Origin of the sequence: Cyanobacterium sp. uoEpiScrs1, assembly GCF_947331815.1 — a bacterium.
Taxonomy (GTDB): domain Bacteria; phylum Cyanobacteriota; class Cyanobacteriia; order Cyanobacteriales; family Microcystaceae; genus Rippkaea.
Window position 1 is genome coordinate 1,326,439 of sequence record NZ_OX373462.1, and the last position, 230,686, is coordinate 1,557,124.

The window sequence follows — 230,686 nt, forward strand, 5'->3', positions numbered from 1 at the left end:
AAACTATTCGGGTTCATATCCGCCACTTAAGGACTAAATTAGAACCAGATCCTAGACATCCTTGCTATATCAAAACTGTGTATGGTGCAGGTTATTGCCTAGAGTTACCTAGTGCTGAACAACTTATTGAACAACCTGAACCTGATGCGGCCACTGTTTGAGTGATGCATAATCAGGGAGAGGTATTTAGGTTTTGACGCCCTTAGCAACGATTAAGATGGGGGGTTTGTAGCGATAAAATTCCTAACGTTTACTTGTAAGGTAATTCACTTTTATCGTGAGATGATTAGGAAGCCATCAACTTCCCTTCCATGGTAGTAAAGGCTTAAAATAAGTCTTTAGTTTTCAAACTTAAGTCAACAGGAAGTTAAGTTTTTAACTTGGCAATTTGACAACTACTTTATGTCTCCCCCCATTCAACCCTTACCTTCAGATGTTATTAGCCTCATTGCTGCTGGAGAAGTAATTGACTCTCTAGCCGCGGTGGTGCGTGAGTTAGCTGAAAATGCCCTTGATGCCCAAGCAACTCGTCTAGTTATTTCTCTCTTACCAGAGGCATGGTGTGTAAAGGTGGCAGATAATGGTAAGGGGATGTCTCTCAATAACTTACGTAACTGTGCTAGACCTCACAGTACCAGTAAAATTACTCACTTCAATGATTTAGCGAAAATTACTAGTCTAGGATTTCGAGGAGAAGCATTACATAGTTTAGCCCAGGTCTGTGAGTTGGAAATTGCTAGCCGTTATGCGACAGACTCTCAAGGGATAGGATGGCATCTACGTTATGATAAACCAGGAACTCCCTTAATAGAACAACCAACGGCTATTGCTCCAGGAACAATAGTGACTGGCTCCAATTTGTTTGGAAATATGCCAGTACGTCGTCGAGGTTTACCTTCTTTCTCGCAACAACTAAAGGCAATACAAACAATTGTTGAAAATCTAGCTTTATGCCATCCTCAGGTAAATTGGCAGGTATGGCATAATGAGCGATTGTATCTTAATATTGGTCCTGGAAAAACAGCTCAGGATATTTTGCCCCAACTCCTGAAACGAATTCATTATCATGATTTACAATTTATTTCACAACAAGTAAAAATTACCGGAAATTGCGTGCCACAGTCTTTAGAAAAGGCGCAATTACTCGATATACCTTCATCACTTTTAGAAAAAAACGGACTGGTCGAAGTGACTTTAGGATTGCCTGATCGCTGTCATCGCCGACGACCCGATTGGGTTAAAGTAGGAATCAATGGGCGTGTTGTGCGATTACCTCAATTAGAAAGAACTATCCTAAAAGCTTTTAGTCGAGCCTTACCTAAAGAGCGCTTTCCCATTTGTTTTCTTCATCTAACTATTTCTCCTAATCATATTGATTGGAATCGTCATCCTGCTAAAGCTGAAATTTATCTTGATTCTATTGATTTTTGGCAAAAAACGATCCCTAATATTATTGAACAAGGGTTGCAACTATTTCCTCAAAGCCTATCAATATCGTCTCAAAATAAACGTGTTCAAAAGTTAATTAAAGCGGTAGAAACGAAAGCAAATAATCATATTTTATCTAAAACTTCTAATGAGATAAAATTAATGCCTTTAAAGGCGATAGCACAAGTACGTAATACTTATATTGTGGCGGAACATTCAAATGGGTTATGGTTAATTGAACAACATATTGCCCAAGAAAGAATTATATATGAAAAGTTACAAAAAAATTGGGAATTTATAAGCTTAGATACACCCATAATTTTAGAAAAACTATCAGATTGCCAAGTTGAACAATTACAAAATATTGGGTTAAAGGTTGAAGGCTTCGGTAATAAAATGTGGGCAATTCGTACCATTCCCAAAATACTAGGTAAAAGGGATGATTGTAAAGATGCTTTGATAGAGTTGAGTTTAGGAGAAGATTTAGAAACGGCGCAAGTGGCTACTGCCTGTCGTAGTGCAATTCGCAATGGGACCCCAATGAATTTACCTCAGATGCAAGACCTTTTAGATAATTGGATAATCACTCGAAATCCCCGGACTTGCCCTCATGGTAGACCGATTTATTTATCTTTAGAAGATTCTTCTTTATCTAAGTTTTTCCGTCGTCATTGGGTAATCGGAAAAAGCCATGGGGTTTAATAACTTTAGAAGTAAATTTATTTGTCAAAAACAACAAAATAGAAGTCAATATAAATCATAAATTAGATTGTTATTTTAGTCTTATTACTATTACTCTTGTTCAAGAATAGTACATACTTTTTTATAGTGATATCTTTATTGTGAATATTTTAATCTAGCTGTAATTTTTCCGTATTTTGTAAAAACTTCATGAACTTTTTTATAGATAACTTTTACTTATTATTTGTTAATACATTCTACTATTTATACATCTATTTTCTTTTGAAATTATACTTCTACAAAGAAGTAGAACGCCTAATATCGTGACTTAGTCAATTAGAATTTAAGTGTACTAAGTCAATAAACTTTTTATATTAACCTGCTAATTTAAATTAAAATAATACAGAGTGACAGTTTTTATTGATAAGCCATTAATTTTTATTTAATTTAATTGATGTAAAGCTCGGCAATGATAATATTTGATTTTGCCTGCTATTATTTTACTATTTATTTTTGCCGAAATATTATTTATTAAAAATCTAAGGTTAATCACTTTTGTTTAAATACGATGAAAATATAATAATTTTCATCGTATTTAAACAAAAAACGTATAAAATCTTTTACTGTTTATCAATCTTCGTCTTACCACATTCCCTACAACATCAATATCTAAGGTATACGTAACAGAGAAATCAGCGAGGATGAACTAAAAATGTTAGGATTGCCTTAGAAGAAGAAACGTGATAAAAAAGGAACAAACGCTACATGCAAGAGTTTGACAAGTCAATATCTTTTGACGGACGGGACATTCGGCTCAAGTTGGGACTACTAGCCCCGCAAGCAGGGGGAGCTGTTTTAATCCAGTCTGGAGATACAGCAGTTTTAGTAACTGCAACACGAACAGCAGGGAGAGAAGGAATCGATTTTCTCCCCTTAACCGTAGACTATGAAGAAAGACTGTATGCCGCAGGGCGTATTCCCGGGGGATTTTTGCGACGAGAGGGGCGTCCCCCCGAAAAAGCCATCCTCATTAGCCGTCTAATTGATCGTCCTCTACGTCCTCTATGCCCCAATTGGATACGGGATGATATACAAATTATTGCGACAACTCTTTCGATGGATGAAGAAGTTCCCCCTGACGTTCTTGCAGTCACAGGATCATCAATTGCGATGATTGCTGCAAAGATTCCCTTCTTTGGTCCAATGGCTGCCGTTAGAGTAGGGTTAATTGGGGATGATTTTATTATTAACCCTACCTACCGAGAAATAGACACAGGAGACTTAGATCTAGTAGTTGCGGGAAGTCCCGATGGAGTAGTCATGGTTGAAGCGGGAGCTAATCAACTCCCAGAACAAGATATCATCGAAGCAATTGACTTTGGCTATGAAGCAGTGCGGGATCTTATTCAAGCGCAGTGGGATGTGATGGAAGCGTTAGAACTCGAACTAACTACCGAAGAACCCCCACTAGTGAATGAAGCCGTTGAAACATTTATCCGTGATAATGCCTCGGAATCAATTAAAAAGGTATTGATAGAATACGATCTTGATAAAAGTAGTCGAGATAAATGTCTTGATGAGATTAAAGAAAATAAAGTTAACAAGGTTATCGCTGAATTACCTAAAGAAGACCCCATAAAGATAGCCGCTACCGAAGACCCCAAATCTATCAGCAAACTGTACAAGGATTTGACTAAAGAATTAATGCGTTCTCAGATTGTTAATGATGGGGTTCGCGTTGATGGTCGTAAACTTGATGAAGTCCGTTCTATTTCCTCGCAAGTTAGCCTCTTACCCAAACGAGTTCATGGAAGTGGTTTATTTAGACGGGGATTAACACAAGTACTATCCCTCGCTACTTTGGGAACCCCAGGGGATGCTCAGGATCTAGCTGATGATCTCCATCCTGAAGACGAAAAACGTTACTTGCATCACTATAATTTTCCTCCTTTCTCTGTTGGGGAGACAAAACCGATGCGTTCCCCTGGACGCCGAGAAATTGGACATGGGGCTTTGGCAGAACGGGCAATAATCCCGATTCTTCCCCCGAAAGAAGAGTTTCCCTATGTAATCCGCATAGTATCAGAAGTGTTATCCTCTAATGGTTCTACGTCTATGGGGTCAGTTTGTGGTTCAACTCTGGCTTTAATGGATGCAGGAGTTCCTATTACTAAACCTGTTAGTGGTGCAGCTATGGGGCTCATCAAAGAAGGAGATGAAGTTCGTATCTTGACTGATATTCAAGGAATTGAAGACTTTTTAGGTGATATGGACTTTAAAGTAGCTGGCACTGATAATGGTATTACAGCTCTACAAATGGATATGAAAATAACTGGATTACCCATGGAAGTAGTGGCAAAAGCTATTGAACAAGCTCTTCCCGCTCGATTACATATCCTCGATAGAATGTTGTCCACTATTGATAAACCTCGTACGAGTTTATCTCCTTATGCTCCCCGTCTACTGACTATGAAAATCGATCCCGATATGATCGGGCTAGTGATCGGCCCTGGTGGCAAAACTATTAAAGGCATCACAGAACAAACTGGTTCTAAAATTGACATTTCTGACGATGGAACTGTAACCATTGCAGCACTCGAAGCTGAAAAAGCTGAGAAGGCTAAGCAAATCATTTACAATATGACTCGCAAACTTAATGAGGGTGAAGTTTATGCTGGTCGTGTTACCCGTATTATTCAGATTGGGGCTTTTGTCGAAGTACTTCCAGGGAAAGAAGGTATGATTCATATTTCTCAATTAGCCGAAGGGCGTGTGGGTAAGGTAGAAGATGAAGTTGCTGTTGGCGACGAGGTTGTCGTTAAAGTACGAGAAATTGATAGTAAAGGCCGCCTTAATTTGACTCGATTGGGCATTCATCCTGATGAAGCTGCTGCGGCTCGCCAAGCGACAGTTCCTGTCTAACAATTAACTCTAAACTCTAGGTACAGGTCAGTTGCTGTTGACCTGTACAGGTAACTCGAAACCCAACTTAGATTGATCAATGGGCCATTTTAATTTTAAACCTATTTTAGGAATAGCAAGTCTACTGACTCTTGGTGTTTTCCCTGGACTAGCAGTGGACTTAGGGAATGGGACAACTATATTTAATAAGTCACCTCGTTTAGTTAAGACGATCACAACTTCAAGTGGTATTAGAGTGAAGGGGGCAAAGTATTACTTTACAATTGAGTTGGGAGATGACGTTGGTGAACCTCTGGAAAAACTAACACTGCAACAAGTTCAAACAATTCAAATTATTAATTTTGATTTAGATGAAACTTTTGCTTTTGAGGGAGAACCGAATAATCGAGGTAAGTCTTTGCCTATTGCTCGGATAAAGAAAAATTTAGATAATGGGGTTATTACCCTCATTTTTGATTATCCCATTGCTTCAGGAACAACCTTTACTGTTGGATTAAAACCACAGCAAAATCCTGATTCAGCAGGAGTTTATACATTCAGTCTGACTGCTTATCCCAAAGGACAAAAGTCTTTGGGATTATATCTTGGACTCGGTAGACTTCATTTTTCCCAACAAGATAATCATTTCCCCTGAACCTAGAGAACAGTCCTTAAATTAGAAGAGGAAGATAAAAAATATAGAAACTAGGGCGAGCGATGGGACTTGAACCCACGAATGGCGGTACCACAAACCGCTGCCTTAACCACTTGGCTACGCTCGCCATGTATACCCGGTACTTAATATAACATACTTTTTGTTTGTTTCATGATCGTCTAAAATAAGTTACCCTAATAGTTGAACAAATTAGATAACTAAAACTGCGATGGAAGCGTTACAATTAGCGAATGCAGTGGGAGGGGTTGCGTTGGCTGGGCTCGGTGTTCTAATGATAGTCACTAACCCTGGACAGAATGACTACGAACACTATGCTACTGATACTCTAACCGAATATTTAAAACAAGAAGTCTGTCTCCAAGCTCCTCAACAATTAGGAGACTTCTTGCGGAGCTATTGCAAAACTTTGGTAGATACAGGACGCCCTCAAATTGAACAAATAATTGCAAAAGAGACTATTCGGCGAAACTATCTTCTATTTAGTGTCTACGAAACTCAGTTATCATTACCTTTCCCAATTCCAAGTTATGAATTTGGTACAATAGGGGCTTTGCAAAAATTTTACACATACGAGATCCAGGAATTCTAAGACAAGTTTTGATCTATTATTTAACAATAAATTAGGAATTTATCGTAACTGATCATCATAGATAACTAACCTACCCCCTTAACTTTGTGAATCTTCCTATTCTTAGCTCAACTTTTTTTCTTACTCTTTTGTTAATTATGGGGTTGTTCTTTTTCATTCGCGCATCTGCTAAGGATCGCACTGAACAGATCAAGTTAACCCCACGAGAATCGATCGAACAGCTTTTAAGTCAGCTACAAGTATATTTCACTCAACGTGCTTATCATATCAGTTCTGTTGATCCCCTATGTCAGACTATGGTTTTTGAGGGTTTTGTTAGTCCTAGTTGGTTCCTTACTATCTACCTGAGTGGGTTGACGGCTATAGGATTATTTTGTCTCTCCTTGGTTTTATCCTTTTTATATCCTTCGCTTACCTTGTTGTTTCTAGGACTAGTTTTTTTGTGTCCAGTCAGTGGACTATTTTATTGGAAGAAGTCAGGGCGTGTTGAACAAGTTTTCCTTGAGGTAAAAAGTATCTCGGAACCTAACCAATCACAACTAGATGAGAACATACAAAGCTTAGTCATAATAACAGCTCATCGGGACGAACTGGCTAAACTACAAAAAGTAGAATTTCTGAAGTCCGCTTATAATCCTTAAGAGGAAACTATAATCACAGTAAAACATTTCCCAATCTACTTATATCTAGATTAGAGTGGGAAATGGAATACCAAAGCTCATTAAAAATGAGTCAACGACTATGCTTATCTTTTAACGATCACTTCCAACGGCCACCACTGCAGGAACTCTACCCGGTACAGAAGGTTGAAATTCTCGCAAACTGGGAAAGAGAAAATGATTTTCTTCAACATACTGAGCACCAAATAAACCCTTTTCTGCCCAAAAGTATCTATCAGTTGTATGCTCATTTCGCTTGACGATTAGCAAAGCTGGAGGCTGAATCCCGATCGCCCCGATATGCTTCCTTGCGGCTGTCACAGGTTTATCTTCACCACTTTCGATACTATACTGGGGTACAATCTCGAGAATCTTGCGACCTTCTTGACGGCGACGACTCTTACGCTTACGTTTCCTTGCCAACCCGATTACCTCCTATTCTGGATACATGCTGTAATCATAGTTACAAAAGTTAAGGGCATTATATCTGGTTTACTATAGAAAATCAAGATCCTTTGTCCGTATTTTGGTGAATTTGTTGAAGTCACAGAGCTTCAATAATCAATAGATTTTGCCAAACTTGAGTAAAACTTACAAAATGATTAAAAGTCATTTTTTAACAAAACTTTATAGCTTTATAGATTAAATCTCTTATGTCCTCTGCTGCTCACACTTTTGCAACACCAAGTCAAGAATTTCTTACTTTATGTCAAGCTCAGACAACATTGTTAACTCAAGGACTTAAGGCTGATTGGAGTGGAATTTATTTAACCGAAGAAAGCGAAAAAGAAACACAGACAAATTTGATTCCTCTCTTATTTGCTGCGCAAAAATGCGAGTTTGGCACAGGGGAGAATGTTAGTTTAGGTTTACCTAAAGTTGAAAAAATTCTAGATGCTTCCATTAGTTTACCAATCGATAACTCTCTTGAACTGCCTAAATCTTTGAAGGCTAACTTAGAAGGTGATCATAAAACTATTAACGAGCATAAAATAACCATGAGCAACCCTTACCAGCTAGTCTTACCTTTGATCTATAAAGACATTGTAGTAGGGTTGTTAATAACTCAACGTAAAAATTGTCCTTGGCAACAGTTAGAACTAGAACAAATTGAGACTATAGCTCAAACTCTCGCGATAGCTCGTTTATTAGATAGCCATAAACAATGGTATCAAGAACAATTAAATCAACAGCAAATATTGCAAAAACAAGAACACAATAGTCTCGATGATCTGTTTCATCAGCTGCGTAATCCATTAACTGCCTTACAGATTTTTGGCAAACTACTACTTAAACGGTTGAACTCAGACGAAAAAAGTACAATTATTGTAGAGAATATCATGAGAGAAGGAGATCATCTTCAAGATTTACTCCAAGAATTTGAAGTTAATAAGCGATTTCTCAAGAACGATATTGTCACATTTGATACTCAGCCAACTCGCTCTTTGCCATCAGAAAAATATTTATATTTGTCACCTATTAAAATTATAGAAATATTAGAACCATTACTGATTTCTGCTAAAACAATTGCCCAAGAAAAATCGATTGAGTTAAAAATAGATATCCTTGAGGATTCGCCTTATGTATTAGGCGATCCCCAAGCACTTAGAGAGGTTTTTAGTAATATTATTGATAACGCTTTTAAATATACACCGTTAGGAGGTAAGGTGTTTATACAAGTTGGTTTAGCCTCGATGGCTAATGGTAAGAGTTATCAAGGTGTTGCAATTGAAGATACAGGGTGCGGTATTCCCATTGAAGATCAAAAACATATTTTTAAGCGTCACTATCGAGGGGTTCAAGAAAAAGGAGAGATTACAGGAAGTGGATTAGGTTTAGCGATTGTCAAAGACTTGGTTACTCAGATGCAAGGATTGATTGAGTTTGTTAGTCCCATTGATGAAACCAGTAAAATAGGCTCAAAGTTTACAGTTTGGTTACTCTTAGTTAACGATTGATAGTCTATACTTGAAGAGTTAGGTTAGTTAAAAGGAGTATTTTGATGATGAATCAAGTTGCTAATTCTCAATCTCATTTGAAGTCTGATTCTTCAGATATCAAATACGGGGAACGTTTAATTAAAGAAGGGGAATTAACCACTTTTCCTAATCCACGTATAGGTCGAAGATATAATATTAACATTACTTTGCCAGAGTTTACTTGCAAGTGTCCCTTCTCTGGTTATCCTGATTTTGCAAAACTTTATTTGGACTATGTTCCTAATAAGAAAGTGGTTGAATTAAAGGCATTAAAATTATATATTAATTGTTATCGTGATCGTTATATTTCTCACGAGGAATCTATTAACCAAATTTTGGATGATTTCGTAGTAGCTTGTGATCCTCTAGAAGCAACATTAAAAGGAGACTTTAATTCCAGGGGAAATGTTCATACTGTTATTGAAGTTTGTTATCATAAACAAACGAGTTAGACCTGTCAAATGATTAGCTTATTTGCTTTATAGAAAATATAGTGCTTAAAACACCAAGAACTTAAGCAATGACTCAGTGAAGTTGTCAATTATTCTGCATACCATTGAGGTATAGGCCTGTATGAAAGATAGGTATATATTCAAATCTAAATTAGAGAGCGCAAATAAAACCTCAGAATACTTTAACTAGCTAACATTAAAAGAAAAATTCTGTTTAATAGTCAGAGTAACTAATAGAAATACTACTCATATTTTATGTATTTCTAAGTACTTTGGTAGAGACTTGATTAGCTAACAATTTAGTAAATATAATTTACTACTGAAAATCTAATTTTTTCAAAACAGACTTTACTGAAACGACATGACGATTTAATCCCAGCTTAGTAGGATTAATTCCTAAAGCTAATGCAACTAGTTGAGATAAATGTAGCACTGGCAGGTTCAATTTATATCCAATAACTTTTTCGACTTCCGGTTGCCGAGAATCTAAATTCAAGTGACATAAAGGGCAGGGAGTTACTAAACAATCTGCTCCCGCTTCAATAGCCTCTTTTAGATGAGCCCCTGCCATCTGAAAAGACTCTTTTGTCGCATAACTTGCCAGAGTCCAACCACAACAAAGAGTCCTCCCATCATAATAGACAGGAGTGGCTCCAAGGGTACGAAAAACATTCTCTAAACTTTCTGGTTGAAAGCGATTATCATAGGGGAAATGATCCTGAGTTCGCAGCAAATAGCAACCATAGAATGCGGCGCAGTTTAAATCTATTAACTTTTTTGTTACTTTTTTTTTTAGTTTTTCAAGACCATAATCAGCTATTAATACCCACAATAAATGTTTGACTTCAGTTGTTCCTCTATAAGGAAAACAATGTTCTTTCTCCAAAAAGATAGAAACTTGTTCAAAATAATCGGGGTCATTTTTCTGTGCATTTTTTAGACGCTCGTCTACATGACCAATAACTCCCTGACAAGTGCTACAATGGGTCAATAAAGGAAGATTTAGAGCTTCAGCTAAAGCAATATTACGTGCATTCACCGTATCTTCTAATAATTGGGAATTTTCTTTGTAGACACCTGAACCGCAACAGGCAGCCTTTTTAAGCTCAATCAATCCTATTCCCAACGCATCAGCTAGAGCCGTAGTAGACAAATAAAGTTCACGACAAGCACCCTGAGAAACACAACCCGGATAATAAGCGTACTTTAACATTTTTTACGTACCGGCTGATGGGTTCGGTAATTTTCGTTAGCTGAAAAGAAATTTAACGAAAGGTTCTTAAGTTATATAAATAGTACAACATATTTTGTATTTTCTGAACTTCTAAAATAGCTGATCATGCTAACTCATTTTGAAAAAATTTGGGATAATGACCATAACCAAATAAACGCTAAATTATGCCCGATTGGAAAATGCCCTTTGATCGCCCTTCTGAATCTGCTACTGTCCTTCCCGAAGAGACGCAAGGAGGGTTAGGTACTTTTGGCGGAGTTTACACCCCTTCTATTTTGACCATTCTTGGCGTAATCATGTATCTCCGCTTTGGTTGGGTGGTAGGAAATGTAGGGTTATTAGGAACACTATTAATTGTCATCTTGGCTAACTGCATCACCTTTTTTACCGCTCTATCAGTGTGTGCGATAGCAACAGACAAGGTAGTAAGAGCTGGTGGGGCTTATTATATGATAAGTCGCTCTTTAGGCGCAGAAACAGGAGGTGCAGTGGGAATTCCTCTCTATTTTGCTCAAGCTCTTTCTGTTGCTTTATATACGATTGGGTTTGCTGAAAGTTTAAACGCCGCCTTTCCCCATCTGAATCAACTTTATGTAGCGTTGATGGTGACGAGTTTAGTTGGAATATTGGCGTTTACTTCAGCCAGTATTGCCATCAAAGCGCAATATTTTATTATGGCTGCCATTGTCTTGTCCTTAGTATCATTCTATTTTGGACACCCAGTAGAAGAAACCCATATTGAATTATGGGTTAACAATAAAGCTCCTTTTTGGACGGTTTTTTCTGTATTTTTTCCAGCGGTAACGGGAATTATGGCTGGAGTCAATATGTCGGGAGATTTACGAGATCCAATTAAGTCTTTGCCCAGTGGAACTTTATGGGCTGTTGGGACCGGATTTGTTATCTATATGACTTTACCCGTTTTTATGGCCATGCGAGCCGATAGTATAACTTTAATTGCAGAACCGTTGATCATGCAACAGATGGCTGTCTGGGGTCCTTCAATCTTATTGGGGGTATGGGGGGCAACCCTTAGTAGTGCCATTGGTAGCATTTTGGGCGCACCTCGTATCCTTCAGGCATTAGCTAGAGATGGAATTTTACCAAAATGGATGAGTTTCCTTGGGCAAGGAAGTGGACCTCAAGACGAACCTAAAATTGGGACTTTAGTGACCTTAGTCGTAGCGATAACAGCTGTTTGTATCGGAGATTTAAATTTAATTGCTCCTGTCCTGACGATGTTCTTTCTGACTACTTATTTAGTATTAAACATGTCAGCAGCTATTGAAGGATTTTTACAAAGTCCTTCTTTTCGCCCCTCGTTTAAAGTTCATTGGGCATTTTCCTTAGCTGGGGCAATCGGCTGTTTAATCGTTATGTTTCTGATTGATGCTGTTGCGACCGTTGTGGCAGCGATCGTGGTAATTGGAATTTATTTTTGGGTACGTCAACGAGAATTAATAGTAACTTGGGGAGATGTACGCCGAGGAATTTGGATGGCTCTGTTAAGAACAGCAATTCTACAAACAGATCACACTGACGATACTAAAAACTGGCGACCTCAACTCTTAGTTCTGTCAGGGGCTCCGACCAAACGCTGGACTTTAATTCAGTTAGCAGAAGCATTAACCCATAATCGAGGTTTAATCACCGTATCAAGTGTTCTTCCTATTGGTTCACGAGATATGGCTAAACAGGCGATACTGGAAAAGCGGATTCGCAATTATCTACAACGACGAGGTGTACAGGCGTTAGTTCGGTTGGTTACCGCCCCTGATCCTTTCGATGGAGCAGAAAGACTTGTAGAGACTTACGGGTTAGGATCTATTGTCCCTGATACAGTATTATTGGGGGATTCTCAACAATCATCCCACCGTGATCGCTATTGTCAAATGATTGCTAACCTCCATCGTGCCCAACGCAATGTTGTCATTTTGCGAGAAAATACTAAGCTCGATCAAAACCCTTTTGTGGAATCAAGACACCGTCCCTGTTATATAGATATTTGGTGGAGCGGGGGAATGCAAGGAAATGGTAGTCTAATGCTGATTCTAGCCTATTTATTGCGTTCCAATCCGAACTGGCAAGATGCGGAGATTTGCCTTAAGTTAGTGGTTACTGATGAAACAGGAGTTCAAGCAGCCCAGGCTAATTTAGATAATTTAGCTAAACACTTAAGGATAGGCGCTTTATCAGAAGTAATTTTGGCTGATGGTAGAACATTCGCTACAATTCTTAAAAAATCTTCTATGGGAGCTGATTTAATCTTTTTAGGAATGGCTAGTCCTGGAGAGATGTTTATGCAATCCTATGAAAAGTTACAAAATTGGACAGAAAATTTACCTACATCAATCTTTGTTCTGGCTGCTCCAGGATTTGATTTTGAGGAAGTATTGGGAGAGAACTAGGTAAAATAACTTAAATACTTCGAATACCCAAATAATATAGCAATGTTTATCCTATAGTCCTTAGGTAAAACTGCTATTATTTCTTTATATTTAATTATGACTTCATATGTCTTTGTTTGTGTTGAGGAAAAACTACTTTGACAACTTTTATTTAATCATTTTTATCAAGAAAACTATGAAAGAAATATTAAGCTATAAAGTTTAGGTAGAGAGTATATGTATGGTACTTAATTAAGATACCAGGAAATTATTATCTTACAATAGTTTATGAATCACGTCGTTGCTTATACAAACCAATAGTAGAATATTTTCTTGTTTAATGGAGATATTACTAGTAAACTTAACTTCAATATTCTAGAGTAGAATCAACCATCGCATTTATGTAATATATTTTTTAATATTAAGTAGGGTCCCTTTATTTTTTTGTTAGTTTTATTTTTATCGTCAAATACAAATCATGTATTTTATTACAGAAATATAGTTGCTGTCTAAATAATTTTAATATAAAGCATAAGCAGAGAGTAAATATTAATTCTCATCACAAAACATTAGTTTGTTACCTGTTTCTGTGAAACTCTTGAGATTCTAACTGTTTGAGATATCTGATTACCCTATACTTTAAGCTACAATGCAGAATGAACCGCTCCGCACTTTCTAAAATATGCTCAACATATTTCAAAATCAACTCTATTATCTTGAACAATTTGCCGATCAATTGGTTTCTTTTCATCTAACTCATCTTAATTGGCTTAGTTTAACAGTTGTTTTTATTTCTGGATTGTTAACCAGTTTAACTCCTTGTATGCTATCAATGCTACCTATTACTATTGGCTATATTGGTGGTTATGAAAAACAAGGAAGAAAACATGCAATTATACAATCAGCTTGGTTTTCTTTAGGTTTAGCTACTACACTGACAGGATTGGGAATTATAGCAGCTTATTTAGGTAGAATATATGGACAAATTGGAGCTGGATTACCAATTTTTGTAAGCTTAATTGCAGTTTTAATGGGGCTAAATTTATTAGAATTGATTCCTTTAAAACTACCTTTTTTTGGTAAAAGTGAATTGATAACTAATAACTTACCAGCGGGGATACGTTCTTATTCTATTGGTCTAACCTTCGGACTAGTTGCATCTCCTTGTAGCACTCCTGTGTTAGCGACTCTATTAGCTTGGATTGCATCGACTCAAGATTTATTATTGGGAGGAATATTATTGCTATTTTATACAATAGGCTATGTCACTCCTCTAATTGTAGTAGGAATCTTTACTGCATCTCTAAAAAGATTATTAGAATTACGTCGTTGGTCAGTTTGGATTAATCCGGTGAGTGGTATTTTGTTAGTTAGTTTTGGAATCTTGTCCCTTTTATCTCGCTTACCATTCACAAGCAGATAATTGACAATAGACTAATTATTAAGAAAGTAAACTGTTTGGATTATATTTTAATTTATAATAATTCCAGAAAACTAAGATTAAATAATAGTTATCTAATAAAAATGTTGATTTTTAAGAGAGATTTTAACCATGTCCGTTTCTGATTTATATCAAAAAACATATGTTTTTTTATTCTTTAAGCAAACATGGCAACAAACTATTAAGATAGTAGCTGATTTACGGCTAGCTATTGTCCTGATATTAGTTATCGCTCTATCTAGTATTAGCGGAACTCTAATTGAACAGGGAGAAAGTCTATCTTTTTATCAAGAAAATTATCCTCAAGAGCCTGCATTATTTGGTTTTCTTACGTGGAATATTATCCTAATTTTAGGATTAAATCATGTTTATAGTACTTGGTGGTTTTTAGCTTTATTAGTTTTTTTGGGCACTAGTCTTGTTGCTTGTACGTTTACTCGTCAATTTTCTGCCTTTAAAGCTGCTCGTAATTGGAATTTTTATCAACAACCTCGTCAATTTCAGAAATTGGTCTTAAGTGGAGATATTGACAACAAGTCTTTGACCAATGTCGTTTATTTATTAAGAAAACGAGGCTATAAAGTTTTCCAAAATGAAAACTCCTTATATGCCCGCAAAGGAATTGTAGGTAAAATAGGACCGGTTATTGTTCATGCTGCTATGTTAATTATTTTAGGGGGAGCAGTTTGGGGTATATTTGCAGGGTTTTTTGCTCAAGAAATGATTGCCAGTGGCTCTATTTTTGAGGTTAAAAATATTTTAGAAGCCGGACCCTTCTCAAAGCGATTAATTCCGACTGATTGGTCTGTTAAGGTTAACAAGTTTTGGATTGACTATACTCCTAATGGAGATATTAAACAGTTTTATTCTGATCTCTCAATCGTAAATAATCAGGGAGAAGAATTAAAGCGTAAAACTATTTTTGTCAATAAACCCTTGCGATATGATGGAGTCACTTTTTATCAAGCAAGCTGGGGAATTGCTGGAGTAAAAGTTCAAGTCGATAAAGGTCCTATTTTTAAGATTCCCATAGTCCCCTTAAACACCCAAGGACAAGGTAAAATATGGGGAACTTGGATTCCGACTAAACCTGATTTGAGTGAGGGTATCTCCTTGTTGACTAAAGACTTACAGGGAACTGTGATTATCTACGATAAGAATGGAAATCTTTATAGTGCAATTCGCCCAGGGATGACAGTTAATATCAATGGGGTTACTCTTAAGGTTTGTGAATTAATTGCGAGCACAGGACTACAAATTAAAGCTGACCCGGGGATTCCTCTTGTTTATACTGGATTTGGGTTATTAATGCTTGGGGTAATTATGAGTTATATTTCCCACTCTCAAGTCTGGGTTTTACAACAGGAGAATCGTTGTTATATTGGCGGTAAAACTAACCGAGCACATGTTAGTTTTGAAAAGGAATTAGTGGGAATTTTAGACGAATTAAAAAGTCAGAAAATTGAATCTTAATTCTCGGAGTTTTGAAGATAAAAATCAGGGACTTGATTATTCTTCTTCTATAGAAGAAAATTTTTGCCAAAATAGTTGAATAGCTAAAAGAATTAACCCAAAAGCCACAAAACTGAAAACAAAAGTGCCCAAAGAGGCGATTCCCATCACTAAGGTTCGTACCAAAGAACCTATTCTCAAGACCAAAGGATTATTAGATATGAGGGGTTTAGCTGCAAAGCTTTTAATAATAGAGAAAGTGAGAGAATAACAGCCAAATGCCAGAAATCCTGAAATGGTTGAACCTACTAGACAACGTAATGGTGTTACTTTTTTTGTTGTGGGGCTATCTTTGTCACGATTAGGTGTGGGGATATTTGCCATGAATAGTAGAGTATAGGATATAGGGTAAACGATAACTTTAATTGATAATATGATTATTTCAGACGATGTAGACGTTCTTGTAGAATTTCTACTTGTTTTTGGGCTTCAATCAAAGAATCCTTGGCTCCCTCAACTACTTTTTGAGGAGCCTTATTAACAAACCCTGGATTATTTAGACGAAGAGTAAGAGATTTTACTTCAGCTTTGATTTTACTTAAATTTTTTTCTAGTTTACCTTGAAGACTTGCGATATCGACAATACCCGATAATGGAATCAACACCTGAACCGTTCCCACAACACCGGCAATGACCTGTCCCATATCTAACTCCAATTGGGGTGTAATAGTCAATTGTTCTACTTTTCCTAAATCCTGAATATATATCTTAGCCGACTTTAAAATTGTTCTTTCAATTTCATCTTCACTTTGTAGGATCACTGAAACTTTCATACCGGGTTTTATTTCTGCTTCGGCTCTTAAATTTCGCAGAGTGCGAATAGTTCCGATAATAAGGTCAAATGACTCTTCTAATTCAGTATTAATGAGTTGGGTGTCATAAGTAGGATAGCTTTGTAAAGCTAAAAAGATGTTGCTAGTTTGACCTAAAGTCTGCCAAATTTCTTCAGTAATATGAGGCATAAAGGGATGGAGTAGCCTCAGAATATTATCAAGGATGTAGGCTAAGGTCTGTTGAGCAACTAAACGCGGTTCGCTGTCAACATCCTTCCACAGGCGAGTTTTAACTAATTCGATATACCAGTCACAAAAGTCTCCCCAGATGAATTCATATAACCCTTTAGCCGCTTCTCCTAACCCATAAGTTTCAATATAGTTCCTAGTTTGCTGAACTAGTCTATGAAAACGAGATAAAATCCAGCGATCGCATAATTCTAATTGTTCTACTTTAGGAAGTCCCAAAATCTGAGGAGTTTTGTCTTCTAAATTCATCATGACAAATCGCGCTGCGTTCCATAATTTATTGGCGAAGTTTCGAGAAGCTTCGACGGACTCAGATTCGTCGGTTTTACGATTGTATTGTAGGCTAATATCTTGTCCCGCTCCTGCAACTTCCCGAATTAAAGTATAACGGAGGGCATCAGTTCCATAATTTTCAGTTAAGACCAAAGGGTCAATCCCATTATTAAAGGATTTAGACATCTTCTTTCCATTTTCATCTCTAACTAACCCGTGTATATAGACATCTTTAAAAGGTATTTGATCAGTAAAATAACCTGCCATCATAGTCATACGAGCAACCCAAAAAAAGATGATATCAAAACCTGTAACTAAAGTGCTAGTAGGATAATAGACTTTCAAATCTTCGGTATTTTCGGGCCAACCTAATGTTGAAAAAGGCCATAAACCTGAAGAAAACCAGGTATCGAGAACGTCGGGATCTTGTTCTAATTTAATCGCCCCTCCATATTTTTGCTGAGCCTTTTCGATAGCTTCTATCTCATTATTCGCCACAATAAACGGAGTGTCATCTGTAATTTTGTCGTCAGTTTCACTAATTACATACCAAGCAGGAATTTGATGACCCCACCATAATTGACGGGAAATACACCAGTCTTTTAATTTAATCAACCAATCTCGATACACTTTTGTCCAATGTTCAGGAATAAAACGGGGAGAATTATTCTCATCTAGAAAAGTTAATGCTTTTCGGGCAAGAGGATTGATTTTAATAAACCATTGGGTTGACAATAAAGGTTCGACAGGAACTTTACCACGATCGCTATAAGGCACTGTATGGCGATACTCTTCTACCTTGCTCAGAAATCCTTCTTGTTCCAGTTTCCTAACAATATTTTTCCGTGCAACATAACGGTCTTGTCCTTCAAATATTCCGGCATTTTCATTCAATGTGCCGTCTTTATTCATGACATTAATAAAGGGTAAATTATGAGAATTTCCCATCTCAAAGTCATTGCGGTCATGTGCAGGAGTCACTTTAACGCACCCTGTACCAAACTCAGAGTTAACTAACTCATCGGCAAAGATAGGAATGTTTCGACCAACAAGAGGTAAAGTTAAAGTTTTTCCAATCAACTTTTCATAACGTTTATCCTTAGGATTAACTGCTACCCCTGTATCCCCAAAAATCGTTTCAGGTCGAGTAGTTGCAACTTGCACAAAACCACTACCATCGGTTAGAGGGTAACGAAAGTACCATAGATGACCATCAACTTCTTTGTTTTCTACTTCTAAGTCTGAAACAGCAGAAAGAGATGCAGGACACCAATTAACTAAATAATTTCCTCGATAAATTAACCCTGCTTCGTAAAGGCTAACAAAAGCTTTTCTGACTGCTTGAGAGAGTTTTTTATCAAGAGTAAATCGTTCCCGTGACCAGTCCGCAGAAAGTCCCATCCGTTTCAACTGGTTGACAATTTTTCCCCCTGACTTTTGTTTCCATTCCCAAGCCTGCCGGAGAAATTCCTCCCGACCTATGTCATGGCGGACTTTACCCTCTAGCTTTAATTTATTATCAAGAATGGTATGAACTGCTATACTTGCGTGGTCAGTTCCAGGGAGACAGAGAACATTATAACCGCACATCCGATAATAACGTATAAGTACGTCCATTAAACAGTCTTCAAAGGCGTGACCCATATGGAGGCTTCCCGTGACATTAGGTGGGGGAATAACGATAGTATACGGTTTTCCTGGATGATTGGGGTCTGCCTTGAAGACTTGGTATGTTTCCCAAGCATTCTGCCATTTAGATTCAGTTGTTTTAGGGTCGTATTGGGGGGGTAAAGCAGATGGGTTTACGGTCATGAATAATAGAAAGGTATAGGTATAATTATTCTCTTCATCAAATTGTGCCACAATTAGGATAAGTAATTCAATTTAATACTCTTTACTAAAAATATATATTTTTGAAAGTCACAGTCGTTTTTTCTGTGCATAACCTTTGATTTTTTTATTAAGATATACTGGCTTCTAATTTACTATTAGATTTACATAATTATTTTTTTACTTTGCCAATAAACTCAAATTTTTTATAAAAGTAAGTGAATACAACAAGAAACAAATAGCAGTTAGCGATTCAAGAAAATTGTTTCCACAATATATTTATCTACATCTTTGGATATAGATAAATATATTGTGGAAATATCAGTTTATTTTAATAATTGATTAGAACTGGATAAAAAACAACTTTAACCTTTTTTAAGTACTTAAAAAAAGTTAGTTATATAAATAATATTAAGTAGTGTACCATTCAAAGAGCTGGCTAAAATTGTTAAAAAAAAATTAGGCAAAAATATTTCTAACATGAGAAGGATATTAGAAGGACTTCTATTTAATTAAATAAAGGAGTATAAAAAGTTTAAGAGATCTAAATTTACTAAATTTATCAAAAAATCCATATATAAAAATAATTTTTATATATGGATTGTAAAATAAATCAAGCTCACTTTTTATTTTATATAAGACTTATATATCTAGTTGATAAGACTTAGTATATAAATTATCTATTCACTAATCTTATTGTTTTAGTTTAACCAAGTCCATGGATAACTAATTCATAATAATCTTGGTGAATTGCTTCAAGATTATTTTGTAATTCCTGTGCATTAACTAAACCTACACATCCCGAATATAAACATTGTCTATGTTTATTTACTAAAAAAACATAAATAATACTAAGAGAATTTTTCCAAATATGAATACTTGTTCCATCCTGAAATAATAAATAAACTTGTGACCTCTTAAAGTCAAGGTTTTGGGTGTCTGTTATTCCTGGAATTGCTTGTAAACGTTCAATTAAAACGATTGACAAGTCTTTTTTAGGAGTTATTCTAATCGGTAAAAGGTTCCAAAATTTTTGAATAATTTTCACAACCTGAGGAGAGGTTTTCAGTTCCTGATGGGAGAGATTAGGTAGACAGGTGAACATACCAAGTACGATTTGAGTTGTCTCAACTCCTATGGCTCCATCACTTTTATTCCCAATATCTCCCGCGATTGATAAAATTGGAATAGATTGAGCAATTTTTTCAGTAATAATTTTGCGACTTCTTAATAAATATTGAGCTGTTTTAGTCTCTGAAGATTTAAATATACCAAACGAGTCAACTCCATTAATCGGACAGCCAATCAAAACAATGGAGTTGATTTTTGACCACAATTCTGGATGTTGATCGACAAAGTCTAACCAGAGTAACCCCCCTAATGAATAACCAATAATACGCCAAAGTGTATCAGGATAGCTATTTAAAACCTCCGCTACTTTTTGTTTAATGAGTTTAAGAATATCTTGACTTTTAATCCATGTTCTTAAACATCCAAAATTTAGAGCAACAATTTGATCCTTTACTGTTTTTAAGACTTTTGCAAGTTCTAGGATATCTTGATATGTGTTAGTCCATCCATGTTGTACAAATAGGATACAATCTGGAGAGTCAATCATCATTTTAAACAATAATATTGCTTGGCAGCCAAGACAATGGCTTGGGGTAAAATGATATGTTCCTGAGCCTGAATACGAGCCTGCAGTGTCTCTGGAGTATCATTGGGTAGAATAGGAACAGCAGCTTGTGATAGTATTAGCCCACTATCAACTTCTGAACTAGCAATATGGGCTGTACATCCGGTAATTTTAACACCTGCCGCTAATGCTTGTTCGATGGCGTGAATGCCCTTAAAACTTGGTAATAAGCTCGGGTGAATATTAATTATATGGTCAGGGTAGGCATTTAATAAAACATGAGTAACAATGCGCATCCAACCAGCCATAACGACCCATTCTACATGGTGCTGTTGCAAAGTTTCAAGAATAGACTGATCTAGGTCGCCTCGTCGTTTAAATTCGCGATGATTAAGTAATACTGTCCTAATCTTGAATCGTTGTGCTTTTTCTTTGACTTTGGCTTCAGGATTATTGTAAATCAATACTGGAATCTCGGCATTCAGTGTACCTTTCTGTATTGCCTGAACGATAGCTTCAAAATTTGTACCACTTCCTGAAGCTAAAATCCCCAATTTTAGAGGATGTTCTAACTCAAGTTCTTCAGAAGATACTCGAGGAGAGATGAAATTTGGAATAGACTGAGAAGAAGCATAAAAATTCATGGATATTCTAGACAGTAACTAAACTTAGTATACAGTTAAATATTAGTTATTTTCGTATAATTGAAACTGTTTTTTAATTATTTTTTGAACTTGACTAATAGTAGGATTTATTTCGTAAGCTTGTTGTCGTATGTCATTTGAATATGCCTGCTGTTCTTGTTCAATCATAAAAATATCCTGTTTGACTAGTCCATCTAACATTTTTTGTGCTGATCCAAACAAACTATTTTTAATCCAACGTCGGAACCAGATAGGTAGTTTATGAAGTCGCTCAAAAGCATTCAAAGAAGTAAAATGAATTAAATAGGCGCGAGTATGATTATTATTAATAGGACAGAGCAAACAATAGATCTTAAAATCATCTCCTAGTGTTGACATCCAATGGGGATAAATATAATTAACTTGTAAAAGATCAGAATGTAATTGCCGTAAACGAGGAAAAAACAGTTGAAAGATAGACCATATTTTATCTATTTTATAATAACTTTTAATTTCATATAGGGCGTCTACCCGTTTCTCATTAGATGTTAGTTTAACTAACTTAGCTGAATTCCACGCTTGATAGTTTTCATGTAAATGTCCATGATACATATCCATTAGATTCTCGATCAAAAATGAGAAATGTCCTTGACATTCAATGATTGAAACAGTTGCAATATAGTTGAGATGTCCCCATTCAGGAATTTTTAACGGTTGCCCAGACGTTCTTTGTAATTCTTTTGGGTCTCCTAAAAATACCCAAATAAATCCATCAGACTCCCAAGCCAAGTAGGATGTAATTTGACAATTAGGTAATTTGTTTCTGTCATTCAAATAGGGAATGAATATACATTTTCCTTCACTGTTAAAACGCCATCCATGGTAGGCACACTCTAAGTCATTTCCAATAATTTTACCACTACTAAGTTTTACTTGACGATGAGGACAGCTATTCTCAATAGCTTGGATTTTTTTCTGCTCGTCCCGATAAAGTACGATAGATTGTTCCCAAACCACAACTTCTAACGGTTCACTAGTCACCTCTAAACTTTGAGCCACAACATACCAGTGATCAAGATTGATTCCACAGGTACGAATATCAATGGATGAGTTTATGTCGGTTAAAGATTTAGTCATCGCCCTATGTAGTTCTTAGGCAGCAATTTTTGAAGCTATTTTAAATCATTTGCTTTCAACATAACACTTAAATAAGATAATGTGGAGTGTTCTATTTTTAGGTAATCGTTATAAACGGGAGTGAAGTTAATCGCCTAAGCATGGATATTAAATAAAGTGAATAGTAGCAAAAAATATCTCTATCTATGTAGATTTATGAAAGTATAAAGTCTTTCTTAAAGTACTTATAACTAGAGCTAATTCAAGATATTCAAGTACTTTTTCTCTTAATTGTCTATGGCTGGAGGTTTGATGGAACTGAGTGTGATGACTCTATCTATTTTTTTATCCATGAAGCTATAGTTAATAAGATTTAATATAAGTAAAACCTAGACAATAGACTTTTTATAAAAAAGCCTATTTTGATTTAATCTTATCACAGTCGATCCGGAATAGAAAGAAATCTAAATTTCCCCCATTGCTAATTATTGGGGACAGAGATAATGTAGAATCAGGGACTACTCCAGAAGGGATTCATATATTTTTAATTGTAACCTTTCTATTTCAATTGTTAGAACGATTATGAGATTAGCAACTAAAATCGAAGCCATTCTCTATTTAAAAGGTAAACCCTTGTCTTTGACGGAAATTGCCCAGTGTGCTGATTGTAAGGTGGACGAGGTGCAAGAAGCTATTATCGAATTAATGTCAGATTATGCATATCGAGACAGTGCGTTAGAAGTACTAGAAATGTCCCAAGGATATAGCCTACAGCTAAGGTCAATCTTTAACAGTCTAATAGACAACTTGATTCCGGCAGAACTGAAAAAGGGAACCCTTCGAACCTTAGCTGCAATTGCCCTCAAAAATCCAATTGTACAAACCGATCTAATTGAACTAAGAGGTAGTAGTGCCTATCAACATGTTCAAGAGTTAGTTGAGTTAGGATTTGTTCGCAAGCGCCGCCATGAAAATGGGCGATCATACTGGCTAGAAATTACTGACAAATTCTATCAGTATTTTGAAATTGACCAACTTTCTCGACCGATGTTTTAGTAAACATCATCTAGCATTTCTTCCTAAAAATATATACTAATTTTTAACAAAATTAATAATAGCCATCAAACACCTCTTAATTATCAAAAAAACTAAGGAAGTTCACTTCTCATACTGAAAATATTGCAAAATATGAAGACAAGACTAGTTCGTTTTATCAAATACATGTGACTAATCAGTTTACTCAACTGAAAGATTTTATTAGACAATTGATTGCGACCTTAATAGCTACAATCGTCATTGTTCTTATATCAGTGATGAGTTTGTATTTGTATCAAGTATCTGATCTCTACGTTAAAAACGTCTTATCTCTTGAAGGAGATGTGAACAAGGGACGAGAGATCTTTGAAGTCAACTGTATAGGATGTAATGGATTAGAAGTAAATGAGAGCTTAGGTCCTAGTTTGTATCATGTCTATCAACATAAGTCTAAGATTAAGCTGATACATCAAGTAACCAGTGGAAAACACTGTCTATGCTAAAATTTAAACTAAGTTCTCAGGAAATGGCAGATTTGCTTAGTTGTTTAGAGTATCTTTAAGTCAAAATATTATGTTTTGGTATGATGGGAAATTAATGGAAACAGAGACAATTTCTATTAGTGTAACCGAACCTGGTTTAATTTATGGGGCGACAGTATTTACAACTTTACGAGTTTATCAAAAATCTCTCGATCATCGTTTAACTCAGTGGTCTACTCATTGTCATCGACTAGAATGTAGTTTAAAAGCTTTTGGCTGGATATCACCTAACTGGCAACAATTGCGTCGAGAAGCTGAGGTATTAATTGACTATTACCCTGTCTTAAGATTAACAATTTTTCCCGATGGTAGAGAATGGATTGCTGGACGTTTTTTACCTAAAGATTTAGAACAATCTCAACGACAAGGAATCAAAGGATGGCTAGCTAAAGATAATTTATATAAACGATCTTTAGCTAATTATAAAACTGGTAACTATTTAGGGACGTTTTTAGCTTCACAAAAAGCCCATGAATTAGGTTTTAGAGAGGCTATCTTAGCTGACAACCAAGGGAATTGGTTAGAAACTAGCACAGGAAATCTTTGGGGATATAAACAAGGACAATGGTACACACCTCCTATCGAAGAAGTAATCCTCCCAGGAATCGGGCAATCGCAGTTATTATCTTGGCTAAATCATAAACAAATTTCTCTCAATCAAATCCAATGGAATTTAGATTTGATTGAGAGTCTAGATATAATTGCCTATGGCAACAGTATAGTTGAAATTATTCCTTTTGCCTCAATTAAAATGGAAAGAAAAACCCTAAATTTTGATACATCTCATTCGGAACTTAAACAATTACAAGATTATTATATATCTGACTGAATTAGAGAAAAAGTAGTAGCAATTTCAGGTTAGTAAATATTAGAAATATTAGTAGCTTAAAGAAATAATTATATTTTATAGAATAAATACTTGCACCAAGTAAGTAGATAGCTATAGAAACTTTTTTATGGCTTACTATTTATTTCCATTTTGGGGTTTCTATATTTAAATATAGTATTTATGCTTTTTATTTAGTCAATTCATACATAGATACAGTTTAACCTTGACACATCTTATTCTTGTAAGTCTATTAGTTTAACTTTCAGTTAGGCTCAGTCTAGCGCAATACTCTCTTGAAATTATTATTATATATTCAAAAATATTTATAATCACTCGATTATAATTAATGTCTTATACCGAAACCAAAAACTTGAATAATAGTAAGTGAATAACACGTTAATTTTTGCAAAAATTACTTATACTTTTTATCTCTGACTTTAACAATTATACTTTCAGTCAAATTTTAGCACTGAATATAATACCTACATGAACAGGAACACAATAGTAGTTTGTGTTCCTAATTGTTCCGAAACACTACTAAATAAATTCATCTAATTAATGAAACTCTTTTCAGAAGTTCCCTCATGAATTGTTTTAACCCATTTAAGACGTTTAGGAAAAATTGACATTCTAATCGTCACACTAGGAATAATAATAAACCAGTGCATCATATAAAAGGTTCCTTTCAAAGATAACCAAGTTAACCGAAACACATCTACAATCCTTAAATTTTCTGTCTTTTCACTGCGGCGTAATCCATTAAATACTCCCCAAGAAGATAAAGATAAAACCAATATATTTAATGGACTAAAAATAGGTAAATGACGACATATAATTACCATTAAAAAGTCAGGAAACACAGCCATTAAGGTCAAATACTGCATAATAATAAACGATAGCATATCAACCTTTTTTGTCCAGCCAATATGCTTATTAAGAATAAACCGCCAATAATCTAAATATCGTTGATATCCTCCCTCTCCCCAGCGATTTCGTTGATGCCAAAGAGATGTAATTGTTGTTACCCCTTCTTCTTCTACAGCAGGAGCGGATAAAAAGCCAATTTTCCAATTATCCAAATGTAACCGAATGGTTAAATCAAGATCATCTGTAATTGTTTGCTCATTCCATCCCCCACAACGAGATAAAGCTAAACGTCTGACAAATTGTCCATTGCCGCGCAGTTCTCCAATTCCCCCGAGTGCAACCCGTTGCTGTTGAAAATAACCATCGAGCGCCATCTCTACTTCTTGTCCCTTTGTCCAAAAATTCAGAGGCGCATTAGCAATATTTTTACGAACTTGAACTGCTCCTACCATTTTGTCTTTAAATAAAGGAATCACACAGCGTAATAAATCTTGAGAAACCTTAGCATCTGCATCAAAAACCGCAATAATATCTCCATGAGTCTGGGATAAAGCTTGATTTAACGCCCCTGATTTCCCTCCTTCTCCATTAGCCGGACGACGAATCACATTGAGTTGAGAATACTTTTTACCTAGTTGCGTTAAAATCTGGGGGGTGTTATCAGTACTGCAATCATCAACTACCCATAGATTATATTTATCAGTAGGATAATCCAAATTACACAAAGTCGTTATCAATTGTCCGATAACTGCCTCCTCGTTTTTCGCCGCTACTAACAAAGAAACTGAAGGAACATGACCATTAGCAATGACTTCATCAGATAAGGGACTTGGTACATCCTCTGGTTTCACGATTATCAATCGTAACGCTTGGATAAAAAATAACCCAGTCACTCCTAAAATTACCCAAGTACCCCAAGTTACTAAATGAAGAACAATGGTGATCCCCCAAATAGCCATAAGAACAAAGGCAGCTTTTTTGCGTCGTCCTGATAATCCTTGAAAAAAATCGTTTTTAAATTCTTCTTCTTCGTCTTGGGGGTCAGACCATTCCGATAATAATGAACTCAGGGGATCCAAGTCCTGATCAGCTTTGTCTGACCAATAATTATTTTGCATAAGTCGGTATTTCAATTAATTTGTTTGCTTTGATGCTAACAACTCCCGTTATTCTCTTTATTCGTTTGTTGTCTGCTTTACACTTCAAGATTTTATTTTAACGGAGAATGTAAATTTTGTTTTTGGTGTTTTTTAAAGTTCATTTTGATTAAATATTAAAGATAAAAAGCTATAATGGAGAGGCTATACTCGCGCTTTAGCAACTGTTAGAATAAAAGTGAACTATTTATTATTACTTACTTATCCTAACAAATAAGTCTATATATTTTATGCTAAGTGATATTGTTACGATTACTTTTCTACTATTAGGTTCAATTCTCTGGGTAGAAATTGTTCGAGATTGTTACCATGCGTTGTCCCATCATTGGATCCCTTTATATCGTCTTCATGCTTGGCACCACCGTGTATTTCGTCCTGACCTATCCTATGTTAGCGACGATATTTATCGTAAGGCTAATTGGTATAATGATCTTCCAGAAGCATTAGTAATGTTTATTTTTAGCCTGATTCCTGGGGTAATATTTTTTTGGGGAGGTGTTCATTTCAGTTGGATGACCTGGGGAGGTTCAGTATACACGTTAACCTTTTTGATTGGAGCAATAGCACGTGGTATCGGAGTTCCCTACGCAGATCAATTAACGGATATTACCCATCGTCAAGGAGAATTTGTTAACATTCCCGGGAATTGGTTTGTTAACCGTCCATACCATTGGCGACATCATTTTGATAATCAAAAGGCTTATTATTGCGGAACATTTACCTTAGTCGATAAACTTATGGGAACTGCATTTTCCCTGAAAGGGAAAACTATTGCAGTTACCGGTGCATCAGGAACTTTAGGAATCTCACTTTTAAAGCAGCTCTACAGTAATGGGGCAATACCGATTGCTCTCACCTCTAAATCTCAATCTATTGAGATAGAAATTAGAGGTAAAAGAGTACCTGTAAAAACACTAACTTGGCAAATTGGTCAAGAATTAGAACTAATAGATGAGTTAAAGTCAGTCGATATTTTGATTCTTAATCATGGTATTAATGTCCATCATAAAAGAACTATAGAAGCTATCAATAGCTCTTACGAAGTAAACACATTTTCTAGTTTGCGGTTGATGGAGTTATTTATCACTACCATTAGAACAAATAAAGATAGGGTTTGTAAGGAGATTTGGGTAAACACATCTGAAGCAGAAGTTAGTCCCGCAGTTAGTCCTCTTTATGAGTTAAGTAAACGGGCTTTAGGTGATCTAGTTACTTTGCGTCGTCTGGATGCTCCCTGCGTAGTTAGAAAATTAATTCTGGGACCATTTAAAAGTCATCTTAATCCCATTGGTGTAATGTCTGGAAATTGGGTTGCCAAACAGATTATAAAAGCAGCAAAAGCAGATAATCGTAATATAATTATTACTGTTAATCCTATCACATTTATTGTATTTCCTGTTAAAGAATTAATTGTTTGTTTATATTTTAAACTCTTCAGTAGAAAAGCAAATAAAATCTAAAAATATATCAAGACAAATGGGAATTAAATAAGACAAAACAATTATTTTTTTACTCATACATAACAATATTTCTTTTTTAATACTCTTTTTCTAAAATAATTAAATTCTCATATCTGTTTATATGTTTTTTCTTGGTTTTTAATGTCCTTACACAAAATACAATTAATTGTTTTAATTTTATTGAGTTCAATAAATTACCTAGAATCGATAATTATTTTTACTTTTCAAAAAAGTTTAATATATCTGGTAGTCACTTTATTTAATTTTAAATTGCCTTTGTTACTATTCTTGAATGGTATGTTTATTTATTTTTAAAAAGTGTACTTTTTTTATTAAAAATATAGACTGTATTGTCTAAGAAATTAATTTTTAGATAAGTAAATCAACTTTGATATATCTAAACAATCTATTATTATTATTGAAATAATAATAGATTGTTTTATTTTCTTTAATTTACACTATATTAATATACATTACATTTTATTCAGTAATTTTATACTCAATAATCAAGATTATTGATTTGCTAGATGATTTTAGCTATTTTATCGTTACCGGATAATCTTCTGTTCTATTCTTAATTATTAGCAAATAGATAGCTTTACTAAACTTAGTATATTAAATAATTAACTTAGATCACTTAAAAGTATTATTTGAAATTATTTATCCCTCAGAAAGTTTACTTACTACTCAAATAATTATAAAATTAGAATATATCAGGGCTTAATAGATTTTGGTTATCCTGGATTCTATAGGACTAAAATTATTAGAATAAGAAAATTAGTTTTAACTAAAAAAAGTCTTTTAATATGAGCGTTAAATTTTAAAGGTAGGACTGAATTATTAATGACTAATTTTGCGATCCAAGTTAAAGACTTAAGCTTTGGTTGGGATAAAAACTCTCTTGTGCTGCGATCATGTTCTTTAGAAGTTCCCGAAGGAGAGTTTTGGATGTTATTGGGCACTAATGGTAGCGGAAAATCAACTCTCTTACGATTAATGACACAATTATTAACTCCTCAAGCAGGAACTATCAGCATGAATCCTCCTGTTGGATTTGTTTTCCAGAATCCCGATCTTCAGTTAGTTATGCCCACTGTTGGAGCTGATATTGCCTTTGGGTTAGTTCCTGAACGTTTATCCCCCATTGAAGTCCGTAAGCGTGTCCGACAAGCTTTGTCAGCCGTTAATCTTCTAGAATTAGAGCGACGGCCTATATATGCTCTTAGTGGAGGTCAAAAACAACGTATAGCTATTGCTGGGGCTATCGCCCGCCGTTGCCGAGTTCTTCTCCTTGATGAACCTACTGCTCTTCTCGACGTTGATACCCAATTAGAATTAGTGATTAAGGTACAACAGCTAGTGAAAAGTCGGGGTATTACTGCTTTGTGGGTAACACATCGATTAGAAGAGTTAAATTATTGCGATGGTGCTTTCTTATTAGAAAATGGAAAAGTAATAGACCGAGGAGATCCTAACCGTCTAAAAACCAAATTAGTTTCAGAAACTTCTTCTTAAAATAAAAATTCTTTGTTAGGATCGGAGGACATTTGCCTTAGAAATGTCTTAAGCATATATGGCCACTTTTAAGAAATATGATTACTCCTGGCAATCCTTTATTATTAATCGATGGTTATAATATTATCGGGACTTGGACCTCTTTAAAAAGAACTCGTGATCGCCATGGTTTAGAATCGGCAAGACGAGAATTAGTGGAGGCGCTGATCAATTACATAGCCCATAGTGGTTATCAAGCCAGAGTTGTTTTTGATTCCCAACATCGCAAAACGCCTAGTTCTTTAGAAAAACATTCTCCCAATTTATCCATACACTTTACTGCTTGGGCACAAACAGCCGATACGTACATTGAAAAGGTATGTGCATCTTTTTTTCATAGAACTAGCCCCACTCCACCTCGATTAATTGTCGCTACATCGGATCGAGATCAACGTTTGACAGTAGTAGGCTATGGCGCAGAATGGATGTCAGCCCAACACCTAGCTAATGAGATTGATATATCCACTTATCGAGTTAGACAGAAACAACAGCCTAGTAAACGTAGTCAAGGTCGTTTTTTGTTTAACTGTCTTGATGCCAAATCTCAGGCGCGTCTTACTCAATGGCAACAAGAAAAAAATTAACAATGATGACTTCATCAATTAGATTTCGGGAATTTATTAGCAGATTTTTTGAGAACATACGTATTCAATGAGTCTAAAATTAGAAATTGTTAGAAAATTGACCAGTTAAGAGTATTGACATCAGCAAAAATCATTGCTAGATTAATAGACGTGTCAAAAACAAGCCCCCATCGTCTAGTGGCCTAGGACACCTCCCTTTCACGGAGGCGACAGGGATTCAAATTCCCTTGGGGGTACTTTTCAGAGAAGAGATAAAGAGATAAGGAGTAAGACTTCGGTTTTGCTCCTTACTTGTTGCCCAATAATAGGATACCTTTAAAATTTGAGTTCTTCTAAAAGCTTTGTCTAGCGCGGTATGTTTTAGAAGTTTGAAACTTCTTTGTCTTTGTGGGGCAAGTTTTAGTTGGGTTTTTTTACAATTCCTATGAATAGGATCGCATCTGTTTTGTGATCACGAATCGTACATAAAAAGGGTCGATTAACGATCATAGTAAATTGATCTTCTAGAGGGAATACAGAAGTCACCCTTGCACGAATAGAACTAGAGGCAGCTGATTGTGTTCCTCTCTCATTAATCTCCACTAAAGTTTTATGTCTCATACGATTTACATAAACTTTACGAGATGTTAACTGAGAAAAGTTAGCTGATGATTGTTCAAACATTGAGGATATTCCTAAAGATCTTAGAGCTTTTTCCATGTCAACTTCATAGGATAAACTAAAGCGAGGTAGTTTTAAGTTTCCTTGTTGTTCGCGGAATTGTCCCATCCATTTTTTCCACTGACCTACTGTTAACTGTGAAACTAAGTCTTTTATCTCCTTATCTGGTTGAGGGAGAAAAATCTCTAAACTAAAACGTTCCCCTGTGTAAGGTAAACTTATCGCTTGAAATTCTGATGTTTCTAAATAGCGGTACTTGCCTTCACGAGACATCAATGGAAATTGAATAACTTGATTGTTACTTAAGTAAAATGGCTGTTGTTCAGTTAAATGAGGTTCAAATTCTACCTGCCAAACTCCTTTAAAATAAATTGCGTTGACTAAAAACAGTACATCTTCAGTACTAATTTGTTCAACAATCTGGGGGATTTTACCCTGAGTTTTATCCTTTACCCAACGATTAATAATTCCCGCCGACTCAGAACTTTTAAAATCCAAATTAGTAATTTGAGCCTGATAGTATTCTTGATTAGTTTTAAGGAATTGATAACGAAAGGAAAATCCTTGTCTAGTCCAAAGTGAATTAGCAATTGCCAATTGACCACGATAATCATTCGTCTCTAAGGATTTTTCTAGGGTTTTATTTGCATGATTAAAAGCATTAAGATTAACTCCTTTAATCCCTAGGACACTAGACATTTCTTGCTGAGTAGCTCCGCTTGCACCATTGTAAAGCATAGATAGAGCTAGAGCTATACTAACAGGAGAAACCGCAATATTTTGTTCAGAATTTTGTTTAGCTAGGGTAGAAAAGAGTTTAAACCCAAATTTCATTTGAGCATTTACCAGTTTCTCCTTACTCAGAGACTTTTTTGGAAAAAATATCTTTGGGGAAACTTCTTGCAGTGCTTGAGCGTCTGCTAATATACTGAGGACCTGAATTTTAGATGAAGGAATAAACCAACTCAAGACGAATAAACTTAGAAATCCAAAAGTTGCGATTAAAGTCTTTCGATTCATCATTACTATCACTCCTATTTATCACCCAGCAATGTTTAAGGAAACCCACCCCGAAGCTTTTTGGTTTGTGCTTTTAGGGTAACTCTATGCTTTGTAATGAGATTTTTAGACACAGCCCCCTTCTTTCGAGGATATACTTGATTGCTAAACATAAACCCTTAGAATTGTAAACAAATAATTCTAACCGTTAAAGTTGCACCTAGTTTGGGACAAGGAACGGAGGTAAGCTAAAAATCGTGAACATTGCAGAAATCATTGAAAAAGGTGGGGTGGCTATGGGCCCGCTCTTCTTCTTGTCAGTACTTGTATTAAGTACTATTATTGAGCGTTCCTGGTTCTGGTTGAGATTTCTTCTCAAAGAAGGGCAAATACTTAATCGAATCATGGATACAGCCGATAGAAACTGGGACTTAGTTCCCAAAATTGCCAGAGAATACCGTAATCACCCTATAGGCAACTATCTTTATAGTCCCTTAAGATTGACTAATCCTGATCCTGAGGTTTTCCACTTAGCTTTAGAATCAGCCGCCGACGATGAATTGGCTCTTATGCGTCGAGGGGATAAGATATTAGAAGCCGTTATTGCGCTGTCTCCTCTTTTAGGGTTGTTAGGAACAGTATTAGGACTCATCGGTTCTTTAAGTTCAATTCAAATTAGTGACCTTGGAACAGCTTCAACGGCCGGAGTTACTTTAGGTATTGGAGAAGCCTTAATTTCAACAGCAGTGGGTTTAATTGTAGCCATTGTTAGTTTGGTTTTCTATCGAATTTTCCAGTCCCTATGGTTTAATCAAGTAAGAGTCTTCCGTAAAACAGGCAGTGAACTGGAAGTGATTTATCGTCAACACTGGTTAAAAATAGGCGATAATCACTCTCCTATCAGTCCTGACTTAGAGCCTTCCAAGACAGCTGAACACTAACTTCTTTGATCTTAGTAAAAGTACTTATGACACAGGCCACTGAACAAAAACTAAAAAGTCAGAAGAACAAATCTCATCATGTCCACTCGCGTCCTCTAAAATTGTGGCAAGACACTTCCCTCCACCAAGAGGTTCGTATTGAAATTTTGCCGATGATAGATGTAATCTTTTGCATTTTGACCTTTTTCATCTTGGGAGCTGTGGGATTGTCTCGTCAGCAGGCCATAAGCCTAGACTTACCTAAAGCTAGTACCGGAACACCGCAAATGAGAGAAATGTTAGTGGTTAGTCTTGATGACTTCGGTCAGACGTACTTGGAAAAACAACTAGTGACACGCAACCAACTTTTTGATGCAATTAAAAACTATCACCAGTTTAACCCTAATGGTTTGATGGTTCTCCACGCTTCGGGAAATGCTAGTTACAATGAAGTTATCCAAGTCCTTGATATGCTTAAGCAAGTGGGGGGTGATCGCGTCGCACTAGCAACTTTACCCGGGGAATCAGACTCTTCTAATAATGCTCCAAATCTGACTCCTTTCCCATCAATAAATCAATTACCAGGGAATCTTCCTAGTTCCTCGCCATCCAAAGTTCCGACTAATCTAGATCAAAGATTGCGGGATTATCCTGATATTCCTATTAAACCCTCCGCATCAGAGGTTCCTAAATCTCCTTAAACTTAACTTGCAAATTAACTCATGGAAATAGCGTCTATCAAATATCCTATTTAAGTAGGAAACTATAGAACAGAACTAATCCTGTGAGTGGGCAACTTTTATGAAAGATAACCCAGAACGACGATAGGCAAGTAGTTGTTCTTCTAACGCAGCGATTCGATTATATGCCGCCGTTAGTTGAGCTGTTAGTCGGCGGACTTGAAGATCCCTTGATAGAATGATCTCCCCCTCAGGGGAGATTGCACTCTGATTTTCACGGTCATCCGAAAGAATATCTTTGTGTTTTACCCCTAACTTCAAGAGTTTATCCGTGGTCAAAGGTTCAGTATTACGATTTGGGATAAGAGGAGAAACACAATCGAAAGACTTTTGATTGGTATTGGCAGAAATTTTTGACGGTTTTGCTAAGGTGGGGATCTGTTGACTAACCTGTTCCAGCATTTGATGAAGTCGATTGAATTTGTCATTAAGTTCATTAATTTGTTGCTGTAGTCCATCCATAATAGTTCCCATAACTAATTACTTAAATTTACATGTCTTAATCCTAGAAGTTACTAAGAAAAATCTTTACATACTCCCGATTAATTTAACGATTCATTAACTATTCTTCGTTTAATTTAAGAGACAAAATTATAGCTTATTCTCCATAGCTTTTTACAAGTTACTCAACAGTAATCATTGATACAACGTAAATTATGCCTAGTCGTCGTTCTTTTTTAATCAGCGCGGGTACCCTGGCACTAACACAATTATTATCAGGATGCGGCAATTACTCTACTGCATTAAGAGTCTTATTTTTACAGGGATCAATTCCTCCCCAATTATTGAAAGCTTTTCATCAACAACTTTCTAAAGATCAGTCTCTTTCTTTCAAATCGACAGCTCAATTAAAAGAGCTATGGCAACAATTACAAAGTTGGCAAAGGAAAAATCAAGTTTCTCCAGGTTTTAAAGATTGGTTCAGTCAACTCCCCATAGTCAATAACACTTCCTCTAAGAGGAGCGATTTAGTCACTTTAGGGGATGCTTGGTTAGGAGAAGCTATTCAAAATGAGTTAATTCAACCTTTAACTCTAACCGAGACAGTAAACTGGCAAAAACTTAGTCCTCGTTGGCAAGCTCTTGTTAAACGAAATAAAGCTGGAAACTTGGATTTGCAAGGACAAGTTTGGGGTGCACCTTACCGTTGGGGAACTACACTAATTGCCTATCATAGTGATCAATTTGATACATTAGGATGGACTCCGACTAATTGGGAAGATTTATGGCGAGAGGAATTGCGCCATCGCATTGCAGTTGTCGATCAACCAAGGGAAATCATTGGTCTAACTTTGAAAAAACTTGGTTATTCTTATAACAGTCCGAATTTATCTCAGATTCCTAACTTATCTTCACAACTTCAAGCTCTCAATCAACAAGTAAAATATTATAGTTCTCGATACTATTTACAACCTTTGATTATTGGGGATGTTTGGCTAAGTGTAGGGTGGTCTAGTGATATTCTGCCTTTAATGGCTAAAAACCGAAAAATTAAAGCGATTATTCCCCAGGAAGGAACCTCTCTTTGGACAGATATCTGGGTACAACCAAAAGTTAAAGAAAACGATATTGGTCCATCGACATTAACGAAACAATGGATTGATTTTTGCTGGGAAGAGTCATCGGTTAATCAAATTTCTTTATTAACTGGTGGCGCTTCACCAATGATTTACAAAACTCCGACAATATCCACAAAAATACAAACAAATCCCTTACTATTTATTGATGAGCATATCATGAATAATTGTGATTTTATTGAACCCCTATCTAATGAAGACAAGCAAGAATATGAAAAAATTTGGAAAGAAATGAGAGAGGTTAAAATTTAAAAATAGTAAATAATTTAGGAAAAAATTGAGATGAAAAGTATTTTGCGTTTACTTATTCAAGGATATAGACGTTATATTTCTCCTTTATTTCCCCCTAGTTGTCGTTTTCAGCCTACTTGTTCCCAATACAGTTTAGAGGCTATTGATAAATTTGGTGTTATCAAAGGGATTTGGTTGACAATGAAAAGAATTTTACGCTGTCATCCTTTGCACCCAGGGGGTTATGATCCTATTCCCCCACTAGAAAAAAATTTAAATAGAAAGTAATTATTGATTCTTGAGGAAAAAATCTGCCTAATTTTTAGAAAAGAAAAGACAGATTCGATGAACTTTATAATAGATATTGTTTGTTTTAAGAAATTTACTTATGCGTGATGACGAGAATAATCATCTTGGAAACGAATAATATCATCTTCTCCTAAATATTCTCCATTTTGGACTTCAATAAGAATTAATTTAATAACTCCTGGGTTTTCTAAACGGTGAGCTGTACATTGAGGAACATAGGTGGATTGATTAGCTACTAAGATTTCTTCTTCATCTCCACAAACAACTCTAGCCGTTCCTGAAACAATAATCCAATGCTCGCTACGATGGTGATGCATTTGCAAGCTTAAACGGTGTCCAGGATTAACTTCAATCCGTTTAATTTTATATCCTGGTCCTTCTTCTAGGGTAGTAAATGATCCCCAAGGTCTCATTTCAGTGGCACATACACCATTGTTAGAAACAGAAAAAGGGATAGACACAAGACCATTATTCTTATTGGCAGTTTCTTTTTTATTGGTAGTAACTTGTTTTGTTTGAACCATATTATTTATTCCTCGAATGGCAAGACATTAAAAACTTAATTTGTGTCATGATATTTGTTGAATACCGTAACATAAATTATTTAAAATAGCAGTGAGCTTATTCTAAATAATAAATAAAATACTATATTTAATTACCTAAAAATTTGTATAAATTTTCTATAAACTGGTTATTTTGTACTGTTTGAACAAGAAAAAACTAAAATTATATTTTTAAAATCAAAGATTATTATTTAATATAACAATGTTAATTGTATATATTTTTTGATGTACAGAAAAATACACTTTTTATTCTGCTTTATTTTATGGAATAAAAATTTTGAGCTACAAACAAATACTCTGTTAATATATTTTATATAAAATAGCATTAGACAATACTTATAGAAGTAAGCATTAATTAATACCTACAATATATTGTTTTTATATTTTGTGATAAAGTTATAAGAACTATTAGCTTTTTTTTAAAAAAAGTAATACTAGTTTTTGCTTTTATTACTAATACTATACAAGAATTAATCTGCATCAAAACAATTAATTAGTTTTAATAAATATTAAACTTAGCATCTATTTTTAAGGAGATATTTAAGATACTTATTTTGTTATTTTGAGGTAATAGTAGCTTTATAGCTTTATTTCTATTTACCATTATCTAAGATAACTTTGTTAAAATATTTAGATCAAATTAGTAGACAAATAAAACTAAAAAATATATTCATCAAATGATAAAGTATAAGTATATGAATACAGCAAAAAGTATACAAAACAAGACAATAATTATACTACTTATTAAAGATGTATTTAAAAAAATTAATATGTTTTAGCTAGATCAGCTTAACAAAGTATTATTTAAGATAGTTGCTGTACAAAATAGCAATTCAATCAATATATATCTTCCCCAAAATGATTGTATTTTAATAAAAATATATATAAAGTATTTCCTAAGAAATTTTGTTTATAGATCACTACTGAATAGTAAAAGCTTAAGTTTGATTTTTCTTATTTAATTAGGATACTTTTAAGAAAGTTTTACTCAAATAATATTATTCTAAATTTACTATATCGAGATGTACTGACTAGCATATTTTTCTATAATTATAGTTTGTAGTAAACAAACTATAATTATAGAATTTTAAATAACAAATTCAGATTAAATATATTAGTTAAAAGTAAATACTTAGAGAAAGGCTACTAAATCATAAATAGATATTAATTATCACTATTTACTTTTTAAGCATAAATTTGTCAAAGCATCTAAAGTGAAATCAAGATAAGATATTAGCCACCGTAATATATCTTTAGTTCCCGTCATTTTCCAAATCCAATATAATAATTTAGGATTCTTTTTAGCAGCTTTTAATGCTAATTGACTAAACATTATCCAAGTAGTTTTATTTTTAATAAAAGTATCTGCTACCTCTGCAGGAGAATCAGCTAGAATTCCGAAAAAGGTATTTAATATTTCATTAATTCTTTGGGGAGGTAAAATTTTTCCGGTGGGAACCATCATTCCTTTAGAAAATAACCATGTCACTGCTACATTACTTTGATAGGTACTAATTTTATTTAAATCTTTTGCTGTTAAACAATTATTTTGTAACGCTACATCTAAAGAACTAGTCAAATCACCTAAATTATGGACTAAAGATCCAAAACCTGTAAAAATAAGGGGCGATTGTAAAGAAGCAGCATCTCCGATAGATAAAAGTCGATCAAAAGCTACTTTACGATCACGTTTTCCAATAGAAAAATGACCTGGAATATAACCAAAAGTTGGTTTTTTCCAAACTAACGTCTCTAAATCGCAGCGACGATACTCCGGTAGAATATTAAAAAAATCTTCATACATATCTAATAAAGATCCAGGATTTTTAGGGTGTACTTTATGATAATGAAACAAATAAATTGTGAGCTCATCTCCTTCTCCTGGAAATAATTCCCAAATCAATTGTCGTCCACGGGAAATATCTCCATAAGAATTTAAAACATCTCCATATTTCGAATCCCAAACTATAGGAGATAATCCTTCAATAATTGCACCAACTGTTGGACAAACACTATTGAAAGTTCGCTTTCCATTCATTTGCCAAGCAATAGGAGAGGATGTTCCCATAGCATCAATTAATAATTTTCCCCTTACCTGTTGAGAAGTTCTATGATCTAAGTTAATTAAATGTACGGTTACTCCGTAAGGGTCAATATCAGCACGAATAAATTCTGTTTTATCAAGAATTTCTCCCCCTAATTCTAGTAACTTTTTTTTACACAAATTTAAAAATTTAGTAGTGTCGATAGCAATATTTAAAACTGTAGGTGTTTGCAAAACTTTTGCTTTAAGGTGAGGAAGATTGTTACCATCAAAAAATTTATTAAATCCATTAATATATTCCCTATATATAACACTTTCAAATTCTTCTGTAGTAAATAATCCTAAATCAATTAAAGTTTGAAACTCGGAACGGGAAATATTCCATTCTCGGTTCATACGTCCAAAAATTAATCGTTCTACGACTAATACTTTGTAGCCTAATTGTGCCATCCTCACTGCATGAATTGTACCTAAAGCACCACCAACATAAACTAGGTCGTAAACCATCACAGTTTTTTCAAAAGAGTGCTGACGGCTAAATATAACTTGTCTGGGTTTTCGGGAGTTTTCTACCCCTTCACGCCAGCATTTTTCCCACCAATACACCCGTTGTAAATCTGTTTCTCCTTGGGGCATTTTTCGGAAAAAATGAACAGTTTTGGGATAAGCATCTTTTAAGCCCTCAAATATTGAAATTTTTGATAAATCAAAATTACAAATTTGAGGATATTGGAGAGGAAACGCCTGTTGAATTTCTTTGGTTAATTGATGGCAAACATTTCTTTCTGATGGAAATGGCTTTTTTCCCCAACGGAATATTTTAAGGTAAGTTGTTCGTTGAACTGACCAAAGAAAGATTGATAACTCTGTCTCGGACGTGAGAGGTCCAGTTGATAAAGAGTTAGCAATTACTTGTAACCGAACACCTTGAGAAGTAATTACCTTGCGTCCTACCTGCGGGGTCCATTTGTTTTGTAACCAGCTAGAAACAATATTCGTATGAGGCGTTGGAATTTCTAAATAAAGGATTTCTTGCATCTAAAAATTATTAAAGAAAAACAAAAAAATATAGAATTGACTTATGTCCCACTGTAGGGTGACAGATACGACAGATACGACAGATACTTTGATAGAACTTTACAATTATTTCATATAATCGTCTACATTATCTAATGCCATGGTTGAGTTATTATGAACTATCCTATTCCTGCCAGTCCTGAAGAAATTTTTGCCCTCCGTAGCCAACCTGTTGACGAAGAAATGATTGCCGTAGTGATCGCTGGTGTTGTAAAACTTGCCCGTTCTCAAGGACAATCGTTAGATGAGTTGACCGCCGAAGTTTTACAAGACGATCCTATACTCGATATCGTTCAACGTCGTTGCCTGAGTGAGCTTGTAGAGCAAGCATGGCAAACGTTGTCTTGAAATAAATCGAAGGCATGAGAACAGATGAATGACCGTCTAGGAAAAGTGTATTTAGTAGGGGCTGGAATTGGTTCTGTTGCTCATTTAACCATTAGAGGACAACAGCTACTGAGTAACGCCGAGATCCTGATTTATGATGATCTGGTTGATCCTCAACTCCTTGATTTAGCCCCAGAAAATTGCCTGAAGCTAAATGTAGGTAAGCGGGGAGGCTTTCCTAGTACTAGTCAAAATACTATTAATCAACTTTTAGTCACTTTTTGTCGTCAAGGGAAACAAGTAGTTAGGTTACAAAGTGGAGATCCCTCAATTTTTGGTCGAGTTAACTCTGAAATTAAAGTACTAATCCAAGCAAATTGTAACTACGAATTAGTCCCAGGAATTTCTTCGGCTTTGGCTGCTCCTTTCTTAGCCGGAATTCCTTTGACAGATAAACAGTTAGGTTGCTGTTTCACCGTGTTGACAGGTCATAAACCAGATTTGCTTAACTGGAAAGTCTTAGCCGAACTAGACACATTAGTTATTTTAATGGGGGGAAAGACATTACCCCAAATTGTCTATAAATTACAAAGAAATGGACGATCACCTTCAGAACCTGTTGCCATCGTTCATAAAGGAGGTAGTCCTCAACAAGAGGTTTGGATCTCGACATTAGGAAACATAGTGGACCAAGTAAGAGGAGTCTCTTTATCTCCTTCGGTTATTGTCATTGGTAAAGTAGTTAGCTTAAGAAATATGGCCTTTTTCTACAGCCCTCTTGTAGGACAAACAATTTTGGTTACTCGTGCCGCAGAGCAGTCAAATCAGTTTAGTCTAATGTTACAACAACAGGGAGCGAGAGTAATTGAAATGCCAGCTTTAGAAATTATCTCCCCGTCAAGCTGGAACGGTTTAGACGATGCTATAGATAAATTATCTAGCTTTGATTGGTTGATTTTTACTTCAGCAAATGGGGTCAAATTCTTTTTTCAACGATTGAAAACTCTAGGTAAAGATGTTCGAGCATTAGCGGGAATTAAACTAGCAACAGTAGGAGAAAAAACAGACTGTATACTAAAAAAACATGGGCTAAAATCAGATTTTATTCCCCCTGATTTTGTGGCTGATTCTTTAGTAGAAAACTTCCCAGAGTGTTTAAGTAATAAGAAGATTTTATTACCTCGTGTTGAAGTAGGGGGTCGAGATATTTTAACAAAAAAATTGAAACAACAGGGGGCACAAGTTTTAGAAATAGCTGCTTATCAGTCAAGATCTCCTAATCAGATTAATTCTAAAGCCTGGAAAGCTTTACAACAAGGAAAAGTGAATATTATTACCTTTACTAGTTCCAAAATTGTTCGTAATTTTTATTATTTGATATATCAGCAGTTAGGGAAGCAAGCGCCTTATGAAATATCTTCTATTTTGTCTAAAATAATTATTGCATCTATCGGTCCTCAAACTTCTAAAACTTGTTGTGAACTCCTAGGAAGAATCGATCTTGAAGCACAAAAATATACTTTAAAAGGATTAACAGAAGCGCTGGTAGAAAGAATAGGTAATGGGCAAGACTAAACAATTTAATTAAACTTAAATAGTTTCAAATATTTTTAATTTGCTATGTTTATTTAGCAACTATAAATAACTTATACTTAGATATTTATTGAGCTAGTAGTTAGGTTGATTGATATATGCATTAGTACACTGCATCAATATAAAATATTTAATACACATTTCTAGTTATTTTATCATAATTATTAATATTAAAAATATTAACTTAGTTTTCTATTAGTTTTTGATCTCCTAGTAATATTTTTGTGATTTTAAATTTATCCAAATGAATTATATATACAATTGTTTTATTTAAGTTATTCTTGTTATTAGTGTTTCTCTAAAACAGTCAATGGCTAATTAGTTTATTACATTTATAACTTGGCTTACAAACAAGTAAAAAGTAAAAATTGCTATCTATAAACCTACTTGATAAGATTATTGTTGTCTACATTTATATTCAGTAAGAGTGAATATGAAATATACTTAAGTCGTCTTTAAACTAAGTTTTATAAAAAAAATATATTTATCTGCTGCCAGAATTTAGATAATTTTGTGAAGTTTAAAAACAATTAAATTGTTAAAATATATACAAGTTTAAATATGATTAAAATATGCAACTATTATATCCAATTTTTAAGGCAAAAACTGCTAAAATAGATTAGCAATTTAAAATTAGAATGCTTTTGAATTACTAACAACTTAAGCATTAGAAAGCTAACAGCTTTTATTATGGATCTAAATAAAAACTTTCGTCGTAGTAGAATCAATAAAACCAACTAATATTATTTCTCTCATATAAGTCAGTAACAAATAGCCTAGCAATATTATTACCCAGAGATAAACTTTAGAAAGATATTGTAGTTAACAAAACCAGAAAATACTTTCTTATAATTTAGTTAGTCTAATTTTCGATAGAAGTGCACAAACTAAAAACGTGTGAGATCGAGATGAGATTTTATGTCCATACCACCGTATTTCAATAAAGCTGTAAAGCTAGTTCTAGTATAGAGTTACTGCTTTATATTTGTTCCATAAACTCTTCTCAAACTCACATTGATTTTATTGATAAATTTCCATCCCTTCACAAGAACAAACTAAATTTCGATCTCCATAAGCATTGTCAATACGTCCTACAATTGGCCAGAATTTATATTTTTTTGTCCAAGGTGCAGGATAAGCAGCCTGCTTACGGGAGTAAGGACGGTTCCAGTTATCATCAATTACTGTTTGTGCGGTATGAGGTGCATTTTTTAGAGGATTATTTTCTGGATCAATAGAACCATTTTCGATAGCTTCTACCTCTTTGTAAATAGTAATCATAGCTTCACAAAAACGATCTAATTCTTCCTTATCTTCGCTTTCGGTAGGTTCTATCATCATAGTTCCAGTAACTGGCCAAGAGACCGTAGGCGCATGAAAGCCAAAGTCCATCAATCGTTTAGCAATGTCATCTACTTCCACCCCAGCACGTTTCTTCAGTGAACGTAAATCAATGATACATTCATGGGCAACACGACCGGATGTTCCCTTAAATAAAATGGGATAGTAGCTTTGAAGACGTTCAGCTATGTAATTAGCATTTAAGATAGCTACCTTTGTTGCCTTAGTTAACCCTTGAGTTCCCATCATAGCGATATACATCCAAGAAATCACGGAGATACTGGCGCTACCCCAAGGAGCCGCTGAAATCGCCCCAATAGACTTTTCTTCCTTGTCATTCTTGTCATTATCATTATCCAGGTTGGTGTATTTTTCTATGGACACACTGGGTAAGAAAGGTACTAGATGAGACTTAACACCAATAGGTCCCATTCCTGGTCCACCGCCACCATGAGGAATACAGAAAGTCTTATGTAAATTGAGATGACAAACATCAGCTCCAAAGTCTGCTGGACGGCATAACCCAACTTGAGCATTCATGTTGGCCCCATCCATATAGACCTGACCCTCATTACGATGAATAATATCGCAAATTTTAATAATTTCCGTTTCAAATACCCCATGAGTAGAAGGGTATGTCACCATAAGTGCACCTAAGTTTTTAGTATGTTTTTTGGCTTTCTTCTCTAAGTCTGCAGTGTCAATATTGCCATCTTTATCGCATTTTACTGCAACCACTTTCATGCCACACATCACTGCACTAGCAGGATTCGTTCCATGGGCCGATTCAGGAATTAGGCAAATATTACGGTGTCCTTCCCCTCTATTTTGGTGATACTTCCGGATCACTTGTAACCCTGCATATTCTCCTTGAGAACCTGCATTTGGTTGTAAAGAAATACTATCAAATCCTGTAATTTCCCCTAACCAGTCTTCTAATTGTTCAAACAAAATCTGATATCCTTCTGTTTGAGATAGCGGAGCAAAAGGATGAATTTTTGAGAATTCTGGCCAAGTAACAGGAAACATTTCAGCGGAAGCATTCAACTTCATGGTACATGATCCCAGAGGGATCATAGACGTATTCAACGCTAAATCTTTAGTTTCTAGTTGGTGTAAATATCGCAGTAATTTATTCTCGGAATGGTAGCGATTGAATACAGGGCTAGTTAAATAGTCTGTAATACGCTTACAGAAATTAGGGAGGTTAAACTGGACGGTTTCAGCAATTTCAATAACTGTGAAAGGAAGTTCATTCTCAGCTGCAAAAATTTGCCATAGATCGATGATATCTTCTACAGTAGTGGTTTCGTCTAAACTAATACCTATATACTCCTCGTCTATTAGTCGTAAGTTAATTTTACGAATTTGAGCTGCTTTAACAATGACTGATGCACTAGCATTGCCTACCCCTATTTTGATAGTGTCAAAAAAAGGTTCATTGTTAACATTGTAGTTAAGGCGTTTCAGTCCTGCGGACAAAATTACAGTTAATTGATAGATGCGTTGGGCGATAGTTTTAATCCCCTCAGCACCATGATATACTCCATACATTGATGCAATCACAGCAAGTAAAACTTGGGCAGTACAAATATTACTAGTAGCTTTGTCTCGGCGAATATGTTGTTCTCTAGTTTGCAATGCTAATCTTAATGCAGGGCTTCCTTCAGCATCTTTTGACACTCCAACAATACGCCCTGGAATTTGCCGCTTATAAGCCTCCCGTGTTGCAAAATAAGCCGCGTGGGGTCCTCCATATCCTAAAGGAACACCGAAGCGTTGGCTGCTTCCCACGGCAATATCTGCCCCAATCTCACCAGGGGGAGTTAATAAAGCCAAACTTAATAGGTCGGCTGCAACGGTGACTAGTCCTTCCACTTCATGAACTTTATCAATAAAACTATTGTAATCATATATAACTCCATAGGTTGTCGGATATTGAAGTAATGCCCCGAAAATAGGGACGTCAAATGTAAACAAGCGGTGATCATCTACGATAATTTTGATTCCTAATGGATTCGCTCTAGTTTTAATGACTTCGATAGTTTGAGGATGACAGTGACTGGAAACAAAGAAGGCATGAGCATCTTTATTTTTGCACAATCCATAACTCATACTCATAGCTTCCGCTGCTGCGGTTCCCTCATCAAGCAAGGATGCGTTAGCAATGTCGAGCCCAGTAAGTTCCACCACCATAGTTTGGAAATTAAACAATGCTTCAAGTCTTCCTTGGGAAATTTCAGCTTGATATGGAGTGTAGGCAGTATACCAACCTGGATTTTCTAAAATATTACGTTGAATAACAGGGGGGGTAATACAGTCATAGTATCCCATCCCAATAAACGAACGATGAATTTGATTTTTAGAAGCAATTGATTTTAATTGGACTAATGCGGCGTATTCGCTTTGAGAAGTAGGTAATTTCAGCGGTTGATCCAAGCGTATACTTTCAGGAACAGTAGCTTCAATCAGTTGCTCTAGGCTAGAAAAACCTAATACCTTAAGCATTTGTTTTATTTCCTCTTTATTAGCTCCTATATGTCGATCAACAAAGGAATCAGTTGTATCAAAAATTGCCTCGATGTTTTCTAAGGTTTTACTAGGGTTTAATCGATGATTTGTTGTAATATCTAAGTTAGACATATTTAGTTAAATCGGGCTTACTATTTTTTAAAGATGACTTATAAAAAATTATTGTAAGCTGTCATTATAAAGGTTTGCAATGTGATACTATATCCTCAGTATGGTATATTTAAAAAATCTCAAAAGCAATACAAGTTAAATTTATATATTGATTTTTGACTAAAAGGTTTTATATATATATTTTTAGTTTATTAATTTTTTTATAAGTTGAACATCGTTTTGAATATAGAACAACCTCTTATCATCAACATCTCCCTACAAAAGATGAATTGATTAGCTATATTAAGCTTGTCAGTAATTATAAGTATTGTTTTTATATGTAAATATTATTAGTATAATACTTACATATAAAGTTACTACTAAGTAACTCATTAGAATATTGATATTAGTTTTAGGTGACGGAGATAGATTATTAACATAAATTAGATACCTAATAAATTACTAAAAATCACGAAGAACATAATGATGTTAACTATCAAAAATCATTATTAGTATTAATTTCACTATTGACTTCTTGATAACGTACGCCTAATTCTCCTCTTCTTGTAAAGAAGAACAATCACAAATTTAGTCTAGACATACTTTTATAAGCTAAATTTAATGGAATGATTGTTTATGGGGTAAATTTTATTGATATCGTATTGAATATTAATTCTAACAAATATGTTAATTTGCGGAGACAATTAATTTTAATTTTACCAGCGGATAAAATATAAAAAATATTCTATATCACCCCTAAAGTTAAAATCCAGAACAATTCCCAAATATTATCAATACTACTGAAAATTTTTATCTTACCATAGGGAGTAATTAATAAAGAAATCTATAAATAATTTAAAATTGTCTATCTCATTAGAAGCGACAGGATGAATTTTTATCTAAATGACTTGTCATCTAGTTTTGATTGTTGTAGTAGATTCTATATTTTAGCTCCACTGGTTTCTACCTTGTCAGCAATTATACTTTATACTGTCATTAATATTAAGAAGTAGCTGATTAAGAGTTAAATTTTAGAATAGTTAAACTTTTACTTTTTTTAAAAAGTATTTCTATTATTAGGACTTCTCGTCCTAAAATCTTACCATATTGAAGTTTCACTCTTTTCCAAAAATTGCTGTAAAAGTCTGCAATAGTATCTATCGTTCTGAAATATCTTTTTCTTAAATCATGAATGTTAGTATTTTTCATCTCAAAGCTCCTTTTGAACCCAAAGGAGATCAACCCAAAGCGATTGCAAAACTAGTTACTTCTGTGCAGGCTCCAAATAGATTTCAGACACTATTAGGAGCAACGGGAACTGGGAAGACTTTTTCTATAGCCGCGGTCATTGAACAAATCGGCAAGCCAACTCTAGTTCTAGCGCATAATAAAACATTAGCAGCTCAATTATGCAATGAACTACGACAATTTTTTCCTGATAATGCTGTGGAGTATTTCGTTAGTTATTATGATTATTATCAACCGGAAGCCTATATTCCTGTTAGTGATACCTATATTGAAAAAAGTTCTTCTGTAAACGATGAAATTGATATGCTACGTCATTCCGCAACTCGTTCTTTATTTGAACGTAAAGACGTGATTGTAGTTTCTTCTATTAGTTGTATTTATGGCTTAGGAATACCTTCAGAATATCTTAAATCAGCAGTTCTTATAGAAGTAGGAAAAGAAGTTGACCAACGTCAATTACTACGATATTTAGTCGGAGTGCACTATTCTCGTAATGATCTTGAATTACAAAGGGGAAGATTTCGAGTCAAAGGGGATGTTTTAGAAATTGTTCCATCTTATGAAGATCGAGTAATTCGGATTGAATTTTTTGGAGATGAAATTGAGGCAATTCGGTATCTTAATCCAATAACAGGAGATATTTTGCACAGTCCAAAAAAGATTAATATTTATCCAGCCCGTCACTTTGTGACTCCTGATAAACAAATTGAATCTGCCTGTCGACAAATTAAAGCGGAATTAGAAAAACAAGTTGAGTCCTTAGAGAAAGCAGGAAAACTATTAGAAGCACAAAGAATTAGTCAACGAACTCGTTATGATCTTGATTTATTACAAGAGGTGGGGTACTGTAATGGGGTTGAAAACTATTCTCGTTATTTGGCGGAAAGAAATGCGGGAGAACCGCCTGAGTGTTTGATTGATTATTTTCCTAAAGATTGGCTACTGGTAGTAGATGAATCGCATGTTACTGTTCCTCAGTTAAGGGGAATGTATAATGGTGATCAGTCTCGTAAACAAGTATTAATTGAGCATGGTTTTCGGCTTCCAAGTGCGGCGGATAATCGACCTTTAAAAGCAGAAGAATTTTGGAATAAAGTAAATCAATGTATCTTTGTTTCAGCAACGCCAGGAGACTGGGAAATTGAACAATCAGAAGATAGAATTTATCAGCAGATTATTCGACCAACAGGGGTCTTAGATCCCGAAATTTTTGTCCGTTCTGCTGAAGGGCAAGTTGATGATTTATTAGGAGAAATACAAGATAGGACTAAACGTCAAGAAAGAGTCCTGATTACTACATTAACTAAACGTATGGCTGAAGATCTTACAGAATATTTAAAAGATCGAGGAATTTTGGTCCACTACCTTCACTCAGAAATAAAATCTATTGAACGAATTGAAATCTTGCAGGCTTTAAGAAAAGGTGATTTTAATGTTTTAATTGGAGTAAATTTGTTACGAGAAGGGTTGGATTTACCAGAGGTATCTTTAGTAGCTATTTTAGATGCAGATAAAGAAGGATTTTTACGAACTGAACGGTCTTTAATTCAAACCATTGGGCGGGCAGCACGTCACGTCAATGGTCAGGCTATTTTGTATGCTAATAACCTAACTAAAAGTATGATAAAAGCTATTGAAGAAACTGAACGACGTAGGGCAATTCAGATGGAATATAATAAAGTTAATGGTATTACTCCCCAACCCGTTATCATAAGAGATAACAATGCCATTTTATCGTTTTTGGATATTTCTCGACGTTTAAAATCTAAACAAACAGAAAAAATTTACCAAAATCATGATGAATTGCCATTAAAAAAAATTCCAGAATTAATTCAACAATTAGAAGTAAAAATGAAAGAAGCTGCTAAACAATTAGAATTTGAAATAGCAGCTAAATATAGGGATCAAATTCAAAATTTGCGAGATAAATTATTAGGCTCTTGATAAGATATTCAACCTATTGTCTAGACAAAATTTTCGAATTACTAAGTATAATAATGACGTTACGATATGGAAATAAACTAGTGGTAAATCAAAACCATAAATTAATAAGTCATAAATAAGTCGGAGTGTCAATTTTTTACATATAAACTTAATGGTTAGAATCCATACTTTGAAAAAGTATGGATAATTCAAGATTCTGTCATGCCTAAGGCTATTATATTTTTTTATGCCCAACTATCTTTATTGAGTAAATCAGCAATTGTTTGTTGAGGATTATGGTTTGTGTACGGTATTTTTTGACGTGTGTCAGTAATTAACCAATCTAGGGCTGCCGCTTGGACATCGATAGAAACCCCTGTTTTGTCTACACAGTAACGACCAAATACCAATTTATCCATTAAACGTACCCCCGGACCGAGGCGAGAATATTCAAAAATAACGCTATTGTCTACCGTTGCGCCGCTACAAACTCGGCAATTAGGGCCAATCATACTTGGACCAATAATTGTTGCCCCATCTTCAATGTGGGTCATTGCGCCAATATAAACCGGTCCTTGGATATTTACTTTATCCCAGTTGACTAAAACATTGAGTCCGGTGTAAATCCCTGGCTTAATTTCCACCCCGGGAATAGCAACATTTTTAATCTCGCGCTGTAATACACCACGAATAGCGTGCCAGTAGTCGGGAACCTTGCCAATATCTACCCATTCAAAGTCCATATTCACTGCATAGAAGGGAGCATCTTGTGCTACTAATTGGGGAAACAACTCGCCTCCGATATCATATTTTTGATTGGGAGGAATATAATCAATAATTTCAGGTTCAAAAATATAAATTCCCGTGTTTATTTCAGTGCTCATTGCTTCTTCAATTGAGGGTTTTTCTTGAAAAGCTTGAATACGTCCCTCTTCGTCGCTAACTACCACACCATAACTAGAAACTACCTCTTTAGAAACTGATTTAGTAACAATTGTAGCAATTCCTCCTTTTTTCTTATGTTGTTCAACAGTAGCCGTCAAATCTAAATCAATTAGGGTATCTCCACAAAGTACCACAAACGTATCATCAAAAAAAGGATTAAAATCTTGAATTCGTCTCAACCCTCCGGCTGAACCTAATGCAGCCCCAACCAAATCTCCATTATCTGCAATATGACCTTCAAAAGAATAGCCAATTTGTACGCCAAACCGTTGTCCGTCACGGAAATAACTTTCAATTTCTTCAGCTAAATGACTCACATTGACCATAATCTCAACAAAACCGTGTCGTCGTAGGAGTTCAAGAAGAAACTCCATGACCGGTTTTTGGAGAATAGGGATTAGGGGTTTAGGGATGGTATGGGTAATCGGACGAACACGAGTGCCTTTTCCAGCGGCCAAAATCATGGCTTTCATGAATGTTATTTCCTCAATCACTGTCACAAGTGTCTAGGATGACAATGCCCAGTTTACCATTTACCCCTTCAAAAGCTTAGGAAGTTATGCTTGAAGAACTTGTATTTTTAGGTCTTGATAGAATTCTTCTTGAGATAACTCTACTTTAGATTGGGAACATAGCAGCAATAATGCCCAAAAAATTCCTACACGATCATGCTTAACTTCAGAAGTATTGGGAGACTGTATCCCATGCCAACAAGTTAATAATTCTTCTAATTTAATCCAATTTTGAGTTTGGACAAATTCTGATAATTGTCTTTTAAAAAATTGTTCTAATTGTTGGGCCAGTTCGGTTAAATTCTCTTGATGAGCCAGTTTAGCTACAATTTCTGTCGCTTCTTGACGAGAAGCATTATGAGGCTGTTTCCGTTGTCTAAGACTAATAGGCTTGGGACATTCCAATTCCTCAGCGATTTCTTCGATATGAGTAATTAGTTCAGAGAGAGTTACACGACGTTGACGAGGCGGAGCAGCAGCACGGCGACGGAGTTTTTGTTCTAAGTGAAAGGATAAAGAACAATTAGAAAAATTTGGGGTAACTTCATTAAAATCTAATCTATCTTCATCTTTATCTTGCGCAAATTCAAGTTTTTCAAGAGTATCGGCTTTGAATCGTACTAACATCGAGGCCCAGAGAAAGACTTGTCCAGATCTTGATAAGTTATTATGTTGATGGACTAAGTCCAAGTCATGGTTTATGCCTAATTCATCTAAAAAGCGATCAATCACATCAATTACCTGAACATTCCAGGGATCAATCTCTCCCTGTTGTGCTAAATCGATTAAGCTAGCGATTGTCTTACTTGCTAAGGATGTAGTCATAATGAAATTGAAAATTGCAGAAAGGCTTTCCACTCTTACTAGAGAAAACAGCCTGGGCTGCTCTTATCTCCATAACGTCTGACAAATTAAAAATTATTTTATGTCCGACATTTAATGAATACCTGCAACAGGGGAAAGTTCCACAATCACTTAAGGCTTGAACTTATCCAATAATTGAGTCAATGGCTTCTACTAGTTGTTCAATTTCAGCCGGAAGGGTGAAATAATGAATACAAGCTCTAACGCAATCTGGATAATAGATGGTCCTTAGTAAAAAACCTTTTTCTTCTAACTCTCGGACTAATTGTTCATGGGCAAAATTTTGGGTGACTTGAAAGGAAACTAATCCAGCTTCAGGGACAGAGTTTTTCAAGCATTGTATCCCTTTAATCTCAGATAATCCCTTCCATAAATAGGCACTTAATTGACAAATTTGTTCATAGCGCTTCTCGACTCCTCCCCAATTCTGATGAACTGCCAGGGCTGCTCGCAATCCTTCATATTGGGGATAAGCTGAGGAAGCTACTTCGAACCTTCTTCCGTCATTCTTCCAAGCTATAGGTTGTCCATTCCCATTAATATCAATTCCTCGCCAACCAATAAATGTTGGATTTAAGTGATCAAAGCTTTCAGGTCTAATATAAAGCCCTCCAACGCCTACTGGACCACATAACCATTTGTGTCCAGTAAAAGCATAGAAATCTACATCCGAAGCAGTTAAATTTAAGGATAAAGACCCAGCCGACTGGGCTGCATCGACCAAAACCATGATGGGGTGATCACCGTAGGCAAAATGATGACAAGTGTCAACTATCTCATTTAAGGGCAACACTTGTCCAGTATTCCAGAGTAAATGACTTAAGATCACCAGTCTGGTTTTGGGGGTTAAATAGTCTTGAATTACGGTGGTAGGATCACCCTGATTAAGGGTTTTTAGAATGGGACAAACAACGATTTCTACCCCAAAACGTCGAGCAATTTCTTTGACAATAGCAATAATTCCAGGGTGTTCACAATCGGTGATTAGGATACGATCACCTTCTTGCCAATCAATACCCCAAAGAATTATATTACATCCCACGGTTACATTTTCAGTCAAGGAAATGGTCTGGGGATATACATTGAACTCTTGAGCTAATTCTTGTCTTAATAAAGCTTCCTTTTGTTGTAACCAACTATTAACTCGGAGAGAAAAGGGTCCTTTCTGCTGCAAAAATTCATGAGCATCAATAATTGCTTCTAAAGCTGAACGGGGTAAAGTTCCTTGCCCTCCAAAATTGAAATAGACTTTGTTATTTAAGCTAGGGAATTCCTGTCGTTGCTGTTCTAAGAGGGAGGTAATCTCTTGAATATTTATCATTGGCTGCCAACATTCACAGTGAGGAAGAATCTACAAGACAAATTAGGACCTAAATGATTAACGTTAAAATGTCTTCATTGCCCTTAGTTCTTATTCCTCTAGGATACTAGAAAAATTTCTAGCGGTCTTCAACTCTAGGAGCTTTTTCTAGAGAAAGAGCTATTACGCTAAAGCAAAATAGCTACTCTTCCCCATTTTGGATCTATCGTTTTTTTCCGATTTTATGTTTTATCCTCAAACTCAAGAATGCTGTTAACTGATATTCTCCTACTCGATTATAAACGCTGTCAACGGCGCGCTTTTCTTAATGTTTATGGTGATTCTCTCGAGAAAGATGCTGAACGGGACTTTGTACTAAAGTTACGTCAGGAGAATCAACTTCACATTGCTTCGACTTTAAAAAAATTTTATCCTCACCATCAAAAACCTCAATATAACTTAAAAAATTGGAAAGATAGGGCAAAAGATACAGAAGTTTTGATGAAACAAGGAGTTAGCTGTATTTATAATGGGACGTTGTTTGAGTCTAACGAATTTAGAGAGCAGTGTGCCCCTCGCATAACCCCAACATTATTTTCGGAACATAATGAGTTTGATTGCCTGGGAAAACCCACCTTATTAGTAAAGCAGGCTGGTAAGTCAAAATTTGGAGACTGGTTCTATACTCCTGTAAGTATTAATTTAGGCCGTCGTCCTAAACCTGAATACAAAATCGTTGCCACATTTTATGCTTATTTGTTAGGCAACCTTCAAGAAATCACTCCTCCGACTCCGACGCTAATTTTACGCCAACATAATCACTATGAAGTTGATCTAAGCCAATGGTTATCAAAATTTCAGATAACTGCTACAGACTGTTTGGAAATGCTTACCCAATCTCAAGAACCAGAGGTATTTATTTCTCGCCAACGGTGTAATTTATGCCATTGGTATAATCATTGTTATACGATTGCCCAATCTCAACAACATTTATCATTAGTTCCAGGGGTAACACCGAGTCGTTATCAATCTTTATTGGAGGTGGGGGTAGGGACAGTGAAATCCTTGGCTAATATCTGTCCTGTGAATATGAGAGAAGTAATGGATGCTGAGCTAGCTAACCAACTCCAACAACAGGCTCAAGCGATAGTAGATAATCGAGCGATCCGAAAATCTCAGTTTCAAGAAGATATTCATAGACTAATTCCTACCCGGAAATTTGAGTTATATTTTGATATTGAAGCTGAGCCAGAACGGAACTTAGATTACTTGTTAGGGGTATTATTGGTAGAACGCTCAACAAAAACAGAGATATTTTATCCTTTGTTGGCAGAAAGTCCTGAAGACGAGCAACAGATTTGGCAAGAATTTCTCTATTTAGCAAATCAATATCAAGATGCTCCCATTTTTCATTTTTCTGGGTATGAAGTAGAGACCATGAAACGGTTAGCTAAATTATACAAAACGCCTCAACAACAACTTGAACGTTTATTATCTCGTTTTGTTGATATTCATTACCATGTTATTACCTCTGTTATTCTCCCTGTAGAAAATTATTCTCTAAAATCTTTAGCTAACTGGATTGGATTTAATTGGCGTGATCCTGGTATTAGCGGCGATCAATGCGTATGCTGGTATGACCAATGGCTAAAAACAGAAGATCACTCTTTATTATCCTCCATTTTACGTTATAACGAAGATGATTGCCGTGCGACTCTTTATCTTAAAAACTGGTTGTTAGAATTTCTGGGTTAAATATTTTTAAATACTTAGGATAAAAATACTCTAATATTCTCCTACAAAAATATTCTAATATTCTCCTATAAAAATATTCTAATATTCTCCTATAAAAATATTCTAATATTCTCCTATAAAAATATTCTAATATTCTCCTATAAAAATACTCTAATATTTTAATGGACAACACCTTTATTTCTAAAGTTATGTAAATATTTTTTACAATTTCTCAGTTTAGTTGTCTAGATTACCAGTTTTTTGAGAGGGTCAATGTTATCCTCAAATAAAGACATATATTAAAGACGGTGAGGACTAAATAATTTTCGCTTTAACGCTTTTGTTAACCCCAATGATCAGAAGGTGATTTGTCATGATGCTCCCAATTTTTCCCCTCCTATTTTTTGTAATCTCCATCGGGAGTATTTTTTGGTATCAACGGACAGATAATGATATTTTTGGGGTTTTAGCCGTCGCGAGTGCCTTGACTTGTTTAATTTGGGGATTAAGCATTGCTCATTGGTTAGTTCACTTAGTGAGTTTAATTATTTTGCTAGGGTTTGGATCACCTGTTTTCGAGGCTATTCACGTTAAAGTGAACAATAAATAAGTTTAAGATCACTAGGGAAAACTAGAAAGCTGTTGGAGTATAGACTTTTTAGGTCTAATTTGTCCAACAGCTGGGGTTTAAACATACAAATTAGCTTTCGCCATCTTCAATGTCTTCAACAGTGTCTTCAACACCAGGGGTAATCTCTTCAGTAGTCGGCTGAATGCTATCTTCAACTTTTCCATCCTCTTCAGAAGGACTAGAACACGCTCCGATGATAGCGGCTAAACCGAGAGCGAACAATAATTGCATCGTTTTTGAAGGCATAGGTATTCTCCTAAAATAATCTTCTAAAGCTCCTATTGTAGATATAAATACTTATTTTTTTCAATAACAGAAATTAATGGAATATAGTGCACAGTTCCAATGACTCCTGTTAATAGATGATTTTGATTACCGACCCAAACCCAATATCCGAAGAATTGAACAATCTAAAGTAAGAAGATATTTATAGAAGCCATCTGGGTGATATTTTTATGCATTCTACTAATTTTAATTTCAAGTTCTAATATATTCTCAGTTCTTTTAACAACTTATTAGAGAAGTTAACGGGGCAACTAAAAGAAATAAAAAAAACATTTATAGAGTAAAAGAGAGATCAATAATGGCACATAAATCTCTTTTTAGGGAGTAGATCAATAACTATAAAATAGATTAAAGCTTAGTTGAGGAGCCAGCTCTATAGAAAATTTTGTTTGATTTAAAATTGTTGTTTTATTTTTTCTAAAAATAGTAAAAATAATAATTGTTATGTTTTATATCTTTAGTCAAAGAGTAACTTGGCTTAGAATATATTGCAGGCGATCATAATCGTCTTTTAGTAAAATACTTAAATTACGTCCAACCTTGACTAACCAGTTGCGCTCAGCTTTTCGTAATAAATAAACTTTTCGTATTGTGGCAGCAATTAAGGCTTCAGGTGGGGTATCTCTAACTTGTAGAAGAATACGTAAAAAATCTATTTTGTTACTAAAATTAATAATTTCTGCCGGTTGACATAAGTAGACTCCTTGATGAATTTGGGGCGGACGAGGGGGTAAATATTGATGAATCTTTACAGAAGTTTTTCCACTACTATTGACTTCATGCTCAGGGGTTTCAAAACCGACGATGGCAGCGCGAAACTCGGTTTTTAACATAGCAAAAATTTGTGGTTGCTGCTCACGTAAATCTGTCAAAGATAATCCTAATGCTCGTGCTCGATGCACCGAGTCTATAGGTAAAGTGGTAGCGTACGTAACAATCCCTAAAATTTTATTCCCTGATTTTTCATCTAAGGATTTAACCCAACTACCAAAAGCCGGCATCACCGGGAAGTTTAGTTCATCCGGTTCAAGACATTGAGCTAAAAATTGAGTAGTTGATGTCTCAATTACTTCAGCAATGTGATCTGGTTGACGATTATCTGTTGCAGATCGGAGTAGAGGAAGACGCATAAGCTATTAATTATTATTAATATAAGGGTTTGAGCCCCATTTTACTTAATAAATCTTAAAGGGGCTCACTACCAAAATGCAAAATGCTATTTCTTCTTTTTAGTAACTGTAGGATCAAATACTTCTAATTCAGACAGTCGAAAGGTGATGAGTTTATCCCAGTTACCTCCTTCAAATAAAATAGCAGCTTTTCCATCGCTCACTCGCTGTACAAGTCCTTCAAAACGATAGTAGGTGTCATAAGGATTAGTGACTCGCACAGTTGCACCAGGTAAAATCATCATGATTTTTTTCTCGTTAGTAACGTTTCTCTGTATTAGCTTAACACCAAATATATCTAGTTTAAAACACAAACAATAGTTTATTGTAAAGCATGATTAACTTTTTTTGTTTGGTTATTGTTTAGAATTTATTTTTATAGTTAAAAAAGATTTTTTAATCAAACAATATTGATAATTATATTAACTAAATTGTTAAAATTTTAATTGGCTTAACTAGTTAAATCAATTACTATAAGTATAGTAGGTATCAATAAACGTTTTCCTGATAAATATTTTAGGAATTAAATTAAAAATTGATTTATTAATTCATGTTTATGAACATACATCTACACAGATCATACAATAATATTCATTTTTTATCAATTAAGTTACTAATTTTAAAACTAAATTTTAGCTATTTATTATAAAATAATTGTCAGTAAAAACAAAAATATTGAATATTGCTAAAATAATAGTTTATTTAGTTAATGGACAATAATATTTTTTGTATAAAATCAAATAATCTATGAATTTATTCCTAGAATAGTTTAATATTTTCATCTTTTACAATTAATAAGAAATCAATAAACAAATATTACTTTAGATTTATTTATACTTGATATAAGTAGTTTAAAAAAATTGATACACATTTCATAATTAATTACTTAAAAAACTAACAGCTTATCAAAATTATTTCATAGATAGAACAAGATGACATAATAGATAAATCATGCTACATTTCTCAAAATACTACAATAATAAATATATGATCACAACAGACCACTATTGGTAACATCTATGGATAGAACTTCTAAATCCCCTAAATCACTTACAGGCACTCAAATTAGAGAAAAATTTCTTAAATTCTACGAAGGAAAACAACATAAAATATTACCTAGTGCATCTTTAATCCCAGAGGATCCTACCGTACTCCTAACTATTGCAGGGATGTTACCTTTTAAATCTATCTTTTTGGGAAAACAAAAACCTGACTATCCTCGGGCTACTACTTCGCAAAAATGTATCCGTACCAATGATATCGAAAATGTGGGGCGGACTGCGAGACACCATACCTTTTTTGAAATGTTGGGCAATTTTAGTTTTGGGGATTATTTTAAAGAACAAGCAATTGCCTACGCTTGGGAATTATCAACTCAAGTGTTTAATTTGCCTCCAGAAAACCTTATTGTAAGCGTTTTTGAGGATGATGAAGAAGCGTTCGTAATTTGGCGTGACAAAATTGGTATATCTCCTCATCGTATTCAAAGAATGGGGGAGAAAGATAACTTTTGGAAAGCTGGAATCACAGGACCTTGTGGCCCTTGTTCAGAAATGTATTATGATTTTTATCCTGAATTAGGAGACGATAATATCGATTTAGAAGATGACTCCCGTTTTATTGAGTTTTATAACTTAGTCTTTATGCAATATAATCGTGATGCAGAAGGAAATTTGACCCCATTAGAAAATAAAAATATTGATACGGGAATGGGCTTAGAACGGATGGCTCAAATTTTGCAAAAAGTACCTAATAATTATGAAACAGATTTAATTTTTGCTATTATTGAAACGACAGCAAAAATTGCTGGAATTGAATACAAAAAAATAGATGAAAAAAGTAAGATTTCTTTAAAAATAATTGGAGATCATATACGGTCCGTAGTTCAGATGATAGCTGATGGAATTACTGCCTCAAACACTGATCGCGGTTATATTTTGCGTCGATTGGTTCGTAGGATGGTACGACATGGTCGGTTGATTGGAATAGACAAGGAATTCATTACCGATGTTGCTGAAACTGCGATACAACTTTCTGAAGAAGAGTACCCTAATGTTAGGGAACGAGAAATACTAATTAAACAAGAATTACAACGAGAGGAGTCTCGTTTCTTAGAAACTTTAGAACGCGGCGAAAAACTATTAGCAGAAGTTATTGAAAGAACTGATAAAGACAGTAAAATTTCAGGAGTAGACGCGTTTGTACTTTATGATACTTATGGGTTTCCCCTTGAATTAACTCAAGAAATTGCAGAGGAACAGGGATTGACTGTTGATGTTGATAGCTTTGAGATAGCGATGGAAGAGCAGAAAGAACGATCAAAAGCTGCCTATGAAACTATTGATTTAACTGTACGAAATAGCCTAGAACAATTACTTGTATACATAAACCCTACGCATTTTTTAGGTTATACAGAATCTAAAACAGTGGCTAGAGTAAAAGCGATTTTAGTAAAAGGAAAAACTGTTAATAGTGCGACATCAGGAACTGATATTCAAATTGTTTTAGATCAAACTACTTTTTACGGAGAGTCGGGCGGACAAATTGGTGATCGCGGTTATCTAACCGGAGATAATTTAGTGGTTTGTATTGAAGATGTAAAAAAAGAATCAGATATTTTTATTCATTTTGGAAAAGTTGAACGAGGAACTATTGAAGTAGGAAATACCATTACAGCAACTATTAATAATATCCGCCGTCGTCGAATTCAAGCACATCATACCGCTACTCACTTATTGCAGGCAGCATTGAAAAAAGTGGTTGATGACTCTATTTCTCAAGCAGGATCATTAGTAGACTTTGAACATTTGCGTTTTGACTTTAATTGTTCACGTTGCATAAGGCAAGAAGAATTACAAGAGATTGAAACTTTAGTTAATAATTGGATTCTTGAGGCATACGACACTCAAGTGTCAGTTATGGGGTTAAAAAAAGCTAGAGAGCAAGGAGCAATCGCTACATTTGGAGAGAAATATAGTACAGAGGTTCGTGTTATAGATATTCCAGGTGTCTCCATGGAATTATGTGGAGGAACCCATGTTAAGAATACTGCCGAAATAGGATTATTTAAAATAATCTCAGAAAGTGGTATCTCCTCAGGAATAAGACGTATTGAGGCAGTAGCAGGTAACGCGATCTTAGAGTACTTCAGTATTCGAGAGATGGTAGTTAAAGAACTATGTAATCTCTTTAAAATTAAACCAGAAGAAATTAGCAATCGTATTACCTCTTTACAGTCTGAATTAAAAACTACTCAAAAGGAATTAGAAGTAGTAAAAGAGGAACTTGCCGTTACTAAATCTGAGCAATTACTGAGTAAAGTTGAAAATGTCGGTTCCTTTAAGATTTTAGTTTCAGAGATGGGAGATATCGGGGGAAAAGATTTACAAACTGCAGCAGAAAGACTACAACAAAAATTAGGAGAAGCGGCAATTGTTTTAGCTTCAGTCCCTGGGGAAGGAAAGGTCAGTCTAGTAGCTGCGTTCAGTAAAAAGATTAATGAGAAAAAGAAATTGCTAGCAGGTAAGTTCATCGGTGAAATTGCCAAAATTTGTGGAGGAGGCGGCGGCGGACGTCCTACTTTGGCTCAGGCAGGGGGACGGGATCCTAAAAGATTGGCTGAAGCTTTATCAACAGCCAAACAGCGGTTAATGGAAAAGTTGCAATAATTATGAAACAGGTGTAAGAGGAAATTATTTTCTTTTTTCTTCCTACACCTCAATTGAAGGAATACTTTCAAATAAAATTTACTTAAAAATATTTTAGGTATTAGAGGTTTAAATATACATGGTATACATGGCAGTTCTTGATCAATTCAATAAATTAAGTAAGTGCGATTATAGTTATATATAAATTTTATTGAATTCTTCAGTAATAATGACTAATGAGTTACACTTAACATCACATGGATGATTAATAGTCTTTATATTTTTATTATGGCGTTATGTACTACGATTAGTATGTCTTAATACTTTATAATTGCTTTTTGATATAAGCTATCGTTGCTGTTAAACTGGTTATTATTAATTAACTTTTAATAACAACTAGTCTATTTTAACTATCTTACATAATTACTTTGGTGCTTTAAAATCTACGAGCTATTAATTTATATAGTTATGTTTTCTAGGGTGTCTAATTTTAATATTTTTTTCTTTTAATTCTTTCCTGTGACTGTTTTGATTCAAATCTTAGTTAAGATAAACTAATTAATTATTCTTAACAAGATTACAAATATTTACCTAGTTATATATAGCTTATTTAAAAAAATATTTTTCAATAAATAAAACAACAGTATTTGAATTGTATTTAGTAATATATTCCGGTATTCAAGTATAAATTATTACTCAAATATATTAATAATAACAATAAACTGTGAATAAAAATAACCTTGAATTATCAGCATATAAAGCCATACTATCAACCTCTTCTAAGAAGACTACTCTCTAGACAATTTGTGGCTGTTTTTAATGAAATATATTCCTCAACTAATTTTTTATTATTAAGACTTTTACAATAGCTTTTTGAGACAGTGAGCTAACCTAAAGAAAGCTACTATCGTTATCCTGACATACTTTTTTCTTTAGTCAAATGAGAGAAATACAAAAATAGTCTATTCTGATATATCTTTAGTCTTGAAGAGAGTGTTTAATAAAACGTTGCAAAAAATATAGATCACCTAGTCAATGCGATTAACTGCTACAAATAATTTGCGAAAGTTGACCTACTATTATAATAGCGAAAGCTATCAGTATTTAGCAATACATATCACTAAAGAATCATGAATTAATTCATAACAGAGCAACCCTTTTTAGCGCGAAGTGTCATGCAATCCGTCTCTCTAAGAGTTACTATGTTGGCTATCTTTGAAATTAGTTAAAAAGAGTTTTCCAAAAGACCTTAAACTCTTTTGACTCAAGTAATCGACTTATTGAGTCTATAAGCTAGATTTCTATAAACAGGTAAATAAATTGATTTTGCTCAAAAGAGACGGTTATCGTTTTAACCACGATTCTGAATTTTCTACTGCTCTTTTATTGTTGATAAAGGAGCACTACTACACAAAATAAATCCTTAACAACAAAAGTTTACATGATGAATTAATAGTCTCACTAATTGCGGTTCGTAAAATAACTTTACAATAGAATTTTGCTAATTATGTAGATAATGACATTAATTCCTTTTAAAGCAAACTAAAAGCAGGTCGAAATTTTAGGATAGTCTATTGTGCGATGGACCATCATTATGTGCTGTATTCACTTGATATGACAAAGGAAGGTCTCTTATGCTGATTTATGTCAATTCAGACGAGAAAACTTTCTAGAAGAGTGGACTTATCCCTATTAGTTCATTTCTTTTGGCGAGGAGACTAGTCGTGATTTGGAAAAACTTTAGATCAATTCGAAATAAAGTTGTTTTTGGACACCATTGCTTCAGGTAATTAACTGAAATAATGGGAAAAATAACCTAAAAATTATATGTTTAAAACCCTAACCTATAGTATTTTTAAAGTCCTCGGCAGTTTATTTGGACTTTGGTTAGTCTTTGAATTGCTTTCTCATTTAGTCGTAGAATCTCTTTGGTTTAAGGAGGTAGGCTATCTACATCCATTTCTAAAGAGATTATTGTGGCAATTTGGGCTATTTAGTGGAACAACAGGGGTTTCTCTTTGGTTTTTATTAAATAACTTATATAAGGCACAGTATTATCAATGGCATGCTATCCCAACAGAGTTTCTTAATCTCCAGAAAAGACGATATAAGGAAAATAGGAGTGATCAAACCCAGAAAAATTATCAAACCTTGTTTCCGGAATCTCCTTCTTTTGGTTTATCTTTGCTGTTAACCCTAGTGTTCTTTTTAGGAACGATGATGGGCTTAATGTTACTTTACTACAGTCAGGTTGCTTATGACATTTGGACTCCTGATTTAACCCTTCCTAATATAACTCCCTCACTTCCTTTGCCTTTCTATTTCAATTCTATACCAAAACTGTTTTCTCAAATTTTTCAGCATCTTTGGAAGGCTGTGGCTATCGGAGGCTTAATTCTTTTAATCCTATTAAAGAAAAAATTCTACCTAAAAACCATGTCCATCATCTTTAGTATCATTTTTGGCTTGGTAATATCAGGAAACTGGACAAGAATTATTCAGTATTTTAACTCAACTCCTTTTTCAACAGTCGATCCTCAATTTGGTAGAGACATCAGCTTCTATGTCTTTAAGTTACAGTTTTGGAAATTGCTTAATTTTTGGTTAGGTGGACTATTTCTCTATGGTTTTGCTACCGTTAGTCTTACCTACCTCTTGTCCGCTAAAAGTCTGTCTCAAGGAAGGTTTCCAGGATTTTCACGACACCAACTACGTCATCTATATTTATTAGGTGGTTTAACATGCTTAATTGCAGGATTACGTCATTGGCTGAACCGTTATGAGCTCCTATATTCTCCGCGTGGAGTAGTTTATGGAGCAAGCTACACCGATGTACATGTGTCATTGCCTGTAGATACAACTCTATGCATCTTAGTTACCATGATCGCTGTTTGGTTACTTTTTAAAGCCCTAACAGGACGAAGGAACCTCATCTTTACACAACTTTTCAGAAATAAAAATAGACCATATTTTCCTTTTTATACTCTTCCTTTTATCCTATATTTAGTCATTTTTATCCTTGGTTTATTCGCAACTGCAGTAGTCCAAAGTTTTGTGGTTCAACCTAATGAATTAGGTCGAGAACGCCCGTATATTGAACGGAGTATTGCTCTAACTCGTGCCGCGTTTAATTTAGATAAAATTAAAATTGAGACTCTTGATGCTACTGGAAGCTTAACAGATGAAGATCTGCAAGATAATCGTCTAACTATTAAGAATATTCGTCTGTGGGATGCCCGCCCATTACTACAAACAAACCGTCAACTACAACAAATTCGTCTTTATTATAAATTTCCCGATGCAGACATTGATCGTTACAGGATTCCTATAGATAATGAATGTTTATCACCCAATGTAGCTAAACAACAAGTGTTAATTGCAGCTAGAGAGCTCGATTATAATGAGGTTCCTAAACAAGCTAAAACCTGGGTTAACAAACATTTAATTTATACTCATGGCTATGGATTTACCCTATCCCTAGTCAATCAAGTCGATCAAGGAGGATTACCATTCTATTTGGTTCAAGATATTGAAACAAATAGTAACGCAGGGGAGTTACAAACTTCAAACGCTAACATTTGTAATAGTATCCCCATTAATAATCCTCGTATCTACTTTGGGGAATTGACAGATACTTACATCATGACTAATACAGAGGTACAAGAATTAGACTACCCTAGCGGTCAGGATAATGCTTATAACATCTATGATGGTCAAGGAGGTATCTCTATTAGTTCGGCAGTACGACGACTACTATTTGCTGAGTATCTCAAAGACTGGCAAATGCTGTTTACTAAAAATTTTACTCCCCAGACTCGTTTATTATTTCATCGTGATATTAACCGTCGTATTCGTAAAATTGCCCCTTTTCTGCATTTTGATAACGATTCTTATTTAGTCAGCGCTAAGCTGGATAAATCTAACTCTAATAGGTTAATAAGTCCGAGTACCCTTTATTGGATCATTGATGCTTATACCACTAGTAGTGGCTATCCTTATTCTGATCCAGGAAAATACAACTTTAACTATATTCGCAACTCCGTTAAGATTGTGATTGATGCCTACAATGGCAATGTGCAATTTTATGTGGTTGATCCCAGTGATCCTCTTATTCAAACCTGGCAACGAATCTTTCCAGATTTGTTCAAACCTTTAGCAGAAATGCCTACTGCTCTCAAGGCACATATCCGCTATCCTAAAGACTTATTTAATACCCAATCAGAAAGACTGTTAACCTATCATATGACTGATGCTCAGGTATTTTACAATCGTGAAGATCAATGGCGTATTCCGCAGGAGATTTATGGAGAAAAACAACAGCCTATTGAACCTTATTATCTTTTAATGCGTGTGACTGGAAAATCTCAAGAATTCATTTTAATTAACTTTTTTACTCCTACAAGCCGTAATAATTTAATTGCAGGCTTATTTGCTCAGTCTGATGGACAAAATTATGGTAAATTGAATCTGATTCAACTACCTAAGCAACGAGTCATTTATGGACCAGAACAAATTGAGGCCTTAATTAATCAAGATCCGGTAATTTCTCAACAAATTTCTCTATGGAACCGTCAGGGATCTCGTGTTATCCAAGGTAATCTTTTAGTCATTCCTTTTTTTGCTGAACAATCTCTTCTTTATGTAGAGCCATTATATTTAGAAGCAGAACAAAATAGTCTTCCGACTTTAGCAAGGGTAATAGTGATTTATGAAAATAAAATTGTTATGGCCCAGAATTTGGATAAAGCTCTTCAATCAATTTTTGAACCTTCACAATCTACGCCTGAAACAATTATTAGATCTCTTACAGAAGAGGAGAGACGAGCATCACCAGAATTAAAATGAGGAATTATCAGACTCATACTAATACCGAACAAGTACTAATATTTTAGTACTAACAGAATCAAGAGAAATTGTTTTATATTTTATTGAAGCACTTCTCAAAACGTAGAACATTTATTTTATACAACTTATTGTCAGAAAGATGTAACGGTTGGATTACTCTTGTTGAACATTATACATTTCCAAATATTTCATTACTTAGCAGTAGATATAACAAAAAAGATAAAACTGCTAACCTTTCTAATTATATTAGATAAACATAATTTTACTTTCATCTAGTGATTGACTGTCTAGATAGCCAATCACTACTAACTCTTACGACTACAAAAAATTTTGAACAAACATATAGAGAAAACTTAGATTATTATTTTAAAGTTGAAAGTATTATTTTGACTTTGATTGCCATAATATTTTTTTGTTATTCAAATTAGAGTGTTTCAAATTTTGTTAGTAGACCAATGTTATTCGGTTAGACATATTTTTTCTTTATGCAATAACAGTTACTCTTATCTTTGTAACTGTTATTATTTCGATTATTAATAATAAAGATTAAGCAACGCATACTTAATTCTAATTACCTAGATTTAGATAGCATTGTTTTATATAGAAAATAGATTTGCTTGAGATAAAAAAATATCATTGAGATTATAAAACTATATCAATCTTGATTTTGATCCTTTAATTAACTCAACTAATAACCAACTTAATATAAAGTAAAATTAATTTTTAATTATTTCCTATTATGGTTTTTCATTAACTTTTGATTTGCAGTTATGATAATAACAGGTAAGTTGTTAAACTAATCTACTAACAAAATATATCTGAAAAGCATTGCTTGGAATGTGAGTTGTAAACATTTTATGGTCGCGTTTATGTTAGCAATGAATAATCGAGGAGACTACCGTGAATAATAAGTTCCCTAAATTTGTATGGTTTAATAACTTTGGACTTAGCTGCTCATTGACATTCTTATTGTTAGGGTTATTTTTAGGTTCAGTAGGGTTAAGCTGGGTCATTAATAGTTTTCTTATTCTTATCGCTTTAATTACTATTGCCCCAGCAATCATTTTATGGAGAATACGCTGGTGGCTTCGACGGGATTTGGTAGGAGACAAGTGTCCAGTATGTAGTTATGGATTTACAGGATTCAATAAAACCGAATGTCAATGTCCCAATTGCGGTGAACTTCTTAAGATAGAAGGAGGACGTTTTCATCGCATCATACCATCAAATACAATCGATATCGATGCGGTAGAGGTCTCTAGCAATCAATTGGAAGACTGACTCTACTACTTAGCTAAGTCTTCACAAGATATATGCTGATGGCATTAAAATTGAACCTGCGTTATTTTTACTTTGTAAGACTGCTAGGATAAACAATCATGTTAAGTCAACATACTATTTTATAGGTAGATTTTTATATATTTTTTATCATAGAAGACTAATAAAAAAGTTAATTAAACTAAAAAAATTGGCAATAGAGAGGTTAAGGAATAAAAATAAACTGTCAAGTTTTTTAGTAATATGTCGCTTTTTTTATTACTATACTAATTGATACTTTTATACCTCTCTTATTAATTTACTTATCTAATTAGATTGACTTTTATTATATTTATAAGTATTAGATACTGTAACTCTGATAAAGTTATCTAGTATTTGCTTTTAAAGCAAGTATATTAACAAATAGCTGTTTCTTTTTTATAGAAAAAGAGATAATTTCAACACTTAAAGTTAACTTTTTAGGTTTAAAATATTAAATAAAAATTTGCAGTGGAATACCAATAGATTAAAAATAATTTGCTCGATATGTCCCAGCTGTCAGAATCCTTTACAAAAAATTAGATTTACTTCTAGATACAGTTTATTAGTTACAAGAAAATATACAATGATAAGCAAACTGTGGATAATTATCTAAATACTTATCAAAGATCGGTTCAAATCGTTAAGCGAACCAAAGTTTTGGAATCTTGTTTCGTCGATTCTAAAACTTTATAAAATAACTTCAAAAACTCACCTAATAACTTTTGTAGACAATATAGCCACTCTATTAAGTTGTAGCAGAGTAGATCTCCATTTTTTACCAAATTATAGAATCACGTCTTAATTACCAAAAATTCTAATATTTGAGTTTAATTACCCAAGCTATATAATTTATTAATTGATAAATATCTTTCAAAATACTGCCTTAATCGTGGGCAATGGCTATCGTGATCGATTAACATTACTTAGAACGACGCCATACTTTATAACAAGATTACAAAAGATGGACAAAAATTTATGATTGCAAATCTATAAGCACTCACAATTAAGTCTGAAAATCGATAAAATATTGTATAAATATATATTTATTCTTGTATTTATCAGTTATATCAAAAACGTTCTACTAAGAATTTTTCAACGAGTAACACTAGTAGTGAAAGTATTTCTCCAGAGACAAATATTATTGACTTTTTTGAAGTGGAGGTTAGAGTATTATTGGTATGCAAAAATACAACTTAAACCGACTTTATAATTCATAATAGTCTAGTAAAATAATTAATTGTGTAAAATAAAGAGCAAATTTTTATTTATTGTTAAGAGTGAGATAATTTCATATTAATTGTGTAGTATCTACAATCTTAGTCACGATAGACATGTTAATTTAATCATATTAAATGATTAATAGTTTACGAATATTTATCTTAAAGAACAACAATAGAATACTCTCTTACAGTAAAGTAAAACTGTTTTATATATTAGTTATATTAACAAATATAACTAATATATAAAAATGCAAATTTTGTTTGAATAGTTCATATTTTTTAGTGCTCATAAATGATTCAATATTAGATTGTGCTAATCATGTATCCTAGTAATACCAATAAATCTAATAAAAATAGAATATAATTTTTAAATTAACTGAGCTTAAAGTTACTGCTTCAACTATTCTAATATAATTCACATAGTACTTACGAAACACTGAGCAGCCAATTTTTTAAAAAAATTTTTTAGTTAATGAAATAATGGTAAATAACAAAATTTTGCTTTTTTAAAAAAAGCAAAATATAAAAGATATTTTTAGGCTGTTTAAGACATAATATATTAAAAGTAAATTTGTGTGGGAATGTCGTTATTTTAATAATAATAAATTATGATTTTAAGATTGATTTATTTTACTTTTATATTAAAGGTAGGATAAATTAATATATAGTAAAAATATATATTGATTAAACTAAGTTATTTGAATTTTTATTGTTTTTATGAAAGAAAATCCATGGGTTTAAGCTGTAACATCAAGTCTCTTCAAAGAGATTAAAGACTTACTTTATGTACAAATATTGGCAAATACTATAGCATCAGCATAAGTTTAATGTTACCCTTTACTGATGCCATCATTGATTTGTCTTTTGGATTTTGATTAGTTTATTTTGTTGATATCTTTTTTGAGTGAATAGTTAATTGCTTAGTGAAAGTAAACATCATTTTTTGCTAAAAAGATATTAACCTTTTCTTTATATATCTTTTGAGTGCTTTCCTTCAGTTTTCAGCAAGTTAGATTAAATTACTTTTGTTAAGTACATTGGGTCAGCTTCTCTCTAGAGAGAAGCTGTTCCTGTCCCTTGAAACATAAACCAAGAAAGGAAAAAATTAACAACAAAGACAGCTAATAAAGCTGTTACAACTGCCGTTGTCGTAGACTGCCCTACTCCTTTGGCTCCACCCGTAGTAGTTAATCCCCAACTGCAACCAATCACTGCGATTAAACCACCAAAAACAATTGATTTGATAATCGAAGTCAACAAATCCCAAAGCTCGAGAAAATTACGGGCAGATTTTAAAAAAACTACCGGAGAAATATCGTATAAACTATCCGCAATTAACAATCCTCCAGCCATCCCTGTCATTAGGGAAAGAAGGTTTAAAACCGGTAACATCATACAACAAGCTAAGACACGAGGAACTACTAAATAGTCGATAGGATCGGTTTTTAGCATATACAGTGCATCAATTTGTTCCGTCACGCGCATTGTTCCGATTTCGGCAGCAAAAGCTGACCCGACCCGTCCTGCTACCACCACGGCCGTCAGAACAGGAGCCAATTCTCTCGTTAACGCTAGGGATAAAACGCCACCAACAGTACTGGCTGCACCAAAATGAATAAATTCTCTAGCAACTTGAATGGTGAATACCATTCCTACAAATCCTGCCGTCACTAAGGCGATTGTTAGAGATTCAGGTCCAACTAAACTCATTTGTTCAAGGGTGTTGCGTCGATGTATTCTACTTTTCAGCAGGTGAAAAAAAACCTGTCCTCCTAAGAGGATAGCTGCCAGCAACCGCTCAAACCATATAACAAAACCACGACGGGTACTTGTCTGGTTAGTCATTGATTTCCTATCCTGTAAATTATGTCTCTTTTATTATCAACTAATGATTCCCAATTCTCCTAAGTTTTCATTGTTCTCAACTAAATACTTTTTCACAGACAAGGGTAAATCAGGGAAAACAGTCACTAAGTCTTACAAAGAACATATCGTCCGCTAAGATTTTTATGTTATACCTTAGATAATAAAGTCAGTGGAATTGACGGTATGGTGATTTTCCTATAGTTGAATAGTATCTATTGTAATTGAACGCAACAGGTTATCAATATAGTTGAAAAATCGATAATCTTTTCACAAGAGACTTTCTCACCTGTTCAGAGGTATCTACTAAATTGATTACTTATGAAACGGTTCTTCGATGGCTGTCATAAATTAAACTTATTTAGCTTTGAATTTATAGATCCATAATGTAATTTATTTAAGATCTATTTAATTTTTTAAGAAATCTAGCAAAATAGTCAAGTGACTGATTAGTCCAATCAAAGAAAATCGGAATTACTTTGGTATATTATAGCTTAAGCCATAGGTTGAATAATCATTATGCTATAAAGCATAGTTACATATTCTAATAACATTGTAGTTACTTCTTAATAAATCTCAGTTTCATAAATAATATAGTTGTCATTAGTTAGTTTATAAAAAGCTCTTCTTCTTTATAATTTAGTTTATTGACTAGATTTTAGTCAATTAGCAGTTTAATCTTATGCTGTAGTCTGTTTATTATGCCTATCTATTCTGTTAAAAATTATTTAAACTCGTCTGTTGGAATAAATATTCAATCGCAATATAGTTTTACAGAAAAAATTTGTTTAAAAGAATAAGAAGTATTATTTAATATTCACCTACCTTGGATATAAGAGGTAATCTTATGCAAATATTATCTACACTTGTTGAAAATACTAACTGTTTAATATTTGGTCATTTCATATCCCTAAATCTTTCGATTGCCAATCCTAAAATGATTTTTTTTCTCAATGAAGACAAAAATCATTTTAGGGAAATTTGTTTTGATTATATATAATACTATTACCTAAAAATTGCCCTGAATAAACAAATCAGTATAATAACTTTTCTTTCTCACAAATTGAGTTTTTGTCTTGTGTCAAAGTTAATTTGATACAAGCTCCTAAAATACCTAGAAAGTCAATTAAGTTTGCCTTAAAATCTAGTCCTGTAACTTCATTAGTTCTACATAATCGTTTTAGTACTTTATAGTAGGCTTCAATAATCCAAAAATAAGTCTATTTACTTTTTTTATTTAAATATTTATTTGAATAAAAAATAGAATCACATTAATGATATTGATTTTTTATTGAATTTTAATTTATTTAAAATAAAGTATAAATAAAGGGAGCGATCACTGATCCTTGTGTCAATATAATCAAGGTTCCTAATAAAACCAATGTAATAACTAATGGAATTAACCAATACTTTTTTCGCTCATTTAAAAATCCCCAAAGATCTTTTATTAAATCAAAAAAGCTTTCCATTAATAGGGTCTCTCCATACTAGTTTTTTCTTTAAAAATACTTGAAATACGATATGTTTTTAAATGATAATCAAAATTCCTTTTCATTGTGTCTCGATTAACTAATCGCATAATAAATGCCATTGGACTAACAATTAAAAAGAAAATTAGACCTAAAATAATTCTTGTATTAATCCAGGCAAGTATCTGCGAAATTCTCATCCAATTATAATAAATTGGATTAATAGACTGAGGAATAAAAATTGCCAAAATGTACATTACCACGGTAATAATCCAGGGAATTATTGGCAACTCATGTCCTGAAATAAAAGGTATAACTATTCCAAATAATCCAGCAACAATTGTTCCAGTTAATAAACCAAAATGCCGTAATTCTTTTCTATTTAATCTAGGGATTTCATTAAACATATCTTTAATATTTAATTTAACGCATTACAAACTACAATTTATCTATCAATCTAGTTCAAATTCGTCTTTCCACCCATCATCCTTCTGGCATTGTGGTTGTTCCGATTTAGCTAATAGATAATTTTCAATTACTAAATAATCCATCTCAGTACGCATAAAACAACGATAAGCATCTTCAGGGGTGCAAACAATTGGTTCTCCCCTAACGTTGAAGGAAGTATTAATTAATACTCCACACCCTGTTAATATTTCAAATTCTTTAATTAATTGATAGTAGCGAGGGTTAGTTTCAGAATGAACAGTTTGTATTCTTGCTGAATAATCAACGTGAGTGATAGCAGGAATTTGTGAACGAGGAATTTTTAACTTGTCTATACCAAAAAGTTGTCTCTGTTCATCCATTATTGGCAAATGTAAGTCTTCTTTTACAGAAGCAACTAACGACATATAAGGACTTGGTTTATCCAAATCAAAGTAATCAGAAACCCGTTCAGCTAAAACCGAAGGTGCAAAGGGACGAAATGACTCTCGATGTTTAATCTTTAAGTTCATTATTGACTGCATTTTCTCATTACGAGGGTCACCAATAATTGAACGATTACCCAAAGCACGAGGACCAAATTCCATGCGCCCTTGAAACCATCCAATCACATTTCCTTCAGCAATAAGTTTAGCTACTTTTGGCAATATTTTTTTATTGTCAAAGCAAATATATCGAGCGCGAATATCATTAAAATATTGCCCAATTTCCTCGTCATTAAACTGAGGTCCCAGATAGGTTCCTTGCATTTTATCCGACTCAATATTTGAATCATTTACACTTCGTGAATTTTCTAAATATTGATGCCAAATTGCTAAAGCTGCTCCAATTGCCCCTCCCGAATCCCCTGCAGCAGGTTGAATCCAAATATTTTTAAATTTACTTTCTCGTAAAATACGTCCATTAGCAACGCAATTTAAAGCGACACCACCAGCCAAACAAAGATTGTCTGATTTTGATTCTTTATAGGCCGTATTAGTTAATTTTAAGACAATTTCCTCAATAACTTTTTGGATTGAAGCTGCAATATCCATTTCTTTTTGGGAGAGTCTACTTTCTGGTTTACGGCAAGGTGCACCAAAAAGTCGGCTAAACTTTTTATTGGTCATTGTTAACCCTGTTGCATAATTGAAATATTTCATGTTTAGGCGGAATGTTCCGTCTTCTTTAATATCAATCAAATTGTCTAAAATAAGGTCAACATATTTGGGTTCGCCGTAGGGAGCTAATCCCATTAGTTTATATTCTCCAGAGTTAACTTTAAAACCAGCATAGTAAGTGAAAGCAGAATAAAGTAGTCCTAAAGAATGTGGAAAACTGATTTCCCATTGAGGTGTCAATATATTATTTTTTCCTAACCAAAAAGATGTTGTTGCCCATTCTCCTACCGCATCTAGACACAACACCGCAGCATTCTTAAAAGGACTGGGAAAAAAAGCAGAGGCTGCATGAGATTGATGATGTTCTGTAAACAATAATGGTGGAAGTTGAGAAATTTGACAATTAGCAAGTTTGGCTAATTCTTTTTTGATGATAGTCTTCAGATAGAGTTTTTCTTGTAACCAGGCTGACATTGCAGCAAGAAAAGAACGAAACCCTCGGGGCGCATATGCTAAGTAAGTTTCCAGCAAGCGTTCAAATGTAACGATTGGCTTTTCATAAAAAACAATATAATCTAACTTGTTTAGGGAAATTTTTGCTTCTGCAAGCGTATAGAGAATAGCATTTTTAGGAAATCTTGCATCATGTTTTTTTCGAGTGAAGCGTTCTTCTTGAGCTGCAGCGATAATAGTTCCCTCTTGAACCAAAGCTGCTGCACTGTCATGATAGTAAGCTGAAATTCCTAAAATTCTCATTTTTCTATTATCTTCCTCTTTGTGTACACCACTGTCATGGAAATATCAAGTCGTCATAAGTCAAGGTATAAGATATCATAATATGGAGTTTTTCGTATTCATGAACTATACATTAACTCTATTTATGACAACATCTCCTGTTTAGTTATACTAAAGGCTTTGCTGTTATTTAAAATGAAATCTGTATCATAAATCAAAGCAAAACAATGTAAAATATAGGTGTTAAATATCTGTAATCTTTCAAAGCTATATTTACTAGTTTTGTTCTGAGCATATATATATTTAACATACTGTCAATTGAACAATAATTTTCTGTATAAGAATTATTGTTCTTCGGACTATTAACTATTTTATTAACTAAAATTCAAGGTCGAAACTTCTTCTTGTCTTAATGTCAAGTTTACCAATGTTATCCTTACGCTATTTTAGGCATATCTAGATTTTTCTTACTCGACACATTTGAATATGAAGATAGATGCCTTGCGTATTATCGAAATCAAATGTGCCCCATACCTGAGATAGTCTTATGTTGACATCTTAATATTTGGCTGACAAATAAATCTATCCTGGCATCATAGCAGCTAATTCTAGGAGACATTGCTTTAACCTCGGAAACTGACAAAAAGAATAATCTCCAGTTAGGCTATCACATTTCCCATTAATATTAAGTCTTAACATTGCCCTGCTAAAGTTATAGACTTTTACTACATAGTCCAAAACTTGTTACTGTGACTGACAGTACTTTACACAGTACGTTTTTTTCAAGTTGCTACACACAACGACTAATTATGACTAATACGAAAGAAAATTCAGTTTCACCTTCTAGGCTAAAACTTTGAATAGCTGTCTAGCAATGATTGATTTTGTCTCGAACAGCTTGTAGAGGCAAAACATTCTGGATTCTCTCTATCAACTTCAATAAACTTTCCCGGACAGTAGTCTTTTTCTTGATGACTGGTTTAGTAGCCGGTTAAGGAGCTATCCATTTCTGTAGTCTACTTTAACCCATTAATGTATGTAATATAATCACTCTCATTAATCCCTTTTTTTGACTGGGTTCTCCTCGGACAACCCAGTTTCTCAGTGATGAACTATACTAACGGACATATTCTTTAAGAATACTATTGCGATTAGGATGCCGCAATTTCCGCAGGGCCTTAGCTTCGATTTGACGAATACGCTCGCGAGTGACATTAAAAATCTGCCCAATTTCCTCCAAGGTTTTCATTCGCCCGTCATCTAAGCCATAACGTAGACGAAGAACATCCCGTTCTCGTGGACTTAGGGTGTCAAGGACATTTTCTAAATCTTCTCTCAGTAGATTTTTAGAGACTTCGTCCTCTGGATTTTCTCCATCAGCCTCAATAAAATCTCCCAGACGGGAGTCTTCTTCCTTACCAATAGGGGTTTCTAGTGAGATAGGCAATTGGGCAGATTTAGCGATAAAACGAAGCTTCTCAATAGTCATTTCCATACGCGTGGCAATTTCCTCTTCAGTGGGTTTACGGCGCATTTCCTGGGAAAGAATTTTGGTAGTTTTTTTGATTCTAGAAATGGTCTCGTAAAGATGAACCGGAAGGCGAATAGTACGCGATTGATCAGCTATTGCTCGTGTAATGGCTTGACGAATCCACCAAGTAGCATAAGTCGAGAATTTATAACCCTTTTCGTGGTCAAATTTTTCTGCTGCTCGGATTAAGCCCAGAGATCCTTCTTGAATCAAATCTTGAAAAGATAGCCCCCGATTCATATATTTTTTAGCAATAGAAACTACCAGACGTAAGTTCGAATGAACCATTTTGTCCTTAGCTCTGCGTCCTAAAAAGAGACGGCGTTGAAAAGCATGCCAATCGACATTGACGGCTTCTGCCCATTCCCTCTCAGTGGGGAAGCGTCCCATATGTTCACCGAGTTGTTCACGAATTCGTTCTAATTCAAGAAGATCAGCAATTTTACGAGCCAATTCAATTTCTTCTTCAGCACGCAAGAGCCGAATACGACCAATTTCTTGAAGATAAACCCGAATTGAATCCTCCGTATAAGGCTTTTTCTTACTTTGATCACGACGGCGAAAAGCACTCAGTTTTCGGGTTTTTTTCCCTTCTGGTTCAGTTAATTCCTCATCGATTACCACACCATCAGTCGATGTTCGTACGGCTTCATCGTCATCAGGGATGAAGAATGTTACATCAATCTGAGGTTCAGTAAGGGTTAATAGCTCATTAGCCTGCGTCATGCCGTTTTCCTCTTGCTCCTTGAAGTGCACAACTAGAAGATAGGGTGTGGTAGTAGAGTTTACGAATTCAACCTCCCTACAGTAGACTTACCTGGGGGTGATTCATAAGGTTCCTTGGGAAAAAGCAGTCTGAATCGGCCTGCTTAGAGCCAACTATCATAAGGACTATGATTTCCAAGCTACCAGTTCGGAAAATTCCCAAGAATAAAGTCGGGGGTTACAAAACTTTAATACCTCTCCGATTGTAGCCTCGATTACAAAAAATCGGGTAAGGTTTTTGTTTTAATTGCACAAGATCATTTAAGATCTTGAGTGGAGTTAAAAACACTGGACAAGAAATAGCTGGACATCTGTACTCAATCGCTTAGAGACATGGTTAATAAAGTCCGTTGACAAGTATATTTTAAGCAAATTACGTTGATAACAACGCCAATTGTCAAATTTACCTGTTTAGATAGTATTGGAATCGCCCGAGAACTAACCTAAGTATTCCCCAGGGCTCAGCCTCCTCGGCGGACTTAATTTTCAAAGCTAGGCAATCTCAACTCTGATTAAAATTTTAACCATCGTTCTGAGTTCCCTATCAAAGCTCCAGGACATCAATTCCCAAGAAATGAGAATACTAACTGATAAAAAAGTAGTACGTTTGTCCTTAAACGAGAAAAATTCGTGCCCTTGCTATTCATACGTTAGCAGAGTTTTTTCTGTGCCGATCACTCAAATATCAAGAAAATAGAACTAATGTAAAAGTTTGATGACCTAGTCCCTTAGATCAATGGCTAAATTTACTGTGAAGTTATCTTGATTATGATGGCGTTCTAACTGTTAGGTTCTACACCTTGCCATGACTTATATCTCAGATAAAACATCAAGTCATCTCAAGTAATTAATATTGGTCAAATAAGTAATTAGTGTTAGTAAAACGACTGCTGCGCCCTTTTATAAGTACTTGTCATACCCAGTGCAAAAGCCTCAGTTAAGAGCGTTAGATTAGATAGTGACTAATATCAAAAAACAGGTAAAGCCAAAACTGAAATACCAACTCCCCAAGCTAAGCCAGCAAAAACTTGAAAAGGTGTATGTCCCAACAGTTCTTTTAACCGCTCTTGATTAAGATGGTGTCCATCGTGAAAAAATTCATCTAGGATTTGATTAAGAATTTTGGCCTGAGTCCCTGCAGCTTGACGAACACCAGCCGCATCGTACATCACGACTACTGCAAATAAAGAAGCAATGGCAAATTCTGGACTATTCCAACCAACGGTTAATCCTACGCCAGTAGCTAATGCCCCCACTAAAGCAGAATGTGAACTTGGCATTCCTCCAGTGGTGACAAGATAACGCAAATTTACTGGCCCGTTACGAAATAGTTCAATGATTGCCTTTAATCCTTGAGCAGAAAAACAAGCCAGCAAAGACGTCGAAAGGATTGGGTTTTGGAAAATCGTCTCAAAATTGTGCATGGTCAATTTTTCAAAAACATTTAATTTTTACGGGTGACGATAAAGTTGGCGATTGCCCTTAAGGGGTCAGCTTTGACTCCGTAGGGTATTAATTGGGTGATTGCTCCACTAACCAAGTTTTGGGCTTGTCTTTTTGATTCTTCAATGCCCCAAAGGCTAGGATAAGTAGCTTTTTGGTCTCGCAGGTCTTTTCCTGATGTTTTCCCTAACTCTTCTTGGGTGGAAGTGACATCTAAGATATCATCAACAATTTGAAATGCTAAACCAATATTTTGAGCATATTGGGACAATCGTTGAACTTCTTCCTCTGAAGCTCCGGCTAAAATTGCTCCTGATACCACTGATGTTTCCAATAAAGCCCCGGTCTTATGAGTATGAATAAATTTCAAAGTATCAATGCTAATATTATTTTGTCCTTCTGATTTTAAGTCTAATACTTGACCGCCAACCAATCCAGCTGCCCCGACTGTGCGACCCAAGCGAGCCAGAACAGTAATTAAATTGTGGGGAACAACGTTACGAGTTTGGGTTGCTACATATTCAAACGCATAAGCTAATAAACTATCTCCAGCCAAAATTGCAATATCTTCTCCATAAACTTTATGATTTGCTAATTTACCTCTACGATAGTCGTCATTATCCATCGCCGGAAGATCATCATGAATTAAAGACATGGTGTGAATCATTTCTAAAGCGCAGGCAGTAGGCAATGCCATTTCGTCGGTACCACCCATCAACTCACAAGTAGTTAAGCAAAGAATCGGGCGTAGTCGCTTTCCTCCTGCTAGTAGGGAATAACGCATTGCTTCATAAATTTTTTTAGGACGAGTAATGGAAAGGGAACTATCTAATGCTGCTTCAACTAGTTGTTGTTTTTCTTTAAGATAGGACGCAAGGTCGAAATGTGATACTTCTCGCTGCGCCACAAGGTTTTCGCCTATTTTGACCATGTCTAAATGCCTTGAACCAAGCAACTTTTTTGAGATTATCTTTATTCAGTTTACACTGAGATCTTCTTACTCGACTTCAAGCGGTTATTTTTCACTCTCTTAGTCATAATATTCTCATCCACGACAGCTACTCTTTGGAGGTTGCTCAAGTAGGTAGATAAGTATATTCAACAATGATATGTTGTTTTCTGTTTGGGTTATATTTTTGTTTGAAGAGGATTCTGTGGTAGTCAATAGTCGGAAATATCTCTAATAAATGCTTGTGTTGCTAATTATTGATGTTTTAAATGCTAAATTATTGATTACATAGTTAGTTAGGTTTTCATTTGGAAAACTTTAATCTCGGGTGAGTTTTTCTAAGTTTTCTAATGTCGAGATTAAATTCTGCCACGATATTAATCGATTAATTATCTAACAACTTTTCATTTAAAGGGAAGACTGTCCTCCCCAGTAAACTAAACTATTTTCTTTGGCACAATAAATTTAAGAGGGATAGGGTTTTCGTTCAGTTTTGTTAGCATAGTTGTCGTTCTTTCAATTAGAAGGTTGCTTATGTATAACGAGGATAAAGACGATTTTGGTAAATAAAATCAAGGGTTGCTCCTTGTGAGTTATTGTTAGATAAGGTGTGAAAGTGCTCAATTTAGCGGGTATTCAGTTGCAGCCGATAATTTATATGACAGTTTTAAAAGATTTGTATTGGTGGCAAATATTGTTCTATAAAATTTAAGTTATAGATTGATAAATAATTTTTATTGGGCTTCAGTCAAACTATAATTGATGACAACAGGGAGTACAGAATATACTACCCAAACTTTATAATTATATTATGATTAATATTTTTTATAAAAAATGTAGCTCTTCTAGTCTGAGTATGATAGATTAATAGCCAATAACTTTCAAAACTATTATTATGTATGAATGTATCATATGATTTTTGATAATTTTATATTTAATAAAAATTAATTTTTTAGAGTATTTGAAACCTTGTAAAACAAAACTTTCAGATTTTTTATCGTTATTTTTTCGAAACTGGTCTGAAGAAACAAAAATATTACAGTGATTTAGTATAGTAATCCTAACTAATTTACAAAATTTACAGTTACTTTTATCTTAAGTTTTGATATATCAAAGTATTTAATCCTATCATTGATATGTCGATTTTATACGATTGTTAATCATCATCAATTACTATAATTTTATGTTAAACTTCTATCAAAAAATATACGGATTATTTTCTTTAATTACTGCATTAATAATAGTAGAATTGTTCAATATTTGGAGTTATTCTTCACTAGCATTCGCTCAAGTTAAAAAACTGGAACTTAATCCATTAGCAACTATTACTGAAGATCCTCTTCTTCCTTCAGTTCCCCGTCCTCTCACTCCATTTGAACAGCGTAAACTGAGAGAAGAACTAAATACTTTAAATACTGAAGCTCAAACTCAATTGCATATGGGAAATGATAACATAGCTTTTGAAATTTGGTATCGAGAATTGAGACTACGTAGAGTTTTAGGACGTTTAGAGGAAATTGAGTCGTTAGGAAGAGTAGGAGAAATTGCTTGGAATCGAACACGGACTAAAGATGTACGAGTTATTAACAAACGATTAATTACCTTACAAGAATTATCGGAAAAGGAAGATACTTTAAGTCCGGCCTTATTAAGGAGATTAGCTGATGCCTATAAAAAACTACATGCTCTAGATAATTCCTTAATAATTTATCAAAAGGTTCTCAATAATGCGCGTCAAGATAACGATTTCATTGCTGAAGAATCTGCTATAAAAAAATTAGGTCAGTTGTATTTATCTAAATTTGACTATCCTAAAGCCGCTCCTATTTATGAAGATTTACTAAAGCGTTCTCAAACTAGAAAAAACACCTTAGAAGAAGGAGTATATCTGCAAATCTTAGCCAAGATTTATAGTCGATCTTTGCAACCCCAAAATGCAGCTAAAATAAAAGAGAAATTAGTTAAAAACTATCTGTTAAGTCAGGAATTAAAGTTGATTCCCCCTTTAAAAATCGCCATAGGAAAAGATTATGAAGCTTTAGGAGAACCAGAAATTGCAAGTAAAAACTATCAAGAAGCTTATTCATTAGCTTGGTCATTTCAATTATTTGGAGCAGCAGCAGAAGCGTTAACAAAATTAGGACAACTTTACCAAAACTATGATCAAAATGATTATGCCCTACAAATTTATAAAAATTTGATTCAAGTAGAACAATTATCCTATAATTATTATGGGTTGATGAAGGCTTATGAGAGAATTGGTCACATTTATATGGTTAATCAACAATATGAATTAGCTTTAGGTTTTTTTAGAAAAGGGTTAATCATAGCCCAAGCTATTAACTATAAACAAAATAACTTTTTAGTCAATATACAAAAAGCTAATACAATAATAGAAGGGGGAGAAATTGATGAAGAAGTTAATTTTTAAATTGTTTGTTATTTCATATCTTCTACCTTATCAACTTTCTAGTATTTTTTCTATATCTATAGAGTTAAAGTCAGCAAAATAAATCATTTTCTCAAAATTTTTATAAGTTTTACTTATGGATTTTTGATAGGCAGGATCGTAATGAGTTACTAATAAGTCTTGCACCAAATCAAACCATTTTTTTTGATCAATCCATCTAAACCAACTATCTATTTTTTCTTTGCCATAACGAGATTTTAAGTGGATAAGTCTATCTTTTAGAATATTTGGATAAGTGATTAAATAAGTATATTCTCGCAATAAAAACTTTACTCTCTCGGGTAGAGGAAGTTGTACTTCGAGACAAGGTGATTTTTTCATTTTGTGCCAAAGTTTTGAAGGTAGATAGACCTCACCAATCTTATAACTTTCTGATTCCATCCATATAGATTTAGTAACATCAAAACTTTTCAATTTTTGTAGTAGAAGTGAATCAAAGTATTTTTGTGAAGGTTGATAATCTATCTTTTTTCCCCATTCTTTTCCTAACAGTGAACCCCGATGATTTGCTATTCTTTCTAGATCTAAAATTTGATGTCCTTTTTTAGAAAGCTTATGTAACAAGTCGGTCTTACCAGTTCCTGTTAACCCACAAAGGATATTGTAATTGAACTTTAACGGTAATATTTCTAACTCTTGTCGTACATGTTGACGGTAGGTTTTATACCCGCCTTCTAATATCTGCACTTTCCACCCAACTTGGCTTAAAATAATAGCTAAACTGTTTGATCGTTGACCTCCCCGCCAACAGTAAATTAAGGGAACATAGTGTTTATTTTTTCGGATAAAGTATTTTTCTAAATAATTGCTAATATTTTTTGTGACGAGTGAAGCACCTAATTTACGAGCTTCAAATGGTGAACTTTGTTTATAAATTGTTCCAACTATTACTCTTTCTTGATTGTTGAGGACAGGCAAGTTAATAGCTCCGGGTATATGATCTTCAATAAACTCATTCTCTGAACGAACATCAATAATTTCACTATAGTAATTTTTGTTATTAAATTGATTAACATAATGAGGTGATCTTACCATGGCTTAGTTTTATTTACTATTAATTTGTAAAAAAAATTATTAGATTTTTTTTACAAATTAAACTTGATATTTTAATGTTGACATATCTAGATTGCAAGCATTAAAATTTTAAAAAAATTTAACACTCACAAAATGGTTGAGTACTTCCCCTCGTAAAACTTATAACAACTATACCACAACATTATTTATGTCTATTGTAGAAGTTGTTTTATAGTTTTTATTTATAATTTAATGATATTTTAGTTTTATTTGATCACCCTAAATTAGATTTAATAAATTTAAAATCTCAAAAAATATATAGATTTCTAATAAGTCAAAATCAATAAATCATAAAAATTATTATAATTACTAATCTAATTATTTTGCTCCAAATATTGTCTGACTAGTTTCCGTAGATATTGATATTTGACAACTTATTTGTTATCTAATGTAGATGATATCTATGATATGATAATTGAAAACTAGTATTACTATTAGTACATATACAATTACTTATAAAATACGAAAAAACTCATAATAAAAATGTTGTTTGCTTTTATGTAAAGTAAGTTTTGAATATATATAGACAATAATTTAAATATTATTATTTATGTATATATAAATTTTAAAAAAACAAAAAAAATAATTGTTATTTTGTTTTTTATTTTTTTTGAAAAAAATTTGTTTTTCTCTCTAAAAAATGATATTTTATAGTTAGTTAATGTACATTTTAGAGTATAGTAATTATTGTTGGCATGTTTATTTAATAACTATTCTAGTATCGAGGTGGTAGACATATAAGTAACTTAACTACTAACATAACAGTATTTAAACCCTCTATCTTTATCTTTATTGATTACTCTAGTTTTAAGATAACTATTGTGGTTACTATACACAATAATAATATTATTATTATTGTATATAGATAAGATTTATCCCCGCTTTCATAATATTCAGTTAAAACGTGTCATCATTTGAGTGCTATCTGAGTTGTTGATCATAGCCTTTCTGTTTATAATCTAATACAATCAACTTGCCCGATCTATCTTAAAGTATTTAAGCTTTTAGGAGTAACGGATTATCTATTTATTATAAAAATTTTATATATTAAAAATAATTTATAACATAAATCTCTAGTTTTGGCTGTTCTTTTCAATTAATATGAGATGACGAAATGCCTGTCTTCAGTTAACATTAGATTTTAATTTAAAATAGTAAATTACATGAAAATTCTAGTGACAGGTGGTGCCGGTTTCATCGGCTCTCATTTGATTGATCGCCTAATGGAACAGAGACACGATGTCTTGTGCTTAGATAACTTCTATACAGGTCACAAACATAATATTGAGAAATGGTTTGATAATCCTTATTTTGAATTAATTCGTCACGACATTACTGAACCCATTCGTCTTGAGGTAGATCAAGTTTATCATCTTGCTTGCCCAGCCTCTCCGATTCATTATCAATTGAACCCTGTTAAAACAATTAAAACTAACGTTTTAGGAACTTTATATATGTTGGGCTTAGCTAAGCGGGTTAAAGCAAAGTTCTTGTTAGCCTCTACTTCGGAAGTATATGGCGATCCCGACGTACATCCACAACCCGAAGAATATAGAGGGAATGTCAATTGTACAGGGTTGCGAGCCTGTTATGACGAAGGAAAACGGGTGGCTGAAACTTTGGCCTTTGAATATCATCGAGAACATAAAGTTGATATTCGAGTTGCACGTATTTTCAATACTTACGGGCCACGAATGTTAAAAAATGATGGTCGTGTTGTTAGTAATTTTGTTGTTCAAGCCCTAGAAGAAAAACCTCTTACAGTTTATGGAGATGGCTCTCAAACTAGGAGTTTCTGCTATGTTTCCGACTTAGTTGAAGGTTTAATAAGACTTATGAATAGTGATTATATTGGTCCAATCAATTTGGGTAACCCGGAGGAATATTCTATTCTAAGACTTGCTCAGATTATCCAAGAGATGCTTAATCCTAAGATGGAATTAGTCTATAAGGCTTTACCTCAAGACGATCCCCGAAAACGGCAACCTGATATTAATAAAGCTAGAACTTATCTAGGTTGGGAACCTGTGGTTTCTTTAAAAGAAGGTTTAGAGTTAACTATCAAAGATTTCCAACAGCGAGTTTTTTAAACAGCCATTGACATTTACATTATCAATTTAGAGGATAAAAAACTATGCGCGTTTGTGTCATCGGAACTGGTTATGTTGGGTTAGTCACAGGAGTTTGTTTAGCTCATATTGGTCATAATGTTATTTGCGTTGACAATAATGAAGAAAAAGTCAAATTAATGAAGTCGGGACAGTCCCCCATTTATGAGCCTGGACTTTCGCAACTGATGCACGAATCGGCTGATGTCGGACGGTTAAAATTTACAGCGGATCTGGCTACAGGAGTAGCTCATGGAGAAGTGATTTTTATTGCAGTAGGAACTCCCGCCTTACCTAGCGGAGAAAGCGATACTCGTTATGTAGAAGCGGTTGCTCGTAGTATTGGCAATAACTTATATCAAGGGTATAAAGTAATTGTTAATAAATCTACTGTTCCCATCGGTTCAGGGGACTGGGTTAGAATGATCGTAATGGATGGCTTAAACGAATACCCTAATAATAGTGAAGTCGAGTTTGATGTAGTTAGTAACCCAGAGTTTTTACGAGAGGGATCAGCCGTTTACGATACTTTTAATCCTGAACGCATTGTTTTAGGGAGCAATAGTAATAAAGCTATTGCCATGATGCAAGAACTTTATAGTCCTCTGGTAGAGCGTAAGTTTGCTAACGATACCGCCCTAAATCCTGTTCCAGTAGTAGTAACCGATTTGAACTCTGCAGAAATGATTAAATATGCAGCAAACGCTTTTTTGGCTACTAAAATTAGCTTTATTAATGAAGTAGCTAATATTTGTGATCGTATCGGAGCCGATGTAACTCAAGTAGCTAAAGGCATTGGGTTAGATTCCCGTATCGGTAATAAGTTTTTACAAGCGGGTATTGGTTGGGGAGGCTCTTGTTTTCCAAAAGACATCCTAGCTTTGATTCACACTGCGACCGATTATGGTTATGAAACAGCTTTGCTCAATGCCGCCGTAGCAGTTAATAAACATCAACAATTAATTATCATTGAAAAACTACAGCAGGAACTAAAAATTCTTAAAGGCAAAACCATTGGCTTGTTGGGGCTAACCTTTAAACCTGATACTGATGACATGCGAGACGCACCATCTCTAGCTATCATAGAACAACTGAATCGTTTAGGGGCTAAAGTTAAAGCTTATGATCCCATCGTTTCACAATCAGGATTAAGTCATGGGTTGTCAGGGGTTATTATTGAAACTGATCCAGAAATGTTAGCTGATAGCTGTGATGCATTAGTGTTGGTAACAGATTGGCAAGAGTTTCTTAAATTGGATTTTGGAAAAATGGCTAGTCTAATGGTTAGCCCTGTAATAATTGATGGTCGCAACTTCTTAGATCGATCCAAGCTTGAATTCTTTGGCTTCCATTATTTAGGAATTGGTCGATAATTAATAAGTAAAATTTGCCGCTAACCATTAGATTTTGAAGATAACCTACTCTATTAAGCAGGGTATATCAGAAAAGGGTTATATATTATATATTTAGCTAGGGTAAACACCATTTTTCAGGTTTAAATTCTTCTAAGGAATTGAGAACCTGGTCTGCTTGGTGGAACAATTGGCAATCACTTGTTTTCTCAGGAACAATTACTGTTGACATTCCTGCTGCTATTGCTGCTTTCATTCCCGCTAAAGAGTCTTCAAACACTAAACAAGCACGAGGATCTACTTCTAGCCTTTGTGCCGTTAATAGAAAAATGTCAGGAGCTGGTTTACCTTCTTTTAAATCAGGATCATCCCCAAAAACAAAGTGGTCAAAACAAGAGATCCAGGAAGGATAGGACGACATTTTTAACTCAAAATGATACCGAATAGAACTCGAGGCAATAGCTTGGGGAATGCCCTGCCTAGCAAAATGTTGAGTCAATTCCTTTGCACCTGCCAGGGGTTGGACAGTAGCATAGAGTGGATAGAGTAAAGCATAACGTTCTTTTATATATTCTTCGGGAGTTAGGGGAATATCAAGTAATTCTACAAACAATTGTGCTGACTCTTGAGTACGACGGCCGGCCATTTTCGCCTTAACCGAGGGATCAAAAGTTTTTCCATAGCGTTGAGCAATAGTTTGGTTTACCTTGTGATAAAGGGTTTCTGTTCCTAAGAGCAGTCCGTCCAGATCATAAATTAAGTGTGTGATAGGTTTGAAAGAATGGGATAAGCAATTCATCATAAACTGTTTGTCTTAGGCATTAAAACGGCAATAATTTAAATCCCTAGTTTTTTAATTCTCAAAAGAGTGTCAAAACTTCTAGATAATACTATTTTGGTTAAACTTATTAAATTTTTCAAAAAATCGAAATGAAAAGAAATATTTATTTGTGATCCGTTATCATGCCTTAATAGGTAGTGAATTATGGAAAGTGGCAAGAACATGAATCAATTCTCTTATCAAACGGCAACTCTCGCCAAATACACTAAGACAAATCATTTCTTAAAACAAAGTATTAGTTTAATCAGTGGACTCAGTGTCGTCAGCAGCCAGTTGTTCTCAACTCCGGTTAATGCCTCCACAAATACTGTAGTTGCTTCTGAAACGAGAGTATCATCAGACAAACTGGAGGTAGTTGAACCGTCCTCCAAAAAAATTTCGGAATCTTTTCGTCGTATAGTGCCTAATCGTCCTGCGACTAATAAGCCGATCTTAAATCCTTCTTCCGTTAAACCTGCTACTCCGAAAATAGCCCCTAAACCTTCGGTACACAATCGCACCAATGGAAATACTATTACAAAAGTACAGTCATCAATACCAAATATCTTACCCTCAACCTTTAAAAAATCTTCTGCTGCTCCTGTCAGTCAACCACCAATACATGTTCACTCAAAAGGAATCCCAATCTCTCCTTCAATAGCTACCCGTGGTAAAAATAGTTATATAGATTTTACCAATTACGGTATATCTCCTCAACAATCACCAGTTTCTTCCAGTTCTGTTATACTCACCGAACGATCAACAGGTTGCCAGATAGTTTCCCACAACAGTCAACTACTTAAAGGTAATTGCGGTTCAGTTGCTAAGGTGGGAGTTTCCCCGGCAAAATCTACTTTAGCAAATCATCGTGTTAATTTTATCAATCGTCAAAGAAAAGCTCCTCCGATTGGTCCTCAACAAGTAGTTAATTTGCAACCAATTACTAGAAAACAATTATCAGTTTCTTTAGAATCTATTCCTAAATACAATCGAGCTGCTAGTCTCTATAGCCATCTAAATTCCATCGTGCATGAACAAAGTCGGACAGACCTAATGTACCCTTTACCCGTGGTTGCCAGTATCACTTCAGCTTTTGGGTGGCGTACTCATCCTATTTCGGGAACTGGTCGTCAACATAGCGGTACGGATATCGGTGCTCCTCTGGGGACTCCTGTTTTAGCAGCCTATGAGGGGGAAGTTTCCCAGTCCGACTGGCTGGGAGGATATGGTTTAACAGTTATCCTACGTCATTTGGAGGGAAGCCAAGAGTCTCGTTATGCTCATTTATCAGAGGTTTATGTTCAACCTGGAGAATGGGTTAACCAGGGAGCAGTCATCGGACGAGTAGGAAGCACAGGTTATTCTACTGGTCCTCATTTACACTTTGAATGGCGACATTTAACTAACCAAGGTTGGGTTGCTGTTGATGCGGGACTACACTTAGAAGCTGCCTTAGCGAACTTAATACGTTCAGTGCGGATGGCTGAGGCTGCAAAAACTCTTGAAGGCTAAAATGAACTACTCAAATTAATCACTCAAACTTGTTTTGATAAAAGTATTATTAGGACCTCTACAGTTACCTGTTAGCGGCTAGTTGTCCTTTGTTAAACTTTCAGAGTAACACTCTTTGAATATTCAATTGTTTTCTAAACATAATTTATCTTATCTGTACAGATAAGATTATTAATACAAATTTAGATCAGTTTCTATTGTAGGAAACAGGAGAATATGTTGTTAAGATATTAACTAGGAATATTTTCAATATTCAGCGGATGATCGAATTACAGACTAGTCAAAAACTTTTAACTAGCCTGATGGTTAAAAGTTTTTGACTAGTCTGTAATGTGTATTGATTTACTAATATTTAAGTTGTAATTTTTTGCATTTATTTTGTTGCCAAGTCCGATTAAATTAATACAACTCAATTAACTAAATAACTATTTGTAGTATTAATACTTTAACATTTACGCTGTAAGTTATCTATCTATATTAGTTCCCTTGGGCTAGTTTTAGAGAACGAAAATGTTATACGAAAAGAATATATTTTTTAGTTTTGAAACCAAATACAAAATCAGTAACTAATATGCAGCCATCTAATATAGAGGTATCTACAAGATACCTCTTATACTTTTGCTTCAAACACTAAGAGTTGTTTGTTGAATGATTTAAGTTTTAAAAGATAATTACTTTTTTGCAATCACCCAAACAGCATGGATAATTCCAAGAATATAGAACCCCAAAATTGTTAACAACAAATTAATCCAAAAATCATTACTAAGCCTAACTTGTAAAAAAACTCCAAGAGGAGGCAGAAATATACTACAAACAATCTGAATTAAATCAGCCATTGAACAAACTTTTAAGACAAGATTAGACTATCATATCCTAGTAAAGTGGATAAATATTAGGACTATTTTGACCAATTATATATCACAGTTGTCTATCCTAAGACTAATTCTGACTGTATCTAAGTCAACCAGAAAAAAAGAAAAGAGGCACAATTTTTTATGCCTCTATAGGCTAATCTGTCAGATTTAAAATTCTCTGTAGTCAATAATAAACGTTTAAGATATTGCAGACGCAGTTGAACGACGACGACGATAGATTTTCGTTACTGGACGTTCCCCAGATTCGGACTCTTCAGGCGTTTGAAGTAGAAATACCACCATCGGTTGAGTTCGTAATTCGCGTCTGACTAGCCGTTGTAACATGGTTTCAATTTCCTCTTGGAAAGATTTCCAATCAACCTCAATCCCACTACGACTATTATTTTTGGAAAACTCTCCCCAGCGTTCAGTTAAAGTCCGCTCAATAGCACGAATAATCAACTGTTCCAATAGTGATCTTTCGACCTTTGTCACCACACCCCGCAGATGTACTTCCGGTTTTGCGATCAGTTTCCCCTGCCAATTAATAGCAGTAGCCACTGTAACTACCCCTTCCTCGGCTAGCTGTTGACGATCATGCATAATATGATCATGCACTACACCAGCTTGATCCACTAACTCAATTCCAGAAGGAACTTTACCAATAACATCGATATTATCCTTAGAAACCTCAACAATATCTCCATTTTTTATAATTACCATGTTTTCTGTAGGAATACCCATACTATGAGCTGTCTGGGCATGTTTGAGCAACATTCTATGTTCCCCATGAACTGGAATAAAAAATTTAGGACGAGTTAAAGCCAGCATTAACTTATGTTCTTCTTGACAACCATGACCTGATACATGAATACCTTGATGACGACCATAAATAACTTCGGCCCCCTGCATCATCAAGCGATCAACAGTATTCACTACTGCAATAGTATTCCCTGGGATGGGATTAGCAGAAAAAATTACTGTATCCCCTTTTTGAATTCTAATGTGGGGATGTTGTCCTTTAGAAATACGAGTTAATGCTGCTGAGGGCTCTCCTTGGGATCCTGTGGTTAGGATCAATACTTTGTCATCAGGCAGATTCCGTACTACTTTTAGGGATACAAAAATGTCATCGGGACATTTTATGTAGCCTAATTCTCGCGCATGGGCGATAACATTAAGCATTGAGCGTCCCACAACTGCCACTTTGCGTTTGTACTTTTGAGCGAGTTGTAAAATAATATTGACTCTATGTACTGAAGAAGCAAAAGTCGTGATCAACAACCGTCCAGGTGCTTGGTTTATAATGCGATCAAGGTTGGGATAAACCGATCTTTCTGAAGGGGTCATCCCTGGAACTTCAGCGTTAGTAGAGTCACTCAACAGACATAAAACGCCTTTTTCTCCATGTTCAGCAAGTCTTTGTAGATCGAAGTACTGTCCGTCAACAGGAGTATAATCAACTTTAAAATCTCCTGTATGAATAACCACTCCTAACGGTGTATGAATAGCCACAGTAAAGCTATCGGTGATAGAATGAGTGTTACGGATAAATTCCACCAAAAAAGAATCACTGACTCGTACCATATCTCTCGGTGCGGCCGTTTTTAGAGTTGTACGGTTGCCGACTCCAGCTTCTTCCAACTTATCGCGTAATAGGGCAATCGCTAGTTTTGGACCATAAATTATTGGAATATCAAATTGTTTAAGATGGTAAGGAATACCTCCAATATGGTCTTCATGACCGTGAGTCGCGATCATTCCTCTAATTTTAGTACGGTTTTCACGTAAATAGGTCATATCAGGGAGAACAATATTCACCCCGTGCATCCCATCAGTCGGAAAAGCAATTCCCGCATCTATTAGCAAGATTTCATCCCCATACTCAAAAATACAAGTATTCTTGCCTATTTCGTGTAATCCCCCTAGGGGAATAATTTTTAAAGTTGGTTTTGTTGGATATGTTGTTTTTTGACTCATTGGCCTCCTTTTTTTAGCTACTTAGATTGTTAACGGGTTAGTTATCCAAAAAAAATATAATTTTTCAGAGAAATTTATCTAGTTTTCTTCCTGGAATTAGTTGAAGTAAATCCTACAATTGCCATTTATTTAACTACAATTGATCTTAGCCTATTTATTCCATAATAAAGCCTAATTCTTAAACAAGAGATAGGTGTTCTAAAACCGATTCTAATTCTTGTTTTAAGTCAGGAGATAATTCAACTAGAGGGGGTCTTAGTCCTCCTACTTTCCATCCTTTTAAATTAAGTGCAGCTTTGATTGGAATAGGGTTAGTCGTACAAAATAGTGCTTTAAATAAAGGAAAAAGCTTTAAGTTAATGTCTCTTGCAACAGTGGCTTTCCCAGTCCAAAATGCTTGAACCATTTCTTGTATCTGTTGTCCTACTATATGACTAGCTACACTGACTACCCCTATTCCACCAACAGTCAACAAGGGTAGGGTCATAAAGTCATCTCCTGCATAGATGGCAAAAGATTCGGGAGTTAAACGACGAATTTGACAAGCTTGTTCTAAGTTTCCACTAGCTTCTTTAATAGCAACAATATTTTCAATTTCTGCTAATTTAGCAACTGTTTTAGGTAAAAGATTTTGACCAGTACGTCCTGGCACGTTATACAACATGATAGGTAAATCAGGGGACTTTTGCGCAATTTCTTTAAAGTGTTGATACAATCCTTCTTGAGGAGGTTTGTTGTAGTATGGAACCACTTGTAATGATCCATCCAAACCCAATTTAGAGGCTTTTTTTGTTGCTTCTACTCCTTCTCCTGTGGCATTAGAACCTGTGCCTGCAATAATTTTTCCTCGATTGCCGACGGTTTTTTTTACTATCTGAAATAATTGGTATTCTTCAGACCAACTTAGGGTAGGAGATTCCCCCGTTGTGCCACAAATAACTAAGCTATCGCTCCCATTTTCTACTAAATAATCAGCCAATTCCTCGGCTACTGCGTAATTAACTTGACCATTTTCATCGAAGGGAGTAACCATAGCGGTGATTACTCGTCCAAAACTGTGATCACTCATTCTTTTCTTTACTCTTCCAAAGTTAGTGGTTAGTTCGTATTGTAAAAGCCTTTAGTTATTGGCTAAACACAGTCATTGAGGCAGAAAATTTTAGCTATTTCCTTAAATCAGCAACTCTGCAATCTGCACTGCGTTGAGGGCTGCCCCTTTGCGTATTTGATCCCCACAGAGCCATAATTCTAAGCCATTGGGGTGAGAAATATCCTGACGAATTCTCCCTACTAATACTTCATCTCGCCCTGAAGCATCTATGGGCATAGGGAAGTAATTTCCTCGCCAATCTTCAACTAGTTTAAGTCCTGGGGAATTTGCTACAATTTCCCTGGCTTCGGTCACGGAAAATCGAGTAGAAAACTCTAAGTTAACAGCTTCAGAGTGGGCGCGTAGTACGGGAACCCGTATACAGGTAGCTGTTATTTTTAGATCTGGCTCATTGAAAATCTTACGAGTTTCATTGACCATTTTCATCTCTTCCGTACAATATCCTTCGGAATTCAGAGGAGAATTGTGAGGGAACAAGTTGAAGGCCAAGGGATAAGGAAGTATTTTTGTTTTAGGAGTTTGACCGTTCAAAATAGCTTGAGATTGGAATTTCACTTCTTCCATTGCTCTAGCCCCTGCACCGCTTGCTGATTGATAGGTAGAAACAACAATTCGTTTAATAGGTTTAACTTGATGGAGAGGATAGATTGCAAGCCCCATTAGAATCGTCGTACAGTTAGGGTTGGCAATAATTCCTTGGTGGTGCTTAGTTGTTTCAGGATTGATTTCAGGAATAACTAGAGGAACCTCTGACTTCATTCGGAATGCGCTGGAGTTATCTACCATTACCGCTCCCGACTCTACAATATTTTTTGCCCAGGTTTTGGAAGTAGATCCTCCCGCTGATGCTAATACCAAATCGATCCCCCTAAAGGAGTTTTCTGTTACTGCTTCGACCAGCAAGCTTTCTCCTTTAAAAGTTAAGGAATTTCCTACAGAACGCTCGGACGCCAGTAGTTTAAGACTGGCAACAGGAAATTCACGATGTTCTAATAAGCCAAGCAACTCGGTGCCAACGGCTCCTGTTGCCCCCAGAATAGCTACTCTAACTGGTTTAGACAATTAATACTACCTCCTAGTGAATCGGTTAAGAATCATGAATTGCAGTTGATTAATTCTTTTGATTAATTCTTTGCTCTAGAATTAAGAAAATTTTGACTGATTAAGGATTGGATTATTAACACTCAATCGTAATTTACACGGAAAAAAATATATTTTAATTGTGTTTACAATATCTCTATATTGCCTCTACACACTGAGACTAGCCGGCTCAGTCCAGCAGAAAGGCCTATCTCGATTCGCTCTAAGAATGTTGTAAATGACCTAGTTTACCCTATCATAATAGAATGATGCGACAATGTACTATTACCGGTAGGGTCATATCCCGGCCTAATCCTGTCAACCGACAAAAAACCAAGGGACCAATGATCGATAATGTTTTTAGGATATCATGAGCTACTTGCTCTTGGAGCATTAATTTTAATTTAGGCTTGTATCACTGTAGTTTAGTGTAATTGTTTGAGATAGGACGTCGATGAAAGTAACTCAGGAAAAACTCCCTGATAGTCAAATTGGCTTAGAGATTGAAATTCCGGCTGAAACCTTAAAGAAAGCCTACGATAAAAAAGTCAACAGCTTGGCACGTACTGCCAATATCCCTGGGTTTCGCAAGGGAAAGGTTCCCCGTAAAATCTTACTTCAACGCTTAGGAACCAAATATGTCAAGGCCGCTACTCTCGAAGAATTACTTCAAGAAAGCGTAAAAAAAGCCGTTAAGCAGGAAGAACTGGAATCATTAGGTAACTATCAGTTACGCTCTGATTTTGAAGAATTACTGGAAAAATTTAGCCCAGAACAGTCTTTAACTTTCTCCGCTGCTGTAGATATTCCTCCCAGCGTAGAACTAGGAGACTATAAAACCCTAAATGTGAAGGCTGAAGAAATTATTTATGATCCAAAACAGGTAGAGAATTGGTTAAAAGAACGACAAGAACAGCAAGCTGCCCTAGTTCCTGTTGAGGATCGTCTTGCTCAGATGGGAGATGTAGCTATCATTGATTATGCAGCACGTTTTGTACCGGAAGAGGGTCAAGAAATTGATAGTAAAGCAATTTCAGGGGTACAAGGAAAAGATTTTCGTGTAGATCTCGCTGAAGGACGTTTTATCGAAGGCATGGTAGAAGGCATAGTCGGCATGAAACCAGAAGAAACAAAAGAACTTAAGGTGACGTTTCCTGAAGACTATCCCAGGGAAGATTTAGCCGGACGACCTTCTATTTTTACTATTACTCTCAAAGAACTTAAAGAGAAAGAACTTCTCGAACTTAATGACGATTTAGCCAGAGAAATCAGCGATTTTGAGACAGTAAAGGAACTAAGAGAGTCCTTAGAAAAACAGTTTATGCAAGAAGCCAGAGAAGCTACTAAGAAAAACATAAATGATGATATCACAGCTCAGTTAATGGCAATCAGTAAAGCTGACGTTCCCGAGACTCTGATTCAAGACGAAGTTACCCAAGTCTTGACTCAAACAGCAATGCAAATGGAACAAATGGGTATGGAGGTTAGTCAGCTATTTACTCAGGAAAATCTTCCCAAACTGCGGGAAAATGCTCGTCCAGAAGCAATAGAAAGACTAAAGCAATCTCTGATTCTCAGAGAATTGGCTAAAGTTGAAAGTATCGAAGTTGAACAGACGGTTCTTGAAGAAAAGGTTGACAAAATTAAAGGGCAACTTTCAGATAGAGAGGTAGATTTCGATAAATTAAACCAGATGGTCACAGATGAACTTCTAATAGAAGCAACTCTCGACTGGCTACAAGAGCGAGCTGCTATAGAATTAGTTCCTGCAGGAACCTTAAAGAAAAAAGAAGAAGAAATGGGGCAATCTTCAGTTGACTCTGAACAACCGTTGAAGGCTGAGGTGGAAGGGTAAACTCCACTTTAGTTCTGTCAGCATTATGCCTTGGTCAAGTATTGGACCATCTTATTCACTTTTTTTACACTTGAGGCATAATGTTGACAGAGGGCATCGATTTGCTGCTCTGGTCCAGGTAGACTAAAAAGAGATGCACGACTAGCCTCTTAGAAAATGAGCCGTTATTCAAAATCTTTCCCTTGATAGTTTAATTAAAGGCTATGAGTAAATCGCGATTACTAGACTATTCCATCATCAACCAGCGTCTTTCGGAAATCTATTCCATGAATCAAAATATTGTTCCCATGGTAATAGAACAATCCGGAGTAGGGGAAAGAGCCTTTGATATTTATTCAAGATTATTACGAGAGCGTATCGTATTTTTAGGAACCCCTGTCGACGATCAGGTCGCAGACTCAATCGTCGCACAACTACTTTTCCTTGATGCTGAAGACCCAGAAAAAGATATTCAGCTTTACATTAATTCCCCCGGAGGATCTGTGTATGCTGGTTTAGCTATTTATGACACCATGCAGCAGATTCGTCCCGATGTAGTGACCATTTGTTTTGGCTTAGCTGCTAGCATGGGAGCATTTCTCTTATGTGGAGGCGCTCCTGGTAAGCGAATGTCCTTACCTAGTTCGCGCATGATGATTCACCAACCTTTAGGCGGGGCTCAAGGGCAAGCCGTGGAAATTGAAATTCAAGCTAAAGAAATTCTCTATATTAAACGGCGGTTGAATGAAATGCTGGCTTCTCATACTGGTAAACCCATCGATACTATTGCAGCCGATACAGAACGAGATTTCTTTATGTCGGCGCAAGAGGCAAAAGAATACGGTCTAATCGACAAGGTGATTTCTCGACAAAATCTGTCTGAATCCACCATTCCCGTTACCTAACTCAACTAACTTCAAGAGCTTATGTCTAAATACGACTCCCACCTAAAATGTTCATTTTGCGGCAAATCCCAGGAACAAGTGCGAAAATTGATCGCCGGTCCAGGAGTCTACATCTGCGATGAATGTGTTGAGCTATGCAATGAGATTTTAGATGAGGAATTAATGGATGCTCCGACAACGGCAGTATCCGCTAGTTCCGCAAGAGCCGAAGAGTCCCAACCTAAACGTCGTTCAAGTCGCGAACGTCTTTCTTTAAATCAGATTCCCAAGCCAAGAGAAATTAAGAACTATCTCGATGAATACGTTATTGGACAAGATGAAGCCAAAAAGGTTCTCTCTGTGGCAGTTTATAACCACTACAAGCGTTTGAGTCTTAGCCCGTCCCCAGAAGAAGATAGTCCAGACGATTTTGTTGAATTGCATAAATCGAACATCTTATTAATGGGGCCAACAGGTTCAGGTAAAACCCTTTTAGCACAAACTCTAGCCCAAATTTTACAGGTTCCCTTTGCCGTTGCCGATGCCACTACCTTGACTGAAGCTGGTTATGTGGGAGAGGATGTAGAAAACATTTTACTACGACTGTTACAGGTTGCTGACTTAGATGTGGAAGAAGCCCAAAGGGGGATAATCTACATAGATGAGATTGATAAAATTGCTCGTAAGAGTGAAAATACTTCTATTACTCGTGATGTTTCTGGGGAAGGTGTTCAACAAGCCTTACTTAAAATGTTAGAAGGTACTGTAGCCAATGTCCCTCCCCAGGGTGGAAGAAAACACCCTTATCAAGACTGTATTCAGATTGACACTAGCAATATTCTCTTTATCTGTGGTGGAGCGTTTGTTGGGCTGGATAAGGTTATAGAACAACGACGTGGCAAAAAATCTATAGGCTTTATTCGTCCTGGGGAAGGTAGTCAAGCCAAAGACAAGAGAGCAGCCGACTTAATGCAGCAAACAGAACCGGATGATTTAGTAAAATTTGGTATGATCCCTGAATTTGTAGGGCGAATCCCAGTAATGGCTGCATTAGATCCACTTGACGAAGACGCTCTTATCGCTATTTTAACTCAACCCCGCAATGCTTTAGTCAAGCAGTATCAAAAACTCTTAAAGATGGACAATGTTCAGTTAGAGTTTAATAAAGAGGCAGTACGGGCTATTGCTAAAGAAGCGCATCGTCGCAAAACAGGGGCAAGAGCATTACGAGGAATTGTAGAAGAATTGATGCTAGAGGTCATGTATGAATTGCCTTCTCGTAAGGATGTTAAAAGATGTACGATAACTGAGGAAATGGTCGAAAACCGTTCTACAGTTGACCTATTAGTTCACCCCTCTTCTTTACCAACTCCAGAGTCTGCTTAGAGTTTAGTTTAACTTTAGCCATAATCATAACTAGTTAAACATAAAGATTGTAATTAACTGGTCATGATTATGACTAGAGGTGTTTAGATTATAGATTTTACTAGTAACATTTTTCCTTTAAGATTTATCATATCTGAGAAATTATCTCTGATGATCAATAACATTAACTCAAAATATTCAGTATATGATGAGGATAATGGTTTATTTTATCGTATTAGAAGATTGAAAGACTTATTTAGAGTAGAGAATATTCTAAAATTTATGGAAATATAGTACTACCTTCTGGGTACAACGTAATTCTTAGGACCAAAATGATATTTTCTGAGAAAGAGAAGTTACGACGAAAACTATTAAAACAACGTCAATCTTTAGATAAAAAAATATGGCTAGAAAAAAGCAGTCGTCTGTGTGAAAGATTAGAATCCTTATCTTTATTTCAGAAAGCGAAAATAATTCTGGCATATTTCGCTTTTCGTCAAGAACCTATTCTCAATTCTCTTTTTACAGAGAGACACTGCTGGGGGTTTCCTCGTTGTGTTGGTCAGTCTTTAATTTGGCATCATTGGACCCCTGGAGACACTTTAAACACAGGAGATTATGGTATTTTAGAACCTGCTCCAAATGCTCCAATATTAGATCCTTTTAAAGTTGATTTAATCTTGGTTCCTGCTGTAGCTTGTGACAGTGAGGGATATCGTCTAGGGTATGGAGGAGGATTCTATGATCGTTTTTTAAGTGCTCCTCAATGGAAAAACATTCCTACTATAGGAATTATTTTCGATTTTGCCTATGTTAGTAGACTATTCGTTGAGCCTTGGGATTGTAAGTTAAGGGCAATTTGTACCGAAAAACAACACTTAAATCTATCAGAATTAGATAATTGAGTATTTTTTTTAAATGTAACCTTACTCACCAAAATAACTTATTGAGTTACTGTAAGACTATTTAAAACTTCAACTAATATAAATTGGGATGAGAATTTTTGATAAGTTAATGTTAGATTTTATAAAAAATTGTGGGAATAAAATTTATCATAAGAATTATTATTTATTTTATACCTGAGTTAAGAAGTGGTTTGATAATAACAAATGGACATATTTACTTATAAAAACACCCAATAATTATTGGGTGTTTTGTTTGAACAAAAATATTTTAATTGTTTTTTAGATATATACTTTTAGTTGAATAAAAGAATTATATCTAAGTTGAGAAAATCAACTAAATTAATTGAATTTTAGTTAAAATCAGGTATTGATTTTTACTTTAACTTTTCTAAGTCAAGTATAATTTGTGTGAAAAGTACCTGATTATCTATTAAATAGATACTAAATTTTGGTCATTCTAATTGACAATAATATAAGTCGATTTTTGATTCCCTACCCAGTAATAGAACAGATTAAGGGCGATATTTACTTAAAAATATTTTGGGAGAATTAAAAGTTTCTAGTAGCGTTGTCTTAGGGATTATTACAAGTATAGAAGATGAGAAACATATTTTATAAATTAAAATCTAAAACCAACCTAGTTTTATTTGTTATTTTTGCAACAAAATTGTAGAGCTTAATACAAAATTCAAGTAATAAATTTAAAAAATTATTCATTTTGCACGGATATATTCCTTGAAAATAAGTGATTATAATTGTTTTTACCAAAAGACAAATAAAATTAATTTATTTTAAAACAAATCTTTTTTTTTGTAATTTATTCTCAAAAAATACAGTAACTTATATAAGTTAAATTAAACCTTAAAACACTGATGTTTAGATAACTTAATTAATATCTAATATAGTAATATACTCTTTATTTTGTTCATATTGAGTTTTTGTATTAATAATCATTAAAACAGATTATATAGAGATAAACAGCAATAAAGTAAACTTATTTTAAGTAAAATAGAGGGTTTAAAAAAATAACTAGATATTATTTTGTGTATAAATTTTACTTATAGAAGTATGACACTAAGACCCGTCAAATTTAACTCACGATTAAAAATATATCTCTATAATAATAATTAATATAACAATGCTATATTTAAGTTCACATATGTAAAGATAAAATCAATTTTAATAAGCTAATATTTAAAAATAAATTTTAATTTTAAGGCTATTCTATCAAATATTTACTTAGCAATAAATATAAACTACACTAGTATAGTTTATTAAAATCTAGTATCTATTTTAGTATTTTATTTATAAATAAGATTAATATCTAGAGTAAAAACCTACTTAGAAAAAATCTGACACAATTCAATGGTTTTAGTCTTTAAATTTGCTAAAATATGCCCTCCCCGTTTTAACGAAAATTCCAATTCTAATAAAATAGGTAAAGTGGCTAAAAGCTGTTGCGCAGAAAAAAACTGCAATTCTTTCCGCAAAAAGTAAAGACGTTTAGGGTTAGCAATATTAGAAGCTTTAGCAATTACTTTGTCATCTTTTTGTCCAGATTCAATTTGTAGTTTAACCATGGACCAAGTGCGAAATTGTCCCACTAAAGTTGCTACAAGTTTTAAAGCAGGTTCATTATGGGACATTAAATCAGTAATCAACTGCAAAGATTTTTCTATATCTCCCTGACGAATAGCTAAAGCTAATTGTAGACTATTCTGTTGGCTAGTATTGACTAAAGAAGAAATAACCTCTGTATCTAAAGGTATGGTTTTATCGAGATTATAGATGTGTAATTTTTCTAGTTCATAATTTAATTTTCGTGTGTTATTACCGATAGACTCTACTAACAATTCTGTCGCTTTAGACGTTAGTTGAACGCCAATTTCCTTAGACATGTGCTTAACTTTGTTAATTAATTCATCAGTCTTCCAAGGAGCAATAAGAGAAAATTCTTGAATTTCAGCATATTTTTCTAAAAGTTTTGTAGACTTTAGCCGACCATCAGGTTTTTTGCGTGATGTCAATAATAGGTGAGAATTTTTAGGGATAACAGGTAAAGTTTTTTGTAGTTGAGAAAAGATTTCTTCGGAACACTGTTGACAGATTATAGGGTTTATAACCAAGACAACCCTTCCCCCTACGCCAAAAACTGGGGTCATTGATTGATTTAAGGCTTTTTCTATAGCATTAGGCTGATCTCCATAAATTTTATCGTAATTAAATTGAAGCCAGTTAGGATCAAGGAAAGTTTTTAATTTTTTCTTAACAGTTTGGGTGATTGTAAAGTCATCTTCACCCCACAATAAATAAATTGGCATAGAAAATATAAGGTAAATTAGGGAAAATAATAATATCAGGTTATTGAATTACTTAGAGGAAAGAAGCTTGGACGAAACTTATCAAACTTATGTTAATCGGGTAGCACGATTAACCATCCCGGATATCTATCAACCCCAACTTCAGAATATCCAAAAATCGCCTAAATTTCAGGGGGGAAATTTTGTTGCTTTCCCTGGTTATACAGTTCTCACTCCTCCTTCTACAGAGGATTCCCTTAATGAAGAGTTCTATCATTATTTGGAAGCCATACAACAACAATTGTCGGAACAGATAGAGTTTGATATGGTTGCTTGGGTTCCCCCCGATAGTTTTCACTTAACTTTGGCTGATTTAATTTGGGATCAAAGTTACCAAGAAGCGGTTCAGTATCTTCCCGACTTTGATAGTAAAATTAAGGTCTATATGGAGCAAAGTTTTAAAAACTATAAAAAAATTGACTTAGAAAAAAAAGAAATTAAATGGCAACTACTAGGCTTATTAGTCTTTCCTCGCGCTCTAGTGGCGGGATTAGTTCCTTGTGATGAATTATCCTACAAAAAAATTGTTCAATTAAGGCGCTCGATTTATCAAAATATTGATTTAATGGCTTTAGGAATTGAACAACAATATCATTTTACAGCTCATATTCCCTTAGGATATTTTACAGAAAAAATAGCTGAACTTAATCGGGATAACTTGGCTTCTGTTCTAACTACCTTTTATGATAAATGGTTAGAAGCTAAACCAAAGATTTTAACAATTTATCAGGCTGAGTTACGTAAATTTGAAGACATGACAAACTTTCTACTAGAGGATGATAATCCTCTAGTAGAACTTTGAGGTTTTAATATAAGTTAAAAAGTGGAGAAACTTAGACATAGTATTTAAAGTTATTAAATACTATTTTTTACAGAAAAATTAAGTGAACATTCTATAACTTTAAAGGTAATTAAGAACTAAATTATATAATAGTTAATCAAGATAGTTACTGTAGTTTTGATATAAAATATTAATTATTTATTGATAAATAGTCTTATCATAAAACCTTTCTAAGTTGATAGTTTATCATCTATATTATTTTGGTAAAAAAAATGTCTAATTCCATAATGGTGGAAACCTTAATATAAGGAGAAATACTACACCTCTATTTCAGAGAATACTTAAAAATAACTAAATAAATGCCTCTTTTATTATATTTTGGGGCTCATATTATATTTGATAACAGTATAAAGAGAGGCTATAGGTCAAAGTACTACTAGTTAACTTTCCCTAAAGTTATCAAAATAAATTGTAATTTCTTCTATTTGAAACTATAGTATACTTGATTTTTTTGAATATTTAATTAACATCTAAAGTGTAGATAATAATTATATAATTTAATGAATCTCTAAAGCCATATTTTTAGAGCATATTTATACTATATAAACGCTATAAGTATTTTGAGAATCTATAACACTCTTATTGCTATTAAAGTCATAGTATTACATATATTAAATTAATAGTCTATATCCTCTAATTCTATTTATTTATTAAAATTTACAGTCACTTTGATATAGATTTATTAAAAATAAATGTGCTAATAATTTATTTAATACATAGACCATGAAATGAAAATATTTTTTTATATATATTATCTTTTTTAAATTTAATTCCAGTTTTTTTACTAAAAAATAGTAGTATTTTAATCTAATTATTTAGATATGATTTTTATTTTAATTTTAATTTATTTAAGATACTGATAAAAATATTAACAATAGATAAATTGCAATTCGGGATATATTTATATATAACACACTTAACAACTAGATCATAAACATAATAATCAAAATATTCTAGATTGATTGAAGTAAAAATCTTAACTAAAATTTTAAACTATTTTGCTCTTTAAATAGTTGTTTTGATAATGATTTTATGAAAATAATTTGTTTATAAAAAATATTAATTTATTATCTTAAGTTAGCGTTTACATTTTACTTATAAAACAAATATCTACATAACAAAAAATATTAACAATTAATATCTATTAACTACACTCGACTTTAACTAGTAAAAATTAGTAAAAATTACTAAAAATTAATATTCTATTCTATAGAGATTATATTAATAACAAGTCGAGTTTAAAGTATGATTTTTTGTAATACTTTTAAATACTAACTATTAATAATTTAATACTATAGCCAGAGTAAACATTATTTATTTTACTTTAATTAAATCATTAGCTCAAGTTTTTTAACAAAAAATATATTTTATATCTCTATTTTATAAAAAATGAAAATTATATATATTATCTTTTTAGAGACTTTTAATATCTTGATATAAACTAAAGTAGTTTTATCTAAAAGTACTTTTATTTGAGATATATACCTTGTCCTTAAAAATAAGTAATTTAAGTTATAAATAATGGATATATTATATCAATAATATATCCATTATTTTGTTTATTGAGATGAAATTTTTGAATGTTTATAAAACTAAAAAAATTATGTCATGTATTATCTAATAAATAAATCAATAATGTACTAATTACAATATTTTATGAAAGTGTAAAGTTAATTTTAATAGAAAACTGTTTATCCCAGAATTATTTTTTAAGCTTTAAGTATTTATAGTTAATGTCTAATAAGATTTATTTTTAAACAAAATTTTATATAAAGCAAATAAAATAACTCCAAAAATTCCAATCATGATTACAGACATTACTAACCGTAATATACTATTGAGTAACGATAAAGTAGCAATAATAACCACAATAGCTAGCACTATTTTTGTAGTAACGGACAGGTTGTTATATGCTTTTACGAAGCGAACTAAGAGACCCTTATAAATTTTATTAGTTTTAAAAGGTTGTACAGGCGATTGTTCAGATTTTTGGTTTATTTCCGCTTCTAAATCTTTAAGACGTTGTTTCCAGCCTGGAGAATTTTTTTGACTCATAGGATTTGGATCTTAATTGAGATCACTGTTTAGATTTTCTGTTTATTATATATGAAGGCAATAGTAGGATACTAGATAAGTCTTCTTAATTGTATGAAGAATCCCTAGAAAAATTTTTATCACCAAGAAGTAGAGTTCATATAATTATTAAGCAGTTTATGCTGTGTTAATTTCATTATTGCATGTATTCGACTCAAAATATTATTATTTTAATATCTTAACGATATCCTAGATAACTATCTTTTATTTTTTATAAAAATCATATGATTTTATATCATTGCCTATTATATTTAGAGATTTTGTCTTCTTAACTGTCTATTGATAAAAAGATTGTTGTCAATGCTTGACTAGTAAAAAAATGAGTAGTAATAGCAACATCAATACCACAATAAACTATATCAGTAAATTTATACTTTAAAAACTTCTTCAGACTTGTACTTCTCTGAAGATAGTAGATGATTTTTATTTACAATATGTAGTTTTTTACGTTCTGTATAGTATATTTCCCAGTTATGCTATTTATAGCATTAAAAAACATAAACTTTTCAAGTAATTTATAAAAAAACTTAGTAATAATTGTATGTTAAGTCAGATTAATTATAATTCAAAAAGGTGATTAATGAGTTTATAAAAAACTAGATTAATAGTTGAATTCTGATTTAATTTATAGTAGTATTACCTACACTATAAAAATGGTGTGATTAACTTTAATCATCAACTATTTGTTATAAACTTATTAAATTTCTCTTTTTACTGAACTACAATCAATTCTATAATATTGAGCTGCTTTTGACATATTAAAGCTTAGTATTTCTTCTTTACTGAGGATATATTGAGGTATAGGTTTAATTAATATAACATCAAGACATTTAACAATTTCTGTTGCAATTGCTTTTGCCAATAAAGGAGGAACAGAATTACCTATCTGACGAAATCCATGCCATTTAGTAATATGAAATCTAAACCAATCAGGATACGAGTGAAGTCTTGCAGCTTCTCTTACAGTAATACATCTAGGAGTAATAGGATGAATGGGACGGGGGGAAGTATGTGCTCCTCTACTCCTCGGAGTTCCTGCTCTTAAGGTATTACATAAACCATCTCGATGAAGCCTAAAAAATCGACTAATAGGTTCTATTGTTCCTGGGAGAGTTTTGTTAAATCTTTCCTGAATTGTAATAGTATGCTTCGTTCTTAAACTCGATGTTAAAAGGTTCTTATTATAGATTCTTTGATAAGAAAAATCATTTTCCAAGGGGACTAAAGACCTTAATTTTTTAACGTAATCACTTTGTGTTCCATAATTAACTATAGTCCAATCTCTCTTTTGAAGTTCAGGATAATTATTTACTTCAGGTAAGTCTTTGATTGCATCCCAAACAGTAGGAGATTTAGGTAAATTAGAACTTGTTTTTGTTGTTGATTTATGAGTAAAATCACTACTAATAGCTTGAGGATATTTAGGTAAAATTAAGTCTTTTTGACATCCTAATATAAAGAGTCTTTTTCTATTTTGAGGAACCCCATAATTAGCTGCATTTAAAATTTGATAGTCAGTTTCTAACTTATAATTTCCTTTACTTAATTTATCGAAGATTTTTTGTAAAATTTTTTGATGATTACCAATAGCTATCCCTGGAACGTTCTCAATAATAAAATATTTCGGTTCTAACTCTAAAATTAGTCTAACAAAATGATAGATTAATAGATTTCTTTCATCTTCTACAAGACGTTTACCTATCAAGGAAAATCCCTGACAAGGAGGTCCTCCAAATATAGCATCAATGGAACGGTTTCCAATTTTTGATATCTGTCTAATTTCTGATCCAGTTATTTTTTGAATATCCCGACAAATAACTGTCCAAAATGGAAAATTGTACTTGTGGACTGCACAATGGATGGGATCAATTTCTACCGATGCAAGAACATCAAATCCGGCTTGTTCAAATCCTAACGTCATTCCTCCTGCGCCAGCAAATAAATCGATGGCAATTGGCCTTTTGTAATCGATTTGCAAGTTATAATTACTCCTTAAAATTCAACAATAACTGGAGCATGATCACTAGGTCTTACCAATTTTCTTGGCTCAATATCAATAGTACAACTAAGAGCTTTTCTATAAAGTTCTGGAGTAAGATATTGATGATCAATTCGCCATCCGCGATTATGCTTAAATCCACTTGCCCTATAGTCCCACCAGCTAAAGTAATTACCCTCTGAGATAAATTTTCGAAATACATCTTTTAATCCTAACGAAAGGATATCTTTTAAAGCTTCCCGTTCTAACTGAGAAGACATAATATGATTATCCTTAGATTTAGAATCATAAATATCCTTATCTTCTAAAGCAATATTAAAATCCCCACAAACACATAATCCATGATTAGGTTGATCTAAAATCTCAGTTAAATATCGTTTTAGAACTTTTAGCCATCTTAACTTATAGTTGTATTTTTCACTTCCTATAGAAGCACCATTAGGAACATATAAGTTAATAATTCTTACCCCATTTAAAATTCCTGTAATAATTCGTTTTTGCTTGTCAAACTCTTCCACTAAAGAATCCTTAACAATAGAAGTAAATCCGATATTAACATTTTCTAGAGGGTAACGACTGAGAATAGCAACCCCATTGTAGGCTTTTTGTCCATAAACATAAACATAGTAACCTAGTTTTTCAAAAGTATTTTTAGGAAAGTTTTCGTCAACTACTTTAGTCTCTTGTAAACAAAGAGCATCCACATAGTTATTATTTAACCATTCTATAACATGGGGTTGTCTAACACGAATTGAGTTAACATTCCAGGTAGCAATTTTCATATATTATTGTAGTATTTATAAGTTGATGATGTTAACTTTATTTTAAATAATAGTTTCTCACACAAAATTTAAAATTTTTATAAGTGCAAATTTTAAACTATCTGAGTAAAAATACCAACTAACCAATGTCTAGAAAAAAAGAAAGTAATTGATAATTACTATCGATTTAAACTATGCTCAGTTTGAAAGGACAACAATTTATGAGTAAAAACTATAAAGAAAAGCTTTTACACAATTATCTAGCAAGTCTTGATTCAAGAGGCATGAGCCATAACTATAGCACTTGTTAAGAGGTTAATAGCAGCTTGGTATTGTAGATCTGCATCAGTACCAATTTGTCGATGACCAATAGGGTCTTGGGGAATAACCTCATCAGGAAGGATTCCCAGTCTATGAATATCCCTGTGGTTGGGAGTTTCATATTTAGCTACTGTCACTGCTAATCCTGCCCCACCAGGCAGCTCAAATAAAGACTGAATCAAACCTTTACCAAAGGTTTTTTCTCCGACCAATATACCTCGACTATTATCTTGTAATGCCCCTGCTAAAATTTCACTAGCACTAGCTGTCTTTCCGTTAACTAATACTGCTAAAGGAGCCTTTGTTAATGCTGAGCCGAAAGCAGAAAAACTATCTTGGATTCCTTGACGATTAACTGTATGTACTATGGTACCGTCATTCAACCAAAGACGAGCAACTTCAATCCCTGCCTGTAACAATCCTCCTGGGTTATTTCGTAAATCTAAAATATAAGCCTTAGTTCCCTGTTGTTCTAATTTGGCAATTGCATCAGTAACATCTTGGGCTGCATTAGCACTGAATTGGTTAAGGCGAATATAACCAATAGGAATATCCTGGATTTGACTATCAAGCTCAGCAAATACTGGACTCAGAGAAATATGTTCCCGTGTAATGTTGATGTAATGAACTGTTTTCTGAGCATGACAAGGTCTTATAGTCAAAGAAACTTGTGTTCCACTTTGTCCACGCATCTTAGTCGCTGCTTCATCAAGAGTTAAAGCAGTGGTGTCTACTCCATCGATTTTCAAAATGCAATCACCTGCTTTAATGCCGGCAGACTCAGCAGGTGATCCTCTTAACGGGGCAACCACTTCCAGGTTACCAGTCTCAGGATTAATATTAATCTGTAAACCCACTCCTGATAACTCTCCAGCTGTACTTACTTGTAAGTTACGATATTGTTCGGGTCGTAAAAGTCTAGTAAAAGGTTCATTGAGTGTAGCTAACATTTCATCAATAGTTTTATAAGTTTCTTCACGATTGTAAAGATGCCGCTTTAGAAACTGTTGGCGTAGAGACCACCAGTTTTGGTTATTAAATGAGTTATCTATGTAGGATTGATTAACTAATCGCCAAGACTGAAGTAATAGTTCTTGATTTTGCGTAAAAGCCGAAGCAATTGGAGACCAGAAAAGCCAATTGAGTAAAAGAGAACAAATAATTAAAATAGTAATCCAGAATGTACTTTTTTTCATAAGAAAGGTGGATGATTGATGGTTTGTATTTAATTTAAACAAGGAAACTCATATCATAGTACTAGAAGTATAAGGATGATAACAATTGTTATCATCCTTATACTTCTAGTACTATGATATGGTCTAATCTATGTCGAAATTCTAGCAAAAATTTAACTAAAAATTTCTATCTTACTCTTGACCTATAAATTTGACACAAGGAATAAGATTAGCTTTCAAGTAACTGAATTTATCTTTGTAATCAACTACAAGAATATTGTTAAGAATGACATGTAAGCTATAATTAATAGTAGATTATCACAGGAGATAAGGAAGTTTTAATTAAATCTCTTGTCGTGTTTAATTACAAGTAGCTAGATTATTATTATAACTCTCCTATTTCGTAGAAAATTACATTACCTAATAAATGGGGATTGTATAGTTATTTTAGCTCATTTTATAGTTTTTAAAAGAAATAAATTGTTAATAACTAAAAACTATTTTTTAATCATTTCTACTTAAAAATAAAAAATCATAAGCTTATTAGTTTTGTGATTATTTTTTATCTATTTAAAATAAAAATACTTGATTTCATTGACTAATAAAATATACATAGTATAAGTCTATAAAGACAGTGGTTTCTGTTTGAGCTAAACTAGAAATTTTTTTGTTTTAAATTAGTTTATTTTGACTACTAAATAGTTAGTCTCGTTTAAATGTTAAAATCTAAAATTGAGAAAATTTATTAGTACATGCAATTAAATTTAGAATAATGCAAAAATAAGTACGATATTAATAAATATTTGCTAAAATTTAAATATTAATATAAAATAAACTAATATTAATTAATTATTTTTCTAAGTATTTTACATTTAACAAATAATGCCATTTGATATTATAGATAGCTTGTTAATTCAAATCAATAAACACTAATATTTATAGCTTTTAAGCTTAGTATAATAAGATCTCAGTATAAATCAAATATAATTAATTAGCATTAAACAGATTACCAGAACTATAAATGTATTTAAAAATCTAAGATACTTTATTAGTTGTCCATAACTTTTATATCACTAAAATATGTTATGATTAAAGCAGCTATTTTTATTACGTTAACAAAATAAACACACATAAAATTTTGCAAAAAATAATATTTAACTATTAAAGTTATATTTTCAGTTTAAGCTAAAATAGCATAATAACTATAGATACAGTAGTGCCTATTCAAATAACTTAAAACCAAAATATAATTCTACCCAAAAATAAAAACGTAATCCTTTACATGGCTTAGATTAAACCCTTAAATATTAGCAATAGAAGTAATTAATTTACTGTAGTTTTATATAAACTGTTATAAGTATTCATGAGTTAACCAATATTTTTATTATAAACAAGAAACAGAAAAAAATATATAGATATTGTAATTTATTTAAGTCAAATATTTTTTTGTGTTTTTACTATACTAATTCTAAATTCATTAAAATCTTTTGGTTTAAAACTATTTGATATTGCTTAATTAAAGAATGCAAAAATTTTAGTAATCTTAATTAATTAAACTATCAATCAATAGCTCTGTTTAGTGACTAATGAAGATATAAATATCTGTTTTGTTTACTATTGTTATTGCTATACATCTATTTTAAAATCAAAATATTTAGTTCTTAATTATATTCCTTGTATAGTATTTTATTGTCATAAATAGAGATTTAAATTTTAAGTATAAAAGAGAAAAACAACGATATATATAAGAGCATAATAGGGGATTATATAAATTCGTTCATTAAATTTTAGGTCAAAAAATAAATCTTTAATACAAGTATTCTATAATAAATAATTTAGATAATAATTATACTGTCTGCAACTTTTTTATATATCATCATATATTTTAGTAGGTTTTATACTTTACTATTTTTGACTTAGCCAAAAAATACTAACGTTTATTTATAAATTAAATAAATTACGATTATAATTTTATTTTGGCTTCAACAAAATTACTTTTTTGATAAAATTAATTTTGTCAACTTAGTATATTTATAGTAAAAATAATAGATTGAAATATTGTTATTTATTAAATATGTTCTAAATTGAATATATTTATTTAATTAATTTATAACTAAATTTGTTATTATTTATTCCTACTCTATTTCTCTAAAAATGGTAACTATAACGATAATATATTTTTTTTAACCTTTGCTTTATTGATGATTTTAGGAGATAATAAAATGCTAAAAGAGTTTTGACCATTTTTATTAAAACCTTGGATTAAATCATTTTTAACTCTATTAAATAAAATATGTCCATTATTCAAAATAAGTTAAAATCCTATCACTGGCGGAAATCTGTTATTTGGTTATTATTAACAGGGCTTATATTACGTTCTATAATCGCCTTTTGGCTGTTTCCTGGTTATGATGAAGGTTACTATTATCTCTACACTCGCCATTTAGATTGGAGTTATTTCGATCATCCCTTATTAGTTGCCTTGACGACTAATTTTGGTATTTGGATTACTGGTATTACTTCTCTTTTTACCCTACGTTTTGGAACAGTAATTTTATATACAGGAAGTTTATGCCTATTATATTTAACTAGTAGCAGACTATTCGGTCATCAAACGGCTAAATTAACTTTAGCCATTGTCTCAGTAGTTCCTATTTTTAATATTGGATTCGGGGTTATTACTCTTCCTGACAGTCCTTTAATCTTTTTTTGGACTGCAAGTTTATATTGTGCAACTATTGAGTTTTTTCCTAATCACTCCAATTCTAATCAAAATTTTCGTCCTACTTATCGCCTTGCTGTTCTAGGAATTCTTGTTGGATTAACTTGTTTAGGTAAATATCATGGATTTATATTGGGATTAGGATTAATTGGATTTTGTCTAACTAGTCCTCCTCATCGATGTGTTTTTATATCTCGCTGGACAGGATTAGGATTTATATTATTTATTTTAACTTTATTTCCCCTTTGGTTTTGGAATTTAAACCATGATTGGATTTCATTTCAATTTCAATTATTAAATCGCTTTGAACCTCCTCCAGAAGAAGAGGTATTATCGTCAGGATATAGTTTGTTAAATGTATTTTTTGTTTTTTTGACAGGGCTGGGCTTACTATTTCCTACTATTGGCATTCCTTTATGGTGGGTTGTTTTTAAGTCAAGTTTATCTCAATTGCAAATATTATTTAACAATAAATTATTTGGAATTTCAAAAAAGGTAAAAAATAAATTCAATGAATATGATTTTCTAAAAAAACAGCTATTTATTTTATGGGTTTCTCTTCCCTTAATGTTAGGATTTACTCTGCTTGGCGGTAAGCAACAAATTCTTGTGACCTGGCCAATTCCAGGATATTGGAGTGCAACTTTATTATTGGGATTTTATAGTGTTCAGTGGAAACAACATTCATCTAATTTAATTAGATGGTGGATTAGATCAACGGGCATCATAACTACTGCTATTTTACTTTTATTGCTACTTCATACAACTAAAGGAACTTTTTATAAAATCAATAAATATTCACCTTTTTTATATTTTTTTACTCCTCAAAATGATCCTGTAACAGAATTAATTGATATAAAACAATTGCGAAATAATTTTGCAGAATCTTCAGAGCTTATGAATGCTTTGAGTGAAACAGATTTTATATTCACTAATGCATATTACTTAGCTGGACTAATTGATTTAGCTTTGCGACCTTTAAAAGATATTCCTGTAACTTGTTTTAGTTACGATATGCGAGGATTTCTTTTTTGGTATGATACTAATCAATGGGTCGGTAAAGATGGATTGTATATTACATTAGAACAATTCGACAAAATGCCTCATTTAAAGAACGATTTTAGCCGTTACTTTAAAGAATTTAAAGAAGTTGGTACTGTTTCTATTCGTTTAGGAGGAGTGGTAGTTAACATATTTCATATTTATAAAGCAAAGACTTTTCTTAAGCCATATTCTCCTGAAGAATCTTTCTCTTTTTATAAAAACTAATCAATAGTATTTTAAATAGTAAAATCAATAATTATTGGTCTTACTATTTAAAACCTGTTAATATACAAAATAAAATATACATAAATTGAAAAATTTAAAAAGAAACTTTTAAAAGTAGATTCTATATTAGCTGTACGTTTTTCATAAAAAATAAATTAGAGAAATTAGAACCTTATACATTAGTTTAAAAGTCAGAAAAAACAACTCATAATTAATACTATTGTGATTTTTATAAGAATATGTATACTAATGATATTAACTTTTTAAAAATTTACTTTACTTTACTTTACTTTTGTTTAATACCAAACATGAACCGAAAAGTATCTTACTAATATCTTAGTTCTTTTCAAAATATAAAAGAGTTTACTTCCGATAAGAGTAGACTACGCTAGTGTCTATACTGCTTCCTATTTATAAATTATAACCGAGACAAATCTTAATTTTTAAAACTTGTAACGAAGTGTAAAGTACAATAGAAATTATTATGAATATATTTGTTAAAGCAGGAAGATTGTAGATGAAAGTCGTGATAGCCGGAGCAGGATTAGCTGGACTTTCTTGTGGAAAATATCTTGCAGATGCGGGATACACTCCTATCATTTTAGAAAGTCGAGACGTATTAGGGGGCAAAGTAGCTGCCTGGAAAGATGATGATGGAGACTGGTATGAGACTGGACTACACATATTTTTTGGAGCTTATCCCAATATACTGCAATTGTTCAAAGAATTAGGCATTGAAGAGCGCTTACAATGGAAAGAACATTCAATGATCTTTAATCAACCAGAAACCCCTGGAACTTATTCCCGTTTCGATTTTCCTGATATTCCTGCTCCAGTTAACGGTATCATTGCTATTCTTAGAAACAAAGATATGTTGACTTGGAAAGAAAAAGTTAAATTTGGCATAGGATTAATTCCAGCAATAATTAACGGACAAAGCTACGTTGAAAAAATGGATCATTATTCCTGGTCTGAATGGATTAAAAAACAAAATATCCCTTCCAGGGTAGAAAAAGAAGTTTTTATCGCCATGTCCAAAGCTTTAAACTTCATTAATCCTGACGAAATCTCAGCCACCATTCTTCTAACAGCTCTCAACCGTTTTTTACAGGAAAAAAATGGCTCAAAAATGGCTTTTCTCGATGGTCCTCCAACTGAAAGACTTTGCAAACCTATAGTCGATCATATTATTGAACAAGGAGGAGAGGTTAGACTAAATACTCATCTCAAAGAGATTCTTCTCAATGAAGACAACACTGTCAGAGGATTTTTACTCAGAGGGGTTAATGGCAAACCGGAGAAAATCCTTGAAGCTGATTTATATTTATCTGCAATACCAGTTGATCTTCTCAAACCACTTTTACCTAAATCCTGGAAAAAACTTGATTTTGCTCGCCAATTAAAGGGATTAGAAGGAGTTCCTGTAATTAACTTACACTTGTGGTTTGATCGTAAATTAACTAATATCGACCATTTATTATTTTCTCGCTCGGACTTACTCAGTGTCTATGCAGACATGAGTAACACCTGTAAAGAATATGCCAATCAGGAACGCTCTATGTTAGAGCTAGTACTTGCTCCAGCTGAAGATTGGATAAATAAGTCAGATGAAGACATTATCGCTGCAACAATGGAAGAATTGAATAAACTATTTCCCCAGCATTTTACGGAAGAAAATCCCACAAAATTACTAAAATTTTATGTAGTTAGGACCCCCCGTTCAGTTTATAAAGCTACCCCTGGACGACAAGCTTTTCGTCCCTCTCAAAAAACTTCAATTGCTAACTTCTATCTAGCGGGAGATTACACTATGCAGCAATATCTTGGAAGTATGGAAGGAGCAGTACTCTCAGGTAAATTAGCGGCTCAAGCTATTATCCAAGATAATCCTACTAAGATCATTGGCTTTTAATCTAAGTAACGCAAAGAAACATTGTTAGTTTTAGTAAATCAAACTAAGGACTGTTTTAATAACTTAACTGATGACGAAAGACTCATTAGAATGCGACAATGAGTACTAAACATCTAACGGTTAACCATTAGGTAAAGATCCAATTTTTCCCCTATACACAATCATTCCGCTTGTGCTGAATGCTGCAACTGCCTGAACCACCCCGAATCCAAGGAAACTTCGTCTCCCTGACGGAATCTTACGAATTATGTCGCCAAATTACAGCAAAATTTTCTAAAACATTCTATCTAGGAACGTTGTTAATGCGTCCCGAAAAGCGTCAAGCGATCTGGGCAATCTATGTTTGGTGCCGTCGTACTGATGAATTAGTTGATGGACCCCAAGCTCAATCGACAACAGTAGAAACTCTACAACGTTGGGAGAAACATTTGAAAATGGTATTTTCAGGTCATCCCATCGATAATGAGGATGTAGCTCTAGTTGATACTATTCAACGCTTTCCCGTCAAAATTGAACTATTCCAGGAAATGATTGCAGGACAGAAAATGGATTTACATCGTAGTCGATATGAATCTTTTAAAGAATTACAATTGTACTGTTACCGTGTGGCAGGAACGGTAGGATTGATATCTAGTTCAGTATTAGGAATCAAGGGACATAAGTACAATGTTTTCTGGCAAAATAATCGGAACCATTATATTCCTAAACAAGAAGCAATCACTCTCGGAATTGCAAACCAATTAACCAATATTTTACGTGATGTAGGAGAAGATGCTCAACGTGGACGGATTTACCTTCCTCTAGAGGACTTAGAGAAGTTTAATTACACTCAAGAAGATTTATTCGCCGGTGTTGTTGATGAGCGGTGGTGTAACTTAATGCGTTTTGAAATTGAACGCGCCCGCCAATATTATCAAGATGCCAAACAAGGAATTCGTTTTCTATGTCGAGATTCCCGTTGGCCAGTATGGGCAGCATTGATGCTGTATCAAGATATTTTAAACATGATAGAAGCTAATAACTATGATGTATTTACTAAACGGGCTTCTGTTCGGACTTCTAGGAAAATAATCTATATTTTAATAGCTTGGTTACGAGCACAAGTTCCTTAAAAGAGCGTGCACTCTAGAGAAATTTTATAAACATATCGAAATCAATTGACTGATGAATTTTATTGATAAATTCATCTATGACTCGTCAACTTATTAGAACAACTAAAGTAAACTTAGACTATTAAAAATATCACGACAATTAAGAATAAATATTACATTAATTAATTACTGTAGTTATATTATTTATTAATAATTTTTTCTGTTCAAATAATTAATAAATAAACTTCTTTTACTAATGCAGTAAAATTAATGTCCTCATAATTATAGTTGAGAGATTATGTGATAATAGATTATCTATTGACTTTCAAATAAAAATAAATTAGAGATCGAAGAGAATTCATAGGACTTAGAGTCTTATGAATTCTCTTTATTTTCCTGGTCTAACATGTATTTAGGATTGTTAGTCTATCAAAAAACAATATTTATAAAGTGAACAGTTTAGTAATTTTATAAGGCTAAATCAGGTGATTACTTTAGCAACTAATACACAAATAATTAACTAGTTTATCTACCATCACTAATGAGTATATCTTCAGTTATTAACATACTTATTCTTATTTATCAATATATCATTATTATAGAAATAATCCAATTTTTGGACAAGATTATTTTTATGTAAGTTTATATTTTTTATAAATAGAAGTGTTAAACTAATGAATTAATCAGCAGTCAAAAAATAACTAAATTACTCTTTTTATATAAAACATAATATATGTTAATGTTTTTAAATAAACAAATTAATATGGAGTTTGTAGAAAGAAACTATAGCAGAGAATACTACATGCTAAAATAGGAATATACTCTGTAAAACACATTAATATTTTAAAAAAAATTAATATGCAATTATTATTGCTAGTTATATAACTAGTTATAAATATTATTATTTTTATCAAAATCAGAACTTAGTGCTTCTTATTTTTAACTTGTTATAATATTTTTATTCTTTCCTATTTACATACTTATATTTGCTGGTTTATCATAGTTAATATTTATCTCTACAGATATTACTTATATTCTTTTGAGTGATCTTATTTTTTTTTAAAAGTAATATTTATTTTGTTCTTATTATTTAATGATTGGCTAAAAAAAATAAACTTTTTTATTGACAAATAATAGCTTTATAATTTAATTGATATTTTACTGCTTATAATTGAATACATAAAATATGAACATCAATCAAAATATATAATTAATTTTTAGCATTCTATTTTACTTGTTGTGTTAAAAGTTAATTTAAGCAAAAGTATAGACAACAACCATAATTGGATTAACTAATCAATAACTTTTTTGCTAACAAATAGCTATATTTGTTAGCAAAAAATATACTTATATAAAATATGTCAATGCTAGAGACAATTTAAAAACATAAATAAACATAAAATTAACTCCTAAAAAAATGAGCAAGATTTTGAATCTATATAACATAAAAATACTAATATAAGTATGATAGTATGCAAATTAAATACATTAGAGTACAGTTTGAGTTTTAAAAAAATATTGATATAAATCACTGCAAACAATGAGGATTTATGTAGTGTAGTAATACAGTTCTTAATTCACCGAGTCTCTAGGACATGAAAGACAATTATTTTCAACTCTTCTATCTCTTAGGTTTACCATTGATAATCAAATATCAAGTCAGTCACTATACAATCAACATAGAAATGATTACTTCTAGTACTTATGAACTTGCTTCAAAAACTTAAAAATAACCATCTAGCTCGTTTTGGAGCAACTTTATTGATATTTTTCTATATGGTAGTGATATCAGCAGACTTTATTGCTCCCTACAATCCCTATTTTTCTCAAGTTGATGGGTCTTTATTGCCTCCAACTACTATCTATTGGACAACCCTAGACGGGAAGTTTCTAGGACCTCATATCTACCCTACAACTCAAAGTCCAACAGATGTGACAACAGGAGAACGGACTTTAAATGTTGATTTTAAAAACCCTGCACCTATCCGTCTGTTTATTAAAGGTGACCGTTATCAATTATTCCAACTTCGTCTCCCTTTGCCCCCTACTTTTAAAGAAGTAGAACTGTTTTCTGGGATACCTGTTGATATCCACCTATTCGGAGTGCTAGGAAAGGCTAAATTTAACCTCCTTGGAACTGATGAACAAGGACGAGATGAATTTAGTCGATTGCTATTTGGTGGAAGAATTAGTTTATTTATTGGACTAGTAGGAATTGTAGTTTCTTTTCCTCTCGGTATACTAGTCGGAGGTATTTCTGGCTATTTTGGGGGTTGGTTAGATATGGCATTAATGCGTCTGGTTGAAGTATTAATGACTATTCCTGGAATTTATTTATTAGTTGCCTTGGCAGCGGTTCTTCCCCCTAGTTTAAGCAGTGCGCAACGATTTTTACTTATTATTCTCATTACTTCTCTTATCAGTTGGTCTGGACTAGCAAGGGTGATTCGTGGTCAAGTTCTTTCTTTAAAAGAACAGGAATTTATCCAGGCAGCAAGAGCAATGGGGGCAACCCCTTGGCGAATTATTGTTCGTCATATGTTGCCTCAAACAGTTACCTATATTATCATCTCAGCTACTCTTGCTGTCCCTGGATTCATCATAGCTGAGTCAGTGTTGAGTCTCATTGGTTTAGGAATTCAACAACCAGATCCCAGTTGGGGAAATTTACTTTCGGTAGCTACCAATGCTTCAATTCTCATGCTACAACCTTGGTTGATTTGGCCACCTGCCCTTTTGATTGTTCTTACGGTTTTATCTTTTAACTTACTTGGTGATGGACTACGCGATGTCCTAGATCCTCGCTCTCTTAAAAATTAAAAGTCTTTCAATTGGAATAATTTTGTATTTCTTTATTATACGTTCGTATTTTATACGATATCTCGACTTTTATTAAAAACTGGATAGGTTTTATAGATAAAAAAAGTGGCTTAAATTAATAGTTTTAATTTAAGCCAGATTATCGAGATAAACTTTGTTGGCAGCATTGATATTTTACGAGCACAAACTAATTTTTAACTCTATTTTTGGCTAAAAATAGGCTATGTTAATCGAGGTCCTATAGAAGAGATTTATATATTAAGTTCCAATATTACTTGAGCTTACTAGAACTAATCCAAAGTATAGACAACAATCCATTTATGCATACGGGTAATTTAGTATTTTTGCATTATGATGAATTATTTATAATTTGTTGTCTTAAGGATTTAATTGTTGCCCGATATCAAAATTACTATTCTCAAGATATTGAGTTAACAGTATAATCGACCTATTGATTCATACGACCTAGATGTAGTATAGTATAGTATCTGGAGGATATCAAAAGTAAGAGAAAATTGGTTATCATTCAATAGACATTAGGAGTCACTAAGATCTAATATTCAGGTTTTAATCTTAAATTTTAAAAAAATAGACTCTGACCTGGGTAACAATTATTGCAGTCCAAGATAGAGCTTAATACATAAGTGAAGTAGTAGAATAAAATTATTTATATATTTATAGAGAATAATCTAGTAGTTTCTGATTTGTGTACTTTTAATCTATTATTTTAGAATTTAGGGCTAAAAAAAGACCTAGAAATTAAATTTAATATAAAACTGGATACAAATTCTCTGAAAATTCTCTAAAAGATTGATGAGATAAGACTATTAATTCTATTAAGTTATTGACTGCTAATTAAAACTATCTAATTTAAAAACTCTTTAACCTATAAAGTTGCAAAAACTTTACGGGCTATCTCTAAAGTTTGATCAATATCCTCATCACTATGAGCCAAGGAAGTGAAACCCGCCTCGAATTGAGAAGGAGCTAAATAAACACCCTGTTCAAGCATTCCCCGATGAAACAGACTAAATTTATGTAGATCAGACTTTTTAGCATCATTGTAGTTACGGACAGGTCCTTCCGTAAAAAATAGTCCAAACATTGCCCCAATACAACCACCAGAAATAGCATGACCTGCTTCTTGAGCAAACTTGATAAATCCATTACTTAGCTTTTGGGTAATTTTATTTAAATATTCATAGGTACCTGGTTTTTGTAGTAATTCAAGGGTTTTAATTCCCGCAGTCATAGCTAAAGGGTTACCTGATAAGGTCCCTGCCTGGTACATAGGTCCAACGGGTGCCACCATTGCCATAATATCCTTACGTCCTCCATAAGCTCCCACTGGTAAACCACCACCAATAATTTTACCTAATGTGGTTAGATCAGGGGTAACCCCAAATTGTTCTTGAGCTCCTCCATAAGCTAAACGAAATCCCGTCATCACTTCATCAAATACTAGTAAAGCTTGATGTTCTATAGTTAACTCCCGCAAACCTTCTAAAAACCCTACATCAGGAGCAATAAAACCGGAATTACCAACAACAGGTTCTAAAATAATTCCCGCAATTTCACCAGGATTTTCGGCGAATAGAGCTTTGACTGCTTCTAAATCATTATAAGGAGCCGTTAAAGTATCCTTAGTCGTAGTCTTGGGAACTCCTGGAGAGTCAGGTAAACCTAAGGTTGCAACTCCTGACCCTGCTTTGACTAAGAACATATCAGCATGACCATGATAGCATCCTTCAAATTTGATTACTTTATCACGTTGAGTAAATGCCCGTACGAGACGCAAGATAGACATGCAAGCTTCTGTTCCTGAATTTACAAACCTGACCATTTCTATACTAGGAACGGCTTCAATGACCATTTCTGCTAAGATATTTTCCTGAAAAGAAGGCGCACCAAAACTAGTCCCTTTTTCTAAGGCCTCATGAATAGCGGCAATAACTTCAGGATGAGCATGTCCACAAATAGCTGGTCCCCAAGTTCCCACATAATCAATGTACTGATTGCCATCTACATCCCAAATATGAGCTCCCTTGACGTGATCAAAAACAATAGGCTGTCCACCAACGGATTTAAACGCTCGTACTGGAGAACTAACCCCACCAGGCATTAATTTTTGGGCTGCAGTAAAAATTTCTTCTGACTTTATGGTTGTTAATAGTCTTGTGCTAGCCACTATTGTCTCCTTCCTGTTGATGATTGGACGACTTTATTTGACGATTAAAAGTACGGGTTATCCTAATACGTAACACTGATTGCCCTAACTTAATTATCCTACGAATGCATGAATACCATTTATTATGTATATCTGTATAAAATAATCCTAATTAATAGAGTATTTGTTCTGGATTTTAGTTAAAATATAGTAGATAAGAAAATTTCAGCTATTTTCGACTATTTTCAACGTAAAACTTTAATACTAACTGGAATCCTCCCAGATTTCAAAGAACCAATTTGTTGAAAGGCACCTTGAGACAAGTCGATAGTACAACGACAGCGATCTACGACTCGAACAATAATGCTCTTGCCATTTTTTCGATTTGTAACCTTTACTCTTGTCCCAAAGGGGAGGGAAGGATGGGCAGCTAAAGGATGGTAATTGTTAAATATTACTCCCGAAGCGGTTTTTTTGCCGTGATAGTGAGAAGAATAATAAGTTGCCGTTTGAGCCTGTCCAGAAGTTGCAGTCAACGCTATCATCAAAGTAGATATCAACAGTCTTTTCATTAGAAGATAACTCCTCATATAGACAACCCAAGTTAATATACTCAGTTTTCTCGCATTTGTCTAGTTGAAAACACACCACATGATAGTTACAAGTGATAGTTGTTGTGCGAGTGAGCTTTAACTATATGAATCTTGACTAATAAGGGTTAGGTTCTCATAAATCAGGAGTTGATTTTTAAATGTTCTGAAATTACTCACTCGAACAATCCATCTTGAATCTCCCAACTTTTTCTGTTTTTTACTTTTCATCACTCAAATTATTTCTTCTTTTGAGATTTAGTTTTCGTTTGTGTCTGTTTCTCATATGTCTATTCTTATTAGGTTCAAATACTGCCTGTAACCAAAATTTTATTAATCCGAGTAAGACTGATTTAGTCAAACATGGTTCAACTGAATTCGTTAAACAGGGAATTATTAAAAGTCGTCAGGGTGATTTTCTAGAAGCCACTAGGGATTTCACTCGAGCTATTGAAAAAAATCCTAATGATACCAATGCTTATTTTAATCGAGGGTTTGCCTATAGCCATCTAGGGAAATTTGAGTTGGCATTGGAGGATTTTAGCCAAGCTCTCAAACTTGATACAAAACTGGTTGAAGCTTATGTTAATCGAGGGAACGTCTACTTACATCTAGGAAAAGACAAACAAGCGATCACCAATTATGTAAAAGCCCTTGAACTTAATCCTCATGATGCTTTTGCTTATAATAATTTGGGGTTAGCTTATTTAAATCTGGGTCAAGCGAATCTAGCTCAAAATGATTTTACTGAAGCAATTAAACTAAAACCTGATTATGGAGAGGCTTATTTTAATCGTGGATTAGCTTCATCTGACCTTAACCAGAGTCAAAAAGCGATTGCTGATTTTAACAAGGCTGCTCAGTTGTGGAGTCAACAAGGACATGACCAAGATTCTTACATAGCTCTTGAACAAATTAAAGCTCTGGAAGAAAAAAAATAATTTGGGCTTTATGCCAACTTTGTTGTTGTGACTATAGCTTTCTATAAAGCAAAACAAAACTTCTTTACCCTCCCTGAGCTTGTTTTTATCTAATATATAGGGAGATCTGCTTAACTTTTAAATTGTAAATCAAGAAAATATCTTCTAAATAGACAGTCAGTAGAGTAAAGGAGTTAACACAATAATTCAAACTCTTTGATTTCTCAAATATTCAATTATTCAATCTTAAGGGCATTTTTAAAGTTAGCCGCTAACCGCTTTGATTACAAAATACTGACGAGGTAATATATTGCCAATCAGTTCGACTAAATTTTAATTCATTGACATAAAATGAATTAAGAATCACTTACATTCTTTTTTGATAGCGTCTTTCAAAGAGTATTTGGGCAATATATCCTTTAGATTACCTTCACAGACACTACAGTGTTGAATCTTTATTTTAATATTTTCGTATAAATGCTAGATTAGCATTCAATGCTGAATCGTGACTATAAAAGAGGTAAGAGAAAAACACAATGATTAAAGTATTTATGATGATTGGGGCAACTTTAGCAGGATTAGGGGTAGTTGGAGGTGCAGTCGCTAGTCATGTATTGAAAAATAGACTAAGTGATAACGCGTTAGACATTTTCGGAATAGGAATAAAATATCAGATGTATCATTCTTTGGCTTTATTATTAGTTACATTACTTTTAATCTGTCGACAAAATAATCCTTCTAGTTTATTATTGGCTGGCTATGGATTTACTCTAGGAATAGTAGTTTTTTCAGGAAGTCTTTATGCTCTTAGTTTAACTGGAATTAAATGGTTAGGAGCAATTACTCCGATTGGTGGGATTGCATTTATTATTGGATGGGGAAGTTTAGTTATTACTGCTTGGAATTGGAAATAAATATAAAAAGTACTGCATTTAGCCAATTTACAAGAGGAATGCTGCCAAAAAGTTAATGAAGTGTATATCTATTAATAAATGTTCTAAACTAGAAAAAATATCTTAGTATATTTTATAAATTTTATCCTGAAAAATATTCAAGTGTATAGATCATTTATCTTCGTGCAGTTCTATTTTTGTGAAAAAGATAATAGCTATTGATTTACCCTTCATAATTTTTAGTTAACTTATAATATAAGTGTTACATATAAAAAAAAGTATATCAATTAGATACACTATCACTACTTTTGTAAAGTACATTTAATGAATTTTACCTAACTAAACTAAATAATATTATCTACAATGTATCACCAATACACTGTATGGCAACTAGCTTTAAAAATACTCATAATAATTTGAATTTTGTATATAGAAATTAACCAGAATTAATGATTTAAATATTTAATGTAGACTATATTGATAGTACTAAAATGTTGAATTTATAAATTAATAAATCAAATTTCTATTTTTAAATATTACATTTTGTTTTTTATCTAGATTTTGTATTTCACTATTTTACTGAAATACAAATTGTATTGTCGACTTTTTTTATTTTATATAGAAGCTTAATTTAAATACTATTTTTATCAATTTCACCACTTATATATCAATACTTTTAACTGATTTTTAATGTAATTAAATAATATATTTTACCCCTTACTACCTCAATTGATAATAGTTAGAATGCTTAATAAATATGTACTTTTATTCTAGATAATATCTATTTTAAGTTCTTAATTGCTTCTCTAGTCATTCGTGCAATTCCCTTATCTGTTACTTTGGGTAATTGATAGTAGATTCCTCCCGCAGTTTGTGCTAGCTCTTTTCCAAACCCAGTAGAAACAAATTTTTTTTCTGTGTCGATGACCAATAATTTCATGCCTAAAGTTCGAGTTTTTTTAGCAATTTCTAATAGTTCAGCCTGAATATCTGGCTTTTCTTTTTCAGGCAAAGATTTTCCTAAAGACTTCGTTAAAGGAATGTTCCCCCGTCCGTCAGTAATAGCAACAATGACGACTTGTCCAATGTTCCCGGATATTTTAGCATTTATCCCTACATGAATAGCTTGAGATAAACCGTGTGCTAAAGGTGAACCTCCTCCACAGGGCAATATTTCTAACTGTCGTTTTGCTAAAGCAATGGAACGGGTAGGAGGTAATAAAATGTTTGCCTGTTCCCCTCTGAAAGGAACTAATGCTACTTGGTCACGGTTTTTGTAAGCCTCTGTCAACAGATGTATTACTGCACCTTTAGCAGATTGCATCCGGTTTAAAGCCATTGATCCTGACGCGTCTACTACAAAGACAATCAACGCTGCGGCTTTCCTCGCCATGTATTTTGACCGAATATCCCCTTGTTCAAGGATAAAACCACGACTGGGATGACGCAAACGACGGGATTTCTGGTAGGGGGCTGCAGCTCGTAAAGTTGCGTCAACGGCAATGCGTTTAACTTTTCTTTTAGGAATTATAGGTTTAATGTAGCGTCCTTTTTCTTCAGAAGTAGTTAGTCCACTAGACCCTGAATTACCCTGAGTTTGAGCTATTTGAGTACAAGATAAAACATTAGGATCGAGAATAACTCCATCTACATCAAAAATAAACTCGTCAGGAATATTTAGAGGTTTTTGCTGGTTTTCTTGCTGGTTTTCTTGCTGGTTTTCTTGCTGGTTTTCTTGCTGGTTTTCTTGCTGGTTTTCTTGCTGGTTTTCTTGCTGGTTTAAGTCAGAGTTATCTTGAAATTCTTGAGGGAGTGGTGGTGAAGACAATTGCTGATCTTCAGGAAGAGGCTGTTTTATAGTGGAACGGGGTACGATGACTAATTCTACTGCTCGTGTCAGATCTTCTGGTATGACATTGTTACGTCCTTCCAAGGCGGCGGAAACTTTAGCGACTCTAACAGCGAAAAGTTCAGCACGATGTCCTTCTACAGCTCCTCGAATAGCTTCTTCAACTAGATAAGCAATCTGATCAGTAGTAATTTTGACATCTTTTAACCATTCCCGTGCGAGAATAACTTCGGTTTTAATGTTGTCTATTTCATTCTTATATTTGCTAATAAATATTTGAGATGAACTAGCATAACCAATAGCTCGTTCTACCGCTTGGATTCGTTGTTCTAAAGTTAAGACTTCATCAGTGTAGAGAGCTATCGCGATGCGATCCAATAAATGTCTTCTTAGAGATCCTTCTTCGGGGTTATAAGTAGCAATAAATAAGGGTCGACAAAAATGTTGAAAGCTAATACCTTCTCGTTCAATTTGATTAAATCCTTCTGTCAATACAGTTAATATCTTATTGGAAATTTGATCATCGAGTAAATTAACTTCATCAATGTATAAAACTCCACGATGTGCCTGAGCTAATAACCCAGGTTGAAAGACTGCTTCTCCTTTTTTTACAGACTTTTCTACATCTACCGAGCCCAAAAGTCTATCTTCAGTAATCCCAATAGGAATTTGAATAAAAGGAGCTGGTATAATTTCTGTCGGAATATCTTCTAAAGGAATAGTTTGATATTGTTTATGAGTGTTATCGTCCCATTCACTTGGTTTGTTATGATCGCAGTTAAAGGGGTTATTTTTTATCCTTTCAATGGGAGGTAATAAGGCATGAATCCCTCTAGCCAGAATAGACTTTGCCGTCCCTCGACGACCGGCAATTACAACTCCTCCTAATCCTTGATCAATGGCAGCTAAAAGTAAGGCTAGTTTGATAGATTCTTTCCCAATTACAGCTGTTATTGGAAAGTTAGTTGATGGTAAAGATAAAGTAGAAGCAGACATGAGCTAGGAATGACTAGTTATCAAGTTTGAGTCGTCTATCCTTCTATTTTATCTTAAAAAATATTTTCCTTAGTAATTATAATAATTCTAAGTAAATTAAATAATCAAACTGTTCAAAGCTGCTATTTTATTTGTTCGTTGATATTCTATACTTGATTCCACGCATCTGTTTTAAATCAAATTTAATATTGGCAAATTAAAAACAATAGTATTTGGTATTATTGTATGTATATAAATATAAAAACTTATTAATCTATGAATAACTAGTTATCACTCATAAACATCAAAAGACTTAAATTTATAAAGTTGGCAAATATGATAGATACTTATTTTACGAGCCTAGAAGTCTCGGCTTCAAAAACTGAATACAATATAAAATTTTGGAATAGATAATAACGTAAATACTATATTCATATCATATCGGTTTAAAACTACTTAACAATAACCTGAACTTTTAAGTAATAAAGAGCTCCCATCGAGATTAAATGATCCAAAATGATGTAATATCCTGAGGCTCTAATAGCTATTTTTTAGTTTTATAGTACACTGTACTTTATCAGTTTTTTGCTCTTTGTCTTTGCTGGTATCAGATTTAAATATATTTGTCAATATACAGTTATTGATTTCTAATGGACTTAAATAATGGCAAGCTAAAAACTGTACTGAGTTAGTCTGTTGAATAATTTTAAGCTTATAAAGGGTTACTGACGGATGTATAATTTTTAAATTATAAATTTTGGTTCCAAAACTTTTCTTTTTAAGAATTAATATGCTAAACTGTGTGTAAATCAGTGAGCTAAAAAGCGATAAATTTTAAGTCTCTAGCTATCACTGAAAAAAAAGTGCCATACAAAATAGGTGAAAGTGAATTATAAACTAAATAGGGTAGGAGCACGTAAGTTAGCTATCTGGAGTAAGTCCTTTAGAGGACTTAGTGTAGATAGTCCATTTAGACTAAACATGAGAGTGTAGAATGCTGGTAAAAGCGGAATTTAGCCTAACAGCCCAGCTTATTTTTGTTACCAGATGCTCCAATTATTTTTAGTGCTGGTGTAGCTCAGTGGTAGAGCAGCTGATTTGTAATCAGCTGGTCGCAGGTTCAAATCCTGTCACCAGCTTTATACTTTGATCTGTTATATAAACATCATGTAATTCCAGGATTTTTATCTATGGTTTTTTAGAAGAGCAAACTTCTCACAATGATTTATATTTGTTATACATGAGGCAAGTTAGTTTGTTCGATAATAAGGTAAAGAGTAAATGCTAATTGTCTTTTTGATATAGGAAAATTTGCATCTTATCCTAAATCTAAAACTAAAAATTTAAATTATGATTTAAGTTAAACAAGCAGATACACAAAAAAAAGAAAAGGCTACGGGGGACTAGTAGCCTTTCACTAGTAATTTATTTGTTTTTCAACCAACTAAACATAGCTCTTAATTCTTTTCCTACTTCTTCAATTGAATGTTCGGCTTCTTGACGACGCATGGCAGTAAATCCCGGTTTACCAGATTGATTTTCCAGTACAAATTCTCGTGCAAACTGTCCTGATTGAATTTCACTAAGAATTTTTTTCATCTCAGCACGGGTTTGATCAGTAACAACGCGAGGACCACGGGTTAAATCTCCATATTCGGCTGTGTTAGAAATACTATGGCGCATATTAGCCAATCCTCCTTCTACAATAAGATCGACAATTAATTTAACTTCGTGAAGACATTCAAAGTAAGCCAATTCTGGTTGATATCCTGCAGCCACTAAAGTTTCAAAACCACTCTTAATCAAGGCACTTAAACCGCCACAAAGAACAACCTGTTCTCCAAAAAGATCCGTTTCAGTTTCTTCTCGAAAGGTAGTTTCAAGGATTCCTGCTCGAGTTCCTCCAATCCCTTTGGCATAAGCCATAGCGTGATCACGGGCTTGTCCCGTAGCATCTTGATACACAGCAAACAAACAGGGGACTCCTTCTCCTTGTTCATAAGTGCGTCTAACTAAATGGCCTGGACCTTTGGGAGCAACCATTACTACATCAACATTAGAAGGGGGGACTACTTGTCCAAAATGAATATTAAATCCGTGAGCAAAGGATAATATTTTTCCTCCAGTTAAATTAGGTTCTATTTCATTGATATAAACAGCTTTTTGAACTTCGTCTGGCAACAGAATCATAATCCAATCTGCTGCTTTAGCTGCTTCTGCAACACTTAGAACTTTTAAACCTTCGTTTTGGGCTTCTTGGGCAGATTCGCTTCCCTCATATAACCCCACAATAACATTTATGCCACTATCTCTAAGGTTAAGGGCGTGAGCGTGACCTTGAGAACCATAACCGATGACTGCAATGGTTTTACCAGCTAAAAAATCTAAATTAGTATCTGTGTCATAGTACATCCGAGCCATGGGGTTGTCTCCTTGTTGTAATGTAAATTTTAATCTTTTCCAGACTTACTATCATACTTAACTATTATGAAGTTTAGATTATAATTTCTTTAAACTTAACGGGCATAGGAACTTAGCAAGTCTTAGTTAAAAAATGACTATTTTGTACTGTATTTTTCTGCTATGGTTCCTAACTTTTCTATAAAGACTATCAAAAATTAGATCTAAATTTTTGATTTTTGATAAAGAGAAATAGCTACTTCCCTATTTAGCTTTTTGCCATGTTCTATAAATCAGATCTCACCCTTTAATTCACTAAAGGTTAACTCCAGAATATATAAATTTATTTAACTCAAATTATTATCTAATCTCGAAATCGCTTTTCTATTAAATTAACTAACAATTCCCTGGGAAGAAAACGGCTAGAATTTACAATAAATTGATTACTTAATCCGCCAGAAACGATATTTGATTTCTTTTTTTTAAGTGCTTCAAGAGCATCTTTTACTACTTCTTTAGCTGAAGTTAAAACATCGTTATCTTTATAACTAAAACCTTCTGGAAAATCCGCTACTTTAAAAAAATTAGAATCTGTTGGACCTGGACATAATGCAAGAATGTTAATATCTGTTCCTTGGTTTTCTGCCCACAATGCTTCAGAGAAACTAAGGACAAAGGCCTTTGTTGCCGCATAAACCGATAAATAGGGCAGAGGCAGGAATCCAGCAATAGACGCGACGTTAATAATATTCCCGGCTCCTCGTTGTTGCATCTTCAATAAAAACAAATGGGTCAACTCTACTAATGCAACTATATTGAGTTGGATCATTTCCACTTGGCGAGGTAATTCTCGTTGAGCAAATTCTCCATAATCCCCAAATCCTGCGTTATTAATTAAAAAATCAACGCTTATTTCTTTTTCTTCTACAATATCATAGATTTGCTTGGCAGCTTGTTGCTCAGTTAAATCTTGTACAATTACCTCTACTTTTATAGGAGCTTGATGTTGTAACTGCTCGGCAAGTTGATAGAGTTTATCTTGAGAACGGGCAACTAAAATTAAATTTATCTGGCGCATAGCTAATTCTTGAGCAAAAGCTGTTCCAATACCAGAAGATGCACCAGTAATCAAAGCTGTTTTCATGGTCATCCTACTCAAATCTAGTGAAAGTTGCTTTACCTTAAGGATTGTAACGCATGATTAAATTAATCATCGGGAAGATTAACAGTAGTGGAAAACTTATCTCTATTGAACTACTACAGCAACTAACTAACCAATTGTCCGTCGATATTTAGTGAAGGGTGCTTCTAATAAATCTCTGATGTTGACGAAAATTCTTCAATCTCTATTCGATATATGGAGATCGCAACAATGTCGGTTTTCTCTACCTTTGATGGATCGCTACATTGGAGGCGAACTGCTCCTCCCGTTCATCTTTAGCGTGGGACTGGTCTCATCGTTAGGGGTAGCAATTGGTTATTTATCGGATTTGGCAAATAAAGTGGTAGAGTTTGATCTTCCACTAATACAAGCCCTAGAGATTTTACTTTTAAAAGTACCTGAATTCACCGCCTATGCTCTGCCAATATCAGTTATGTTAACTACGTTACTGACCTATGGTCGTCTTAGTAACGATAGTGAATTAATAGCATTACGTACTTGTGGGGTGAGTTTATATCGTGTGATTGCTCCTGCCTTGGTTTTTAGTTTAGTAGTCACAGGGATCACTTTTGTATTTAGTGAATCAATTGTCCCTGATGCTAATCACCGAGCTACATCTATACTAGTAGAATATCTACAAGAAGAACATACATTTTGGCAAAATAAAGATATTTTCTATCCTGACTATGAAGAAGTGGATTTACCAAATGGAGAAACAGTTAAACGATTAAAATACTTATTTTACGCTGAGAAATTTGACGGTAAGCAAATGAAAACTTTGACTATCTTAGAATGGATAGGAACTAATCTCAACACAATAGTTGTGTCTGATTCGGCTACCTGGAACTCTAGGGAAAATACTTGGGATTTTTTTAATGGGACAATTTATAAACTAGCTCCCGATGCTTCCTATAGAGACATGTCTCCTTTCAAACACTGTCAGTTAGCTCTAACTAGAGCTCCCTTTGAATTCGCTCTTCAAGGTAGAGATCCCTATGAAATGAATATCATTCAGGCTCAGCAGTACATAAAACTATTGAGAATGATTGGAGATGAAAAAAACTTGCGAACCTTTCAAGTACGAATCCAACAAAAAATTGCTTTTCCTTTTATTTGTGTTGTTTTTGGTTTAGTGGGATCTGTTTTAGGAGTAAGGCCTCAGCAAATGGGAAGAGCTACTAGTTTTGGCTTAAGTGTAGTAATTATTTTTACTTATTATGTTTTAGGATTTATTATCGGTAGTTTAGGCTTAATGGGTATTATCTCTCCTTTTATGGCTGCATGGTTGCCTAATTTTCTTGGACTAGGGACAGGATACTGGTTACTGTATCATTTTGCTAAATCTTAAATGTTTCGTAATATTGCTTTCAAGAAACAATAAACAAGGCAATAAAAATATTGTATATGAATTATTTGTCTATTAATTTTTACTTTTGTTGTATAGGTGCGTTATCTGTTATTTGTTTATCCAAATTCTGATAGCTTAACAGTATTTATTGTTTTTTTTTGAATGTTAATAATCGTTAAAAACACTAAACATATTACATACAGATAAATACGTGTAAAAAATACCAAATTCTTTACCTAATAAATTAAAGTTACTGGTAACAATCCTTTTAGTCGTGGAGTATTGGCAAATTTAGATTTGATTTTAACTATTCCTAATTTTAATCGATGGGATTTATTCATATCCTTTTACTTTTACAGTTAAATGATAGTATTAGACGAAAAAGATATAAATCTACCACTATGGGGCACAGTACTTATTTTATCTAGTCCATTAATCTTAACATTGACTGATACATGTTAGGATTAATAGTTCTCTCTCTCCTTTTTCTACATAGCAGACATGATTGAATTTTCTAAAGCGATCACATTTAAGGTTGAATTAAGCAATATTTCAAATAAAATTAGGAGTTATTCATAGACATAATAGACTTACCGATATCATATGACAAATTCGAGTGACTATTGAGTAATTTTGTGAGTTAACCTTAAATTAAAATCAATTAAAGATTATTTGTATCGATTATGAATATTAAACTAGCAGAGTATGGTCAACGTCGAGAACGCTTAATGAAAAAAATTGGTACGGGAACTGCGATTTTTCGTAGTGCGCCGACCGTAATTATGCATAATGATGTAGAGTACGTTTTTCGTCAAGATAGTGATTTTTTTTACCTTACAGGATTTAATGAACCAGAAGCCGTAGCGGTTTTAGCACCTCACCATGAGGAACACCATTTTGTATTATTTGTTCAACCGAAAGACTCCGAAAAAGAAACTTGGACGGGTTATCGTTGTGGTGTAGACAAAGCAAAAGAGTTTTACGGTGCAGATAAAGTATATCCCATTAACGAATTACATGAAAAGCTACCTCAATATATTGAAAAAGCTAACCGTATCTATTATCATCTGGGACGAGATAAGAATTTTAATAAGGTAATTCTATCTTATTGGCAACGTCTAATGGCAGCTTACCCCAAACGAGGCGCTGGTCCTGTCGCTATTGAGGATCCTAATCCCATTCTTCACTCTATGCGTCAGGTGAAAAGTATTACTGAATTGGAAATGTTACGCAAGGCAATAGGCATTTCAGTCATTGCTCACAACCGAGCCAGAGAATTTGTTCAAGTAGGGCATTATGAGTACGAAGTTCAGGCAGAAATAGAACATGCTTTCCTTTCTCATGGAGGTATTGGTCCAGCCTATCCTTCTATTGTAGCATCAGGAGCTAATGCCTGTATTCTCCACTATATTGAAAATTGTCGTCAGATTCAGGAAAATGAGTTGCTCTTAATCGATGCGGGTTGTTCCTATGGCTATTACAATGGAGACATTACCCGGACTTTTCCCGTCAGCGGAAAGTTCACAGGGGAACAAAAAGCAATTTATGAGTTGGTTTTGGAAGCACAATTGAGGTCTATAAAATCAGTCCAACCGGGAAAATCCTATAATGAGTTTCATGATATAGCGGTCTGTGTTTTAGTTCAGGGATTAATTGACTTAGGATTACTAAAAGGGGATCTAGAAGAAATTATTAAAGAAGAAAAATATAAACCTTTTTATATGCATAAAACTGGCCATTGGTTAGGATTAGACGTCCATGATGTGGGAGTTTATAAACAAGGGGAGGGAACTTGGAAACTATTAGAACCAGGCCATCTATTAACAGTTGAACCGGGGATTTATATTAGTCCTAACATTAAACCTCTCAAGGGACAACCGGAAATTCCTGAACGATGGAGAGGGATTGGTATTAGAATTGAAGACAATGTGTTTGTTACAAAAACAGGTCATGAGGTTTTAACTACTGGAGTTCCTAAAATGATTGATGAGATTAGTTTGTAAATATAATTAATTGTGAATTATAAAGTAGCTAGAATATTTAATTCAATAAATTTATTGTTTAAAATATATACCAATTAAGATTAAATTCTTAATATATTTATAGAAGGTCTATCTAAGTAAAATTTAATTATATTTAAATTTTACTTAAGTCAAATACCGATTGTTATCTATTTTTGAACGCTTATAATCCAACCACTGTTGTAGAATAATGCAAGCAGCATGACGATCAATTGCCCCTTTGTCCCAAGTAGAAAATAGTTTTTGTGCCTTGAGGTGTGCAATGGCTTCAATAGAGGTCAACCGCTCATCCATGTACTCTACTGGTAATTGTAAGATTTGAGAAATACGCCCCACAAATTTTTGGACTTGTTTAGCCTGGAATCCCAAGCTTCCATCCATATTGTATGGAAGTCCTACAACTAACACTTGGACTTCCCTTTCGTGAATCAACTGTTGAAGCTGTTGAATATCTTTCTCAAATGAAGTACGATGAATCGTTGTCAATCCCGTTGCAATTAACCCAGTTCCATCACATCCAGCTACTCCAATTCGCTTCCTGCCCACATCTAAGCCTAAAACCGAAATTCGTTTCATTATCCTATTAAATATAATTAGAGTAAGCGAGCTAGAAGACAAATGTTAGAATATCTCCCTATCAGCTTATTTACTTTTTACGGTGCTTTTCCTTATCTTATTCCTTCTATGGCTCATTGTTAAATTCAGAAGACTTTCCCAAGGTTTGCGACTTGTGTTTATATTGCTTTCCATTGCATGGATTAGTTTTTTTTTCTAAAGGATTAAAAGATGTTTTCAACCAAGACATTCGACTAGGAATGGGGGTACGAGGAACTGTCTGTAAACCCTGTAACATCTCTGATAAATGTAGTCCTTCTGGCTTAGCTTCTTTTAGTTTATGCCATACTGAACGGGACATCAACAGAGTATGTTTATTACGTTGTGCTCCCAATTTATCAAGATATTCTTCTCGTTCATGCTGGTAGTCTGTCGAGACCAACTCCAAGCTTTGGGATGGGAAATTTTGCACAATCTGCGCCATTTTGGTGAACAACTTGGGATAGAGCCAAGTGTAAGCTGGATGCACTGTTAACTTAGCTTGATGGGGATTAGACCCGTTATCACATAAAATTAGTTTAAAATGACCAACAGCTGCCTTACGCTGGGGTTCAAACACATATCCCTGGGCGACATCAGTTTTATAGTACCATTGTTGCAACTTAGATGCCAATCCCGCCAAAAACGGAGTCTTGAAATCAGGCAGGTGGCGATCAAACACTTGACGTAATAAAGGTGGCATGGAAACGCAGTCGAGTTGATAAAGTAGATGAGCATCGGCATTACTCACAGGTAATAAGTTAGGAAAATCAGAATCTCCTAGAGCAAGTTCTTGTAGTAATTTTGGTGGTAAAGACCAATAAGTTAGTTTGGCCAGAGGTTGAAAGCCATTCTGACGGTAAAGGGCAAGGATACTCTTTTGATTGATATTAACTTCTAAAACCCAAGTTCTGGCTTCCCAAATAGTTTCAAAACAGTGACGTAACAGTTGAGATCCCACTCCTTTAGGATCAGTTATCAACTGAGGTTGAGATTCTTGGGTATTAATTACTACTCGTTCCACACACCAAGTGCTACGACCTCTATTGAAAGGACTAATTTGAATAAACCCTTGTAATCTTTCTGCTCCTTGATTTAATAATGTTTTCGGTTCAGCAATGTAAACACAAAAATGATGTTGGAATAAATTAGGAAACCAACTCAAGAATTTAAGAATTCCAAACCAACGCCGTGCTTGTTGTAATTTTTGAATAGGCATAACGAGATTTGACTCCGGCTGTTCTTGGGCTATTTGAACAACCAAATGTTCTATAGGATCTAAATCACGATACTGTACAGGACGAATTAGGAGCTTAGGGGCATCATCTAAAAGAGAATTCATGGATCGCGGTGGGGAGTATGTCGCTTACTGGCTCTATCTTAACCATTTTTACTTGGTTGTCACCTTCCTTCGCCAGAAATAAATATGAGGGAAGAATGCCAAAAACTATAGATGTTTTACCAGAATATTTGTTGCATGTAACTGAATCTTCACCTTAGCTTATCAGCTACCAGCTAAACTACTTTTAGTCGATAAATGGCCGGGATAAGGTCGCTTATATATTGTAAATAAATGTCGCCCAGTTAGTATTATATGCTGAAAGTTTTCTAAAAACACAGACCTATTTTTCCGCTTTTGCCGCTTTAACTATTTTCCATGAGTGGTAAGATACTCGGTGTAAAAAAATGATCCTCTTAAATTTTTATAGCTATTTAAGTGGATGAGGTAAATAAACTGTAGAGCTAATTTTATTTATTTCATCTTAATTTAGCACTGGATTTAGTCTCTACCTTATTGCTGTTACAAGGCTAAAAAATTTCTCTCGTTTAGTCTGGACTGAAAACTCAACCTCTATTGGATTAAGAGATACTTTATTAACTTCTTAGAGCTCTGTATCGGATACCATAACGAGTTAAGTCATCCCACTTTCTCAGGCTTAATAACAACTTGGAGTCTTTTTTTTATGCTAGATTGTGATTTTTTAGGATAGTCCTGGAAAGAAGTAACTTTTATAATTGTAACAAGCCTTATATAGGATATGATCTTTCTAATTCTTACCTAAAATTAACTCTAGTCCATAGTTTAAGGGCTGCTATCAAACATCTAATAAATAGCCTTTTATCTCTCTTTACTATTTAGAGTTGCTCAAAGATTTAGGTAAATAATTGCAGACGAAAAACTTTTAATAACTTTAGCAATTAGTTTAATTGCTAAAGTTATTAAATAAAAAGATATAAATTTACTACACGGTATAAGTTAATTGAACTATATATTAATATTAAATTTCAATATTTATATATAGTTCTTTAATAAAAAGACTTTTTTAAAAAACTATGTGTTGTATTTAGACACAAAAATAGGTATAGTCAAAAATATAAAGAAATAAATATAGTAATTATTCTTGATAGTGATTCAGTGCGCACAAACAGGCTCCTGTAACAATTTAAAACAATAGGAACAGGAATTATTATATTATTTGTCTCTGCTAATTTATACTTTAGAATTAAATATGATAAAAAACAACACCACATGAAAGATTATAAAATAAACGCAATAATATTTTTTCGCATAACTTAAATAACTTTAATTCCTGTACTCGACAATTTTGTTATTAATAATTCCAAGTCAGGATCAAAAATAGCTTGTCTAGCTTTATTTTTTATATTTTCTGCTTCTTCTTGAGATTGACATAAAGTAAATATCGTTGGTCCTGATCCTGACATCATAGTGCCTAGTCCTCCTATTTGCTGTAATGTCTTTCTTAACTTCATAACTTGGCAATATTTAGGTAAAACTACTTTTTCTAAATCATTATGTAGAAAGTGCCCAATTTTTGGGTTATCTTTGTGACTAATGGATTTAACCAAAGGACCTGAATGAACTTTAGATATTCGAGAAGTAACTGCAGCACGATCACTAACATATTTATGACCGAATTGCTGCCGGTAGGTTTGATAGGCCCAAGAAGTAGAGACCGCTAGACTTTGATATTTTCCTAACACAATCCATAGGTTTTCACAAGCTTCTATTGGATCTAATTTTTCTCCTTTTCCAGTGGCGACCACAGTCCCCCCTGCAATACAAAAAGGAACATCCGATCCCAATTTTTCTCCCAACCGTTGTAATTCTGGGATAGTTAACCCCAACTCCCAGATTAAATTTAACCCGACCAATACTGCTGCTGCATCAGTTGATCCTCCAGCCAATCCTGCAGCCACAGGTATATGCTTATCTATTGTTATATCTACCCCCCCATAGTTAGCGAAGGCTTCGTTAAATTCAAGTTTCATCAATTGTGCCGCACAATAGGCTAAATTGGTCTCATCGGTAGGAACTTGAGGGTGGGAACAAGTTAAATTGAAGTCTTGAGCTCCATAGGCACAAATTTCCAAGCGGTCAGCTAAATCAATACTCTGAAGGATCATTACCAATTCATGATAACCATCTAGGCGATCGCCAATAATTTCTAAATACAGATTTACCTTAGCTGGAGCAATTAGGGTACAAGATCGCATAATCGGGTGGATTAACAACTCAGACACTTAATATCTTTCTCTATTTTCCCACACACTTTACCTTTTCTTGTAGTTACTCTTGGCATCTATCCCCTATGTAGGGCGAGAGCCTCTTTAAATCTTAAAAAATAACAAAGTTTTATCCTTTAAAATCTACATTAGATTTTATGAATTAATTATTATTTCTGATAACAGTCAATAAATTTTCTATAAGTTCCTGATTAAGGTTAATAATAAGACTGTTAAAGTTGCGTATAAAATACAATATATCAATTATTGGGATCTACTATAAAAATAAAGTAAAACAGTAAATATTTATTAGAGACAATTTAGATTATTCTTGAAGTAATTTGATTGTGAAACTTCTGATGTAATCCTATTCCTCATATTAGAGTTTTGTTCCAGCAATAGAAATAAGCTATTTCTGAATTAATTTGCTTATCCAATTTGTATTAAACCAAAAGTTTATTTTTAGTAAACTCTAATTCTTAGAAAGTGAATTGCTGACAGGATAGAGGGAGTGATAGTTAAAAAACAGGCTCAATTGGAACTTATAGCTAGATTAAGGAGATATTTAATAAACGAACACCTGAATTAATTGATCTAATTGTCAACCTTTATAATTCTATTAATAATATTTGTGAAGCATGGACTTATTTCTCTATATAAGTAGGATTTTTTAGCTCTTTACTTTAATCCATCCGAATAAAAAAAGTTCTTAAATTTTGAGCCTATTAAAAAACTGCCGCGCCGTTTTACCTCAGTTTATGACCTGGATGGACCAGGTGGGTGCTGACGCCTCTTATTTCTGTTTCCGGATACAAGCCCGGTCTACTACCACAAAAAGCTATCGACTCCCTTAACTTATAAAGCATAGATCAAAAAACTTTATTGGCAGTCACCAACGCGGCAGCCACAGTTTATCCTACCATAATTGAAAGAATTAAGGTTCTCTAGTGATTACTTTTAAGTAAGATTAATGCTGCTAAAATTGTCCAGATATCTCTCAATTAGTGATCACGGATGAAGATTCTTATGCTCTCGTCTACTTTCCCCTACCCTCCTATTCAGGGGAAAACTCAGATGAGAACGTTTTCCTTGCTTAAATATCTAAATCAACGTCACGATCTTACCCTTGTTACGCAATTCCCCGAACAGGTAATAGAAGACGATATAAATAACTTTAAACAACAAATTAAAAAATGTATTATTTTTCCTTCTGTCAACTGCGAAGCTAGTTCATTAGGTTTTCTTGAAAAAGCAAAACAACTAGGGGTTTTTTTCCAACAGGGAACTCCTCCAAGGTTTTTATCCCACTATTCCATAAAGATTCAAAAATGCTTAGATCAAGCTATAGATTCAGGAGAATTTGATCTCTTAACCTGTGAAGGAAGTAACAATGAAATCTATGTGCGCCCTCAGTGGCGAGAAAAATTGCCGACACTGATCAATATTCATCGTTCGGTATGGGGGGCATGTAAATATCAAATAAAAACCCAAATAACGGAATCCGGCTTGCGTAATCAGATTAATTTACCCTTATTACGTCGCTATGAAAAGCAGTATTGTGGTAAATTTCTATCAGTTGTCACAACTTCAAAAACGGAGCAAAAATTACTGAAAGATTTAAAAATAGAAACTCCTGTTGCCCTTATTCCCAATGGGTTAGATTTGATAGGGTTTCCTAAACGAACAGTTAATCAGGGAGGACAGCGCATTGTTTTTATTGGGGCAATGGACAAACCTAGAAATGTTGACGCAGCACGTTTCTTTAGTTTAGAAGTTTTCCCTAAACTAAAGAAACGTTATCCAGAAGCAACCTTAGAATTAGTAGGAGCTTCTCCCGTCCCCGAAGTGGAAGAACTTGGACAAATTTCAGGAATTACAGTAACCGGCTATGTACATTCAGTGGTTGAATATCTTCATTGGACAACTGTTTGTGTTATCCCTATTCGCCAGAGTACGGGAATTAAAATCAGAAGTCTCCAGGTTTTAGCGACAGGTACTCCTTTAGTAGCAAGTGATTATGCATTAGAAGGATTACCTATCGACGGTACTGGAGTTCCTCTAAGTGCAATGAGGGCTAATGAAATAGATGAGTATGTTTATGCTATTGGTCGTCTGTTTGAACAGCCTAAATTAAGAGAAAAACTGTCCATTAACGGTCGAGCTTTAATCGAGCAAGAGTATACTTGGGAACGAATAGGAGAACGTTACGAACGACTCCTAATTCATTTGACATCTTAAACAGTTATAGTCACCTAACAAAAATTATTGCTATCTATACTCATCTCAGTTCGGTAAAATTAATATATTCTCTCAAGAATAATACTCTTAATGAAGTCTTGTCTAACTAGTCTTAGCAAACTTAAAAATTTTTTGATCTATACCCATTTCTAGTATTTTCTGATAGTGTTTTAGTGTTAAGTATTTTGTAACTTCATATACACACATTATTTCCAAATTCAAAACCTTGAATCAAAATTTAATCTTCAGAATAAAACTATAAAGTGTTCTAGATGTCGTTTTCTACTTTTCTAGATTCAGGACGTGAATAAACAAGAATTGTTTATATGAAGAAAGTACAAGTAGCTAAAATTATTACTTGCATTCTTAAGCTTTATTGGTAGTTAAATCTAACTTTTATTCAGGGCTGAATTATTCAGTATATAAATAACATCTAAAATGTACTAGTCTTTATCATGTTTTTTTATAAAGTATATTCTATATGAGCGAAATAGATGTTTTTTATGTTTCGATTTTCTCAAAAATTTTTATAAAAATATCAATTATAATATAAGTTATATTCGTATATAGCTAATATTACATATTAGTGAATATCACCTGATTTGTATTTCATTGTAATAAATTTTGCTACCTATTATTTTAGATAATACTTTAGTTAACTTATATTCATTGAATTTATTAAAGTAATAAAATACTTTCTTAAATAAGAGTGAAGCAGGATTGGTAATAAAAAAATAATCAAAAATTTTTACTTATAAAATAAATAAGTCTAATCCTTCATCAATAACATTGTTTGTACATTCTTCTAGAATAATGCATTAGTCAAACTACTTATATATTTAATAGTAATTTTTAGTAAATAAAAAACTACTATTAAATATGTTTTTTATAAAGTTAGTTAATATTTTAGGGCGACATGATGATGACAATCATCAAATAATATGAAGCTGACTAATTTTTAGGCTATATATACTACTTTAGTGCAAAAACACAAATAATAACATACCATATCAATAATACAAAATGTAGATTGTATATATAAAAATATAGTCAATTTTTAACGACGAAGTTCATCTACTTAATATTTCACTGACTAATTTTATACAATCTAATTGAGTAAAAATATAGAAGATAAAAGTTTACGCAAATACAACTTACTGTTTTTACCGATATCAAACACTTTAATATATAGTGTTTGATATCGGTAAAAACATGTATTGAAACACTACACTATTGTTTTGCTTCAAAATGACAGGAGTTTATAGTATCTATGAGTACAATCGATTGGATCATTATTCTGGTTTATGCAATGGTTGTACTTGGAATTGGAGCTGCAGCAAGCCGTAAACAGAATAACACCAACGAATATTTCCGAGGGTCACAGCAACTTCCCTGGTGGGCGATCGGCTTGTCAATTGTTGCCACCTCCTTTTCTGCAGCTTCACTTCTTGGGGGACCTGGAGAAGGATATGAACATGGTTTTTTATATCTTCAACTTCAGTTAGGTGATCTGATTGGTTACGGCTTAGTTGTACTCATATTTGTACCATTTTTTGTGCGGCTTAATTTAACTACTGCCTATGAATACCTTGAGAAACGTTTTGATGCAAAAACACGTTCTTTGGGTTCGTTGTGTTTTCTCCTATTTGTTATTGCTAGATTAGGGGGGCTCTTATATGCTGCCTCTTTAGTAGTTTCAAGAGTAACGGGGTTTTCTCTGTATGTTTCTATATTACTAGTCGGCATTATCTCGGTGTTTTACACCACAGCTGGCGGTATTACGGCAGTTGTTTGGACTGACGTGCTTCAGTTTGTCATGATTTTTGTGGGTTTAGTAACTGGAATTTGGGCTATTGTCTCAAGTACACCTGGTGGATTTGAGCAACTTTGGCACATCGCAGGAGATAAAGGAAAACTAGCTGTAGTTAACCTATCCTGGGAACCAGAATCAATCCGCTCCTTACCAACAGCTTTATGTGCTTATGGAATATTAGCTTTTGCTGTGGCCGGAACAAATCAACAATCTGTCCAACGTTATGTTTCTTGTGCTGATGTTACCTCGGCACGTAAAGCAATTTTATTAGGGTGGTTTTCTGGCTTTATTAGTGTATCTATCACACTTTTACTTGGCGTTCTGTTGTTTGCATTCTATTCCTTAAATACTGGACTGCCTGATAATATTAAATCCGATGAAATTTTATCCCATTTCATTCTCCATCAAGTTCCACCAGGTGCTTCAGGATTTTTAGTTGCAGCTATCTTTGCAGCGGCTATGTCGTCAATTGATTCTGCACTTCATTCTCTAGCTACCTGCATAACGGTTGACTTTTATCAGCGTTACTCCCCGTCAAAACAAAATGAGTCTCAATACTTAAAGGTAGCTCAAAATTTAATATTAATTTTGGGTATTATTAGTATTTTTTTAGCGTTTTATGTTGCCTCAATAGGAGAGTCCTTACTTCCATTTTTAATAAAATACACTTCTATGTTTTTGGGCCCATTACTGGGAATTTTTTTTATGGGAGTTTTTTTTCCTCGTGCTAATGCAACAGGAGCATTTTACGGAACTATTGCTTCGGTTACCATTCTTTCAACTGGTTCAACTTTAAGTTGGTTTAGCTTTCCAGGAATTTGGCAATCTGCGATTGCAGCGCCCCTTGCTGTTATATTAGGTTTGACGATTTCTTTATTAGGTCAACGGCCGGCAAGACATTCTCTTAAAGGGCTTACCCTTTGGACTTAAGTAATAATTACCCCACTAATTTAATGAATTAGCGGGGTGCGAAGACAAAATTATTAAGATGTCAAACCATAGATTCTAAGCCAAGGCAGCCATTCTTATCTCATTACTTGTTAAAATATTCTGCAGTTCTTCTGCGTCGACAGTTTCTTTTTCTATCAACATCTCAGCCAATGTGTCAAGAACATGACGGTTATTTATTAAGACATCTTTGGCTCGTATATAAGCATTATCGACTAACTGACGAACTTCTTCATCAATTGCGGCAGCCGTTTTATCTGAGAAATCTCGATCAGAAGCAATATCACGACCTAGGAAAACATTACCATTCTGCCGGCCCAAAGCTACAGGTCCAAGGCTATCACTCATTCCAAAACGAGATACCATTTGGCGGGCAACCCGCGCTACTTGCTGAAGATCATTAGAAGCACCAGTAGTAACTTCTTCTTCTCCAAAGATGATCTCTTCTGCAACACGACCTCCTAACGCGACGGCCATTTGATTTTGAAGATATGAACGAGAATATAATCCGGACTCCATACGATCTTCACTAGGAGTAAACCAGGTTAATCCACCAGCGCGACCACGAGGAATAATACTAATTTTCTGTACGGGATCATAATCAGGCATTAAGGCTCCTACTAAAGCATGACCTGCTTCATGGTAGGCTACAAGCGATTTACGTTTTTCGCTCATAACACGGTTTTTTTTCTCAGGACCAGCTAGCACACGATCAATAGCATCATTAACTTCATCCATAGAAATTTCCGTTAAATTCCGGCGTGCAGCCAGAATGGCAGCTTCATTTAAAAGATTAGATAGGTCAGCCCCTGTAAATCCAGGACTACGACGGGCAATTTTATCGAGATCAACGTCCTTAGATAAAGTCTTACCGCGAGCATGTACCTTAAGTATTTCTCGACGACCTGCATAGTCGGGACGATCAACTACGACCTGACGGTCAAAACGACCGGGACGTAATAAAGCCGCATCGAGGACGTCAGGACGATTGGTAGCAGCAACTATGATGATACCTGTATTTCCCTCAAAACCATCCATTTCAGTAAGTAATTGGTTGAGAGTTTGTTCCCGTTCATCATTGCCACCGCCTAACCCAGCACCTCGTTGACGACCTACGGCATCAATCTCATCTATGAAAACAATACAGGGGGCGTTAGCTTTGGCTTGTTCAAAAAGATCTCGAACACGAGAAGCCCCAACACCAACGAACATTTCTACGAATTCTGAACCAGAAATACTGAAGAAGGGAACACCAGCTTCTCCTGCTACTGCCCTAGCTAAAAGAGTCTTACCGGTTCCTGGAGGTCCGACAAGAAGAACTCCTTTAGGAATTTTTGCTCCGATAGCAGTAAAGCGATCAGCATTTTTCAAGAAGTCCACGACCTCAGCTAATTCTAATTTAGCCTGTTCAATACCAGCTACATCACCAAAAGTTACTTGAGTTTGAGGTTCCATTAATACTCGTGCTTTAGACTTACCAAAGTTCATAGCCTGAGAACCAGGTCCACTTTGGGCGCGACGGAGTAACAAAAAAAGTCCTATCAACAATAAGATGGGAAGAAATAGACTACTGGCTACCCGAAACCATAGCCCTTCATCACTTTGAGGTTGAACGGCAATGTCGACATTATTTTGGATCAAAATGTTAATTAAGTCAGGATCATTCGGAAGATTAACCAATAGAGGTGCACCACCATTAGGGTTGGGAACTCTTGCTTCAGTGCGATCAGCACTTAAAGTGACCCGTGTGACTTTATTATTTTTAACTTTGTTAATGAATTCACTGTAAGTGAGGGGTTCCCGACTTTGGGGTTGTTGATCAAAAAATGCAGAAGCTAATGCCAATACAACTATTAACAATAGTGCGTATAGTCCAGCATTACGCCATTTTTTGTTATTTTTTTTCACGCTTTAAGTCTCCTAGATGAGGGTAAGGGAATCATTAATTTTTAAATGTACACCAATATATTACCTAAATAATACTGATAACAAAGTGAGAAAGTATTCCCGGGAGATAAACATTTGTTGATTTATGTTAGTCTTCTTCAGGAACAATTTTCTAATAGATCCTGTTCTGAGTCTAACTAAGAATCGAGTCTGAGTCGCTAATCAATGGTGGTATCTATAGTTCTAACGCAGATTTTTTCAGTTTTTGTAGATGAATCTGCCGTAACTTTTTTCTTGTAACAGATTAGGGGACATTTTAAAATATTATTCTAGCCTTGCTAAATTGTTCAGAGTAATTTAGCAACTTATGTTACGTAAGGCAGTTTATTAATTTATATCTTTTTAAAAAATTTTCTCCCCCGACATAACATGGCTAAACTTTTTACCCGAGATCACACATAAGTCTTCAATTAAAAATATTATACCTAAATCCAATAAATAATCTTAAGTTTTTTCATTTATTTGTGAACTGCATAGCTTTTTATCCTAGGTAAATTTTACATAGTTGAGTTCATATTAGAAATATGACTAATTTTGTATTACAAAGACAAAATTAGTCATTATTGACTCTAGTAACTATGAACATAGTGTTTATAACTATACTCCATTTTAGGCAAATATATTCAAAGTAATTATCAATTTTGATGTAAATTAATTCCAACATAAAAACAATATAATATTTAATATTTTATATACAAATAACTATATATACAAAATGTAAATATATATAATATTTTTGAGATATAAAAAACTACAATAAAATACTCATTTTTCTAGCTTTAATTATTTGATTAAATAGTAAAAATATAATGTTTTATTTTTAAATAAAAATGAAAATAAAATTGGTTGCACATTACAAAGTTAACATAACTATTAAGGTACTTATATGATTAAGAACTTTTATTTTCCTTTAAGCAAATACAATAATTTCACTTTTTACGCTCGCAACTCATATCATTATACAGTATATAACCCAGAATAAACAAAAATAAAAACACAATAATATTGAAAGTTTTTTAAGACACATTATCATAGTTGTACGTTAAAATATTTTAAATAATAATAAATTTAAATATTTTTAAAAAGGTTAATATTAAAATAGATATTTTTTGTGCATCTATTAAAATAGATGGTCGTTGACTGACATTTAATAACTTTATTAATTGAAGGTTAATGCTCTAAAATTATCATAAAACATAAAAGATCACTTAATCAATAATACAGTTATATTTATTTTTAAAAAACTATTTAAAGTTAATTTATTACCATTTATAGTAAACAACTAACTTCTTAAATATTTATATCGAAGAATAATAACTATTCTCAATCGTAGTTGGTATTCATTATTTACTTTTTAATATTTTATTTTATACACTAATAAATATCTCAAATAGATTAAGTTAAGTACAGCTTAATTCTTTGACTGTTGGGATTGATACTAGCTTAGTAAGCTATCTTAAATTTTATAAACTGGTGGGATAATCTAAAAACTATAGGTAACTTTTTAGATTAACTTCAATACCGAGATACTGTGGACTATAGAGGACTCACGAACTCGAATTCTTTTATTGCATAACAAAGCCGAATACTCGATTTTAGGCTATTATGACTCAACTAATTACCCTAAAATTTAGATACCTTTAAGGTTATGTCCGCAAAATATATATTTAGATAAATTATTTGAATAATTTACTTAATCAATCCTTAAAATTCTAAAAAAATCCATGAAATCTACAACAGTAACCCCATTTGGTTCTTGGAAATCCCCTATAACAACGGATCTGATTGTCTCTAGAACTGTCGGATTAGAGGGAGTAACATTCGATAATGAGGATATTTACTGGTTAGAATCAAGAGCAACAGAAGGAGGACGCAATGTTCTCGTTAAATGCAATGCTGATAGACAAGTCACAGATGTAACTCCTCAATCATTGAATGTGCATACCCGTGTTCATGAATATGGAGGAGGAGCATTTTTAATTGTTGAAGGGACTATTTATTTTGTTAATCTCAAGGATCAACGTATCTATAAACAGTCACCAAATAGCGTGCCTGAACCTCTAACTCCGGAAAATAAATGCCGTTATGCTGATTTTATTTTAGATTTCTCCAACCATCGTTTAATCAGTGTATGTGAAGACCACAGTAGACTAGAAAGGGAAGCAGAAAATACATTAGTCGGCATAGATCTTAATACAGGCAAAATTAACACTCTAGTTTCTGGACACGATTTCTATTCGAGTCCTCGCCTGAGTCATGATGGAACTAGTCTTACTTGGATTAGTTGGAATCACCCTAATCTACCCTGGGATCAAACAGAATTATGGTTAGCTAATTTAAATGAAAATGGTTCTTTAGATCAACCGATAAAGATTGCGGGGAATTGTGAAGAGTCAATTTGTGAACCCCGATGGTCTCCTGACGGACAATTGTACTTTTCTAGTGATCGTACGGGATGGTGGAATCTATATCGTTATACAAAAAAAAGGGAAATTATTCCTCTGTTTCCTTTGAATGGAGAATTTGCTTGTCCTCATTGGGTATTTGGTTTATCCACTTATGCATTTATATCAGCAGACACCTTAGTTTGCACTTTCTGTCAACAAGGACAGTGGAATTTAGCTACGTTGGATACGAGAGAAAAAAAGTTAACACTCTTGGAAAATCCTTATACCAATATAGCCTCGATACAAGCCAAAGACCATCAAATTGTTTTTATTGGAGGATGTCCAACTAAACCCACAGAAATTGTTCATTTAAACCTGAAAACTGGCAAAACAACTATTCTCAAACAATCTAATGATTTAAAGATTAATACTGGTTATTTATCTATCCCTAAAATGATTGTTTTTCCCACCGAAAATAGATTAACTTCTTATGGTTGGTACTATCCCCCTAAAAATAAAGATTACATCCCCCTTAATGGAGAATTACCTCCCCTATTAGTTAAAAGTCATGGAGGTCCTACCTCCTGTGCGTCTTCTAATTTTAATTTACAGATTCAGTATTGGACAAGTCGGGGATTTGGTTATTTTGACGTTAATTATGGAGGAAGTACGGGGTTTGGGAGAGAATATCGTCAACGGCTAGATGGTAAGTGGGGAGTTGTGGATGTGGATGATTGTGTTAATGGAGCTAGATATTTGGTAGAACAGGGGTTAGTTGATGGTGATCGTCTAGCTATTTCTGGGAAAAGTGCTGGGGGATATACTACCCTTGCCGCGTTAACTTTTCGGAATACTTTCAAAGCTGGAGCAAGTTACTATGGAATCGGTGACTTAGAAGCATTGGCTAAAGATACTCACAAATTTGAAAGTCGTTATTTAGACCTATTAATTGGCAAATATCCTGAAGAAAAAGCTATTTACAAAGATCGTTCACCCGTTAATTTTACTCAAAATTTGAACTGTCCTATCATTTTCTTTCAAGGATTAAAAGATAAAGTAGTCTCTCCATCACAAGCACAAATGATGGTAGATGCTATAAAGGAAAAAAAACTTCCAGTTGCTTACATTCTCTTTGAAGAAGAACAACACGGATTTCGTTGTGCAGAAAATATTAAACGGGCTTTAGACGGAGAATTCTATTTTTATTCCCAGATTTTTGGCTTTGCACCAGCAGAAAAGTTAGAACCTATCAAGATTATTTATCCAGTAGGGAACATAGATTTAAATTCTTGACCATATTAAGAGTTTTTGCTCACGGGACCTTAAGACTCAAATAGTTTCAAGGTCCTATTAACTGTTTCAATTACATTAAAAGCAAATTTATCCTTTTATCTATAAAAAAAGAAATTTAATCATATAAATCAAGGCTATTCAATAAAAAGTTATGAGACAAGTGAATGTTCAAAAGTGCTCACTTACTGTTTAGGATCTAACTAAACAACAAATAGTTAAATGTTTTAATAGTTTTACATACATAAGGGACAATTTCAGATACGATTAATCCCGCTGTCTGCTTCTGTCTATTACTTTTCCAAAAATCTACTTAGAGAAGTTTGAACTTAGGTAATGGTTTTAGAAAAAATTAAGGGGCACACATATCTTGTAAAAATGATGAACCGTACCCCCTTTATAATCCTCATTGAGTAGAGGGAGGAATGTCGACTACTGGACGATTTAATGCAATGGTTAACGGTTCTGCTTCCACATCAGCAAAATTACGAGATAGAGATTGCTTTTCTAGGTAAAAATTGTAAACAATTCCTATAACAACTGTTGCAATTATCATACCTCCCCATTGTATTAGTCGCTGAGTTTGGTCTTGACGATCAACCTTCTTGAAAACACTTTCAGATAGCTGTTGAGATGAAACTGTACTTTTGGGAAACGGAACGGTAGGAATCTCCCGTTGTAGACGAGAAAGCTGGATATATAATTGATGAAATTGAGGATCAGTATCAAGTAGTTGCTGTACTTGACGACGCTCTTGGACTGTTACCTCCCCATCTAAATAGGCGCTTAACAACTCAAAACGCTCAAACTGATCGTTAATATCACCCGAATTGGCTGATTGCAAATGCTGTTGTTCAAAATTAGACATCATGATATACCTCTCCAAGGAGCGAAACCAAATTAGTTGGCTGCGGAGACGGGTGCTAAATAATAGCACTGTCATGACACCCCTCACAGATTGCCAAAAGGGGCAATGGTGTAATAGTCTCGACTCGTCTTTATTTTAGTCTATATATTGCTGGAGGACTGACTGTAATTTTGTTCGTGCTCTAGCAATACGAGACTTGACCGTACCGAGGGAAACCCCTGTCATTTGGGCAATTTCCTCGTAGGCCATGCCCTCGATTTCTCTTAGTACAATAGTTGTGCGAAATGCCTCTGGCAAGTCAGCAATCGCTACTTTTAACCGGTCATAGAATTCACGCGTTGCTAGGTTATCATCAGGACCAGGGTAATCAGACACAATATCCCATTCGATCTCTCCATCATCGACACGCCGAGGAGCATCCAGAGAAATAGGATGACTAACTCGCTTACGTTTACGTAATTCATCGTAAAATAAATTTGTGGCAATGCGGCTTAACCAACCCCGAAACTTTACTGGTTCCTTCAGGCGTTTGATATTGCGATAGACCCTAATCCAAACCTCTTGGGCAAGATCTGCTCTATCTTGCCAATCAGGAGCAAGGTGATAGAGGATTCTATCTACATGAGACTGATAACGACTTAATAACTCTGAAAACGCTATCCGGTCGGGCTTGAACCCTTCTTGACAGCTTAGAATTAGGTCATAATTAGACAGTCCTTCTGGAGATAGCTTGAGAGAAGACCGTCTCTCTTGTGCTGTTGACCAGGATGCTGGAATTGCTTGACTCATTAGGTTACCCGATGCGTGATTACTCCTCACATTGATTTATCCAGACGGACTATTAGACTATAAGGTTCCCAATTAATGATTGATTGTTTTTTAGTTGGAAGCTAAGGATGTGATTAAAGTAGTCATCTGAAGAAAAGATATTTTTTCAGTTGTTTTTAGTCAGCAATAGTTGTCAACCTTAAAATGACGTTTAGTTATTTCATCTGACCTTTCACTAATCAATAGTTTAAGTATCTAGAGGTATGAAGTAGCCCATAACTAAAGTCAAGGTAACTGGCATGAAACAATTAGTAAAGTGTTGCTGAAGTATAGCTGTTGTTCTTTCAGTTAACAAAACTTTTACAGTTGGTTTAGAGTTAAATCCAATTTTTATACAATGTACGTTCAAGAATATTTTTAATATCCATAGCAAACAAATATATTAGCTATAACAACAATACATGATTAATTCCTGGAAGTTTGTGGATGATGTTTAAAATGTTTTAGGTTTATCTAATTGTTAAATATTAATAATCCAAGATGTTAAATATTGTAAACACTAAACTTATTTGGATTTTTTAATTAGATGATTTACTTTTGCTTTTAAGCATATATAAATTGTAGCAAGAGACAGGTTAATTTAGATAAATAAAACATATAAATAAACTATCTATAATAAATATTACGCTTGTAAAAAAACTACCTAAATAAATATATATATAAAAATATAAAAATATTAAAAATCAAAACCTAAGACATCAATAAAGTATGAACTAATCAATTTTAAAAGTCAGCCCATTACTTGATATTTACATTAGCAAGTTGACAAATATAAATGCCTATAAAAGTTAAAATATTCTCTGATTAAATCAGAAGTACAAATAAATCGTAATCAAAATTTTTAATCTTATTAAAAACATACTAACTATCCTAATAAATCAAGACAGTTAGATAATTATATGTCTATGAATCCGTCATATCAATAACACAAAACTTTATAAAATTAAATTATAAGAACAGATAGTAGTTTAATTTTATAAAATTGAGTTAGTGGAGAAATTATAGATATTAGTAGATAAACTTCAAGGTAATGAGTTTTATTAAAAAATTTGTGGTACAAAATAGAGAGTTTAAAATCTAACTCATCATAAATTGCTTAAATTTTCTGCTCACGTGATTTTTTAAAATAGCATAGTAATTAAAGCTAATATTCAGAGTATTCACGGATATTAGTTGAATTTTAGAGTTAATTACTGTTATTTTGGTTAACTCTAAAGTAGAGTAATGGACAATCAGTAATGGGTATTTTAGCCATTACTGATTTAATTCATTGATTGTTGACTCAGCTCTTTTGATCTCTATAAAATTTTTTAAATATCACCACGAATTTCTTGAACAACTCCATCGCGAACTACAATTTCTACATTTAGCTTTTTAAGTAAGTTATCGCCTTTTTCTAAACGAAAAAAGCTTTCCATCTGCCCTTGAACTACTTCCTGATCTAATTCCAATAGTTGAATCTGCTGCATTTGCTGTAAAAACTGATTTTTACTTTCTAACATCTCACTTTTTTTCTCGTTAACTTGAAGTCGAATATTATCAATTTGTTCAGTAATTGCTGGTCCAGGGGGAGAAATACTTTGTTTTTGAATTTCTGTGACAGCACGTTGACCTTGTATTTCAATCTGCTGCATCTGGTCATCAAGTTGGGTGATTTGCGATTGAAGTTGCTGTTGTGCCTCTTGTTTCCAAGTTGTCGTAACTATTATTTTTAGAGTGATCGGTCGTTTTAGAAGTAAGCTGGTGTTTGTTTTATCCATTGTTTTTTCCTCTCATGAAAAAGATGATTAATTAGTGAACTTGCCCATAACCAAACATCTCGTCAATCATACCCTGATATTGTTGTATGATGATTCGCCGTTTAATTTTAAATGTCTGAGTCATCAAGCCATTTTCTTGAGAAAATGGTTCTAAAATAAATCTAAAGTTTTTTATTCTATCATCAGGGCAGTATCCAGGACGTTTTTTTACTTCCCTAGCTAATTCTTTCCAAAATAAAGTCTGTACAGGTTTGCTATAAAGATCACTACAAGCAATCTCTTCAGAAGTTCCAGATACCTTAGGAAGGTTTAGATTGAGTTGTTGGCTTTGTCCCCATTTGTCCAATGCCTCTAAATTAGGTACAATCAATGCGCCTAAAGCTTTTTGATCTTGACCGACTAACATAATTTGGTCAATGTAGGAACTACGGGTGCAAGCATCTTCAATAGCTTGTGGTTCAATGTTTTCTCCATTACTCAGAACTATCGTATCTTTGGATCGTCCAGTAATTACTAAGTCCCCCATAGAGGTTAACCATCCTAAGTCACCTGAATTAAGCCAACCGTCATCATTAATAGCTGTTGCAGTAGCTTCTGTTTTTTTGTAGTACCCTTGCATTACTTGAGGTCCTCGAATTAATACAAGTCCTCTTTCTCCTTGAGAAACTGGTTGGCCACTATCAGGGTCAACAATACAAACTTCGGTTTCAGGGATACATTGTCCTGATGATCCGCGTAAGTTGTGACTATGGGTACGAACGTTAGTAACGGGGGAGGTTTCGGTTAATCCATAACCAACTAAAACAGGAATGTTAACAATTTCGTAGAAGGTATCGATATGTCTGGCTAAAGAACCACCTCCACTAACGATAGTTTTAAGATTGCCTCCAACTTCTTGCCGAATTTTACTGTAAATAAGTGTGTCTGCTAACTTATGAAGAGGAGCTAATAAAGCCATTTTAATTTTTGCCAATAAGTATTCTGCATTAGAAGTTTCAAGATGATCCAAACTAAGATTATTGGCAATACGTCGGGACAGAATGTACTTTTCCGAAATGCTCAAGAAAAATTGGATGATTGTTTGTTGAGTAAGATTTTGCTTACGAAATTGTTTTTGAATGCCTTCATAAAGAAACTCCCAAAGACGAGGAACTCCAACCATGTGTTGGGGTTTGAATCGTTTAAGATCAGCCTTAAATGTACGGATACTAGTGTAGGTTAGTATACAACCCCGGGAAAGAAGAAAATATTCTGCACTACGTTCATAGGCATGCCATGGTGGTAATATAGTAAGAACACGGTCACCAGGTTGCGGCTGGATAACAGCTTCTAAATAAACCACCTGGTGGAGTAAGTTTCTATGACACAACATGACTCCTTTAGGTTGTCCTGTTGTTCCGGACGTATAAATTAGCGTAGCTAGTGTTTCTTTAGTTTGATGGACAGGTTTTAGTGTGGAATGGCTCCCTATTTCCATCAGTTCTTGAAAGTTGAGAGTTTGAATTGTATTGTCCCAATTTATTTGTTCATCACTCAACAAAATAATGAGTTCAATAGACAATCTATCAAGATCGGACCGGAGTTTAGCTAAAGTTTTTTTGTTTTCCACAATAAGGATATTACTATCACTATCCTTCAAAATGTAGAGTAATTCATCTTTATCTGCTTGGGAGGAACGTACTGCATTAGCTGCACCGGCCATCATTGAGCCTTGATCTGCTATAAACCAACGAGGGCTATTATCAGCAAAAAGAGCGACTCGTGAGGGAAATTTTGTTCCTAAACTCTGTAATCCTGCGGCAAAATCTTTAATACTTTGGTATAATTGCTCATAGTTTAATGTTATTTTGAACATCCCATGGGGGTCTTCAAGAGCGACAATATCCTTGAATTTTTTTGCAGCTATGGGCCAGACTTCGGGCAAGGTATTGAGTAATGAATAGTTTGGTAGATTTGTCATAAAATTTAGCTAACGAAATATTTGTTAGTCAAATGTTAGCTCTTTAAAGGGTAGTAAACAGTGCACAATTTGTTCAAATATATTGATCATGATATATATGTTGTGTTGGGATGAAAGCTTTAGTTTATATAATAATAAGGACTAGTATGAGTATTTTTACTTTACTAATAAACATTAGGTCATTATAAAGCGTTCGTTCTTACCATAAGTTTTAGATGTAAAAAGCTTAACTCGTATGACTCACATAAAATCATAAATTTTTACTAATTAATTATCTTTTTGTTTACAATTAGTCTTTGACTATAGTTATTAAACTAAAAAACACATAACTTGAATAAAATCAAGCAATTTACCTTATTGATAAATTTAACAGAATTTTTAAATAAAATATTATGATAATTATTAAAAAAACGTATTTTAAATAATTATTATAGGCGTATTGAAGCCTTATTGGTATACAGTTAAGTATAAAAATATAGACCAGTAATATGTAATAGTCAGTGAACGGACTAACGTTATCATTATTTTTAAGTTTATTAGAAGTAGATATTATATATCCTTGCAAAACAATACTTTACGTTAGATTTTACAAAAATATTTTCTAAAGTAGTCATTATTGTTTTATCAGGACTAAATAGTTATAAGAGAATTGGTAAAGGACTACTAGCTATCCAGAGTCTAACCGTAAAAAATAAATATGCAGTATAAAAAATTCAAAAACTAATACGAAACTTGTTATATTAATGCACACTTTACTATAAATGAGTGGACTGGGGCTTATTTTGAGGCTGTATCTAAAATTTTTGTTATCTATCATAATTAAGAAGTTTAATAACTACAGAATAAATTAGCATTATTCAGATATTAGTAAACTTATTTAATTAGCAATAGAGCACTATTCCAGTATTCTGTAAAATACTTTAAACATTAATAAAACAAGATCTAAAACTATAATCTTATAGTTTGGAATGTCAATAAATTGTCAATCAATCAATGATTAAAGTTAAATCAAGTCAAAAAATATCTTATGACGAAAACAAAATTAATAAACAAGTTCAGAGTTTTTGGCAACTTTGGAATATGAATGTTGGACTTTTCGGTATCCAATATGGTTGGGCATTGCAAATGGCTAATACTAGTGCAATTTATGAGTATTTAGGAGCTGATCCTGAACAGCTCCCCATGTTGTGGTTAGCTGCTCCCTTAAGTGGCTTAATTGCTCAACCCATTATAGGTTATATGAGTGACCGAACTTGGGGTCCTTTAGGACGTAGACGACCTTATTTTTTGTTAGGGGCTATTCTTAGTTCTATTGTCCTTGTATTAATGCCTAATTCTTCTAGTTTATTGATGGCTGCTGGATTGCTTTGGATCTTGGATACTTCTGTCAATATTAGCATGGAACCTTTTCGAGCTTTTATTACAGATTTACTTCCCCAGAAACAGCATATCATAGGATTTTCAATGCAAAGTTTTTTTATTGGAGCTGGGGCAGTTATAGCTTCATTATCTCCCTGGATATTAACTCATATATTTCACATGGATGATACAAAAAAAGTAGGAATTCCTTTTTCTGTGAAATCGTCTTTTTATATTGGTGCAGCAATTTTTTTAGGAACTGTAATTTGGACAGTAGTAACCACTTCAGAAACTCCTCCAAGAAACCTAGAAAAAATAAAAAATTTTCAAGAAGGTAAGAGTACTTTAGATAAAGTTACAGAAATTGTTTTGCTAATTAAAGCTATGCCAACAACGATGAAACAGTTGGCAGTAGTACAATTTTTCACCTGGTTAGGAATTTTTTGTGTATTTCTTTATTTTCCTCCAGCTATTGCTCACCATGTTTTTGGGGCAGTGAGAGGAGATTCTCAAGTGTATAAAGATGGTATTGAATGGGCAGGAATTTGTATTGCTGTCTACAATGGAGTCTGTATTATTTTTTCTTGGCTATTACCAACATTAACGGAAATAATCAACCATAAAATTGCTCATTCTTTATGTCTAATCTGTGGAGGAATAGGGTTAATTTCTTTGGTGTTTGTTGACCGCCCCTTATTAGTTTTATTTCCAATGATAGGTTTTGGCATTGCTTGGTCAAGTATATTAGCTATTCCCTATTCTATTTTATCTCGAACTTTGACTGGTCAAAATACAGGATTATATATGGGAATTTTTAATGCTTTTATTGTTCTTCCCCAAATTTTCGCAGCTTTAGGATTAGGTTGGATTATGAAAATATTTTTTAATAGTAACTGTTTATTAGTTGTAGTCGTAGGAGGATTTTCTCTATTATTAGCTGCTGTGTTAATATATTTTGTTGAAGAATATTAACTCTTAGCAATACATACATGCAACTAAAAATTCTATCCCCTTCTTAAGATTTAGTATTTTATATCTTTCATATTACTTATAGTTAACTATTTATAAGGTATAAAGAAGGAACTTAAGAACGGTGTTAAGTAAATTTTATATAAAGTCACATGGTTCTATAACACGTTATATGATTTTAGTATTTTCTGAGCTTTAAACAGTATTAGAGCACTTAATTAAGAATCATAGGAGAAGATTTCAAAACGTTAGATTTATATGCTCCGTTATCAACGATAACGACCAATCTTAATGTTGTCTACCCAGTAAGCTTTTCTTTGGAGAGCAAAAAATTCCACTGTATCATATATGTCTTAACAAAATATTAGTTAGACTATTTTATAGAATTTTTATTATTATAAATACTTTAAAGAAATAGACTAATAGTCAAGTGTATTAATTTATCTGATTATCAGTTTATATAAACTGTTCTCAAATATGCATCTTAAAGTTTATTGATAAAATTTTGCCTAAATACTTTAGTTTAAATGGCTTATAATTGAACATAAATGTGAACATTTTACAGATTTTATTTGATATGATTTTTCTACCATATTAAGTTTTACACTATACATTTTCTGGGAAACTATATATAATACTTTCTTATTTAATTATTTAAGTTTAGTCTAGCCTGAACAACTTAATTAAATCAATAACAATTATCATTTCTATCCCTTTGTTTCTGTTACATTAGAACAATAGGTAAAATATGATTTGTTTTTAACATTATATTTTATTTCAATATTGTATCTGATTCTTAGATAAAAAATTATTGTGTTCTCTTCTAATCTAAAATTTTTAATAATATTTAGGTGCTTTTAACACTCATATAGATATATGGTTTTTGGTAATTATTGTTAATGTTTTCTTGTATGTTACACATAACTTAATACCGTTGTTTATGTCAATTATTAAATAACTTTTAGAGAAAACTTTTAATATTTTAATGATTTTAAATATTAAAAAATAAAATACAATATAAAGACAAATTTAGGGTAAGGTAGACTACTTCAGCATAAAATATATAATTTTATGCTTAAATAACTTTTGTTAATTGAGAAATAGAATAAACACTTTTGTTCAGTTGTCTGACTAAAGTAATGTAAACTACAAAGAAAAGACTATCGATATGATGTTTTATCCCTATGGAGTTTTCCCCCAACAAGCATGACTTTTAGTATAAAGCTACTATTTTCCACCTTTACATAAATTTTGATAAAACTTACGTTTCATAAACGTAATCAGAGGGAAGATTGGGTTTTTGGGAAGCTTCAACCGCAAGGTGATCACAATATTCATTTTCTGGGTGTCCTGCATGACCTTTAACCCAAACGAAGTTAACTTCATGCTTTTCGCATAAATCTAATAATTGTTGCCAAAGATCATGGTTTTTAGCAGATTCTTTTTTGTTACGTTTCCAATTGTTAGCTCGCCACTTTTTCGCCCATCCTTTAGTAATAGCATCAACTAAGTAGCGAGAGTCAGTATAAAGGGTAACATTACATTTAGTGTTAAGAGTTTCTAGTCCAACAATTGCGGCCATCATTTCCATACGATTATTGGTAGTTAAACGAAAGCCTCCTGATAATTCTTTTCGGTATTCATTGTAAATCAAAAGAGTTCCATAGCCTCCTGCACCAGGATTTCCTGAACAAGCTCCATCTGTGTAAATTAAAACTTTTTTTAAAGAATCATTCATAATTTAATAACTTCTTATATTTAAGAGACTTAAAAAAGTCCGCAAAAGCGGACATGATTGATATTTGTCTCAAGAAAAATTCATATTAACCTCTAGGAGCTGTGTCGACATCAATATCGCTATTGATAATCCTTTTTTGCCTAATAAAATTATCGGATTCTTTAACAAAACCATGATATGCTTCCATCCCATGTTTAGTAATATCTAGTCCGTTTATTTCCTCCTCTCTGGTAACACGGATGCCCAAAACAGTCTTAAGAACTATCCAGACTACACTACTAAAAATAATAGTAAAGATTCCAATGGAAAAGATACCAACAATTTGATGAATTAATTGACTAATGCCTCCACCATAAAAAAGACCAACTTTTGTGTTAAAAAGACCAACCGCCAAAGTTCCCCAAATTCCGTTAACTAAGTGGACAGAAATAGTTCCAACAGGATCATCAATTTTCAAAACAGAATCAAAGAAATCAACAGAATAGACGATAATAACTCCAGCCACAGCTCCGATAGCAACAGCTCCAAAATAAGATACTCCATCACAACCAGCAGTAATTCCTACTAAACCGGACAGAACACCATTAATTATCATAGAAAGATCGGGTTTGCCATTCTTAAACCAAGCAACTAAAGTAGCTGCTATACCACCACTAGCTGCAGCTAGGTTAGTAGTAACAGCAATATAAGGCACCATTTCATCAGCTGCCAATTGAGAACCAGAGTTAAACCCGAACCAGCCGATCCAAATAATTAGACAGCCCAGGGTAGCAATACTCATATTGTGCCCAGGAATAGTTTGAGGACGACCACCTACATACTTCCCCATTCGAGGACCAAGAACTGCAGATCCAACCAAAGCAGCCCAACCTCCGACGGAATGAACTACTGTCGAACCAGCAAAATCTTTAAAGTTACTTAACCAACCACCACCCCAAACCCAATGGCCAGTGACAGAATAAGAGAGTGTTACTAACAATAGGCTGAAAATCAAAAAGTCAACAAATTTAACTCGTTCAGCCACAGCACCTGAAACAATAGTGGCTGTAGTTATCGCAAATGCTGCCTGGAACAAAAAGGTAACCGAAATAGGTAGTCCAGCAGGAAAGGGATCAAGTCCATAGGTAGCAGGATTATTACTACTTACAAACCAACCGCCACCTCCGATAATAGGGTTGTCTGGACTACCAAACATCAGAGAAAATCCGATTGCCCAATAAGCGATGATTACTAAGGCTAAAATGATAAGATTTCTTGAGAGGGTATTAACGGCATTTTTACGATGACAAAAACCTGTTTCGAGCATCCCGAAACCTGCATTCATACAAATGACTAAAATGGAGGCAACTAATACCCAAATAGTATTAAGAGTTCCCTGAAGGGTTGCGATATTGGCATTAATGTTTTCAATAGTAATTTCGGTAATTTTCGTATCTTGTGCGGCCGTTGCCTTGTGCCAAACGATAACAAGAACGGAAGTTAAAGGGATACAAGCTAGCCAATAGGAGGACAAAAGATGGGGAGTAAATTTGAATGAGCCCCAATGGGATACATCCCATAAACAAGGAGAAGTCTTAGAAACAGCTTTAATCGTTCTTACTGATCGCATTTTAGTTAGTATTCGATGAGACATCTCATTGAGCCAACTTGACTCTATCCATGTCGGACATGATAGTGAGATTGTTCAATAAAATCAGTAAATATTTGTATGTTATTACTGCTGCCTTTCTTTGGCCTTATTTTATTATCCAAACTCTAAAATACTACCGACAAATCTTTTTAATATAGCAGATTAAAATTAGATTTACCTAAATTTATGTTTGACCAACCTGAAAATTGTTATAAATTTTTGACCATAACGAAATCATGAATCAGTCAGACTTCGACAAAAAAATAATGCAGCGATGCTTGCAGTTAGCCCAGCAAGGATCAGGACAAACTTCACCAAATCCTTTAGTGGGAGCAGTAATTGTTCAAAACTGGGAAATAGTTGGGGAAGGTTTTCACCCAAAAGCAGGAGCTTCTCATGCTGAAATTTTTGCTTTACAGAATGCCCAAGAAAAAGCAAAAGAAGCAACAGTCTATGTTAATCTCGAACCCTGTAATCATTATGGTCTGACTCCTCCGTGTACAGAGGCTTTGATTAAAGCAGGCGTTAAAAAAGTAGTTATTGGTATGGTTGATCCTAATCCTTTAGTTTCAGGAAAAGGAATCGAAAAACTCAAACAAAGTGGGATTGAGGTAGTAATTGGAGTAGAAGAAGCCGCTTGTCGTCAGTTGAATGAAGCCTTTATTTATCGTATTTTACATCAACAACCATTGGGTATTTTAAAGTATGCTATGACTCTCGATGGTAAAATTGCTACGACAACAGGTCATAGTACTTGGGTAACGGGGAAATCATCACGTCAGTTGGTTCATAAAGTTAGAGCATCCTGTGATGCAGTGGTAGTAGGGGGTAATACAGTACGACAAGATAACCCTAATTTAACCACCCATCAGGTAGTGGGATCTAACCCTTTACGAGTGGTAATGAGTCGTAATCTTGATTTACCCCTTCAAGCTAATCTTTGGCAAACAGATATTGCCCCTACGTTAGTCTTTACAGAAATAAATAGTAATCCTATGTTTCGGAAAAAATTAGGTCATAAAGGAGTCGAAGTAATTGAATTAATGTCCTTAACTCCATTAGAGGTAATGAAAGTTCTTTACCAAAAAGAATTATCCAGTGTTCTATGGGAATGTGGAGGAACATTAGCAGCGCAAGCGATTGCTGATGGGGTAATTCAAAAAATTATGGCTTTTATTGCTCCTAAAATTATTGGTGGACCAACAGCTCCTTCGCCAATAGGAGAGTTGGGATTAAAACAGATGAATAAAGCATTAGAAATACAAAGAATGACTTTAAGTAAAATTGATCAAGATATTTTAATTGAAGGATATTTGTAAATTGTAAATTAATATTTTATAAATATAGTTATTTTGCACTGACTATAGTTAATCATTGATTAATATTTTTTAACTATATTTTTATTTAGCAATTAAAGTAAATTTTAAATTCATATTATACTTTAATTAGGATTGAATTCGCTAATAATATCAAGCAAATTTATTTGAATTTTATTGATTATGATCCAAAAAATAGATTAAATATTTACGTTTTTTAAATGATTAATATTTGTTGTTTCTACAATTTATATCTTGAACTATTCATAATTGTTATGATATAGTTAGTTCATAGTAAAACACAGTAAAAAACTAATACTGTAATACTTTTTGCTAAAACCAATATATTTTTTTAGAACTTGAAAGTTTTAGAAATATTCTTTATATATATTAAACATAATCTAACGGCAAAAATATAATCATTACAATACTATAACAGTATACTCTATAAGTCTGTTTTACTATATAATTAATAGTAATTTTACAATATATTTGTACTATAATATCATCCTTTTTAAGAAGTATTCATTACTTATTTATATGGACAGGTTAGTATATTATTTGATATGCTAGTGAACTAAGCTTTTATGTTTAACAACTTAAATTAGTGTTGGCTTTAAAAAGCTGATGTTATTAATAGTTTTACATTAAAGTACTTATTATTGATTAGCTAAAAAAATATTTATTCAAAAAATGAACAATTAAAAAAATACAAATAATCGACCAGCACAGATGAGACTATATAATATAATTTTTAGTTAGGTTTTGTTTTACAATTTTATATTTTTATTTAATAAACTGTTAACTAATCAATAGATAAGCATAAAGCTACTTTATAGTGCAGTTTTAATTTTTGCTATCAATATAAACAGCATTATAAAACTTAGATATTTTCAGTTATTAGACTTATTTGAAAATTTACTCCCTGATGGAGTAGTCAAAATGTTTCTTTATCAAGAAAATAGTTGTGTAGCAGTATTTTCCAAAATTTGTACAAGGATATCTACTCTATAAAAAATTCTGGTAATGTTTTCCGTAGAATTCATTATTCTTTGACCAGTGACGGAAGTATAAAAGGAGAGAGGAATATTACCAGAATCTGTCCTTTATCTGTGGCTACACAGATGAGTAGTTAGAAATATGTAATTTAAAATCTTTTATCCAAAGTAAAGATTATCCACTCTTGGCAAATTAAGAGTTAATGTGAGAGAATAGATATTTGTGTTTCAAATTAAACTGCTAGTATAGATCATGGCTGCTAAGAAAGGAGTACGCATCGTTATTACTTTAGAATGCACTGAGTGTAGGACGAATACAGACAAGCGTTCACCAGGAGTTTCTCGCTATACCACAAGTAAGAATCGCCGTAATACTACGGGAAGAATGGAAATTAGGAAGTTCTGTCCCCATTGTAATGCTCACACCATACATAAAGAAATTAAATAATCATCAGCTACCGTAAAATCTATAAAAAGTTAAAGCAACAAAAATGAGTTACTATCGTAAGCGTCTTTCTCCCATTTCTCCGAGTCAACCGATTGACTACAAAGACACAGAACTCCTAAGAAAGTTCATCACGGAACGAGGAAAAATTTTACCTCGACGGATTACAGGATTGACAGCAAAACAGCAACGAGACTTAACTACTGCTGTAAAAAGAGCTAGACTTATTGCTTTGTTACCCTTTGTGAACAAAGAGGCATAAGGTTAAAGCCATCACTCAGAACTTCGTTAACTTAAGCAAGAGATAGAGTGGGGCTTAGTCTTCGTTCTACATAACGAAGTTAGTCGACTTGATATAGGAGTAGGCACAGCAAAAAAGATCATACAAATCTTCCTAAGAATCTATAATTCCATTGATGTTAATTTTGAGCTTAGAAATCATAATCTAAAACTGTCGAGCTAGACTAAATAATAGGAGCATGGGACTCCTAAATCAAGGAGTAATATTAATAATCAAGGCAGCAAAGCGGGTGGAAAAAGGAAAGCTCATTGAATTTAGGGTACAAGGGGAACGTCGTATTGCAGTCGTTGATCGCCCGGAAGGGAAAAAAGATTGGATGGTTATTGATGTTGAAGGTCAATCCTATAAAATTCGACCTCAAAGAATAGAATACGAAATAAATGGTAGTTCCTACACAATTGGAGATATTCCTCAATTTTTGCAGGAAGTTGAACTCTACCTCGATCTCTCTAGTTTAGAAGTAGCTTGGGAGTTGTTAGTAGAGGGTGGACAGAGCGTAACTCCTTCTGAAATGGCACAATTATTATTCTCTGAAGCTTCTCCAGTCCACTGTTACGCGGCGCATAGCTTATTATGTGATGATAAAATATACTTTAAGAAAAAAGGGAATAGTTATGAACCGAGAACTAGTGGTCAAGTTGAAGAAATTAAACATCAATTAGAGGTTGAACGGCAACGTCAGCAAGAAAAGGAAGTATTCTATAGTAATATCGAAAAAGCTCTGGCAAAACAGAAGATTTATTGGACAGACAGTGATCGTAATCGTTTGGAATTGTTAGAACGGTTGGTTTTGCAGCCGGAACAAACTCACCGTAATGCTCAAGATATTTTGGATGAAATTGGACAATCTCCTACTCCGGAAGGAGCTTTTGAATTATTAGTAGAGTTAGGATGGTGGAGTCGTAACGAAAATCTATTTTTAAGACGTAGCTCTTATCCAGTTCAATTTTCTAGAAAGGTACTTGACGTGGTGCAATTCTATTTAAAAACCCCTCCTCCTGATCAAGACAGTGATCGTCTTGATCTAACCCATCTCAAAGTGTACACCATCGATGATGAAAGTACTGAAGAAATTGACGACGGGTTGAGTGTAGAATTCTTAGATGATGATCAAATCAAACTCTGGATTCATATCGCTGATCCAACTCGTCTAGTGACTCCAGGAGACGAATTGGACTTGGAGGCGAGGAAACGAAGTACTACTCTCTATTTACCTACGGGCATGATTTCCATGTTTCCCATAGAATTGGCAACTGGACCAATGAGTTTACGCCAGGGACAAATTTGTCCTGCTTTGAGTTTTGGTGTAATTTTAGATGATAAGGGAGCAGTTCTTGATTATTCGATCCATGCCAGTTTAATTAAGCCAACTTATCGTCTCACATATCATGATGTGGATGAGATGTTTCACTTAGCCATTAAAGCTGAGCCAGAGATCCCTATCTTAGCTAACGCCTCCAAGCAGCGACACCAATGGCGGAAGTCGCAAGGGTCTATTACTATTAAGATGCCAGAAGCAGTTATTAAGGTTAAATCTGAGGATGATATCGTAATTGAATTAATTGATAGTTCCAGATCAAGACAATTAGTAGCGGAAATGATGATTTTAGCTGGGGAAGTAGCTGGGCATTATTGTCAAAAACATGGTTTACCAGTTCCGTTTAGAGGACAGCCCCAACCAGAATTGCCTCCAGAAGAAGAATTGCTTTTATTACCACCAGGACCTGTGAGGGCTTGTGCTTTACGCCGTTGTATGCCTCGTAGTGAGATTGGAACTTTGCCTAACCGACATGCAAGTCTAGGCTTAGATACTTATACTCAAGTAACCTCGCCTATTCGTCGTTATACAGATCTGCTAACTCATTTTCAACTTAAGGCACATTTGCGGGGTGATCCCTTCCCATTCCCTCTTGACGTTATGCAACGGATTATTTATAGTGTGACTTTATCGGCTCAAGAGGCGACGTCAGTAGAACGACAAACTAATCGTTATTGGGGCTTAGAGTTTTTGCGACGTAATGCTGATCAAATTTGGCAGGGAGTAGTTTTGCGCTGGTTGCGTGAAGATGAGAATTTAGGAATTTTGTTACTTGAAGAATTAGGATTAGAATTGCCTCATCGTTTTGAAAGGGCTGTGTCTTTAGGTGATCGCCTGTTAGTTCAGGTTAGTCGTTCCGATCCTCACCGTGATGAGATTCGCTTTCGAGAGATACTCGAACATTAAGTTTAGTCGAGCTTGATTTAAAGTTACGATTTAAAATGCATAAAAATCTCAATTTCATTCGAGCCAAACTGTTAGTTTGAATAGGAACTATTTTAGTCTATATAGACAACTCGTTTAGGTATCAGAAGCGTATAATTTGCAATATGTATTTTAACATTTATTTAGATACGAATAATCTACAAATTAACTATTTAGCTATTTATTAATTAAAATTGTCGATCCTTATATAACTTTTTTTTATTTTCAACTGAAATATTTTCAATTACTTTAGATATAAAAGTTTTTTTGAGCTAGTGATATTCAGAAAATATGCAGCGATTTATTCTTGATAATTGTCAAGCTTATAAAATAAAAAATATGCTACAATTTAAACATTAACAAATGTTATTTAATCACATTGAAATTTTTACTAATTTATAGTATGGTGATGAAAATCAATAGTTAATTTAGCTTTTAGTTAAAAGTTTCAAAGCGAAGACAATAATCAAACTGAAAATACCATATCTAGATAAATTGATTTGGATAAAACGATATTCACAAAATATTTGCCGTTCCTAATTTGTAGGATAGAAAAATAAAATTTAATAATCAAAACTTGTATTAATAAGTAATAGATCAAAAATTTTTAACAAGTTTAGAGCTTAGTATTCCTTTAATTTTAATTAGAATCAATACCGTTATCATTCAAGGAAGTATAGTAAAAACTATAATCGTTGCCGGACAAACAATACAAAAAATTAACGTCATTCTTAAATTTAATTATAAACGGAAATACAAGGAAGTTAAAGAAAGATAGGGTTAGGCGAACCTAACATGTAGTATCTTTACGAAGATATCTAATATATAATTATTCCAAACTATTAGACTACAATTATATTCTAATTACTAACGCCATAATGATTAATAATTATAAATTATTTTTAAAGAAACAATATAATTTAATTTTTTATAACTAAAAAATGAGTGGGACAATCATTTAAAAAAATTCTGAAATCAGGATAAGCTTATAATTGATTAAGTCCTTTTTATAGCTAATAAATGAGCAATCATAATATTTAAACAACAAGTCTTCTATCAAGCAATAGAAAATTCACAGTAAAAAGCACAAACTGCTTTGCAGACTCCGAACTAGATTACTAAAGCAATTGTTTCTCTTTCTAGACTGTTGCAAACTGAATGAGGTTTAACAAGAGCTTCTGATGCTAGTATGCCAATAATTAAGAAAAAATAGACTGTAAAGACTTTTGTTAGTTTACAGATTAGCCACTAACTATTAGACTCACTAACTGTTTAGGAAATATCAAATGACAAGTTACACAACAACGATTACCGAAGCTAGAGAATTATTTCGTGCTGCCTATGAAAATCGCTACACTTGGGATAAGACTTTTCCAGGATATATAGCAGATGTGACTTATCAACGAAAAGATCAAATTTTTACTGGCCAAGTTCGAGTCAATCAGAATCTCAGTGCCGAGGTTTTAAACGTTGATGATCACGAAATAAAAAAAGAACTTCATTATCAACTATGGGAAATTGCTATTCATCGTATTCGTCGAGATTTTGAGGACACTCACGGACAAAATATTTTTACATATGGAAAAATGGATGATACTGGTGCAGTAGAACTTCTTGTTAGTGGTAAATCCAAAGGAGATAGCTACAAAGTTCGCAACAATGAAGTGTGTTATGTTCATCGTCATATTGATGGTATCGTTGTTACAATCAATACCTTTAGTAGCCATGATACAGGTGAAGGCTATTTATCTCATCGTTATAATTCTGTTTGCCACGATGTCAAAACTGGGGAACTAAAGGGTGAAACAAATTATTTTGAGGATAATTATGAAAAAGTAGACATTTATTACATTCTTACCAATCGTATTATTCAAACTAAAGAACAAGGACAGATAATGATCAAAGCATTTAACTTTTCTAATATTCAGTTATTAAACTGATAATAACTGGACTTATATTCTAGACTTAAATATTACGATATACATGCTCTATAAAAACCCACCTTAGCACTGATGGCTAAGGTGGGTTTTTATAGAAAATATTCAAAATTTTAATTGCTAATCTAAAGAGAGGAGATCACCAATCAAATACATAAGAGCTTAAATCTTCATAATGTCTATTTTTTTAATATCCTAATTTTAGGAATGTATTTAAAAAAAAGAAACGGTATCCAATAAAATTTTATAAAAGTAATTACATAGTAATTTTAGACAAAAACTATATCGATTTGTATTTAACTGTTTAAATACAAAATTATCTATTTTCTGCATCTAGATTAGAACTGGCTAACCCTCAATTTTATCCCTAAAAACGATAATATATAAATCGTAGATAAATTTAATATTTTCATGATCTTAAGATAATTATTGTGAATAATCAAAAGTATTGTATATTATCTTAATTAATTTAAAACAGATAATTTTATCTGATAATATAATAATTAGTATTGTCTAACTTAGGTCTCTGATTTTGAATAATATAAACCTTGTTTTTCTGTTAGATACTCTGAGCAGTGATAAATAATTGTAGTACTACTAAAAACTAGCATAATTATCTTCTTTGATAAATTTTAATAACCTGAAATATTAATTAACTTGTTCTTTGTCTTTAACACTAGAAAATAATCTAAATATTCTTTTAGAAAAATGTGTCATAAGTTATAACAAATAATATAGCATTCTCTGCTTCTTCATTATCCCACGCAACGAACGATTAAGATTAAACTAAATAGAATGAGGGGGAAATAGATATTTATTCCTCATTCTATTTAGTTTAATCAATTAGCAGTGACGACAAAAAATAGTTTTTTCTCGGGTTGTACCATAACACCACCTATTTATGATTAGGAAATTAGGATAGACTTACATATTGTCTTAGGATAATGTTATTACCTATTTTTATTAACTAATTACCTAGTCAATAGTGATATAACTAAATAAAGATTGCTCACTTCCTTGATTCAGCTTCGGAAAAGAATCCTGGGACCCTTCCTGTTGATGCTGCGCCATCTTTCTGAGAAAGAATTACAACACTAATCTGATCGCTCATCACAGCAACTTTTTTTTCCGTGTGTTTTTCGCAAGTTAATTCAATTAACTCAGGAGTTGGGGAACGCATAGCAGAAATAATTTTCTTATATAGAAAATCCGCGTCCTCTGCTTCTTTGCGCTGAACGGAAATAGGAATAGATGTATATTTTAGGGTTAGGTCAATACTAATCATGAATACTCTTAACTACGAGGATATCTTTTTGATTATCTGACATAATTGCTCTTTCTCTCCAGAACCAACAGCTAGGGAATAATCTTAATCTTTTATTAAAACTCTAGGGAAAACTACTATATTTTATCCTGGAGAGATATAACTTGAAAAAGTAAAGATTTCTTACAATTTCTTAAGTATTCTTATAAAGTTAAGCCTCTTTGAAGCAAAAGTGTAGATGATTCTTAAACTTTTTCCTCAATATCCTTAACAAGGACTTGGAGATTTGGAGATTCATCGTATAGTTACTATAACTATAGTGGACAGATATGTTTAACGGAAGAGAAAATTTAAAATTTCTTATCTAGTCAATTTTCATTGTTATAATCTCATTAAGTTTTTCTGTTTCTATTTCTGTTTCTATTACGGTGTTCATTTAGTTTGTTACAGTTTATAATGATATAACCTATGATTTATCATTAATTCTAACATAGCTTAAATTTATTGCTTGACTCTAGTCTTTTAAGGAATTAGCAGTTGTATCCTCAATCCATGTCACATGGATAAAAGTTATCGGAGTTATTGACCATACGTTATTGTGTGTCATTCGCGGCGCGGTTTAGGAAAATATCCTGTTTAAAAATGGAAAACAGATAGATTCTTTACAAGACTAAAATTATACTAACTTGTGTGCAAAACATATTAGTTCTTAATTCAATGAAGATATATTTTAGAATTAACTAGTATTCATTAGCTCTTTATATTTTTAGTAAATCTACTATTTTATTTGAATCTAATCTAATCATATTATATAATTACTTCTTAATTATTATTTGAGTTTAATTTTTTTGTTGATTTTAATTGTTAAATAGGCTTATATATTTTTATAATTATTGGACTAACTTTTTTAGAGCTGTTTGTATTTTATTCACTTAACTATACTTTATTTTTACGTAAATAATCTGAATTACAGGACAATAAATATTTATATTGCATCAAAATTATGATTGTATGGACAAAATATCATATATCAGCAGATACCGATTACAGCATATAGTTCCTGTATCCTTTCCCTTTCCTAACTTTTTTCTATGTTAGTCAATGTCTTGTGTATAATTGTCTGCGTGTAGCATATAAGGTGAACATCTATTTTACACACCTCCTAAGTTAATTAGAAATCTTTATGGTAGTTTTTATTCCAGATCGCCCTATTCGTATTGGTTCACGTAAAAGCCAATTAGCCTTAGTGCAAACCTATTGGGTACAAAAAAAACTGCAAAGTTACTATCCTGAACGTCAATTTCAGGTGAAAACTATGAGTACTCAAGGTGATAAAATTCTCGATGTTGCTCTAGCTAAAATCGGTGATAAAGGATTATTTACTAAGGAATTAGAAGTAGCAATAGAGCAACATCAAGTTGATTTTGCCGTACATTCTCTCAAAGATCTTCCTACTAATCTACCAGACGGTTTAATATTGGGGTGTATTACTGAAAGAATGGATTCGGCTGATGCTGTTGTTTTTAATGAAAAGTATCAGGAAAAACAATTAGAGACTTTACCGAAAGGGGCAGTTGTTGGCACCTCCTCTCTCCGTCGTTTAGCTCAACTACGTTACCATTTTCCTAATTTAAACTTTAAAGATATACGAGGTAATGTTAATACTCGTCTTAGAAAACTTGATGAGGGTGAATATGATGCGATAGTTTTAGCTGTTGCAGGCTTACAGCGTTTAGGTATGAGTGATCGCGTTCATCAAGTTATTAAAAACGAGATTTGTCTCCATGCTGTAGGACAGGGAGCTTTAGGGCTTGAATGTCGTGAGAGGGATGAAGAAATTCTGGATATGCTCAAAGTATTAGAACACAAACCCACTCGTGATCGCTGTTATGCTGAACGAGCACTTTTACGAGAACTTGAAGGTGGCTGTCAGGTTCCGATTGGTGTAAATACAAGTATTGAAGAGGATACTTTAACTTTAACTGGAATGGTAGCTAGTATTGACGGTAAAACTCTAATTAAAGAAACTATTAGTGGACAAAGAGAGTCTGCCGAACAAATAGGACTAAATTTGGCTAACCATTTACGGAATGCTGGTGCGGATCGTATTCTAGCAGAAACTTTCATTCAAATAAAATGAAGATAAAGCGGAATAACGACAGAGTAAAAAAATTATATTTTACTTATAACTCTTCAAGATAGCCCGTAAAATCCAGGTTAACTATGTTAATTACTTCTGTTTAACTCACTTCCGTGCGAACTTTTAATATTAATGCCAATTTGCCCAATCTTGAGGTTTTAAGAAGGTGTCATATAATTCAAATTCAGGAGTGTTCGGTTCAGGAGAATAACAGTATTCCCAACGCACTAAGGGCGGCAACGACATAAGAATTGATTCAGTACGTCCATTGGTTTGTAAACCAAAAATAGTACCACGATCATAGACTAAATTAAATTCTACATATCGTCCCCGTCGATACAATTGAAATTGTCTTTCCCTATCTCCATACTCTTTTCTATGTCGCTTTTCCACGATAGGAATATAAGCAGGTAAAAAGGCTTGTCCACAGCTATTGACAAAAGCAAAAAGGTCTTCCCAAGTGCGGGGTTCCAAAGAAGGTAATTGGTTACTATAAAAAGACGCTGCTTTGTCAGAATAAGGACCGCGATATAAAGGATCTAAGCCATCTTGATAATCGAAAAAAATGCCTCCAACTCCCCGCATTTCTTTCCGATGTTTAAGATAGAAATATTCATCACACCATGGTTTAAATACTGCGTAATATTCTGGATGATGTTTGTCACAAGTTTCTTTAAGAGTCCGGTGAAAATGTGTAACATCTTCAGTAAAAGGATAATAAGGAGTTAAATCAATCCCACCTCCAAACCACCACACGGGACCCGCTTCAAAATAACGATAGTTGAGGTGAACCGTTGGGATATAGGGATTATAGGGATGGAGAACCATAGAAGTCCCCGTAGCATAAAAACTATGCCCTTCAGCTTCTGGCTGTTGTCTCAAAATAGATGAAGGTAACTGTTGTCCCCAAATTTCTGAGAAATTGACCCCACCTTGTTCTAATACATCACCATTACAAAGAACACGAGAACGTCCTCCTCCTCCTTCTTCTTCTCGTTGCCAACTATCTTCACAAAATTGTCCTTTCCCATCAACTTCTTCGAGTTTGGTACAGATCTTATCTTGAAGATTTTTCATAAATTGACTAACTTTTTTCTGTGCATCTTCAGGGGGAAGGGAAGCTCTTTCTCGAATAGTTTGGTTTGTTGTCAGAGGGGTCATGGAGTTTAAAGTTTAGTCTGTTGCACTTTAGCTGTGAGTGGAAAGCGTCTTGATGGAGATTTAGAAAAATATAGCAGGAATTTATTTTTTAGGCATACTTATTTAAGTTCTCTATTGTAGCCTTAGCTCCCTTGGTAGGTACAATTTAAGTCACTATTAATCAATTTACGATTTATTAGGAAGATTAAGCTAGTCATCGACAATGTACCTTAATAGTTAATTATGGCTAGTTCCTGTTAAATATAACAATGAGGTAATGCGAGCAAAACAAACAGACTCATTCCTTTACAACATATTTGACGTATTTTGACTATAAACAATTTTTTATACTCTTTAAAATCTCTAAAAAATAATGGGAGGTTAATTAATTTAGTCTATCTAGTATTTATACTACTGCTGAATAACGAGACAATGAATATAAAAGTTTGATAAATGAATATTCTAAATTTAGAATATTCATTTATCAAACTTTTATTTCTATGGGTAGATTGTAATATATCGTAAGTATTTTGTAAGAATTAGATTTTTTAAAAAATCTGGCAGAGTGAGATAACTATTTATGTAAAATATTCATCAATTTATTTTAGTATTTTTAATATTCGCCAATAATTAAACTAAAAAACATATTGAGTTTTTACTAGAATAAACAATACATTATTACTAAAATTATACAAAAACAATTGATATATCTTTGGAATGCTTCTTATATATTAAAAGACGTATATAAAGAATAAATTAAAACATAATATCGCATTAATATATAATATACTATCCTTCCCCAAGAACTACTCAGTACCATTTAATAGTATCTATTTATATATAAACAAAGAATTTTTTGTTGATGGAGTTATATTATGGCAACCTAAAATATTGTTCATTGTTATATAACATCTTGCCTGTTTTTAACAATCTTAAAAAATACGCAATATTAATCTATATAAGCTCAAAAAAACAAATAGTATTATTTATCTTTTTTAATTAGTATTTATAATGCTGATAATAATGTAAATATGACTGTTCAATTTACATTGAATAAGCCAACTAAATTACACTTAAGCTATATGGAATAAAAGAATAAGAGACATACAAATATTTAACCAATATATATTTTTCTATTGATTAGGGCTCAAAGGACAAAAATAGAAGTACAGTTAATGGGTTGAGCTGTAGCTCATCTATTACAATCTGTATAGATAAAACAAATAAATCAAGGAATATGAAATGCGGGTTTTGATCGTTGGTGCAGGGTTGGCCGGACTAACTACCGCTATTGATTTAGTTGATGCCGGTTGCGAAGTCGAAATCTTTGAGTCTCGTCCCTTTGTTGGGGGCAAAGTAGGAAGTTGGAGAGATGATGAGGGTAATCACCTTGAAATGGGGTTACATGTCTTTTTTGGCTGCTACTATAATCTATTTACCCTGATGGAGAAAGTTGGGGCAATTCAAAATCTACGCCTAAAACAACATATCCATACATTTATTAATGAGGGGGGACGGGCGGAAAAACTAGATTTTCGTTTTCCTACTGGTGCTCCGTTTAATGGGTTAAAAGCTTTTCTTACTACTTCTCAACTCTCTACTTTTGATAAAGTTTTTAACTCTTTAGCCTTGGGAGTTAGTCCTATTATACGAGGATTAATAGATTTTAACGGAGCAATAAAAACTATCAGGGCATTAGACTCCATTAGCTTTGCAGATTGGTTTTGTCAACATGGAGGAAACGAGAATAGTCTAAAACGAATGTGGAACCCCATTGCCTATGCATTAGGATTTATCGATACAGAACATATTTCAGCCCGTTGCATGTTGACAATTTTTCTATTATTTGCCACGAAAACTGAAGCCTCTGTGTTGCGAATGTTGGCAGGTTCTCCTTATAAGTATCTCCATAAACCGATTATTGATTATCTTGAAACGAGAGGAACAAAAATTTATACGCGGCGGCATGTTAGAAACATTTTATTTCAAGAAAATGATGATGAAACTAAAGTAACTGGCTTGATTGTTGCCAATGGAAAAACTGAAGAAACTATTAAAGCGGATACTTATGTCTGTGCCTGTGATGTCCCTGGAATTCAACGACTAATTCCCCAAGAATGGCGTAAATGGTCACTGTTTGACAATATTTATAAGTTAGAGACAGTTCCTGTTGTGACGGTACAATTACGTTTTGATGGTTGGGTAACTGAGTTAAATGATTCTAAAAAACATAAACAATTACAAACAGCAATCGGAATTGATAACTTATTGTATACACCTGATGCAGATTTCTCTTGTTTTGCTGATTTAGCTCTGACGAGTCCTAGAGATTATTATAAGGAAGGACAAGGATCTTTGTTACAATTGGTGCTAACTCCTGGTGATCCATTTATAAAAGAGAAAAATGAGATTATTGCCCATCATATTTTAAATCAAGTCTATAATCTGTTCCCTTCCTCAAGAAAGCTGAAAATGACTTGGTATAGCGTTGTTAAACTAGCACAATCTTTGTATAGAGAATCTCCTGGAGCAGATATTTATCGTCCCACGCAAGATACTCCTTTTTCTAACTTTTTTCTCGCAGGAAGTTATACTCAACAGGATTACATTGATAGTATGGAGGGAGCAACAATTTCAGGAAAACAAGCAGCACAAGCTATTTTAAAATAAAGCATAAAATATTACAGATTATTACCAATCTATCACGACTCTTGAGTATATCCATGATGTTGGCTGTCGCCAACTTTTTCTATTAGCTAATCGTTAATCCTAATTTATAAAATGTCTAATTACTTAGAACATAGTGCTCAAGTTGAAGTAGATGCTTCGATCAACTTGGTTTGGAGTCTTTGGTTAGATCTTGAGCAAATACCTCGTTGGATGAAGTGGATAGATTCAAGTTGAGTATTAGACAATTATCCAGAACTATCACAATGGAAATTAACGACTGGTAGCTTTGAATTTGTTTGGCTACCCCGAATTTTAAAATTAGTTCATAACCAAATTATACAGAGGGAATCTGTTGATGTGCTTCCTAATCATAGAGCAGTTAGATTTTATGCTTGTAATGGAAAAAGTATTGTCCGTTTAACGATAGCTTATACTATTCCTAGCCCATTAGGTAAACTGATAGAAAATTTATTTTTAGTAAAATTGCCGAGTTAACTATTCGAGCTGATTTAGAAAGATTTAAAGAACATACGATAAAACTTAATAGTGATTAAAAATTGTTGCATTCCAACTTATGTTAGAAGTTTAGTAAGTATGAGTTGTTAAATTATGGATATTTTGATAAATAAAGACATCAGCAAAAGCTTATGTATTCCTCGCATTTTAGATGCTAACCTTGACCGTGCTAAAGAAGGATTAAGGACTATAGAAGAATGGTGTCGTTTTGGGCTAGAAAATGGACAGTTGTCCGAAAAATGTAAACAAATACGTCAAGAAATTGCATGTTGGCATTCTCATGAAATACGCTCTGCACGAAATACTCTAGATGATCCTGGTACAGTCCTATCTCATCCGAAAGAAGAAACACGTGAGAGCATTGAACATCTACTACAATCTAATCTATCCCGCGTTCAAGAAGCCTTAAGAGTACTGGAAGAATATGGTAAACTCTACCAAGTTGAAATGGGAATTGCTTTTAAAAATATTCGTTATCAAGTTTATATTCTAGAAAGTAACCTGTTAAATTTTGATCGTTATCAAAAGCTTAAGAAATCTCCACTTTATTTAGTAACCTCTGAGTCAAAAAATCTTTTGTCAGTTGTTGAATCTGCTTTGAAGGGGGGGGTAAATTTAGTTCAATATAGAGCAAAAAATACCGATGATATTGTTAGATTAAAAATTGCCAAAGATATGTGCCAATTGTGCCATGATCATAACAGCTTGTTTATTATAAATGATCGGGTTGATTTGGCATTAGCAGTTAATGCAGATGGGGTACATTTGGGACAACAAGATATGCCTATATCTTTGGCAAGACAAATTTTGGGACCTAACAGAATTATAGGGCGTTCAACTAATAATCCCGAGGAAATGGCTCAAGCAATCAATCAAGGAGCAGACTACATTGGGGTGGGCCCAGTCTATACTACTCCTACTAAACCAGAAAAAATTCCTGTAGGTCTAGAATATGTTGATTATGCCCGAAATAATTCCTCTATTCCTTGGTTTGCTATTGGAGGAATTGATCAAGACAATATTAATAAAGTAATCACTGCAGGAGCTAAACAAGTAGCTGTTGTTCGTGCTATTATGAATGCAGAGAATCCCACTACCATTGCCAAAGAGCTACTTAAAAAACTCACTATCAATTGATTTTAAATATTTAAATAATCTTATATTACATTTTGTTTTGAACTAAATTATTTATAACAGTAATTATGAGCGCCCTATCTCAAATCACCCTACAGGTTAACGGGACACAAACAACTTGTTCTCCCGATATGGTTTTATCAAAACTTTTGGAAAAAATGGGATTAAATCCTCGTTTAATAGCAGTGGAATATAATGGAGAAATCCTACATCGACAATATTGGGATAATACCAAGTTGCAAACGGATGATCGCTTAGAAATTGTTACTATTGTTGGAGGAGGAAGCGATTATTGGTAATTATTAATTTAAGGTATGGCTAATCAAACTCTGGGAATTGAACCAAAGTTATGTGAATATTTACAATTGGTTTCTGTCAGAGAACACAGTATTCTAAAGGAGTTGCGTCAAGAAACCGCTAGCTATCCTATGGCTAGAATGCAAATTGCCCCCGAACAAGGACAATTTATGGCCTTGCTAGTCCAATTAATGAGAGCAAAAAAAACCATAGAGTTAGGAGTATTTAGAGGATATAGCGCATTAGCAGTTGCTTTAGCTCTTCCTGATGACGGTAAAATAATAGCATGTGATACAAGTGAAGAGTACACAACGACCGCACGTCATTACTGGGACAAAGCCGGGGTTTCCCACAAGATAGATTTACGGATAGCTCCAGCTCTAGAAACATTAGATGAACTGATATCTGAAGGGCAAAGTAATACTTTTGACTTTGCTTTTATTGATGCTGACAAAAGCAATTACGATAGTTATTATGAACAGGTTTTAAAACTAGTACGATCTGGAGGATTAATTGCTATTGATAATGTTTTATGGGGAGGAAAGGTTGCTGATAAAGATATTAAGGATAACCGTACAAAAAAAATGCGAGCCTTAAATGAAAAAATTCACAAAGACTTGAGGGTCAATATCAGTTTAATCCCCATTGCTGATGGATTAACCCTATTATTAAAACGATAATCTACATCAAAATGTGGAGCTAAGCGGACATAAAGTCTCAGTTGTTTATAATAATCTTGCATAGCAGTCTAGCTTACTTATGCAACAAAAAATTACAGAATACTATTCTATTTATCGGTTGCCAGAAAATCTAAAAGGATTGATCTTAACCATTAATTTAGAATTTACTTAGTCATTTTTTGAGAGAATACAAACAGTTCTCGACAGGCTAAGAACTTTCTCTTCGATACTTTAGTTAAAGTTTTTAAACTATTTATGCTGATATATACTGTGTTGAATTCAAAATAAGAAAACTAAAATATAAGTTATAGACATAAGTGATAAGACGGTATACCCTGTGGTTTCTTCAACTGAGAAAATAACTTCGACTTTACCTAGTACTCCTCAACGGCGAACAGGAGCTTTTATTCTAATAGATAGCTTAGTTCGTCAGGGAGTCAAATGTATTTTTGGCTATCCGGGAGGAGCAATTCTGCCCATTTATGATGAACTATATAGGGCCGAAACTAGAGGAGATTTACAACATTTCCTGGTGAGACATGAACAGGGAGCCGCTCATGCGGCCGACGGTTATGCCCGTGCAACTGGTAAAGTAGGAGTTTGTTTCGGAACGTCAGGCCCAGGGGCAACAAACCTAGTAACAGGTATTGCAACGGCACACATGGATTCAATTCCAGTGATCATAGTCACTGGGCAAGTGGGACGGGCAGCTATTGGCAGCGATGCCTTTCAAGAAACCGATATTTTCGGCATTACGCTACCTCTAGTGAAACATTCCTATGTAGTTCGTAATGCTCAAGATATGGCTAGGATAGTTGCTGAAGCGTTTCACATTGCCGGTACGGGACGGCCAGGTCCTGTACTAATTGATGTTCCCAAGGATGTGGGTCTTGAAGAATGTGATTATATCCCCGTTGATCTGAAACAGATCAAGCTACCAGGTTATCGTCCTACAGTCAAGGGTAATCCTCGTCAGATTAACGCAGCTTTACGCCTAATTGAAGAAGCTCAACGACCTTTACTTTACGTGGGTGGGGGGGCAATTTCTGCAAATGCTCATGCCCAACTTGAAGAACTAGCCGAGCGATTTCAAATTCCCGTTGCTACTACTCTAATGGGGATCGGAGTATTTGATGAGCATCACTCTCTCTCTGTGGCCATGTTGGGAATGCATGGAACAGCCTATGCTAACTTTGCCGTTAGTGAATGTGACCTTTTAATTGCAGTAGGGGCGAGATTTGATGATCGGGTTACGGGAAAACTCGACGAATTTGCTTCGCATGCAAAGGTTATTCATATTGATATTGATCCGGCAGAGGTGGGCAAAAACCGAACCCCAACTGTTCCTATTGTAGGAGACGTATGTTGTGTTTTGGAACAATTACTAAAAAGAGCTAAAGAATTAAGTTTACCAGCTGATTTGGAACAAACTCAACCCTGGCTAGCTAAAATCGATTGTTGGCGAGTAGAATACCCGTTGGTCGTCCCCCACTATGATCATAGTATCTCACCCCAAGAAGTTATCGCTGAAGTAGCTCATCAGGCTCCTCACGCTTGCTATACAACCGATGTCGGTCAACACCAAATGTGGGCGGCTCAGTTCTTGAAAAATGGTCCTCGTCGTTGGATTTCCAGTGGAGGATTAGGAACTATGGGGTATGGGATACCCGCTGCCATGGGGGCGAAAGTAGCAGTTCCCGATGAAGAGGTAATTTGTATTACTGGGGATGCCAGTTTTCAAATGAATCTTCAAGAATTGGCCTCGATCGCACAATATAAGATCAATGTCAAGACAATTATCATTAATAATGGCTGGCAAGGAATGGTACGTCAATGGCAACAAGCCTTCTTTGGAGAGCGATATTCCTCCTCAAATATGCAAGTTGGAATGCCTAATTTCGAACTCTTAGCCCAAGCATTTGGAGTTAAAGGGATGACTATACGAGAACATTCTCAGTTATCAGAGGCCATAAGCCAAATGATAGCCCATGATGGTCCAGTTTTGATAGATGTTCATGTGACTAAGAATGAGAATTGCTACCCTATGGTGGCTCCGGGGAAGAGTAACGCCCAAATGCTTGGATTACCAAAGCGTAAAACTGTTGACAAGTCAATCACGCCGATATACTGCACCAATTGTGGTGAAAAAAACTTGATTACCAATCATTTTTGTCCTAAATGTGGGACGAAACTGTAAATTTGGTGAGGATTCAAGTTTTTCCCAAACTTCCGGTTACCCTTTCCTTGCTGACTTGGAAAGGGTTTTTGGTCGAGTATTAACAAAACATTCATAAATTTCTATAAGAAGAATATTTTTTGTAGTATTTCCTCCCTATTTGTTCAAAATATGTGTAGTAAGTCAAATCAGCTTAGCTAACTTTGATTGTTTTAAATTTGAGTTTCCTGTTGAAAAACTTTCCCCTTTCCCGTTGGATTATCAACATAGTGCCATCTCTGCTCATTTAACTCAATCATGGGGGGATCAGAGCTTTGCTTTGCCTGGGAAATCCGTTTATAAAGAGTAGAATCACTAATACCTAATTTCTCGGCCATTTGAGATCTCGTAAGGACCATAGACTTAGAAAACTCTTGATTGGTTATTGTCATTGGAGTTATATTCTGTGTTTCTAATTCAGTGGCTACTGTTTTTTTCTCAATTATTAGACTGGGCTTATCAGGTTTTTGGTGTTTAACAAAAAATTTTTTGTTTTCCTGGCTAGAATGCTGTTCTACAGATGGCTTAAGAGGTTTTCGATAACGAGGTATCCTTTCAGTTGGCAGTTCAAGATCTTCAATCCATCCCCAACAGTTACGAGAAGGAATAAATTTAAAAATAGCTTGAATAAACCAGCGTTTGGGTAATTGTTCCTTCGGAATTTTAGGATTAAATTTAAAGGGACGTGAATCATCATTACGGCGCATCAATACAGGAAGATGAGAAGCTTTAAATTTCCCTTGAGGATCCGTAGCATTAGAATTTCTATAGATTGAGAGCACTGGTGTTCTTAGTTGAGGAACAAATTGCCAAATCCCTCGAAACTTAAAAATTCCTGGGGTTTCCTCCCATTGATTTTCTTCTCCCCAGGCAGCAACTTGAAAGCGAATAATAGGGTCTTTCCTTGGAATCAGCAGACACTTAGGATAAACTCGCAGATAAATAGGACTCTCAGGAGAATTGCTATGTTGTTTCAGCCAAGCTTTGTAGCGATAGCCAGGAAAGAATAAACTATAATTTTTTCCTGCAATAGTAAGAGCAAATTTTCCCTCTTCCTCTTGGTGAGGAGTCCCATAAAGAGTGCCAATTGCCTGAAAAAGGGGAGGTTGCCCTTCGGTATCAGAAACAGATTGAGAGTCATAATCAAGGATTAAGGGAGGTTGCTGCTCGACTTTTTGGTAAGTTTGATGAGAGAGTTCGTTGGCGGCAGGCATAAGTAATAAACTTCATAATCGGCTGAATTTGTCCCATTATTATAGACCCGATAAACAAAGGATTTTAAGGATCGTTAAGGATGGGCCACATACTTGGGAAAGTGGAATCAAATTGGAGTTAAAACTTCTATAGCTTTAGTTTTGTTGAAGCTTTATGAGTTTCATGCGTATAGTTCAGTTGACCCAAAATAGCTGAACGTATTCTAATATGACTAAATTTACAGAGTTTAAAGGCTATGCGAAATAGTCCATTAATTACACTGTCTAATTACACTATATAACTAACTATTTTTATATTCAGACTTACTTAAGGTAAAATTTCGACAAGAAATCTTCAAAAACTTAGTTGACTACTGTTTTTACTATTTTTAATAAATGTTACCGAATATGACTCGTCAGAGAGATGGTTGATTATTATTTACATAACTATACTATGGTTAACTTTAATGTATCTATTTTAGGTAAGATGATATCATACGAGTAAATCTTAATCTTTATGTAATAAACTTTACTGACTAACTTAATGAAATTTTCTTCTTAATAGAAAAAGAATTATTTAATATAGTGGTTAGCTTTAAAAGAAATACAAAAAAAGCAATTTTTTCAGTAATTATCTGAGCAGTAGAAATTCTAAATACAATTTCATATATTTATGCTAACTCCCCCCCCCTCATTTCCTATTCTCAATGTTTTTGTACATCTCCTTGATGATTATTCTTCCTGGCTCCTTCAATGTCTTAATCATCATCAAGGAGTTCATGTTGTGACTCTTAACGCAGAGATGGCTATGTTGGCTGAAAAAGATTCCTCGGTGACAGACATTATTCGTAAAGCGGATTTAGTAGTTCCTGATGGAGCTGGTGTCATCCTGTATCTTAGGCTGCGCCAACAAAGACAACAACGATGTCCGGGGATTGAACTTGCAGAGTCTTTACTTAGAGAATTAGGGTCTCGAGAAAATTCTCCTTTAATTGTTTTTTATGGAGGGAAACCTGGAGTTAGCCATGCGGCAGCAGACCAATGGTGTAAGAAACTTCCCAGCATTTCTATTCTTTCATCCCATGGCTATTTGTCTTCAGAAGAAGAGAAGCTATGGAGACAAACCCTCTTAGATAAGCAACCCCAATTAATTCTTGTAGGGTTGGGGGTTCCTCGTCAGGAATTTTGGATTCAGCAACACCGTCATCTGTCCCCTCGGGGGATTTGGATTGGGGTAGGTGGAAGCTTTGATATTTGGTCTGGTACCAAAGCTCGGGCTCCCCAGTGGTTGAGAGACAACAACCTAGAGTGGCTCTATCGTCTATATCAAGAACCTTGGCGTTGGCAGAGAATGTTGGCCTTACCTCGGTTCTTTTTAAGATCACTGATCCATTAAGTAATGACTACCAAGCGATTATAAAATTATTTTATAATAATAATTTTGGAACTACTTTTCTCCTATTACGATCAAATTTTTTATGAGACATAGCAATTTTCCTTTTTATAATTTAAAGACTGCTAACAAATGTAGCTAATCTATCGATTCCTTTTTCAATAGAAATTAAATCTGTAGCATAGGATAAGCGAATACAATTATCTGCTCCGAATACTTTTCCTGGAACAGCTGTGACATTTTGAATCTCTAAAAGTGCGCTACAAAAATCGAGGGAGTTCATTTCAGTTTGACTAATATCCGCAAAAATATAAAAAGCCCCCATGGGGATCGGACAGTTGAGATGAGGAATTGACATGATTCCGTCTAACATAACTTGACGACGTTTAGTAAACGCTTGTAACATTTGCTCAACAGAGTCCTGAGATTCTTCTAAAGCTGCAATCGCTCCATATTGAGCGAAGGTACACACGTTAGAGGTACTATGACTTTGTATAATATTAGTTGCTTCAATTAATTCTATAGGCGCAGCCAAATATCCTACACGCCACCCTGTCATTGAGTAGCTTTTAGCAAAGCCATTACTAATAATTGTACGATTAAAAATCTCGGTACTTACTGCTCCAATGCTGAAATGTTCTGCTTCATCATAGAGAATCTTTTCATAGATCTCATCGGCAACCACCCATAAATCGTTCTCTATAATGACCTCAGCTAACGCCCTAATTTCCGTGGCAGAATAAACAGTCCCAGTCGGATTAGAGGGAGAATTTAAAACGAATAGTTTTGTTTTCGGGGTAATTGCTTGACGCAGTTGACTTGGAGTAATCTTATAGTTTGTTTCTGTCGTTGTTTGCACAATCACTGGCGTCCCCGTTGCTAATTTAACCATCTCTGGGTAACTTAACCAATAGGGAGCTGGAATGATCACTTCGTCTCCAGGATCAATCAAAGCTAACATTAAGTTAAATAAAGACTGTTTACCTCCATTCGTTACGATTATATTGTCTGGAGTGTAGTCTAAATTGTTATCTATACGTAATTTGTTGGCGATCGCTGCCCTTAGTCTAAGTTCTCCTGCCGCCGGACCATACTTGGTTTTTCCCTGATTTAAAGCGAGTTTGGCTGCTTCTTTGATGTGTTGCGGGGTATCAAAGTCAGGTTCTCCAGTACTAAAGCTACAGATATCAATACCTTGTGCTTTCATTGCCTTAGCTTTTGCGGCAATTGCAAGGGTAATTGATTGAGATACTTTCCCCACTCGTGTTGCCAGTTTAATCATTCGATTCGATATTCTCAGGCCAAACAAATAATGATTTTATTCATGATATCGTCTCCCTGGAAGTGTATCTCAGGTTTTAACGAAGACTTTCTTAACGTCATAGGAAAATGGCACAATAAACTTATTAGAATTTACCTTAAATGTCTATGACTATGCATCCTCAATTACAAACAGCCTTGGCTCAACATAAAGCACTTAAAGTGATTAGTGGGTTAAGCAATTTCGATGCAACGAACGTTACGGCTATTGTTAAAGCGGCCCAAGCCGGTGGCGCCACTTTTGTGGATATTGCTGCGGATGAGGCATTAGTACGTCATGTACGTCAATTAATTGATTTACCGATTTGTGTCTCAGCAGTTAAACCAACGTTGTTTGTCGAAGCAGTTAAGGCTGGAGCCGATTTAATTGAAATTGGTAACTTTGATGCTTTTTATGCCCAAGGACGGCGATTTGAAGCAGAGGAAATTTTAGCTTTAACAAAAAAAACCCGCTTTCTTCTTCCTGAAACTACCCTTTCTGTAACGGTTCCTCATATTCTTCCTTTTGATGAACAAGCTCAATTAGCTGAGCGCTTAGTAGAACTTGGGGTTGATATTATTCAAACCGAAGGGGGGACTAGCAGCAAACCCACTCATGCAGGAACTTTGGGTTTAATTGAAAAGGCCGCCCCCACTTTAGCTGCTGCTTACAGCATTTCCGATGCAGTATCTATTCCAGTGTTGTGTGCATCAGGGTTGTCTTCCGTAACTATCCCTATGGCAATCGCAGCTGGTGCGTCCGGAGTGGGAGTAGGATCAGCCATCAATCGACTCAGTGATGAAGTAGCGATGGTCGCTGCAGTTCGCTCCTTGGTAGAAGCACTAGCTACTACCAGCCCAGCTACAAACATCAGTTAAATACTCCCTATTTTGAGGAATAGAGACGTTTTGTTCAAGCGTCTCTATCGTTATTAATCAGTTAAATAACCTAAAAATAAAACCGAGTACAAATACGATTAAATTCTAAAATATTTTCACATTCAAGAAAATATAAAAACGTTAAAATTTAGAAAAAAAATACTTCACCAATTACCACTAAATTAATATTTTTGATATCATAAATGCTTATTCAAGTGTACTAAAATTCAAGACTAACTAAACTATAAATTTTAACTATAGTTATGAACTAATTTATTTTCTCAAATAGCAAATAAATTCATAAATATTTAGGCTTCATATTATTATTGTGTTTTAATCAATTAAATTGGATTTAAGCTCATTACTTACCTTATTTTTTGTTGGACAAATAAAAATCAATTAAATTCTTTATATAAGTAAAAAATTATGATTTTGACTAAAAAGATAGAGTTATTAACTTCATATTTTTAAATCAATAATTAATATATTAATTATTGATTTTTTTATTTTAAAAAATATTGCAAAGTAAAAGTAGTTAGTATTAATACTAATACCAGTTATTAACTATAGAAAATACAGACTTAAAAATAAACTAGTATTTTTATAGAAAATCCATTTTATATTTAATATATTTATTAAATATAAAATATTTACTTTGACTAAAAGTATTTATTGATTTATATCCTACTAAAAATTTTATAATATTTTATAAAATCAAGATGATTATTCTAATAATAAGTTATATTAATTATTCAGTTTTTAATGTTAAAAATATAGAAAAAATAATTACAAAGAGTAATATATCTACGGTCTATCTTTTTAAGGTCATCTTAGCCACAACCTAATATAATTCTAGTTTTATATTATCTAGCTTATGACAATTTACAAAATATTATTCCAGGACACAAGTTGCCCAACATGCATAATTCAATTTTAGCAATATATTTAAGAATTCTTACTAAAAGTCATTATTATCTTTTTTCTTTTTCTTTCATATCGGAATATTGTCTTTGCTCTTTTTTGTCTATTTTTCTATTCTTATTTAAGTCTGGAGATTATTCTGTACTTTGACTAAAATCAATCAAAACATAAAAAATCAAGACTTTTATGTATGAATAATCGTCGATTATAATCTTAACTTGCTTTTGTTTATGGTTAACCTTATGAGAAGGAATAAAAAGTTTTTTATCATTATAATAATTTTTTTATCTAGAATACGAAAAGTAAAAGTAAATTGATTAATATGACAGTCAGCAATTCTAGCAAAATTGCTGACTGTCATTTATCTTATCCTTGAAATGATTGCAACTTAAACAGATTTTAAAAATTTTATTTATGAATACTTCGATAATGAGGCAACTTTGGTCTATAGTGGAGGAAAGCCCTGCTAAAACCTTAATTAATCTAGATGACTCGGATTTAGTGAGTCAATTGCTGAATAAACTTAATGCACAATACTCCTTGTCTTCGGAAGATTTACAGGTCATAGAAGTTTATTTTAGTTCTAAAACCGTTTTAATTAAAGACATTGCCCGTTCTCGTTTAGAAAATATTTTCGACTGACCTATTGTTTAGCACTCACTCTTTTGACAAAGTAACCATGGTTGGCAACTTTCACGATTACCCATCCCCACGTTGTGTTGAAACCATGAAAGTGTCAAAATGGAGTACTTTAGTCTGTCCCGTTTAAGGAGCCATAACTTATAGTGATGAGGAAGTCGTTAAGGGATTGTTTTTCAGTTGTATCAGTCCTGCTATCCGTGGGAGTAACGTTTTTCCTATTGGCTTGTAGTCGCCAACAGGAAAATTTAAGTTCTCAGATAATACCTCAAGGACACAGTGAAACCCTAAATCTATTATACTGGCAGGCCCCTACCATTTTGAACCCTCATCTTTCCACGGGATTTAAAGATTCTGAAGCTAGTCGTATTACATTAGAACCCCTCGCTAGTTATGACAATCAAGGTAACTTGATCCCATTTTTAGCCGCTGAGATTCCCTCAAGAGACAATGGGGGAATCTCTCCTGATGGCAAGTCGGTGACATGGAAGTTAAAAGAGGGAATCAAGTGGTCAGATGGAACCCCATTTATGGCTGATGATGTGGTGTTTACCTATCAGTTCGTTACTAATCCTAAAGTAGGTTCAACTAGTGCCAACAACTATGTTAGTATCGAGACGGTTAAAGCGATAGATAAAAATACGGTAAAGGTAGTTTTTAAGAAATCCAATCCAGCTTGGGATCTCCCTTTTGTTGGAGGAGGAGGAATGATATTACCTCGCCATCTTTATAAAAACTATAACGGTGAAAATGCACGGCAAGCGCCTGAAAATCTGATTCCTATTGGTACAGGTCCTTATAAGGTCGTGGAATTTAAACCCGGGAATGTAGTAGTTTACGAAGTAAATTCTCATTTTCGGGAAGTTGATAAATTAGGGTTTAAGAAAATAAAATTAAAAGGGGGTGGAGATGCTACCTCTGCCGCGCGGGCAGTTTTACAAACAGGAGATGTAGATTATGCTTATAATCTACAGGTTGAAGTTAATATCCTAAATCAATTGGCAGCAGGTGGAGCTGGAAAAATAAAATCTATTTTTGGGGGCACTAGCGAAAGAATTTTAATTAATTTAACCGATCCAAATAAAGCAACAATAGAAGGAGAAAAATCTAGTTTAAAATTTCCTCATCCTTTTTTTCAAAGTAAGCAAGTAAGAGAGGCTTTTAGTTTAGCAATAGATCGAGATACTATCGCTCAACAGTTATATGGAGTAACTGGAAAAGCTATATCAAACTTTTTAATTGCTCCTCTACAATACAATTCTCCTAATACAAGTTACGAGTTTAATCTGGAGAAGGCATCACAGTTATTGGATAAGGAGGGGTGGAAGGACTCTAATAATAATGGAATTCGAGATAAAAATGGAATAGAAATGAAAATAGTGTTTCAAACATCAGTAAACCCCCTACGCCAAAAGACACAAGAAGTTATTAAGCAGGGATTACAAAAAATAGGTGTAGGGGTTGAACTAAAAAACGTTGATGCAAGTATTTTCTTTTCTAGTGATCCATCGAACAATGATACGGTAGAACATTTTTATTCTGATTTAGAAATGTTTACGACAGGAAATACGAACCCTGATCCTAGTACCTACATGAAAACCTATATGTGTGATACCATTCCTCAAAAATCAAATAATTGGTCTGGAGATAACTATTCTCGGTATTGCAACCCAGCATATGATAGACTATGGCAACAAGCAGTCCAAGAATTAGATACTAAAAAACGGCAGAAAATTTTTATTGCAATGAACGACATGCTGGTTAATGATTTTATTGTAATTCCCTTAATTCATCGAGCTGATGTTGTTGGAATTAGTACTAGCATTCAGGGATTTGAATCAACCCCTTGGGACTTTAATACATGGAATATTAAAGACTGGAAGACATATGAAGTTGACTCTTAACTCGAGTATCAATAAATAATGTGAAATTCAATCGTTAACCCTTACTGAGATAGTAAGGGAACAACAGTTTAGATAAAAAATGCCTGAGAAACATTATTTAGCTCGAAGTACTTATCTTTTTAGACTAAAAAACTGACTACTTTTGTCTTTGTATTAGAAAAAGTCTCAGAGAGGAATATTTTAAGGAGATAGGCTCTGTGCTCACTACAGCAGCTAAATTTAACTTTAATAAACAAATTGCATTTTCCAAAACATACTAGATTAGTATAAGTTATAAATTGATAATTTGGATAGTAAAAATATAAAGCAAAAGGAAGAGAAGAAAATAAACATTAATAAGTAAACTATCCCCAAAATCATTCTAATAGTTAAAATATTGAAATTTTTATTAAATGGAAAAGTATATTTATCTTGAGGGAGTTTGGGGATAATAAAAATGATGTTGTATAAATAAGTACGGATAATACCATCTGTATTTTAGCTTAAAATATAGAAACATATGGCTGATTAGATAATAAAAATTTATTTGATATTTACCTTAAAAAATTTTTTTTAGTAATAAGGGAGCTATGAAATAGATTATATATATCTTTTCATGAACTTGGAGCAGGATTGAAGTCAACTAAAAGAAAGTTTAGGAGTCTAGTTCTATAGATAGAAGACAGGCTACTATAATAAGCTAGGTCCTTGAATGGTAATATGTATGTGGATTTATTAGAATACTCATATGACAAACTTTACATAATTAAATTTTACTGCTGAAATTTAACTATGCCGAATAACGAACATCTAGCTAAAGTGGCAGATTATTTTATAACAAAAAATAAAAAATTACCCATAGTAGGGATTTAAAAAGTATTGTTAAATTGTTATTATATTTGATGTTCTCTTACAAAAGTAATTAAAAATTTAACTAATTATCATTGGACAAGTTTACCGTATTTTTTTAGAGTGGTATGTATAATAGTTAAATTGCATAAAACTCAATCTGTTAGGTTTTTAAAAAATGATATCTTACTTAATTAAGCGTTTATCAACTGCTATTCCTACTCTACTTGTTATTAGTATTGTTATTTTTACTATTTTAGCTTTGGCTCCAGGTAACCCACTGGGAGAATTCGCTTCTAATCCTGCTATTACGCCAGAGATAAGAGAAAATATTCGTAAAAGTCTAGGATTAGATCAACCAATTTATATCCGTTATACTAAATGGATTTTAGCTTTTATTCGCGGAGATTTAGGCTATTCATTCACCAGTAAAAGCCCAGTTATTGAGCTGATTATGCAACGAATTCCCATTACATTATGGGTTACTGGAACTGCTTACCTCTTTAGTTTTTTGATTGCCTTTCCCTTAGGAATCGTTGCTGTCTTAAAGAGACATTCATGGATAGATCAAGTTGCAACTACTTTTACTTTCCTGGGGTTTTCTTTGCCAACTTTTATAACAGGATTGTTATTTATTTTAATATTCAGCGTTAAACTAAGATGGCTTCCCTTCATCTACGATAGCACGCTACAAATAACTAATTGGTCAAGTTTTATTGAGCAAATCAAACAATCTATTATGCCGGTTTGTGTATTAGCTTTATATCAATCAGCGATTTTAATGAGATTTTTCCGTTCAGCTATCTTAGATGAACTTTCCCAAGAATATGTCCGCACTGCCTATGCTAAAGGATTAGGTAGTTTTACTATTTTAAACAAACATATCTTACGGAATGCCATGATCCCTGTTATAACCTTGATAGCTTTAGATATTCCTACAATTTTTACTGGAGCATTAATTACAGAACAGGTGTTTCATGTTCCCGGAATTGGGGCTTTATTAATCGAATCTATTTATCGTGGTGATACTCCGGTAATTATGTCCATCACCTTTATCTATGCAATTTTAATTCTTATTGGCAACTTTATTGCTGATTTTACTTATAGTTTTTTAGATCCACGTGTTAAGTTAGATCTAAAAAAATAATTGTATTAGCTATGTATATTTTTCTTGATTATTGATACTTTTTATATAAATATTTTGATGACCTATTATAAATATAGACAGTATATCAGTTCTTACTCATTATTTATTTTAGATCAATGATTAAGTATTAGCCAAGTATTGATTTCTGTCATAATTCATGGTTTATATCTATTAGCAATTAGGTACTGAATGAACTTTTTTATATTTTGTGTCCAATCTATTTACTCAGTAATTAATTGAATATTATTTATTTTAATACTATATTGCTGTTAAACTTTGATTAAAAAAATAAAAAATATTGATAAATCTTGTCTCAGATAATCCTAGTTATTAACATAATTTTTTATTATGTTTTAGCTTTGGAAATTATAGTTTTAGAGGAATAATTATTTTACATATAAATATTATTTAACCTAGTTAATCTCATGATAAGTTTTATTAACTGGTTAAAGTCTTAATTTTTTTACTTATAGAGAAGAATTCTTCTAGCAATTGGACTCATTGATTGACAAAAGATTATTCTTATGTGAAGATATATTTATATTTTATGTTCAATGTAAGTTAAATAAGCAATGCTAAGATGCTATAGAGATTATCTTAATCAGTCTGTCTTGAGTACAGATTTTATTAATTACTAATTTGATTATTTCCCACTTCTAATTATCACGGTGAGTTTTTATTTTAGATAATGACGTGAACTCTTAACATAATAAAAATGGTTTTACCGTTAATTTTGACACCCAATACTTAATAGTATACGAGGATGTTACTGCTTTGATAAAATACAGCTAAAGTAATCACTATATTTTAAGTTCACAAGATAAAAAGTTTTTGAGGATCATTAAAAATGATATACTCTTATTTATAGAATATCGACATTAAAAAACTAGAACAAGACAAACTTATAAAATAAGAAAATATCACCGAGCTCTTATATTCTAAAAATTGAAATATTCGACAATGAGAGTAGGAAGATTAACAATAATTAGAATAAATCTTTTTAACAAATTCTAAACGATAGTATCTAAGGCAATTGCCTAAGCCTATAAAATTAAGTCTGATAGTTTGGATACAAAGCAACTCCTGCATTTATCAACGGTAATCAATGCTAGAAATCATAAAATTTACTTTAGTTTAAATACTTAAAATAGCAGCAACATGAGAATCAAGATTTGTGGAATCACAAAATTATCCCAAGGAAAAGCGATTGCTCAATTAGGAGCTACTATGTTGGGTTTTATCTGCGTTCACCGATCTCCACGTTATATTAGACCCTTTCAAATTCAAGCTGTGATTAAGGAACTACCAACAACAGTTGGTTGTATTGGGGTTTTTGCTAATGCTAGTTTATTGGAAATAGAACAAGTTCTCAATAAAGCAGAGTTAACTGGGATACAATTACATGGAGATGAGTCACCTTGGTTTTGTAGTCAAATCAAACAACGTTTTTCTCATGTTGAACTGATTAAAGCGTTTAGAATTAAGACTCCTCAATCCTTAAAAGTTATACCTGCTTATTTTGATAAAGTAGACACACTATTGTTAGATGCCCACCATCCTACTTTATTAGGAGGAACTGGTCTCACTTTAAATTGGGAAATTTTAGAAGGATTTGACCCACCTCTTCCTTGGCTATTGGCGGGTGGATTAACTCCTAATAATATAAAGCAATCTCTAACACGGTTACACCCGAATGGAATTGATCTTTCTAGTGGTGTTGAGTGCTCACCTGGTAATAAAAATTTAACAAAAGTAGCTGAGTTATTTACGTTACTTCAAAATATTAATCTTTTAGAATAAAATCCTACTAAATTTACTAGATAAAAATAAAAAAATTAATAAAGATTGTTATTAAAAAGAATAAGTTTGTCAAAAACAATAACTACTTATGTGGTTAGTATTATGAAAGTTATTGGCACAAAATAATACTGGAATCGATGTAATAACTTAACTTAATTAAATGATTAGATTGTTAATAAAATGGAAATAGCTTGATTGATTAAAACCTTCTATTCATTAGAGAACTCTTATTAACGTAATACTTTAAAGTATCAAAAATATGTCTTAGATAACAAGAGCCGTATATTTTGAATTAATTAAATCTTATTTGAGAAAAATATACTTTGTTTTTTTTAAACTGGTGTAGATGGAGTTTCCACTATAATATATAAATATTTTGACAGTATTTAGATGACTTAAGGATTAAGATTTAGTTTAAATTTATAAAACTGTAGTTTAGTTAGAACACCTGCTAAATTTATATTTAATTAGAAACAAATAAACAATCTTTTTGTCTATAATGGTAAAGTATTTGTACTACTACTATGTACAAAAATTTTTATTGTACTGAATAACGTATCACACTAAAAATTAGTAATAGACAGAGCGATAATGGAATCTATAGTAGTACAATTTATATATCAATTTTTTATTTTGTTTTTTAAACTTATTTTTATTCAGGATATTAACTAATAGTTAAATTACATCTGTAATATTAATAATTTTATAACTACATAATTATTAGTTTGAATATTTAATTATTGAGTAAATAAAAATAAAATCAGTCTCATTATATAAATTTTTTATAATGAGATAGATCATAAGATAATAATTACTAACCAATCAAACTAACTAAGTTAAAAAATAATCACTATTAAAGTTGACTTAGAACTAAAAACTTATTCTAAAATCATAAAAGTAAAATTTTTGTATTTGAATATCAAAGCCTAAAAAATCAAAATTTGTAGGTTAAATAAGTTTATAATAAATGATTGATATGTTAATCATTTATTATAAAAATAATTTTACTTATCATAAATAATAGTAGCAAAATAACTTTGATTTAATATCAAAAATAAAAAAATAGTTAAAAATTCATAATATTTATATTTAAATATATTAGCTAAGTAGTCAGTCTAATTAAATATCAATTTTGAGGTTTAAACTAAATTTAAATTACTTAAATATAAATATACTTATATCTAGCCACTCACTAACGAAAATGAAAAAGAAAATATTCTGTTTAATATTAGTCTCTAAATACACTGGTTTATAGCTTTTAGTCATCCTTTAATTATTATTTTTAATTTTCTTTATTAGCTTTAAGATAAACTTTTGTAGAAAGATAATTATTTATTATAATTAGTCCTAAAATAGTCTGACTGATATTTTTTATAAAAAATATCAGTCAGACTATTTTAAAATTTCTGTACTTATTTTAGAAATACTATTAATTATTTAATTTAAAAATACTCAGTTAGATACTACTTAATACTGCTACCTAATAAAAACAAATTTAACAATGTTCCGCTATTCCAAAGGCTATGAACTAACATAGAAGACAAAAGATTGCGCGACTTAGTATAAACTACTCCTAATACTATACCTAAAATCCCTAAAGGAAGCACTTCCGATAAGTTTAAATGAGCAAGGGCAAAAATGACACTACTTATACTAATAGCTGCCCAAACTGGAATATAACGAGTCAGAGAAGGTAGCAGAAATCCCCGAAACATAATTTCTTCATAAAAAGGAGCCGCGAGAGAAGCGGTGAAGTAGAAGATAGCTAGAACCACCTTATCTTGGGATTCTAATGCTAAAAATAATAAGGGATTACTACCACCTTGACCATCCCATATGTATTGATTAATCAAGGAGACAATAATTACCAAAGGTAAAGCAACTAAGTACCCCCCAACTCCCCATGCTAAACAATTACTTTTAAGCTTGAATCTAAACCAACCTTTTGGCAGAGGAAAATAGGATTTAATTGACCAGTAAAGTACGGAAAAACCAGCTAACGTCATAGATAAATAACTAACTAATATATAAAAGGCTTTTTGCCGTAGACTAAGGTCAGTAAGTTCAAATGGAAAAAAATTAAATACAACAGGAAATATAATTTGTCCGAAAAAGAAAAATCCCACAATTAAAACTTGCCAAATAGTTTCAGCATCCCAAGGAGATGTCCAAGATAGTCTTTTATCAATGTATAAAATAGACTCCTGTTTTTTAAAAAATAGTTGGGTCAATAGGAATATAAGTAAAGCAACCCCAATAATTCCTAATAATACTGGAATAATACTAATCCAAATCAATTTAATAATTGTTTTGTTTGCCTTTTCTTTTTGTCGATTTTCTAATGAAATTAGATCAGCTTGTCTATCTTGAACTGTGTAAAGCCTTTTTAGGGCTTGATAACTAAACCAACCGTTTAGATTACTTTGTATCTGCAACTCTGCATCTGGCAATATCTTAGGATTATCATTCCATAAATTTATTAAAATATTAGCAATTGTTCCTGTTTTAGAATCTAAATTGCTTGCGCTATTATCAGCTAACAATAGCTTCCAACCCTTAACTGCCCTTGATTTGTCTCCTTGTTTAACTATTAAAATTCCTAGTTTCAATTTTAAATTATTAATTATTTCTTTTTGACTATTAATATTAGTTACTAACTGCTCTTGATTTGCAGAATATTTTGAATTACCACTCGAATTTATAGAATGATTTTTAACTCCTAATAAAGTTGAATTATGAGTTATAAGATCAAATTTATTTTCCAGTTCATTTAAGTTATTCTGAGAGGTTTTAATAGCAGTTTTATATCTATTAGAAATTACTTTATAGGGATCTTTGCCAATTAATACATTTTTAAATTCTATAAAATTAAGATTAGTCTCAGCTTGACTAATCTTTGAGTCTCTACTAAAAAAACCCGAAGATTGTAAAACTAAATTAGTGTGATATAGCTCAAGATTAACCTGCACTTGGGGCTGGTTAATACTATCAATTAATGAAAATAATACAGGAATTAAAGAAATAATTGTTAATATCAATAAGATCCATCGTTTTGCCGACATAACTTTTACCTATCTTAAAAATGAAAATTTTAATCTAAACTTTTTATTACTACTAATACTTTTTAACTAGTATGAAGTCTTGAGTAGTACCCAAAATTTTATAGTCATCTAGGTTTAGATTTTTTAAAGCTAACGGATCTAAAAGTAAATAAAATGAAACATCTGCTGGTTTATTTAACTCTTCTAGATTCTTAGCTATCACTTGACGATCACTGTAAAAATCTAAACTAGTACGACTATAAGAATAGGATGTATAAACCACTGTATTAGGAGGAGTATTTTCTCGAATGAGAGTAGCCACAGGCTTCACGGGGAATGATTCATTCAGTTCCCAAATCCAAAAATTGGATATCACAAACGTACTCAAACTTAAATATAACCCAACAAAAAGAGTAAAGATAAAATTACGACTTTTTTGTAAAAAATTAACGTAGGATATAAATAGTGTAATTCCCATTAAAGTCGATAATACAACAATTTGAAAATCATTAGTTTTTATACTAAAATAGGTTCCTCCAATCAGAAATACAAAGCTACTAATAAATAGTATTACACCCAAAATATTTGGATAAGATTTATAAGGATTTTGCAAAAGCTTAGCTAAATATGCCCCTATAGCTAAGGAAAAGAAAGGATATACAGGAGTAATATACCATGGTAATTTAGTCTTCATTAGGGATATTATTACTATAAATAGTACAACTCCCACTAAAACCAATTTAGCCCAGCTTTGTTTATATTTCTTGACTGCTAAAATTAATCCTCCTGGAAAAAATAAAATCCAAGGAAAAGTATACTTTACTAGCTCAATTATATAATACCATATTGAACCTTGATTTCCTTCAACTGCAGTGGATAATCTATCAAAGTTTTGTTGTAAAAAGTGAATTTTAATAAATTTTTCTCCATACTCTATTATCTGAAGTGAATACCACAAAAAAACAGGAAAAAACCCTAGTATAAATCCCTTATAAAATACAAAATTATTGATAGTTTTTAATGATTTGTTCAAAAAACAAAATATACCTAAAATCACTCCCAAAGCAATAACTAAAATTCCTTTAGTAAAAGCAATTAATCCCAGTCCAACTCCCACTCCAATTATCCAAAATCGTTGATGATAAGATTGAAGTAAACAAAAAAAAGAAAAAAGAAAAAAAGTATTAATTGGTCCGTCTAACATTGCTAGTCGGCCATGACGAACCATAGGCAATAATGTTAAGTATACTAATGTACTGAGAATAGCTGTAAGACGCCTAGGAAAGATATTTCTTCCTATTAAGTATAATAAAGGAACACCACAAGCTGTCAAAAAAGTACAGGGAAAACGAGTTGTAAATTCATTAATTCCTCCAATTAAATAACTAACATTAATCAGCCAAATAATCAGAGGTGGCTTAAGTAAAAAAGGTTCGTTATGATAGGTCATATATAACCAGTTGCCACTTTTGTAAATATCCTTGGCAACGGTTGCATAATATCCTTCATCCCAATCCCGTAATGGTAAATTACCAAGTCCAATTAAATATATAATAAGAGCAGATGATAATAAAAATATAAACCAAAGTACATCCTGGTTTATATTTTTAACCCACTGTTTAAAGTTAGATGTTTTAGAGATCATGATGTTTATCTTGCTTTATCTGTTGTTTTATCTATCTGTCTAATAGAATAAAGATAATATTTTTCATTGTAAATAAAGGCTTTTTCAAATTTAGCTAAAAGCATAATTTCAAGATCGCTTCTTTTTATTTGTAATTGTCTATTTAAAATTAAAATTATATTTTTTTTATTCCCACCGTTTTTTATAAGCTGAACTATATTTATTAACATTTCTTTGTCATCAATATTTCTTCTTTGTTTATTAAATAAAACATAACTTCCTAATTTTTGGCTTTCTGGATAAAAAATTTTACGGTTAAGATAACCACTAATAGGAGCAATTGTAAAGTCTTCACTACCGACGATTGTCATTGATTCTAAGTTATTTTTTTGAATAAAGTTAGCTGTAGTGCGACTGGCAGAGTAAGGAATTAATAAATCTCGACTAAACGCAATGACACCAGCAATCAACTGAAAGCATAGAATAATTATCAAAAAATTATTTTTATAATAAGTTACAAACTTTAGTAAATTTAACGATAGTTTATAAAATTTTTGAGGGAGATAACGAAACAGATTAAGCAATAGTTCAGAATTGCAATAATAACTTTCTATCCATAGGGTAGAAATTAAAATAATGTATAAGTGTCCATAATGTCTCTGAGAACCTAAAAATTTTAGATACGTAAAAATTAAAATTTCTAGACTACTAACTAAATAGAAGAATAATACAATTGGTTTTTTAATCAAAATCGCTGATACAAACCATAGCAAACCTAAAGATAAAACTGTAAAAATGGTTAAATCTAGAGGATTACTATCACTAGGTATTAAAACTAAAATATAGCTTCTCCATATTCTTGTTAATGACTGGCAAAATCTAATCCAATCGAACTCAAAAAACCATTGACTTCCCCCTCCTTGCAGAGTGCTATCTGGTGGGGGAAGTAACATGATTCCAGCCAATATTACCCCTATACCAAAAATTATAAAAGCGATAATAATATTTCTGATTCCTGGTTTAACTTTGTACTGAAAGTCATCTTGGGTAAAATAATCACAAACTAATGTTAAAGCTAAAGATATGGAAATCATCAAGCAATAAGCATTAGTGTTAGCCATAAAAGCTAAAATTAAAGCCAAATATATATAATTTTTATGGCGGGTCTCAAAATAAGTGCAGAAGCAAAAAATAGCTATAAGTCCCAAAGAATAATTCCGGCTGATTAAAGTATATTCATAAAATGGTAAGTAGCCTAGTGAAAATAGTAATTTTTGCTGTTTAGTAAAAGGAGAATAGAAAACAAATAAAGTCAAACATCCAATGGCAATTAGCCAATGAAAAATCTGCATTATTATTGGATTGGGGCTCAACTTATTAAGTACCAATAAACAGATATACCAAAGAGCTGGATGTCCCTCATATTTGATATTGTGAAAAAAGTTTTCTAGAGAAACACTATCCCTAGCAATTAACCATCCATTAATTTCATCACGCCACATAGCATGATTTAGAATACCAATTAGGGTGCTGAAAGCAAAGCTAGTAACTAATAATAGATTGAAGTTATCTTTTGTAATTAAATTGAAGTTTAACCAATAACACCATTTTTTTACTATTGTCATACTCAAATCATAAAATTTAATTTAATTAGTCCCAGAAACCTGTAATCTAGAAACTGGTAATCCATAAAGAGGATATAAGACAGTGGCTACTCGCGTTATTATAGTGCGTCATGGACAAAGCAACTATAATGTTCAAAAGCTTATACAAGGTCGCAATAACGAATCAGTATTGACCGAAAAAGGTCGCCAAGATGCTCAAAAAGTCGGGAATAGTCTTAGCCCACTTTCCATTGATGTAATGTATTGCAGTCCCTTGCAACGAGCGCAAGCAACAGCTGAGATTATTCATAGTTATTTGCATTCTCGGCCGAGTTTGTCCTCTATTAATCAACTAATGGAAATAGACCTTCCTCTCTGGGAAAAGCAAAGTAAACTTGAGGTAGCTAAAAGATTTAAGACTGAATATCAATTTTGGAAAGAACGTCCCCATGAATTTAAAATGCTTCTCTCTACATCTGAAGGGGAAAAAGAACATTTTCCAGTCCTTTCTTTGTATCAACAGGCTAAGAAATTTTGGCATGAAATAATTCCTCAGCATCGGGAAAAAACTCTATTAATTGTTGCTCATAATGGTATCAATCGTTGTTTAATTATGAGTGCTATTGGAGTATCTCCAGAGTATTATCATTCCATTCAACAGTCTAATTGTTGCATTAATATATTGAATTTTAGCGGTAATTTTGGGGAATCAGTTCAACTTGAATCCTTGAATCAAACCTTCCATCTAGAAAACCCTATTCCTTCAACTCGTTGTGAAAAAAATAATTTACGCTTGTTGTTGGTTCGCCATGGAGAAACAGAATGGAATAGAGAATCAAGATTCCAAGGAGTTAGAGATATTCCCCTCAATAAAAATGGAAAAAAACAAGCGCAAAAAACGGCTAACTTCCTTAAAGGAGTATCATTGAATTTCGCTGTTAGTAGTCCCATGTTACGTCCTAAAGAAACTGCCGAAATAATTCTTCAATACCATGAAGGTGTTAAGTTAGAATTAAAACCCCAACTTCAAGAAATTTGTCATGGGCTATGGGAAGGGAAACTAGAATCGGAAATTGAAATAGATTTCCCAGGTTTATTAAATAAGTGGAAAGAATCTCCAGAAACGGTGCAAATGCCAGAGGGAGAGAATTTACAACAAGTATGGGATCGAGCAACCATCTGTTGGAATCAAATTGTAGAAGATTATAGCAATACTACCGAGGGTAAAACAGTTATTGTGGTTGCTCATGATGCTATCAATAAGGTAATTTTATGTCACTTACTAGGGCTGAAACCCAGAGATTTCTGGAATATTAAACAAGGGAATGGTAGTGTAAGCATAATTGACTATCCTCAAGGAATCAAAGGAACTTCTATCTTACAAGCTATTAATTTAACCAGCCATTTAGGATCTGGAATTTTAGATAAAACTGTGACTGGAGCACTATAATCGATTGTTGTTATATTATTTATGGCCTCATTTTTTTAAAGTGGGGCTTAGACTGTGAGTTAATCTAAAAGTAATAGAGAGACTTATAAACTTAGAAAACTGTCGATTTTTAGAATAAAGATTATGGATTCTTACAATAAATATATCTATTAAAAACCAGTGAATTATTACTTTTTAACTTAATTATTTAAGTGACTATTCTATTTACTATGTCTACTACTTATAAATAAAGCTAATTTTATGCACTCATTTTTAAGAAAATATTTTAAGTATTATTGTGTTATATAATAACAATATAATTGAAATATATTGTTATTATATAACATAGGCAATCCTTTAGTTAATAAACGAATAAAATGACAGCTAACTTAATAACTAAAATATAATTTTTGCCAATTAATATCAGTTAATTTTGGCTTTAGTTATAAAATTTATATTGTTAATATTTAGCAAGATTTTTGGCTTTTAAAAAATAAATAGAAGTATTTTAAACAAATTTCCTTCTACTTATACGAAGCTAAGTAGAAGGAAGTTGTTAATTATTCTAAAATAGTTGATGACTTAATATTAGTTTATCATAGGCAAAATGATAATAATAAGACAATAAAATATGAATTAATACCATTAGGAGTTAATCAATGAGTCAAGTACAAAATATCTCTGGATCAGGAATTCCCATTGTGGGAGATGATATAGATACTGATCGCATTATTCCAGCAAGATTTTTGCGTTGTGTTACTTTTGAGGGTTTAGGGGAGCAGGTTTTTGCTGATGATCGTGCCCAACTTAAAGGAGAACACTTTTTTGATTTACCTCAATATCAAGATGCTAAAATTCTTGTAGTAAATGCTAACTTTGGCTGTGGATCGTCAAGAGAACATGCCCCACAAGCAATCATTCGATGGGGAATTCAAGCTGTTGTTGGAGAGAGTTTTGCTGAAATCTTTTCTGGAAATTGTATTGCTAATGGAATTCCTTGCGTGATAGCTAGATCAGTAGATATTAAGAAGTTACAAACTTTGATTCAAGCCAATCCGCAACAAGAGATTACCCTTGATTTAACCGAAATGAAGCTTAGCACAGGGACGTGGAGGACTATAATTGAGATGGAAGCAGGTTCTCGAAAAATGCTTTTGGAAGGCACTTGGGATAGTTGTGGACAACTTGTTCAAAATATTGATAAAATCCATAAAATTGCTAGTAAACTACCTTATTTAGCCTGGAATTCTTAGTTTATACTTACTTAATAAGTATAAATAGATTTCTTGGATTTTTATAGTCTACTTTTTTGATGAACACTAAGAAATTTATTTAGTGGTAACAATAAGGTAAACAAGTTTTGGTCGGTAAAATATGCAACAGGGAGATGTTATTCAAACTGTTTTGAATAGAAGTCAATTTAAATTCAACTATTTTAGATTACTCTGATTCTATTGAAACAGATTTTATCCGTATATGACTGACCGGTACAAAATAGGCACAGTTGACTTCAGCATAGTTGAAGTCAACTGTGCCTATTTTGAGAAAGCAATAAATAGTCAATACTAATTATGCCTATACCCACTTTAAGTAAACTAATTTTAGGAATGATGACTGAAAAAATGCTAAGTTTAATTAAACTAATTTGTGAATAGGTACAACTAAGTCAGATTTAATTTTATGAAAATGAATTTTAGCTGGTGCTAATGTGATTGATATTTCAATATAATAAAAAAGTTTGCACAACGCAAATCCTTACAATTGTAGTATTGAGCATATCAGTTGTTTCAAAATAACTATACCGAATAATAGTATTTGTCTACAAAAAAATAAAAATCAGTTATGAATACTGAAGAATGGACTAAGGTCATTAAACAGAAAATTTTAGAGCTAGGTTTCCATAAAGTTGGAATTGCTAATGTTGACAGTCAATTTTATGATACCGCAAGTACTTATCTAAAACGTTGGTTAGCACTAGGATACCATGCAGATATGGCTTGGATGGCTAACCCAAAACGCCTCGACATTCGGGAGCATATGCCTCAGGTAAAATCAGTTATCTGTGTCGCCCTTAATTACTACGCTCCCCATCAACGTCTTGAAGGAAAAGAATATGGCAAAATATCCCGTTATGGATGGGGACGAGATTATCATAATGTTATGTATAAAAAGCTAAAAGTCTTTATTAGGCAGCTAGAAAAACAAAAGGAATTTATTAAAGCCCGCTATTACGTCGATACAGGAGCAGTACAAGAGAAAGTTTGGGCACAAAGGGCAGGAATCGGCTGGATTGCTAAAAACAGTAATCTAATTACCCGCGAATATGGGAGTTGGGTGTTTTTAGGGGAAATATTAACTAATTTAAATTTAATTCCTGATCCACCTCATATCCAACACTGTGGCACATGCACCCGCTGTCTAGAAGCTTGCCCGACAGGAGCTATTGTTCAACCTTTTGTAGTAGATGCTAATCGTTGTATTGCTTATCATACCATTGAGAATAAGCAGGCAACTTTACCAAAAGAGATTGCTTCTAACCTAGAAGGATGGGTCGCAGGATGTGATATCTGTCAAGATGTCTGTCCTTGGAATCAACGTTTTGCAAAAGAAACAAATATCGTTGATTTTAAACCATATCCCCAAAATATAGCCCCCAAATTAATAGAACTAGCGAATATTTCTCCCCAAGCCTGGGATGAGCATTTTCGAGCTTCGGCATTACGAAGGATCAAATGGGATAAATTACGACGTAATGCTCGTGCAAATATGGATAAATGAAGACTTAATTGCACTTTTATTTTACATACTATCTATATATACAACTATTTTTCATTTACAATATTTATTCATTAATAGTATTTTTGTAAATTCTTGTGTTGTTAAGTTCAATTTACTTGCTTATTTATTTAAAAATATATTTATTGTTTTTTAAAATTTTACCATTTACTTTTGATAGCCTTATGCTATATTACAATTATTTTATATATAAATAGCTGTAAATTTGCAATATTGCTTATTTATTTATTCTTTAAAGAAATAGTATTACTTATTTTTTATTATTTAGTATTTGTTCTGAATTCCAGATTACTTTAAAAAATCAAGAATGTGATTATTATATTCAAAATTATTTGATACTAGTTTACGTACAAATTATATTTCTATTCTAGATAGAGTATAAATATACTGTTTTGTTCTTGGATTTTTACCAGTTTTATTACAATTGGTTTATTCATATAAATCTAATTATTTTAGTGCTATGCATAATACCAACATTTTTTGTCAAAAAAAATGTTGGTATTATGCATAGTTTTATTTGTTATAGTTTAAGCTATTCACATAAAAAATAATCGCTAATAAATCCAAAAATATTAAGATCAACTAAAACTAAATTATATAAAACTGAGAATATTATTATTCTATTTATAGCTAAAATAAAACATATAATCTTATTTTTAACATATAATACTATCTTAGCTACTACTTTCTGAATACAATAATTCTGAGACAATCAAAAAAAACTTGAAACAATATCATAATCAAGTCTTATTGAATAGATACTGGAGTACTTTATGAAACTTGCTTATTGGATGTATGCTGGCCCTGCACATATTGGAACCCTAAGAATTGCTAGTTCCTTCAAAAACATCCATACGATTATGCACGCTCCTTTAGGGGATGATTACTTTAACGTGATGCGTTCTATGTTGGAAAGAGAAAAAGACTTTACCCCTGTTACCACTAGCATCATAGATCGCAATGTCTTAGCAGGAGGTTCTCAAAAAAAGGTAATTAATAATATTATTCGAAAAGATCGAGAAGAAAATCCAGATCTAATTATCTTAACACCCACTTGTACCTCTAGTATCTTACAAGAAGATTTAGCATGTTTTGTAGACCGTGCTCAAATAGAGATAAAGGGAGATGTAATGTTAGCCGATATTAATCATTATCGTTATAATGAACTGCAGGCAGCAGAAAAAACTTTGTATCAAGTAGTTAAATTTTATCTAGAAAAATTTAAAAACAAAGGTATATTGCCTCAGGAAAAAACGAAAATACCTTCCGTTAATATTATTGGAATATCTACTCTAGGTTTTCATAATCAACATGACTGTACTGAGTTGAAACGATTAATGGAATATTTAGGGATTAAAATTAATGAAATCATTCCTAAAGGTGCGTCAGTTCACAACTTAAAAAATTTATCAAAGGCGTGGTTTAACTTAGTACCTTATCGGGAATTAGGACTTATGACAGCTCAATATTTACAAAAGGAATATGGAACTCCCTATGTAAATATTACTCCAATGGGAGTGGTAGAAACAGCACGGTGTATTCGGAGAATTCAACATTTAATTAACGAACAAGGTGCTAATGTTGATTATGAAAGTCATATTAACGAACAAACTCTTCATATTTCCCAAGCTGCTTGGTTTTCCCGTTCCATTGATTGTCAAAATTTAACAGGGAGAAAAGCTATAGTCTTTGGGGACAATACCCATGCAGCTGCAATGACTAAAATTCTCACGCGGGAGATGGGAATTAATGTAATTTTAGCAGGAACTTATTGCAAATATGATAAAGAATGGTTCACCGAACAAGTCGGTGAATATTGCGATCAGGTTTTAATTAGTGATGATAATATAGAAGTTAGTGACGCGATTACTAGTCTAGAACCTGCCGCTATTTTTGGGACACAAATGGAACGTCATATTGGAAAGCGCTTAGGTATTCCTTGTGGAGTAATTGCTTCTCCCATTCACATTCAAAATTTCCCTATTGGTTACAAACCTTTTTGTGGTTATGAAGGCACAAATCAGATCACAGATTTAATTTATAATTCTTTTACTCTGGGAATGGAAGACCATCTCTTAGAAATTTTTGGTGGACATGATACTAAAAAATTTATTACGAAAGGAATTTCTACTAATTCTGATTTAAGTTGGAATGAAGAAGCACAAGCCGAATTAAACAGAATACCTGGTTTTGTAAGAGCTAAAGTAAAGCGTAACACTGAAAAATTTGCTCTTGAACATAAATTTTCTATAATTACCCTTGAGGTGATGTATGCTGCTAAAGAATCGGTAGGGACTTAATTGCTTTGGGATAGATATCACCCGCTTTATCCTATACTGATTAAATTCTGACATATTATGTAGAATTAGAATGCTACCTTTAACCAAAGTATTTTTTGATTCAAAATAATTATAAGCAAAACATTATATTAATAGTGATATCGCTGAATATTGTAAGCCAATTATTAATCACTATGCTTAAGAGAAAACATAGTCAATATTATTTTGGTATTCATTTTATTATTGAAGTAAATTGATAATAAGTTGTTAGTATTATACCTCAAATATATGTACTATTTTAATTAACTTAAATAATAAAACTGATTAAGATAGTTTTTTATAAAAAATTAATTAAATTTATTCTACTCTACTCAGATGGTTTTTGTTCACAAATTATTGATTAGAATAAATGATTATTAGTGTTAACATATATTAATCAATAGCTTTAAAAAATTATTAACTTATAGGTCACCCACCTAAGTCATTTTCCATAATCGCAGAGATAGCAGAATTCGTATTATCTTTAAATTCTTTAATGCTAATACGTTTTAATAAACAAATTGTTAAAATCATTCCTATTCCTTGCGCCACAAATACAAATCCGTAAGCTAAAAAAGAAGTAGAAAAAAATATCTTTCCTATATTTAGGACAGCTCCTCCTAAAACAGTTGCCAACCCCCTCGCCATTGCTTGGGCTAATCCCCAGGCACCGATAAATGTTCCAGCAGTTTCTGCGGTGGTTAGATCTAACATTAAACCTGTTGCTCCTGCAACTAAAATTCCTGATGCTAGCCCAAAACAGAGTAACCCGGACTTTAATAAATTTTGACTTTCTACTCCACCAGCTAAGATAATTAATCCAAAACAAAGTATTGACAAAAAACAGCCTAATTTTATGGTTTTTTCCTTTCCAAGATGAGGAATAACGAAAAAACCGACTGAACCTATACCAAATAAAGTTCCTGTACCATAAAATGCATTTAATTGGGTTGTTTCAGAAATACACATTCCAAATACCTCACCTCCATAAGGTTCAAGTACCGTATCCTGCATAAATAAACTGAGAGTAAGCATCAATAAAAAACTAAAAAATAACCAAGTTTGACGATTAGCCGTCAAAATTCTTATTGCTCTTTTCAAGGTAACTTGATCTTCCCGTTCAACTGTTATTACTCTCAAGCCAAATCGAGAATATTGCTTTTCTATTCCCCAAGTCGCCACAAAACATAATCCTAATACCACTATAGGCATAATAATAAAGACAGGATTAACTATTCTTTGTAGAGCGGTAATATCAACAGTTTTAGCGGTTAACATTGTTTTATAAGAGAAAACAGCGTTTCCACAAATATCAGGGCTATTAAGCAATTTTGAACTAACAATTGCCCCAACAACAATACCCACCATCAACATTGACCAAACAATACTGATTAGTTGGGAACGGTTATCCTCATCAGAAATATCTACCAACATTGCTGCAAAGGGAGTACTACTAAGACTTAAAGCTAAGCCATAGAGGGCAAAAATAATCCCTAACAGGATTATCCAAGTACAGGTAATCACACTCCATTCGGTTGCTTTCAAACTAAATCCCAACTGCCAAACTACTTGTAGAGCAATAAAGGCTAAAAAAGTAAATAAAATCGCTCCAATCCATATATAACTAGTGCGATGATAGCCCCAAATTTTTTTTGTATCAGACATTTGTCCAAACCAAACTTTGGCAGGACTGACAAACTGATACATGGCAATTGTCGTTGCTGCTACCCACGGCAACACAGTCAATTCATCGATCATAATCCTATTAAGGATTCCTAAAGTTAGTAAGGACATGATACCTAACCCCATCTGGAATAATCCTATACGGAACATAGTGAATAGGTTTAATTTTGGGAGAGGCTGGGAAAGACTTGAGTGAATAATTTCTGGACGATTATTAGTAGCCATGTGGTTATTTTTAAGAGATATAAGATTAATATATATTTTGACTATTGATTTTGATTGTATCAAAATCAATAGTCAAAATAAAGCAAATTTTTTATTAAAATTTATGTAAAAATATTACACTAAAAAACAGAATAAATAAACAATAAATAATGATTATTTGTTAGCTAATAGAATAAAAATATTATCTATATTTAAAACAAAATCCAGATAATCATAACATTTATTATAAAAAATATTTGGCTTTTAAATAGAATTATTATATTGTTATGATTTTTTTGCAATATTCATTCTTGGCTCAGAATATTAATTCACTATTTATTAGTAACTTATAAGAAATATATTCTTTATTAAGAATCAAATTTAGTTTGAAATATATAATATACTATATTAGTTATTTGTAAATGAAAATATATTTAATTATACATAGTTGTAGTAAATAATGATATTTTAAATTAACTTCATATAGTACAAACAATAAATATATTTTTATATGAGCATAACATTTAACTTATAAATAATTTATACTTCAATTATTTATAAGTTAAATAAGTTATATCGGTAATAACAAATAGAAATAAGTAAATAAAAGTAATTTATTATTTTAAATTTTTATCCAGGTTAATCATTGAAACTTAAGATTTATATGATTAGTTTAATTTTTTACAATTTTATTAATTTAAATGATTACACTAGACTAATAATATGAAGTTAGTTAATAAAATGTAAAATCAAGATATTTCGCAGATATAAATTTATTAGGTTATAAAATTATTTTCTAGATAAAACTTAATTATTTAATATTATTTTTTTACTAATTAAGAATTCATACTATTTTTAATACTTAGTATAAATTTTTGTAAAAATTTGCATTTAATTCCCATTTTATTTGAATTTAATGTAGCTAGTTACTTTTTACGCACCTAGTTTAATTTATACTTTTATGCTTCGTTCAAATATTATTTATTGTAGGCAAAATAGTTAGCTAAGGTTAAATACTAATATATTTGTTTGAAATCCTAATTGTTGGTTAAATAAACCATAATAAATTTATTTTGTTATATAGAGTATATTCACTATTTATTTATTATTTTATTATGATTTATTTATAAAAATTTTTATAGAAAATATTAATTTTTTCAATCTTTGTCAAAGCTTTTTCTCATATTTCTGTAGTCCCTGTGCTTACTAGTTAATTTAAATTCTTAATCTGACTATGATAGAACTTATTAAATAACTTTATTATTAAGTGTTAAATCATATATCTTTCCTGTTAACTATTTTAACTATTCTATATGCGTTATACATTAGTCAAAACTGATCTTATTTATAAATTATTAATAACCAAAATTATTGATAATTTATAAATAAGATTCTTGGCTGGTTAAATAACTATAAACATATATTGTATATATTTATTTGAAAGAAATAAATCATTTATATAGTATATAAAATATAGTAATAGGTAGTAGTTAGCTTGTGTACGATATAGTTTAATAGTTTACTATTAGCATGTGTTTAATATCTTAATAATCATAGATTTATTTTTATTATCTCTAACTATTCATTTTATTAATTTTGCCTGTTTCTAGTATTTTCCTATTTTTAAAAATATAATGATAGTAAAGAAACTAACATACTATGGATAAGTTTAACAATTAAGATACAAGCATCATCCACACTTATACTCCTAGTGTTGTGGAACAGAGATAATCAATCCTGATATTATAAACACATTTTATTTTTTGTTATTCATTTCACATATTAAATGAATATTTTTTGAGTAAATACTTATGGTTAAGTTGACGGATAAATGGGATGTTTATCCAAAATTCCCAATCGATTAAACGGCCAAAAACGAACAAAAGCTTTGCCGATAATTTTCTCTTTTGGGACATATCCCCAATAATGAGAATCGTAACTATTATTGCGATTGTCCCCTAAAACTAAATATTCTCTTTCAGGAACTATAACTGGTCCGTAATCGTAGTTAGGATCTTCGGAAATGTATTTTTCTTTTATAGCCTGACCATTAACATATACCTTTCCCATTTTTACCTCAATGGTTTCTCCAGGTAAACCAATTACTCGTTTAATAAAAGCATCGCGAAAATCTTTTTCCTGAAGAGCTTTCGTTGGATTAAATACCACCACATCTCCCCGCTTGGGTTCTTTAAAATGATAGCTAACTTTTTCTATAATAAGGCGATCATTGACCTGTAAAGTCGGTTCCATAGAAGATGAGGGGATATAACGAGCTTCCGCTACAAATGCACGAATACCAAAGGCTAAAATAGCTGCTGTGGCTATAGTCTTAATCCCTTCAATCCAAGGATTTTCCTGAGGAGGCTGATTTGGATTCTTAGTCTCTTGTTTCAAGCTTTGAGCCATAGGAGTTTTTTATATAAAAACAAAGAACTACAATAAATAAGGATAGGAAAATTTTAACGTAAAGATTATCCGCCTTTTAGCTTAGCGATATCCTAAGCAGTGGCAAGATTAAATTATTCTCAGAATTTATTTGGAGCTATTAATACTTATACTATGACACACCTCCTTATTCGTCACGCTCGGATTCTCTTGCCTGATGCTCAGTTTCTTCTAGGAGATGTTCTACTCCAAGATGGAAAAATTCTTGAAGTAGCTTCAGAAATTGTTGCACCGAACCCCAGTATCGTCATAGACGCAACGGGACTTACTTTGTTGCCTGGGGTGATTGATCCTCAAGTTCATTTCCGTGAACCAGGACTAAAACATAAAGAAGACTTGTTTACCGCTACTTGTGCCTGTGCTAAAGGAGGAGTCACATCTTTTCTAGAAATGCCTAACACTCGCCCTTTAACCATTACTCAAGGAGCTTTGAATGATAAGCTACACTTAGCTGCCCAGAAATGTCTGGTCAATTATGGTTTTTTTATAGGTGCCACCCCTGATAATTTACCCGATTTATTAACAGCTAATCCTACTTGTGGTATTAAAATCTTTATGGGGTCAGCACATGGGAAGTTATTAGTAAGTCGAGAAGCTGAATTAGAGCCAATTTTTGCAGAAGGAACCCGATTAATTGCGGTTCATGCTGAAGATCAAACTAGAATTATTCAACGCCGTCAAAAATTTTCTAATATTATTCATCCAGCTATCCATTCTCAAATTCAAGATGAAAAAGTTGCTCTTAATGCGACAAAATTAGCCCTAAAATTATCGAATAAGTACCAACGACGATTACATATTCTTCATCTTTCTACGGGAATTGAGACAAAATTGCTACGAGAAAGTAAACCTAACTGGGTAACCACAGAAGTTACTCCCCAACACTTATTACTTAATACAGAAACCTATAACAGAATAGGAACATTAGCCCAAATGAATCCACCTCTGCGGTCACCTGAAAATAATGATATTCTTTGGGAGGCCTTATTAGATGGAGTAATCGATTTTATCGCTACTGATCATGCACCTCACACCTTAGAAGAAAAAGCTAAAATTTATCCTGACTCTCCTTCAGGCATGCCAGGAGTGGAAACATCTTTGCCTTTGATGTTAACCCAAACTAAATTAGGACGCTGTAGTATTCCTCAAGTAGCTAATTGGATGTCTACTGCTGTTGCTAAGGCTTATAAAATTCCCAATAAAGGGTTAATTAAGCCAGGATATGATGCTGATTTGGTGTTGGTTGATCTAGAAAATTATACTCCCGTTCGACGAAAAGACTTACAAACTAAATGTGGTTGGAGTCCTTTTGAGGGATGGAAATTGACTGGATGGCCGATTATAACAATTATTGGGGGACAAATAGTTTATGAAAGGGGCAAACTAAACACTGACGTTCGAGGGAAACCTTTAAAGTTTGAATAGTTAATAGTTAGCGAACTTTCATTCTTTATTTTTTTATATTAGTTATCTTCTTCACTTTTCAATCATAAAAATTTTTGTGATACCTTGTTATGGCTGCTTTTATGAAAAATTTAATATACTGTTTATATCCCCCGGGAAATACAACATTCAGGGTTAGTAAATCGTCTTTATCTCGGTAATCTCCTGGACCGCTAATAACTCGCAATTCCTTTGATGAATTTATATTTTTATAGTTAATCAACTTTTCTAGTTTTAGGGACTGACGATTTTTCACTTCCCCATCACTACTATCAATATAAACGGTAATATTTCCAGTTTCAAATTTTTTGCCAATCTCCTGAATAAGCTGTAAAAATCCCCTATCACTACCTCCTCGTTGAAATATCAACTCACCATTGACTTCTTTAGCTTTACTAGTAACGGTATCTCCTACCCCTATAATAGTCGGCATTTGTATTGGATCGAAATTATCATTAATTAATTCTAATAATTTATGATTATCTTTGGGAGATTGTCGAGCGTTAAAATATTCTCCCAATGGATACTTTCCTGTTTTTTTGTAAAAGTAACGATTGAGGATAACTAATACCCCAAGCTCTTTAATTGCACCCCGCAACATGAATTGAAAATCTGTTGTTCCTGAATCCTTGCCTTTAGCTATTTGCATAATTTCTCGCTCTTGAGGATCTTTCCCCAAGTTGGGAGCATAATGAACAAAAAAGGAATTATTTAATCCTTGATGTTTAGCTTTTTCTTGCAAATTATCCATTAAGGTTTTTATTGTCTGCTGTAATTTACGATAGCTATCTTCTTGATGCTGTAAATATTCATGAAATATATTTAAATTAACAGTTGGGGAGACTTTATTATCTAAAACAGTTAATTGAATCCCTTCTTTAATTTTATTTTCTTCTAGTCCACAATTATTTTGCTTAAAAAATTCGATTAAAGCTTTTTCTAGTTTCTGAGGAACCTGTTGCAAAAAATTCAATTCTTCTTCACTAACCCCAGGATGTGAAACATTGCCATAGCAGTCTTGCCATTGTACTCCTCCACCGGCTAAACCTGGTAGATAAAGACCTCTACTTTTGCCTAAATTAATATCATTTAAAGTACGATCAACAATTGCATTTACCCCGCACTTGCCAATATGTTCCCCATTAGTCAAGACAAAAAAGTGTCCTTGAAATAATTTAGTAGCTTCTACGTAATTTTTATCAATTATTCTTGTCAAAGGATTTTTGACTAACTTCATACAAACACCATCGAGGTCTTGAATAATTAGAATATCTTGTTGATTAGAGATCAAATTAATAAGTTCTTGGTGATCAAGAGATAAAGAACGTTGATACAAAGGAGTATGGGGAACAGACATTGTCATTAACAATTGAGAAGCCTATAACAACGAGTTAGGGTAAAACCTAACTGGTAACTTGGTAATATATAGTTTGAACTTAACATAGTAATTCTATCTATGCAATTTTTATCAACTCACACTATTTTAGGTAAAAATACTAATCTAGAATTTAAAACCTTATCAGGGACTAATTATATTGGATCTCGAAGTTTTTATTTGGTTTTCAAAAAAATATTTGTAATGTTATTCATTTACTTGTTAATTATAAATTAGTTTTATCTCCTATATTACAAATCAAACCAATAACTTATTAACTAACATTTAGTTTAATTTAATTTAATCTGTATTTTGTAATATGTTTAGTTTAGCTTAAATTAAACATATTTTTTGACATATTACTAAGTATATTTACTGCATCAGTATTAATGTCATAAGTTAGCAAATTTATAATTAATTATGATAGTTATTTATGAGCTACTATTGTAGGATGCTTTAGTCTTAGAGCAATAATTAGTGTAATACAATTCAATTAGTAGTAATATAATAATTGAATATCTATTATTTGCCAACAATATTTGTTTTCAATGTTAAATATTATTAATAAATAAATCAAGGTTAATTATATTTGCTTTTCTAAGATCCTTACAATTAGCTATTAATATATAAATATTTGAAGTCTTATTCGATAGAGATTTTGATTTTAGATAAAATCCATCTTTATAAGGATAGATTTTATCTGTATAGGATAGGTTTCTTTTTAAAAAGAAATAAATGATCTTGATAGTCTACGATAATTTTTAAACTTTAGAGTGAATTGAATTGCCCATACAAAATGTTTAAAATATGTTCTCAAAAACAATTAATATATATACTAAAAAAATTAACTTAATGTCAGATTTATCAAAGAAATCTGATATATTTTTAATATATACAATATATACAATTTATGTTAACTTGACATAGACAAATATAAATTATATTAAAATCAAAGTAATTAATAAATTCTAAAACTATAATAGTTTAATAATTTTTTAAAATAAAAAAGTATATGTTTTCGTATGATTAAAATCATAAATAATGTAGTATTACTAATTTAGATTGTAAATAAATTTATATATATTTATTTGTCCAACACATTACTTAAAGCAAAATAACAAAGTTGTCATATTAAAACTAAGACTAACCAAAACATATTTATTCTGCTTAATATAAAAAACAGGTAAATATTTTTTACTAAACTTATCTTATTTTCTTCATTTATATAAAAACTTTTATCACCTTCACTTTAATAGAAATAAAAGTGTTTGTAAAACTCCTACTATAAATCCCAAGATACCTCCTAGAACTACGATAGCTTGTAACTCATTTTTAACTATTCCTTTAACAGCTATTTCAAGATTTTCAGGAGTTGTAGCATTGACTCGATCAACAATTACTTGATCTATAGATAAAATTGGAATTGCCTGAGCAACAATTTTTTCTAAATCTTCTTCAAGATATCTTTCCAAGAGGAAAGATAATTCTTCGCTAATTTTTGTTAGAAAAATAATTAATGTGGTTGAACTTTGTAACTTTTGAATGATTAAAATAGCTAATTGATCCCAGTCAATCGTATTTCCAAAATCTTGAATAAATTTTGTGCCTCTATTCTGAATGTAATCCTGTACAGTTTCTTTCATATTTTTGCGCAATTGTCTTACTGTAGAAACTGGTAAATTTTCTAAACAAAGACTTTGCAACCATTGTCGCAAGCGACTACGAAGTTCTAAGGATAGCATTAATTCTTTGAAACGGGTATTTGCTATTTCCTGTTCTTCTAGACAAAAGTCTCGCAATCGCGTTAGAGCATTACTGAGTCCAAACAAATTAGCAACTACCCAATAGGTTCCACTAGTTTTTTCTCGAAATCCTTCATCGATGACTTGAATATTACGATCACTCAAAAAATCAATTAGGGTTTTTCTCAAAACATCAGGAGGAACAACTGTTTCTAGTAACCAGTCAGCAAACTGTCGTGCTTGGGTATCCGTCAGGCGAAATTCCAGTAAAATCTGGTCAAAAATTTGATTAATTTGACATTCTAAGAAATCTTGACGACGGGCAAATGTTTTTAGAAGTCGGGGCAAAGATTCACTAAATAAGTCTCGTAAAACATTGGACAAAATTATCGCTGTTTTTTGTTCTTTGTCGTTTTTGGTCTGTTTGATGGCTAGAGTTAATAACAAAAAAATAGCAGATTGCACTCGCTCAGTGTTAAGCAGACGTTTTGCTAACTTTTGCAACTCTTCTGGAGTCAAAAGTGATCCCATAATTGTATCTGAGATTTTTTTAGCCAGACGCTCCTGGTTACGAGGAATTAACCCTGGAGTAAAGGGGATACGACGTTGTCCAATATAAACGCCTCTGTAAGGACGAAAAAGCATGTTGATGGCTATATCATTTGTAAAATAGCCAATAGCCATACCTGCAGCCGGAGGAATAAGAATCGTCCAGACTAACGATAAATCTAGGTTAGTTATAATCAAGGGTTATCTATATTTACGATGAATTCTCCTTATCCTATTATGGACAATAGTGATGGCTATTGTAATATCGATTAACTAAATTGATCTCGATCTACCCTGTATTCCTCATTCCTGCAGCAATTCCATTAATTGTTAATAATGCTCCCCGTAGTAATTCTTCCTTAGAATAACGGAAATGAACTACTCCGGACTCAGCCTGATGAGTATATTGACGTAATCGTTTTAAGAGAGAAACTTGTAAAAAACCTAGGGGAACAATAGTTCCATTGCGTAACTGCACTGAACGTTGTAGTCCAATGTCACCATCTAGTAATTTTTGATGATTGGTAATAGAGAGAATAATATCACGAGTTCGATAGTATTCTTGAGATATTTGTTTAAAAACTCGATCAAAACGCTCTATATCTTGATTTTTAGATAATTCTCTTACATAATGATGGGCAATTTGTAAATCAACCTTAGATAGAGTCATTTCAACTTTGGAAACTACCATTTTAAAAAATGGCCATTTAAGATAAAAATATCGTAATAACTTTAAATTTTCTTCTGTTTCTTTATCTAAAAATTCTTGTAAAGCGGTTCCTACCCCATACCAAGCTGGTAAAAGAAAGCGACTCTGAGTCCAGCTAAACACCCAAGGAATAGCACGCAAGCTACTCAAATCTTTTTTCCCACTTTTGCGTCGTGCGGGACGAGAACTAATTTGTAATTGGCTAATTTCAGGAATAGGAGTTACTGACAAGAAGAAATCTAAAAAATCGGGCTGTTCATAAATTAGTGCTCGATAGGCTTTTCTAGCAATTGTAGCTAACTCCTCCATAATCTCATTCCAAGGGGTTATATCATCAAAACCACTCCCTAATAAACTCGATTGAATCACAGCAGTGGTAGCGGTTTCCAAGTTATACAAAGCCAGTTCTGGGAGGGAATACTTTGAGGCTAACACCTCCCCCTGTTCTGTAATTTTGATTCTTCCATTAATGGTAGAAGTTGGTTGGGCTAAAATTGCTGCATAGGCGGGACCACCACCTCGTCCTACAGACCCACCCCGTCCATGAAACAACCTTAAATCAATACCATGAGGTTTAGCTACTTTTTGTAGGGCTTTTTGAGCTTTGTGGATTTCCCAGTTACTGCTGAGAAATCCAGAATCTTTGTTGCTGTCGGAATATCCTACCATAACCTCTTGTAGGTTAGTCGGTTGTAATATTGAAAGTGTCAAAGAGGTGGGACTATTTGAGTTATTGGAGGACTGAAGTCTATCATATCCCCCCGCCAAAGCTGCACGATACAAGGGCAACTGGAATAAATCTCCCATCACTTGTGGAGCACGTTTCAAATCGTCTACCGTTTCAAACAAAGGTACAATACGGATGGTAGTGGTGCCCATGGCTGGATCATAAAGCCCCGCTTCTTTCGCCAATAACAGTACTTCTAGAACATCGCTAATATAGTTGGTCATACTAATTATATAAGTTTGGCAAATCTCTAGTCCAAACTCCTTTTGCAGGTAGCGTAACATCCGCATAGTTTCAACGGTCTCACTGTTCTCCCCTTTTTTAAACTGCATCCCTGTGGGAATCAAAGGCCGTCGAGTCCCTAATTCTTGTACCAACCACTTTACTTTCTCTTCTTCAGGAAGTTGATTATAGGGTTGGGGCAAAATATTTAGGTATTCAGCAATTTCTTCAATCGCATCAGAATGACGGGAGGAATCTTGACGAAAGTCTAACTGTGTTAGGGTGAATCCAAACATTTCAACTTGAAAGAGTAGATTGTCAAGTTCTTGACAATTAAGTCCAGTTTCTTTTAAGTTGCGTCTAATTAGTTCTAATTCTTGCCGAAATTCTGCTCCCGAACTATAAATATTTTGTACTATCAGACTAGAAAGCAATTGTCTTTGTTCTGGATTGGCTAGACGATTATTGCGATCACGGGTATTTTCTAAACGTTTTTGAATGTAAGATAGTTTTAGTCGATAAGGTTCGTGTCGGTAACGTATTGCCAGCTGCTCGTAAATCTCTGGCATAGCCGAACGGTCACGTTCTAATGCATCAAGTAAGTCTTGGGAAACATTACTCCAGTGAAGAGATGCACTTAATAGTTCTGTTAAATTATCAATGGAATCCAAATACTTCTCTATAACCAGATTTCGTTGGTAGCAGGCTGTCCGCCAAGTTACTTCTGGAGTAACAAAGGGATTACCGTCTCGATCTCCACCTACCCAAGAACCAAAACGGCAAAAGGTACTAACAGGGGGGCGTAAAGAAGGAAAAGATGACTTCAAAGCTCGTTGTAATCGTTTAGAAAGCTGGGGTAAGGCATCAAATAGGACTTCATCGAAATAGTGGAGAGCATAGTCCACTTCGTCAAGAACACTTGGTTTAAATTGATGGAGTTCATCGGTGCGCCACCAGAGGCGAATTTCTTCTGTGAGTTGTTCCCTAGCGGTCTGAGCTTCCCAAGAGTCATTTAGTCCCATCCCTCGAAACGACTCTTCTGCTTGATCTAACCGTCGTAGGATACCTACAATACGTTGTTGTTTACGTCGGATCGTGTGGCGAACAATTTCGGTAGGGTGAGCAGTAAAAACGAGGCGAATGTCAAGTTGATCAAACAGCCGTTGAATTTGTTGAGGCGGAACATTAAGTTGTTTTAATTGAGGGAATAACCAGTGGAATGTTCCAGCTTTATCAGAGGCAATATCACCCTCAAAACGCTTTTCTAACAAATTTACCTGTTTTGGTGGACTATATATTTCCTTTTTGTTTCTATTTGAAGATTTATTCTCATTCTCGGCGCAAGCCGCTCGCCTAGTTAACTGCTGCTCCCGTTGTTCGTAGTGTTGCTCAACAATGTTGATTAATTGGAAATAAAGAGCAAATGCTCGAGCTGCCCGAATTGCTTCATTGAGTTCTAATTGTTCAATAAGCTCAGTAATCGAGGCCTCAGGGATACTTGTTACCTGTCCCTCGGGAGAACACATCGTCCGAAGTTGTTTTAGTAAATCCACCAATTCCTGACCACATTCGGCTTTTAATACTGCCTCCCATAAGTCTTCAACAAGTTTAAGACGGTGACGTAAAAATAAGTCGGAAGTCGAAAAAATATTGATGTCTTCGACCATGAATTGAGATGATTCAAGCAGCGAACTCATTGGAACCTCAGAGACGTTCTATAAATCTAGTCAAGGATGGAAATATTCAGGAATCGAGAGCAGTCTTTGTAAAGAGCACTTTTTTCTTTGAGAAGCTTTTGGTAGATTAGGAAATTAAATGATTGTACTTACTCTGTCAAAGTGAGTGTTTACTAAATCTTTTTAGCCTAACGACCCCATCATTCTATCTGCTCCTATCTGGATTAGAAATTAATCTAAACTATAATCGATGCATAATTAGCAGAAATTTAATGATACTTTAAGAAAGTCGGTTGGCTAAACTTTTTTCAGGAAAGTTTAGTATGGGCAAATAAACACTTCGAAATACTTCTTTGCCAACTTCTCCCAAGTCTTCTAATCTCTTAACAACCTGGTGAATGACAAGTAGACTACCCAAGAGCGGAACAGTTAGCAAACTTAAGCAGATTATGGCAGGATAGAGGGGTTGATTAACTTTACTCACAGATAGTGACTCCTGATGTTAAACCACTAATTTAATCATATACTTTTCTTCTTTGATAGTCTTATAGTTTAAGGCTAACTTTTCAAGCTTTATTCCCATTGATGCTAATTATAAAAAACTAATCATAAATGATTAAGACTATAGAAAAATTCGACAAGTTTTTTCTACTAAAATATAATAGAGATAGCACAAAGTCATTGGTTTCTAACAAATAATGAGTATACTATAAAAAAGCATATCTTACCTGTTGTTTGCATCAAATCTACTTTTCTTAGACTTATAATTAGAGTAATAATGCGATTCTATTATATCTCATATATTAAGTACATAAAACAATTTTGATATACATTTTTATAGTTATGAGATTATATTTTGTATCGACTTATTGGTAGTCGTCAGAAATGGTTGCTCTGTTATTATCATTTATCTCTTCTTTTTTGAGCTAGATAACTTTCTATTATTAATCTGAAATGGACTACTATACTCGTACCTTAATACAAATTATTACAATTGGTAAGGTTAAAGTCAGTTAACTCTATCATGTTCTCTATAGGAATTGGCGTGTTTTACGTGTTAAATAGGTGCCTAACGGTTGTCTTTATTTTTCTATTGTTACCGGACTCAATAAAAGCCAATGGTGCCACCGCAGCCGTCTATTCAAAATTAACCATTAACTATTAATTTAACCTAGATGTCTTCTTATGAACCTCTATATCATAAATATCGTCCCCAAACATTTGCCGACTTAGTGGGACAGGAAGTGATCGCCACCACTTTAACTAATGCTATCGTCTCCCAGAGAATTGCTCCTGCTTACTTATTTACAGGTCCTAGGGGAACAGGAAAGACCTCCTCAGCACGAATTTTAGCCAAATCGCTTAATTGCCAACATGTCGGAGATCCTACTCCCACCCCTTGTGGCAATTGTGAAGTTTGTCGGGCAATCGTTAGAGGCTCTGCCTTAGATGTTATTGAAATTGATGCAGCTAGCAACACAGGGGTAGATAATATTAGAGAAATTATTGAAAGGGCGCAATTTACACCTGTTCAGTGTCGTTATAAGGTATTCATTATTGACGAATGTCATATGCTTAGTGTGGCGGCGTTTAATGCTCTTCTTAAAACTTTAGAGGAACCGCCAGATCGAGTAATTTTTGTTCTCGTTACCACTGACCCCCAAAGGGTTTTGCCAACAATTATCTCTCGCTGTCAAAGGTTTGACTATCGACGTATTCCGATAGAAGCAATGGTGGATCATCTAAGCAAAATTGCTGACCAGGAAGCTATTGATATCACTGATGAGTCTCTAACGTTAGTAGCTCAAATCGCAAATGGAGGGTTAAGAGATGCTGAGAGTCTTATAGATCAATTAAGTTTATTATCAGGGACTATTACCTCAGAAAAAGTCTGGGACTTGATTGGAGCGGTCTCCGAACAAGACTTATTAGAATTATTACAAGCGATCGCCTCGGATATTCCAGAATTAGTCATAGATAAATGTCGTCATTTAATGAATCGGGGAAAAGAACCTTTAGTCGTCCTACAATATTTGGCAGGATTTTATCTCAATCTTTTGATTGCTAAAACGGCTCCCAACCGCCTTGACATTGCAACTGCGAGAGCTACAACCTGGCAAGCTTTATCTATTGAAGCACAAAGGTGGGAGATTAAAACTATCCTACAAGGACAACAACGTCTTAAAGAAAGTGAAGTTCAACTAAAAAATACTACTCAACCCCGTTTATGGTTAGAAGTTACCCTTTTGAGTTTATTGCCATCAGCTTGTCATTACCCAACTATTTGCAACGAAATAAGAGAGAAAAACAAGGAGATAATAGAGAAAGAAGAAATAGTGTCCACTACTTCTTCTTTCTCTAACACCACTTCTCAAATATCTCAATTAACCCAAGATTTAAGTATCTCACAAGTAGAAAATACGAGAAAAGATATAAAACTTGATAATGATCAAATCTGGTCATTAGTTTTAGGCAAATTGCAACCTTTTCCCCAAGATTTAGTCAGATCTAATTGTCATTTTCTTGATTTGGATGAATCGGCAGCCCATATTGAAGTTCGTAGTCAAGGATTGCTAAAACTAGTCCAAGGAAAAATTCCTAATCTTGAGACAGCTTTTATTGAGGTTTGTCAACGTCCTATTAAAATAAATTTAAAAGTGGCCTCCTCTTTTAATGAAACCTTGAAAAGTTCTCAAACTATTCAATCGTCACAATCAAAAATTATTCCAGTTAGCAACAACCAAACATCACAACCTGTTAATTCCCAGAAAATTACTAATTCTCATCACCCAAATAAACCTGCAGTAAAATTACAATCTCAACCCAAGACTTATCATCCTGAAAAAAAAATTAATTTAACTGATATTTCTGATAGTGTTGCCATCGAAGAAATTGAAAAAGCTGCTAATAGTTTAGCTAAAACGTTTGAGGGGGAGATTGTTGATACAGCCCACCAATTTAAAAATGAATTTTATAATCCTATTGTAAAGGATTTGGAAGCGGGTAAATGTCATTCATCCGCTCTATCACAAGCATTTGTAGTAAATCATCGAACTGAAGATACTCTTGCCAATGAAACGATTAATCAACAGCAATCAGACATACAGATAGAAAATTCATACTCAACTAAATCAAGTTCAGATTTATCAAAAAATTCATTTTTAGAAGATACAGATATCTATAATACTCAGACAACTAAATCAGTCGAGTTAAAACAGATTGATAAAATAAACTCAATTTATCAATCTGATTTATCTAACTTGGATGAGTTAGATAAATCAGCAGAAACTATAAAATATGATACTCATATAATTAAATCAAAACCTTCTGTTCAAGGACGACCAGAAATCATAGAGAATGAAGAAGATCTTGATTTTTAACAAAAGTGTACTTTTAAAATTTGCTTTATTTACAGTCAATAATTATTTGTTTTAAATTATATTAAAACTAACAAATAAATTTCAATCTAATATATAAACACAAATAAAATTACTACAGTCAATTAAACTCCATAAAAAACAAAATAAGGATGTAATAGAAAACATGATTATATTGTTATATCACAACAGTATAAAAGATAATACATAAAAAGTTTATACAAAATATCTTAATTAAGATATCTAGACAATAGCCTAAAAATTTTGTTTAAAATATTTTTTTACTTCCTATACGTTCTATACATTTAAATTGTAATTTTTATTTTGTTTTATTTTTACTTTAGATAATATGTTTTAAAAACTATAAAAAACTAATTATAGTGGAAATCAAGTTTTATTAGTTATAGAGTACAGTCTATCACGATTAATTTTGTAGGTAGTTAACTATTGATTTATCATAGTGAGTCTAGGTAAACTAAAGTTACTGATTTTTAATATTTCAGTACTTGACCAGAGTAATTTTATCCTTTAGTCTAAAGATAGATGATTGCAGCAAAAATAACCTCTCCTATCATTTAAGGTATTTCTTAAAATACCGATAAATATATTCAGTATCTGTATAGGTGGTAATTAATGGCATCTTTGTTACTAAATAAGATTTTGTCCAGAGTAGAGGCTGTCTTTATTGAGTTGGCGCGGGGGATAAAACGAGTTGTACAGGGTCTAATTTTGATATAGGGGTTTCCATGCTTAATATAAAGCGTCTTTCTGGCAGCCACTTTATTTTTTCTGATAGAGTACCTATTTGACTCACTCTGTTGAATATATAAAGAATGACTTGACTCTTAAAAAACGGGTAATTGGAAATATACAAAGAAGATGGACGATTCTGCATGAATACTGTTAGTCCTGAATATCAGGGAGATTCTACACTATCCTAAATCATTACCAGAACTAAAAAAATGGCTATTTATCTACAGAAAGGACAACAAATTTCTCTAAAAAAAGAAGCCCCTGGTCTAACCAAATTAATGTGTGGTTTAGGATGGGACATACACAGAGGTTATGGAGGACTGTTAGGTTTATTTAAACATCAAGATCATATTGATCTCGATGTTTCTGTTTTATGTTTAAATCCAAATGATAAGCTAACGAATAAGTCAGATGTAGTTTACTTCGGAAATTTACACCATGATTCCCGTGCTATTACTCATCTAGGAGATAATCTAACTGGTAAGGGGGATGGAGATGATGAAGAGATATTAGTCGATTTACCCCAGGTTCCTGACACAATTTCTAAGTTAGTCTTTGTAGTTAATATCTATAATTGTATTAAACGGAAACAAGGTTTTGAACAGGTAAAAAATGCTTTTGTTCGATTAGTTAATTTAGAAAAAAAACAGGAGATCGCTCGTTATAGCCTTTCTGGAAGTGAATATAAAGGGACAACTGGTATGATTTTAGCAGAAGTCTATCGTCATAACAATGAATGGAAAATGGCAGCTATTGGGGAAGGAATTAATGTTAAAAATATCCAAGAAGTGGTTAATCAATACTGTTGAATAACTTTAAATTATATTCAAAGATATTTCATAATCAATTAAAAACTTTAACAAGTTCAAGTCTAAAATAACTTGCCTAACTTTTTAAAGATGAAGGGTAATTATTATAAAAACGTGTCGTTTTTTTATTCTAATACTGACTGAGTAGCTTCTTTAAAAGAGTACATTTAAATTATTTTAATCAGGAGTAAGTTATGCCTTATAATGTTTTAAGTATCCTAAGAACTTAATTTGATACAACTTTTGCTCTTATAGTTAAAGAATACATTCGTCATAACAGTATAGTGTAATGAGTTATTGACTACTAATCTATAAGAATTAGCCTACTAAAATAGATATTGTTTCTTAAAAAGATTACAAAACAATTGCTGGGCGAGTTAATAGTTACATCCAAACTAATTAATATCACTAATCAATCTCTAATATTATTTAGTGAATCCCTATTTATGTTTATATTCCTGAAGAAATATTATATTTAACTACCCTCTAAAAGATAGAAAAAAACTAAGAAAGATAACATTGATGAAGATCAAATTATTCAATAAAATAAATCAATCCTAAATAGCAAATCTGTTATAAATCTTTAAAGATTTATAACAGATTTGCTAACATAATAAGTAGCTTAATGGATAAATCTAGACATGAGTACTCAATAAGTTTATTATACGAGGACAGAAAGGGTACCAGGAATAAAATCATTAAAGATTCTATGCCTTATTTCCTTATGTATCGTTCTACTTAGTTTTCATTGATCTTCTATAATTGAACAATCTCAATAGCTTGAAGATGACTAATCTAGATCATCTACTTTTTCTTAATTATTTTATTCAAAAAAAGTCTGGAGTATCAGCATTACTTAAAAATATTAGAGATTTGCATATCTTTTTTCCAAAAAAATATAAAAATTCTGTATAGCTAAGTAAGAGAGAGGTCAATTTTGTTGTAATTGATTTAAGATATTTTTTTAAGAAGCTGAGATTTATCATGAATTCAGAAATACATTCGATATTCTTGATTGCCTACTCACTTGTAATTTCAGATGTAAAACCCAAATAAGTTCTTAAAATCAACTAGAGATAGTAGAGTAAAACAGATTCTATGAGTAATACCAGTGATTTTCGTAACGCCATCCGCGACGTAAAGGGCAGATCTCTTATCGGACCTAACGTCATTGCTAACGCTTTACCCTATCTTGGAGGTGGGTTAGTTTTAACAGCTGTTGGCACTTATGGGGGATTAGGAGTTATTCAATCCTATCCCAATTTATTTTTTCCTTCCTTAATTGCAGCACTTATTATCGAGTTGATCTTGTTTTTTGTTGCTCGTAACGTAGCTGAACAAGGTAATAACAGCACTGCGTTACCTTTATTAACCCTATATAGTCTTCTTTCTGGATATACTCTTAGTGGCATTATCTTTATCGCCTTAGGAACTCAAGGCGTTGGGCTACAAGGTATTGTCATTGCTGCTGGAGGTTGTGGAATTACCTTTATGGCAAGTCGCAATATTGGCTCTAATCTTTCTGAACAAGATGGCATGGCTTTGATCAAAACCGTTAGCTTAGGGGTCATTGCACTATTCTTAGTAATGGTCGGTCAAGTATTGTTTACCCTATTTGGGGTTTATACACCGACTTGGTTAGACATTTCTATCTCCGGTCTGGGGGTATTTTTATTTGTCGGAGCTGCTGTGGTAGACTTTTATATCTTGCCTCGCACTTATCGTAATGATCAGTATCTTTCGGCAGCCTTGTCTATGTATCTGACTTACATTAACCTATTCGTCTTTATCTTACGTCTTTTGATTTCTATCAATAGTCGTGACTAATTCATTAGAGTGTGGGGAAGCTACTCAAATAACCAGTATTTCCCATACTTCTTCTTAAGTAAGTTTATTTTTCTGATAACTATTTCCAGGAAAATAGTTCCTCCTAGGTTAAGGATTCTGACTATTGTTGTTTAGTAAGAGATCTGGTAGTTCCAAATAAGCTAAAAACTTCAACTCAATGAAGTGAGATTTTGCTTTAAAGAATATGCAGAATTTCTTAATGGCAGTGCCGTCATGATTGAATTTTTTCTCTTGGTACAGTAAATAACTGTACCAAGAGAAAAATCATAGACCACACTTTCCAGTTATTTAAGTCTATGTTCTGACTTAGACTAAGTAATTTTTCTGAGATCTGTTCAGTTTTGGGATTGCTTGAGATAAGCTGAGACAAGAATAGTTAATTGAAATAGCACAATACTTAGTACATCATAATGAATTCTTTTTTTCTGCGTTTTCCTCGTTTTCTAAAAAGAGCTTATCATAAGGAGCCAATTTCTAGCTTTATTCTAGTAATAGGAGTGGTCGATGCAGTAATTGGGGGGATAGGAGAAAAGTCGACTTTGCTGTCCTCAGGATTGGTGGTAATTTTACTCTCTGTAATTCTACGCTATTGGCAAACTCAAAAGACACAACCCTTAGCGACTGAAGAGCCCCCTAGACGATATCTCCCCCTGAGTTCGGTGAGATCACCTCTACCGAGATTAACTAATGATAAGCCTCGTTAATAAAAATATTAATTACTAAGACTTTGTGGTAAACATTTTTAGTAACTACTGAGAAATAACCTAAAGATTCTCTTCATATTGCAGTGTCCTTGAATTGTTATTTATGCCTAAAATCCAACAACATCCTCAAGAAAAAAGAGACCAGGAATTAATAAGTGTCCTTCTCCAAGAACAGGCTAACTCTTATAATCTAGCAGAATTAGCTCGGTTGCGTATCCGCTATCATAATTTTCCAGGAGCCATACGGATCCAAGAGGATTTAGACTTACTATTACAACGATGGAAACTAACTGAAGAACAACTATTCGAACAAACCCGTCAACTCCATAAGACCCGTCAAGTTTATCAAAGCATTAAAGGTAAAGATGCTCAAGATTGGAGTTGACGGGTTTTATGGATAGTGTTAAGTGCCAATTCCCTATTTGTGTAAACAGATGAGCTTTAATTGAAGTACAGCGAAAAGATAGTCAAAAAAAAGTGATCTTTAAGTGTCAACCTACTTAAAAAGTGGGCCGGTGGGATTGTGCAAGAACCATTGAAAAAAATAGCCAAAGTGTAGAGTTCATACGTAGAAGATAAAAGATAATAATAACCAGGGAATTCTTATCACTAGAGATAAGTTTCAAGTTCCCAATTTTTGTGTTAACAAACATAAATAAATATATTCTCTCTCTCTTTTTATTCTTATTAAAGATTGCTTATTACTATTATCAATAACGTTGCGGTAACCGCAGTACAATTTTTTAATCCCAAAAATCGGGCATAAAAGCTAGATAAACAACATCCAGTATAAATTCGTTCAAAAATAATGTAATAAAAATTTTTTGAAAAATATTTAAGATCTTATATTTAGACTTTAACTAGATAACTATATAAAAACTCTCAAATCCAATAAGAAAAATGAAAAGACCTTTGGGCGTCTTACCTTGTTTCGACTCCAAAGGTCTTTTCATATCACTCTTACTCCTCACACACATGTAGATGATACCAAACTCATCAATAATATTTGACTACAAATATGACAGTTTATTAATTGTCACAAAAGTAACTTGGAGAACTGAGTCTAGATTACTGATCATCATTTCACAAGACATATTCAGATAAGCTCATGTTAACAAGAAGACAGAAAGATTAAGGATAATTATCCACAACTTAACTATTTACTAATAAAAATAACTATAAAAACTTCTTTATTTGTTAGTATCGTTATTTGCTGTCTTAGTAACTTTTTATTTAATCATATTCAAATATAATTTAATTAGTCTATAAAAATAATTAAATTATATTTGAATATACTAGTACATTTGGCTTTCTATTATTCAGCATAATATAGTTATTTTTTGCTTTAAATAGATTTATTTTTGCCTTTAATAACTAAATTAAACAATATTTATTGTTAACAATAAACACAAAGTATTAATTAAACTTATACCGCAATATACTAATAGACTAATGTTAATAGGCAATATTATTTAACTGTTTTATATTAAATATTAAAAATACATCAATATATTAAGTTAGAATAAATGTATTTAAAGTTTTTTTGTATAAGCATTGACGTTAATATTGTTAATATTTTGCTAGTCATTTTATATACACCAACTAACTTTAATTTTAAATCAAAATACAGAGATTACTTGACATATTTGGCACATATTTAAACTCTTTTGTAATTTAAAATTAAAAATATTATATATATTTAACTTTTAAGCAAAAATAAAGATTCTACGTATGTTAAGTGCAATCCTTTTATTAAAAAAACTTAATAAAAACTGATAATCAATATATAATACACAACTCAGTCAGTTTACTTTTGTTAAAAAATCTACTATGAAATAATAAAAATCAGGGTAATTGCCTTCCTTTTAATAGAAGATGTTAGAGTTTTTATTTGTAATTTTTAAATTTCTAGTATTTAAGAGAATAAATCTAGGATATTTTCTTTACAATTTTTCTCCTCGGTTTTCCTCTTTGAATAGTCACTAGTAGTAGAAAAATTTGCTGAGAAAGAAGAATATAGATAATTATATAGATATAATAACAAATAAATAACTATAGAAACAAAAGCTAATTATCGTCTATATGATGGAGTAAATTTTAGTTTTCTACTTTTTCAAAAGTTTTTCGTAATACTATGTATCACAGTAATCAAAGTGGCGCCCAAAAACACATTACATTCTATAGTAGATTTCAATATAAAAAAAAAACTACTTAACCAAATGTATCAATCGAACAGGGTAAAAAAAAGTTTGATTTGTACATAAAATATTTAAAACGAGCACAAGTATAGTTAGAAGACACAACTAACTTTGTTTTATACAACTTATTTATGGACTTTGATTTTAAGTTCTATCGATTTTAATTTAAACTTTATTACTCTAGCTAGAATAGATCAGGATTAAGCGACAATGTAGTATAATTATTCAAGTCCAAAATCTGATTGGCTAAGCCCAAGACAGTAGAAACAGGCTAAGCTCTAGTGTTATCTGATTTGTCAATAGTCTTAACAATGAGTTAACCAATATAAATTTGGATAATTGTCTAATAAGACTTTCAAAACATTATTGTTAATGATCAAGTTTGATTTAATCTCGAAATTAGAAACAAAGGAACTACAATAAAAAATATTCGCCTACTATTTGGTAGAGATATGGAAGCAACAGAACTAAAACGAGAAATCCAAGGGTTTAGTACGCGCCTGGGTAAAACTCAGGAATATCTTTGACTTACCTGCTCTGAAAGCTAATATTCAAGATTTGGAAACTTTAGCTACTCAGCCTGAGTTTTGGGATAATCCTGAAATAGCTCAAATAACTTTGCAACAACTTAACAATCTCAAATCTAGTGTCGAGCAATATCAACAGTGGCTAGATAAATTAGAAGATGTAAAGGTAATTATTGAATTACTGGAGCTAGAAGAGGATGCAAATCTGTCTCAAGAAGCGGAGACAATTATTAGCCAACTTAACCGTGAACTTGATCGCTGGGAGTTACAACAATTATTGTCGGGTATTTATGACACTAAAGGAGCCTTTCTAACTATCAATGCAGGAGCCGGGGGAACCGATGCTCAAGACTGGGCACAGATGTTGTTGCGTATGTATACTCGTTGGGGAGAGAAACAAGGTTATAAAGTACATTTAGCTGAGCTTTCTGAAGGAGAAGAAGCCGGAATTAAGTCGGCTACTCTAGAGATAGAAGGACGCTATGCTTATGGCTACCTAAAAGGAGAAAAGGGAACTCATCGACTAGTGAGGATTTCCCCTTTTAATGCTAATGGAAAACGGCAAACTAGTTTTGCGGGAGTAGAAGTTATGCCAGCCTTAGAAGAAGAAGATATTACTGTTGATATCCCTGAAAAAGATTTAGAAATTACTACCACTCGTTCTGGCGGAAAAGGGGGGCAAAACGTTAACAAGGTAGAAACGGCAGTTCGTGTAGTTCACTTACCTACTGGAATTGCAGTTCGTTGTACACAAGAACGCTCCCAACTTCAGAATAAGGAAAAAGCTCTTGCCCTGCTTAAGGCAAAATTATTGATTATTGCTCGAGAACAACGTGCTCAAGAAATTGCTGAAATTCGGGGAGATATAGTGGAAGCAGCTTGGGGCAATCAAATACGTAATTATGTTTTCCATCCTTACCAGATGATTAAAGATGTAAGGACAAATAAGGAAACCACGGATGTCAATGGAGTTATGGATGGTAATCTTGACACTTTTATCGAGAGTTATCTGCGTTATAGGGGTCGTAGCGAAGACTAATTAATACTGGTATTGTCAATACATCAGGGCGAATTCTGCCGAATTTGACTTGATAAACATCCCAAAAGATAGATTCCTTGAATATCGATTATTCTTGCTGAGCAGTCTAGTAACGGTTTAATTGCCGATAAATTTAACAAGTAAATACAAATTCTCCACCATTAATGCAACGGTAGTAACTGGATCTTTGTAAGAGTAGATTTAGTTAACTCAAAATATAAAGAAAGATATTAGTACTGACACTAATTAGGTAAAGAAGATAGCAGAAAACGTTTTCAAAAACTTCGCCCATGAGTTAGCCTAACCAGTATACAAAATTTCAGTATTTACTTTATGACAAAAAACCTATTTGATCGCCAAGCTAACCAACTAGTTAACTTTAGCCGTTTATGGGGTTATCAGGCCTGGTTAGTCTTTCTGGTTATCTTCAGTCTCTGTATTAGCCTAATAATCTTTACCATTCAATCTCCAGTACAGTCTCATAACCAACCCCCAGAAATTAGGGGAGTGTGGCTGACAAATGTTGATAGTGATGTACTTTTTAATAAAAATACTTTGTCCGAAGCCATTACCACCCTCAATCAGTTCAATTTTAATACTCTTTACCCCACTGTCTGGAATTGGGGTCATACCCTGTATCCTTCTGAGGTTGTCCAAACTATTACTGGAAGCAATTTAGACCCTACAGAAGGGCTACAGGGACGAGATATTTTGCAAGAAATTGTAAATAAAGGACATCAAGAAAATATGGCAGTTATTCCTTGGTTTGAATTTGGATTTATGGCCCCTGCAGACTCCAAACTTGCCAAAAATTATCCTCAATGGTTAACCCAACGACAAAATGGTGACAGAATCTGGCTAGAAGGAAAACTCCATAAACGAGTTTGGCTAAATCCTTTACATCCAGAGGTTCAAACTTTTATTACTAATTTAGTTACCGAAATTGTTAGTAAGTATGAAGTAGATGGCATTCAATTTGATGATCATTTTGGCATCCCTTTCGACTTTGGTTATGATGATGTTACTGTCGCGCTTTATCAACAAGAACATCAAGGTAAATTACCTCCACTCCCTCCAAAAAACCTTAAGATGAACAACAATTGTATAATTAACGATCAGGCTTGGCAGGAATGGACAAAATGGCGGGCAGAAAAAATTACAGATTACATGGCAAAGCTATCTAAAGCTATTAAAGTCATTAATCCTGATATCGTCGTTTCTTTATCTCCTAATCCTCAACCATTCTCAGCTAACTGCTATTTACTTGACTGGCACCAATGGGAACGCCAGGGCTTAATAGACGAATTAGTATTGCAAGTTTATCGTCCCAATCTCCGCAACTTTCAACGTGAACTAAGACGTCCTGAAGTTCAACAAGCTAAACAACATATTTCCTTTGGAGTTGGGGTTCTTTCTGGTTTAAAAAATCGTCCAGTTCCTATAGAATGGATAGTAAAACAGGTAGAAACTATCCGTCAAAAACAGTTTTCTGGTGTCTCCTTTTTCTTTTATGAAAGCTTGTGGAATATTGGCGCAGAATCGTCAAAAGAGCGGCAATTTAGTTATAAAAGATTATTTCCAACTAAAGTAAGTAGACCAGAAGTTTAATGGGGTAATTTTAAGATGTACTGTACTGAAGCACCATTAATTTACATACCAATGATTCAATCTCTCATCCTAACTTAAGATGAAGGCATTTTTAGATGATTTTTGATAGGATTAAAGACTATGAGAAAATTAATACCAAAAGACAAGGAGGTTTTCTATGGCCCGTAAATGTCAATTAACAGGAAAACATGCTAATAATGCTTTTGCTGTTTCCCACTCCCACCGTAGGACTAAAAAATTACAAGAAGTAAACTTACAGTGGAAACGTGTTTGGTGGAATGAGGGCAACCGTTGGGTTAAATTACGTTTATCCACAAAAGCCATTAAAACTATAGAAAAGAAAGGGTTGCAAGCTATGGCCAAAGAAGTAGGGATTAACTTGAATAAACTCTGATCCTACAATTAATACTTATAGAGGTAAATTTTGGGAGCATACAGAGGATGGGGAAAAGTAGATTTGGTTAATAGCATGAGTAATAATGGATTGTTTCACATTAAATTCAATCTTAGCTTCTTATTGTTGATAAGACATGAGAAACTAAGATTGACTCAAGCTTTAATTCCTAATTACCCTCACTGGTAGACAACCTAATTATGACCCAAGCTTTAATTCCCGTTATCCTCGCTGGTGGTAAAGGAGAACGTTTTTGGCCTCTTAGTCGCCGTCATCGCCCCAAACAGTTCCTCTGCCTTGATAATAGTGGACAAAGCTTATTGAGATCAACAGCTAATCGTCTACTTCCTCTAGCCCAAAACTGGGACAATCTTTGGGTAATTACCTCCGCTGCAATTGCTGATGGAGTTCGAAAACAATTACCAGAGTTAGGTGAAAGAAATCTCTTGGTGGAGAACCAAGGACGGGATACCGCCCCTGCAGTTGCCTGGGCTACTCTAAAAGTGGCTGAACGTTATGGACCAAACACAGTTGTTGGCTTTTTTCCTGCTGATCATTTAATTGCTGATATTCAAGGGTTTGAAAGAAGCATCAAAGCTTGTTCCCAGTTGGCTATAGCTAAAGATGCTATTGTTACTTTAGGGATTAAACCTAACTACCCCTCTACAGGTTATGGTTATATCGAACAAGGAGAAAAACAGGGTGATTGTGGAAAATTACCCATCTATCGTGTTAGTCGCTTTACTGAGAAACCTGATCAAAAAACGGCTCAATCTTTTATTGCAACAGGAAAGTTTAGTTGGAATAGTGGGATCTTTATTTTTCGGGCAGAAGTAGCCCTTAAAGAATTAGAAACCTATGCTCCTAAGATGATGCAGTTGTTGAAAGACAAAGGTGAAGCGGCCTATTCTGAATTAGAAAAGATAAGTATTGACTATGCCCTAATGGAAAAAACTCAATTAGCTTACGTTTTACCGGCAAATTTTGTTTGGGATGATTTGGGAGATTGGAATTCCTTAGAAAGAATTAACGAAGGAGATAGAGCTAATGTAGACTTAGCTAACCACGTGCATTTTGACACTCAAGGGGCAATCGTTTATTCGAGTGATAAGAACCATATTATTGCCACCATCGGACTAGAAAATGTGGTGATTGTGTGCGACGGCGATGTTACCCTCGTAGTCAATAAAAAACGTACTCAAGACATAAAAAAACTATTAAAATTATTGCAGTCTGATGAACAATTAAAAAGATTTTTGTAGATATTCTCGTCTGGCTGATTAGATTACTACTATATCTAAACTATTATTAATATTGGCTCTTCTAGATTTAAGCAGAACTAGTTTATGACTAATAAATTCCAAAGCTTTTATTCTTAACTATGTTTTCCGAATATTGAAAGTCTTGTACAGCGAGACTTTCAAGTTTTGTTTGCTATGATGTTGTCACAGCTAGTTTAGAAGAGCCTCAATGTTTTCTTTGACTCAAACCAGTGCACGTCAACGTGAAATTATCGAAGTGGTACTTGGTAATGGCTGGGACTATATGCGAGGGGTATTGACAGGGGGAAAAGCTGATAACCCTCAAATTCCCCCACCGGAAGTTTTGCGAAACATTCTAGTAGAATTGGGTCCATTCTACGTAAAATTAGGACAAATTCTTAGCACGCGCCCTGATATTCTTCCCCCCAGTTATATTAAGACATTGACCGCCCTACAGGCTAATGTTCCTCCTGTCTGTTGGGCTGAAATTGAAGAGCTGCTTTTACAAGAATTACAAAAACCTCTAGATAACGTATTTAAAACCATTAATCATGAGCCAATTGCAGCTGGTTCTATTGGTCAAATTCATCGGGGAACTTTGATCGATGGAACTGAAGTTGCAATAAAAATTCAGCGACCAGGAATTGATAGAATTGTTGCTCAAGATATTGCTTTAATTAAGGGAATTGCTGAATTAGTTTCTTTCACGGAGTTTGGACAAAACTATGATATTGTCAATTTGGCAGATGAGTTTGCACAGGCTATTAAATTAGAATTAGATTTTACGCAAGAGGGACGCTATACTGAGCGCATTAGCCAGAACTTAGCAGCTAGTGGCTGGTTTGATCCTAAAGATTTAGTCGTTCCCAAAGTTTATTGGGAAGTTAGTACAAAAAAAATCTTAGTATTGGAATGGTTGAATGGTAAACCGATCCTTAGTGCAGACCTTAGTATCCCTTCTAGTCGTCAATCGGTTGAAAAGTACAAACAAAAGATAACGACTTTACTATTTAGAGCTTTTTTTCAACAACTTTATATTGATGGTTTTTTCCATGCTGACCCTCATCCGGGGAATATTTTTTACTTAGATGATGGACGGGTTGCTATTATTGATTGCGGCATGGTAGGACGGCTTGATCCTCGAACTCAACAAATTTTAACGGAACTATTGTTAGCGATTTTTGACCTAGATGCTCAAAGTTGTACTCAGCTAACAATTGAGTTATCGGAATCAGGACAACCCGCTAGTTTAGAAAAGTTAAACACAGATTATGAGAAAATTTTACGAAAGTATTATGATTTGAGCATCTCTCAATTTAACTTTAGTGAAGTAGTTTACGAAATTCTACAAATTGCTCGACAAAATAAAATGAAAGTTCCTGGAAATTTGGGACTATATGCTAAATGTTTAGCCAATTTAGAGGGAGTAGCTAGACAATTTAATCCTTCGGTTAACTTGTTTGATGAGATAAAACCATTGATGACGGATTTATTTCACCGTCAATTAGTAGGAAATACTCCATTACAAACTAATTTAAGAACTATTTTAGATTTAAAATCTATTTATTTAAAAACCCCCCGACAGATTGAGATTTTATTAAACCGTTTATCCTCAGAAACTTTACAATGGAATTTGCGAATAAAAGAATTAGATCCTCTACGCCGTAGTATTGATGCTTCTGCTAATCGTCTATCTTTTAGTATTGTTTTAAGCTCATTAATTATAGGTGCTGCCATTATTTCTAATGGGTCCCAAACTCAACAATTATCTTTTATTAGTGTTGCTTTATTTACAGCAGCAAGTTTGTTAGGAATGTGGTTACTTATCAGTATTTTAAGATCAGGGCGTTTAAAGTAAATATTATATTGTTTAAACAGTTTTTTTACAACTGAACTATAGTAATAAATTTGGTGATAGCTTATAAATATTTGCAATATAAAAAGGTTTGATTTTGTATACACAATCTAATATTATAATAAATATTTTATTTTTATCTGAATTATATTTAATTTTTTAGTAAGAAGTTTGTAAAATTTTAAGTATTTTGTAAAAAGACTCTATGAAATTATAATAACTTAATGATAACCGTAAAATTTTGTGTATTAGTGTCCGTTTACTTATACTATCTAGGTTAGATGATATATGCAGTTTAAAGTTATTGTAATACTTGTATACGTTTTATTTTATATAATTCTTTAGCTATTTCTATTAGATTTATCTTTAAGCTGTTTTTTTGTAAAACAATATAAATATATATTATTTGCAAGTAGTGAGTTTGACAAGCGTTATTATCAAACTATTTTTAATTAAAAACAATTATTGTCTTATGTACTTACTTTGTTGTCTAAACTAAATATTTTTATCTTCTAAAGAAGTATTTTTTATAAAAAATAAATGTATACCTATTTAGGTTGATTAGTTAAATAACTGAGCTACTAAAGTATTTTTGTTTTATTTAATATTTTTTATGAGCTTCAAAAGTTCTGATGTAATAGCAAACAAAAAAATAAGTTAAATTTACTAAAGGAATAAATCTTTTATTTTCTCTTTTAGAATTTAATATTTTTGCTTGTTAACTATTGATATAATAAGTCATTAATGAGTAAAAGTTATAATATTTACATAAATATTATAACTTTTACTTTTAAAATTATATCTTGTTGATATTATTTAATCAGACAAAATATAATATTGAGTTCATAGTCAATAGTCATTGACGTTTTATTAGACTACAATGATGAATTTAAATCGCCGTCAGTTCTTAATTGTTAGTGGAGGTCTATGTGGGTGGCAAATTGCCGTTTCAACCCATCCAGGATTGAGCGGCGGCAATGCAGCTTCTCAACACTTATCTACCTCTATTCAAAAATCGGAAGAGGAACTAATTCCTAGTCCTGTAGCTGTTGCTCCTCCAGGATTATTTGCTCCTGTACGGGGAGACACCAGAATTGTTGTCATTAGCGATCTCAATAGTCAATATGGTTCTACTAG

General features: G+C 33.4%; 150 protein-coding genes, 3 tRNA genes, 1 other RNA gene and 1 pseudogene (2 of these 155 running past the window's edge). 87 read left to right on the top strand and 68 right to left on the bottom strand.

Annotated features, from left to right (window positions below; all coding sequences use genetic code 11):
* The 4 genes from OXU93_RS04655 to OXU93_RS04670 all read left to right on the top strand — a co-directional run.
* Positions 1-161 carry the 3' end of a response regulator transcription factor gene (locus OXU93_RS04655; protein ID WP_267382783.1) on the top strand. Its footprint begins 586 nt before the window's first position, so only the last 161 of its 747 coding nucleotides appear in the window; its start codon lies beyond the left edge, outside the window; it ends in the stop codon at positions 159-161.
* A 241-nt stretch (positions 162-402) separates the two neighbouring features.
* On the top strand, positions 403-2,130 hold the full coding sequence (gene mutL / locus OXU93_RS04660; RefSeq protein WP_267382786.1) for a DNA mismatch repair endonuclease MutL: 1,728 nt from the start codon (positions 403-405) through the stop codon (positions 2,128-2,130).
* A gap of 744 nt (positions 2,131-2,874) precedes the next feature.
* A complete protein-coding gene (locus OXU93_RS04665; RefSeq protein WP_267382788.1) occupies positions 2,875-5,031 on the top strand; it encodes a polyribonucleotide nucleotidyltransferase in 2,157 nt (718 codons plus the stop codon).
* 79 nt (positions 5,032-5,110) lie between these two features.
* The gene (locus OXU93_RS04670; protein WP_267382790.1) at positions 5,111-5,665 is read left to right on the top strand and encodes a DUF2808 domain-containing protein; all 555 of its coding nucleotides are present in this window, start codon (positions 5,111-5,113) and stop codon (positions 5,663-5,665) included.
* A 54-nt stretch (positions 5,666-5,719) separates the two neighbouring features.
* Here the strand turns inward: OXU93_RS04670 and OXU93_RS04675 are convergent.
* A tRNA-His gene (locus tag OXU93_RS04675) sits at positions 5,720-5,792 on the bottom strand.
* Positions 5,793-5,894: 102 nt separating this feature from the next.
* On the opposite strand from OXU93_RS04675, the gene OXU93_RS04680 reads away from it, so the two are divergent.
* Complete coding sequence (locus OXU93_RS04680) at positions 5,895-6,275, top strand: DUF4359 domain-containing protein (protein ID WP_267382792.1); 381 nt, start codon at positions 5,895-5,897, stop codon at positions 6,273-6,275.
* A gap of 86 nt (positions 6,276-6,361) precedes the next feature.
* Positions 6,362-6,916: a cofactor assembly of complex C subunit B gene (locus tag OXU93_RS04685; protein WP_267382795.1), complete on the top strand. Its 555-nt coding sequence runs from the start codon at positions 6,362-6,364 to the stop codon at positions 6,914-6,916.
* 111 nt (positions 6,917-7,027) lie between these two features.
* On the opposite strand, the gene OXU93_RS04690 is transcribed toward OXU93_RS04685, so the two are convergent.
* The gene (locus OXU93_RS04690; protein ID WP_267382804.1) at positions 7,028-7,357 is read right to left on the bottom strand and encodes a DUF3155 domain-containing protein; all 330 of its coding nucleotides are present in this window, start codon (positions 7,355-7,357) and stop codon (positions 7,028-7,030) included.
* A 230-nt stretch (positions 7,358-7,587) separates the two neighbouring features.
* On the opposite strand from OXU93_RS04690, the gene OXU93_RS04695 reads away from it, so the two are divergent.
* Both OXU93_RS04695 and queF read left to right on the top strand, forming a co-directional pair.
* The gene (locus tag OXU93_RS04695; protein WP_267382809.1) at positions 7,588-8,892 is read left to right on the top strand and encodes a GAF domain-containing sensor histidine kinase; all 1,305 of its coding nucleotides are present in this window, start codon (positions 7,588-7,590) and stop codon (positions 8,890-8,892) included.
* Positions 8,893-8,939: 47 nt separating this feature from the next.
* Positions 8,940-9,365: a preQ(1) synthase gene (gene queF, locus OXU93_RS04700; RefSeq protein WP_267384792.1), complete on the top strand. Its 426-nt coding sequence runs from the start codon at positions 8,940-8,942 to the stop codon at positions 9,363-9,365.
* Between the two features lie 316 nt (positions 9,366-9,681).
* Here the strand turns inward: queF and OXU93_RS04705 are convergent, their stop codons facing one another.
* Positions 9,682-10,578 carry a CoB--CoM heterodisulfide reductase iron-sulfur subunit B family protein gene (locus OXU93_RS04705; RefSeq protein WP_267382811.1) on the bottom strand — a complete coding sequence of 299 codons (897 nt, stop codon included), beginning with the start codon at positions 10,576-10,578 and terminating at the stop codon, positions 9,682-9,684.
* A gap of 200 nt (positions 10,579-10,778) precedes the next feature.
* Between OXU93_RS04705 and OXU93_RS04710 the strand changes: the two genes are divergently transcribed.
* The 3 genes from OXU93_RS04710 to OXU93_RS04720 all read left to right on the top strand — a co-directional run bounded on the left by OXU93_RS04710 (position 10,779) and on the right by OXU93_RS04720 (position 15,900).
* Complete coding sequence (locus OXU93_RS04710) at positions 10,779-13,007, top strand: Na-K-Cl cotransporter (RefSeq protein ID WP_267384794.1); 2,229 nt, start codon at positions 10,779-10,781, stop codon at positions 13,005-13,007.
* Positions 13,008-13,668: 661 nt separating this feature from the next.
* On the top strand, positions 13,669-14,409 hold the full coding sequence (locus OXU93_RS04715; RefSeq protein WP_267382812.1) for a cytochrome c biogenesis protein CcdA: 741 nt from the start codon (positions 13,669-13,671) through the stop codon (positions 14,407-14,409).
* A 129-nt stretch (positions 14,410-14,538) separates the two neighbouring features.
* Positions 14,539-15,900, top strand: a complete 1,362-nt coding sequence (locus OXU93_RS04720; protein ID WP_267382813.1) for a cytochrome c biogenesis protein — start codon at positions 14,539-14,541, stop codon at positions 15,898-15,900.
* 36 nt (positions 15,901-15,936) lie between these two features.
* Here OXU93_RS04720 and OXU93_RS04725 read toward each other — a convergent pair whose 3' ends face one another.
* The 5 genes from OXU93_RS04725 to OXU93_RS04745 form a co-directional block, all read right to left on the bottom strand.
* Complete coding sequence (locus tag OXU93_RS04725; RefSeq protein WP_267382814.1) at positions 15,937-16,263, bottom strand: DUF3082 domain-containing protein; 327 nt, start codon at positions 16,261-16,263, stop codon at positions 15,937-15,939.
* Between the two features lie 53 nt (positions 16,264-16,316).
* Positions 16,317-19,046, bottom strand: a complete 2,730-nt coding sequence (locus OXU93_RS04730) for a valine--tRNA ligase (RefSeq protein WP_267384796.1) — start codon at positions 19,044-19,046, stop codon at positions 16,317-16,319.
* A gap of 724 nt (positions 19,047-19,770) precedes the next feature.
* On the bottom strand, positions 19,771-20,685 hold the full coding sequence (locus OXU93_RS04735; RefSeq protein WP_267382816.1) for an alpha/beta hydrolase: 915 nt from the start codon (positions 20,683-20,685) through the stop codon (positions 19,771-19,773).
* The gene (purN, locus tag OXU93_RS04740) at positions 20,682-21,344 is read right to left on the bottom strand and encodes a phosphoribosylglycinamide formyltransferase (protein ID WP_267382817.1); all 663 of its coding nucleotides are present in this window, start codon (positions 21,342-21,344) and stop codon (positions 20,682-20,684) included. Before purN ends, OXU93_RS04735 begins: the two co-directional genes overlap by 4 nt.
* Positions 21,345-21,386: 42 nt before the next feature.
* On the bottom strand, positions 21,387-22,460 hold the full coding sequence (locus tag OXU93_RS04745) for an aromatic ring-hydroxylating oxygenase subunit alpha (protein ID WP_267382818.1): 1,074 nt from the start codon (positions 22,458-22,460) through the stop codon (positions 21,387-21,389).
* Between the two features lie 561 nt (positions 22,461-23,021).
* Here OXU93_RS04745 and scpB point away from each other — a divergent pair.
* From scpB to OXU93_RS04760, 3 genes are all read left to right on the top strand, one after another.
* Positions 23,022-23,495, top strand: coding sequence for an SMC-Scp complex subunit ScpB (gene scpB / locus OXU93_RS04750; protein ID WP_267382819.1), 474 nt, complete (start codon positions 23,022-23,024; stop codon positions 23,493-23,495).
* 167 nt (positions 23,496-23,662) lie between these two features.
* Positions 23,663-23,977, top strand: a complete 315-nt coding sequence (locus OXU93_RS04755) for a c-type cytochrome (RefSeq protein ID WP_267382823.1) — start codon at positions 23,663-23,665, stop codon at positions 23,975-23,977.
* Between the two features lie 70 nt (positions 23,978-24,047).
* Entirely contained in the window at positions 24,048-24,845 is a 798-nt protein-coding gene (locus OXU93_RS04760; protein WP_267382825.1) for an aminotransferase class IV, read from the top strand.
* A gap of 551 nt (positions 24,846-25,396) precedes the next feature.
* Here OXU93_RS04760 and OXU93_RS04765 read toward each other — a convergent pair.
* On the bottom strand, positions 25,397-26,830 hold the full coding sequence (locus OXU93_RS04765) for a glycosyltransferase (protein ID WP_267382827.1): 1,434 nt from the start codon (positions 26,828-26,830) through the stop codon (positions 25,397-25,399).
* Between the two features lie 269 nt (positions 26,831-27,099).
* Here OXU93_RS04765 and OXU93_RS04770 point away from each other — a divergent pair, with 269 nt between their 5' ends.
* From OXU93_RS04770 to OXU93_RS04785, 4 genes are all read left to right on the top strand, one after another.
* Positions 27,100-28,329, top strand: coding sequence for a bifunctional sterol desaturase/short chain dehydrogenase (locus OXU93_RS04770; protein WP_267382829.1), 1,230 nt, complete (start codon positions 27,100-27,102; stop codon positions 28,327-28,329).
* A gap of 843 nt (positions 28,330-29,172) precedes the next feature.
* Complete coding sequence (locus tag OXU93_RS04775; RefSeq protein WP_267382831.1) at positions 29,173-29,844, top strand: energy-coupling factor ABC transporter ATP-binding protein; 672 nt, start codon at positions 29,173-29,175, stop codon at positions 29,842-29,844.
* Between the two features lie 77 nt (positions 29,845-29,921).
* Positions 29,922-30,467, top strand: a complete 546-nt coding sequence (locus OXU93_RS04780; protein ID WP_267382833.1) for an NYN domain-containing protein — start codon at positions 29,922-29,924, stop codon at positions 30,465-30,467.
* A 163-nt stretch (positions 30,468-30,630) separates the two neighbouring features.
* Positions 30,631-30,703, top strand: a tRNA-Glu gene (locus tag OXU93_RS04785).
* Positions 30,704-30,866: 163 nt separating this feature from the next.
* On the opposite strand, the gene OXU93_RS04790 is transcribed toward OXU93_RS04785, so the two are convergent.
* Complete coding sequence (locus OXU93_RS04790; protein WP_267382835.1) at positions 30,867-32,150, bottom strand: serpin family protein; 1,284 nt, start codon at positions 32,148-32,150, stop codon at positions 30,867-30,869.
* 272 nt (positions 32,151-32,422) lie between these two features.
* Here OXU93_RS04790 and OXU93_RS04795 point away from each other — a divergent pair, with 272 nt between their 5' ends.
* Together OXU93_RS04795 and OXU93_RS04800 are read left to right on the top strand one after the other, a co-directional pair.
* On the top strand, positions 32,423-33,067 hold the full coding sequence (locus tag OXU93_RS04795) for a MotA/TolQ/ExbB proton channel family protein (protein ID WP_267384798.1): 645 nt from the start codon (positions 32,423-32,425) through the stop codon (positions 33,065-33,067).
* Positions 33,068-33,093: 26 nt separating this feature from the next.
* Positions 33,094-33,747: an ExbD/TolR family protein gene (locus OXU93_RS04800; protein ID WP_267382838.1), complete on the top strand. Its 654-nt coding sequence runs from the start codon at positions 33,094-33,096 to the stop codon at positions 33,745-33,747.
* 75 nt (positions 33,748-33,822) lie between these two features.
* Here the strand turns inward: OXU93_RS04800 and OXU93_RS04805 are convergent, their stop codons facing one another.
* Positions 33,823-34,260, bottom strand: coding sequence for a hypothetical protein (locus OXU93_RS04805; RefSeq protein ID WP_267382840.1), 438 nt, complete (start codon positions 34,258-34,260; stop codon positions 33,823-33,825).
* A gap of 182 nt (positions 34,261-34,442) precedes the next feature.
* Here OXU93_RS04805 and OXU93_RS04810 point away from each other — a divergent pair, with 182 nt between their 5' ends.
* Both OXU93_RS04810 and yidD read left to right on the top strand, forming a co-directional pair.
* Positions 34,443-35,615: an extracellular solute-binding protein gene (locus OXU93_RS04810; RefSeq protein WP_267382842.1), complete on the top strand. Its 1,173-nt coding sequence runs from the start codon at positions 34,443-34,445 to the stop codon at positions 35,613-35,615.
* A 30-nt stretch (positions 35,616-35,645) separates the two neighbouring features.
* Complete coding sequence (gene yidD, locus OXU93_RS04815) at positions 35,646-35,882, top strand: membrane protein insertion efficiency factor YidD (RefSeq protein WP_267382844.1); 237 nt, start codon at positions 35,646-35,648, stop codon at positions 35,880-35,882.
* A gap of 98 nt (positions 35,883-35,980) precedes the next feature.
* On the opposite strand, the gene OXU93_RS04820 is transcribed toward yidD, so the two are convergent.
* Positions 35,981-36,427 carry a phosphomannose isomerase type II C-terminal cupin domain gene (locus tag OXU93_RS04820; protein WP_267382847.1) on the bottom strand — a complete coding sequence of 149 codons (447 nt, stop codon included), beginning with the start codon at positions 36,425-36,427 and terminating at the stop codon, positions 35,981-35,983.
* 1,213 nt (positions 36,428-37,640) lie between these two features.
* Entirely contained in the window at positions 37,641-39,548 is a 1,908-nt protein-coding gene (locus tag OXU93_RS04825; RefSeq protein WP_267382849.1) for an NAD(P)/FAD-dependent oxidoreductase, read from the bottom strand.
* Between the two features lie 153 nt (positions 39,549-39,701).
* Here OXU93_RS04825 and OXU93_RS04830 point away from each other — a divergent pair, with 153 nt between their 5' ends.
* Together OXU93_RS04830 and cobA are read left to right on the top strand one after the other, a co-directional pair.
* On the top strand, positions 39,702-39,935 hold the full coding sequence (locus OXU93_RS04830) for a hypothetical protein (RefSeq protein ID WP_267382852.1): 234 nt from the start codon (positions 39,702-39,704) through the stop codon (positions 39,933-39,935).
* A gap of 24 nt (positions 39,936-39,959) precedes the next feature.
* Positions 39,960-41,489 carry a uroporphyrinogen-III C-methyltransferase gene (gene cobA, locus OXU93_RS04835; RefSeq protein WP_267382854.1) on the top strand — a complete coding sequence of 510 codons (1,530 nt, stop codon included), beginning with the start codon at positions 39,960-39,962 and terminating at the stop codon, positions 41,487-41,489.
* 1,038 nt (positions 41,490-42,527) lie between these two features.
* Here cobA and gcvP read toward each other — a convergent pair.
* A complete protein-coding gene (gene gcvP, locus OXU93_RS04840; protein ID WP_267382856.1) occupies positions 42,528-45,491 on the bottom strand; it encodes an aminomethyl-transferring glycine dehydrogenase in 2,964 nt (987 codons plus the stop codon).
* A gap of 1,167 nt (positions 45,492-46,658) precedes the next feature.
* Here gcvP and uvrB point away from each other — a divergent pair.
* Positions 46,659-48,662 carry an excinuclease ABC subunit UvrB gene (gene uvrB / locus OXU93_RS04845; protein WP_267382858.1) on the top strand — a complete coding sequence of 668 codons (2,004 nt, stop codon included), beginning with the start codon at positions 46,659-46,661 and terminating at the stop codon, positions 48,660-48,662.
* A 224-nt stretch (positions 48,663-48,886) separates the two neighbouring features.
* On the opposite strand, the gene OXU93_RS04850 is transcribed toward uvrB, so the two are convergent.
* The 3 genes from OXU93_RS04850 to OXU93_RS04860 form a co-directional block, all read right to left on the bottom strand.
* Positions 48,887-50,059, bottom strand: a complete 1,173-nt coding sequence (locus OXU93_RS04850) for an NDP-sugar synthase (RefSeq protein WP_267384799.1) — start codon at positions 50,057-50,059, stop codon at positions 48,887-48,889.
* A gap of 84 nt (positions 50,060-50,143) precedes the next feature.
* Positions 50,144-50,923 (bottom strand): segregation/condensation protein A, encoded by a 780-nt coding sequence (locus OXU93_RS04855; protein ID WP_267382860.1) that lies wholly within the window; start codon positions 50,921-50,923, stop codon positions 50,144-50,146.
* A gap of 163 nt (positions 50,924-51,086) precedes the next feature.
* Complete coding sequence (locus OXU93_RS04860) at positions 51,087-52,283, bottom strand: aminotransferase class V-fold PLP-dependent enzyme (protein ID WP_267382862.1); 1,197 nt, start codon at positions 52,281-52,283, stop codon at positions 51,087-51,089.
* A 246-nt stretch (positions 52,284-52,529) separates the two neighbouring features.
* On the opposite strand from OXU93_RS04860, the gene OXU93_RS04865 reads away from it, so the two are divergent.
* Together OXU93_RS04865 and OXU93_RS04870 are read left to right on the top strand one after the other, a co-directional pair.
* Positions 52,530-54,017 (top strand): TM0106 family RecB-like putative nuclease, encoded by a 1,488-nt coding sequence (locus OXU93_RS04865; RefSeq protein ID WP_267382864.1) that lies wholly within the window; start codon positions 52,530-52,532, stop codon positions 54,015-54,017.
* A gap of 352 nt (positions 54,018-54,369) precedes the next feature.
* Positions 54,370-54,606, top strand: coding sequence for a hypothetical protein (locus tag OXU93_RS04870; RefSeq protein WP_267382866.1), 237 nt, complete (start codon positions 54,370-54,372; stop codon positions 54,604-54,606).
* A gap of 90 nt (positions 54,607-54,696) precedes the next feature.
* On the opposite strand, the gene OXU93_RS04875 is transcribed toward OXU93_RS04870, so the two are convergent.
* From OXU93_RS04875 to OXU93_RS04885, 3 genes are all read right to left on the bottom strand, one after another.
* A complete protein-coding gene (locus OXU93_RS04875) occupies positions 54,697-54,873 on the bottom strand; it encodes a hypothetical protein (RefSeq protein WP_267382869.1) in 177 nt (58 codons plus the stop codon).
* 500 nt (positions 54,874-55,373) lie between these two features.
* Positions 55,374-56,042, bottom strand: a complete 669-nt coding sequence (locus OXU93_RS04880) for an HAS-barrel domain-containing protein (protein WP_267382871.1) — start codon at positions 56,040-56,042, stop codon at positions 55,374-55,376.
* Between the two features lie 86 nt (positions 56,043-56,128).
* A complete protein-coding gene (locus tag OXU93_RS04885; RefSeq protein WP_267384800.1) occupies positions 56,129-56,323 on the bottom strand; it encodes an NAD(P)H dehydrogenase subunit NdhS in 195 nt (64 codons plus the stop codon).
* A 777-nt stretch (positions 56,324-57,100) separates the two neighbouring features.
* On the opposite strand from OXU93_RS04885, the gene alaS reads away from it, so the two are divergent.
* The 3 genes from alaS (at position 57,101) to OXU93_RS04900 (ending at position 65,854) form a co-directional block, all read left to right on the top strand.
* Positions 57,101-59,749, top strand: coding sequence for an alanine--tRNA ligase (gene alaS / locus OXU93_RS04890; protein WP_267382873.1), 2,649 nt, complete (start codon positions 57,101-57,103; stop codon positions 59,747-59,749).
* Positions 59,750-61,555: 1,806 nt separating this feature from the next.
* Complete coding sequence (locus OXU93_RS04895; protein WP_267382875.1) at positions 61,556-64,573, top strand: UPF0182 family protein; 3,018 nt, start codon at positions 61,556-61,558, stop codon at positions 64,571-64,573.
* 900 nt (positions 64,574-65,473) lie between these two features.
* Positions 65,474-65,854: a hypothetical protein gene (locus OXU93_RS04900; RefSeq protein WP_267382877.1), complete on the top strand. Its 381-nt coding sequence runs from the start codon at positions 65,474-65,476 to the stop codon at positions 65,852-65,854.
* Between the two features lie 2,291 nt (positions 65,855-68,145).
* On the opposite strand, the gene OXU93_RS04905 is transcribed toward OXU93_RS04900, so the two are convergent.
* From OXU93_RS04905 to crtE, 7 genes are all read right to left on the bottom strand, one after another.
* Entirely contained in the window at positions 68,146-68,937 is a 792-nt protein-coding gene (locus tag OXU93_RS04905) for an MlaE family lipid ABC transporter permease subunit (RefSeq protein WP_267382879.1), read from the bottom strand.
* A gap of 1,325 nt (positions 68,938-70,262) precedes the next feature.
* A complete protein-coding gene (locus OXU93_RS04910; protein WP_267382881.1) occupies positions 70,263-70,424 on the bottom strand; it encodes a DUF5989 family protein in 162 nt (53 codons plus the stop codon).
* Entirely contained in the window at positions 70,424-70,831 is a 408-nt protein-coding gene (locus OXU93_RS04915) for an SxtJ family membrane protein (protein WP_267382883.1), read from the bottom strand. Before OXU93_RS04915 ends, OXU93_RS04910 begins: the two co-directional genes overlap by 1 nt.
* Positions 70,832-70,876: 45 nt before the next feature.
* On the bottom strand, positions 70,877-72,727 hold the full coding sequence (locus OXU93_RS04920) for a carbamoyltransferase (protein ID WP_267382885.1): 1,851 nt from the start codon (positions 72,725-72,727) through the stop codon (positions 70,877-70,879).
* A 1,096-nt stretch (positions 72,728-73,823) separates the two neighbouring features.
* Entirely contained in the window at positions 73,824-74,963 is a 1,140-nt protein-coding gene (gene rpoD / locus OXU93_RS04925; RefSeq protein WP_267382887.1) for an RNA polymerase sigma factor RpoD, read from the bottom strand.
* Between the two features lie 1,007 nt (positions 74,964-75,970).
* A complete protein-coding gene (locus OXU93_RS04930; RefSeq protein WP_267382889.1) occupies positions 75,971-76,426 on the bottom strand; it encodes a divergent PAP2 family protein in 456 nt (151 codons plus the stop codon).
* A gap of 20 nt (positions 76,427-76,446) precedes the next feature.
* Complete coding sequence (gene crtE / locus OXU93_RS04935) at positions 76,447-77,376, bottom strand: geranylgeranyl diphosphate synthase CrtE (RefSeq protein WP_267382891.1); 930 nt, start codon at positions 77,374-77,376, stop codon at positions 76,447-76,449.
* 1,201 nt (positions 77,377-78,577) lie between these two features.
* Here crtE and OXU93_RS04940 point away from each other — a divergent pair.
* Positions 78,578-79,825 (top strand): tetratricopeptide repeat protein, encoded by a 1,248-nt coding sequence (locus OXU93_RS04940; RefSeq protein WP_267382893.1) that lies wholly within the window; start codon positions 78,578-78,580, stop codon positions 79,823-79,825.
* 30 nt (positions 79,826-79,855) lie between these two features.
* Here the strand turns inward: OXU93_RS04940 and mnmH are convergent, their stop codons facing one another.
* A complete protein-coding gene (mnmH, locus tag OXU93_RS04945; RefSeq protein WP_267382895.1) occupies positions 79,856-80,899 on the bottom strand; it encodes a tRNA 2-selenouridine(34) synthase MnmH in 1,044 nt (347 codons plus the stop codon).
* Between the two features lie 1,202 nt (positions 80,900-82,101).
* Between mnmH and OXU93_RS04950 the strand changes: the two genes are divergently transcribed.
* Both OXU93_RS04950 and OXU93_RS04955 read left to right on the top strand, forming a co-directional pair.
* On the top strand, positions 82,102-83,028 hold the full coding sequence (locus OXU93_RS04950; RefSeq protein ID WP_267382897.1) for a UDP-glucuronic acid decarboxylase family protein: 927 nt from the start codon (positions 82,102-82,104) through the stop codon (positions 83,026-83,028).
* A 44-nt stretch (positions 83,029-83,072) separates the two neighbouring features.
* A complete protein-coding gene (locus tag OXU93_RS04955) occupies positions 83,073-84,419 on the top strand; it encodes a UDP-glucose dehydrogenase family protein (RefSeq protein ID WP_267382899.1) in 1,347 nt (448 codons plus the stop codon).
* A gap of 97 nt (positions 84,420-84,516) precedes the next feature.
* Here OXU93_RS04955 and OXU93_RS04960 read toward each other — a convergent pair whose 3' ends face one another.
* Entirely contained in the window at positions 84,517-85,200 is a 684-nt protein-coding gene (locus tag OXU93_RS04960) for an HAD-IA family hydrolase (RefSeq protein ID WP_267382901.1), read from the bottom strand.
* Positions 85,201-85,401: 201 nt separating this feature from the next.
* Between OXU93_RS04960 and OXU93_RS04965 the strand changes: the two genes are divergently transcribed.
* The gene (locus OXU93_RS04965) at positions 85,402-86,730 is read left to right on the top strand and encodes a M23 family metallopeptidase (protein WP_267382903.1); all 1,329 of its coding nucleotides are present in this window, start codon (positions 85,402-85,404) and stop codon (positions 86,728-86,730) included.
* Between the two features lie 671 nt (positions 86,731-87,401).
* Here the strand turns inward: OXU93_RS04965 and OXU93_RS04970 are convergent.
* The 5 genes from OXU93_RS04970 to OXU93_RS04990 form a co-directional block, all read right to left on the bottom strand.
* A complete protein-coding gene (locus OXU93_RS04970) occupies positions 87,402-87,566 on the bottom strand; it encodes a YqaE/Pmp3 family membrane protein (protein WP_267382905.1) in 165 nt (54 codons plus the stop codon).
* A 216-nt stretch (positions 87,567-87,782) separates the two neighbouring features.
* Positions 87,783-89,564, bottom strand: coding sequence for a ribonuclease J (locus OXU93_RS04975; protein ID WP_267382907.1), 1,782 nt, complete (start codon positions 89,562-89,564; stop codon positions 87,783-87,785).
* A 178-nt stretch (positions 89,565-89,742) separates the two neighbouring features.
* Complete coding sequence (gene dapA, locus OXU93_RS04980) at positions 89,743-90,633, bottom strand: 4-hydroxy-tetrahydrodipicolinate synthase (protein ID WP_267382909.1); 891 nt, start codon at positions 90,631-90,633, stop codon at positions 89,743-89,745.
* Positions 90,634-90,735: 102 nt separating this feature from the next.
* A complete protein-coding gene (locus OXU93_RS04985) occupies positions 90,736-91,737 on the bottom strand; it encodes an aspartate-semialdehyde dehydrogenase (protein WP_267382911.1) in 1,002 nt (333 codons plus the stop codon).
* Positions 91,738-92,011: 274 nt separating this feature from the next.
* On the bottom strand, positions 92,012-92,149 hold the full coding sequence (locus tag OXU93_RS04990) for a hypothetical protein (protein WP_267382913.1): 138 nt from the start codon (positions 92,147-92,149) through the stop codon (positions 92,012-92,014).
* Positions 92,150-92,209: 60 nt separating this feature from the next.
* On the opposite strand from OXU93_RS04990, the gene tig reads away from it, so the two are divergent.
* The 4 genes from tig (at position 92,210) to OXU93_RS05010 (ending at position 96,743) form a co-directional block, all read left to right on the top strand.
* The gene (gene tig / locus OXU93_RS04995; RefSeq protein WP_267382915.1) at positions 92,210-93,610 is read left to right on the top strand and encodes a trigger factor; all 1,401 of its coding nucleotides are present in this window, start codon (positions 92,210-92,212) and stop codon (positions 93,608-93,610) included.
* A 203-nt stretch (positions 93,611-93,813) separates the two neighbouring features.
* Positions 93,814-94,494, top strand: coding sequence for an ATP-dependent Clp endopeptidase proteolytic subunit ClpP (gene clpP / locus OXU93_RS05000; RefSeq protein WP_267382918.1), 681 nt, complete (start codon positions 93,814-93,816; stop codon positions 94,492-94,494).
* A 21-nt stretch (positions 94,495-94,515) separates the two neighbouring features.
* A complete protein-coding gene (gene clpX, locus OXU93_RS05005) occupies positions 94,516-95,859 on the top strand; it encodes an ATP-dependent protease ATP-binding subunit ClpX (protein ID WP_267382920.1) in 1,344 nt (447 codons plus the stop codon).
* 311 nt (positions 95,860-96,170) lie between these two features.
* A complete protein-coding gene (locus tag OXU93_RS05010) occupies positions 96,171-96,743 on the top strand; it encodes a 5-formyltetrahydrofolate cyclo-ligase (RefSeq protein WP_267382922.1) in 573 nt (190 codons plus the stop codon).
* 1,337 nt (positions 96,744-98,080) lie between these two features.
* On the opposite strand, the gene holA is transcribed toward OXU93_RS05010, so the two are convergent.
* Positions 98,081-99,064, bottom strand: a complete 984-nt coding sequence (gene holA, locus OXU93_RS05015) for a DNA polymerase III subunit delta (protein WP_267382925.1) — start codon at positions 99,062-99,064, stop codon at positions 98,081-98,083.
* 67 nt (positions 99,065-99,131) lie between these two features.
* Here holA and OXU93_RS05020 point away from each other — a divergent pair, with 67 nt between their 5' ends.
* A complete protein-coding gene (locus OXU93_RS05020) occupies positions 99,132-99,905 on the top strand; it encodes a DUF1868 domain-containing protein (protein ID WP_267382928.1) in 774 nt (257 codons plus the stop codon).
* Between the two features lie 1,776 nt (positions 99,906-101,681).
* On the opposite strand, the gene OXU93_RS05025 is transcribed toward OXU93_RS05020, so the two are convergent.
* The 4 genes from OXU93_RS05025 to ctpA all read right to left on the bottom strand — a co-directional run bounded on the left by OXU93_RS05025 (position 101,682) and on the right by ctpA (position 106,315).
* The gene (locus OXU93_RS05025; protein WP_267382930.1) at positions 101,682-101,999 is read right to left on the bottom strand and encodes a hypothetical protein; all 318 of its coding nucleotides are present in this window, start codon (positions 101,997-101,999) and stop codon (positions 101,682-101,684) included.
* A gap of 736 nt (positions 102,000-102,735) precedes the next feature.
* Positions 102,736-104,010: a DNA cytosine methyltransferase gene (locus tag OXU93_RS05030; RefSeq protein ID WP_267384801.1), complete on the bottom strand. Its 1,275-nt coding sequence runs from the start codon at positions 104,008-104,010 to the stop codon at positions 102,736-102,738.
* A gap of 20 nt (positions 104,011-104,030) precedes the next feature.
* A complete protein-coding gene (xth, locus tag OXU93_RS05035) occupies positions 104,031-104,819 on the bottom strand; it encodes an exodeoxyribonuclease III (protein ID WP_267382932.1) in 789 nt (262 codons plus the stop codon).
* A gap of 254 nt (positions 104,820-105,073) precedes the next feature.
* The gene (ctpA, locus tag OXU93_RS05040; protein WP_267382935.1) at positions 105,074-106,315 is read right to left on the bottom strand and encodes a carboxyl-terminal processing protease CtpA; all 1,242 of its coding nucleotides are present in this window, start codon (positions 106,313-106,315) and stop codon (positions 105,074-105,076) included.
* A gap of 2,272 nt (positions 106,316-108,587) precedes the next feature.
* Between ctpA and OXU93_RS05045 the strand changes: the two genes are divergently transcribed.
* From OXU93_RS05045 to OXU93_RS05060, 4 genes are all read left to right on the top strand, one after another.
* Positions 108,588-110,285 carry an ArnT family glycosyltransferase gene (locus OXU93_RS05045; RefSeq protein WP_267382937.1) on the top strand — a complete coding sequence of 566 codons (1,698 nt, stop codon included), beginning with the start codon at positions 108,588-108,590 and terminating at the stop codon, positions 110,283-110,285.
* A 517-nt stretch (positions 110,286-110,802) separates the two neighbouring features.
* Positions 110,803-112,197 carry a 15-cis-phytoene desaturase gene (gene pds / locus OXU93_RS05050; protein WP_267382940.1) on the top strand — a complete coding sequence of 465 codons (1,395 nt, stop codon included), beginning with the start codon at positions 110,803-110,805 and terminating at the stop codon, positions 112,195-112,197.
* 179 nt (positions 112,198-112,376) lie between these two features.
* Positions 112,377-113,309, top strand: a complete 933-nt coding sequence (locus OXU93_RS05055; RefSeq protein ID WP_267382943.1) for a phytoene synthase — start codon at positions 112,377-112,379, stop codon at positions 113,307-113,309.
* A gap of 1,683 nt (positions 113,310-114,992) precedes the next feature.
* Complete coding sequence (locus OXU93_RS05060) at positions 114,993-116,108, top strand: ABC transporter permease (protein WP_267382945.1); 1,116 nt, start codon at positions 114,993-114,995, stop codon at positions 116,106-116,108.
* An 886-nt stretch (positions 116,109-116,994) separates the two neighbouring features.
* Here the strand turns inward: OXU93_RS05060 and hemL are convergent.
* Both hemL and OXU93_RS05070 read right to left on the bottom strand, forming a co-directional pair.
* Positions 116,995-118,296 carry a glutamate-1-semialdehyde 2,1-aminomutase gene (gene hemL / locus OXU93_RS05065; protein ID WP_267382947.1) on the bottom strand — a complete coding sequence of 434 codons (1,302 nt, stop codon included), beginning with the start codon at positions 118,294-118,296 and terminating at the stop codon, positions 116,995-116,997.
* Positions 118,297-118,520: 224 nt separating this feature from the next.
* Positions 118,521-118,847 (bottom strand): septal ring lytic transglycosylase RlpA family protein, encoded by a 327-nt coding sequence (locus tag OXU93_RS05070; protein WP_267382949.1) that lies wholly within the window; start codon positions 118,845-118,847, stop codon positions 118,521-118,523.
* A gap of 212 nt (positions 118,848-119,059) precedes the next feature.
* On the opposite strand from OXU93_RS05070, the gene OXU93_RS05075 reads away from it, so the two are divergent.
* Both OXU93_RS05075 and OXU93_RS05080 read left to right on the top strand, forming a co-directional pair.
* Positions 119,060-119,806: a tetratricopeptide repeat protein gene (locus OXU93_RS05075; protein ID WP_267382951.1), complete on the top strand. Its 747-nt coding sequence runs from the start codon at positions 119,060-119,062 to the stop codon at positions 119,804-119,806.
* A gap of 515 nt (positions 119,807-120,321) precedes the next feature.
* Complete coding sequence (locus OXU93_RS05080) at positions 120,322-120,699, top strand: DUF423 domain-containing protein (protein WP_267382954.1); 378 nt, start codon at positions 120,322-120,324, stop codon at positions 120,697-120,699.
* 760 nt (positions 120,700-121,459) lie between these two features.
* Here OXU93_RS05080 and bchD read toward each other — a convergent pair.
* Positions 121,460-123,523 carry a magnesium chelatase ATPase subunit D gene (gene bchD / locus OXU93_RS05085; RefSeq protein WP_267382956.1) on the bottom strand — a complete coding sequence of 688 codons (2,064 nt, stop codon included), beginning with the start codon at positions 123,521-123,523 and terminating at the stop codon, positions 121,460-121,462.
* A gap of 1,046 nt (positions 123,524-124,569) precedes the next feature.
* On the opposite strand from bchD, the gene OXU93_RS05090 reads away from it, so the two are divergent.
* Positions 124,570-124,641 (top strand) — tRNA-Thr (locus OXU93_RS05090).
* Between the two features lie 286 nt (positions 124,642-124,927).
* Here the strand turns inward: OXU93_RS05090 and ilvC are convergent.
* Both ilvC and OXU93_RS05100 read right to left on the bottom strand, forming a co-directional pair.
* Complete coding sequence (gene ilvC, locus OXU93_RS05095; RefSeq protein ID WP_267382958.1) at positions 124,928-125,923, bottom strand: ketol-acid reductoisomerase; 996 nt, start codon at positions 125,921-125,923, stop codon at positions 124,928-124,930.
* Between the two features lie 343 nt (positions 125,924-126,266).
* Complete coding sequence (locus tag OXU93_RS05100; RefSeq protein WP_267384803.1) at positions 126,267-127,046, bottom strand: SDR family NAD(P)-dependent oxidoreductase; 780 nt, start codon at positions 127,044-127,046, stop codon at positions 126,267-126,269.
* Between the two features lie 250 nt (positions 127,047-127,296).
* On the opposite strand from OXU93_RS05100, the gene OXU93_RS05105 reads away from it, so the two are divergent.
* Together OXU93_RS05105 and OXU93_RS05110 are read left to right on the top strand one after the other, a co-directional pair.
* Positions 127,297-128,412: an LptF/LptG family permease gene (locus OXU93_RS05105; protein WP_267384805.1), complete on the top strand. Its 1,116-nt coding sequence runs from the start codon at positions 127,297-127,299 to the stop codon at positions 128,410-128,412.
* Between the two features lie 683 nt (positions 128,413-129,095).
* Entirely contained in the window at positions 129,096-130,415 is a 1,320-nt protein-coding gene (locus OXU93_RS05110; RefSeq protein WP_267382959.1) for an aminopeptidase P N-terminal domain-containing protein, read from the top strand.
* 144 nt (positions 130,416-130,559) lie between these two features.
* Here the strand turns inward: OXU93_RS05110 and ruvX are convergent, their stop codons facing one another.
* Together ruvX and OXU93_RS05120 are read right to left on the bottom strand one after the other, a co-directional pair.
* Positions 130,560-131,009: a Holliday junction resolvase RuvX gene (gene ruvX, locus OXU93_RS05115; RefSeq protein ID WP_267382961.1), complete on the bottom strand. Its 450-nt coding sequence runs from the start codon at positions 131,007-131,009 to the stop codon at positions 130,560-130,562.
* A gap of 106 nt (positions 131,010-131,115) precedes the next feature.
* Positions 131,116-132,369, bottom strand: a complete 1,254-nt coding sequence (locus OXU93_RS05120; RefSeq protein WP_267382963.1) for a GNAT family N-acetyltransferase — start codon at positions 132,367-132,369, stop codon at positions 131,116-131,118.
* Between the two features lie 17 nt (positions 132,370-132,386).
* On the opposite strand from OXU93_RS05120, the gene OXU93_RS05125 reads away from it, so the two are divergent.
* A complete protein-coding gene (locus OXU93_RS05125) occupies positions 132,387-132,527 on the top strand; it encodes a hypothetical protein (RefSeq protein WP_267382966.1) in 141 nt (46 codons plus the stop codon).
* A 1,074-nt stretch (positions 132,528-133,601) separates the two neighbouring features.
* On the opposite strand, the gene ispE is transcribed toward OXU93_RS05125, so the two are convergent.
* Positions 133,602-134,543 (bottom strand): 4-(cytidine 5'-diphospho)-2-C-methyl-D-erythritol kinase, encoded by a 942-nt coding sequence (gene ispE / locus OXU93_RS05130; RefSeq protein ID WP_267382967.1) that lies wholly within the window; start codon positions 134,541-134,543, stop codon positions 133,602-133,604.
* Positions 134,544-135,278: 735 nt separating this feature from the next.
* Positions 135,279-135,462: non-coding RNA, 6S RNA (gene ssrS / locus OXU93_RS05135), on the bottom strand.
* A 116-nt stretch (positions 135,463-135,578) separates the two neighbouring features.
* Here ssrS and OXU93_RS05140 point away from each other — a divergent pair.
* Both OXU93_RS05140 and OXU93_RS05145 read left to right on the top strand, forming a co-directional pair.
* Positions 135,579-136,790, top strand: coding sequence for a glycosyltransferase family 4 protein (locus OXU93_RS05140; RefSeq protein ID WP_267382968.1), 1,212 nt, complete (start codon positions 135,579-135,581; stop codon positions 136,788-136,790).
* A gap of 1,270 nt (positions 136,791-138,060) precedes the next feature.
* Positions 138,061-139,533, top strand: coding sequence for a sodium:solute symporter (locus OXU93_RS05145; protein WP_267382969.1), 1,473 nt, complete (start codon positions 138,061-138,063; stop codon positions 139,531-139,533).
* Between the two features lie 75 nt (positions 139,534-139,608).
* Here the strand turns inward: OXU93_RS05145 and ftsH3 are convergent, their stop codons facing one another.
* Positions 139,609-141,459, bottom strand: a complete 1,851-nt coding sequence (gene ftsH3, locus OXU93_RS05150) for an ATP-dependent zinc metalloprotease FtsH3 (protein ID WP_267382970.1) — start codon at positions 141,457-141,459, stop codon at positions 139,609-139,611.
* A gap of 1,763 nt (positions 141,460-143,222) precedes the next feature.
* On the opposite strand from ftsH3, the gene OXU93_RS05155 reads away from it, so the two are divergent.
* Positions 143,223-145,178: a S9 family peptidase gene (locus tag OXU93_RS05155; RefSeq protein ID WP_267382972.1), complete on the top strand. Its 1,956-nt coding sequence runs from the start codon at positions 143,223-143,225 to the stop codon at positions 145,176-145,178.
* Positions 145,179-145,581: 403 nt separating this feature from the next.
* On the opposite strand, the gene OXU93_RS05160 is transcribed toward OXU93_RS05155, so the two are convergent.
* From OXU93_RS05160 to OXU93_RS05175, 4 genes are all read right to left on the bottom strand, one after another.
* On the bottom strand, positions 145,582-146,118 hold the full coding sequence (locus OXU93_RS05160; protein ID WP_267382974.1) for an anti-sigma factor family protein: 537 nt from the start codon (positions 146,116-146,118) through the stop codon (positions 145,582-145,584).
* 60 nt (positions 146,119-146,178) lie between these two features.
* The gene (locus OXU93_RS05165) at positions 146,179-146,832 is read right to left on the bottom strand and encodes a sigma-70 family RNA polymerase sigma factor (RefSeq protein WP_267382976.1); all 654 of its coding nucleotides are present in this window, start codon (positions 146,830-146,832) and stop codon (positions 146,179-146,181) included.
* Between the two features lie 1,349 nt (positions 146,833-148,181).
* A complete protein-coding gene (locus tag OXU93_RS05170; protein WP_267382979.1) occupies positions 148,182-148,631 on the bottom strand; it encodes a YlqD family protein in 450 nt (149 codons plus the stop codon).
* A 31-nt stretch (positions 148,632-148,662) separates the two neighbouring features.
* On the bottom strand, positions 148,663-150,591 hold the full coding sequence (locus tag OXU93_RS05175) for an AMP-binding protein (RefSeq protein WP_267382981.1): 1,929 nt from the start codon (positions 150,589-150,591) through the stop codon (positions 148,663-148,665).
* Positions 150,592-151,584: 993 nt separating this feature from the next.
* Between OXU93_RS05175 and OXU93_RS05180 the strand changes: the two genes are divergently transcribed.
* Entirely contained in the window at positions 151,585-152,922 is a 1,338-nt protein-coding gene (locus tag OXU93_RS05180) for an MFS transporter (protein ID WP_267382983.1), read from the top strand.
* Between the two features lie 1,258 nt (positions 152,923-154,180).
* On the opposite strand, the gene rnhA is transcribed toward OXU93_RS05180, so the two are convergent.
* A complete protein-coding gene (gene rnhA, locus OXU93_RS05185) occupies positions 154,181-154,657 on the bottom strand; it encodes a ribonuclease HI (protein ID WP_267382985.1) in 477 nt (158 codons plus the stop codon).
* 85 nt (positions 154,658-154,742) lie between these two features.
* Positions 154,743-156,290, bottom strand: a complete 1,548-nt coding sequence (locus OXU93_RS05190) for an ammonium transporter (RefSeq protein ID WP_267382987.1) — start codon at positions 156,288-156,290, stop codon at positions 154,743-154,745.
* A gap of 233 nt (positions 156,291-156,523) precedes the next feature.
* Between OXU93_RS05190 and ribD the strand changes: the two genes are divergently transcribed.
* The 5 genes from ribD to OXU93_RS05215 all read left to right on the top strand — a co-directional run bounded on the left by ribD (position 156,524) and on the right by OXU93_RS05215 (position 163,529).
* Positions 156,524-157,606 carry a bifunctional diaminohydroxyphosphoribosylaminopyrimidine deaminase/5-amino-6-(5-phosphoribosylamino)uracil reductase RibD gene (gene ribD / locus OXU93_RS05195; RefSeq protein WP_267382989.1) on the top strand — a complete coding sequence of 361 codons (1,083 nt, stop codon included), beginning with the start codon at positions 156,524-156,526 and terminating at the stop codon, positions 157,604-157,606.
* Positions 157,607-158,854: 1,248 nt separating this feature from the next.
* The gene (rpmG, locus tag OXU93_RS05200) at positions 158,855-159,049 is read left to right on the top strand and encodes a 50S ribosomal protein L33 (protein ID WP_267382992.1); all 195 of its coding nucleotides are present in this window, start codon (positions 158,855-158,857) and stop codon (positions 159,047-159,049) included.
* Positions 159,050-159,092: 43 nt separating this feature from the next.
* On the top strand, positions 159,093-159,308 hold the full coding sequence (gene rpsR / locus OXU93_RS05205; protein ID WP_267382995.1) for a 30S ribosomal protein S18: 216 nt from the start codon (positions 159,093-159,095) through the stop codon (positions 159,306-159,308).
* A gap of 268 nt (positions 159,309-159,576) precedes the next feature.
* Entirely contained in the window at positions 159,577-161,571 is a 1,995-nt protein-coding gene (locus tag OXU93_RS05210) for a ribonuclease catalytic domain-containing protein (protein WP_267384807.1), read from the top strand.
* A 1,304-nt stretch (positions 161,572-162,875) separates the two neighbouring features.
* Positions 162,876-163,529 (top strand): DUF3386 domain-containing protein, encoded by a 654-nt coding sequence (locus tag OXU93_RS05215; protein WP_267382997.1) that lies wholly within the window; start codon positions 162,876-162,878, stop codon positions 163,527-163,529.
* 1,006 nt (positions 163,530-164,535) lie between these two features.
* Here the strand turns inward: OXU93_RS05215 and OXU93_RS05220 are convergent.
* The gene (locus tag OXU93_RS05220) at positions 164,536-164,811 is read right to left on the bottom strand and encodes a hypothetical protein (RefSeq protein ID WP_267382998.1); all 276 of its coding nucleotides are present in this window, start codon (positions 164,809-164,811) and stop codon (positions 164,536-164,538) included.
* Between the two features lie 1,162 nt (positions 164,812-165,973).
* Here OXU93_RS05220 and hemC point away from each other — a divergent pair.
* Positions 165,974-166,930, top strand: a complete 957-nt coding sequence (gene hemC / locus OXU93_RS05225; protein WP_267383000.1) for a hydroxymethylbilane synthase — start codon at positions 165,974-165,976, stop codon at positions 166,928-166,930.
* A 129-nt stretch (positions 166,931-167,059) separates the two neighbouring features.
* Here the strand turns inward: hemC and hemF are convergent, their stop codons facing one another.
* Positions 167,060-168,091: an oxygen-dependent coproporphyrinogen oxidase gene (hemF, locus tag OXU93_RS05230; protein WP_267383002.1), complete on the bottom strand. Its 1,032-nt coding sequence runs from the start codon at positions 168,089-168,091 to the stop codon at positions 167,060-167,062.
* A gap of 1,221 nt (positions 168,092-169,312) precedes the next feature.
* On the opposite strand from hemF, the gene zds reads away from it, so the two are divergent.
* The 6 genes and pseudogenes from zds to ilvB all read left to right on the top strand — a co-directional run bounded on the left by zds (position 169,313) and on the right by ilvB (position 175,564).
* On the top strand, positions 169,313-170,740 hold the full coding sequence (zds, locus tag OXU93_RS05235) for a 9,9'-di-cis-zeta-carotene desaturase (RefSeq protein ID WP_267383004.1): 1,428 nt from the start codon (positions 169,313-169,315) through the stop codon (positions 170,738-170,740).
* 111 nt (positions 170,741-170,851) lie between these two features.
* Positions 170,852-171,294: pseudogene (locus OXU93_RS05240) on the top strand (SRPBCC family protein).
* Positions 171,295-171,349: 55 nt separating this feature from the next.
* Positions 171,350-172,393: a thiamine phosphate synthase gene (locus tag OXU93_RS05245; protein ID WP_267383006.1), complete on the top strand. Its 1,044-nt coding sequence runs from the start codon at positions 171,350-171,352 to the stop codon at positions 172,391-172,393.
* 65 nt (positions 172,394-172,458) lie between these two features.
* The gene (gene thiS, locus OXU93_RS05250) at positions 172,459-172,689 is read left to right on the top strand and encodes a sulfur carrier protein ThiS (RefSeq protein WP_267383009.1); all 231 of its coding nucleotides are present in this window, start codon (positions 172,459-172,461) and stop codon (positions 172,687-172,689) included.
* A 15-nt stretch (positions 172,690-172,704) separates the two neighbouring features.
* On the top strand, positions 172,705-173,367 hold the full coding sequence (locus tag OXU93_RS05255) for a class I SAM-dependent methyltransferase (protein ID WP_267383011.1): 663 nt from the start codon (positions 172,705-172,707) through the stop codon (positions 173,365-173,367).
* Positions 173,368-173,704: 337 nt separating this feature from the next.
* Positions 173,705-175,564, top strand: coding sequence for a biosynthetic-type acetolactate synthase large subunit (ilvB, locus tag OXU93_RS05260; RefSeq protein ID WP_267383013.1), 1,860 nt, complete (start codon positions 173,705-173,707; stop codon positions 175,562-175,564).
* 191 nt (positions 175,565-175,755) lie between these two features.
* Here ilvB and OXU93_RS05265 read toward each other — a convergent pair whose 3' ends face one another.
* The gene (locus OXU93_RS05265) at positions 175,756-176,796 is read right to left on the bottom strand and encodes a hypothetical protein (protein ID WP_324126939.1); all 1,041 of its coding nucleotides are present in this window, start codon (positions 176,794-176,796) and stop codon (positions 175,756-175,758) included.
* Positions 176,797-177,448: 652 nt separating this feature from the next.
* On the opposite strand from OXU93_RS05265, the gene OXU93_RS05270 reads away from it, so the two are divergent.
* On the top strand, positions 177,449-178,171 hold the full coding sequence (locus tag OXU93_RS05270) for a WecB/TagA/CpsF family glycosyltransferase (RefSeq protein WP_267383015.1): 723 nt from the start codon (positions 177,449-177,451) through the stop codon (positions 178,169-178,171).
* A gap of 112 nt (positions 178,172-178,283) precedes the next feature.
* On the opposite strand, the gene OXU93_RS05275 is transcribed toward OXU93_RS05270, so the two are convergent.
* The gene (locus OXU93_RS05275; protein WP_324126942.1) at positions 178,284-179,450 is read right to left on the bottom strand and encodes a pyridoxal phosphate-dependent aminotransferase; all 1,167 of its coding nucleotides are present in this window, start codon (positions 179,448-179,450) and stop codon (positions 178,284-178,286) included.
* 146 nt (positions 179,451-179,596) lie between these two features.
* Here OXU93_RS05275 and OXU93_RS05280 point away from each other — a divergent pair, with 146 nt between their 5' ends.
* From OXU93_RS05280 to OXU93_RS05300, 5 genes are all read left to right on the top strand, one after another.
* Positions 179,597-180,346 carry a DUF561 domain-containing protein gene (locus tag OXU93_RS05280; protein WP_267384809.1) on the top strand — a complete coding sequence of 250 codons (750 nt, stop codon included), beginning with the start codon at positions 179,597-179,599 and terminating at the stop codon, positions 180,344-180,346.
* A gap of 1,335 nt (positions 180,347-181,681) precedes the next feature.
* A complete protein-coding gene (locus OXU93_RS05285) occupies positions 181,682-181,909 on the top strand; it encodes a hypothetical protein (RefSeq protein WP_267383017.1) in 228 nt (75 codons plus the stop codon).
* A 146-nt stretch (positions 181,910-182,055) separates the two neighbouring features.
* A complete protein-coding gene (locus tag OXU93_RS05290; RefSeq protein WP_267384810.1) occupies positions 182,056-183,810 on the top strand; it encodes a peptide ABC transporter substrate-binding protein in 1,755 nt (584 codons plus the stop codon).
* Positions 183,811-184,816: 1,006 nt separating this feature from the next.
* Positions 184,817-185,785: an ABC transporter permease gene (locus OXU93_RS05295; RefSeq protein ID WP_267383019.1), complete on the top strand. Its 969-nt coding sequence runs from the start codon at positions 184,817-184,819 to the stop codon at positions 185,783-185,785.
* 1,158 nt (positions 185,786-186,943) lie between these two features.
* Positions 186,944-187,585, top strand: a complete 642-nt coding sequence (locus OXU93_RS05300; protein WP_267383021.1) for a phosphoribosylanthranilate isomerase — start codon at positions 186,944-186,946, stop codon at positions 187,583-187,585.
* Positions 187,586-189,048: 1,463 nt separating this feature from the next.
* Here OXU93_RS05300 and OXU93_RS05305 read toward each other — a convergent pair.
* From OXU93_RS05305 to OXU93_RS05315, 3 genes are read right to left on the bottom strand one after another with little or no spacing between them, the layout of a single operon-like run.
* Complete coding sequence (locus OXU93_RS05305) at positions 189,049-190,647, bottom strand: type II CAAX endopeptidase family protein (RefSeq protein ID WP_267383024.1); 1,599 nt, start codon at positions 190,645-190,647, stop codon at positions 189,049-189,051.
* 52 nt (positions 190,648-190,699) lie between these two features.
* Positions 190,700-192,271, bottom strand: coding sequence for an ArnT family glycosyltransferase (locus tag OXU93_RS05310; RefSeq protein ID WP_267383027.1), 1,572 nt, complete (start codon positions 192,269-192,271; stop codon positions 190,700-190,702).
* A gap of 5 nt (positions 192,272-192,276) precedes the next feature.
* Positions 192,277-193,458: a hypothetical protein gene (locus OXU93_RS05315; RefSeq protein WP_267383029.1), complete on the bottom strand. Its 1,182-nt coding sequence runs from the start codon at positions 193,456-193,458 to the stop codon at positions 192,277-192,279.
* A gap of 499 nt (positions 193,459-193,957) precedes the next feature.
* On the opposite strand from OXU93_RS05315, the gene OXU93_RS05320 reads away from it, so the two are divergent.
* From OXU93_RS05320 to bchB, 4 genes are all read left to right on the top strand, one after another.
* The gene (locus tag OXU93_RS05320; protein ID WP_267383032.1) at positions 193,958-195,304 is read left to right on the top strand and encodes a histidine phosphatase family protein; all 1,347 of its coding nucleotides are present in this window, start codon (positions 193,958-193,960) and stop codon (positions 195,302-195,304) included.
* 638 nt (positions 195,305-195,942) lie between these two features.
* Entirely contained in the window at positions 195,943-196,536 is a 594-nt protein-coding gene (gene leuD, locus OXU93_RS05325; RefSeq protein WP_267383034.1) for a 3-isopropylmalate dehydratase small subunit, read from the top strand.
* Positions 196,537-197,125: 589 nt separating this feature from the next.
* A complete protein-coding gene (queG, locus tag OXU93_RS05330; protein WP_267383036.1) occupies positions 197,126-198,061 on the top strand; it encodes a tRNA epoxyqueuosine(34) reductase QueG in 936 nt (311 codons plus the stop codon).
* A gap of 791 nt (positions 198,062-198,852) precedes the next feature.
* Entirely contained in the window at positions 198,853-200,379 is a 1,527-nt protein-coding gene (bchB, locus tag OXU93_RS05335; RefSeq protein WP_267383037.1) for a ferredoxin:protochlorophyllide reductase (ATP-dependent) subunit B, read from the top strand.
* 447 nt (positions 200,380-200,826) lie between these two features.
* Here the strand turns inward: bchB and OXU93_RS05340 are convergent, their stop codons facing one another.
* Entirely contained in the window at positions 200,827-202,305 is a 1,479-nt protein-coding gene (locus tag OXU93_RS05340; protein ID WP_267383039.1) for a BCD family MFS transporter, read from the bottom strand.
* Positions 202,306-204,099: 1,794 nt separating this feature from the next.
* On the bottom strand, positions 204,100-204,693 hold the full coding sequence (gene lepB, locus OXU93_RS05345; RefSeq protein WP_267383040.1) for a signal peptidase I: 594 nt from the start codon (positions 204,691-204,693) through the stop codon (positions 204,100-204,102).
* A 153-nt stretch (positions 204,694-204,846) separates the two neighbouring features.
* On the opposite strand from lepB, the gene OXU93_RS05350 reads away from it, so the two are divergent.
* Positions 204,847-206,157 (top strand): dihydroorotase, encoded by a 1,311-nt coding sequence (locus tag OXU93_RS05350; protein ID WP_267383041.1) that lies wholly within the window; start codon positions 204,847-204,849, stop codon positions 206,155-206,157.
* 58 nt (positions 206,158-206,215) lie between these two features.
* Here OXU93_RS05350 and stpA read toward each other — a convergent pair whose 3' ends face one another.
* The 4 genes from stpA to OXU93_RS05370 form a co-directional block, all read right to left on the bottom strand.
* The gene (gene stpA / locus OXU93_RS05355; RefSeq protein ID WP_267383042.1) at positions 206,216-207,538 is read right to left on the bottom strand and encodes a glucosylglycerol 3-phosphatase; all 1,323 of its coding nucleotides are present in this window, start codon (positions 207,536-207,538) and stop codon (positions 206,216-206,218) included.
* 1,256 nt (positions 207,539-208,794) lie between these two features.
* Complete coding sequence (locus OXU93_RS05360) at positions 208,795-209,976, bottom strand: DUF445 domain-containing protein (protein ID WP_267384811.1); 1,182 nt, start codon at positions 209,974-209,976, stop codon at positions 208,795-208,797.
* 154 nt (positions 209,977-210,130) lie between these two features.
* The gene (gene ppc, locus OXU93_RS05365) at positions 210,131-213,196 is read right to left on the bottom strand and encodes a phosphoenolpyruvate carboxylase (RefSeq protein WP_267383044.1); all 3,066 of its coding nucleotides are present in this window, start codon (positions 213,194-213,196) and stop codon (positions 210,131-210,133) included.
* Between the two features lie 259 nt (positions 213,197-213,455).
* A complete protein-coding gene (locus OXU93_RS05370) occupies positions 213,456-213,659 on the bottom strand; it encodes a hypothetical protein (protein ID WP_267383046.1) in 204 nt (67 codons plus the stop codon).
* Positions 213,660-214,350: 691 nt separating this feature from the next.
* Between OXU93_RS05370 and OXU93_RS05375 the strand changes: the two genes are divergently transcribed.
* From OXU93_RS05375 to OXU93_RS05425, 11 genes are all read left to right on the top strand, one after another.
* Positions 214,351-216,555: a DNA polymerase III subunit gamma/tau gene (locus OXU93_RS05375; protein ID WP_267383049.1), complete on the top strand. Its 2,205-nt coding sequence runs from the start codon at positions 214,351-214,353 to the stop codon at positions 216,553-216,555.
* Positions 216,556-217,514: 959 nt separating this feature from the next.
* Positions 217,515-218,114 (top strand): TerD family protein, encoded by a 600-nt coding sequence (locus tag OXU93_RS05380; RefSeq protein WP_267383051.1) that lies wholly within the window; start codon positions 217,515-217,517, stop codon positions 218,112-218,114.
* A 1,098-nt stretch (positions 218,115-219,212) separates the two neighbouring features.
* Complete coding sequence (locus OXU93_RS05385; protein ID WP_267383053.1) at positions 219,213-219,941, top strand: Bax inhibitor-1 family protein; 729 nt, start codon at positions 219,213-219,215, stop codon at positions 219,939-219,941.
* A 431-nt stretch (positions 219,942-220,372) separates the two neighbouring features.
* Entirely contained in the window at positions 220,373-220,666 is a 294-nt protein-coding gene (locus tag OXU93_RS05390) for a hypothetical protein (RefSeq protein ID WP_267383056.1), read from the top strand.
* 103 nt (positions 220,667-220,769) lie between these two features.
* On the top strand, positions 220,770-221,051 hold the full coding sequence (locus OXU93_RS05395) for a DUF3288 family protein (protein WP_267383058.1): 282 nt from the start codon (positions 220,770-220,772) through the stop codon (positions 221,049-221,051).
* 2,265 nt (positions 221,052-223,316) lie between these two features.
* Positions 223,317-224,430 (top strand): peptide chain release factor 2 gene (gene prfB / locus OXU93_RS05400; RefSeq protein ID WP_267383060.1). Its coding sequence is split into 2 segments (ribosomal slippage): positions 223,317-223,388 and positions 223,390-224,430, totalling 1,113 coding nucleotides; the frame shifts between segments, so codons are not numbered across the junction.
* A gap of 333 nt (positions 224,431-224,763) precedes the next feature.
* On the top strand, positions 224,764-226,038 hold the full coding sequence (locus tag OXU93_RS05405) for a glycoside hydrolase family 10 protein (protein ID WP_267383062.1): 1,275 nt from the start codon (positions 224,764-224,766) through the stop codon (positions 226,036-226,038).
* A 157-nt stretch (positions 226,039-226,195) separates the two neighbouring features.
* Positions 226,196-226,432 carry a 50S ribosomal protein L28 gene (gene rpmB, locus OXU93_RS05410; protein ID WP_267383065.1) on the top strand — a complete coding sequence of 79 codons (237 nt, stop codon included), beginning with the start codon at positions 226,196-226,198 and terminating at the stop codon, positions 226,430-226,432.
* A 200-nt stretch (positions 226,433-226,632) separates the two neighbouring features.
* Entirely contained in the window at positions 226,633-227,694 is a 1,062-nt protein-coding gene (locus tag OXU93_RS05415) for a mannose-1-phosphate guanylyltransferase (RefSeq protein ID WP_267383068.1), read from the top strand.
* A 208-nt stretch (positions 227,695-227,902) separates the two neighbouring features.
* Entirely contained in the window at positions 227,903-229,552 is a 1,650-nt protein-coding gene (locus OXU93_RS05420; protein WP_267383071.1) for an ABC1 kinase family protein, read from the top strand.
* Positions 229,553-230,432: 880 nt separating this feature from the next.
* On the top strand, positions 230,433-230,686 hold the 5' end (the start) of the coding sequence (locus tag OXU93_RS05425; protein ID WP_267384813.1) for a metallophosphoesterase family protein. The gene runs 841 nt beyond the window's last position; only the first 254 of its 1,095 coding nucleotides appear in the window; it begins with the start codon at positions 230,433-230,435; its stop codon lies off the right edge, out of view.

Excerpts from the sequence above, each read along its gene's own strand:
- mutL (WP_267382786.1), top strand. The coding sequence starts at position 403 with ATGTCTCCCCCCATTCAACCCTTACCTTCAGATGTTATTAGCCTCATT.
- OXU93_RS04665 (WP_267382788.1), top strand. The coding sequence starts at position 2,875 with ATGCAAGAGTTTGACAAGTCAATATCTTTTGACGGACGGGACATTCGG.
- OXU93_RS04670 (WP_267382790.1), top strand. The coding sequence starts at position 5,111 with ATGGGCCATTTTAATTTTAAACCTATTTTAGGAATAGCAAGTCTACTG.
- OXU93_RS04680 (WP_267382792.1), top strand. The coding sequence starts at position 5,895 with ATGGAAGCGTTACAATTAGCGAATGCAGTGGGAGGGGTTGCGTTGGCT.
- OXU93_RS04695 (WP_267382809.1), top strand. The coding sequence starts at position 7,588 with ATGTCCTCTGCTGCTCACACTTTTGCAACACCAAGTCAAGAATTTCTT.
- queF (WP_267384792.1), top strand. The coding sequence starts at position 8,940 with ATGAATCAAGTTGCTAATTCTCAATCTCATTTGAAGTCTGATTCTTCA.
- OXU93_RS04705 (WP_267382811.1), bottom strand. The coding sequence starts at position 10,578 with ATGTTAAAGTACGCTTATTATCCGGGTTGTGTTTCTCAGGGTGCTTGT.
- OXU93_RS04710 (WP_267384794.1), top strand. The coding sequence starts at position 10,779 with ATGCCCTTTGATCGCCCTTCTGAATCTGCTACTGTCCTTCCCGAAGAG.
- OXU93_RS04715 (WP_267382812.1), top strand. The coding sequence starts at position 13,669 with ATGCTCAACATATTTCAAAATCAACTCTATTATCTTGAACAATTTGCC.
- OXU93_RS04720 (WP_267382813.1), top strand. The coding sequence starts at position 14,539 with ATGTCCGTTTCTGATTTATATCAAAAAACATATGTTTTTTTATTCTTT.
- OXU93_RS04725 (WP_267382814.1), bottom strand. The coding sequence starts at position 16,263 with ATGGCAAATATCCCCACACCTAATCGTGACAAAGATAGCCCCACAACA.
- OXU93_RS04730 (WP_267384796.1), bottom strand. The coding sequence starts at position 19,046 with ATGACCGTAAACCCATCTGCTTTACCCCCCCAATACGACCCTAAAACA.
- OXU93_RS04735 (WP_267382816.1), bottom strand. The coding sequence starts at position 20,685 with ATGATGATTGACTCTCCAGATTGTATCCTATTTGTACAACATGGATGG.
- purN (WP_267382817.1), bottom strand. The coding sequence starts at position 21,344 with ATGAATTTTTATGCTTCTTCTCAGTCTATTCCAAATTTCATCTCTCCT.
- OXU93_RS04745 (WP_267382818.1), bottom strand. The coding sequence starts at position 22,460 with ATGACTAAATCTTTAACCGACATAAACTCATCCATTGATATTCGTACC.
- scpB (WP_267382819.1), top strand. The coding sequence starts at position 23,022 with ATGAGATTAGCAACTAAAATCGAAGCCATTCTCTATTTAAAAGGTAAA.
- OXU93_RS04760 (WP_267382825.1), top strand. The coding sequence starts at position 24,048 with ATGTTTTGGTATGATGGGAAATTAATGGAAACAGAGACAATTTCTATT.
- OXU93_RS04765 (WP_267382827.1), bottom strand. The coding sequence starts at position 26,830 with ATGCAAAATAATTATTGGTCAGACAAAGCTGATCAGGACTTGGATCCC.
- OXU93_RS04770 (WP_267382829.1), top strand. The coding sequence starts at position 27,100 with ATGCTAAGTGATATTGTTACGATTACTTTTCTACTATTAGGTTCAATT.
- OXU93_RS04775 (WP_267382831.1), top strand. The coding sequence starts at position 29,173 with ATGACTAATTTTGCGATCCAAGTTAAAGACTTAAGCTTTGGTTGGGAT.
- OXU93_RS04780 (WP_267382833.1), top strand. The coding sequence starts at position 29,922 with ATGATTACTCCTGGCAATCCTTTATTATTAATCGATGGTTATAATATT.
- OXU93_RS04790 (WP_267382835.1), bottom strand. The coding sequence starts at position 32,150 with ATGATGAATCGAAAGACTTTAATCGCAACTTTTGGATTTCTAAGTTTA.
- OXU93_RS04795 (WP_267384798.1), top strand. The coding sequence starts at position 32,423 with ATGGGCCCGCTCTTCTTCTTGTCAGTACTTGTATTAAGTACTATTATT.
- OXU93_RS04800 (WP_267382838.1), top strand. The coding sequence starts at position 33,094 with ATGACACAGGCCACTGAACAAAAACTAAAAAGTCAGAAGAACAAATCT.
- OXU93_RS04805 (WP_267382840.1), bottom strand. The coding sequence starts at position 34,260 with ATGGGAACTATTATGGATGGACTACAGCAACAAATTAATGAACTTAAT.
- OXU93_RS04810 (WP_267382842.1), top strand. The coding sequence starts at position 34,443 with ATGCCTAGTCGTCGTTCTTTTTTAATCAGCGCGGGTACCCTGGCACTA.
- yidD (WP_267382844.1), top strand. The coding sequence starts at position 35,646 with ATGAAAAGTATTTTGCGTTTACTTATTCAAGGATATAGACGTTATATT.
- OXU93_RS04820 (WP_267382847.1), bottom strand. The coding sequence starts at position 36,427 with ATGGTTCAAACAAAACAAGTTACTACCAATAAAAAAGAAACTGCCAAT.
- OXU93_RS04825 (WP_267382849.1), bottom strand. The coding sequence starts at position 39,548 with ATGCAAGAAATCCTTTATTTAGAAATTCCAACGCCTCATACGAATATT.
- OXU93_RS04830 (WP_267382852.1), top strand. The coding sequence starts at position 39,702 with ATGAACTATCCTATTCCTGCCAGTCCTGAAGAAATTTTTGCCCTCCGT.
- cobA (WP_267382854.1), top strand. The coding sequence starts at position 39,960 with ATGAATGACCGTCTAGGAAAAGTGTATTTAGTAGGGGCTGGAATTGGT.
- gcvP (WP_267382856.1), bottom strand. The coding sequence starts at position 45,491 with ATGTCTAACTTAGATATTACAACAAATCATCGATTAAACCCTAGTAAA.
- uvrB (WP_267382858.1), top strand. The coding sequence starts at position 46,659 with ATGAATGTTAGTATTTTTCATCTCAAAGCTCCTTTTGAACCCAAAGGA.
- OXU93_RS04850 (WP_267384799.1), bottom strand. The coding sequence starts at position 50,059 with ATGAAAGCCATGATTTTGGCCGCTGGAAAAGGCACTCGTGTTCGTCCG.
- OXU93_RS04855 (WP_267382860.1), bottom strand. The coding sequence starts at position 50,923 with ATGACTACATCCTTAGCAAGTAAGACAATCGCTAGCTTAATCGATTTA.
- OXU93_RS04860 (WP_267382862.1), bottom strand. The coding sequence starts at position 52,283 with ATGATAAATATTCAAGAGATTACCTCCCTCTTAGAACAGCAACGACAG.
- OXU93_RS04865 (WP_267382864.1), top strand. The coding sequence starts at position 52,530 with ATGCTGTTAACTGATATTCTCCTACTCGATTATAAACGCTGTCAACGG.
- OXU93_RS04870 (WP_267382866.1), top strand. The coding sequence starts at position 54,370 with ATGATGCTCCCAATTTTTCCCCTCCTATTTTTTGTAATCTCCATCGGG.
- OXU93_RS04875 (WP_267382869.1), bottom strand. The coding sequence starts at position 54,873 with ATGCCTTCAAAAACGATGCAATTATTGTTCGCTCTCGGTTTAGCCGCT.
- OXU93_RS04880 (WP_267382871.1), bottom strand. The coding sequence starts at position 56,042 with ATGCGTCTTCCTCTACTCCGATCTGCAACAGATAATCGTCAACCAGAT.
- OXU93_RS04885 (WP_267384800.1), bottom strand. The coding sequence starts at position 56,323 with ATGATTTTACCTGGTGCAACTGTGCGAGTCACTAATCCTTATGACACC.
- alaS (WP_267382873.1), top strand. The coding sequence starts at position 57,101 with ATGGATAGAACTTCTAAATCCCCTAAATCACTTACAGGCACTCAAATT.
- OXU93_RS04895 (WP_267382875.1), top strand. The coding sequence starts at position 61,556 with ATGTTTAAAACCCTAACCTATAGTATTTTTAAAGTCCTCGGCAGTTTA.
- OXU93_RS04905 (WP_267382879.1), bottom strand. The coding sequence starts at position 68,937 with ATGACTAACCAGACAAGTACCCGTCGTGGTTTTGTTATATGGTTTGAG.
- OXU93_RS04910 (WP_267382881.1), bottom strand. The coding sequence starts at position 70,424 with ATGGAAAGCTTTTTTGATTTAATAAAAGATCTTTGGGGATTTTTAAAT.
- OXU93_RS04915 (WP_267382883.1), bottom strand. The coding sequence starts at position 70,831 with ATGTTTAATGAAATCCCTAGATTAAATAGAAAAGAATTACGGCATTTT.
- OXU93_RS04920 (WP_267382885.1), bottom strand. The coding sequence starts at position 72,727 with ATGAGAATTTTAGGAATTTCAGCTTACTATCATGACAGTGCAGCAGCT.
- rpoD (WP_267382887.1), bottom strand. The coding sequence starts at position 74,963 with ATGACGCAGGCTAATGAGCTATTAACCCTTACTGAACCTCAGATTGAT.
- OXU93_RS04930 (WP_267382889.1), bottom strand. The coding sequence starts at position 76,426 with ATGCACAATTTTGAGACGATTTTCCAAAACCCAATCCTTTCGACGTCT.
- crtE (WP_267382891.1), bottom strand. The coding sequence starts at position 77,376 with ATGGTCAAAATAGGCGAAAACCTTGTGGCGCAGCGAGAAGTATCACAT.
- OXU93_RS04940 (WP_267382893.1), top strand. The coding sequence starts at position 78,578 with ATGTTAAACTTCTATCAAAAAATATACGGATTATTTTCTTTAATTACT.
- mnmH (WP_267382895.1), bottom strand. The coding sequence starts at position 80,899 with ATGGTAAGATCACCTCATTATGTTAATCAATTTAATAACAAAAATTAC.
- OXU93_RS04950 (WP_267382897.1), top strand. The coding sequence starts at position 82,102 with ATGAAAATTCTAGTGACAGGTGGTGCCGGTTTCATCGGCTCTCATTTG.
- OXU93_RS04955 (WP_267382899.1), top strand. The coding sequence starts at position 83,073 with ATGCGCGTTTGTGTCATCGGAACTGGTTATGTTGGGTTAGTCACAGGA.
- OXU93_RS04960 (WP_267382901.1), bottom strand. The coding sequence starts at position 85,200 with ATGATGAATTGCTTATCCCATTCTTTCAAACCTATCACACACTTAATT.
- OXU93_RS04965 (WP_267382903.1), top strand. The coding sequence starts at position 85,402 with ATGAATCAATTCTCTTATCAAACGGCAACTCTCGCCAAATACACTAAG.
- OXU93_RS04970 (WP_267382905.1), bottom strand. The coding sequence starts at position 87,566 with ATGGCTGATTTAATTCAGATTGTTTGTAGTATATTTCTGCCTCCTCTT.
- OXU93_RS04975 (WP_267382907.1), bottom strand. The coding sequence starts at position 89,564 with ATGAGTCAAAAAACAACATATCCAACAAAACCAACTTTAAAAATTATT.
- dapA (WP_267382909.1), bottom strand. The coding sequence starts at position 90,633 with ATGAGTGATCACAGTTTTGGACGAGTAATCACCGCTATGGTTACTCCC.
- OXU93_RS04990 (WP_267382913.1), bottom strand. The coding sequence starts at position 92,149 with ATGCTCCAAGAGCAAGTAGCTCATGATATCCTAAAAACATTATCGATC.
- tig (WP_267382915.1), top strand. The coding sequence starts at position 92,210 with ATGAAAGTAACTCAGGAAAAACTCCCTGATAGTCAAATTGGCTTAGAG.
- clpP (WP_267382918.1), top strand. The coding sequence starts at position 93,814 with ATGAGTAAATCGCGATTACTAGACTATTCCATCATCAACCAGCGTCTT.
- clpX (WP_267382920.1), top strand. The coding sequence starts at position 94,516 with ATGTCTAAATACGACTCCCACCTAAAATGTTCATTTTGCGGCAAATCC.
- OXU93_RS05010 (WP_267382922.1), top strand. The coding sequence starts at position 96,171 with ATGATATTTTCTGAGAAAGAGAAGTTACGACGAAAACTATTAAAACAA.
- holA (WP_267382925.1), bottom strand. The coding sequence starts at position 99,064 with ATGCCAATTTATTTATTGTGGGGTGAAGATGACTTTACAATCACCCAA.
- OXU93_RS05025 (WP_267382930.1), bottom strand. The coding sequence starts at position 101,999 with ATGAGTCAAAAAAATTCTCCAGGCTGGAAACAACGTCTTAAAGATTTA.
- xth (WP_267382932.1), bottom strand. The coding sequence starts at position 104,819 with ATGAAAATTGCTACCTGGAATGTTAACTCAATTCGTGTTAGACAACCC.
- ctpA (WP_267382935.1), bottom strand. The coding sequence starts at position 106,315 with ATGAAAAAAAGTACATTCTGGATTACTATTTTAATTATTTGTTCTCTT.
- OXU93_RS05045 (WP_267382937.1), top strand. The coding sequence starts at position 108,588 with ATGTCCATTATTCAAAATAAGTTAAAATCCTATCACTGGCGGAAATCT.
- pds (WP_267382940.1), top strand. The coding sequence starts at position 110,803 with ATGAAAGTCGTGATAGCCGGAGCAGGATTAGCTGGACTTTCTTGTGGA.
- OXU93_RS05055 (WP_267382943.1), top strand. The coding sequence starts at position 112,377 with ATGCTGCAACTGCCTGAACCACCCCGAATCCAAGGAAACTTCGTCTCC.
- OXU93_RS05060 (WP_267382945.1), top strand. The coding sequence starts at position 114,993 with ATGAACTTGCTTCAAAAACTTAAAAATAACCATCTAGCTCGTTTTGGA.
- OXU93_RS05070 (WP_267382949.1), bottom strand. The coding sequence starts at position 118,847 with ATGAAAAGACTGTTGATATCTACTTTGATGATAGCGTTGACTGCAACT.
- OXU93_RS05080 (WP_267382954.1), top strand. The coding sequence starts at position 120,322 with ATGATTAAAGTATTTATGATGATTGGGGCAACTTTAGCAGGATTAGGG.
- bchD (WP_267382956.1), bottom strand. The coding sequence starts at position 123,523 with ATGTCTGCTTCTACTTTATCTTTACCATCAACTAACTTTCCAATAACA.
- ilvC (WP_267382958.1), bottom strand. The coding sequence starts at position 125,923 with ATGGCTCGGATGTACTATGACACAGATACTAATTTAGATTTTTTAGCT.
- OXU93_RS05100 (WP_267384803.1), bottom strand. The coding sequence starts at position 127,046 with ATGAAAACAGCTTTGATTACTGGTGCATCTTCTGGTATTGGAACAGCT.
- OXU93_RS05105 (WP_267384805.1), top strand. The coding sequence starts at position 127,297 with ATGGATCGCTACATTGGAGGCGAACTGCTCCTCCCGTTCATCTTTAGC.
- OXU93_RS05110 (WP_267382959.1), top strand. The coding sequence starts at position 129,096 with ATGAATATTAAACTAGCAGAGTATGGTCAACGTCGAGAACGCTTAATG.
- ruvX (WP_267382961.1), bottom strand. The coding sequence starts at position 131,009 with ATGAAACGAATTTCGGTTTTAGGCTTAGATGTGGGCAGGAAGCGAATT.
- OXU93_RS05120 (WP_267382963.1), bottom strand. The coding sequence starts at position 132,369 with ATGAATTCTCTTTTAGATGATGCCCCTAAGCTCCTAATTCGTCCTGTA.
- OXU93_RS05125 (WP_267382966.1), top strand. The coding sequence starts at position 132,387 with ATGTCGCTTACTGGCTCTATCTTAACCATTTTTACTTGGTTGTCACCT.
- ispE (WP_267382967.1), bottom strand. The coding sequence starts at position 134,543 with ATGCGATCTTGTACCCTAATTGCTCCAGCTAAGGTAAATCTGTATTTA.
- OXU93_RS05140 (WP_267382968.1), top strand. The coding sequence starts at position 135,579 with ATGCTCTCGTCTACTTTCCCCTACCCTCCTATTCAGGGGAAAACTCAG.
- OXU93_RS05145 (WP_267382969.1), top strand. The coding sequence starts at position 138,061 with ATGAGTACAATCGATTGGATCATTATTCTGGTTTATGCAATGGTTGTA.
- OXU93_RS05155 (WP_267382972.1), top strand. The coding sequence starts at position 143,223 with ATGAAATCTACAACAGTAACCCCATTTGGTTCTTGGAAATCCCCTATA.
- OXU93_RS05160 (WP_267382974.1), bottom strand. The coding sequence starts at position 146,118 with ATGACAGTGCTATTATTTAGCACCCGTCTCCGCAGCCAACTAATTTGG.
- OXU93_RS05165 (WP_267382976.1), bottom strand. The coding sequence starts at position 146,832 with ATGAGTCAAGCAATTCCAGCATCCTGGTCAACAGCACAAGAGAGACGG.
- OXU93_RS05170 (WP_267382979.1), bottom strand. The coding sequence starts at position 148,631 with ATGGATAAAACAAACACCAGCTTACTTCTAAAACGACCGATCACTCTA.
- OXU93_RS05175 (WP_267382981.1), bottom strand. The coding sequence starts at position 150,591 with ATGACAAATCTACCAAACTATTCATTACTCAATACCTTGCCCGAAGTC.
- OXU93_RS05180 (WP_267382983.1), top strand. The coding sequence starts at position 151,585 with ATGATTAAAGTTAAATCAAGTCAAAAAATATCTTATGACGAAAACAAA.
- rnhA (WP_267382985.1), bottom strand. The coding sequence starts at position 154,657 with ATGAATGATTCTTTAAAAAAAGTTTTAATTTACACAGATGGAGCTTGT.
- OXU93_RS05190 (WP_267382987.1), bottom strand. The coding sequence starts at position 156,290 with ATGTCTCATCGAATACTAACTAAAATGCGATCAGTAAGAACGATTAAA.
- ribD (WP_267382989.1), top strand. The coding sequence starts at position 156,524 with ATGAATCAGTCAGACTTCGACAAAAAAATAATGCAGCGATGCTTGCAG.
- rpmG (WP_267382992.1), top strand. The coding sequence starts at position 158,855 with ATGGCTGCTAAGAAAGGAGTACGCATCGTTATTACTTTAGAATGCACT.
- rpsR (WP_267382995.1), top strand. The coding sequence starts at position 159,093 with ATGAGTTACTATCGTAAGCGTCTTTCTCCCATTTCTCCGAGTCAACCG.
- OXU93_RS05215 (WP_267382997.1), top strand. The coding sequence starts at position 162,876 with ATGACAAGTTACACAACAACGATTACCGAAGCTAGAGAATTATTTCGT.
- OXU93_RS05220 (WP_267382998.1), bottom strand. The coding sequence starts at position 164,811 with ATGATTAGTATTGACCTAACCCTAAAATATACATCTATTCCTATTTCC.
- hemC (WP_267383000.1), top strand. The coding sequence starts at position 165,974 with ATGGTAGTTTTTATTCCAGATCGCCCTATTCGTATTGGTTCACGTAAA.
- hemF (WP_267383002.1), bottom strand. The coding sequence starts at position 168,091 with ATGACCCCTCTGACAACAAACCAAACTATTCGAGAAAGAGCTTCCCTT.
- zds (WP_267383004.1), top strand. The coding sequence starts at position 169,313 with ATGCGGGTTTTGATCGTTGGTGCAGGGTTGGCCGGACTAACTACCGCT.
- OXU93_RS05245 (WP_267383006.1), top strand. The coding sequence starts at position 171,350 with ATGGATATTTTGATAAATAAAGACATCAGCAAAAGCTTATGTATTCCT.
- thiS (WP_267383009.1), top strand. The coding sequence starts at position 172,459 with ATGAGCGCCCTATCTCAAATCACCCTACAGGTTAACGGGACACAAACA.
- OXU93_RS05255 (WP_267383011.1), top strand. The coding sequence starts at position 172,705 with ATGGCTAATCAAACTCTGGGAATTGAACCAAAGTTATGTGAATATTTA.
- OXU93_RS05265 (WP_324126939.1), bottom strand. The coding sequence starts at position 176,796 with ATGCCTGCCGCCAACGAACTCTCTCATCAAACTTACCAAAAAGTCGAG.
- OXU93_RS05270 (WP_267383015.1), top strand. The coding sequence starts at position 177,449 with ATGCTAACTCCCCCCCCCTCATTTCCTATTCTCAATGTTTTTGTACAT.
- OXU93_RS05275 (WP_324126942.1), bottom strand. The coding sequence starts at position 179,450 with ATGATTAAACTGGCAACACGAGTGGGGAAAGTATCTCAATCAATTACC.
- OXU93_RS05280 (WP_267384809.1), top strand. The coding sequence starts at position 179,597 with ATGACTATGCATCCTCAATTACAAACAGCCTTGGCTCAACATAAAGCA.
- OXU93_RS05285 (WP_267383017.1), top strand. The coding sequence starts at position 181,682 with ATGAATACTTCGATAATGAGGCAACTTTGGTCTATAGTGGAGGAAAGC.
- OXU93_RS05290 (WP_267384810.1), top strand. The coding sequence starts at position 182,056 with ATGAGGAAGTCGTTAAGGGATTGTTTTTCAGTTGTATCAGTCCTGCTA.
- OXU93_RS05295 (WP_267383019.1), top strand. The coding sequence starts at position 184,817 with ATGATATCTTACTTAATTAAGCGTTTATCAACTGCTATTCCTACTCTA.
- OXU93_RS05300 (WP_267383021.1), top strand. The coding sequence starts at position 186,944 with ATGAGAATCAAGATTTGTGGAATCACAAAATTATCCCAAGGAAAAGCG.
- OXU93_RS05305 (WP_267383024.1), bottom strand. The coding sequence starts at position 190,647 with ATGTCGGCAAAACGATGGATCTTATTGATATTAACAATTATTTCTTTA.
- OXU93_RS05310 (WP_267383027.1), bottom strand. The coding sequence starts at position 192,271 with ATGATCTCTAAAACATCTAACTTTAAACAGTGGGTTAAAAATATAAAC.
- leuD (WP_267383034.1), top strand. The coding sequence starts at position 195,943 with ATGAGTCAAGTACAAAATATCTCTGGATCAGGAATTCCCATTGTGGGA.
- queG (WP_267383036.1), top strand. The coding sequence starts at position 197,126 with ATGAATACTGAAGAATGGACTAAGGTCATTAAACAGAAAATTTTAGAG.
- bchB (WP_267383037.1), top strand. The coding sequence starts at position 198,853 with ATGAAACTTGCTTATTGGATGTATGCTGGCCCTGCACATATTGGAACC.
- OXU93_RS05340 (WP_267383039.1), bottom strand. The coding sequence starts at position 202,305 with ATGGCTACTAATAATCGTCCAGAAATTATTCACTCAAGTCTTTCCCAG.
- lepB (WP_267383040.1), bottom strand. The coding sequence starts at position 204,693 with ATGGCTCAAAGCTTGAAACAAGAGACTAAGAATCCAAATCAGCCTCCT.
- OXU93_RS05350 (WP_267383041.1), top strand. The coding sequence starts at position 204,847 with ATGACACACCTCCTTATTCGTCACGCTCGGATTCTCTTGCCTGATGCT.
- stpA (WP_267383042.1), bottom strand. The coding sequence starts at position 207,538 with ATGACAATGTCTGTTCCCCATACTCCTTTGTATCAACGTTCTTTATCT.
- OXU93_RS05360 (WP_267384811.1), bottom strand. The coding sequence starts at position 209,976 with ATGGCTATTGGCTATTTTACAAATGATATAGCCATCAACATGCTTTTT.
- ppc (WP_267383044.1), bottom strand. The coding sequence starts at position 213,196 with ATGAGTTCGCTGCTTGAATCATCTCAATTCATGGTCGAAGACATCAAT.
- OXU93_RS05375 (WP_267383049.1), top strand. The coding sequence starts at position 214,351 with ATGTCTTCTTATGAACCTCTATATCATAAATATCGTCCCCAAACATTT.
- OXU93_RS05380 (WP_267383051.1), top strand. The coding sequence starts at position 217,515 with ATGGCTATTTATCTACAGAAAGGACAACAAATTTCTCTAAAAAAAGAA.
- OXU93_RS05385 (WP_267383053.1), top strand. The coding sequence starts at position 219,213 with ATGAGTAATACCAGTGATTTTCGTAACGCCATCCGCGACGTAAAGGGC.
- OXU93_RS05390 (WP_267383056.1), top strand. The coding sequence starts at position 220,373 with ATGAATTCTTTTTTTCTGCGTTTTCCTCGTTTTCTAAAAAGAGCTTAT.
- OXU93_RS05395 (WP_267383058.1), top strand. The coding sequence starts at position 220,770 with ATGCCTAAAATCCAACAACATCCTCAAGAAAAAAGAGACCAGGAATTA.
- OXU93_RS05405 (WP_267383062.1), top strand. The coding sequence starts at position 224,764 with ATGACAAAAAACCTATTTGATCGCCAAGCTAACCAACTAGTTAACTTT.
- rpmB (WP_267383065.1), top strand. The coding sequence starts at position 226,196 with ATGGCCCGTAAATGTCAATTAACAGGAAAACATGCTAATAATGCTTTT.
- OXU93_RS05415 (WP_267383068.1), top strand. The coding sequence starts at position 226,633 with ATGACCCAAGCTTTAATTCCCGTTATCCTCGCTGGTGGTAAAGGAGAA.
- OXU93_RS05420 (WP_267383071.1), top strand. The coding sequence starts at position 227,903 with ATGTTTTCTTTGACTCAAACCAGTGCACGTCAACGTGAAATTATCGAA.